Raw genomic sequence first — 229516 nt, 5'->3', positions numbered from 1 at the left:
ATCCCAGCGGGACCAGCACCGCGGCCAGCACGGCACACGCGCCGAAGGCGTACGCGTACGCGTACGCGCCCAGCCAGGCCACCACCGCGGGACCGAGCACCGCCCCGATGCCGAAGTGGGCGTTGAGCACGTTCAGCATGGCCGTGGAACGGTCCCCGAAGCCGACCGCGAACAGCTGGTTGAGGCCGTAGTCGATGCCCCCGAAGCCGAGGCCGCCGAGGAAGGCGGCGCCGAGCGCGAGGGGCCAGTCCGGGGCGAGCGCGAAGCCCGCGCCGCCCAGCGCCATCAGGCCGTAGCTCACCGCCAGCAGCGCCCTGTTGCTGATCCGCGAGTGGATCGCGTTGAAGGCCAGGACGCCCGCGACGCCGCCTGTGAAGTGCAGGCTCAGACCGAGCCCGGCACCGGACGGGGACAGGCCGAACTCCGCACGCAGGCCCGGCACCGAGGGGCCGTACAGCGCCTGGAGCATGCCGATGAGGACGAAGCCGAGGCAGGACGCGACCGCGGCCGGCCGGCTGAAGAGCCGGCCGGCCGCGGTGGACCGTATCTCCGTGTCCGTCAACTGATCTCCGAGAACACGAAGGAGAACTCGGCCGGCTCGGCGCGCAGGCTGTACTGCGGCAGCACGCCCGGGCCGCAGGACCCGGTGCCGATGCCGTGCAGGCCGTGGTCGAGGTTGACCCACACGGTGTCACCGGGCGTGAGGTCGGTGCGGTGCGAGGCCGCGTCCAGCTGTTCGGTGGTCCAGCGGCGGGCGCTGAAGGAGAACTCCGGGTCGCCCTCGATGCGCAGCCCGCCGATCTCCGCCCAGCGGACGTCGGCGCGGGCGCCGTTCTCCTGCGGGCGCAGGTAAGGCGTCTGCAGTCCGTCCACCGTGGACTCCCAACGACCGAGCTGCGAGGCCGACTTGGTGTCCGCGTACCCCTCACCGGGACCGCCGCCGAACCAGCGCACGCGATCGGCGCTCGCGTCCAGCCCGAAGCGGACGCCGAGCCGCGGCAGCGGCACCGTCCACTCACCCTCCGGGCTCACCGAGACGGTCAGCTTCAGCCGGTTGCCGTCGGACGTCCAGCGGTACACGGTCGCCAGGCCGAACTCCCAGGCGGCGGGGGCCACCCGGGTCCGTACGGTCAGCGCGTCGTCGCCGAGCTCCACACCGTCGAGCCGGTGCCGCATGCGGTGCAGGCCGTACTTGCGCCACAGCTCCGCGTAGCGCGTGTCGGTCTGCCACTCGGCGCCCTCGTCGTTGTCGGTGGTCGCCCGCCACACGTCGAGGCGCAGACGGTTCACCGCGACCCCGCCGACGGTCCTCAGCGCACCGGTGCGGGCGTCGAAGGACGCCGGGCCCAGCGTGATGACCCGCTCGCCGAGGACGGGTCCGTCGGTCGCGGCAACCCTCGGCAGCGGCCGCGCGGCCACCGCGAACTGCCCCCACGCCACCGGGTGTCCCTTGGGCGCCCACGCCGTGCCGGCCGCGAGCGAGGCCCGCACCGTCCACTGCGTCTCGCCGCCACCACCGCCGGCGGGCGGTTCGGGCAGCTTCACCTCGCCCGACTCGCCCGGGGCGAGCGCGGGCACCGACAGGGAGCCCGACTCGACCGTCTCGCCGTCCACTTGGTAGGACCACTCGAACGCAAAGGCGGACAGGTCGGCGAAGTCCTGTTTGTTCGTCACCCGTACGGTGCCGGCGGAGCCGTCGCCCTCGATGCCGACCGGCTCGACGACCTTCTTGAACTCCACAAGGCCCGGTGACGGAGTCCGGTCCGGGAAGAGCAGTCCGTCGCAGACGAAGTTCCCGTCGTGCAGCTCCTCACCGAAGTCGCCGCCGTAGGCGTAGCCCAGCTCGGGGTGGGCGATGCCGTGGTCGATCCACTCCCACACGAAGGCGCCCTGGAGACGCTCGTACGTCTCGAACAGTCGCTGGTAGTCGGCGAGTCCGCCGGGGCCGTTGCCCATGGCGTGGGCGTACTCGCAGAGGATGAAGGGGAGTCCGCGCCGCTTGTGCGTGCCCCCGTCGAGCTCCTGACCGATCTGCTCGACCTCGGCGTGGGAGGCGTACATCCGCGAGTACATGTCCGTGTCCCGGCAGTTCCAGTCGCCCTCGTAGTGCACGAGGCGCGAGGAGTCCCGGCCGTGGATCCACTCGGCCATGGCGGTGAGGCCGCGCCCGGTGCCGGCCTCGTTGCCCAGTGACCAGATGACGACCGACGGGTGGTTCTTGTCCCGCTCGACCATGCGGGCCGCGCGGTCGAGGAGGGCAGGCGTCCAGCGGTCGTCGTCGACCGGGTTGTCCCGCCAGGCCTGCTCGGTGAAGCCGTGGGTCTCCAGGTCGCACTCGTCGATGACCCACAGGCCGTACTCGTCGCACAGGTCGAGGAAGGCCGGGTGCGGCGGGTAGTGGGAGGTGCGGACCGCGTTGACGTTGTGCCGCTTCATCAGCAGCACGTCCTCACGCATGGTCTCGAGGTCCAGGGCGCGTCCCTTGTCGGGGTGCCACTCGTGGCGGTTGACGCCCTTGAAGAGGACCGCCTTGCCGTTGACCTTGATGAGACCGTCCTCGAGGACGACGGTCCGGAAGCCGATGCGCAGCGGGACGCGCTCGCCCTCGGTCGCCAGCACGCCGTCGTACAGCTTCGGCGTCTCGGCCGTCCACGCCTGGACCGGGACCGTCACCGGCTCACCCGTGGCGACATCGATGTCCAGGGCGGGCACGGTCACCCGTCCGTCGACGTCGGAGTCGACGCGCAGGGTGCCCTCGCCCGTGACGTGGTCGTAGGAGGCGTGCACGAAGAAGTCGAGGGCGCTGCCGGCCGGGCGGTGCAGCAGCGTCACGTCACGGAAGATGCCGGGCAGCCACCACTGGTCCTGGTCCTCCAGGTAGGAGCCCGCGGACCACTGGTGCACGCGTACGGCGAGTACGTTGCCGCTCGGCTTCAGCAGGTGCCCGACCGCGAACTCGTGCGGCAGCCGGGAGCCCTTGAACTCGCCGATGTCCGTGCCGTTCAGCCAGACGCGGGCGCAGGACTCGACGCCGTCGAACCGGATGACGGCCCCGCCGTCGGCCGGCCAGTCCGCGGGCAGGTCGAAGACGCGCAGGTGGTCGCCGGTCGGGTTCTCCGTCGGGACGTGCGGCGGGTCGACCGGGAAGGGGTAGAGGTGGTTGGTGTAGATGGGCAGGCCGAAGGCGCCGTCGCCCTGGAGGACCCAGTGACCGGGGACCGTGACCTCGGGCCAGCCGTCGGCGTCGAATCCGGGCTCGGCGAACGAGTCGTCCTCGGCGTCGATGGTCGGCGAGACGCGCAGGCGCCAACTGCCGTTCAGGGAAAGCGACTTGGCGTCGGAGGACGGGTACCAGGCGCGGGGCGGGAGGGCGCCGCTGCCGGGGGAGACGTCCTCGACGTAGTCGATGGCCGTGGTACGGGAAGTCATCGGTCTCCAGGTCGTGATGGTGAGGTGGGCGTCAGCCCTTGATGCCGGTCTGCGCGATCCCCTGGACCAGCCAGCGCTGGAGGAAGAGGAACACGAGCACGAGGGGCAGGATGGAAATGGCGGTGGCCATGAAGATCAGGTGGTAGTTGACCGTCTGGTTGGTCATGTACGAGGAGAGCGCCACCTGGACGGTCCAGGCGCTCGGGTCCTGGCCGATGACCAGTGGCCACAGGAAGGCGTTCCAGCCGTTGATGAACGTGATCGTGGCCATCGCGGCGAAGAAGTTCAGCGAGTTGGGCACGACGATCCGCCAGTACGCCGTCCAGTAGCTCAGCCCGTCCACCCGCGCCGCCTCCTCCAGTTCCTTCGGGAACCCGAGGAAGTACTGCCGAAAGAGGAAACAGGTGAAACCGCTGAACAGGCCCGGAATGATCAGGCCCCGGTAGGTGTCCACCCAGCCGAGTGACGAGACGAGCACGAAGCTGGGCACGAAGGTGACGGCCGTGGGCACCATCAGGGTGGCGAGGACCGCGTAGAACACCTTGTTGGCGTGCCGGTAGGGGATGCGGGCGAGACCGTATCCGGCCAGGGAACAGACCAGCAGGATGCCTGCGGTCATGAGAACGGCGACGACCAGCGAGTTCCACATGGACTGCGCGAAGTCGACGGTCGGGTCGTCGAACAGCTCGGAGATGTTGCCCCACTGGAGACTTGTGGGGAAGAACTGCCAGTTCTCGCCTGTGATCTCCTGGTCCGTGGACAGGGCGTTGCGGACGATCAGATAGAACGGAATCAGGAAGAGCACCGCGGCGATGCCGACGGCGACGTAGAGACCGGTGTTGCCGAGGAGGCCCCCGCGCTTGATCCGGCGTTCCTCGCCGACCTGGGGTGCGGTGGTGGTCACTTGGACTCCTCCCCCCTTCCGAAGCCCATGAACTTGCCCTGCAGCAGGGTGACGGCACAGATCAGCACCGTCAGGATGACGGCACCCGCACTGCCGGAACCGTAGTCCTGGTTGGCGCCGAGGGCCGTCTTGTAGAGGACCATCAGGGGCGTCTGGCCCCAGGTCGCCCTGGTCGTGATGATGTTGTAGAACTCGTCGAACGCCTGGTAGGCGGCGACGAGCAGCAGCAGGATCACCGCGGTGGAGGTGGCCCGCAGCTGGGGCAGCGTGATGTGACGGAACGTCTGCCAGCCCGGCTTGGCCCCGTCGATCGCGGCGGCCTCGTACAGCTCTGCCGGGATGTTCTGCAGCGCCGCCAGGAAGAGGATCATGTAGAAACCGGCCTGCAGCCACAGACGGACGGTCAGGATGACCAGCCAGTACCACGGCGGGCTCGGGTTGGACACCCAGGCGACGTTGTCGGCGCCGAACCAGCCGATGACCGTGTTGGCCAGGCCGAAACGGACGCCGTTGAAGATCGACATCTTCCAGATCAGCGCGGCGGCGACGTAACTGCACGCGGTGGGCAGGAAGAACACCGAGCGGAAGAACGCGCGCATGAACCGCAGCCGGTGCACCAGCAGGGCCAGGCCCAGCGAGAGTGCCCAGGTGGTGGGCACGATGAAGGCGGCGAAGACGGTGAACGTCACCAGCGAGCCGGTGAAGTCGCTGTTCGTCAGCATCTGCCGGTAGTTGTCGAAGCCGACGAAATGGCTGGGTGTGACCGTGAAGCGGGCGTCGAAGAAGCTGAGCCAGATGCTCCAGCCGATGGGAACGAAGACGAAGATCACCAGGCCGAGGAGGAACGGGCCGGTGAAGAGCCAGAAGTTGAGGGTGTTGTTCGCCGTGAGCCCCCGCCGCGGCCGGGCCTTGGAGGGCTTGGCCGCGGCGGGGCGGGCGACCCCGCGGGTGGTGGTGGTCGACATGTCCTTGGTCCGTCCGCCGGCCTATCCGAAGAGCTTCTTGAGCTCGCGGGTGACCGTCTGGTCGGCCTTGGCGAGCGCGGCCTTCGGGTCCCCGCCCTTGCGGACGCTGTTGGCGATGACCGTGTCCAGGGCACTCCACATGGCCTGGGTCCAGCCGATGTTGTCGAAGTGCCCGTAGGTGTTGAAGAGCTTCACGCCCTCAGCCGGCAGCCCCGACTGGAGCTTGGTGGCCTGCTGGGCGATCGAGGTGCGCGGCGGAATGTGGAAGCCGTAGGAGGTCGCGAAGTCCTCCTGGTACTTCTTCTGGTCGATCCACAGCCACTTCACGTACTCCTTGGCCGCCTCGACGTTCTTGCCCTTGGCGTTGACGAACATCGACCAGCCGCCGTTGTAGACGGACAGCTTGCCCGCGCTGCCGACCTTCGGGAAGGGGAAGATGCCGAGGTCGTCGCCGAGGGCCTTCTGCATCACGGGCATCGCCCACATACCGCAGAACTGGATCGCGCACAGGCCCTGGTTGAGGGCGGAGGGATCCCAGAAGTCGGCCGGGGCGTCCAGCAGCAGGCTGCCGCTGGTGAACAGCTTGCGCAGCTGGCTGAGGCCGCCGGCGACCGCTTCCGTGTTGAAGCCGACCTCGTTCTTGGCGGTGAGGGTCTCGGCACCGGCCGACCAGATCAGCGGCGCCTCGATGGCATGCAGGTCGTTGCCGAGGAAGAGGCCCTTGACCTTGGAGGTGGTGAGCTTGTGGGCGGCCTCGATCAGCTCGTCCAGCGTGGTCGGGACGGCGACGTTCGCCTTCTCCAGCATCGACTTGCGGTAGAAGAAGAACTGCGGGTCGTCGATCATCCGGACGCCGTAGATCTTGCCGTCGACGGTGTGCGAGGCGATGTCCGCCGCGTTGAAGTCGTCCTTGACGGGGGCGATGATGTCCGTCAGGTCCGCCACCTGGCCGCTCTTGACGAGCTGGATCTGCGGGTGGAACTCGAAGACGTCCGGCGCCTGCTTGGTGAGCAGGGCGGCGAAGAGCTTGGTCTCGTAGTCCGAGCCGGTGATCCACTGCGTGCCCACATTGGCCTTGGAGTACGCCTTCGCGTACCGCTTGACGGCCTGCTCCACGCCCGCCTCGCCGTAGGCGTGGAAGTACTGGGTCAGGTTCGTGCCCGAACCAGACCCGCCCCCACGCCCGTTGTTGCTGCCGCACGCGGCCAGCGTGCCGGCCGCGGCCATGCCCGCGGCGGCCCGGAATATGGACCGGCGGGAGAAGTTGCTGTTGCTCATTGCCGACATGCTGACGTCCTTGTCTCGTTGGCGGCTGCGGCTCCACGGCTCCAGCACACCTGGCTGCTACGTGGCTCGAATTGCGTTGTGGTGCGGGGACGTTAACCTTCGGCTAAGGCTTCGGCAAGGGGTTGGACGAAGTCTGTTCGAAGCGTTAATTCCGGTTCGGGATCCCGAACATGGGGGTGGTGCGGGGGGCGAGGGCCGCCGGTCAGGGTGTGTTCGGCGGCCCTCGGTACAGGGCGACTAGGCCTTGTTCCAGACCTCGTTGGTGCCGCCGTTGCAGCTGTACAGGATCACTTTGCTGCCGTCGGCGGTCGCCTGCCCGCTGACGTCCAGGCACCTGCCGGACGCCTCGCTGAGGATCTGGCCGTTGGCGTTCAGCAGCCAGCGCTGGCTTGCGTCACCGGTGAAGTCGGCGGTCGTCGTCAGCCCCGAACTCCCGGCCGTGAGGTAGCCGTTCGGCCCCTTCAGGGCGCCCTTGCCGTCGTACGACCACGACTGCTCGGTCCCGCCCGTGCAGGTGCTGATGGCGGCGCCGGCCGAGCCCGCGGTCAGGCACTTGCCGGACTGCTTGCCCTGCAGCGCACCCGTGACCGCCGAGCCGCCGTGGCCCTTCTGGTCGAAGACGTACGTCGTGATGGAGCGTGCCGCGAGCGTCGTGGACGCCGTGCCGCCGCTCACCGTCGGCCTGGCGACGTTCGCCCAGTCCTCGGTGGCCGAGGTCCGCACGGCCTGCGTGGCCCGTACCGGGGTCTTGTTGGTGAAGTGCAAACTCAGCGGTGTGTCGGTGGAGTTGTGGTTGTTGACCACGACCACCCAGGTGCCGTTCCGGTCGTACGACGACACCTCGACGCCGTCCGGCGCCCCGGTCACGTTGTGCGCGACCGAGCCCGGCCTGACGAACCTGCTGTACTGGCCGAGGGCGTAGTACCGCTTGGTGAAGTACAGCTTCTGGTTGCCGTTCGTCGCGTAGTCGGGGTCGTAGTAGATCAGGCCGTCGTTCCAGCCCGTGTCGTTGCGCTCGGTGGGGGAGGTGCCGTAGCCGCTGGCCAGGGCCACCCACCACTGGAACGCCGAGTCGTGCGAGCTCGCGAAGTCCTTGTAGATGATCCGCGACATCAGCAGGGCGTTGTCGATGGTCGGGTCGTACTCCTGGTTCCAGCCCGTGCTGCCCTTGCCGAAGCAGCAGATCTCGGTGGCCCAGGACTTCTTGCCGACCGTCCTCGACGTCTCGTAGACGTTGCCCAGCTGGCCGTCATCGGGGTTGTTGTACGTGTGGTGGGCGAGCGCGGACACGTACTGCGCGGTGCCCGGCTGCGCGATCCACTGCGGCAGCTCGTCGGTGAACTGGGTGGTCTTGCTGGACTCGTCGGCGATGATCGACGTCCGCTGCTTGCGGGCCCGCTGCTCGGCGCCCAACGCCCGTACGATGTCGTCGCGTTGGTCGACGGTGACCTGCATGCCCTCCTGGCCGCAGTCCCCGAAGTCGTTGTCCGGCTCGTTGAACGGGCTGATGTAGTCCAGCTTCACACCCTGCTCGGCGAAGTGGTCGGTCACGTCCGCCACGTACTTGGCGTAGTCCGACTCGCTGCCCGCCTTCAACTGGCCGCCGCAGCTCTGGCCGTTGGTCGTCCACTGCGCGGGCGCGCTGTTGACGAAGCCGATGAGGTCCTTGACGCCGTACTTCGCGGCGTACTCGAGGAAGGTGCGGCCCCCCTTGTCATTGCTCCAGTCGTACGAGCCGTCGGGGCCCAGGAAGTCCTGGGCGGCGCGGGCCGGAGTGGTGACCGCGACGCCGCCACCGCCGATGTTGTAGCGGTACGAGGAGAGGGCCAGCCCCTGCTGGGAGAAGAGCAGACGGGCGACCCGGGCCTGCACCTCGGGCTTGAAGTGCTGCAGGTCGTTGACCCACCAGGCGCCCGACGCGCCGATGTCGTCAATGGTCTGGGCGGCGTGCGGGGAGACCTCGGCCGCCGTGGGGGTGGCGGCCGAGGAGGGCGGGGCGGATATCAGGGGACCCGCGACGGCGAGCGCGGCTGCGGCCGTCAACAGGGCGGATCTGCGGGGGTGGGGGTGAGTCACGTGCATCCCTTCCGTCGTCATGAAGGTGGTGCGGTACGGCTCCTTGTGGGGGTGGTGCGTTTCGCATTCCTCTGCCCGACCGACTGCAGGGCGCCTTCCAGCGCGAACGTCGCCGCACCCAGACACGCCGGGTCGGTGGGGATCGGGGAGAGGACGATCTCGGTGGCGGCCATCGGCCGCGGCAGCGCGTGCCGGGCGACGGCCTCGCGCACCTCCGCGACCAGGGGCTCGCCGAGGGCGGCCGCGACCCAGCTGCTGAGCACGACCACTTCGGGGTTGAACAGGTTGACCAGGTCGGCGATGCCGGCGCCGAGGTAACGGGCGGTGTCCCGGACCACCTTGACCGCCACCGGGTCGTGCTCGCGCATCCCCTGGGCCAGCGCGGCGATGGTGGCCGTCTGGTCCTCCGGGTGCAGCAGCGGGCTGCCGGGGCTGAGCTCCCGCAGGTTCAGCATGATTCCGGGCGCCCCGACATATGTCTCCACACAGCCGTGGTTGCCGCAGTGGCACAGCCGGCCGTCGAGGACGATCGTGTTGTGGCCCCACTCGCCTGCGCTGTTGCTGATCCCGCGGTGCAGCCCGCCGCCCAGGACGAGCCCGGCGCCGACGCCGGTCCCGAGGGTGACCACGACGGCGTCGCCGCGCCCGCGCGCGGCTCCGAACCACAGCTCGGCGACCGCGACGGCACGCAGCGGGTTGTCCAGGTACAGGGGGTAGGCGATGTGCTCGGTGAGCAGGTCGAGCAGCGGCACGTCGTGCCAGTCCCAGTTCGGCGCGTACTCGGCGATGCCGGTGGCGCGGTCCACCTGCCCCGGCACGCTGACGCCCACGCCCAGCACCCGCGCGCCTTCGATCCCCGCCTGCGTGACCACCGAGCCGACGGCGGCGGCGACATGGCCGACCAGCTGCTCGGGGAGGCTCTCGCCGGGGCGGACGTCCTCCTCGGCGCGGGCGAGGACGTTCAGCGCCAGGTCGAACAGCTCGACATGGACGTACGTCTCCGCGATGTCGACGCCGATCAACGCGCCCCCCGACGCGTTGACCGCCACGAGACCCCGGGGGCGGCCGCCCGCCGAGTCCTCGAACCCGACCTCGGTGATCATCCGCAGATCGAGGAGCTCACCGACGAGCGTGGCGACCGTGGCGAGGCTCAGACCGGTGGCGGCCGCCAGCTCCTGCCGGGAGGTGGGCGACGCGGCGATGATCTGGCGCAGCACCTCGTAGCGGTTCGCGGTGCGGATGTCACGTGATGTGCGCTTCACAGGGCGGCCCCCGTTCCTTCAGCCAGGCGGACCGGGCAGGTCGGCACCGGCGCGGCGCAAGGCTATGGCCTGCGGGGGACTTTCGACAAGGGGTTAGGAAAGGGGGTTTATAAAGCCCTTCGGGAGTCAGTCGCCCAGCACTGTCCGCACGAAGGGGTTGGCGAATTTTCCGTCCCCGTCCAGCGCCCGCGCAAGCGCCCGGAAGTCGGCCAGCCGGGGGTACCGGCCGCGCAGGACCGCCGCGGGCGTGGTGAAGACCTTGCCCCAGTGCGGGCGGGCGTCGAACGGGTCCAGCGCCTCCTCCAGCCGCCGCACCACCGGCAGCACCGCCTGCGTGTCCTCGACCCAGGTGAAGTGCGCCGCCACGGTGTCCCGCCCGTAGGCCGGGCTCAGCCACTGCCGGTCGGCGGCGACCGTGCGTATCTCGCAGGTCTGCAGCACGGGGGCCACGGTCGCCCGGATCCCGTCGAGGGCGTGCAGTACGTCGGCGGCGTGCCGCCTGGGCAGCAGATACTCCGACTGCAGCTCGGCCCCGCTGCTCGGCGTGAACTCCGCCCGGAAGTGCGGCAGCCGCTCGTACCAGGGCCCCGGCACCCCGAACTGCTCCGTGCAGTTCACGGCCGGCATCCCCGGCACGGGATGCAGCTTCTCGGTCGCGGGCGCGGCCCACGGGAAGTCCGGCAGCGGCTGGTCGGTGCGCCGCTTGAGCCACACCTGCCGGAAGCCGGGCTCCCGCCAGTCGGTGAACAGGCTCACGCTGTACGCCGCCGCCGCGATCGTCTCGTACGTCTCCAGGTCCAGCCCGGCGAGGGGCAGTTCGGTGAAGACGTGCTGTTCGACCTCGAAGGCCGGCTCCAGGTCGAGGGTGAGGGCGACCACGACGCCGAGCGCGCCCAGCGAGGTGACGGCGCCCTCGAACCGCGCGTCGCCTCTCGCGATCCGTACCGTGTCCCCGTCGGCCGTGACCAGCTCCACCTCGCGCACCGGTGCCGCAAGCGATCCATTGCTCACCCCCGAGCCGTGGGTGCCGGTCGCCACCGAACCGGCGACGGAGATGTGCGGCAGGGACGCCATGTTGGGCAGCGCGAGGCCGTGCGTGTGCACCACGCGGGCCAGTTCCGCGTACCGGACGCCACCCGAGACCCGGACCGTGCGGGCCGTGGTGTCCACGTCGATCACCGGCGGCAGTCCGGCGATCGAGAGCAGGGTGCCCTCGGGGCCCGGCTCGGCGATCTCGTTGAAGGAGTGGCCGCTGCCCAGGACGCGGACCTTCGCGCTGCCGGCCACGAGGGTCCTGAGCGCGTCGAGCGAGTGGGGGCGGTGCAACTCCTTTGCCGCATAGGTGATGTTGCCTGCCCAGTTGGTGACCGTCTCCGTCATTCCCGTCGTCCCTCCGGCGAGTGCATGTGCGTGGACCCTCTGCATTGACCCTCTCATCTGCCGCGACCTAGCGTGGAGAGCGTTTTCTCCACCTTCCTCGCCGAAGACCGGAGGGTCACCCCTTGCCCGCGCGTCCCCAGGCTCTGTTCGCCATGACCGCCGAGAACCTGCCGCTCGTCTTCCCCGCGGAGGTGCTCGGGCGACTGCGCGAGGCGGTGGACATCGATCCGGACCTGGTCGCCGAGGACTTCACCGAGCCGCGCGTCCGGGAGGTGCTCGCGCGCACCGAGATCCTGGTCACCGGCTGGGGCTGCCCCCGCCTGCACACCGCCGTCCTCGACGCGGCGCCGAAACTGCGCGCGGTCCTGCACTCGGCCGGCTCGGTCAAGGGCTTCACCACGCCCGAGGTCTGGCGGCGCGGCATCGCGGTCTCCTCGGCCGCCGCGGCCAACGCGCTGCCGGTCGCCGAGTACACGCTCGCGATGATCCTGCTCGCCGGGAAGGACCTCCTGGGCGCCCGGGAACGCCTGCGCACCACACGGGCCCATCCCGGCTGGGGCGTCGTCCCGGGCATCGGCAACCACGGCCGCCGCGTCGGCGTGATCGGGGCTTCCCGCATCGGCCGCCGCGTCATCGAGTTGCTGGCACCCTTCGACCTGCGCGTGAGCCTCACCGACCCGTACGTCACCGCGCCGCGGGCGGCCGAACTCGGCGTGGCACTCCTGCCGTTGGACGGCCTTCTGCGCACTTCGGACATCGTCACGGTGCACGCGCCCGAGACCCCGGAGACCCACCATCTGATCGGCCGCAGGGAACTCGCCCTGATGCCGGACGGGGCGACCCTCATCAACACCGCGCGCGGCGGCCTCGTCGACCACGAGGCCCTGGTCGACGAGGTCCGCACCGGCCGTCTGAACGCCGTCCTCGACGTCACCGACCCCGAGCCCCTCCCCGCGGACTCCCCCCTCTACGAGCTCCCGGGCGCCTTCGTGACCCCGCACCTCGCGGGTTCGCAGGGCAACGAGCTGTCCCGCCTCGGCATGACGGTCGCGGAGGAGGCCGCACGTCTGCTGGCGGCCGGGGCTCTGGCCCATCCAGTCGATCCGGGGGCGCTGGAAAGGGAAGCGTGAGGTGCGGATTTCGTAGATCAAAGCCTCTCACGCGCAGCTATCCGCAAAGCGCTGGAGTAGTGGCCGCGATATCAGTAGCGTTCAGCTGTATGACGCTCGAACCGCTTCCCGAGACCGACCTCACCCGACACCGCCGTCTGCGCGAGCAGGGCAGCCTCGACCGCGCCGATCTCAACGCCGTCCTCGACGCGGGGTTCGTCTGTCATCTGGGGGTGGTGGTCGACGGGCGGCCGCTGGTCGTGCCCACGGTCTACGGGCGGGACGAGCGGCAGCTGTACCTCCACGGCTCGGTGGCCAGCCGCAGCCTCGCCGGTGGCACCCCGGTCTGCGTCACCGTCACGCATGTCGACGGCCTGGTCCTCGCCCGCTCGGTCTTCGAACACGGCGTCAACTACCGCAGCGCGATGATCCACGGCGAGGCCCGCAAGGTCACCGACCCCGAGGAGAAGCTGGAAGGCCTGCGCCGGCTCACCGAGCACGCGGCGCCGGGCCAGTGGGCGTACGCCCGGCTGCCCAGCCGCAAGGAACTCGCGGCCACCACCCTCCTCGCCCTGTCCCTGGAAGAGGCCTCGGTCAAGATCCGCACGGGCGCCCCCGACGACGGCGACGGCCCCGACGCGCAGCTGGGCCTGTGGGCCGGAACCCTGCCGCTGACCTCGGTCTGGGGCACCCCCGTGCCCGATCCGCTGCTGGCGCCGGACATCCCCGTACCAGGACACATCGCGCGGCGCGGGGGGACCCGGCACGGCTGACGCGGCGGCGGGGGCATACCGTGAGGAGTCGAACGCCTGAGCCGGAAGAAGGAGAGTCGGGATGGGCAGCCGTACCGCACTGGTCGAGGATCTGATGGAGCGCTTCCCGCACGTACCGCGGGAAGCCGTCTTCAAAGAGGACCTGCTGCGCGGAGGCGTGGCCTTCGACCCCTCCGCGCTCAGCGACAACGAGTCCGGCGAGGTCAAGCCGAAGTCGTACTTCATCTTCTCCTTCGACCACGGCACCCTGCCGGAGTTGGGCGAGGCCGCGCTGAGGCGTCCCCCGGAGGAGATCATCCTCACCGGCGGCCCCTACGACCTGCGCCGCACCGTCGTCTCCGTACGCGTGAACCCCACCTCGCCCTACCGCGTCGCCGCCGACGAGGAGGGCGTGCTCGGGCTCTACCTCGACGGCAAGCGCATCGCGGACGTCGGTGTGCCGCCCATGCCGGAGTACTACCGGCACACCCTCTCCAACGGGAAGTCGGTCATGGAGGTCGCCCCGACCATCCAGTGGGGCTATCTGATCTACCTGACCGTCTTCCGGGTCTGCCAGTACTTCGGCGCCAAGGAGGAGTGCCAGTACTGCGACATCAACCACAACTGGCGCCAGCACAAGGCGGCCGGGCGGCCGTACACGGGGGTCAAGGACGTCGACGAGGTCCTGGAGGCGCTGGAGATCATCAACCGCTACGACACGGCGAAGGCCTCCACCGCCTACACCCTCACCGGCGGCGCCATCACCTCCAGGCTCCAGGGCCGTGACGAGGCCGACTTCTACGGCATGTACGCCAAGGCCATCGAGGAGCACTTCCCCGGCCGCTGGATCGGCAAGGTCGTCGCCCAGGCGCTGCCCAAGGACGACGTGAAGCGGTTCAAGGACTACGGCGTGCAGATCTACCACCCCAACTACGAGGTGTGGGACGAGTATCTGTTCAAGATGTACTGCCCGGGCAAGGAGCGCTACGTCGGCCGCGACGAGTGGCACAAGCGGATCCTCGACTCGGCGGAGATCTTCGGCGCGCGCAACGTCATCCCCAACTTCGTGGCCGGCGTGGAGATGGCCGAGCCCTTCGGGTTCAAGACGGTCGACGAGGCCATCGAGTCCACCACCGAGGGCCTGCGCTTCTTCATGTCGCACGGCATCACGCCCCGCTTCACCACCTGGTGCCCCGAGCCCACCACCCCGCTCGGCAAGGCCAACCCGCAGGGCGCCCCGCTGGAGTACCACATCCGGCTGCTGCAGGCCTATCGCCAGACGATGGACGACTTCGGCCTCTCCTCCCCGCCCGGATATGGCCCGCCCGGACCCGGCCGCGCGGTCTTCTCCGTCAGCTCGTTCATGGACAGTCTCCCGGCGCAGGAGGCGGCAGAGGTGTGAGTGGCGGACGGGGACTTTGAGTCAAAACGGGTCCCCGTCCGTACAAGAGGCCGGAGTTGTGTCCTCCGGCCGGTTCACAGGTTCTGTCGGGACAACTGAACACAGCGCTTGTCAGTTGTGTTGAAAACGTGAAAGGCTCCTGTCCTGCCGCGAGGTTCCCCCCAACTCCTTCGCCGAAATTGGTGAGTTGACCTCGCTTGTGGATGCAGGAGACTCATGCCCGACCTGCCGAACCCGAAGGACGCCGCCGAAGCCGCGCTGTTCTCCGAGTGCTGGGACGCGGTGCTTTCCTACGCCGATCTGTGCACGGCCGGCGCCACCGCGGCCACTCAGCTGGCCACGGAGGCGTTCGCGCTCGGTATCCGCGAGGTCCGCGCCGCCGAGACCGGGGGCGCCCGGAGCAACGGCCGCCGCTCGCCCCGGCTCCCCGTGATCCCCCTGCTGCTGACCGCCGTACGCACCACGGCGGCGGCCTGGGAGGCCGAAGGCCAGGGCCACGACCTCGACCCCGACCTGCGCCTGTGGCTCAACTCGGAGAAGGGCGCCCGCTATACTGGCCCCCCGCTGCGCCGCCCGATCGCCCTGCGCGGTCTGCGCGACCTCCAGGAGGCGGATGCGGCGCTGCTGTGGCTGGCCGAGGTGGAGTCGCTGCCACGGTCCGTGGTGGCCCGCCGGCTCGGCCTCGACCCGGCCCTCGTGGGCGAGGAACTCGACCAGGTGCGGGGCCTGTTCAGGGACCGCTGCCACCGCAACCACCTCGATACGCCGATGGACGCGCAGTGCCGCAGCTATGCGCGCCTCCTCGACGCGATCACCAGGTCGCCCGCCGCCGACATCCCGCCGGACCTCTCGCGGCACCTCGCCACCTGCGTGGACTGCGCGGAGGCCGCCGCCTGTCTGCGTCCCCAGGGCGGCGGGCTGCCCGCCGCCCTCGCTGGCGGTGTCATCGGCTGGGGCGGCCTCGCCTATCTGGAGCGCCGCCGCCGGGCCGCCGAGGTGCGCCTCGGTGTCGGACGGCCGGAGGCGGGCGACGGGCAGAGCGGCGAACCGAAGACCGGCGCCGACCGCGCACGCGTCATTCGGGGCGGGCTGCTGGTGGCCGCCGTCATGGTGTCGCTGCTGGCGCTGGCCACGTCGATGATGCCGTTCGGCGGCAGCGACAACGAGGCCGCGAGCAGCGACGCACCGACCGACAGCAGCCCCGTGGCGGCCCCGCGCCCCTCTCTGCCGTCCGCCACCCCGACACCGAAGAGCGCCTCCCCGACCCCCTCCGCCACCACCCCGACGAAACCCGAGGGGGGCAGGCACTCCGACCCGGAACCCCAGGGCACCTCCGCCACCACGCAGAGCAGCGCCCCGGATCCCGGCAAGAGCGCGTCCGCCACCTGCACGGCCGCCTACCACCTGGACAGCCAGTGGACCGACGGCTTCCAGGCCACCGTCACGGTCACCACCGCCGACGCCCTCGACACCTGGCGCGTCGCCTGGTCCTTCCGCGACGGCCAGAGGGTCGGCCAGATGTGGGACGCGAGCGTCGCCCAGAACGGCTCCCGGGTCACCGCGACCGCCGCCGACTACAACAAGGCCGTCCCCGCCGACGGCAAGATCACCTTCGGCTTCCTCGGATCCTGGCAGGGCAGGAACTCCTCACCGTACGACTTCACCCTCAACGGGCTGGCCTGCGCGAAGAGTTGATCTCGTGCGGCCCGTGAGAGGCACCGCGACCGGGTGAACCCGCCACAGTCACCCGGTCGTTCGGCGCCGGACGGTCAGCAGCCCGACTTGTAGAAGTACTTGCTGACCGACGGGTCGTTCATGTTCGCCTTCGTGATGGCCACCATGTTGGTGCCGATCGACTTCTGGACGCTCTTGCCCTCGAAGGCGGCCGCCAGCTGGTCGACGGCCTCCCTGCCGATCGCCGCCGGGTCCTGGGCGACCAGGACCTGCAGCGTGCCCGCCTTGAGCGAGGCGATCTCGTCGGGTTCGGCGTCGAAGGCGGCGACCTTCACCGCGCCCTGCTTGCCCGCCTGCTTGAGGCCGGTGGCGATGCCCTGGCCGGTGTTGGTGTTGCCCGCGAAGACACCGCCCAGGTCGGGGTGGGCCGCCAGCGTCGACTGGATCTGCGAGGCGGCGGTGGCCGGCAGGTCGTTGTCGTAGAGCGTGGGCAGCATCTTGATCTTGGGGTACTTCTTCATCTCCTCCGTGAAGCCCTTGATCCGGGCGTCGGTCGTGGAGACACCGGGCTTGACGCTGATCACGATGGCCGAGCCCTTCTCGCCCATCAGCTTGGCGAGCGCGTCGGCGGCGACCCGGCCGCCCTTCTCGTTGTCGGACGAGATCCGGGTGACGCCGATCGAGTCGTCGGTGACCGTGGTGTCGACCAGCGCGACCTTGGTGCCCGCCGACTGGATCTGCTTCAGCGACGGCGTGAGCGCGCTGGTGTCCACCGGCGAGATCATCAGCCCGTCCGGCCGGGAGGCCGCCACCGAGTCCAGGAGCGGCCGCTGCACCGACACGTCCCACTGCGCGGAACCATCCGCGCCGAAGTCCATGCCCTTGGCCTTCGCCTCCGTCTTCGCCGCGCAGGTCATGGTGATGTAGAAGGGATCGCTCTTCACGCCGGTGATCAGCCGCACCTTCTTGTGCGCGGCCCCGCCCGACGACCCCGACCCGCCGCCGCTGGACGAACTGCACGCGGCGGCCCCGGTGAGGGCCAGTACGGTGCCCGCGGCGACCAGTGCGCTGCGCCTGCTGCGAATGCTCAACATCGAGACATCTCCTCAATCCTGCTCTCGGGTCTTCCTGCGCATCTGGTCGACATAGACGGCCGCGACGAGCACCACGCCCACCGCGACGTCCTGCCAGTACTGCTGAACGCCGATGACGATCAGTCCGGTGGTGAGCACCGCCGGGATGAACACACCGATCACGGTGCCCAGCACCGAGCCGCGGCCGCCGAAGAGGCTGGTGCCGCCGAGCACCACGGCCGTGATCACCTTCAGGTTGTCGGTGGAGTGCCCGGCGATCGACGTGGTGCCGTACGAGGCCAGCCACATCACCGCGCCGAGCCCGGCCAGCAGGCCCATCAGCCCGTACACCTTCACCAGGTGCCGGCCGACCCCGATTCCCGCCCGTCGTACGGCGGTCGGATTGGAGCCGATCGCCAGGGTGTGCGTGCCGAACCTCGTCGCGCCCAGCACCAGGCCGAAGACGGCCGTGACCACCGCGGCCAGGACCACCAGCCAGGGAATGCCGAGCACCTTGCCGAAGCCCAGGCTGTTCTGCAGATGCGTGGCCGCCGCACCCGCCGGGTCCTGGCCGCCGGTGGCGAGTTCGGCGATCCCCAGCGCCGCTCCCAGACCGCCGAGCGTCACGATCAGCGGCGGCACCTTCCCGCTCGCCACCACCGCGCCCTGCAGCACGCCCCAACCGGCGCCCACCGCAAGGGCGATGACCACACAGACCGCGACCGTGCCCCAGCCGGCGTCCGGGCCGCCGTGGTGGATGTTGTACTCGCCGGCGGCCACCGCGGACAGCACCAGCACCGAACCGATCGACAGATCGATCCCGGCCGTGATGATCACGAAGGTCATGCCCACGCCGAGCACCAGATAGATGGCCGCGTTCACGGCGATCTGCGTGAGGTCGTACTGGGTGAAGAACTTGCCCGGTGCGGCGACGGTGAAGAACAGGACCAGCACCACGAGGATCACGAAGGTCCACAGTTCGCTGATGCCGGCCGCCCGCCGCAGCCAGTCCGGTACGGTCCTGCCCGTACCGTCCGACGGGGCCGGGGCCTGCTGCTGTGCCCCGGCCGGCCGCACTTCCTTGCTGTCGGCGGTCATCGCCCGTCCTCCGCTTTCCTCAAGGACCCGTTCTGCCCGGCCGGTTCGTCCAGCGACCCGGTCATCGCCCCGACCAGTTCCTCGATGGTCGTGTCCGCCGCGGTGAACGAGGCCACCCGGCGCCCGAGCCGCAGCACCTCCACCCGGTCCGAGACCGACAGCACCTCGGGCATGTTGTGACTGATCAGCACGACACAGATGCCCCGGTCCGCGACCCGGCGCACGGTGTCCAGGACCCGGGCCCGCTGCACCACCCCCAGCGCGGCCGTCGGCTCGTCCATGAAGATGACCTTGTTCGCGAACGCGACCGCACGCGCCACGGCCACCGACTGTCGTTGACCGCCGGACAACGTTGTCACAGGAGCGGTCACATCTTTCAGTTCGACGCCCAGCTCGGCGAACGCCTTGACCGCCTCCCGCCGCATCGCGGGCCGGTCGAGCACCCCCAGGCGGCCGAGCAGCCCGCCGCGCACGACCTCCCTGCCCAGATACAGATTGGCCGCCGCGTCCAGATCCGGAGCGAGCGACAGATCCTGGTAGACGGTCTCAAGTCCGTGCCGCTGAGCGTCCATCGGTCCGCCGAAACGGACCGCCCGCCCCTCCACCCGCACTTCGCCCTCGTCGGGTGCGAGCACCCCCGACAGGACGTTCACCAGAGTCGACTTTCCTGCGCCGTTGTCCCCGATCAGGGCGACGACCTCGCCCGCGTACGCCGTGAAGTCGGCGCCCTGCAGCGCCTGGACGTGACCGAAACGCTTGACCACGCCGTGCGCCGCGAGAAGTGGTTCCCTTGCAGAGGCCATGTTGTGCCTTCGCGTTGGTATCGTTAACAGTTCGTCGATTCTGGGAGCCCCATGGGTGGGCGTCAAGGGTCGTGTGTGGCGTGTTCCCAAGACGTTGCCCAGCGGCCCGCAGGTGCCCGTCCGACTGCCGAGGAGGACTGCGGCGTGGTCGGCCGCCCCACGATGAAGGACGTCGCCGCCGAGGCGGGCGTCAGTGCGATGACGGTGTCCCGTGTGGTCAACGGCGCGGGGAGCGTGGCACCGCGGACCGCCGCGAGAGTCGAGGCCGCCGTCCGCAAACTGGGCTACCAGCGCGACGAGTTGGCACGCCAGCTGCGCCGTGCGGACCAACCGAGCCGGACGATAGGCCTGTTGGTGGACAACGTCGCCGACCCCTTCATGGCGGCTGTCGCCTCCGCCGCCGAGGACGTCGCCCGCCGCCGCGGCAGCGTGGTGCTCATCGGCTCCAGCCGCGCCGACCCGCGCCGGGAACGCGAGGTCGTCGCCGCCTTCACCGCCCGCCGCGTCGACGGTCTCATCCTCACGCCGGCCGCGGGCAGCCACCGGTTCCTGCGCCCGGCGCAGGCTCAGGGCACCAAGATCGTGTGCGTGGACCGGGCCGCGCCCGGCCTGGAGGCGGACACCGTGGTGGTGGACAACCGCGCAGCGGTCGAGGAGGCCGTACGGCATCTGATCGCGCACGGTCACCGCCGCATCGGCTACCTCGGTGGCCGGCAGGACATCTGGACCAACGGCGAGCGCCACCTGGGCTACCGGGCGGCACTTCGGTCCGCGGGCATCGCCGCCGACCCCGGGCTCGTCCGCCACGGTCTGCGCTCGGCGCCGTCCGCCGCCGAGGCTGTCACGGCCCTGCTCGCCTCCGCCGAGCCGCCCACCGCCCTCCTCGCCGACAACGAGAACCTCGCCTTCGGCGCGCTGACGGTCCTGCCGCCCCGGATCGCCTTCATCGCCTTCGACGACTTCCCGCTGGCCGAGCGGCTGACGCCGCCCGTCACCGTCATCGCCCAGGATCCCGTGGCACTCGCCACCACGGCCGCGCACGTCCTGTTCGCCCGCATCCACGGGGACACCTCACCGCCCCGCACCGTCGTCATGCCGACGGAACTGATCACACGGGGGTCGGGGGAGGTGCCCGGGCCCTTCGCCGCGCGGGGTCGTTGAACGGCTCCCCGAATATGTCGTTGAACGGCTCCCCGAATATTCGGTGGCGCCCGGCGGACGTACCGCTCTATGGTGAGCAGGCATGGAGCGGTGGCCGATGGCCGCCGCTGTCGAACGAGTGCGGAACCGGGAGGTGTTGACCGATGGCTGTCTTTGCGACGAGCGCTGCCCGCATCCAGATCATCAAGTCCACCTCCGTGGCCGTCGGCTGACCTCAACTCCTTTCGCCGAGGCCACCCTTGTGAAGGGTCACCCTTGACTTCCAGCTCGGCCTCCCCTGTTTTCTCCGCGCTCGCTCCCTACGGCTGGGACGAGACATGGGCGGACGCGTTCGCCCCCCACGAGCCCGAGGGGCTCCTGCCCGGACGTGTGATCCGGGTCGACCGTGGCCAGTGCGACGTCGTCACCGCCGAGGGCGTCCTGCGGGCCGACACCGCCTTCGTCACCCCGCACGACCCGATGCGGGTCGTGTGCACCGGCGACTGGGTCGCCGTCGAACCCGGCGGCAACCCCCGCTACGTACGGACGTATCTGCCGCGCCGTACCGCCTTCGTGCGCTCCACCTCCTCCAAACGGTCCGAGGGGCAGATCCTCGCCGCCAACGTCGACCACGCGATCGTCGCCGTGTCCCTTGCCGTCGAACTCGACCTCGGGCGCATCGAACGCTTCCTGGCCCTGGCCTGGGAGTCGGGCGCGCAGCCGCTGGTCGTGCTCACCAAGGCCGACCTGGTGCCGGACGCGGTGACGCGTGCGCATCTCGTCCAGGACGTCGAGCTGTCGGCGCCGGGCGTGACCGTGCTGACGGTCAGCGCCGTGGAGGGGGACGGGCTCGACGTCCTCGTCGGCCTCGTCTCCGGCGGTACGTCCGTGCTGCTCGGGCAGTCCGGTGCGGGCAAGTCGACCCTCGCCAACGCCCTCCTGGGCGAGGACGTGATGGAGGTGCAGGCCGCGCGGGACGTCGACGGCAAGGGGCGTCATACGACCACCACCCGCAACCTGCTCGCACTGCCCGGCGGGGGTGTCCTCATCGACACACCCGGGCTCCGGGGCGTCGGCCTCTGGGACGCCGAGAGCGGGGTCGGACAGGTCTTCTCCGAGATCGAGGAACTGGCCGAGCGGTGCCGCTTCCACGACTGCGCGCATGACGCGGAGCCGGGGTGTGCGGTGCGGGAGGCTGTCGAGAGCGGGGAGTTGTCGCATCGGCGGCTGGAGAGTTACCGCAAGCTGATGCGGGAGAACCAGTGGATCGTGGCCAAGACCGATGCGCGGGTCCGTGCGGAGCTTCGGCGGGAGTGGAAGCGGAAGGGCTCCGCCGGGCGGGCGGCGATGGAGCTGAAGCGGGGGCGGCGGTAGAGGTGCCGGGGGTGGGGGCGCCGTCTGGGGGCCGCCGCCCCCAGGCCCCCGCTTCGGCCTGGACGGCCTCGTCCTCAAACGCCGGACGGGCTGAAAGTGTCGGCCGGGGCTCAAACTGCGCAGTTCAGCTTCGCGTCCGATTTCCGCTAGCCCCAGCAGCGCCGTCCGGCGGAGACTGGAAGGCATGATGGACGAAGACAGCAGGTACGAAGCCGTGCGGAGCCGGGATGCCCGGTTCGACGGGGAGTTCTTCTTCGCCGTCGTGACGACCGGGATCTACTGTCGGCCCAGCTGCCCCGCCGTGACTCCGAAGCGGCGTAACGTCCGGTTCTTCGCGACGGCCGCCGCCGCGCAGGGCTCGGGTTTCCGGGCCTGCCGGCGGTGTCGGCCGGATGCCGTGCCCGGGTCGGCCGAGTGGAATGTGCGGGCGGATGTGGTGGGGCGGGCCATGCGGCTCATCGGGGACGGGGTGGTGGACCGGGAGGGGGTCACCGGGCTTGCCGCGCGGCTCGGGTACAGCGCGCGGCAGGTGCAGCGGCAGCTCACCGCTGAACTCGGGGCCGGGCCCGTCGCACTCGCCCGGGCCCAGCGCGCGCACACCGCTCGGGTGCTGGTGCAGACGACGGAGCTGCCGATCACGGAGATCGCGTTCGCGTCCGGGTTCGCCAGTGTCCGGCAGTTCAACGACACGATCCGGGACGTGTACGCGTCGACGCCGAGCGAGCTGCGGGCGGCCGCTCCGAAGGCCGGTCGGCGTGCGGCCGCCCCGGCCGGGGGGATTCCGCTGCGGCTCGCCCACCGGGGGCCCTACCAGGCCGGTGCCGTCTTCGATCTGCTCGCGGGTGAGGCCGTGGGTGGGGTCGAGGAGGTGAGCGGGGCGCTTGGACGGCGGACATACCGGCGAACCCTCCGGCTTCCGCACGGGACCGGCATCGTCGCCGTCGACGAGCGGGCGGGGGCGGCCAGGCCCGCGTCCGGTGCCCATCCCGGTGGCTGGCTGGACGCCCGGCTGCATCTCACCGACCCCCGGGATCTGACCACCGCCGTGGGGCGGCTGCGGCGGCTCTTCGATCTCGACGCCGATCCCTACGCCGTGGACGGGCGGCTCGGCGGTGACGACCGGCTCGCGCCACTGGTAGCCGCCCGGCCGGGGCTGCGGTCGCCGGGAGCAGCCGATCCCGAGGAACTGGCCGTGCGCGCGCTGGTGGGGCGGGCGGAGGCCGAGCGGCTCGTACAGCAGTACGGGAAGGTGCTCGACGCGCCGTCCGGCAGCCTCACCCGTCTGTTTCCCGAGCCCGCCGTCCTCGCGGAGGCCGAACCGGACGGCACCCTGGGCGCGCTCACCGCCGCCCTCGCCGACGGCGCCGTACGCCTGGATCCGGGCGTAGACCGCGACGAGGCCGAGGCCGCGCTGCTCGCCGTGCCCGGCATGGACGCCGGTACCGTCGCCGTGATCCGCACCAGGGCGCTCGGCGATCCCGACGTCGCCGCGCCCGGCCCCGACATGCCCGACGGCTGGCGCCCCTGGCGCTCGTATGCCCTGCAACACCTGCGCGCAGCAGGAGAGGTGGACTGACGACGATGAGTGTTCTCTGGTGCCGCCTCGACAGTCCTGTCGGGCCCCTCCTCCTCACCGCCGATCCGGCCGGTGCTCTGACCTCCGTGTCCGTGCCCGGACAGAAGAACGGGCTTGCGGTACAGGATGGTTGGCGGCTCGAGCCCGCGGCCTTCCGTGCTGCCGAGGAGCAGCTGGCGGCCTACTTCGCCGGTGAACTGAAGGAATTCCGGCTGGAGTTCAGCACCGCCGGGAGCGAGTTCAGGGAGCGGGTGTGGGCCGCCCTCGACAGCGTTCCGTACGGGGCGACCACCACCTACGGCGAGATCGCCGCGCGGATCGGTGCCTCACGGGCCGCCGTACGGGCCGTGGGCGGCGCGATCGGCGCCAATCCGCTGCTGATCGTCCGGCCGTGCCACCGAGTGATCGGAGCGGACGGTTCGCTGACCGGGTATGCGGGCGGCCTCGAACGGAAGGTGCGGCTGCTGACGCTGGAAGGTGTCCTGCAGCCTCCCGTGGCCGGGCCGGCCCTCTAGTCCTCCAGACCCCAGCTGTGGATCCGGCGCGGGTGGATACGGATCACCTCCTCGCTCAAGTGCGGGCCCAACTCGTGCGGGCCGGTGAGGAGTTCGGCCTCGCCTCGGATGTCGATGCCTCGTACCTTCCACGGGCGCAGGCTCACGATGTCGTCGACGACCAGGGCGACCTTGGGGTTCTGCAGGAGGTTGCGCCACTTCTTGGTGCTGCCCATGGCGTAGCCGCCGATCAGGATGGTGCCGTCGTCCTGGGGGAAGAAGCCCACCGGGTTGGCCTGCGGCTGCCCGTCCGGGTCGACGGTGGCCAGCCGCCCCAGGCGCTGCGACTTCAGGTACGCGCGTTCCGCCTCGCTGAATTCGGTCATGGAAGCAGCGAAGCACGCCCGGCCCGCGCCGCACATCGGATCCTCGGCCTAGTCCCCTGGTCCTACGTCAGCCCCGGATCCCGGGGTGGCGCCGCTCGCGCGCAGCCGTCCGGGGGGAGTGCCCAGCGGACCACCTGGGAGAGGAACAGCGCGAGGGCCGCGCCCACCAGGAGTGCCGGAGGGAGGGAGCGGACGCAGGTCGGTGGTCCGGTCCCGGGTCACACCGGCCCCTCTTACCGCACCGCCGTTCGACGGCTCACCCTCGATGCGCGCCCGAGGCCGAGTGCCGTGGCGGTTTTTCCTGATGCCCCGTTTTCATACCGCCCATGCGGTGGACAATTAGGGGCATGAGCCAGCAGGGGGGAAGTCCCACCGGTCATGAGGACGACTGGTGGGGGCAGCTGTACGACGACTCCACCGAGGACACGGGCCCCGCATCCGCACCCGACACCCTGGACGACCGGTTCGCCTCGGTGGCCGGAGCCATGGGCACCGAGGCCGGGGCGGAGGGCGTGGACGAGGGGTTCGCCCAGCGAGGGGCGCCCTGGGATCCGCCGCCCCCGCCCGGCGGCCGTACCTCCACGGAAACCCCGGTCACGACGGTTCCCGAGTCGCGCATGCCCCCCGAGGCGGCCGGCCCGCGTGACGCTCCGGACGCGGGCCCCGCCCGGGACGGCTCGCCCGCCGCCGTCACCCCGGCGGACCCGGATGCCGCGGAGCACCGTCCGCGTCATGCCGCGGACAGCCCTTTGCCGCAGGTCGCCGACGGCACGCTCCCGTACACCGCGCGCCATCGTGCCGCCGCCGGGAAAGCCGTCCCGCGGCAGGCCGCCTCCTCGCCGGCGCCGGCCCCCGCGGCGGACGCCGCACCCGCCCGTACCGCCACCCACCTCGACCTCCCCACCCTCCCCCCGGCCTCCCTCGACTACGTCGGCTCGGGCCCGCCCACCTACGACGCCGAGCCCACCGCCCTCCCGCCCGCCGACCCCGACGAGCTCGACGACCTGGTCGCGGACACCGTGCTGGACGGCGCCCGCTACGGCGCCTGCACCCTCCGGGCCGTCTCCGTCCGCGGTGACTCCGCCCGCTACCGGGGCGAGCCGCGCCGCGACTCCCTCCTCACCGCCCGCTTCGGCACCGGAGAGCACGCACTGGTCCTGGTGGCGATGGCCACCGGCGCCCGCGCCACACCCGGCGCGCACCGGGCGGCCGCCGAGGCCTGCCACTGGATCGGCCGGGCCGTCGGCCGCAGTCATGCCCGGCTCGCGGAGGACATGAGGGCCGCCCGGCGCGGCGACCTCAAGTCGGGCCTGCACCGCCTCACCGACCGCAGCCTGGGCAAACTCCGCGCCAGCGCCGCCGAGCAGGGCATCGAGCCCGAGGAGTACGCGGCCACCCTGCGCTGTCTGCTCCTGCCCGCCGACCCCGAGTGCCGTACGCGCGTCTTCTTCGGGGTCGGCGCCGGCGGGCTGTTCCGCCTCCGCGACGGCGACTGGCAGGACATCGAGCCGCGGGTCAGCGAGGTCACCGGCGAGCCCGTCGTCGGCTTCGGCTCGCTGCCCGCCGAGACCCCCGAGGGCGACCGGCTCACCATGGACCTGGGGATCCCGACCCCGCCGAGCCCGTACGAACCCGCCCCCGAGCCGCCCCGCGAGCCCTTCCGGTTCCGTGCCTCCGTCGCCCGCCCGGGCGACACGCTTCTGATGTGCAGCGGCGGCCTCGCGGAGCCGTTGCGCGGCGAACCCGATCTGTGCCGGTATCTGACGACCCGGTGGTCCGGGCCCACCCCGCCCGGCCTCGCCGCGTTCCTCGCCGACACCCAGGTCAGGGTCAAGGGGTACGCGGACGACCGTACGGCTGCCGCCGTTTGGGAGGCGTGAGGACCCGGCGTATGCATTCATGGACCCACGCAGACGGCACCGCCAACTGCTGCAGACGGCCCGCTCCAACCTGCGGAACGTGCCCCGCCCTTGACTAGCTGTCGGCCGGCACCCACTGCCGTACGCCGTGGCCGTTCGTGCCGTACCAGTAGCGGGGCAGGCCCTTGATGCTGCTGGTGCGGAAGGGGCGGCCGTGGTCGTCGATGCGGACCGTGCCGGTGCGGCCCTGGGAGGACCAGTCGAGTTCGAGGTACCAGGAGCAGTCGTACGTCTGGGTCGTCGCGGTGACCAGCAGCACCTCCGGGTCCTGAGCGGAGACGCGGTAGGGGAACTGCACGGCGGGGGCCGGGTCTCCTCGGTCGTCGGCGCCCGGGACCGCGCGGGCGATGGGGCGGTTGATGTCGAGGTTCACGTCGAAGTAGCGCGGGCCGAGGCCGCCGCCGCAGCCCTGCGCCATGTCGTACGTGGTGCCCTTGAGCGGGGTGCCGCGGCTGACGACGCGGACCCGGAGGGCGTCCAGTACGACGGCCGTGGACGTTTTGCCCTGCACCGAGATCTGCACCATGGTCTGCCGCCCGTGCACTGCCCCCTGCGTCGCCGCCCAGGCCGCGGCGTCCTGGGGCACCGGAGGCGGGGGCACCTGGTCCGGCTGTTTGTCGATGACGTAGTCGTGTGCGCAGCCTCCGTCCCAGATCTGTGAGTCGGCGGACCAGGCGAGCGGCACACCGGTGGCGGCGGGCGCTCCGTTGTTCCCTTCGGCCGTCGCCCCGTCCTTCGACGTGGGGTCGGCCGAAGCCCGCACGCCTGCCGACGGTGAGGCCGGGGAGCCGGTGGGGGAGGGGCTGGTCGCCGTGGCCGTGGGGCGGTGGGACGCGGGGGGTTCGGAGGTACTGGACTGTCCGGGGGCCTTGGCCGAATCGCCCGGCGAGCGGTCGGCCGACAGGGCGGAGAGGCTGCCGACCGTGACGAGCAGTACGGTCCCCACGGCGATCCCGAGGAGGGTGCGCCGGCGCCGGAACCAGGCAGGGGCCGACGGGCGCACCCGCTCCTCCGGGCGCGACGGTCCCTCGGCACTCGTCCCCCCAGGGCTCCGGCCCGCCGGGGCCTGCGTCGGCTCTGCGCCGGACCCCTCGCCCGCGGCCCGCGGCCGCTGCCGTGCCGCCACAGCCAGCAGCCACAGCCGGTGCAGTTCGAGCCGCTCCTCCGGCGTCGCCTCGCAGAAGGCCGCGAGCCGTTCCACCGGAGCGAAGTCCTGGGGTACCGCCTCGCCCGCGCAGTACCGGTGCAGCGTGGAGGTGTTCATGCTGAGGCGGCGGGCCAGGGAGCCGTAGCTCCGGTCCGTGCGGTCCTTCAGTTGCCGTAACAGCGCCGCGAACGCCTCGACGTCGTCCCGAGTCTCCACTGTTCCCCCGTCATCCACCGCATCCCGTATCCCAGGCACTCATGTATCTGCACGTCAGAAGGGCTGGGATGGTTCCACCGTCGCCGAAAGGGCGGCAGTCGTTGCGCCGGGCCGTGGTGACCGCCGATGCTCTTGGTGTCGCACCGACCAGGGCCGGACCGACCATCCGGCGCCGGGCGACGACCGACACCCATGCGCTCGTTCACGGGGCACGCCCATGCCCGAGCGGACCAGGGCCGCCCTCCCGCCTCGGGGGTCGGGAGGGCGGCCCACAGCACAGCCCGACCACTCGACCACTCAGTCACTCAGTCACTCGAAAACGGGGAACCGAACATGAGCAGCAAGACCCGCACCGTCCTCACCGCCGGCCTTCTCGCCGTCGCCCTCGGCCTCGGCGCCACCGCCCAGGCCTCTGCCGGCGCCGCGCACAGCGTCAGCGGCAAGCCGTCCGACAACATCAGCCGTATCGCCGACTTCTACGGCGCCTACATCGACGCGGTGACCGACGAGGACAGCGGCCACCTCGGGGACGCGCTGCGCGCCCACTACCTGACCCCTGCCTTCCAGAAGCAGCTGGCGGCGTGGGAGGACAGGGAGCACGCCGACGGCGTCCTGCGCGCCCAGAACGTCCCGCTCGCCTGGAAGGTCACCGACAACGGCAGCACCGCGAATCGCACGGAGGCCGTCGTCACCCTCACCTGGAGCAAGTCGACCACCACCAAGCTGGTCGTCGACATGACCCGCGACAGCCGCAAGATCTTCCACATCGGCGAGAGGTGACGGAGGCGAGGGCCGCTACGCCGGTCGCAGCCGCACGGTGAGGATCTGGAACGGCCGCAGCTCGAAGCGCAAGTCGCTTTCGTGCTGTGGCCGTTCCAGCAGATCCGTCACCTCGGCCCGGCCCACCGGGAACCCGGGCGAAAGCGTGACCCGCGCCCGTCCGCCCCGGGACTCGTACAGCCGTACCACCACGTCCCCGCTGCGGTCCTCCGCGAGCTTCACCGACTCGACGGCCACGGCCGGGTGGTCGACGCGGACCAGCGGCTCCACGACCGGCGCCTGCGCCACCCGCAGCGGCAGGTTCAGGGCGAGCCCCTCCGCGACCGCGTGCCCGACGTCCGCGCCCGGCAGCAGCGCATAGGTGAAGCGGTGCGTGCCCAGGTCGGTTTCCGGGTCCGGGCTGTGCGGGGCGCGCAGCAGCGTCAGACGTACGGTCGTGCCGAGGCCGCCCTCGTGCGGGGTGCGGGTCACGTCGTGGCCGTACGTCGAGTCGTTGAGGACCGCCACGCCGTAGCCCTCCTCCGCGACCCTGAGCCAGCGGTGCGCGCAGATCTCGAAGCGGGCCGCGTCCCAGGACGTGTTGGTGTGGGTGGGGCGGTGGACGTGCCCGAACTGGATCTCCGCGGTGGAGCGTTCGGCGTGCACGTCGAGCGGGAAGGCGGCCTTGAGCACCTTCTCGGACTCCTGCCAGTCGACGTCCGTGACGATGTCGAGGCGCCGCGCACCGGCCGCGAGGCGGAGCTCCTGGGTGATCCGCGACTTCCCGAAGGTCCGCGTCACCCGCACCGCCGCCGTCAGCGGCCCGGCCTCCACCAGCTCCACCGACTCGACGTCCGTGAGGTCCGTGTACCGGCGCCGGTAGTGCCGGTCGATGTCCCAGGCGTCCCAGGCGTTGGGGTGGTCCGGGTGCAGCTGGAGGAGGTTGCCGGGACCGCACAGCACTTCGCGGTCGGCGGCGAGATCGCGGACCGAGGAAAGCAAGCCCTGTGCGTCCACGGTGACCCGGAGCCGGGAGTTCTCCAGCACGTACGTGCCGCTGTCCTCCCCGGCCCGGACGACCTCGCCCGCCGCGCCGACGACCGGCGCACTGCCCAGCCCCGGCGCGGTCACCAGCACGCCCCCGGCGACCTCGGTCCGCTCGTAGGGCGAGGCGTTGAGCACCACGGGCCCGCCCGTCCCGAGCGCCTCCACGGCCGCCGCCGTGAGCTCCTCCACCTCCGCGAGCACCCGCGCATACGTGTCCCGCGCCTCCCGGTGCACCCAGGCGATCGACGACCCGGGCAGGATGTCGTGGAACTGGTGCAGCAGCACCGTCTTCCACAGCCGGTCCAGGGCGTCGTAGGGATAGGCGTACGAAGGATCGCGTACGGCCGCCGTGGTGCACCACAACTCGGCCTCACGCAGGGCGTGTTCGGAGCGCCGGTTGCCCTGCTTGGTCTTCGCCTGGGTGGTGTAGGTGGCCCGGTGCAGCTCCAGGTACAGCTCGCCCGACCACACCGGGGCCGCGGGCCCGTACTCCTTTTCGGCGGCCGCGAAGAACGCGGACGGCTTCTCGACCTCGACCCGCGGTGAACCCTCCAGGGAGCGCAGTCGGCGGGCCTTCTCCAGCATCTCGCGGGTCGGGCCGCCGCCTCCGTCGCCCCAGCCGAACGGCACCAGGGAGCGGGTGGCGCGCCCCTTCTCGGCGAAGGTGCGTTCCGCGTGGGCGAGTTCACGGCCGTGAAACTGCGAGTTGTAGGTGTCGACGGGCGGGAAGTGGGTGAAGACGCGGGTGCCGTCGATGCCCTCCCACCAGAAGGTGTGATGCGGCATCTTGTTCGACTGGTTCCAGCTGAGTTTCTGGGTGAGGAACCATCGGATTCCGGCCAGTTTTGCGAGCTGCGGGAAGGCCGCGGTGTAGCCGAAGGAGTCCGGCAGCCAGATCTCCTCCGTCTCCACGCCCAGTTCTTCGGCGAAGAACCGCTTTCCGTGCACGATCTGCCGTGCCAGCGCCTCACCGCCGGGCATGTTGGCGTCGGACTCCACCCACATCGAGCCGACGGGCGCCCAGTTGCCGTCTGCCACGGCCTTCTTGATCCGCTCCCAGATGTGCGGCTGGTGCTCCTTCACCCAGGCGTACTGCTGGGCCTGCGAGCAGGAGAACACCAGCTCGGGGTAGTCGGCGGCGAGTGCGGTGACGTTGGCGAAGGTGCGCGAGGCCTTGCGGACCGTCTCGCGCAGCGGCCACAGCCAGGCCGAGTCGATGTGCGCGTGCCCGGTCGCGGAGATCCGGTGCGCGCTCGCCGCGGTCGGACGGGACAGCACGTCGGTGAGCGCGGCCCGGGCGGCGGCCGCCGTACCGGAGACGTCGTGCAGATCGAGGGCGTCGAGCATGTCCTCCAGGGCGCGCAGGATCTCGTGCCGCCGGGGCCGGTCCATGGGCAGTTCGTGCATCAGCTCCGAAAGCACCTCGACGTCCAGCACCAACTGCCACACGGCTTCGTCGAGTACGGCGAGGTCGGCAGAGCGGAACCGGTAGATGAGACGGTCCCCGGCGGTCAGGACGTCCCCCAGGTGCGTAGGTGAGAACCCGTGCAGCACGGCCGGATTGGCGGCTGCCTCCAGAAGCAGATGCACCGGTTCGCCTCCGCTCGCCGGGGAGCCCACGGCCAGGTGCCGGTTGCGCGGGTGAATGCCCTTCAGGGGCACGCCCGAGGCGTCGTGGAGCAGCCCCTCGGCCTGGAAACCGGGCCCGTCCCCCGTGAACCCGGGGTCGATCACCGCCTCCACGCGGCGCCCGGCCCACTCCTCGGGGACCTGGCCCGTCAACCGGAACCAACTCGTCGACCAGGGCTTTCCCCAGGCCGTTCCGGTTGTGAAGGTCTCGTAGTCGGCCTGCAGCGCCTGGTCCACCGGCACCGGCTCGCCGGGCACATGCCACACGGACAGCACCAGTGGCACGCGCTTCGCGTACTGCGCGGGCCGCACGAACTGTCCCATGGCACGCTCCAGGCGCGCCTCCACCAGCGTTCGGTCGTCGTGCACGGCGGCTCCCTCGGCGCTCGGACGGCTGTGGTGCCTCGCTTTCCACAGGGTCCCTCCATCCGGCCGGAACCGCAGCATCCGTGGCCGAACACCTGGCCGCCGAGGATTCGACATGACTGCCCCGTGCCCAGAGGGGCATGGATCCCGTGAACGTGTTCGACAAGGAGGGGACCGACATCGGCACGCGGGCGGGGGTCATGAAGAGGCAGGCACGAGGGGGCGGTCCCATGGCGATCGGGGCCTTCTCGGCGAAGACGGAGGAAAAGACCGACGGCGACGCGGACCAGGCGCAGCCGTCCCAGATACGGAAGCTGCGGCAGCGACTGGGCCGCGCGGACCTCAAGGCGGTGCCCGAGGCACGCCGGGCACTGCGCGAGCTGCTACGGCAGTGGGGGCGGCCCGGACGCTCGGAGATAGCGGAGCTGCTCACCAGCGAACTCGTCACCAACGCACTCATCCACACGGACCACGACGCGGTGCTGACCGCCACCGTCGGACCCCGTGGGCTGCGGGTGGAGGTGAGGGACTTCGTGGGCCGCAGGCCCAGACTGCGCGTGCCGAACGCCGACGACGGCACGCACGGCAGGGGCCTGGTCCTGGTGCAGTCCCTCGCGGACGCCTGGGGAGTGCGGGCGCACGGCGTGGGGAAGGTGGTGTGGTTCGAACTCGACGCCGGAGCGACATGACACGGGAAGGGGGCGTGACCCGAAGGTCACGCCCCCTTCCCGTGCAGGCCGTTCTAGCCGAACTGCTGCTCGAGGTCCTTGAGCTTGCGCTCCAGGGAGTCGAGGCGCGGCAGGGCCATTGTGTCGTCCTCCGCGGTGAGGTCGACGGTCACCGGTTCAGAACCGGCCTTGCGGACGGGCTGAAGGGACGGTCGTGAGCGCACGGGCAGCGGTTCCGCGCTGGATATGGCAGGCTCCGCGGAGACCGATGCGGAGGCTCGCTCCAGGGCCTGGGGCTCCACCTGACGCCCGCCGCCGCGGCCGATGAACCCGCGGTGACCCCGGCTGATGGCCTTGAGCTGGGCGCGCTCCAGGCGGTCCGCCTCGCGGCGCCGCAGCCGGTTCTCCTCCTTCTGCCGCTTGTCCTCGCGCACCTCGTCGACCGCCTCGTCCAGGCTGCGCACACCCTCCAGGAGCATCAGCGACCAGGCTTTGTAGGTCTCGCGGGGGGCCCGCAGCCAGCGGACGATACGGATCTGCGGCAGCGGGCGCGGCACCAGGCCCTGCTCGCGCAGTGCGGCCCGGCGGGTCTGCTTCAGGGCGCGGTCGAAGAGGACGGCCGCGGACAGGGACATGCCGGAGAAGAACTGGGGCGCACCGTCGTGACCGATGCCCCGGGGCGCGTGCACCCAGTTGAACCAGGCCGCGGCGCCCGCGAACGTCCACACGAGTATCCGGGAGCCGAGGGCCGCGTCACCGTGGCTGGCCTCGCGGACCGCGAGCACGGAGCAGAACATGGCCGCACCGTCCAGGCCGAACGGCACCAGGTATTCCCAGCCGTTGGTCAGGCCGAGGTTCTGCTGGCCGAAGCCGACCAGGCCGTGGAAGGAGAGGGCGGCGGCGACCGCCGCACAGCAGAACAGCAGGACATAGGAGGCGGTGCCATATATGGCTTCCTTGCGCCGGCGGCGCTCCTCGCTGCGCTCCCACGAATCGTCCGTCTTCGCGTGCTCCCCGGAGCGCTTGCTGCGCGCGAGCACCGCCACCGCCGCCAGCATGCCCAGGAGCAGTACGGCGCCCGGAAGCAGCCAGTCCAGCGATATGTCGGTCAGTCTCATCTGGGGTCCCTTGCATTGGGATAGGGCGTATCGCCCGCCATAGTGGCCCAATCCCACCGGCCCTCAGGGGGTTTCGGGGCAAGAGGCCGCCAAGGAAGTGCAAGGGGATGCCCAGGGCGGCGTTCTGCTCGAACTGCCGCTTGAGGGGCGGGAGTTGAGTTCGAATAAGACTACCCGTACGGATGGTTCCACGGAAAGTTCCTGCGGCAAGTGAGGAAGTTGTGAATTGCCTGTAACCGGGCGGGCGCCTTGTTCGCGCCGATCTTACGGGACGGCCGGCGGCCGGTGTGCGTGAGGGTGCCTCAACTCGCGGCGGCGGCCGACGGCTTGCCGGCCCGGTCCGCGTCGCAGGCGTGCGGGCAGGTGGGGCAGGTCTCCTCGGGGCGCACGGTGCAGAACATGCGGCGACTCGCCCGGTCGCGGGTGGGCCGGTGCTCCCCGGCCGGGCCGCCGCGTCCGCGGCCCGAACCCGGCGAGGACGGGTTCCGGATGCTCGGCCACCGCGGCCCGCGCCTCTCCCCGCGGCGCCTCCTCGCCGTCGACGAGGCGCGCGCCGGGCGGTGCGGCGGTGATCAGCGGGCGGGCGGGCCTCGCGTACCGGTTCGGCCCGAAGCTCGCGACGACGTCCGGCCGGGCGCGCACTCCGTGGTCGCGCAGCACCTGCGCCTCGTCCTGTGTCAGGAATGTGTCGAGATCGACGCCGCCCTCCGCGAGCGAGGCGGCGGAGACCCGTCCACCGCCCGTCGGGACCTGCCCACCGACGCCCACTTCCATGACGGCCGGCCCGGGGAAGGCCCTGTTCAGGCGGGCGTAGGCGGCGCTGAGCGCCGAGTGCGGCGCGGGGATGCGAGGACCACCCCGCCATGACGGATACATGACGACTAGAAAAGTAAGCCTATCCTTACCGAAACTGAATGGGATTTGAACTGATGACAACTGCGCCTAAGGTGCTTGACGGGCGAGTAACAACCAGCCGTAATGACCCCAAGTACCGACACGTCCGGAGGAGGACCCGTGCAGCAGAGCACCCACGGCTCCGCCGGCACGGGTGTTCCTCAGGCCCGGACCGGCGCGGAGCCCCGGGTTCCGCCGCAGCCCAGGGCTCAGGACGTGGACCGGGAGCGAGGCGTCGACGCGGGCGCCACGCGGGGTGAGCACACGCACAGTGAACCGCCGATGCCCCGGCCCCGCCCGGTCCAGCGGGCCTCCGTGCGCGGGCAGATCCTCGACGCGCTGCGCACCGCGCTGGTCGCAGGCGACCTGACGCCGGGCGAGGTGTACTCGGCGCCCGCGCTGGGGGAGCGGTTCGGGGTCTCCGCGACGCCGGTGCGGGAGGCCATGCAGCAGCTCGCGCTCGAGGGCGCGGTCGAGGTCGTCCCCAACCGTGGCTTCCGGGTGGTCGAGCGGGGTGCCCGCGAACTGGCCGAGCTGGCCGAGGTGCGCGCACTGATCGAGATCCCCGTGATGCTCCGCCTGGCCCGCACGGTGCCCGCCGAGCGCTGGGCCGCACTGCGGCCCCTCGCCGAGGCGACCCTCCGCGCCGCGTCCTCCGGCTGCCGCGCGACCTACGCGGAGTCCGACCGCGCCTTCCACCGCGCCCTGCTCGCCCTCTCCGGCAACGAACAACTCGTCCAGATCGCCGACGACCTCCACCGCCGGGCCCAGTGGCCCCTGGTCGGCAGCCCGTCCGCCCGGGGCCGCGCGGCGCTCCTGGCGGACGCGACCGAACACACCACCCTGCTGGACGCGCTGATCGCGCGAGACCTCGACGTGGTGCGGGCACTGGTGGCGGAACACTTCGCGGGGGCGTCCTGAGCGCTGCGCGGGGTGTGGTCCGTGCGGAGTTGCCACGGGTCTGACCGCCGGCGTGTCCCGTGACGGCGCCGATGGAATGTCATAGTCCGTGCGGGAGTTCCCGCCGACCGGAACTCCCGCACGGACCGTCAGGGGGCCGACCAGGTCAGCCGTTGTCGTCGGCCGATCCGGTCGCCGTCTTCGAGTAGCCGTCCTGCCAGGCCGCCTTCGCGCCGGAGTCGCCGATGCGGTAGACGTCGACCACGGCGCCCGCCGCCACCGCGACGGACAGCACGGCGGCCGCGATCCGGATGACGGACCCGGAACGGGCGCCGCCCTGCTGCGCCGCCGACCGGCGGGTCGTCCACCACACCGCCGCCGCGAGGACGAACAGGCCCAGGGCCCAGGGGAGCAGCCCGTCGCCGAGGTCCGCGTGCCGTCGTACGAGGGCGTTGCTGCCCACGTGCTTCTCCAGCCACTCGCCGGCCCCCGTGGTCAGCGGCACGCTCGCCAGGGTGACCAGGGCCAGTACCGGCAGCACCACGCCCATGCGGCGGGCGGCGGTCGGCCACACGGCGCACACGACCAGGGCCAGGGCCGTCAGTGGCACCATTACCACGACGAAATGGACCAACAGGACATGTGCGGGCAAGCCGTTGACGAGGCTCATCGGGTGCTCCTCCAGGGGGGTCGGGCGCGCCACCCTGGCACAGCAACCTCTCAGGTTCCTCTGAGTGGCCTCTCGACCGCGGCGCCTCTCAGGCGGTGGCCGCCCCCGCCGCCGGCGGCGACAGCTGCCGCGCCAGCCACGTCGGTACACCGCCGAGCAACTGGAACAGCCGCCGGGCCTCCTCCCGCAGCCGCGAGGCCTCAGGCTCCGCCTCCGCGTCCGCGAGGGACACCAGCGCCGGCGCCGTACCGACGAGATACCCCAGCTCCTCGCGGATCCGCAGCGACTCGCTGAACCCGTGCCGCGCCTCCGCCAACTCCCCCTCCCGCAGCGCGAGTCCCGCCAGATGCCGCCAGGTGAAGGACAGCAGCAGGAGATCGCCGTGCGCGGTGGCGCCCGCGTGGGCGCGGCGGAACGCGGCCCGCGCCGCCTGGGGAGCGTCGGCGAGGTTCTGCGCCAGCAGCCCGCGCCGGAAGTCCAGCAGGGCCCGACCCGCCGTCCCCGGAGGGATCAGTGCCGCCGTCCGCCCGAGCGCGGCGCGCGCCTCGTCGGCCCGGTCCCGGACCCCCAGCAGCGTCGCGGCGTACGCCAAGTACCCGCGTTCACAAGCGGCCGCTCCCCGCTCGTCGTCGGTGTGGGCCAGCGCCTCGGCCGTACGCAGCGCGTCCTCGGCCTCCTCCCAGCCCTGCTCGGTGTACAGACACCGTTCGACCAGCAGCGCGGCCCGCTGCAGCGCGGTGTCCGCGGTGCCGGGATCGAGCAGGGCTGCCGCATCGGCCCAGCAGGCGCGTGAGCGCAGCCGCCATACCGCGGTCTGGAGGGGATCGTCACCGGCGGTCGTTCCGTTACCAGACATGGCGGTATGCGCCACGTTGCCCTCCCCGAGCACGCCATCGAGCTATGAGTGGTGGCGGCATCTCAGCACGAATCGCGGCGCCCGGCCAAGGGGGTGGGTGAAGGATTTCACAAAGTCGTGGGACAGCGACGGCACTTGGTGCCTCCCCCGTGGCAGGCCCCGGTGACCTCAGCTCATGCGCAACGCCAGGAAGAAATCGAGCTTGTCCTCCAGCCGCGACAGGTCACGGCTCGTCAACTGCTCGATCCGCCCGACCCGGTAGCGCAGCGTGTTGACGTGCAGGTGCAGCCGGGTCGCGCAGCGCGTCCAGGAGCCGTCGCAGTCGAGGAACGCCTCCAGGGTGGGGATCAGCTCGGCGCGGTGCCGGCGGTCGTAGTCCCGCAGGGGATCCAGCAGCCGCGCGGTGAAGGCCCGCCGCACGTCGTCCGGGACGAACGGCAGCAGCAGCACGTGCGAGGCCAGCTCCTGGTGGCCCGCCGCGCACACCCGCCCGGGCCGCGCCGCCGCCACCCGCCGGGCGTGCCGCGCCTCCTCCAGCGCCCCGCGCAGCCCCTCCGCGGAGTGCACGGCCGCGCTGACGCCCAAGGTGACCTGACCGTCGCCGTCCAGACCGGCCGACAGCGGATCCCGTACGGACTCCAGCAGCGCGTCCGCGAGGATGCCGGACTCCGAGCCGTCGTGCTCGGTGGAGACGGCCGGCAGCGGTACGAGGGCGATCGCCTCGTCGCCCGTGTGGGCCACGGCGATGCGGTCGGAGGGCTCCGGACCGGTGGCGAGCGGGTCGACGAGGATCTCCTCCAGGAGCGACTGGGCGACCGGCCCCGCCTCGATGTCGCCGCCCTCCCACTCGACCCGGGCCACGACCACCTGCCAGTGCGGGGCGGCCCCCAGACCGGGCAGCAGCACCGGCGCGGCCACCCGCAGCCGGGCGGCGATCTCGGCGGGCGCGGCGCCCGTCTGCACCAGCTCCAGGACCTCCTGCGCCAGCCGCCTGCGCACCGTGCGCGCCGCGTCCCGGCGGTCCCGCTCGACCGAGATCAGCTGCGTGACGCCCTGGAGCAGGTCCAGGCGCTCGGCGGGCCAGTCCCCGGCGTCCGCCTCGACGGCCAGCAGCCAGTCCGACAGGACCGTCTCGCGCACGTCCCGGGACGCCTGCGCCGAGCGCCCGCCCCCGGCCGCCGCCGGGCGGTGCCCCGAGCTGCGGATCGGGAAGAGGCTGTAGGTGGCCGCGCCGAGCGTCACCCGGTGGGGTCCGCGCCGGCCCGTGCGGGCGGCGGCGAGATGCTCGGCGGCCAGCTCGGCGCAGATGTCGGCGGGCAGCCCGGGGCCCGCGACCTTCGGGCCCGCGATCAGCCGGCCGGTGGGGGACAGCACCCAGGCCCGCAGGTCCAGGTCGGAGCCGAGCAGGTCGAGGACCACGTCCGGGCCGCCGCCCGCCGGGCCGGAGGTCATCATCCGCCGGTGCCGGTCGACCACGGCCGCGAGGTCCCCGGCGCGCTCCCCGGACACCTGCCGTACGACATGCTCGGTGATCGTCGCGAATGCCACCGACTCGTGCACCGCGAACAGCGGCAGGCGGTGCCGGGCGCAGGCCACCACCAGGTCGTCCGGGATGTCCCCGAGCTCCGCCTCGCCGGCGGCCAGCGCGACCACCCCGGCCTGCGCCAGGATCCGTACGAACGCCTCGGAGTCGTCGGCGTCGCGGCGCCAGGCCAGCCCCGTCAGGACCAGTTCCCCGCCCGAGAGGTAGCGGCTGGGATCCCTGAGGTCGGTGGTCATCACACCGCGCACGGTGCGGTCCAGCTCGTCCTCGCCGCCGAGCAGCTTGAGGCCCAGCGCGTCGGTGTCCAGCAGTGCGCGCAGCCGCATTCTCGTCGCCGCCGTTCTTTGTCTCGAAATCTACGATGAGTGGTGAGGGATGGTCGGTGGGAGGAGCCCGGCGACCGGTGCGCACGGCGCATCCTTTGATTGCCAGGCTGTTTCCTGCGTTTCTACAGGAAAACGAAGAGGTTACTGATGACCTCCGTTCATACGAATCTACAAGATGCCCGGCCTGGCCAGCCAACTCCTTCATGGTTTCCGTGACTGACCTGGGTGGAGCACGGCGCTGTGTACTGACTCCACTCCGCGTAAACAGCACATGAACAAGCCGGGCCCGCCGCACCAGATCTGGCTTGATCAGTACGACTCACGAGACGAAGAAGAGAGCCGGTCATGGACTTCCTTCGCCCCGCCAGCTGGGAGGAGGCGCTCGCCGCCAAGGCTGAGCACCCCACCGCTGTGCCCATTGCGGGCGGCACCGATGTGATGGTCGAGATCAACTTCGACCACCGCCGGCCCGAGTACCTGCTCGACCTGAACCGCATCGGCGACCTCTACGAGTGGGAGGTCGGCGAGGACAGCGTGCGGCTCGGTGCCTCCGTCCCGTACTCGAAGATCATGGAGAGCCTCCGCGCCGAGCTGCCGGGTCTCGCCCTCGCCTCGCACACCGTCGCCTCCCCGCAGATCCGCAACCGCGGCGGCGTCGGCGGCAACCTCGGCACCGCCTCCCCGGCCGGTGACGCCCACCCCGCGCTGCTCGCGGCGGGCGCCGAGGTCGAGGTCGAGTCGGTGCGCGGCTCCCGGCTGATCCCGATCGACGAGTTCTACACCGGCGTGAAGCGCAACGCGCTCGCCGCCGACGAGCTCATCAAGAGCGTGCACATCAAGAAGGCCGACGGCCCGCAGCAGTACTCCAAGGTCGGCACGCGCAACGCGATGGTGATCGCCGTGTGCGCCTTCGGCCTGGCCCTGCACCCGTCCTCGCGCACCGTCCGTACGGGCATCGGCTCGGCGGCACCCACCCCCGTCCGGGCCAAGGCCGCGGAGGAGTTCCTGAACGCGGCGCTCGAAGAGGGCGGCTTCTGGGACAACGGAAAGATCATCACCCCGTCGGTCGCCAAGCAGTTCGCGGAGCTGTGCTCCGGCGCCTGCAACCCGATCGACGACGTCCGGGGCACGGCGAGCTACCGCCGGCACGCGGTGGGCGTCATGGCGCGCCGCACGCTGACCTGGACCTGGGAGTCGTACCGCGGCGCCCGCCGCACCACCGAGGGAGCTGCGTGATGCGCGTCAACTTCACCGTCAACGGACGTCCGCAGGAAGCCGACGACGTCTGGGAGGGCGAGTCCCTGCTGTACGTGCTGAGGGAGCGCCTCGGTCTGCCGGGTTCCAAGAACGCCTGTGAGCAGGGCGAGTGCGGTTCCTGCACGGTCCGCCTGGACGGCGTGCCCGTGTGTTCCTGCCTGGTCGCCGCCGGTCAGGTCGAGGGCCGTGAGGTCGTCACGGTCGAGGGGCTCGCGGACTACGCCAAGCAGCGTGCCGAGCACGGCGGTTGTGCCTCCGGTGCCTGCGGTACGTCCCTTCAGGACGCCCAGCAGTGGGCGGCCAAGGGCCAGGACTCGCAGACCGGCGAGGGCACCGAACTCAGCCCCATCCAGCAGGCGTTCATCGACGCCGGCGCCGTCCAGTGCGGCTTCTGCACCCCGGGTCTGCTGGTCGCCGCCGACGAGATGCTCGAGCGCAACCCGAACCCGAGCGACGCGGACATCCGCGAGGCCCTGTCGGGCAACCTGTGCCGCTGCACGGGCTACGAGAAGATCATGGACGCGGTCCGTCTGGCGGCCGCCCGGCAGGGAGAGGCGGTCTGACCGATGCCCACCAACGGCGCTCCCATCGGCACTCCCACCAAGGTCACCCAGGGTTCCAAGACCAAGGGCGGCATCGGCGAGTCCACGCTCCGCCCGGACGGCACCCTCAAGGTCACCGGCGAGTTCGCGTACTCGTCCGACATGTGGCACGAGGACATGCTCTGGGGCCAGATCCTGCGCTCCACCGTCGCGCACGCCGAGATCGTCTCGATCGACACCAGCGAGGCGCTGAAGACGCCGGGCGTCTACGCGGTCATGACGTACGACGACCTGCCGACCGAGGTGAAGAACTACGGCCTGGAGATCCAGGACACCCCGGTCCTCGCGCACGGCCGGGTACGCCACCACGGCGAGCCGGTCGCCATCGTCGCCGCCGACCACCCCGAGACCGCCCGCCGCGCCGCCGCCAAGATCAAGGTCGACTACCGCGAGCTCCCGGTCATCACCGACGAGGCCTCCGCGACCGCGCCGGACGCGATCCTCATCCACGAGAACCGCGACGACCACCACATCGGCCACGTCCCGCACCCGAACATCGTCCACCGCCAGCCGATCGTGCGCGGCAACGCCGAAGAGGCCGCCAAGAAGGCCGACTTCATCGTCCGGGGCGAGTACACCTTCGGCATGCAGGACCAGGCCTTCCTCGGTCCGGAGTCCGGTCTCGCCGTACCCGCCGAGGACGGCGGCGTCGACCTCTACATCGCCACCCAGTGGCTCCACTCGGACCTGCGCCAGATCGCCCCGGTCCTGGGCCTGCCCGAGGACAAGGTCCGGATGACGCTCGCCGGCGTCGGCGGCGCCTTCGGCGGCCGCGAGGACCTGTCGATGCAGATCCACGCCTGTCTGCTCGCGCTGCGCACCGGCAAGCCCGTCAAGATCGTCTACAACCGCTTCGAGTCCTTCTTCGGACACGTCCACCGCCACCCCGCCAAGCTCTCCTACGAGCACGGGGCGACCAAGGACGGCAAGCTCACCCACATGAAGTGCCGGATCGTCCTGGACGGCGGCGCCTACGCCTCCGCCTCCCCGGCCGTCGTCGGCAACGCCTCCTCGCTCTCCGTCGGCCCGTACGTCATCGACGACGTCGACATCGAGGCCATCGCCCTCTACACCAACAACCCGCCCTGCGGCGCGATGCGCGGCTTCGGCGCGGTCCAGGCGTGCTTCGCCTACGAGGCGCAGATGGACAAGCTCGCCGACAAGGTGGGCATGGACCGGGTGGAGTTCCGGCAGCTCAACGCGATGGAGCAGGGCACGATCATGCCGACCGGGCAGCCGGTCGACTCCCCGGCCCCGGTCGCCGAACTCCTGCGCCGCGTCAAGGCGATGCCGCTGCCGCCGGAGCGCCAGTGGGAGTCCAGCGAGGGCTTCGACGTACGACAGCTGCCCGGCGGTCTGTCCAACACCACCCACGGCGAGAGCGTCGTACGCGGTGTCGGCTACGCGGTCGGCATCAAGAACGTCGGCTTCTCGGAGGGCTTCGACGACTACTCCACCGCCAAGGTCCGCATGGAGGTCGTCGGCGGTGAGCCGGTCGCCACCGTGCACACGGCCATGGCGGAGGTCGGCCAGGGCGGTGTCACCGTCCACGCGCAGATCGCCCGCACCGAGCTGGGCGTCGCGCAGGTGACCATCCAGCCGGCGGACACACAGGTGGGCAGCGCCGGTTCGACGTCCGCCTCGCGGCAGACGTACGTCACCGGTGGCGCCGTCAAGAACTCCTGCGAGCTGGTGCGCGAGAAGGTCCTGGAGATCGGCCGCCGCAAGTTCGGCACGTACCACCCGGCCTGGGCGACGGCGGAGCTGCTCCTGGAGGGCGGCAAGGTCGTCACCGACGGCGGCGAGGTCCTCGCCGACCTGGCGGACGTGCTCGAAGGCGAGACCGTCGAGGTCGAGGCCGAGTGGCGGCACCGCCCCACCGAGCCCTTCGACCTGCGCACCGGCCAGGGCAACGGCCACGTCCAGTACTCCTTCGCCGCGCACCGCGCCGTCGTCGAGGTCGACACCGAACTCGGCCTGGTCAAGGTCATCGAGCTGGCCTGCGCCCAGGACGTGGGCAAGGCACTCAACCCGCTGTCCGTCCTCGGCCAGATCCAGGGCGGCACGCTCCAGGGAATGGGCATCGCGGTGATGGAGGAGATCATCGTCGACCCCAAGACCGCGAAGGTCAGGAACCCGTCCTTCACGGACTACCTGCTGCCGACCATCCTCGACACGCCGATCATCCCGGTCGACGTGCTCGAACTCGCCGACGACCACGCCCCGTACGGGCTGCGGGGCATCGGCGAGGCACCCACTCTGTCCTCGACTCCGGCTGTCCTTGCGGCGATCCGCAACGCGACCGGCCTGGAGCTGAACAGGACCCCGGTCCGGCCCGAGCACCTCACCGGAACCGTGTGAAAGACCTCCGGGCGGCGCACGGAACGTCACACACTCCGCGCCGCCCGGAGCAACCAGATCGTTCGTCTCGGGCCGTCCCCCGGGTCGTGCGGCCGAAGCACCTTCCCAAATCCCGCACCGCCGAAGGCAATCGCGGGTGCCCCTGTGAACCTTGGGAGTAGGCCCACATGACCCAGCAGTCACTGGAGCCGACGGCCACCGCCGGCGATGCGGGTGAAGGAACCCGTATCCCGGCCGGCAGGTCCTGGCTCGACCGGTACTTTCACATATCCAAGCGAGGATCCACGGTCGCGCGCGAGGTGCGCGGCGGCATCACCACCTTCATGGCGATGGCGTACATCCTCCTGCTCAACCCCCTGATCCTGTCCGGCAAGGACGCGGCGGGGGACACGCTCGGCCAGAAGGCCCTCATCACCGCGACCGCGTTCGCGGCGGCCTTCACCACGCTGCTGATGGGCTTCTTCGGCAAGGTGCCCCTCGCGCTCGCCGCGGGCCTCTCCGTCTCCGGTGTGCTCTCCTCCCAGGTCGCGCCCCACATGACCTGGCCGCAGGCCATGGGCATGTGCGTGATGTACGGCGTGGTCATCATGCTGCTGGTCGTCACCGGCCTGCGCGAGATGATCATGAATGCGATCCCGCTCGCGCTCAAGCACGCGATCACCATGGGCATCGGCCTGTTCGTCGCCCTGATCGGCCTGGTCAAGGCCGGCTTCGTGCACCAGGGCAAGGCGACCCCGGTGACGCTGGGCCCGACGGGCGAACTGGCGGGCTGGCCCGTCCTGTTGTTCGCCGCCACGCTCCTCGTCATCTTCATGCTGCAGGCACGCGGCGTCCCCGGCGCGATCCTGATCGGCATCGTCGGCGGCACCGTGGTCGCCGTACTGCTCAACGCACTGGGTGTCATCGACCCCCAGCAGTGGGCGAGCGGCGCTCCCGAACTGCACGGCAGCGCGGTGTCCATGCCGGACTTCTCCCTCTTCGGCAAGGTCGAGTTCGGCGGCTGGGGCAGCGTCGGCGCGATGACGGTCGGCATGATCGTGTTCACCCTCGTCCTCGCCGGCTTCTTCGACGCGATGGCCACCATCATCGGCGTCGGCACCGAGGCCAAGCTGGCCGACGAGCAGGGCCGGATGCCGGGCCTGTCCAAGGCGCTGTTCATCGACGGCGCGGGCGGCGCGATCGGCGGCCTCGCGGGTGCCTCCGGCCAGACGGTGTTCGTCGAGTCCGCGACCGGCGTCGGCGAAGGCGCCCGTACGGGCCTGTCCTCCGTCGTCACCGGCCTGTTCTTCGCGGCCTGCCTCTTCTTCACCCCGCTGACGGCGATCGTCCCCGGCGAGGTCGCGGCCGCGGCCCTGGTGGTCATCGGCGCCATGATGATGATGAACGCCCGTCATGTGGACTGGGCCGACCGCGCGACCGCCATCCCGGTCTTCCTGACCGTCGTGATCATGCCGTTCACGTACTCCATCACGGCGGGCGTCGCCGCCGGAGTCATCTCCTACGTCGCCATCAAGCTCGCCCAGGGCAAGGTGCGGGAGATCGGGGCCTTCATGTGGGGCCTGACGGTGATCTTCCTGATCTACTTCGCCCTCAACCCGATCGAGAGCTGGATGGGCGTCCACTAGACGCCCTTGAACGGCCCTCCACACCAACCCCGTTAGGAGACCGAGAGATGCTGGACATCGCCGAGGAGCTCAACCGGTGGGTCGAGCAGGGGCGTGACTTCGCCGTGGCCACCGTGGTGGCCGTCGGCGGCAGCGCACCCCGTCAGCCGGGTGCCGCCCTCGCGGTGGACGCCGACGGCACGGCGATCGGCTCGGTCTCCGGCGGCTGTGTGGAGGGCGCCGTGTACGACCTGTGCCGGCAGGCGCTCGCGGACGGCGAAACCGTCCTGGAGCGCTTCGGGTACAGCGACGAGGACGCCTTCGCGGTCGGCCTGACCTGCGGCGGCATCATCGACATCCTCGTCACGCCGGTACGGGCCGGTGATCCCGCCCGCCCGGTGGTCGCGTCCGCGCTGGCCGCCGCCGCCCGTGGGGAGGCGGCGGCGGTGGCGCGGATCGTGTCGGGACCGGCCGAACTGCGGGGCAGGGCGCTCGTGGTGCGCCCCGACGGCTCCTGCGAGGGCGGCTTCGGCGCCCACCCGGAACTGGACCGCACGGTGGCCGGGGAGGCGGCGGCCTTCCTGGACGCCGGGCGGACCGGCACCCTGGAGATCGGTGAGCAGGGCTCACGCTGCGGAGCCCCGCTCACGGTCCTGGTGGAGTCCTCCGTCCCCCCGCCCCGGATGATCGTGTTCGGCGCGATCGACTTCGCGTCCGCGCTGGTGCGGATCGGCAAGTTCCTGAACTACCACGTGACGGTGTGCGACGCGCGCCCCGTCTTCGCGACGAGGACGCGCTTCCCGGAGGCGGACGAGATCGTCGTCGAGTGGCCCCACAAGTACCTGGAGCGGACGTCCGTGGACGCCCGCACCGTCCTGTGCGTCCTCACCCACGACGCCAAGTTCGACATCCCGCTGCTGAAACTGGCCCTGCGCCTTCCGGTGGCCTACGTCGGCGCGATGGGCTCCCGCCGCACTCACCTCGACCGCAACGAACGCCTTCGCGAAGTCGGCGTCACCGAACTGGAGCTGGCCCGTCTCCGTTCCCCGATCGGCCTGGACCTCGGCGCCCGCACCCCGGAGGAGACGGCCCTGTCGATCGCCTCCGAGATCGTCGCCAACCGACGCGGCGGCAGCGGGGTTTCGCTGACCGGGGCGCATACGCCGATCCATCACGATGCCACGTCGGGGGCGGTGGGGCGGATCGGGTCGGTGGCCTGAGCCGCTGCCGCGCTCGAGCGCACCACGGGGCTCAGTCGTACTCCGACGGGACGAAACCGAGCTGTACGCCGAGCGTCGAGTGCCGGGTCACCAGCGTCCCGCGCCCCGGCGGCCGACGGTTCGGCTTGACCGATCCCAGCAGCGCCCCCTCCGAGGGACCGCCGGAGAGCACGACGCCCTGCGCGCCGAGTTCCCTCGTCCGCGCGAGGAACGGCTCGTACATCCCTCTCGAAGCCCCCTGGACCGTGCGGACGATCACGATGCGCAGGCCGATGTCGCGCGCGAACGGCAGATATTCCAGGAGCGGCATCAGCATCGCCCGCTCCCGGCTCGCTGTCGGTCTCCTGGCCGGTCGTGTCGGCGCTCGCGCCGGCGATGTACGCGGACACCACCTCCACCAGGGCGTGCCGGTCCTTGGCGGACAAGGCACTGAACGAGCCCTTGTTCCCGCCGAACTCCCACGCTGACGACCAGCACTCCGAGGTCGTATGCCACGCCCGCCGTCGAGTCGGCCGGCGCGGCGGTCGACTTGCGCTCGACCCGGAGTACGCCGAGCGCACGCAGATCCCGGTACGGGGCCTGACCTGACGGTCGGTCACATCTGCCGGGGCATCGGGGCCGGCATCGACCCGAAGCTCCAACTGATGCCCACTCTCCCCTTCCGACAGTGCCCCCGCGGAATCGGCGCGCGCAGGTGAGCGTATCGACACCGCGTGCGGACGACGAGGTGTTCGCCCCGGACGACCGGCATCATGGCATCCTGAGGAGCCGGTTCGCCGCCCGTCCGAACACGTACCGTGCCGCCCGCAGAAGGAGCGGGTCGAAGAGGCCCGGCAGCAGCCGGACCCCGAGTTCCTCCCGCCAGATCACCCGGCTACGGCCCCCGGGCCCCGGCCGCACCTCGAGCTCCGCCCACCCCGTCACGACCCGGCCCCGCTTCTCCAGTCGGCACAGACCGGGTGCGTCGTCCGTCGGCGGCTGCCACACCGTGACCTCCATCCGGTCGTCGAAGGCGAGCGGCCCGAGTCCCGAACGGGCCACGATCACCGTGCCTTCGTGTGTCGGCGGGGGAGTGGCCACCGTGACGCGGGTCAGCGGGACCACTTCGCCGTGCCGGGGCCATTCGGTCAGGCGACGCCACGCCTCGTCGAGGGGGAGCGGTGCCGTGCGTTGGACGAGGAAGTTGACCACGTGACGAATCGTAGGGAATCCGGGCTGCTCAGCGCGGTGTTCATCGGCGCGTCACGCACTTGGCCCAGCGGCGTAATCACCGGAAGGCGTAGACAGGACGGTGGGTGTGGAATGCGGCAAGGAGGGGGTCACATAACTCCCATCCCTCTACCATTCCTCCCATGGGCGGGCAATGTGCCTGCCCCCGGGGGAAGTTGGACGTCATGCCACTCAAGGCCTACGGCGTGCTGATCGCGCGCGCGGTCGACACCCGGCGCGAGGGCGCCACCAGCACACCGCACTACCAGATCCACCTCCAGGACGACGGCGGCACGGACTACCGCGCCGCCGTCAACGTCCTCTCCCAGGAACGGCCCTCCGAGCTGCTGTACCTGGTCGACGAGGACCTCCGGCACCCGGTCACCGCCCGTCTGGACGGCCTGCCGGGCGGCTGGAACACCCTGCCGTCCGGCCCCGGCGGCCCGAACCTCGACTTCGTGCGCGGCAACCTCTTCGACCCGGCGAAGATGCGCACCCTGCCCCCGGACGCCTCCGGCCCCGACAACGACCTGGCCGACCTCCTGGACCACTACGTACGCCGCGCGGTCGACGACCAACAGGCCCGGCTGTACGTCTACGGCGAGCGCTTCGGCCCCGAACCGGCCGTCAGGGACAAGGTGTTCGGCTTCCTGCCCGGCAACGGCGTCCACGACATCCACATGAACCAGGGCAACAGCCGGAAGTTCCAGGGCGACGACGGCGTCTGGCAGGACGGCGGGCTGCTTCTGCACTTCCCGGCGCAGGAACGCTGGATCGGCATCTTCCTCGCCTTCCAGAGCCAGTCCTGGCACACGGACGACGCCACCGGGCATGCCCTGGACGGCGTCGACGGCGACCGCCCGCAGCCGGGCGCTCAGCCCGTACGGATCGTCGCGGCGCTGGTCAACCCGTCCGGCCCGGCGCCCGAGTCGGAGACGGTGACCCTGCTCAACGCCTCGCCCGCCCCGGTCGATCTCACCGGCTGGCGCGTCGTCGACCGCATCGGCCAGAGCTCCGCCGTACCGGCCGGCCTGCTCGCCGCCGGCGCCTGTCTGCTCGTCCCGCTCACCGCAGGCGCCCAACTCGGCAACCACGGCGGCGAGATCACCCTGAAGAACGCGGACGGCCTCAAGGTGCACGGCGTGTCGTACACCGCAGAGCAGGCAGCCCGCGAAGGCTGGTCCGTGGTGTTCTGATCGGCACCCGGAAAGACACCTGCCGAGCGCGGAAGCCCTCTACCGTGCTCGCACACCCGTACGGCACGATGAGCCCGACCCCGCACCACCGCCGGCCGGGAGGGTGTCCCGTGGACCGTGAACTGCACAGCAGACTCGACGAGTTGCAGCGTGACCCCTACCCGCTCTACGCGCGGGCGCGAGGCGCCGAGGGCCTGATGTACGTCGCCGAGCTCGACGCCTGGCTGGTCGCACGCGACGCCGACGTACGGGAGGTCCTGCGGCGGCCCGAGGACTTCTCGTCGGCGAACGCCCTGAAGCCCGACGTCCTGCCCGCGCCCGCCGCGCTCGCCGTCCTCGGCGGCGGGTTCGGCGGCCGGCCCGTCGTCGTCACCGCCGACGGCGCAGACCACCAGCGGTTACGGGCGCCGATCGTGCGCGGGCACTCCCCGGCGCGCGTCGCGGCCGTACTGCCCTACGCGGCAGAGCGGGCCGCCGCCCTGGTCGACGCCTTCGTGAAGGACGGGCACGTCGAGCTGATGTCGGCGTACGCCGGGAGGCTCCCCGGCGAGGTCATCGGCCGGATCGTCGGCCTCGACCCCGCCGACGTGCCCGCCGTCGTATACGGCGGCCATCGCGCCGAGCAGCTGCTGTTCCGCCCCCTGGCTGAGGACGAGCAGATCGCCGCGGCCGAGGACGTGGTCGCGATGCAGCACATCCTCGACCGCTACGCCCGGGAGCGGCACGCCGAGCCGCGCGCGGACCTGTGCACGGAGCTGGTCGCATCGGTCGTCGGCGAGGGCGAACTCACCCTGGAGCACCGCCACGAGCTCGTCGCGCATCTCCAGAACCTGCTGATCGCCGGGCATCTGACGACGACCGCGCTCATCGGCACGACCGTCCTGCACCTGCTCCGGCACCCCAGCCAGTGGGAACTGCTGTGCGCCGAGCCCGAGCGGATCCCGGCGGCCGTCGAGGAGGCCGCCCGCCATGACACCGCCCTGCAGGGGTTCCGCCGTGTCACCACCGGTCCGGTCACCCTCGCGGGTACCGAACTCCCGCCCGGTGCCACGCTGTTCGTGGCCTTCGGCGCCGCCAACCGGGACTCCTCCCGGCACCCCCGCCCCGACGAGTTCGACATCACCCGCCCGCCGGAACGCCACCTCGCCTTCGGCTTCGGTGCGCACGGCTGCCCCGGCTCCCAGCTGGCCCGCGAGCAGCTCCGCCTCACCCTGGAGGAGCTGACCCGCAGGCTGCCGGGTCTGCGACTGGCGGACGACCGTCCGGTCACCATGCGGCCGACGATGATCCACCGGTCACCGGAGAGCCTGCACCTGATCTGGTGACGCGCGGCTCCGTCCGTCCGCAGGCGAGGTACAGGAGGTCCACCCGGCGCCGGCAAGTCACCCTGCTGCGCACAGCGATGGGCCTGATCAGGCCGAAGGGAGGGACGATGCCGTCGGCGGTCGCCGTCGTCGAACAGCATGCCGGCCGGGTGCTGATCAGTGGCCCACGGCCTGGCGATGGAGGAGATCCAGCACGGAGATGGTCTTGGCCGCGCTGCCCACCAGCATCGGCGTGGTGCGGTAGCGGCCGGCCACCACCACGGTGGGCATCTCGTTCACCTGGTAGCGCTCACGCAGTGCGGGGGCGGCCTTGACGGCGTCGTCGACCTCCTTCGACGTGTAGGCGTGCCGTACCGCCGCCACGTCGAGCCCCTGCCTGACCGCCCATCGCACGACATTCCGCTCGGTGGTCAGGTCCTTGCCCTCGTCCCGTACGGCCTGGAAGACCGGGATCGCCTCCTTCTCCGCGAGGCCGAGCCGGTCCAGCGTGTAGTAGAGGCGGGCGTAGGCGACCATGTCGGGCTGGTCCTCCCAGGTGGCCGGGATGCGCACCACCTTCACCGGGGGGCTCTGCCGTGCCGCCCAGTCCTCCAGCGGCTTCTCCAGCTCGTAGGAGTGCGGGCAGTCGTACCAGAACAGCTCCGCCACCTCCCGCGCCGGCACACCGCTGACCGGGTGCTTGAGGCGGAAGTACTCCGCCCCCTCCCTCGGTTCGCCGGAGGCGGCACCGAGCAGACAGGTCAGGACGGTCGACAGCGCGAACAAGCGCATGATCTTCTTCTTCATGGCGGACACCTTGGCGGTCTGCGTCTCGGCGCACCCCGCTGACACACGCAATGTCCCTCGTTCGGACCGCCCGAGCGTCCGAGCTCACCGTCTCCCGGCCCCGCCCCGCTCCGGCACGGCCGTCCTCCTCCGGCTCAGGTGAAGGTCACCTCGGCGCTCGCGTGCCGGGCCTCGCGACGGGTGGCGATGTGCAGCTGGGCCTGCCCGTCGGAGGGCGTGCCGTCGGCGAGGAGGTGTTCGCCCGCGAACGCCGGACGGTGCAGCCGGTAGGACAGCGACCGCACCTGCCGCTCCGGGGCGTTCCTGCGGACCAGTTCCAGCATCAGCAGTGCCAGCAGCGGGCCGTGCACGACGAGGCCCGGATAGCCCTCGACGTCACGGCAGTACGAGCTGTCGTAGTGAATGCGGTGGGCGTTGGCGGTGAGCGCGCTGAACCGGAAGAGCAGCGTCTCGTCCGGCTGCAGCCGCAGGTGCCACGGACCTTCCGGCTCCGGTACGGCCGAGTCGTCGGGCGTGGCCGGGTGCCGGGGAGCGGCGCCCGCGCCCGACCTGTAGACGATGTCCTGCTCCTCGATCAGACAGGTACGGCCGTGCTGCCGGAACTCCTGGCGTTCGGTGACGAACAGCAGCTCTCCGCTGCGGCCCTGTTTCGGGACGGCCGCCGCCAGACTGCTGATCCGCTCGGCCGGTTCGCCGAGGAGCAGGGGTTCGCTGATCGTGCAGCGTCCGCCGGCGAACATCCGCCGACGGCCCGGGACGGGCGGCAGGAAGCGGGCGTCGCGCAGATGCCCGTCCGGGCCGAGGGACTGCTGGGGCGGCCAGTGCAGGAAGTACAGCCACTGCCACAGCGGAGGCAGCGGATCACCGACTTCGGCGGCGGGACCGGGCAGATCCAGCACCGCCGACAGGGCCGCCGCCGGCCCGGCCGGCAGGGCGTCCCCGTCCGTGACCGGCTCGGGGTGCCAGGACTCGACGTAGGAGGCGAGGGCGGCGGGGGAGGAGGACATGGGCTTGATTTCCTCAGGCCGGCGCGGCTGTTGGCAAGGTTCCCGCAGCCAGTCGCAGATGAACGGCCGTGGCCCGCAGTTCCCTCACGCAGACGCGCACGACGGCGGATCCGGCCAGTTCGGAGCTGGTGACGTAGCCGACCTGACGTGTCGGACGCCGGGGTCCGAGATCGGCGATCCCGACCGTGTCCGGTGCTCCGACCAGCGAGAGCGCGGGCATGATCGCCATTCCGTGTCCTCCGCTCACCAGGGAGAGCACCGCTCCGTCGTCCTCGGCCTCGACGGTCGCCTTCGGAATCCAGTCCTGTGCGGCCCACCAGTCACGGGTGTACGAGCCGCAGTTCTCGGCCCAGTCGACCAGCGGCAGTGAGCGCGGGGCGACGTGTCCCGCCGCGTGCACCAGGGCGTACGGCTCCTCGAAGAGGCTGCTCGCGACCAGACCCGGTGGCAGCGGCACGGAGCCGCCCAGCGTGGCGATGGCGAGGTCGGCCTTCCCGTCGGCGACTTCGCCCGCGGTGCCGCGCCCCACCTCGCGTACGATCCGCACCCGCGGCTCGATCCCGGGATGTCGCGCGCGCAGCCGCTCGAGGACGGGCGGCAGCAGATGGAGAGCCGCGCTGCGGAAGGCCGCGATCCGCAGTGGCCCCTCCGCCGCGTCGGACCGGGCCGCACCGCGCGCCTCGGCGGTCAGGACGTCCAACAGGCGGAGGATACGGCGGGCGTGCGCCACGGCCTTCTCTCCGGCGGGGGTGGGGCGGGCGCCGCTGCGGCCGCGGTCGAAGAGCACGGCACCGATCTTGCGCTCGCTGCCGCGCACCGAGTGGGAGACCGCGGACTGCGTCAGCCGGAGTGCCCGGGCCGCGGCCGAGAAACCACCGGTGTCCGCGACCGCCACCAGCACGCGCAGTTCGTGCGGGGCGAGATCGGAGTCGGTCGTGCGGGCCACGGGGCGCTCACCTCAACGTATGAGAACTGCTCATGGAACGGGGCGTCGCATGAGCCCAACCGGCTGCCCGCCGGGCGCATTCCCGCCCTACGGTCCGGTCATGAACGAGACCGCGCTCACCGTGCAGCAGACCGCCCGCCCGCACGACTTCCCCACCGCCGCACACTTCGCTTTCGTGGAGTCCGCGCTTCCCCACCCCGCTCCCGGCAGCGCGCTGGTGGAGAACCTCTACTGGTCCGTCGACCCCTATCACCGAGAAATGATGGACGACGTGCCCGGCGGTTTCGCGCTCCACGCCCCGCTGGAGGGCCGCACCATCGGGCGCGTCATCGCCTCGCGCACGCCCGCGCTGACCGAGGGCGAGATCGTGTTCCACCGGCGGGGCTGGCGCACCCACGCGGTGGTCGCACCCGAGGAGATCCGGCGGCTGCCCCGCTTCGACGGCGTGCCCCTGACCGCGTACCTCAGCGTCCTCGGAGGCACCGGCCTGACCGCCTATGTGGGCCTGACCCGGATCGCCCGGCTGAAGGAGGGTGAGGACCTCTTCGTGTCGGCCGCGGCGGGCGGGGTCGGCACCGCGACCGGACGGTTCGCCCGCCTGCTCGGCGCCGGACGGCTGGTGGGCAGTGCGGGCTCGGCCGCGAAGGCCGGCCACCTCATGCGCGAGGTCGGCTACGACGCGGTCTTCGACTACCACGACGGACCCGCCGCCGACCTGCTCGCCAAGGTGGCACCGGACGGCGTCGACGTCTTCGTCGACAACGTCGGCGGCGACCAACTGGCCGCGGCCGTAGGGGCGTTGCGCGAGTTCGGGCGCATCGTCCGCATCGGCACGATCAGCCAGTACAACACCCCCGACGCGCCGCCGCCGCGCTTCAACTACGCGGACATCGTGGAGAAGAGCCTGCGCATGGAAGGCTTCCTGGTCAGCAACCACCGCGATCTGCAGGAGGAGTTGTACCAGTTCGCCGTACCGCATCTGCAGAGCGGCCGGCTCGCTCTGGACGAGACGGTGGTCGACGGGTTCGAGCACATCGTGGACGCGTTCCTGGGGATGCTGCGGGGCCGGAACACCGGCAAGATCATCGTGCGGGCGGGTGCCCCCTCCGGGGGAGCCGCTCACGCGGGTGCCGGTGCCGGTGCCGGTGCGGGGGCGGGGGTCCTGGGGACGGTGCCGTAGCGGCGGGTGCGGTGTGCGTACTGTTCGATCGCCCGCCACAGGTCGCGGCGGTCCATGTCGGGCCAGCAGGTGTCGAGGAAGAGCAGTTCGGCGTAGGTGGCCTGCCAGGGAAGGAAGTTGGAGGTGCGCTGGTCTCCGCCGGTGCGCAGGAGCAGGTCGACGTCGGGTAGTTCGGGGACGTGCAGATAGCGGGCGAAGGCGTGCTCGGAGACCGAGGCCGGGTCGATTCTTCCGGCTGCGGCGTCGTGGGCTAGTTGCGCCGCGGCGGCGGTGATCTCGGCGCGGCCGCCGTAGTTCACACACGCCGTCACGGTCAGCGCGCTGCAGTCGCGGGTCGCCTGCTCGGCCTCGACGAGGGTGTCGATGACCTCTGCGGGCAGCCGGGACCGCTGTCCGGCCCAACGCAGGCGCACGTTCAGGGGGCGACTGTCGTCCCACAGTCGGCGCAGGAGCTGCGGGATCTCGTACATCAGGGAGTGCAGCTCAGCGGCGGGGCGTTTCCAGTTCTCGGTGGAGAACATGTACACGCTCAGGTACTCGAGGCCGATTTCCAGGGCACCGTGAACGACGTCGAGCAGAGCGTCGGCGCCGGCGCGGTGGCCGTCGGTCCGGGGCAGGCCGCGGGCCGTGGCCCAGCGGCCGTTGCCGTCCATCACGATCGCGACGTGGCGGGGCATCGCATGAGTGGACACCTCGGGTGGGCGGGCACCGGACGGGTGAGGCGTCGGTGCGGTGACCGGCCGCCGTGGCGCCGCAAATGGTCTCCTCTCTTCAGGCGGACCGACGGAGGAGCTGGTCGGCAGCGGCGCGGAGGCGCTCGCCGAGCCGGTCACGACGGTGAAGGGGTACAGGCTGCAGGCCAGCGCGGCGCGTGCGCGGGCGGGCGGCAGCAGCCGCAGACGGGCGGCCCTGGGCAGGGCGGGCCTGCGGTGCAGCAGCACGGCGGGATCGCGCGCGAGGGTGGCCAGCCGTAGCCGGTACAGGTCGGTGTAGGCGCCGAGTGCGATGCCGACGGCCGGGTGCAGCACGGGCGGGAGTGGGGTGCGGTCGAACCAGCTGCGGGCCCGGTCCGTCAGATCCCGCACCATGCGTTCGTAGGCCGGGGTGCCGCGCCGCTTCAGCAGGTCCGCGCGCTGGACACCGGCTTCGTCCAGGGCCTCCTGGGGCAGCGGAACATGACCACGGCCAAGGTCGTCAGCGAGGTCGACGAGCGCGTCGGTGAGGTAGACGGCGTCGACGGCCGTCTGCCAGGCCGTGGCCGCGCCGGGTACGGCGGTGGCGAGGGCTTCGGGTTCGGCGGGCAGGCCCGCGGCCCGCAGCAGCAACGAGCCGGTCCGCAGCACGAGCGGGGTGTTGACGAGGCCGTTGTAACGCCTCCATTCACCCCAGGTGTCGAAGCGCCGGCCGTGGATGTCCTGGCGCAGTTCCTCGAACAGGGTGTGCAGGAACTCCGGCGGCAGGTTCCAGGTCAGCATGGTGTCGATCAGGGCAAGCCGGACCGGGTCGCTGCCGGTGCCTTCCCGCAGGTCCGCGTCGAACGCCGCGATCCATGCCTCCAGCCGCTCGGCCCGCCCCACGCCGGCGGCCGCCTCGTCGGTCCCGGTGCCGACCGTGTCGACCAGGTCGTCGACGGCTCTCACGGCGCCGTACAGCGCCCAGACGGCGAGCCGCAGCGGCGGGGGCAGCAACAGGGAGACGGCGTACTCGATCTCCCCGGTGGAGCGGGTGGCGCGCCGGCACATGTCGTACCCGTGGCGCAGGGCGGGATCGTGGACACCGCCGCGGCGGTAGACGGACCCCCAACGGGTGCGCGGCACGGCGGAGGGGCTCATCTCACGCCTCCTCTTCATCGGCGGTGGGCTGCTGCGGGACCCAGGCCAGGGCCAGAGCGCTGCCCACGGCGGTGAGCAGAAAGCCGAGCAGCAGGCCGCCGAGGTTGGCGGCCATCAGGCTGACCAGGGACAGGACGGCGGACAGAACTCCGGCGAAGTAACGCAGCGGCGGGTTCTGCCAGGTCGTCAGCCCGGCCACGGCGAACAACGCACCCAAGGTCCACGACGCGGCGCCCGCGGTGCCGGTGAACCGCAGGAACCCCAGACCGCTCCAGGAGACGCAGATCATCTCCAGCCCGCCCAGAGCCAGCAACAGCCCGGCGGCGAACGGGCGGCCGCCTCGCCATTCCCGCCACCTGGACCATCCATCGGCGACGACTGCGGCGGTCACCGGTGCCCCTCCCGCGCGCAGCCGCCCTCGCCCTGGTGCAGGTCGATGGTGACTCCACTGGCTGTGATCGTCCCGGCGGTGAAGGCCCGCGGCTCGGTGCTGACTTCGTGGCCGCTGACCTTGCGCGCGCCGATGCTGAACAGACCCGTGGGCCGGGTCAGTGACACCTGCGGGGTGCTGAACTCGGCGCCGGAGACGGACACGGACCGCGCGGTGGCTTTGCCCGCCTCCACCGTCAGCCCTGTGGCGGAGGCCCGGTCGATGTGGACGACTGCCGTCACTGCTCCGACGAGGGGCAGTCGAGCGGTGGAGGTGACGCAGGCGTCCTCCACACGAGCGTGTTCCATCCGTGTCGCCAGTGCCGGCAGCAGCCCGCCACGGCCGGATCCCGCCGGGGAGGCCGTCAGGCCGGACCCGGAGACCCGCGCGGCGTGCACAGTGACCGGTACCTGGCCCGCGAAGGCCACCGCTACGGCACCTTGCGCGCTTCCCGCCAGCAGGGCGGTGCCCGCGACGGACAAGGGCGCAAGAGCCAGGGCGAATCGGAGCTTGCTCGTGCGCCCCGGCATTCTGGTCGGACGATCGACATTTCTGATCACGTCCTGCCCCAACGATCACGGCGCTACCAGGTGGCGCCCATCGGATTGATCGGACCATCACACGGGGCGCGGCTTCGTCGTCCGCGCGAGAACCCTCGGCTGACTTCCTCCTTGCCTTCGGTGACGGACCGGGGCCGGCGTCGTTGGAGGGACGTGCATGGAGGTAAGGGCAGTTGGCGCCCGGTGGGCGGGCCGCGCGAGGAAGGCACCGCCACCGGTTCGTCACCGGTCGCTGTCGTCACCGGAGCGGCACGCGGGGTGGGGCACGCCATCGCCGGACGGCTCGCCCGCGACGGCTACCGGCTCGTGCTCGGCGACGTCGACGGACACCGGCTGCACCGGGCCGCGGGCGAACTCGGCGGAGAGCACGCCCTGGTGGAGGTGGACATCGCCGGTGCGGAAGCCGCGGAGCGACTCGCCGGGGCCGCCGAGGCCCACTTCGGGCGGCTCGATGTGTGGGTGAACAACGCAGGGGTCGTGCCCCTGGGGCGGCTGGACGATCAGGAAGCCGGTCTGCTGGCCTATGCCTGCCAGGTCAACCTCACCGGAACCGTGCACGGTTGCCGCGCCGCCGCGCTGCGGATGCGCCCCCAGGGGGGCGGGCACATCGTGAACATCGCCAGCGTGCTCGCCGTCAAGCCACTGCCCGGCTTCGCGGCCTACAGCGCGACCAAGGCCGGCGTGCTGGCCCTTTCCCGGAGTCTGCACCGCGAACTGCGCGTCGACGGCATCCACGTCACCGCGATCCTGCCGTACATGGTCCATACCACTGCCGCAGCCGGTATCCGCCCCCGCTTTGTGCCCGCTCTGCGGCCCGAGCAGGTGGCCGACGCGGTCGCCGGCGTCCTTCAGCGGCCCCGCCGCCCGCAGGTGTTCGTACCGCGCGCGGCACGGCTGCTGTCCCTCACCGCCCTGCTGCCCCACCGGGTCGGCGACATGATCGACGCGCTGCTGGGCACGGACGCCATCGCCCAGGACGCGGACGCCGCCGTCCGCGGCCCGTACGAGACCGAACTCCGAGAACGGGGGACGACATGACCCCGGCACCGCAGGGCATTCCCCCTTCTCCGTGGCACCTGACCGGCGACATGATCAGCTCGGTGTGGCAGGTCCCGCAGGCCGAGCTGCCGTCCTGGCCGCTCCCACGCGGGGTCCGGCCGTGGGTGGCCCGCAAGCGCTGCACGCTGGTCACCTTCTGGGTCGACTACCAGCCGGGCGGCGTCCTCACCTACCGGGAATTCCTCATCACCCTGGCCGTCTGGCACCGGCGCCGCCTGGCCGCCAGCACGGTCGCCGCCTGGGTCGACAACGAGCAGGCACTGGTCGGCGGACGCACCCTGTGGGGAATCCCCAAACACATGGGCACCATCACTCTGCACAAGGAAGCGGACAGCACCCGCTCCGAACTGACCGGCACCGGCACCGGGACCACGGCCGCGGTACGTGCCGTGCACCGTGACATGCTCCGTCTGCCCTTTCGCCTGCCGGCCCGCGCCCATCTGGTCCAGGAGCTGCCTGACGGAACCACCTGCCGTGTCCCCTTGCGCATCCAGGGCCGACCGACGGTGGGCCGCACCGAGGTGGAGGCGGCGCCGACCCCCGCCCTGTCCTTCCTCACCAACCGCCGGCCCCTGCTGTCGCTGGCCGTCCGGGGCTTTCACGGCACGGTCGGGTACTCGTAGGTCAGGGCATGGGACAAACGGCGCCAGGGTGAGACTTGCGGACAGTGGGTGTCCGCAAGCAGGGCTAGCGTGCGGGCATGACGAAGACGACAGCGACGGCTCCTGTGCTCGGTACCCGCGCCCTCAACCGCGCGACCCTCGAACGGCAGCTGCTTCTGCGCCGGTCCCCGCTCTCGGCTAAGGCCGCCGTCGAGCATCTGCTCGGGCTTCAGGCGCAGAACGTCAAGCCGCCGTACTACGCGCTCGCCGCCCGCCTCGACGGGTTCACCCCCGAGGAGCTGTCCGGGCTGATGGCGGACCGCGAGGTCGTCCGTATCGTCACCATGCGCTCGACCATCCACACCCACACCGCCGCCGACGCCCTCACCCTGCGTCCGCTCGTCCAGCCGGCCCGTGACCGTGAACTCACCAACTTCCGCAAGGGGCTTGCGGGCGTGGACCTCGACCGGCTCGCCGCCCTCGCCCGCCATCTCGTGGAGGCCGAGCCGCGCACCATGAAGCAACTGCGCGAGGCCCTGCAGACCGAGTGGCCCGACGCCGACCCACAGGCCCTCGCCATCGCAGCCCGCTGCAAGCTCCCCCTCGTCCAGGTCACCCCACGCGGCCTCTGGGGCAGAAGCGGCCAGGTCGCCCTGACCACAGCGGAGCACTGGCTGGGCCGCGGCCCCGCCGCCCGCTCGATGCCACCGGCCGCCACTCCACCGTCCGCGACGTCGCCGGGCGCGAATCCACCGAGTGCGACCGCCCCGGACACGGCTGCGCCGGGTGCGGTCCCGCTCGCCGAGGCGGAGCATGGTGCGGCCTGGCCGAGTGCGACCGCGCCGAGCGCCGCTTCGCCCGCCGCGGCTGCAGAAGGCCGGGCTTCATCCAGTGCGGGTGCGCCCGGCGCGGCTTCGTCGGCTGCGGCCGTGCCGGGGGCGGTCTCGCCGGCCGTGACTGCGCAGAGTGCGGGCGCACGGAGCGCGGCTTCGTCGAGTGCAGGCGCCCCCGCCGCGGGCTCGCCGGCCGCCGCCGTCCCAGCCTCGCGGGCACCAGCGGTCCCGTCCGCCGATGCCACCGTCCTGCGCTACCTCGCCGCCTTCGGGCCCGCCTCCGTCAAGGACATGCAGACCTGGGCGGGACTGACCCGGCTGCGTGATGTCTTCGAGCGGCTTCGGCCGCAGCTCGTCACCTTTCGGGACGAGGGTGGGGTCGAGCTCTTCGATCTGCCGGAGGCGCCGCGGCCCGACGCGGAGACTCCGGCGCCGCCCCGTTTCCTCCCCGAGTTCGACAACCTGCTCCTCTCCCATGCCGACCGCACCCGGGTCGTCCCGGCCGAGTACTGGGGGCGCAGCTGGGCGGGCAATCAGGCGTACTGCACGTTCCTCGTCGACGGCTTCCTGGCGGGGGTGTGGAAGCTGGGCGAGGGCGCGCTCGTCGTCGAGCCCTTCGGCACACTCGGCAAGGCCCAGCGCGCGGATGTCGTGGAAGAAGCGGTGCGCATGCTCGACACCATGCATCCGGGGACGTCGTACGACATCAGGTTCGGGACCGTGATCTCGTAAGCCTCAGTCCGCCCGGCCCGTCACCGCCACCGTCAGGCCCAGCCCGATCATCGCGAAGCCGCCTGCGCCGCCGATCATCGACAGACGGCGGTCGGAGCCGGCGAACCAGGTGCGGGCGGCCGATGCGGTCAGGCCCCACAGGGTGTCCGTGACCAGGCCGATCGAGATCGGGATCAGGCCGAGCAGCAGCATCTGCAGCGGGACGCGGCCCGCCGAGTGGTCCACGAACTGGGGGAGTACGGCGGCGAAGAAGACCACGCCCTTCGGGTTGGTCACCCCGACGAGCACGCCGTCGAGCACCGTCCGCAGATCGCCACGCGCCCGTCCCGTCGGCTGCGTCCGGATCGCCGACGCCCTCAGCTGCTTGCGATGCCGGAAGGCCTGCACACCCAGGTACACCAGGTAGGCGGCGCCTGCGAACTTCACCGCCAGGTAGATCGTGACCGAGCGCTCCACCAGCGAGCCGACGCCGATCGCCACCGCCACCACCAGCAGATACGAGCCGAACACATTGCCGACCGCGGTCGCCACCGCCGTACGGCGGCCGTGGGCGAGCGCGCGGCCGATGACGAACAGGACGCTGGGGCCCGGAATCACGATCACCAGCAGGGACATCGCGGCGAAGGCGAGGAATCGGTCCGTGGACACCATGTGCGTCGTTCTCCTCCGGTCACGTCCCTCGGGCGCTCATGCAAACGGGGGACGTTCATTCAAACAGCCGCCCGCCCGGCCCCTCTAGAGTCGAGCCCATGGAACTGCGGCAGCTCACCTACTTCGTGACCGTCGCCGAGGAACTGCACTTCGGGCGGGCGGCCGAGCGGCTGCACATCGTGCAGTCCGCGGTGAGCATGCAGATACAGCGCCTGGAGCGGGAGCTGGGCGCCGAGCTGTTCGACCGGACGCCGCGCCGGGTGCGGCTCACGGCGGCGGGTGAGCGGCTGCTGCCCGAGGCGCGGGAGGTACTGGCGGCGGCCGACCGGGCGCGTGCCGCCGTCGCCCCGCCGCCCGGCCTCAGGATCGGCACCAGTACGGGCCTCGGTGCGCATCTCGACCGTGTGCTCGCCGCGTTCGCGCACCGCGCGCCGGACGTGCCCGTCGAGCTGTTCTCACTGCCGGTCGCCGAGCGCCTGGCCCGGGTCGCGGGCGGCCAGTTGGACGCCGCTTTCGTACGGGCCGTCGAGCCGGTGCCGGGCGTACGCGTGCTGCCCCTGTGGCCCGACCCGCTGGTGGCCGCCCTCCCCGCCACGCACCCCCTGGCCGGCCGCGCGGAGATCGGCATCGAGGAGCTGGCCGAGGTACCGCTGACCCTTACCGAGCGCCGCAACAACCCCGCCCTGGTCGACCTGGTCGTCGGCGCCTGTCACGAGGCCGGGTTCGAGCCGCTGCCCGGACCGGCGAGCGGCTCCCTCCAGGACACCCTCGCCACCATCGGCAACCGCCCCCTGTGGACCGTCGTGTACGCGTCCCACGCGCGCGTGCTGCGCAGCCCCCGCGTCGCCTTCGTATCGTTCCGCGCGCCGGGCCTCGCCCTGTCCACGGGCCTCGCCGTGCCCGTGAATGCCCCGCCCCCGCACCTGGACACCCTGCTGCTGGCCTGCGGCGATCACGAGAACTGATCGCTGCGGTCGCGGTCTGATTCTTGGTCGCGGGCGCCCGGCGCGATGGACTGGACTCATCGAAAGGGACCGCATCAGGTCCCGACAGGCAGCGTTTTCGAGGGAGTTCAGTCATGCCGATCGTCACCGTCCAGCAGGGTCCCCGCGACACCGAGCTCAAGCGGGACCTCGTCAAGCGCATCACCGACGCCTTCGTCGACGCCTACCGGATCCCCGCCGAGACCGTTCAGGTGTGGATCCACGAGGTGCCGGCGGACAGCTGGGGCGCTGCGGGCAGGCTCACCGCCGACAAGTAGCACCCCATGCGCCACGAGTAGCGCATGGAAAGGGGGCGCTGCGAGCTGCTCGTGGTAGCCCGCAACGCCCCCTTGTCTCTCACCTGAGGGATGCTCAGGAGATCTTCTGGAGCACTCGTCCTACGAGTTGACCTGTGCGGTCACCAGGTTGGAGAAGGTGGTCAGCCGGGTGTAGACACCCGGGTATCCCGCCTCCGCACAGCCGTTGCCCCAAGAAGTGATCCCTGCCAGGACGCCCCCGATGAGCAGGGGACCGCCGCTGTCGCCCTGGCAGGTGTCTACGCCGCCGGATGTGTATCCGGCGCAAACCATGTCGCTCTGCACGAAGTCAGACCCGTACGAGCTCTTGCAGCTGGAGTCGGCCACGATCGGCACGGTCGCGGTCCGGAGCTGGTTGGAGGAGCTGCCGCTCTCCGAGGTGGTGCCCCATCCGAGGATGCGGGCCGTGGTGCCGGCCGCGTACACCGAGGTGTCCGAGGACGAGACGTACGAGGCCGTCGTGTACGGCATCGACGTCGACAGCGTCAGTACGGCCACGTCGTTGCCGTTGGTGGCGTCCGTGTAGTCCGGGTTGATCCAGATCTTGCTGACCTTGCTGACCGTGCCGTTGGTGCCGTTCAGATAGGTGCGGCCGCCGACGACTCTGACACTGCTGGTGCTCTCCCCGACCACGCAGTGAGCAGCGGTGATCACCTTGGTGGCCGAGACGAGGGTGCCGCCGCAGAACTGGTTCTGCGAGGCGTCCGTGATCTGCATGACGAACGGGTAGGCCGTGGTCGTGGTCGTGGTGCCGCCCACGATGGGCTGGGGCGCGGCTGCCGCGGAAGGCGCGCCGAGCAGTACGGTGGCGGCCGCTGCAGCGGCCGCCGTGACTACCGCGGCGGTCTTCCTGGCACGGTTGGACCCGAACATGAGTCTCCTCAGTGGGGGTTGCCGGTGGGGGGTCGCGCGGGTGTGGGGGGTTGAGCACGGGGGCCGCGGGACCGACCCCCGTATGCCCGGGCGAGCGGCACGTCCTCAAGCTAGGACGCGGAACCCCCGGCTCCCAATGAGGGAACCCCCTAGGGGGTTGTGTGAGGGAAAACCCTCGGTCGGGTTCAGTTAACCTGGCGTGCCGTCACTTCGCTCGCCGTGCCGCCGCCAAACGGACGATATCCACGCGCGAGCGGATCCCCAGCTTGCGGTAGACCCGGGTCAGTGTCGCCTCGACCGTCTTCACACTGATGAACAGCCGCGCGGCGATCTCCCGGTTGGTCGCGCCCTCCATGACGAGCGCGGCGACCTGGCGTTCCATCGCGGCAAGCCCTTCCAGGCCCTCTGACGCGGCGGCGGGGGCGATCGGTTCCACCGGGCTCGCCACGGCGGCCGCCTCCACCTGACGCACCCAGGGCAGCGCCCGGCAGCGGCGGAACAGCCGGGCCGCCTCGTCGTACGACGCGCGTCCCGGCCGGCCTGAACGCAGCGACGCCAGAGCGAAGGCGGCGCGTGCCTCCTCCAGGCCGTAGCCCAGCTTGGCGAGCCGGTGCCGCGCCGAGGTCAGCTGGGTGAGCGCGGCCTCGTGTTCCCCGCGTGCGGCCCGCACCAGTGCCTCGGCCCGGTCCAGCACGGCCAGCACGCCCTCGCGGCCGAGCCGCACGGCGTGTTCGCGCGCCACGTCGAGGAGTTGCTGCGCCTCGTCCACCTCGCCGACGCGCACGAGGGCCTCGGCGAGGTCGCCGTGCCAGCGGCCGCGCGCGGGGTCGGTGATGCCGAGCCCGTCCTCCAGGTCCCGCACCCGGCGCAGCGAGCGGACCGCGCCCTCGGCGTCCCCGGCGACCAGCTGGGCGTGCCCGAGCGCGGTCAGCCCCCGGGAGATGTACATCTGGTCGCCGGCCCGCTCGGCCAGCTCCACCGCCTCCCGGCCCAGCGTCAGCGCCCGCTCCACGTCCCCGCCGGAGGCCTCCGCGAGGGAGGCGAGCACCGCGGAGGACGCCTCGCCGATCCCCGAGTCGCGGGCCAGCCGCATGCTCTCCCGGGCCAGGTCGAGGGCCCGGCCGCAGTGCCCGGAGCGCAGTTCGGTCTCGGCGAGCAGACGCAGGAAGTGCACCTCGCTCTCGACCATGCCGCGCCGGCGCGCCTCGCGCAGCAGCGCGTTGACGGTGGAGCGGGCCTCGGGCAGCTGGTCGCTCATGATCAGCCAGCGGTAGCGGGTGGCGCCCGCACCGTTGTGGTGGCAGGCCACGTCGGGCAGCTGAGGCTCCTTCAGGGCGCGTTTGATGGTCGCGGGGGCGTCCGGGTGACCCATCAGGGTCTCGGTCGTCGCCTGGAAGGCCAGCGCGAGGAGTTCGGTGCGGCGGTCGCCGGCCCGGGCGGCGAGCTCCGCGGCGTGCGCGGCCTCCTCCCGGCCGATGGCGAAGTCGCCCTCCACGACCAGTCCGCGCCAGGCCAGCTGGTAGTGGACCTGGGCCAGCAGCCCCGGGTCGTCGCCGGCGTCGGCCAGTGCCTGCGGGTAGACGGTGTCGACCTCGCCGAGGGCCTGCCCGGCCGCCTCGATGACCACCATCCAGGCCCGCACCCGGTCCGCGGGCTCGGCGGCCCGGGTCAGCACGTCGCGGGCGATGTCCCGGGCGAGGTCCACCTCGCCGGCGGTGATCGCGTCCTCGGCCGCCTCCAGCCGGCGCTCGTCCGGGCCGGGCTCGCCGTCGGCCGGGGTGTGCCGGGCGGCGAGCAGCCCGAGCGAGGCGGCGACCGAGGGTGCCCCGCGGTCCCGGGCCAGAGCTGCGGCCTCGGCGAGGCGGGCCGCGGCCTCCGGATCGGTGCCGGTGGTCGCGAGGGCGAGGTGGCGGGCCCGCTCGATCGGGTCGGAGGCCGCCGTGGACAGCGCGGCGTGCGCGGCCCGCCGGTCCTGCGCGGGCGCCTCCGCGTACAGCGCGGCCGAGATCAGCGGATGCGCGAAGCGTACGGCGGGGCCCTCGGGCTCGGTCGCCAGCAGTCCGAGTTCGGCCGCCTGTGCGGTCTCGGCCTCGGCGTTCTCCCGGCCGGCCTCGTGCAGCAGGGCGAGGGTGGGGCGGGCGCCCACGCTGGCCACCAGCAGGGTGCGGCGGGCCTCGACGGAGAGCATGTCGAGCCGGTTGAGGACGAGGGCGCGCAGCGAGGTGGGCACCGGCAGCGGCTCGCCCGGCCGCGGCGGGGTCGGGCTCTCGGCCAGGGCGCGGCCCAGTTCGAGGGCGAAGAACGGGTTGCCGCCGCTGGTGCGGTGGATGTCGCGGACGGTGGACCGCGGCAGACCGGTGTAGCCGCGGTGGTCGAGCAGCGCGGCCACCTGGGCGCGGGAGAGCGCGCCGAGCCGCACGGCCAGGGTGTCGGGCGGGGACGCGCTCAGGTGGCGGTCGTACTCCTGGCCCTCGGTGCGTACCGCGCACAGCAGTTGCACCGGGGTGTCGCCCAGGCGGCGGGCGGCGAAGCCGAGGAGCTCCGCGCTCGCCGGGTCCAGCCACTGCAGATCGTCCGCCACCACGAGGACGGGGCCCTGCTCGGCGAGCGCGCGCAGCGCCGACAGGACGGCCAGGCGCAGGGCCAGGCCGTCGCGCTGGAGGGTGGACTCGCCGCGGCCGGTGAGCGCCGACTCCAGTGCCGTGCGCTGGGCGGCGGGCAGCTTGTCGTACACCTGGTCCACGACCAGTCCGAGCAGGTCGGCGAGGGCCAGGAAGGGGAGGTGGGATTCGGACTCGGTCGCCGAGCAGCGCAGCACGGTACGGGCGGCTGTCCCGTATTCGGATGCCAATGCCCGCAGAGCGGTCGACTTTCCTATTCCGGCGGGGCCGTGGAGCAGCACGCTGCCACCCCGCGCGAGCTGCTCGCGCGCCGCGCTGAGCAGCTCGTCCCGGCCGATGACCAGGTCGGGGTGGCGTCTGGCGGGCTCCCTCAAGTCCCCTCGCACGGTCACCGCTCCCCTCCGAGTGTCGTGTTCGGGCCAAATTCTAGGCAATCTCTCCATGAAATTCGGACGGACGCCGTGGTGAGGGATATAACAACGGTCAGGCATGGCGAAATTCAAAGCGCCGGTGAACGAATAGAGCGCTACGGCAGCAGCCCCGCCCGGCGGGCCGCGGCCACCGCCTCGCCCCGCGTGTGAGCACCCAGTTTCCGCATCGCCGACCGCAGGTATCCCTTGACCGTCTCGGCGCGCAGACCGAGCCGCTCGGCGGCCACCGCGTTGGTGGCCCCCGCCGCCACACAGGCCAGTACATCCAGTTCACGAGGGGCCAGATCGACCCCGTAAGCCTGCGTCTTCGGGGTCAGCAACCCGCACACGCCGAGCAGTTCCGCCCGCAGCGCGGGGTCCGCGATCCGCGGTGCCAGCGCCCGCAGGGCCGCGTGGGCCTCCCGCACCTGCTCCCAGGCGGCACCCGCCGCCGGATCCCGCTCCGGCTCGCCGCGGGCGGCCGCCGCCATGAGTCCCCGCGCCTCGTCGCCCACGGCCAGCGCCTGCTCCACGTCCCGAGCGGCCTCCATCGCCGCGCCCAGCGTCCGGTCGCCCAGCGGCTGCGCCGTGCGCAGGGCGCCGTAGAGCACACCCCGCACCCGGCGGCGTACGACCACCGGCACCGCGAGGATCGAATGCAGCCCCTCGGTGGCGACCGGGATGTCGTACTCGTGGCTGATCTGCCGCGAGGAGGAGTAGTCCGTCACCGCGCACGGCCGGGCGAGCGCGACCGCCCGGCCGCCCAGGCCGTTGCCGGAGGACACCGGCAGTCCGCTCAGCGCGGGTGTCTCGGTGCCGCTGAGTTCGCTGATGCGCATGTGCCGGCGCCCCGGCTCCACCAGGCCGCCGAAGGCGACCGGAAGCCCCGTCGTGCGCCGCAGCCGTACCAGCGCATTGCGTATCTCGACCGCCCCGGCCGCGTCTGCTGTCACCTGCCTGCCCTCTCCCTGCGGCGCACACCCCCGTTCGGGGGTAGTGAGACCTGCATCACGGATTACACGATGACAGAGAGCCGCCCGGCAATGGTCCGGTACCGGAGTGAGCCGAAGGGGCCCTCGGCACCGGCAGAGAGCGCCCCGGAGGTGAACGACCGAAGAAAGCGAGGAGGACGACGATGACGACGGCGACGGAGCTCTTCCGCAGTGCGCGGGACTTCCTGCTGGAGCACCGCGAGGACTACGCGAAGGCGTACGAGGGTTTCAGCTGGCCCCGGCCCGAGCGTTTCAACTGGGCCCTCGACTGGTTCGACGTCATCGCCGACGGCAACGACCGGACCGCTCTGCACATCGTCGAGGAGGACGGGAGCGAGGTCCGGGTCTCGTTCGCGGAGATGTCCGACCGCTCCGACCGGGTGGCGAACTGGCTGCGCGAGCGCGGTGTCCGCGCCGAGGACCGGATCCTCGTCATGCTCGGCAACCAGGCCGAGCTGTGGGAGACGGCCCTCGCGGCGATGAAGCTGCGCGCCGTCGTCATCCCGGCCACCCCGCTGCTCGGCCCCGCCGACCTGCGCGACCGCGTCGAACGCGGCCGGGTCCGCCATGTGCTGGTGCGGGCCGAGGACACCGGCAAGTTCGACGAGGTGCCCGGCACGTACACGCGCATCGCGGTGGGCGGGGCCCCCGAGGGCTGGCGGGCCTACGAGGACGCGTACGCCGCCTCAGCCGACTTCACACCGGACGGCCCGACCCTCGCGGACGACCCGCTGATGCTGTACTTCACCTCCGGCACCACCGCCCGGCCCAAGTTGGTCGAGCACACCCACACCTCGTACCCGGTCGGCCACCTGGCCACCATGTACTGGATCGGCCTCAAGCCCGGTGACGTGCACCTGAACATCTCCTCGCCCGGCTGGGCCAAGCACGCCTGGTCCAACCTGTTCGCCCCGTGGAACGCCGAGGCGACCGTCTTCATCCACAACTACACGCGCTTCGACGCGGGCCGGCTGATGGCCGAGATGGACCGGGGGGGAGTGACCACCTTCTGCGCCCCGCCCACCGTGTGGCGGATGCTCATCCAGGCCGACCTGACCCAGCTGCGCACCCCGCCGCGCGAGGTCGTGGCGGCAGGCGAGCCCCTGAACCCCGAGGTCATCGAGCAGGTCCGGCGCGCCTGGGGCATCACCATCCGGGACGGCTTCGGACAGACCGAGACGGCCGTGCAGGTCGCCAACAGCCCGGGCCAGGAGCTCAAGACCGGCTCGATGGGGCGGCCCAGCCCGGGCTACCGGGTCGAGCTCCTCGACCCGGTGACGGGCGCCCCCGGAGCCGCCGAGGGCGAGATCGCCCTCGACCTGTCGGCGCGGCCCGTCGGCCTGATGACCGGTTACCACGGGGACCCGGACCGCACGGCGGAGGCGATGGCAGGCGGCTACTACCGCACCGGCGACATCGGCTCCCGCGACGCCGACGGCTACATCACCTACGTGGGCCGCGCCGACGACGTCTTCAAGGCCTCCGACTACAAGATCAGCCCCTTCGAGCTGGAGAGCGCGCTGCTTGAGCACGAGGCGGTGGCCGAGGCGGCCGTCGTACCCGCCCCGGACGAGCTGCGCCTCGCCGTCCCCAAGGCGTACGTCGTCCTCGCGGAGGGCTGGCAGCCGGGCCCCGACACCGCGAAGGTGCTGTTCGAGCACTCCCGCGAGGTCCTCGCCCCGTACAAGCGCATCCGCCGCCTGGAGTTCGCGCCGCTGCCCAAGACCGTCTCCGGCAAGATCCGCCGGATCGAGCTGCGCGAGGCGACCGCCGAGGGCTCGGCCGACGAGTACCGCGAGGAGGACTTCCGGTGACCGCACTGTCGTACACGCACGGGACGAGCCCGACCGTCCTGCTCGGGGACACCATCGGCGCCAACCTGGACCGGGCCGTGGCGGCCTGGCCGGATCGCGAGGCACTGGTCGACGTGCCGTCCGGGCGTCGCTGGACGTACGCCCGATTCAGTGCGGACGTCGATGAGTTGGCGCGGGCGCTGGTGGCGGGCGGGGTCGCCAAGGGCGATCGGGTGGGCATCTGGGCGGTCAACTGCGCGGAGTGGGTGCTGGTCCAGTACGCCACCGCCCGCATCGGCGCGATCATGGTGAACATCAACCCGGCCTACCGCACCCACGAGGTCGAGTACGTCCTCAAGCAGGCCGGGATCTCGCTGCTCTTCGCCTCCCTCAGCCACAAGACGAGCGACTACCGGGCGATGGTCGAGCAGGTGCGGGGCCGCTGCCCCGAGTTGCGCGAGGTCGTGTACATCGGCGACCCGAGCTGGCAGGCGCTGCTCGGCCGCGGGACCGCCGAGGCCCCGTACGAGGAGCTGTCCTGCGACGACCCCATCAACATCCAGTACACCTCGGGCACGACGGGCTTCCCCAAGGGGGCCACGCTCTCCCACCACAACATCCTCAACAACGGCTATTTCGTGGGTGAGTTGATCGCCTACACCGAGCAGGACCGGATCTGCATCCCCGTGCCCTTCTACCACTGCTTCGGCATGGTGATGGGCAACCTGGCGGCGACCTCGCACGGCGCGTGCATGGTGATCCCGGCCCCGTCGTTCGACCCGAGGGCCACCCTGGAGGCCGTCCAGCAGGAGCGCTGCACATCGCTCTACGGCGTCCCGACCATGTTCATCGCGGAGCTGAACCTCCCCGACTTCGCGAGCTACGACCTGTCCACCCTCCGCACCGGCATCATGGCGGGCTCGCCCTGCCCGGTCGAGGTGATGAAGCGGGTGGTCGCCGAGATGCACATGGAGGAGGTCTCCATCTGCTACGGCATGACGGAGACGTCCCCGGTCTCCCTGCAGACCCGCAGGGACGACGACCTGGAACACCGCACCGGGACGGTCGGCCGGGTCCTCCCGCACCTCGAGGTGAAGGTCGTCGACCCGGCCACCGGAGTGACCCGACCCCGCGGTGTCCCGGGCGAGTTGTGCACCCGCGGCTACAGCGTGATGCTCGGCTACTGGAACGAGCCCGAGAAGACCGCCGAGGCCGTCGACCCCGGCCGCTGGATGCACACCGGGGACCTGGCCGTGATGCGCGAGGACGGCTACGTCGAGATCGTCGGCCGCATCAAGGACATGATCATCCGGGGTGGCGAGAACATCTACCCGCGCGAGATCGAGGAGTTCCTCTACGGCCACCCGAAGGTCCAGGACGTCCAGGTCGTCGGCGTACCTCACGAGAAGTACGGCGAGGAGGTCCTGGCCTGCGTGATCCCGCGCGACCCGGCCGACCCGCCGGCCCTGGAGGACGTGCGTGCCTTCTGCGAGGGCCGGCTGGCCCACTACAAGGTGCCGAGCCGGCTGCAGATCCTGGAGGCCTTCCCGATGACGGTGTCCGGGAAGGTGCGGAAGGTGGAACTGCGGGAGAAATACGCCCTGTAGCACCAACTCGGGCCACTACGGCATCGCACTGCGGGACTTCGCGCTGCTTCTCGGCGCGGTACCGCCGCGAGCGGGAGCAGTGAACTCGCGGTTGCGTGAACGCGTTCGAGCGGGGGTGCCCACGGCGCCCCCGTTCTCTCCCTGCGGAGCTACCGCACCCCGGTGGCGTCCAGCTCGTCGGCGAGGCTGTTGACCGGCTGTGGGGCGCCCGTGAGGTCCAGGACGAACAGCGGGACGCCGAGGGTGTCCGCGCGAGCGCGGGCGTCGGTGGCGTAGCCCGCCAGGGAGAAGTAGGCGCAGGACGCCGACTCCGTCATGGCGGTCAGCCACAGGCACTCCACGTCCCGCAGCGAGGCCGGGCGCACGGTCGGGTCGACCTGGGCCAGCAGGCCGCGGGCGGCGATGCCGATGCCGGACGGGGGCCGCTGGTCGGCCCGGCGGATGTCCCGGTAGCCGAGCCAGCGCAGATACACGGCGGCGGCCGTCACCGCGTCCCGGGCGGTGCGGATGGTGACGGGCTGGAAGGGCCGGCGGCGCTGTGCCGGGGCGGGGGCGGCCTCGGTGCCCGCCTGTGCCGTGGTGGTCTGCCCGGCCACGGCGAGCCGCAGCACCGTCCCGCACTCACAGCCCAGCTCCGGGCGCGGCCACTGGTCCCGGCGGCCGCAGGAGCCGCACTGCAGCGTGATCCAGTCCTCCGCCCAGGCCCGATGGGTGACGGCCGTCGCCGTCCCGTGCCGGTCCAGCGGCGGGGCGACCGGCGCCCCGCACGTGCACGGATACGACGGCGCCGCATACAGGTGCTCGCGTCCGCAGGCCGGACAGCGCACCGAGACGCTCTCTGACATGGCCCACATCGTCCCCCAGCGAGCCCCCGCTTGTCCGTCTCTTGACGGCCTTCCTCCACCCACCTACATTGCTTCCAGATAGTAGAAAACAGTTTCCGCACTGTGGAATATGTGGAGACGGAAGCCGATTACGGAAGAGCTCACCGCGGGGCGCGACGGGAGGGCTGGTCCGACAGCCGAAGCAGGAGTACTCGATGGCACGTATGACCGCTGCCCGCGCGGCAGTTGAGATCCTCAAGCGCGAGGGCGTCACCAACGCGTTCGGTGTGCCCGGCGCGGCGATCAACCCGTTCTACGCGGCGCTCAAGGCCTCCGGCGGCATCAACCACACCCTCGCCCGCCATGTGGAGGGCGCCTCGCACATGGCCGAGGGCTACACCCGCACCCACCCGGGCAACATCGGTGTCTGCATCGGCACCTCGGGGCCCGCGGGAACCGACATGATCACCGGCCTGTACTCGGCGATCGGGGACTCCATCCCGATCCTGTGCATCACCGGCCAGGCGCCGACCGCCGTGATCCACAAAGAGGACTTCCAGGCCGTCGACATCGCCTCGATCGCCAAGCCGGTCGCGAAAATGGCGGTCACGGTGCTCGAGGCCGCCCAGGTGCCCGGCGTCTTCCAGCAGGCCTTCCATCTGATGCGCTCCGCCCGTCCCGGCCCGGTCCTCATCGACCTGCCGATCGACGTGCAGCTCACCGAGATCGAGTTCGACCCGGAGACGTACGAGCCGCTCCCGGTCTACAAGCCGGCCGCCACCCGCGCCCAGATCGAGAAGGCGATCGGGCTGCTGAACGAGTCCGAGCGACCGCTGATCGTCGCGGGCGGCGGTGTCATCAACGCCGACGCGGCCGAACTCCTCGTCGAGTTCGCCGAGTTGACGGGCATTCCGGTCGTCCCGACCCTGATGGGCTGGGGTGTCCTGCCCGACGACCACGAGCTGAACGCCGGCATGGTCGGCCTGCAGACCTCCCACCGCTACGGCAACGCGACCTTCCTGGAGTCCGACTTCGTCCTCGGCATCGGCAACCGCTGGGCCAACCGCCACACCGGCAAGCTCGACGTCTACACGGCCGGCCGCAGGTTCGTCCACGTCGACATCGAGCCCACCCAGATCGGCAAGATCTTCGCCCCGGACTACGGCATCGCCTCCGACGCGAAGGCGGCCCTGGAGCTCTTCGTCGAGGTGGCAAGGGAGCTGAGGGCGGCCGGCAGGCTGCCCGACCGCTCCGCCTGGGCGGCCTCGGCGCAGGAGAAGAAGGCGACTCTCCAGCGCCGTACGCACTTCGACGACATCCCGATCAAGCCGCAGCGCGTCTACGAGGAGATGAACAAGGCGTTCGGACCCGAGACCCGCTACGTCTCCACGATCGGCCTGTCCCAGATCGCCGGCGCCCAGATGCTGCACGTCTACAAGCCCCGCCACTGGATCAACTGCGGCCAGGCGGGCCCCCTCGGCTGGACCGTCCCGGCCGCGCTGGGCGTCGCGAAGGCGGACCCGGAGGCGCAGGTCGTCGCCCTGTCCGGCGACTACGACTTCCAGTTCATGATCGAGGAACTGGCGGTCGGTGCGCAGCACAAGATCCCGTACGTCCATGTCCTGGTGAACAACGCCTACCTGGGCCTGATCCGGCAGGCGCAGCGGGCGTTCGACATCGACTTCCAGGTCAAGCTGGAGTTCGAGAACATCAACTCGCCCGAGCTCGGCGTCTACGGCGTCGACCACGTCAAGGTCGCCGAGGGCCTGGGCTGCAAGGCGATCCGGGTGACCGACCCGAACGAGCTGGGTGCGGCCCTGGAGCAGGCCAAGAAGCTCGCCGCCGAGTTCCAGGTGCCGGTCGTCGTCGAGGCGATCCTGGAGCGCGTCACCAACATCGCCATGTCGACCACCAACGACATCAGCAACGTCGTGGAGTTCGAGGAGCTCGCGACCGAGCCGGGGCACGCCCCGACGTCGATCAGGACGCTGAAGGTCTGACCCGGCCGACAGCTGAGGGGCGGTCCAACCTGCCGGTTGGGCCGCCCCTTTCGCGTGCCCGGCTCCGCGGAGCCGTCCCCCGTTTCCCCCGTGAGATCCCCCGTTTCCCCCGTGCGATCTCCCGGTTCCCCCGTCATGGAGCCCGCCGCCCCCGTGTCGGCGGGCCCCATGTGACGTGAATATGCCCTCCGTTGGGTGCGGCTGAAGCTTCTTGAACCATGTTCAGAGCTGGATTTGAGGTTTGCGTAGACGTCCTACGTTCCAGGGCGTACGCGTACGCGTGTGCTCACGCCCCCTCGTGGTGTTCCGACAGCCCCGGCCAGTCGTCCGGGCCGCCGCCCTGCCACTCGATGAGGTCGCTCTCCTCGACGTCCGTGACGTACAGGTCGGCCAGGCGCAGGATCTCGCTGACGTCGTCGACGTGCGTGGCGATCCCCAGCGTCTCGTCGCCCTCCGTGACCCGCCGGGAGCCGTCCAGGGCCGGCGAGTGCACCACGATGTGCGGATGCTCGGTTGGATGTGCCATGCCTTCAGCGTCCTGCGGGCCGCGCCGATCCGCACCACGAACGCCGAAAGGCGCCGGATGCGGGACCGTCCGCATCCGGCGCCTTTCGGCCGGTGAGGTCTTCTGTTGTGGCCGTCCGGCGGTGCGAGGCTGGGCGCGACAGAACGTTCGCGCCGCCGGACGGAGTCTCGGGGTGCTGCAGAAAGTGGCTGGGACCGCGGCGGGTGCGACGGAGCCGCGGCACTGCTTCCCTCAGGTCGAAGAAGCAGTGCCCGGGACCTTCACCACCGCACTGGCTCGCACGCCGCCGCGGTCCTTGCCTCGCCCGCCACCGCCGGCCGGCCACCCCTCATCCGGGCCGTCCGGCGGTTACGGGCCGCCTGTGGGTCAGTCCTCGCGCAGGGCGCGGACCGCCTCCTCCACACGCTTGCCGTACTCGGGGTCGGCGGCGTGGAAGTGGGCCAGGTTCTTCTCGATCACGTCGTCGCGGGAGACCTGGGAGAGGCCGCCGGCGATGTTGGCGATCAGACGGGACTGCTCGTCCGCGGACATCAGGCGGTACAGCTCGCCCGCCTGGAAGAAGTCGTCGTCCTTGGTGTGCAGCGGGGCCTCGTGGGTGCCGGTGTGGCCGGCCAGGGCCAGCGGGGCGGACAGCGGGCGGCCGGTCTCCACCGGGCCGTCGTACGAGTTCGGCTCGTAGTTCTTCGCCCCGCGGCCCTGGGCGTTGACCGCCATGAAGCCGTCGCGTCCGTAGTTCCGCGCGGTCGTCGCCTTCGGCGCGTTCACCGCGAGCAGGGTGTGGTTGACGCCCAGGCGGTAGCGGTGGGCGTCCGCGTAGGCGAACAGACGGCCCTGGAGCATCTTGTCCGGCGAGGGGCCGATGCCGGGCACGAAGTTGTTCGGGGAGAACGCGGCCTGCTCGACCTCGGCGAAGACGTTGTCCGGGTTGCGGTCGAGGACCAGGCGGCCCACGCGCTGCAGCGGGTAGTCCCGGTGCGGCCACACCTTGGTGAGGTCGAAGGGGTTGAAGCGGTAGTCCGCCGCCTCGGCCGCCGGCATGATCTGGACGTAGAGGGTCCAGGAGGGGTTCACCCCGCGCTCGATGGCCTGCAGCAGGTCCGTCTGGTGCGAGTTGGGGTCCTTGCCCGCGATCTCGGCGGCCTGCTCGGAGGACAGGGAGCGGACGCCCTGGTTGGTCTTGAAGTGGTACTTGACGAAGAAGGCCTCGCCGTCGGCGTTCGTCCACTGGTAGGTGTGCGAGCCGTAGCCGTTCATGTGGCGGTACGAGGCCGGGATGCCGCGGTCGCCCATCAGCCAGGTCACCTGGTGCGTGGCCTCGGGGGAGTGCGCCCAGAAGTCCCAGACGTTGTCCGGCTCCTGACGGCCCGTGAACGGGTCGCGCTTCTGCGAGTGGATGAAGTCCGGGAACTTGATCGGGTCCTTGATGAAGAACACGGGGGTGTTGTTTCCGACGAGGTCGTAATTGCCCTCTTCGGTATAGAACTTGACCGCGAAACCGCGCGGGTCGCGGACCGCGTCCGCACCGCCCAGCGAGTCGGCCACCGTCGAGAAGCGCAGGAAGACCTCGGTGCGCTTGCCGACCGTGCTCAGGAAGTCGGCGTACGTGAACCCGGTGACGTCGTCCGTCACCTCGAAGTAGCCGTAGGCGCCCGAGCCGCGGGCGTGCACCACGCGCTCCGGGATGCGCTCGCGGTTGAAGCGCGCCAGCTTCTCCAGGAGGTGCTGGTCCTGGAGCAGGAGCGGTCCGCCGATGCCGGCGGAGGCGGAATTCTGGTTGTCGGCGACCGGGGCGCCGGACTCGGTCGTGAGCACGCGCTTCGACATCGTGGACCTTCCGTGCGGGTGTCAGCGGAAACTTGTTTCCGCTTCGTGGAGCCTAAGAGTGGGCGGATCGAGCGTCAACAGTTTGTTGAAGTTGATTCCGGGTCGCGGCGCCGCCTGGGCGCGACAGGACAGGTGTCAGCGGCGCCGCGACCCGGAAGTCTCAGAGCTGAGCGCCCGAGAGGCGCTCGACCGCCCGCAGCAGGGCCGAGTGGTCCAGGCCGCCGTCGCCCTGCGCGCGCAGGCTGGCGACCAGCTGGGCCACCACGGCACCGACGGGCAGGGCGGCGCCGACGTTGCGGGCGGCGTCGGTGACGATGCCCATGTCCTTGTGGTGCAGGTCGATACGGAAGCCCGGCTTGAAGTCGCGGGCGAGGAAGTTGTCCTTCTTCCGCGTCAGCACGGTCGAGCCCGCGAGGCCGCCGTTGAGGACGTCCAGCGCCGCCTTGAGGTCCACGCCGGACTTCTCCAGGAACACCACGGCCTCGGCGCACGCCTGGATGTTCACGGCGACGATCAGCTGGTTGGCGGCCTTCACGGTCTGACCCGAGCCGTGTGGACCGCACAGCACGATGGTCTTGCCGAGCGCCTCCAGGATCGGCTTCGCCAGGTCGAAGTCGGCCTGCTCACCGCCGACCATGATCGACAGCACGGCCTCGATGGCACCGGCCTCACCGCCGGACACCGGCGCGTCCAGCACCCGGATGCCCTTGTCCTGGGCGGCCTTCGCCAGGTCCACGGACGTCTGCGGCGTGATGGACGACATGTCGATCAGCAGCGCGCCCGACCTCGCGTTCTCCAGGATGCCGTCGGGGCCGTAGGAAATGGCCTCGACCTGCGGCGAGGCGGGCACCATCGTGATGATCACGTCGGCGTCCCGCACGGCCTCGGCGATGGACCCGGCCACGGTGCCGCCGGCTGCCGCCAGGCGGTCCAGCTTGTCCTGCTCCAGGGTGAACCCGGTGACGTCGTAACCCGCCTTGATCAGGTTCTCGGACATGGGGGAGCCCATGATGCCGAGGCCGATCCAGGCGATCTTGGGGAGGGTGCTCATGATGGGGGTACCTCTCTGAACTGCATTGCTACGTCAGTGATGTGGCGCCGGTGGGCGAAACTCAGCCCGTCCGGCGTTTGAGGACGAGGCCGTTCAGGCCGAAGCGGGGGGCACGGTCACCGAGCGGCGCGGTACTCCACCGGCAGCCAGCCGAAGGCCTCCGCGCTGGGGCGGTCGCCCGGCTTGTACTCCAGGCCGACCCAGCCTTCGTATCCGGCCTTCTTGAGCTGGTCGAGGAGCTCCTCCAGCGGGAGCGAGCCGGTGCCCGGCGCCCCGCGGCCCGGGTTGTCGGCGATCTGCACATGGCCGGTCCTGGCGGCGTACTGCTCGATCACCGAAGGCAGGTCCTCGCCGTTCATGGACAGGTGGTACAGGTCCATGAGGAACTTCGCGTTGCCGAGCCCCGTCGCGGCGTTGACCTTGTCGACGATGCCGATGCCGGCCGGTGCGGACACCAGCGGGTAGAGCGGCGACTCGGGCCGGTTGAGCGTCTCGATCAGCAGGATCGCGCCGATGCGGTCGGCGGCGCGGGCCGCGAGGACCAGGTTCTCCAGGGCCAGCGCGTCCTGCTCGGCGGGGTCCACGCCCTCGACGCGGTTGCCGTACAGCGCGTTGAGCGCCTTGGTGCCGAGCGACTGGGCGAAGTTCGCCGCCACTTCGATGTTGGCGCGGAACTTCTCGGACTCCTCGCCGGGGATAGACAGGGCGCCGCGGTCGGGGCCGGGGAGCTGTCCGGCGTAGAAGTTCAGGCCCGTGAGCCGGACGCCCGCGTCCTCGATCGCCTTCTTCAGGGCGTCGAGCTCGGACTGCTCGGGGGTGGGGGAGTCGACCCAGGGCCACCACAGCTCGACCGCGGTGAAGCCGGCCGCGGCGGCGGCCGCGGGGCGCTCCAGGAGCGGGAGTTCCGTGAAGAGGATCGACAGGTTGACGTTGAAGCGCTGGTCGTCGAATCCCATGGAGGTCGGCGCTCCCTTCCGTGCTGGCTAGTTATTTCGTATCGCGGAAGTTGATTTCTGCTTAATGGAAGACTGCCTGGGGTGGAGGAGGGCTGTCAAGGGCGTCGGCACAAAAAAGGCCCCCGCACATGAGGTGCGGGGGCAGGTCGAAGGGGCTGATCAGAGGGCGTCGACGGCGCTCACCTTCCAGCCCTCGGAGGTACGGCTCATCGTCATCCGCACCCGGTTGAGGTCCAGCCGGGAGCCCGAGACCTGGGTGCTCTGCGTGACCTGGTTGACGAAGAGCAGGACCGTGACCTCGTCCGGCGAGGCCGAGGCGACGGAGGCCGCGGGGACGGTCGCCTTCACCACCCCGTGGTACTTCTGCGCCGTCGGCCCGACCACCGTCCTCGTGGTCTTCCCGTACTGGTCCATGAAGTGCCCGGTCAGCAGCGTACGGGCCCGGGCGAAGTCACGGTCCAGATGCCGGTAGTCGTACGACAGCACGACCGGCGCCGCCTTCTTCGCGGCCGCGAGCGCCTGCGACCGCGCGCTCTCCGCCTGTTGTCCCTGCGCGTACTGCCGTCCGAGCAGTGCGGCGGCGACCACGGCCGCCACCAGCAGGACGCCGAGCACCGCGGGAAGCAGCCGCCGCCCGGGCCTGGGCGGGGGCGCGCTCCCCTCTGGCTCCGCGAGGGCATCCGGGTCCTGTTCCAGCGGCTGCGGTGACGGCTCCGGCGGGTCGTCCCAGCGGTCCGGGGCCGGCGGCTCGGGCCGCTGCAGGTGCTCGACCCGCTTGGCGCGCTTGGCCGCCGCACGGGCGGCCGCGCTCATCGTGCGGCTCCGGGTGGTCGGGTTCGCCATGGTCGTACTCCTCACTGGGGCCCGTCAGCCCACGAACTCGACGTCGGAGGTCAGCCAGCGCCCGCCCCGGTACACCAGGTCGAGCTGCAGCCGGTAGGTGCGCGCCTCCCCCTGGGGCGCGGCGGTGTTGCTGACCTTGCTGTCGGCGACCACCAGGACGCGGCCCGAGCGGGCGTCGGAGCGGACGATGCCGGCGTCCAGGACCTGCCCCTCGGACACCGACTTGTTCTCGGCGACGAGCTTGGTCAGCTGTGCCGTCTGCGCGGTGAACTGCTTCTTGAAGTCACCGGTGGCGCCCTTGAGGACGTTCGCGCTGTCCCGGTCGTAGTGCCGGTAGTCGAGCGAGGTGAAGTTCAGCGCGGACTGACGGGCAGCGGCCAGGAGGTCCTGGCGCCGCTGTTCCGTCACGTGCCGGTCGTGCACCGCGAAGCCGAACCAGCCGGCGACCGCGGCGGTGAGGACGGTCGCCGCGACCAGCCCCACCGTCAGGACCCTGTTCATGCCATCGGGCCGACGAGCAGCCATTGCCACGACTCCTTTCCGAACACCGTCTGCTGACCGCCCGTCGAGCCGATCTCGACGGGCCTTCCGTCCGGGCCGGTCGCGGTGCCGGTGTCCGGGTCGTACGGAGTGATGTACGCCGCCTGGTTCGCGCCGCCGGACGACGCGCCGGGGGCGTTCTGCGCGCCCCGCACCGATGTCTTGCCACCGCGCGGGGCGGCACAGTGCGCGTCCGTGTTGGCCGCACGGGTGCTGGTGTCCGAGGGGTCGCGCCAGGTGGTGCCGTACCCCTTGGTGCACGGCGGCGGGTCGCCCGCGTTCACCACCAGCCCGAAGTGGGTGGTGCCGTCGCCGGGGACGACCGTGTAGCTGCCCGCGACCAGCGCCGGGAAGGTGACGAGGGCCTGCTCCACACCGGGCAGATGCGCCAGCGTGACCCGGCCGCCGCTGATCAGGTTGGCCAGCAGCACGGACAGTCCGGGGCCGGTCGACCTCAGCAGCGAGTCGACCTGCTGCGCGGCCGGTGTCGCGTTGCCGATCACCTTGCGCAGGTCCCCGTCGCTCGACTTCAACTGTGCGCTGAGCGCCGCCAGATCGTGCGCGAACGACTTGATGGACGAGCCCTGGTCGGCCTGTGTCTTGAGGACCTTCCGCGAGTTCTCGATCAGCGAGATCGTCTCGGGCAGCGACTGGGACGCCGACTCCACGAGTGCGTTGCCCGAGTCCACCAGGCGGCTCAGGTTCGGGCCGGTGCCGTCGAAGGCCTTGCCCAGCTCGTCGACGGTGACCCGCAGATCGTTCTTGCCGACCGAGTTCACCAGCCGGTCCAGGCTGAGGACCAGGTCCGTCGTGGGCAGCGGCACGCGGGTGCTGCCGCGCGGGATGGCGCTGCCGTCGAGCAGGTACGGGCCGTGGGAGGTGCGCGGCTGCAGATCGACGTACTGCTCGCCCACCGCCGACCGGTCCGCCACCACCGCGAGGGTGTCCGCCGGGATGCGCGGCGCCCCGTCCTTGATGTCGAGGGCGACCGAGACGCCCCCGGAGCCGCTCAGCCGCAGCGCGCCGACCTTGCCCACGGGGACCCCGCGGTAGGTGACCTCCGCGCCGGGGAAGATGCCCCCGGAGTCGCCGAAGTCGGCCTGCACGGTGTAGCCGCGGCCGAGGACGTCGTCCACCAGGCCGGTGTACCGGGCGCCGACGTACGACACCCCGACCGCGGTGACGGCGGCGAAGGCCACCAGCTGGGCCTTGACCGTACGGGTGATCACGGCTGGACCCCTTTCAGCATCAGCTCGGCGAGCGCGAGGTCGATGCCCTCGGGCGGCCTTGTTCCGGTCGTGTAGCGGCCGGTGGTGTAGCTGCTCGTGCACACCGGCGGACACAGCGGCCCGCCGCCGCCCGGCGGTGACGACGGCACGGAGGGCGACGACGGCAGGCTCGGTGTGCTGGGCAGCGGTGCCGGCGTCGGGACGCTCGGCAGATGCGGGAGGCCGGGGGCGGTGGGGCCGCCCGGCGTCGGTGAACCGCCGCTGCCGTGGCCGGAGCTGCCGCCTGCCAGATTCCCGTACAGGTCGGCCAGATTGAGATCCGCGGTGATGTGCAGATTGACGTAGTCGCCCTTGACGGCGTCCACGGCATTGCGCGGGAACGGGTAAGTGGTCAGCAGCTCAAGGGAGTTGGGTAGGTCGTTGCCCGACTTGTTCAGCTGCTGCAGGATCGGCCGGAGCTCCCTGAGGTTCGCGACCGTGTCGTCGTGCGAGGCATTGACCACCTTGGTGCCCGCCTTGCCGAACTTCGACAGGGCGGTGAGCATCTTCGTCAGGTTGCGGCGCTGGTCGGCCAGGACCTTCAGGGCGGGCGGCATGGTGTCGACGGCCTCGGCGATGGTTTTCTTCTCCTTTCCGAGCCGCGCGGCGAGCCGGTCGACGGCCTTGATGGCGTGGATGATGTCGGCCTTCTGCCGGTCCAGTCCGCCGACGAACGTGTTCAGCTCCTTCAGCAGTGATCTGACCCGGTTCTCCCGGCCGTCCAGGGCCTTGTTCAGCTCCACGGTGATCGTCTTCAGCTGGGCGACGCCACCGCCGTTGAGCAGGGCGGACAGTGCGGAGAGCACCTCCTCGACCTCCGGGTTGCGGCCGCTGCGGGAGAGCGGGATGCGGTCGCCGTCGCGGAGCCGGCCCACGGGGGCGGTGCCGGTCGGGGGTGCGAGCGCCACGTACTTCTCGCCGAGCAGGCTGGTCTGCCGCAGTTCGGCGACCGCGTTCGCGGGCAGCTTCACCGAGTCGGCGACCCGCAGCCGTACGCGCGCGTGCCAGCCGTCCAGCTCCACCTTCTCCACCGCGCCGACGGTGACGTCGTCGACCTTCACCGCCGACTGCGGCACCAGGTCGAGGACGTCACGGAAGTCGACGGTGACGTGGTAGGCGTGTCCGTCGTCGGCCGCGCCGCCGGGCAGCGGGACGTCGTACCAGCCGTTGAACTCGCAGCCGGACAGCAGCAGCGAACCGGCCGCCGCCCAGGCGAGCGCCCCGGCCTTGCGTCGTGTGCTCATGCGCGCGCCCCCAGGATCCCGCCGAGCGTCCGGTCGACCGTGCCGGTCACCGCGGTGCCCTGCGTGGGCAGTTGGGGCAGCGAGTCGAAGAGCTTCTTCAGCTGCCCGCAGTCGGGGTTCTTGCCGCCCGCGTCGCCGGTCGTCCGCAGGATCGAGCACAGCAGGGAGGCCGGATCCTGTGCCTGCTGGGCGTTGTTGCGGGTGTCGAGGGTGCCGGAGGACGGGTTGTAGGCGTTGTTGAGGTTCGACATGCCCGTGGGCGCGACCCGCAACAGCTCGTCCAGGGCGGCCCGTTGGGTGACGAGCACCTTGGTCACCTTGCTGAGGCCCTTCACGTCCGAGGTCAGCGACTTCTTGTTGTTCTTCACGAAGGCGGACACGTCGCCGAGCGCCGTCCCCAGGTTCGTCAGCGCGTCCGCGAGGTCCTGACGCTCGCCCGAGAGCTGCTGCGCGACCTCGGCGAGACTGGTGTCGAAGGACCGCACGCTCTTGTCGTCGGCCGCCAGCGCCGCCGTGAACACCTGGAGGTTCCGCACCGTCCCGAACAGGTTCTTGCGGCCGTCGGACAGGGTGGTGACCGCCTGCGACAGGTCCTGCACGGTCCGGTTGAGGTTGGCGCCCTGCCCGTCGAGGTTGTCCGCGCTCACCCCGAGCAGCCGGGACAGGGAGCCGTCCTTGTTGGCGCCCTTGGGGCCCAGCGCCTCGGCCGTGGTGTGCAGGCTGTCGAAGATCCGGTCCAGTTCCACGGGTACGGCGGTGCGGTTCTCGGGGATGACGGCACCGCTGTGCATGACCGGCCCCTTCCGGTACACCGGCAGCAGCTGCACATAACGGTCGCTGACCACCGAGGAGTTGATGATCGCGGCCTGGGCGTCGGCGGGGACCTTGCGCCCCCGGTCGTACTCCAGCTCCACCCGCACCCGCTCGCCCTCGGGCGTGATCTTCTTGACCTCGCCGATGCGGACGCCGAGGACGCGGACGTCCGAGCCGGGGTAGATGCCGACCGTGCGCGGGAAGTACGCGGTGATGCGCACCGGCTCGGGCCGCGGCCACAGCACATAGGTGAGGGCGGCGACCAGGGCGAGTGCGGTGAGCACGGCCAGGCGTGTCGTCAGGCGCTTCACCGAGTGCCTCCCGTCCGAGGCGTCACCGGGGCGGCGACCAGGTTCTGGACGTAGGAGTCGAACCAGCGGCCGTTGCCCAGGGCGTTGGTGAAGACGCGCACATACGGCGCGAGCAGCTGCACGCTGCGGTCGAGGCTTGCCTGGTTGCGTTCGAGCATCTGCACCACACGCTTCAGGCCCTCAAGCGCGGGCCCGATCTCCTTCTCGTTGTCCTGGACCAGCCCGGAGAGCTCGATGCCGAGCGCGGCGGAGGTCTTCAGCAGCCGGTGGATCGCCTCCCGCCGCCTGCTGATCTCCCGAAACAGCTGGTCGCCGTCCTTGACCAGGGCGGTGAAGTCCTTGGAGCGCTCGGCGAGCACGCCGGTCGTGCCGTTCGCGTGGTCGAGGAGTTCACCGAGGGCCCGGTCGCGGGAGGCGACCGTGCGGGAGATCTCCGACAGGCCCTTGATGGACGCCCGCACCTCGGCGGGCGAGTCCTGGAAGGTGGCGGAGATGGTGTCCAGGGCCTTCGCGAGCCGCCCGGTGTCGACCTTCTCCGTGGTGGTGGTCAGGTCGCTGAACGCCTGCACGACGTCGTACGCCGGGACGGTGCGCCGCAGCGGGATCTCGCTGCCCGGCCGCAACTGGCCCGGCCCCTCGGGCTGCAGCGCGAGGTACTTCGCGCCGAGGATCGTCTTGATCCGGATCGACGCGCCGGTGTCGGTGCCGAAGCGCGGATCGCCCTTGACCTTGAAGGTGACCTTGACGTGGTCGCCGTCCAGGTCGACGGTCTCGACCTTGCCGACCTTCACCCCGGCGATCCGCACCTCGTCACCGGGCTTGAGCCCGCCCGCCTCCGAGAAGGCCGCGCTGTAGGTGGTGCCGCCGCCGATGAACGGCAGGCTGTCGGCGTTGAACGCGGCCACGGTCAGCAGCGCGAGGACGGTGAGACCGACGGCCCCGATGACCACGGGGTTGCGTTCGCGGAACGGGATCAGGCGTGGCCGCCGGATCCGTATGCGCGGCAGCCTGGGCGGGTCGATGCGCACCTTCATCATGGGCTGCGGGCGCGGTGCCGCCGGGCGCGGCTGCGGCTGCGGCTTGGGCTTCGGGCGCCGCAGGCGAGGCGGGTCGATGCGCACCTTCATCAGCGGTTCCGGCCTGCGCGGGCGGGGCGCACGCCGGGGCAGCCGTGGCTTCGGCAGCTTCGGCAGCTTCGGCAGCTTCGGCAGCTTCGGCGGGTCGATGCGGACCTTCACCAGCGGTTCCGGGCGGGTCTTCCGGCTCATGATCCGCACCTCGCCCTCGCCACGTGCAGATCGGGGGTGAGCGCCTGCTTCGTCTTCGGCAGCACGATCCGGCCGTCGAAGTCGCAGAGGTAGAAGTTGAACCAGGAACCGTAGGACGCGGTCCCCGTCAGTGCGTTGAGCTTGTTCGGCAGCCGCTGCAGGACGCCCTCCACGGTCTTCTCGTTGTCGTTCAGCGTGCCGGTGAGATCGGTCAGCTGGGCGATGTCGTCCTTCAGCGGCGGCCGCGCGTCCTTCAGCAGCCCCGAGGTGGCGTCCGTCAGATCGCCGATGTTCACCAGCGACTGGCCGATGGGCGCCCGGTCGGCGGACAGCCCGGAGACCACCCGCCGCAGCTGCAGGAGCAGTTCGGAGAAGCGGGAGCCGCGCTTGTCCAGCGTCTTCAGCACGGTGTTGAGGTTGTCGATCACGGAGCCGATCAGCTTGTCCCGGCCGGCCAGGGTCGTGGTGAGCGAAGCGGTGTGCGCCAGCAGGCTGTTGACGGTGCCGCCCTCGCCCTGCAGCGTCTTGATGATCTCGGTGGCGAGCTGGTTGACGTCCTGCGGGCTGAGCGCGGCGAACAGCGGCTTGAAGCCGTTCAGCAGGGCGTTCAGGTCCAGCGCGGGCTGCGTCCGCTGCAGCGGGATGGTGCCGCCGGGCTTCAGCGGGGTGCCGTCGCCCGCGCCCTCGGTGAGGGCGACGTACCGCTGCCCGACCAGGTTGCGGTAGCGGATGACCGCATGGGTGCTGGTGAGCAGCGGCCGGTCGGCGCCGACGGTGAAGGTGATCTCCGCCAGCGTACGGTCCTTGATCCGGATGCCCTGGACCTGGCCGACCCGCACTCCGGCGACCCGGATGTCGTCGCCCTTCTCCAGGCCGGTGACATCGCTGAAGACGGCACGGTAGGTGCGGTCGGGCGTGAAGGAGAGATTCACGATGGTGGCGGCGAGCAGCGCCGTCGCCACGATCGTCACCAGCGCGAACAGGCTGAACTTGATCAGGGGAGCGGCGGTCTGCCGCGCTGCCGAGGTCCTCATACGACGCTCACCGCCGTCCCGCGCGCCATCGGCCCGAACAGCAGCGTCGCGACCGGCGGCACCTCGTCGGCGGGCACCCCCATGACGGGCGACACCAGCGAGCCGACCGCCCGCTGTTCGGCCCGGGTGGCGGAGACACCGAGCGGACCGGACGGACCGCCGCTGCGGGAACCGTCGTTGAGATGGAACCCCGGTGCGGGCACGGCAGGATGCGGCAGATCACGGCAGTTCGGCCCGGACCGGTCGGCGTAGCGCGGCTCCTCGCCGGGCTGGTAGGCCCCCTGCTGCCGTACGACCTCGAGGGTGATGTGCATCTTGCCGCCCCGGAACGCCTGCTCGGAGGCCTGCTCCTCGTGGACCAGCCCCGCGAGGAGACACGGGTACTCGGGGGAGTAGCGGGCGAAGAGTTCGAGGGTCGGGCGGGAGACCTGCCCCAGGGTGATCAACCGGTCGCCGTTCTCGTCGAGGAAGCCTTGTGCGGTGCCGGCGGCGCCGGCCGTCGTGGTGAGGGCCGACGCCAGCCGGTCCCGCTCCGCGACCAGCGTGCGGCTGGTGGTCACGGTGTTGCGCAGGATCTCCATCAGGTCCGGCGCCGCGTCGCCGTACACCTGGGCGACATCGGCCAGCCGGGCGAAGTCCTCGGTGAGAGACGGCAGATGGGGATTGAGGCGGTGCAGATAGTCCTCCACGCGCGTGAGGTTGTCGCCGATCCGGTCGCCGCGGCCCTCCAGGGCGGTGGCGAACGCGGAGAGCGTGGCGTTGAGCTTGCCGGGCTGCACGGTCCGCAGCAGCGGCAGCAGGTCGTTCATCACCTGCTGCAGCTCGATGCCGACGCGGGTGCGGTCCTGGGTGATGACGTCACCGGCGCGGATGGGCCGGGCCGAGGAGCGGGCGGGTGCGACCAGGTCGACGTACTTCTCGCCGAACAGCGTCTTCGGCAGCAGGCGGGCCCGTACGTCGGAGGGGATGTCGGCGGCGTACTCCGGCTTGAGCGCGATGTCGAGCGTCGCCCTGTGCCCGTCGGCGTGCACCGAGCGCACCTCGCCGACCAGCAGGCCGCGCAGTTTGACGTCGGCGCGCGGGTCGAGCTGGTTGCCCAGGCTGTCGGCCTCCAGCCTGATCCGTACGACCGGCGTGAACGCCTGCCGGTACACGGCGACGGACAGCGACAGCAGCAGGGCGAGCACGGCGAGGAACACCACGCCGTACAACCGCAGTCTCCACACCCTCATACGGTTCACCCCGCAATCCGCACGGTCGTGTTGGCGCCCCAGATGGCCAACGAGAGGAAGAAATCAAGGACGTTGATGGCGACGATCGAGGTCCGCACGGCACGGCCCACCGCGACGCCGACACCCGCCGGACCGCCGCTCGCGTAGTAGCCGTAGAAGCAGTGCACGAGGATGATCAGGACGGCGAAGACCAGCACCTTCCCGAAGGACCACAGCACGTCGACCGGCGGCAGGTACTGCTGGAAGTAGTGGTCGTAGGTGCCGGCCGACTGCCCGTAGTAGCCGGTGGTGATGGTGCGGGCGGCGAGGTAGGAGGACAGCAGCCCGATCACGTACAGCGGGATCACGGCCACGAACCCGGCGATCATCCGCGTGGTCACCAGGAACGGCAGCGAGGGCACGCCCATGACCTCCAGGGCGTCGGTCTCCTCGCTGATCCGCATCGCGCCGAGCTGGGCGGTGAAGCCCGCGCCGACGGTCGCGGACAGGGCCAGCCCCGCGACCAGCGGGGCGATCTCACGGGTGTTGAAGTACGCCGACAGGAACGCCACGAAGTTGGAGGTGCCGAGCTGGTTGAGGGCCGCGTACCCCTGGAGCCCCACCTCGGTGCCGGTGAAGAAGGACAGAAAGGCGATCACGCCGACCGTGCCGCCCACGACGGCGAGAGCGCCGCGGCCGAAGCTCACCTCGGCGAGCAGCCGCAGGATCTCCTTCTTGTACCGGCGCACGGTACGGCCCGTCCACGCCAACGACCGTCCGTAGAAGGAGAGTTGACGGCCGAGCTCCTCCAGACTCCTCAACACTGCCATGTCTGTGCCTCAGCCCCTCTGCGGGACGACCTGGAAATACACCGCGGTCATCACGAAGTTCGTCACGAACAGCAACATGAAGGTGATCACCACCGACTGGTTCACGGCGTCGCCCACACCCTTCGGGCCGCCCTTCGCGGTCAGTCCCTTGTACGAGGCGACGATCGCCGCGATCGCCCCGAAGACCAGCGCCTTGATCTCGGCCGCCCACAGGTCGGAGAGCTGGGCGAGGGTGGTGAAGGAGGCGAGATAGGCGCCCGGGGTGCCGTTCTGCAGGACGACGTTGAAGAAGTAGCCGCCGGCGACGCCGACCACCGACACCAGTCCGTTGAGCAGCACCGCCACCACCATCGAGGCCAGCACCCGGGGTACGACCAGCCGGTGGATGGGATCGATGCCGAGGACCTGCATCGCGTCGATCTCCTCGCGGATCTTCCGCGCCCCGAGGTCCGCGCAGATCGCGGTGCCGCCGGCGCCCGCGATCAGCAGCGCGGTGACGATCGGCGAGGCCTCGCGCAGCACCGCCAGGACGGAGGCGGCCCCGGAGAAGGACTGGGCGCCGAGCTGTCGCGTCAGGCTGCCGATCTGCAGAGCGATGACCGCCCCGAAGGGAATGGACACGAGCGCGGTCGGCAGGATGGTCACGCTGGCGACGAACCAGGCCTGCTGGATGAACTCCCGTGCCTGGAACGGCCGTCGGGGCATGGTCCGGACGACGTCCAGCGCCATCGCGAACAGGTTCCCCGACTGCCGCAGCGCTCCGGTCGGCGACAGTCTCATACGTCCGCCACCGCCTTCCGGCGCCGCAGTTCGGCTTCGCGCCGGGCGATCGCCTCCCAGCGTGGTGGCCGGGTGATGCCCGGCCCCGGCAGCAGGCGGGGAGTCAGAGCCTGGCTGCCGGGTGTCCGCGCGGTCTCACTGCCGCCGAGCGCGGCCAGCTCCTGCTCGACCTGGGCGGCGTCCTTCTCCTCCGCCATGCCGATCGGGCCCTGCATCCGCCCGTTCAGAAACTGCCTGACGACCGGCTCGTCACTGGTCAGCAGCTCCTCCCGCGGCCCGAACATGACCAGCTCGCGGCGGAACAGCAGCCCGATGTTGTCCGGCACCTGGCGGGCGGAGGCGATGTCGTGGGTGACGATCAGGAAGGTCGCGTCGATCTGGGCGTTGAGGTCGACGATGAGCTGGTTGAGATAGGCGACGCGGACGGGGTCGAGACCGGAGTCCGGCTCGTCGAAGAGAATGATCTCGGGATCGAGGACCAGCGCCCGCGCCAGCCCCGCCCGCTTCCGCATGCCCCCGGATATCTCGCCGGGCAGCTTCGCCTCCGAGCCGATGAGCCCGACCATGTCCATCTTCTCCAGCACGATGCGCCGGATCTCGCTCTCGGACTTACGGGTGTGCTCGCGCAGCGGGAACGCGATGTTGTCGTAGAGGTTCATCGAGCCGAACAGCGCGCCGTCCTGGAACAGCACCCCGAACAGCTTCCGCACCTCGTACAGCTCGTGCTCGCGCAGCCGTGTGATGTCCCGCCCCGCGATCTTCACGCTGCCCCGCTCCGGCTTCAGCAGCCCGACGAGCGTCTTGAGGAACACCGACTTGCCGGTGCCTGAGGGGCCGAGCATGACGGACACCTCCCCGGCGGGCAGCGTCAGCGAGACGTCCTGCCAGATGACCTGGTGACCGAAGGACTTGGTCAGCCCTTCCACACAGATCTCGACACCCATCCGGTCCACCTCTCGGCCCCTGGAGCAGCTCCGACATCTGCTCTACGGGGAGGGGCGGGGGGTCCGTCGCGGGGGAGACGGATTTTTTTCCGAGGGGTGGGCGCGGGGTGGGGGCACCGCTTCAGTGGGCGGGTGCTGCCCCGGCGGCGCGACCGCCCGCTTTACGGCAGCCCGGTCGGTGTCGGTGCCGGGAGCGAGACCGGCGCGGAGGGGGTGGCGGGAGCCTTCGGGAGGCTGGGCAGCGTCGTCGCCGGTGTGGGGACGTCCGGCAGGGCGGAGAGGGTGGGGGCGCTCGGGAGGTTCGGGACCTCGGGGACGGCCGGGACCTCGGCCAGTGATGCCTTCGGGAGGGGCGGTACCGACAGGGGGAGCAGGGAGCTCTTGTGGGGGCCGGCCGACGGTGTCGGTGCGGTCGACAGCTCGCGGGCGTGCGCGGTGGGCGTGCGGCCCGCGCTTGTGGGGCGTACCGTCTCGGCGGCTTTCCCGGGGGCGGGGGACGCGGCCGGCGGGGGAGTCGTGGCCGGGTGGCCGCCGTCCAGGGCGTACGGCAGGACGAAACCCGCCACCGCCAGCGTGGCCGCCGTCGACGCGGCCGCCACCGCCTGCGCCTTGCCGCCCGCCCGCAGCCGCCCCCGCCCGAACAGGAACAGCACGAACCCGAGCGTCCCGGCGAGCGAGGCGCGCAGCGTCCGCCGGGCCCGGGCCAGCAGCGACTCGACGGTCCGGTAGCTGAGCCCCATCCGCACCGCGACCTGGCTCACGTCCAGGTCCTCGGACTTCAGCCGCAGCGCCTCCGCCTGCCGTGCGGGCAGCTCACCGCTGCGCACCGCCAGCCACTTGGCCTCCGCCCGGTCGCACACGGCCTCCTCCACCGGCACCGGCCCTGGCGCGATCAGGGTCGGGCTGGTGCGGACCTCGGCCTCACGGTTGACCTGCCGGTACCGGTCGACGCACAACCGCATGGTCACCGTCGTCAGCCACGCCCCGAGCCGCTCGTCGTCCAGATCCGGCCGCTCGGCGGCGCGCAGCATCGCCTCGTGCACCGCGTCCTCGGCGTCCTCCTGGCTCATCGACCTGCGCCGGGCCACCCTGAGCAGCTGCTCCCGGTGGCTCCACATGCGCCGCCAACGTTCCTCGGCAGCTCTTGCCTCCGCAGGCATCTCCGTCGCCATGAGGGCCCCTTTGCGCTCACCGCCTGTGTCATGTCTCCGGCCGGCGCGCGCCCGGCACGCAGCCGCCTGGCGCTGATCCGGCCAGTGACAGGACACAGGCGCACCCACCGGTCTCGTCCCAGCCCGGCGGATGGCGACATTACCGCCCGGTAGCGGCGGTTGTGGAGGGGGCAGCGGTCATCGAGTCCGCGCCGTTACTGGTCAGCCGCTGGTCAGCGGGAGGCCGCTGGGCAGCACGTCGTCGGTCGGCAGGGCGATGGACGGGGTGGGCATCGGGGTGAGGGGTTCGGGTGAAGTACCGGCTGTCGGGAGTGAGTTGGACGGGCGTGGAGAGGCGGGTACGGACGGGGTGGTGCGCGGCCGAGGGGACGGCTTCGGTGGCGTTTTCGGGGTCGGTGTGGGTTTCGCGGCGTGTGAGGATCCGGGACGCGCCGAGGCCCGTACCGACGAACCCGCGGAGCCGTCCGGCACGACCGTGTGCCCCTCCAGGAAGTACGCGTACCAGGCCTTCACCGTGCGCAGATAGGCCCGAGAGTGGTTGTAGCCGAGGATCGCCCGGTCCAGCCCCGTCGGCGCGGACAGGTCCCCGCCGGCCGCGCACAGATACCGCCCGGCAGCCAGCGCCGCGTCGAAGACGTTGCCCGGGTCGGCCCGCCCGTCGCCGTTGCCGTCCGCTCCCCAGCGCGCCCAGGTGGACGGAATGAACTGCATCGGGCCCACCGCGCGGTCGTACACCGCGTCCCCGTCGTACGCGCCACCGTCCGTGTCCGGTACGACGGCGAAGGCACCGCCGTCCAGACGCGGGCCCAGGATCGGCGTCACGGTGGTGCCGTCCGCACTGACCCGGCCGCCGTCCGCCTGCCCCGACTCCACCTGCCCGATGGCGGCCAGCAGCTGCCAGCGCAGCCCGCAGCCGGGCGCGGTGCGCGCGAGCTCCGCCTCGGCACGGCGGTACGCGGCGAACACCGTCGCGGGCACCGCGCCGCCCGCGACCGCCGGTGCCCCGCCCGCGTGGCCCTCGTGGCCCTCGTGCCTCCGCGTGAGCGGGGGAAGCTCCGTGCGGTACGGGGCGTCGCCGGACACGCTCGGCCCGTGCTCGGCGGGCTGCGCCACCGACGCCTCCGCCCGTGCCGGGATCACCCCCGGCGCCTGCGAGGCGGTCAGCGCCGCCATCGCCGCCGCTGCCACCGCCGTACCCCTGACCCGTCTGACCCTGCGCCCTGTCACCTTGCGGTCCCCTCCCTGAGAACTCCTGTCACCTGCTCTACGGGGGAGGACGGCACGTCCGTCGCGGCGTGCCTACCCTGAAGGTGTGGCCCGGTCCAACGACGAGGTCGCCGCGCTGCTGCAGGAGTACGCGGACCTGATCTCGATCACCGGAGGAGACGCGTTCAAGGCACGCGTCTACGAGAAGGCTGCCCGGTCGGTCGGCGGCCACCACGCCGACGTCGCCACACTCGACCTGGGGGGCCTCCAGCAGATCCCGAACGTCGGGAAGTCGATCGCCCAGAAGGTGCTGGAGTACTTCGACCACGGCAGCGTCTCGGCCGTCGACGAACTGCGCGCGAAGATCCCCGCCGGGGTGCGGCGGCTCACCGCCATCCCCACACTCGGCCCGAAGAAGGCCCTGACGGTCTACGAGGAGCTGGGCATCTCCTCGGTCGAGGAACTGGCCGACGCCATCCACGAGGAGCGGCTGCGCGACCTGAAGGGCTTCGGGCCGAAGACGGAGGAGAACATCCTCCACGGCATCTCGCTGCTGCAGTCCTCCGGGGGACGCGTCCACATCGACCTGGCCATGGGCCTCGCCGACGACATCGTCGCCGAACTGTCCGCCCTGACGGACTGCCTGCGCTGTGCCTACGCGGGGTCGCTGCGGCGGATGCGCGAGACGATCGGCGACATCGACATCCTCGCGGCGGCCACGAGACCGGCCCCGATCATGCGGGCGTTCACCGGGCTGCCGTACGTCACCGAGGTGATCGGCACGGGCGAGAAGAAGACGTCCGTGCGGACCGACAAAGGCCTCAACGTCGATCTGCGGGTCGTACCGCCGGACTCCTGGGGCGCGGCACTGCAGTACTTCACCGGCTCCAAGGCGCACAACATCCGCACCCGCGAACTGGCCGTGCACCAGAAGCTGAAACTCTCCGAGTACGGGCTCTTCGACGTCGAGAGCGGCAAGAAGATCGTCTCCGAGACCGAGGAGGAGGTGTACGCCCGGCTCGGGCTGCCCTGGATCCCGCCGACGCTGCGCGAGGACCGCGGGGAGATCGAGGACGGGCTGCACGGCGAACTGCCCGAACTGGTGACGGAGGCGGACCTGCGCGGCGATCTGCACTCCCACACCGACCTCACCGACGGCCTCGCCCCGCTGGAGGAGATGTGCGAGGCCGCCGCCGCGCGGGGCTGGGCCTACTACGCGATCACCGACCACGGCCCGGACATGGCCATGCAGCGCATGACCGACGAGCGGATGCTCGCCCAGCGCGAGCGGGTGCGCGAGCTCGACGGGACGTACGCCACCCGGGGCAGGCGCGGCGGACTGCGGCTGCTGCACGGCGTCGAGCTGAACATCGGCCCGGACGGCGAGGTGGACTGGCCCGGGGAGTTCCTCGCCGGCTTCGACCTGTGCGTGGCCTCCGTGCACTCGCACTTCAACCAGGGGCGCGAGGCCCTGACCCGGCGGATCGTACGGGCCTGCGAGAACCCCTACGTCAACATCATCGGCCACCCCACCACCCGCATCATCGGCAAGCGGCCCGGCATCGACGCCGACCTGGACGCGGTCTTCGCCGCCTGCGCCCGCACCGGCACGGCCCTGGAGATCAACGCCCATCCGGACCGCCTCGACCTGCGTGACGAGGACATCCTGCGGGCCGGGCGGCACGGCGTGAAGTTCGCCGTCGACAGCGACGCCCACGCCGTCCCCCACCTGGCCAACATGCGCTACGGCATCGGCACCGCTCAGCGCGGCCGGCTCACCCAGGAGGACGTGATCAACACCTGGCCCGAGCGCCGGCTGCGGAGCTTCCTGCGGAAGGGCCGGCAGACGGTGCGGTGACCGGGAGGTCAAAGGGGCGTCAATTCCCAGTGTTTCGCAGGATATTGGCACGTAGCGCATTGACATGACCATGTAAGTCGCGCCAGTGTGTCGGCGTCCTTATGCACGTCCTGCACGATGTTCGGTTCGGCCGGGCTCCGCCCGCCCCCATGGCGCGGACGTGTACAAGGCATGCGCCCCGCCACACCTCCGTGACGCACCGATGCCGGACGTGCCCTTTCCGCGAAAGGGAACGGATCATGTCCCTGGCGTCACTGTTCCACCGCCTGACGAGACCCGGTGCGGCGAGACCCGGCCTGGTGACGGTGGCCCTCGCGGCCGGCGCGCTGGCCCTGTCGACGACCTCCGCCGCCGCGGCCCCGGCCCTCACCCAGATCAGCGCCGACCCCTACACCAACTCCACCAGCCAGCACGCCACCGAGGTCGAGCCGGACACCTTCTCCTACGGCTCCACGATCGTCTCCGCCTTCCAGGTCGGCCGGTTCACCGACGGCGGCTCCTCGAACGTCGGCTTCTCGACCTCCACCGACGGCGGCGCCACCTGGACCAGGGGCTTCCTGCCCGGGATCACGACCCAGGCGGGCGGCACCTTCCAGCGGGTCAGCGACCCGTCGGTGGCCTACGACGCCAAGCACAACGCCTGGCTGATCTCCACCATCCCCATCACCTCGTCCGTCTCCGTGCCCGAGGTGTTCACCAGCCGCTCCACCGACGGCGGACTGACCTGGAGCAACCCCGTGGTCACCGCGACCGGTTCGAGCCTCGACAAGAACTGGATCGTCTGCGACAACACCGCCACCAGCGCGTTCTACGGCAACTGCTACACGGAGTACGACAACAACGGCGACGGCGACCGCATCAAGATGACCACCTCCTCCGACGGCGGCCTCACCTGGGGCGCCTCGAAGAACACCGGCAACAACGCCACCGGCCTGGGCGGACAGCCCGTCGTGCAGCCCAACGGCACCGTGGTGGTCCCGATCGCCAACGCCTCCGAGACCGCGATCCGTGCCTTCAGGTCCACCAACGGCGGCAGCTCCTGGTCCAGCACCACCACCGTGGCCACCGTCAGCTCCTTCACCGTGGGCGGCGGTCTGCGCAGCGGCCCGCTGCCCTCCGCCGAGATCGACGCATCCGGGAAGGTGTACGTGGTCTGGCAGGACTGCCGCTTCCGTGCGAGCGGGGGCTCCTGCACCTCCAACGACATCGTGCTGGCGACGACCACCAACGGCACCACCTGGTCCTCGGTGACCCGCATCCCGATCGACGCGACGAGCAGCACCGTCGACCACTTCATCCCCGGCCTGGCGGTCGACCCCGCCACCTCCGGCTCCACCGCGCACCTCGCGCTGACGTACTACTACCACCCGGTCGCGGGCTGCACCGCTTCCACCTGCCAGTTGGACGTCGGATACGTCTCCTCCACCAACGGCGGCAGCACCTGGACGGCGCCCACCCAGCTGGCCGGTCCGATGAGCCACTCCTGGCTGGCGAGCACCACACAGGGCACCATGGTCGGCGACTACATCTCGACCTCCTTCTCCGGCTCCACGGCACACCCCGTCTTCGCCGTGGCCGGCGCGCCCAGCGGCTCGGTCTTCAACGAGGCGATGTACACGCCGGCTTCGGGCCTCGCCGCGGCCGCCGGCACCGTCTCCGCCACGACCGCCACGGCACGTGACAACCTCTTCTCCGCCCGACTGGCCGCGATCGCCTACGCGCAGTGGCTGGCCAACGGCGGCACCGAGGGCGGCGAGGACAGCCCCTGAACCACCCGCGGGTGACAGGTTCTGGTCAAGGCTTGTCCAAAAAGCGGACGTCTTCCACCGCTCATGATCGGGTCTCCTGCGACGGCTGTACGACCCCCGTTCGGGAGGATCTGGTGTCAGCACCAACCCGTAAGAGACGATGGTTCACGATCTGTGCCATCACCGCATCCGCCGCACTCGTCGCGACACCCGCAGGCGCCGCGTCCGGCAAGGCGAAGACTCCGTTCGGCGCCCGCACCCTCGCTCAACTGGCCGCCGAGCGCACGCAGTCGGTCGGCACCATGAGCCCGCGGCTGAAGGGCGAGGACGGCGACGGCGGCAATGAGGCGGACGAGATAGCCGAGGGGGCGGACCAGTACGCCGAGGCCCGCACCTCACCCGGCATCGTCGCCCCTGGTGCCTACGGCGCCGCCTGGACAAGCCTGACCAACCTGCCGGGCACCGGCGGCAGTTGGCGCAACATCACCGACCTGCCGTACAACTCCGACGACTCGCGCTACCGCGACATCGACTCCAACTCCAGTGGCGGCTCGGGCAATGTCACCGGCCGGATGGCCGCGCTCGCCGCCGACGACGACGGGTATGTGTACGCGGGCAGCGCGGGCGGCGGCGTCTGGCGGTCCAAGCGGGGCGGCGGGAACTGGAAGCCCATCAGCGACAAGCTGCCCTCGCAGTCCACCGGCGCGCTCGCGCTGGACGGCGGCGGCCGACTGTGGCTGGGCACCGGCGAGGCGACCACCAACGCGGACGCCCTTATCGGCAGCGGCGTCTACGTCCTGTCCCACCCGCACCACGGCACCTTCTCCGCCCGCAGCCGGGTCGGCGGCGACGAGCTGGAGTCCAGCACCGTCCACGAACTGCGCTTCGGCGGCGGCAAGGTGTGGGCGGCGACCAGCAAGGGCGTGTGGAGCCACTCCACGAAGACGCTGAAGGGCGCCTGGAAGCTGGAGTACGCGCCCAACCCCGACTACCTCCCCGGTGGCTCGAAGGCGAGCGACCCGTCGGCCGCCTACAAGAACATCGCCAACGACATCGCGATCGACCCCAAGGACCCGTCCAAGGTGATCCTGGCGGTCGGCTGGCGCAGCGGTGACGACTACAACGGCTTCTACACCAAGGGCGCCGACGGCACCTGGACGCGGATCACCAGCGGCTTCGGAGACCTGCCGACCGACGCGGACAACGTCGGCAACGTCACCTTCGCCCGCTCCGCCGACGGCTCCCGCTACTACGCCATCGACGAGTCGCCCGAGCAGCTGAACACCAACCCGGACAGCGGCCTGGAGGGCATCTACAGCGCCGCCTCGCCGTTCGGCCCCTGGACGAAGATCGCCGACTACAAAGGCCTGGCCGCCGACGGCTCCGCGCTGACCACCAGCGGCTACATGCCCGGCGTACAGGCCTGGTACAACCAGTTCCTGACCGTGGACCCGAGCGACCCCAAGCACGTCTACGCGGGCCTGGAGGAGGTCTACGAGACCAAGGACGGCGGCAGCACCTGGTCGACCGTGGGCCCGTACTGGAACTTCACCTTCTCCTGCTGGTCCATCGACCCGGCCAAGCAGACCGGTGACTGCAACCAGACCACCCACTCCGACCAGCACGGCGTCGCGATCGGCAGCTACCACGGCAAGAGCTTCGTGTACGTCGGCAACGACGGCGGCGTCTACAGGCGCCCGGTCGACGGCTCGCAGGACGCCTCCGGCCACGCCACCGACTGGACCTCCCTCAACGACGGCACCATCGACACCCTCCAGTACTACTCGGTCGGCATCGGCAAGGATCTCGACCACGGCGGCGTCTCCGTCACCGGCGGCCTCCAGGACAACGGCCAGTCGGTCCTGCGCAGCAACGACAAGGTGATGGGCTCCAACTTCGGCGGCGACGGCGGCGACACCCTCACCGACCCCGCCAACGGCTGCAACATCGCCGAGGAGTACGTCTACCTGGCGATCCAGGTCACCCAGAACTGCGGTGTCAACGACGGCAGTTGGACCACGGACGCCACCAAGGCCACGTCGTACAACGTCGCCCCGGCCGACAACGCCACCAGCGAGGCCCGCTTCATCGCCCCGCTCGCGACCGACCTGAAGAGCTCTTCGACGTGGATCGCGGGCGGCCGGCACGTGTGGGTGCAGACCCACGGCTACGCCATCCGCAGCGGCAAGGAGTGGACGAGCGTGTACGACCTCGGCGCCGGCCGCACCGCGACCGCCGTCGCGGCCTCGGGCGGCAAGGTGTACGCGGCCTGGTGCGGCCCCTGCAACAACCAGGGCTTCGCCCGCGGCATCTCCGTCGGCAACGCGGACGGCACCGGCTGGCACGACATCACCCTGCCCGCCGACGGGACCGTACCGAACCGCTACCTCAGCGGCTTCGCCGTCGACCCGAAGAACGCCGACCACGTCTTCCTCGCCGTCAACGGCTTCTCCCGGCACTGGACGGAGGGCCCCGGCGCCGGCGTCGGCCATGTCTTCGAGTCCACCGACGGCGGCACCACCTGGAAGGACGTCTCCGCGAACCTGCCCGACGTGCCGACCGACTCCGCGATCGTCACGCCGAACGGAGGCCTCGCCGTCGCCACCGACCTGGGCGTCGTCTACCGTGCCCCGGGCCACACCAAGTGGCAGCGCGTCGGAGACCTCCCGGCCGTCGCCGTGCTCCAGCTGAAGCTGAGCCCCGACGGCAGCACCCTGTACGCGGCCACCCACGGACGCGGCATCTACACCATCAGGGTGCGCGACTGCGACTGACGCACACCGCATGGTGAGAGGGGTGTCCCCGGCTTCCGGGGGCACCCCTCCTGCGCTTCAGCGATGATCGAGGTCAGCGGGCCCACTTCGCGCCGCGAGGGCGGCGTGGCGACTGTGCGGCGGAGGGATGCCCTGGTCGGTTAGGGTCGCCTCGTGGCGGACGAACCGGCTCCGGCGCAGTGATGTTGTCGGCCCGTGGTGGTGCTCTGGGGGCACAGTGCGATTGAGAGTGGAGTTCACGACCGAGCCCTTCGATCTCGACGAGGCGCCCGCGCACGCGGTGGTCGCCCGCCAGGTCATCGAGGGGGCCGAGCTGGACGAGGTGGACGTCGGCCCGTTCGGCAACACGGCGGAGGGCGCCGCCGACGCCGTGCTGAGCGCCGTGGACGCACTGCTGCGCCGGACGCTCCAGGCCGGTGCCACCCGGGTCTCGCTGCAGGTCAACGTGGTCGGCGCGGCCGGGGAGGGCGCCGAGTGACCGGCACCGGGGACGAGCCGTTCATCACGGCCGTGAAACCACTGGTCGACGCCATGGGCGGCGAGCTGCTCCCGCCCGACGAGGCCGGCCCCGACGACGTCGTGCTCGCCTGGGAGGGCGCCGACGTGGTCGCCGTACGCCTGCCCCAGCTTGCCGACTCCCTCGACCACATCCTCGCCGCCATGGAGCGCAAGCAGGGCAAGCCCCTGGCCGACCTGGACCGCAAGGCCAAGCAGGAGGTCGTACGGATACTCGAGGCGCGCGGCGCCTTCTCCGTACGGCACGGCGTGGAGACCGTCGCGGGCGCACTCGGCGTCAGCCGGTTCACGGTCTACAACTATCTGAACCGTGAGAAGGAGGGCTGAGGGGCCTTCTGGGGTCGCCGCCCGGACGGGTTTGTTACCCCGAATTTTCAACAAAGTGTTGACGTGACGTTGTGCGGGGGCGTTAGCTAACGGCAGCCCGTTCAGCACGAAGGCCGTTCTCGCGGCCACGGAGGCACCCGTGACGTCGACTTCCACGCCCCCGGGCCTGGCCCGGTTCAACGTACTGGAGGAGCACGCGGCCCTCGCCGCCCTCCACGAGGCGTGTGCCTCCACCACCTGGGCGCGGCGGCTGCTCGCCGCCCGCCCGTACGCCACCGCCGACGACCTCTTCGCCGCCAGCGACGCCGCCATGGCCGAGCTGAGCGCCGAGGACCTGGCCGAGGCGATGGCCGGGCATCCGCCGATCGGCCGCCCCAAGCCGGGGGACCCCACCTCGGCCCGGGAACAGCGCGGCATGGCCGGCGCCTCCGAGGAGCTCAAGTCGGAGATGCTCGAACTGAACCTGGCCTACCAGGACAGGTTCGGCCATGTCTTCCTCATCTGCGCCACCGGCCGGACCGGCGAGCAGATGCGGGACGCGGTCAAGGAGCGGATCGGCAACTCGCCGGAGCAGGAGCGGGAGATCGTCCGCGCCGAGCTGGGCAAGATCAACCGCATCCGACTGGCCCGACTCGTCGAAGAGGAAGCCTGACACCATGAGCACCAGCACCACCGCCTCCGTGTCCACGCACATCCTGGACACCAGCATCGGCCGCCCCGCCGAGGGCGTCGCCGTCGAGCTCTCCGCCCGCGCCGGGCGAGAGGCCGTGTGGCAGGCGCTCGGCGGTTCCGCGACCGACGCGGACGGACGGTGCAAGGACCTTCCGGCGCTGCCGGAAGGGACGACCCACGTACGGCTCGACTTCGCCGTCGAACCGTACTTCGAGAAGAAGCAAGCCGATGCGCAGCAGGACGCCCCCGCGAATCGGGACAGCGGTGCCGTGTTCTTCCCCGAGGTGGCGATCACCTTCGCCGTGAAGCCCGGGGAGCACTACCACGTACCGTTGCTGCTCAACCCGTTCGGCTACTCCGTTTACCGAGGGAGCTAGCTAAATGCCAACGATCCTGGGACAGAACCAGTACGGCAAGGCCGAGAACCGAGTCGTAAAGATCACGCGGGACGGCGCCACCCACCACATCAAGGACCTGAACGTGTCCGTCGCGCTGAGCGGCGACATGGACGAGGTCCACTACTCCGGCTCCAACGCCAACGTCCTGCCGACCGACACCACCAAGAACACGGTGTACGCGTTCGCCAAGGAGCACGGCATCGAGTCGGCCGAGCAGTTCGGCATCCACCTGGCCAGGCACTTCGTGACCAGCCAGGAGCCGATCAGGACGGCCCGGATCCGTATCGAGGAGTACGCCTGGGAGCGGATCGCCGCCTCCGACGCGAACTCCCAGTTCATCGGCGCGGACGAGGTCAAGCACTCCTTCGTCCGCAAGGGCCAGGAGACCCGGCTGACCCAGATCACCTACGACGGCTCGTCGTGGGAGGTCGTCTCCGGTCTCAAGGACCTGACGGTGATGAACTCGACGAACTCCGAGTTCTGGGGCTACGTCAAGGACAAGTACACGACTCTGCAGGAGGCGTACGACCGCATCCTGGCCACCTCGGTCTCGGCCCGCTGGCGGTTCAACTGGACCGACGACGAGCAGCGGATGCCCAACTGGGAGAAGTCCTACGAGCAGACCAAAAAGCACATGCTCCAGGCCTTCGCCGAGACGTACTCGCTCTCCCTGCAGCAGACCCTCTACCAGATGGGTTCGCGGATCATCAACAACCGCAGCGAGATCGACGAGGTCCGCTTCTCGCTGCCGAACAAGCACCACTTCCTCGTCGACCTGGAGCCCTTCGGGCTGAAGAACGACAACGAGGTGTACTTCGCCGCCGACCGCCCCTACGGCCTGATCGAGGCGACGATCCTGCGGGACGGCTGCGAGCCGAAGATCCCGGTGGACCTCACCAACCTCTGAGCACCTTCCGAGCAGCTCGATATTCGGCACCCGTGACCGGGGAACGCGCCCCCCACGTCCCCGGTCACGGCACTCAAAACTCCTAGGGTCCTGCCGTGCCCTCTCCACAAAAGTCCACTGAGCGAAAAGGACGAATCATGGCAGCAGCCCAGCGCATCGTCATCGAGAACTGTTCGATCGCAACGGTCGACGCCGACGACACCGAGTACGCCGACGGGTACGTCGTCATCGCCGGCAACCGCATCGAGGCGCTCGGCGCGGGCAGGGCCCCCGAGGGCCTGGAGAACGTCGTACGCCGTATCGACGCCTCCGGGCATCTGGTGACGCCCGGCCTGGTCAACACCCACCACCACTTCTACCAGTGGATCACCCGGGGCCTGGCCACCGACCACAACCTGTTCAACTGGCTGGTCGCGCTGTATCCGACGTGGGCGCGCATCGACGAGCAGATGTGCTACTCGGCGGCCCAGGGCTCGCTGGGCATGATGGCCCGCGGCGGCGTGACCACCGCCATGGACCACCACTACGTCTTCCCGAAGGACTCCGGCGACCTGTCCGGCGCCATCATCCGCGCCGCCCGCGAGACGGGCGTCCGCTTCACCCTCGCCCGCGGCTCCATGGACCGCAGCGAGAAGGACGGCGGCCTGCCCCCGGACTTCGCCGTCGAGACCCTCGACGGTGCCCTCGCCGCGACCGAGGCCACCGTCAAGGAGCACCACGACGCCTCCTTCGACGCGATGACCCAGGTGGCCGTCGCGCCCTGCTCGCCGTTCTCCGTCTCCACCGAACTCCTGCGTGAGGGTGCCCAGTTGGCCCGCCGCCTCGGCGTGCGCCTGCACACCCACGGCTCGGAGACCGTCGAGGAGGAGCAGTTCTGCAAGGAACTGTTCGGCATGGGCCCGACCGACTACTTCGAGTCCACCGGCTGGCTCGGCGAGGACGTGTGGATGGCGCACTGCGTCCACATGAACGACTCCGACATCGCCGCCTTCGCCCGTACGAAGACGGGTGTCGCCCACTGTCCGTCCTCCAACGCCCGCCTCGCGGCCGGTATCGCGCGGGTCCCCGACATGCTGGCGGCCGGCGTCCCGGTCGGCCTCGGCGTCGACGGTACGGCGTCCAACGAGTCCGGCGAACTCCACACCGAGCTGCGCAACGCCCTGCTCATCAACCGCCTCGGCGCCCACCGCGAAGCCGCCCTGAACGCCCGCCAGGCGCTGCGCCTCGGCACCTACGGCGGCGCCCAGGTCCTCGGCCGCAGCGCCGAGATCGGCTCCCTGGAGCCCGGCAAGCTCGCCGACCTGGTGCTGTGGAAGCTGGACACCCTCGCCCACGCCTCCATCGCCGACCCGGTCACCGCGCTGGTCTTCGGCGCGGCCGCCCCGGTCACCGCCTCCTTCGTGAACGGCCGGCAGATCGTCGAGGCGGGCCGCCTGCTGCACGTCGACGAGGACGCCATCGCCCGCTCCACGCGGGCCGAGGCCCAGCGCCTGGCGCAGATCACCGCGCAGGGCTGAGCGGTCGAAGATCTCCGGTCGAGGGGGACGGCCCTCGACCGGTAGCCGTGGACCCCAGTGGTTCCATGGCGGCCGTCTCCGGGGCGCGCATGGACGTGCGCGCCCCGGACGGTCACCGTCACCTTCCCTACAGGTCCCGCACGACCGCGCACCACCTCCAAGAAACCCACGTCAGAGCCGACGTGTTAGCTGACCCGGAGGAACCGCCGTGACCGCCCACCCCGTCGACGAAAAACTCCCCGCGCTCAAAATGGCCACCACCGGCCTGCAGCACGTGGCCGCCATGTACGCGGGGGTCGTCGCCCCGCCCCTGATCGTCGGCGCGGCCATCGGCCTGACCGGCACCGAACTCACCTTCCTCACCGGCGCCTGCCTCTTCACCGCGGGCCTCGCCACCTTCCTGCAGACCCTCGGCATCTGGAAGATCGGCGCCCGGCTGCCCTTCGTCAACGGCGTCACCTTCGCGGGCGTCGCCCCCATGACCGCGGTGGTCGCCTCCACCAAGGACAAGTCCGATGCCCTGCCGATCATCTTCGGCGCGGTCATCGTCGCCGGACTGCTCGGCTTCATCGCCGCCCCGTTCTTCAGCAAGGCGGTCCGCTTCTTCCCACCGGTCGTCACCGGCACCGTCATCACCCTCATAGGCGTGTCCCTGCTGCCGGTCGCCTTCGGCTGGGCGCAGGGACCCAACCCCACCGCCGGCGACTACGGCTCCACGACCAACCTCGGCCTCGCCGCCGCGACGCTCCTGATCGTGCTGGTGCTTCGCCGCTTCACCCGCGGCTTCGTCAAACAGATCGCCGTGCTGCTCGGCCTGATCGCCGGCACCCTGCTCGCGATCCCCTTCGGGGCGACGGACTTCCGGCCCGTCACGGACGCGGCCGTCATCGGCTTCCCCACCCCGTTCCACTTCGGCGCGCCTCAGTTCCAGCTCGCCGCGATCCTCTCCCTGTGCGTGGTGATGGTGGTCTCGATGACCGAGTCCACGGCGGACATGCTGGCGCTCGGCGAGATCGTCGAGCGCCCGGCGGACGAGCGGACCATCGCCGCGGGCCTGCGCGCCGACACCCTCGGCTCGGCGCTGAGCCCCCTGTTCAACGGCTTCATGTGCAGCGCCTTCGCCCAGAACATCGGCCTGGTCGCGATGACGAGGATCCGCAGCCGCTACGTCGTCGCCACCGGCGGCGGCTTCCTGGTCCTGATGGGCCTGTGCCCGACGGCCGCTTCGCTCATCGCCGTCGTACCGCGCCCGGTGCTCGGCGGCGCGGGCGTGGTCCTGTTCGGCTCGGTCGCGGCCAGCGGTATCCAGACCCTCGTCAAGGCCGGCCTGGACAAGGACAACAACGTCCTGATCGTCGCCGTGTCGCTGGCCGTCGGCATGATCCCGATCACCGCGCCGGACTTCTACCACGCCTTCCCCGAGACCGCGAAGATCGTCCTGGACTCGGGCATCTCCACGGGCTGTGTGGCGGCGGTCCTGCTGAACCTGGTCTTCAACCACCTCGGCACGAACCGGGACGACCAGGACGTCACCCACCCCATGGAGGCCGGCGAGCAGATCGCCGCCGCCCACTGATCCGCTGGAGCGGGGCACGGTTCCCGCCGTGCCCCGCACCTGCGATGAGGCAGTCTGTCTCCCATGAACGAGTCCGGCCGTGTCGAGGCCTTCAGCGACGGCGTGTTCGCCATCGCCATCACCCTGCTCATCCTGGAGATCAAGGTCCCCGAGGTCGGTGAACACGGCGGCCTGTGGCACGCGCTGGGCGCCCAGTGGCCCTCGTACGCCGCTTACGTCGTGAGCTTCCTGGTCATCGGCATCATGTGGATCAACCACCACCAGCTGTTCAGCTACGTCGCCCGCGTCGACCGCACGCTGATGTTCCTGAACCTGCTGGTGCTGATGGTGGTGGCCGCGGTGCCGTGGCCGACCGCGATGCTCGCGGAGTATCTGCGCGAGGGCGCGGCCTCGCATGTGGCGGCGGCCGTCTACAGCCTGGTCATGGTCCTGATGGCGCTCACCTTCCAGGCCCTGTGGTGGCATCTGACCCGCACCGGTCACCTCTTCGACCCCCGTGTCGACGTCCCGGCCGCCAGAGCCACCCGTGCCCGCTTCGCCCTGGGTTCCCTGGGCTACCCGGTCACGGTGGGCCTCGCCTTCGTCTCGGCCCCGCTGACCCTGGCGGCCCACGGCCTGCTCGCCCTGTACTACGGCTTCAACCAGGTACCGGTGCCGACCCGTCAGGACCCGCCCAGTTCATGAGGTTGGCGAGCAGCTCGGCCTGCTCGATCGCGTCGTCCAGCGCATGGTGGGTGTGCCGCCGTCGGGACAGCAGGTGGCGAGGCATGCTGCCCTTGGCCACCGCCCGCAGCGGCAGCCCCGCCTTCGTCGCGTACAGCGTCTTCATGTCCAGGCAGCCGGAGTGGCCGAAGGGGCTCGCCCCGGTGAAGCGGATCAGGTACCAGTACAGGAACGTCCAGTCGTACGAGGCCGGGTAACCGCACATCACGGGCTGCGCGCCCGCGCTCACCTCGCGCACCCAGTCGCCGAACTCGCCCAGCGCGACGGCGGGTTCGGCGCCCTCGCTCTTCAGACGCTCCCGGTCGAGTCCGCTCACCGCGAGCGCCTCCGGGACGAACTCCTCGCTGATCGGGCGCAGTTCGCGGTAGAAGGTCTGCCGCTGCGGGTCGGCGGCCGTGAACCCGTCGGCATCCTGTGTCCCCGCGACCGACGCGCCGAAGCTCAGCATCGAGTACGGGCCGGGGATGGGGCCGTCGGCCTCGATGTCGAGGGAGATGTAGCGGCTGGGTCTGATACGTCGTGCGGCCATGAGGGTGGAGCATCGCAGGCGGGCAGGGGTGCCCGCATCCGAATTCAGCGCCGGCGGATCGCCTGGCAGGGCGTCGCGTCCGGCAGGCGGCCGGTGAAGTACGAGCGGGGAGGTACGCCCATCAGGGTGCGGAAGTCGGTGGTCATGTGGGACTGGTCGTAGTAACCGATGGCGGCCGCCAGTTCGGCCCATGGGCAGGTGCCGGCGAAGTCCAGTACCGTGCGCACCCGGTTGATACGGGCGTAGTGCTTGGGGGAGAGGCCGACGCCCTCGGCGAACAGGTTGCGCAACTGCCGCTCGCTGACGGAGAGTTCGCGCGCCACGTCGCCCACCGGGGCGGGGGTGCGACCGGTGCGGACCGACATCGCGTCGACACCGGCGCGCACCAGCTCGGTGCGGGAACGGTCCGCGGCGGCGAGCAGCTCCGGGAGCACGTCCGTGAGATGGGCCACCGCCTCCTCGGGCTCCAACCGCTGCAGCGCATCGGCGAGTTGCCGTACGTACGGGCTGGGAAGCTCCTCCAACCGCACCGCACGGCCGACGAGGTCGACGGCCGGAACGCCGAGCAGGGGGCGCACGGTGCCGGGCGCCAGCCGCAGCTCCACGCAGGACGCACGACGCTTGCCCCGGTGGTAGGAGGCACGGGCACGCGGGCCCACGACCAGGGCGCTGCGGACGCCGTGTTCCCCGGTGCGGACGACCACCTTGGTGGTGGCCTCCGGGAGGTGGACGAAGGGCTCCGTCGGCACGTCGCCGACCGTCACGGATCCGATGCCCGCGATCCACGGGCGCAGCACCTCGGGCGTCGGCAGGACCTCTCGGGACACGATGTTGGTCACCCCTCCACCGTAAGCGCGCCGCACGGCCGCCCGGGCTCCGCAACCGTGCCGGAATTTCCAAGAGTTCCGGGCCGCCCGCAGCCCACCGTGGTGGACATGATCCTTGTGACGGGTGCCACGGGCACCATCGGCAGTGAAGTCGTACGACAACTCGCGGCACGCGGCGAGAAGGTCCGCGCCCTGACCCGGGAGCCGGCGCAGGCGCGGGTGCCGTCCGGAGTGGAGGCCGCGCCGGGCCACCCTCGTGACCGGGCCTCGGTCGAGGCCGCGATGGCGGGCGCGGAAGCCGCCTTCCTGGTGGGTGTGTTCGGGCCGGACGACGCCGAGCACGACCGCGGACTGGTGGAGGCGGCGCGGGCCGCGGGAGTACGGCGGATCGTGAAGCTCTCCTCGATCGGCACCGGCGACCCCGACCTGGGGGTGTTCGCGACCTGGCACATGCCCGGCGAGCAGGCAGTGCGGGACAGCGGCCTGCAGTGGACGGTCCTGCGCCCCTCCTCCTTCGCCTCCAACACCCTGACCTGGGCCGCGGCGGTACGCGAGGGTGCACCCGCGCCGAACATGCTGGGCGGCGGCAAACAGGGTGTCGTGGACCCGCGGGACGTGGCCGAGATCGCGGTGGCCGCCCTGCTCGACCCCGGGCACGCGGGACGCACGTACACCCTGACCGGCCCCGAGACCCTCAGCGCCCACGAGCAGGCCGCCGTCCTCGGTGAGGTGCTCGGCCGCCCGGTGCCGCTCCACGACCTCTCGCCCGCCGAACGCCGCGAACAGGCGCTCGCGGCCGGTCTGGGCGAGACGTACGCGGACAGCCTCATGGCCGCCGCCCGGTTCATCCAGGAGGGCGGCAACGACATCGTCACCGAGGACGTACGGGAGGTCCTGGGGCGGCGGGCGCGGACCTACCGGGAGTGGGCCGAGGACCACAAGGCGGCGTTCGGGGCGGCCTGAGCCGAGGGGGCGTCACAGCCCGAACAGTGCCGGGTCCGTGGACAGTTCCTTGAAGAACTCCTGTGGGTTCGGCAGCAGCCGTCGCTGCTTCAGGTCCATCAGGCCGACGACCGCGGTGACCTCCGCCGCCACCGTGCCGTCGGCCTTCCGTATCGTCTGCTCGATGTGGAAGGTCTTGCCGCCGCCCCACTCGAAGGCGCAGGTCACCTCGACCTCGTCGCCCGCGACCAGCTCACGCCTGAAGCGCAGGGTGGTCTCCAGGGCCGCCGGGCCCACGCCCTTGGCCACCAGGGTCGCCTGGGTCATTCCGGCCGCCTGCAGTAAGGACCAGCGGGCGTGCTCCGCGTAGTTCAGGTACACGGCCTGGTTGAGGTGCCCCAGCACATCGGTCTCGTATCCGCGCACGGTCACCGGGACGGAAAACGGTTCGGTCACTGTCTTCTCTCCTCCTGCAGATCGCAGTTCAGCTCGTACTGATGGACGATGTGACCGACCGATCTTGGCATGCCTCGCTAGGCGCGGCGGGGTGACGCGAGCAGATAACGCGCCCTGGAGCGTGGGTCGTTGTGCTCGCCGACCTGCCATCCAGCCGCCTCCAGCGTGGCCGCGCAGGCCCGCAGCGCCGCCGGTTCCGGCTCGTGCACGGCGACGGCCTCCGGCTGCGGGGTGGCCCGCACCCGGTATCCGACGAGGTCGGCACCGGCGGGCCGGTGACCGTCGGCCTCCAGGGCGAGCGCGGCGGCCTGCACCAGATGCGTGCGCTCCCAGCCGCACGGCCGGTCCATGGCACCGTCCGGATTGGTCATCCGCCGCAGTTCCAGCAGGCCCTGCCAGGCGCTGCGCACCTCGCGCATGCGGGCGGGACCGGCGTCCGGCGGCTCCTCCTCACCGCCGACCCGCGCGGCGAACCCACCGCCGGCGGCGGGCGTCTCGGGCTTGGGCTCGGCTCCGGGCGCGGGCGTCCCCGGCTCCTCGGCCTCCCGTATGCGATGCCCGGCCGGCGTCAGGAAGTGGTCGTGCGGCGGCCGCGGATGCCGGAAGGCGAACCCACACTTCACCAGCGCCGCCAGCTGCGCCTCCGTACCCCTCAGCCGCCCGGTCACAGGATCGGCGGCATCGATCACACGCCGCTGAGCGGCGGTCGGCGGTCGTGTCACGGCATGCTCCTTCCCGTCGCCGGGTCCCCTCTCCCCCCTCCTGAGAGGCTACGACGAGGGTCTGACAACGGCCGGGTGAGCGGCGCTCACGCCCCGGGACGCACGTTCCACCCCGCGATCACCGGCCGCCCGTGCTCCGTCCCCAGCCGGCACACCGTCCCCGTGGCCAGCTGGAACAAGGCCCCGCCCGACGGCGGCAGCCCCAGCCGCCGGGCCGTGAGCACTCGTAGGAAGTGGCCGTGCGCCACCAGGACCACACAGCCCTCGGTGTCGGCGAGTGCCGCGTCCACCTTGGCGAGCATGCGGTCCGCACGCCCGCCCACCTGTTCGGGGGTCTCCCCGGGGTGGTCCGGCGGCCCCGGCTCCACCCCGTCCCGGAACAGGAACCAGTCCGGCCGGGTGCGCTGGATCTCGGCGGTCGTGATCCCCTCATAGCCGCCGTAGTCCCACTCCCGCAGATCCGGGTCGACCCGCACGTCCTGCAGCCCGATCAGCTCCGCCGTCTCCCGCGCCCGCTGCAGCGGACTGACGAACGCGGCCCCGATCCGGTGCGAGCGGATCAGCGGCACCAGCTGCCGGGCCTCCGCGCGGCCGCGCTCGGTCAGCGGCAGGTCCGTCCAGCCGGTGTGCCGCCCGGACCGCGACCACTCGGTCTCACCGTGCCGCACGAGAAACACGTCGCCCATGCCGCGCACCCTTCCCGTTCGGACCCGCCGGACACGGCCGTGCGGGCCTCACCCCCACCGTGTCACGAGGCCGAGGCGGCCCGCAGGACGGCATCGGCCAGACGGCCGTTCTCGGGGGACGCGCCGACGCCCGAGGGGAAGGCGAAGCGGCGCCGTGTGTAGGCGTAGGCCACCCCGCTCTCCGGGTCGGCGAAGGCGAGCGAGCCCGTCGCGCCGCTGTGTCCGAAGGAGTCCTCGCCGAGGAGGGGATAGCGGCCGGCCAGGTACTCGAAGCCCACCGTGAAGTGGTCGTCGCCGCCGGTCACCAGGTCGGGGCCGGGCGTGCGCAGCCCGCCGAACAGGGCCGTCGTCTCGCGGGTGAGCAGGGGCGCCCTGCCGTCCACCGAGCTGATCGCGGCCGCGTACATGCCGGCCACCCCGCGCGCGTTGCCCACACCGCCCGAGGAGGCCGGGCCGAGGGCCCGTGTGTGGCGGTCGTTGGCGAAGGCGAGCAGGTCGGTGGGCTCGGGGGCGTTCAGGTTGAAGGCGATGAACCGGATGCTGCCGGGGGCGGCCGCCCGTGCCGCCAGCGCGGCGGCCTCCTCGGGAGTGGGAACGAGCGGCTGCGCCTCCCGCCACCGCGGCTCCAGCGCCTCGGGCTGGCCGAGGTGGAAGTCGAGGCCGTAGGGCGCCCGGATGCGCTCCTCGTACAGCTCCTGGATCGACTTCCCGGTGGCCCGGCGCACCACCTCGCCGGTGAGCGCCCCGATGACGAGCCCGTGGTAGCCGTATCCGCTCCGCGGGTCCCACAGCGGCTTCTGCCCGGCGAGGCGTGCCGCCATGAGCCGGTCGTCGGCCAGCTCCCGTGCGCTGAAACCCCCGTCGGGGATGCCCACCAGCCCGGCCCGGTGCTCCAGCAGCTCGCGCAGCGTCAGCCGCTCCTTGCCCTCCGCCCCGAACTCGGGCCAGTACGCGGCCACTTCACGGTCCAGATCCAGCACGCCGTCCTGCACCAGCAGCGCGACGACCAGATGCGCCGCGCCCTTGGTGATGGAGAACAGGCTGGTCAGCGAGGACCCGTCGATTCCCTCCCCGGCCCACAGATCCACCACCCGCCGCCCGTGGTGGTACGCCACCAGCTGCGCGCCGGGCTCGTCGCGCTCCCCGGCGAGGAAGGCGGCGAACTCCTCGCGCACGCCCTCGAATCCCTCGGACACCGTTCCCTGTACGTCGTGCGACATGCAAAGCCCCCTGTTCGGTGATCGGATACGGAAACCACCAACGGAGGGCCGTGGCACGGCATTCCCGCTACTGGCGGTATCCGCTCAGGAACCGCCCGATCCGCCCGATCGCCGCCTCCAGATCGTCCGCGTAGGGAAGCGTCAGGATCCGGAAGTGGTCCGGTGTCGGCCAGTTGAAGCCGGTGCCCTGCACCACCTGGATCTTCTCCCGCAGCAGCAGGTCCAGGACGAACTTCTCGTCGTCGTGGATCCGGTGCACCTTGGGGTCGATGCGCGGGAACGCGTACAGGGCGCCCTTGGGCTTCACGCAGGACACACCCGGGATCTCGTTCAGCTTCTCCCAGGCGACGTTGCGCTGTTCGTGGAGGCGGCCGCCGGGCGCGGTCAGCTCGCGGATCGACTGGCGGCCGCCGAGCGCGGCCTGGATGGCGTACTGGGCGGGCGCGTTGGCGCACAGCCGCATGGAGGCCAGCATCGTCAGGCCCTCCAGATAGCTCTTGGCGTGCTGCTTCGGGCCGGTCACCACCAGCCAGCCCGAGCGGAAGCCGGCCACCCGGTACGTCTTCGACAGACCGCAGAAGGTGAGGACCACCAGGTCGGGGGCGAGCGCGGCGGCCGAGTGGTGCACGGCGTCGTCGTAGAGGATCTGGTCGTAGATCTCGTCGGCGAAGACCATCAGGCCGTGCCGGCGGGCGAGGTCGAGGATGCCCTCGATGATCTCCTTGGGATAGACCGCGCCGGTGGGGTTGTTCGGGTTGATGATCACGACCGCCTTGGTGCGGTCGGTGATCTTCGAGGCCATGTCGTCCAGGTCCGGGTACCAGTCGGCCTGCTCGTCGCACAGATAGTGGACGGCCTTGCCGCCGGCGAGGGTCGTCACCGCCGTCCAGAGGGGGAAGTCCGGGGCCGGGATCAGGATCTCGTCGCCGTCCTCGACCAGCGCCTGTACGGCCATCGAGACCAGTTCGGAGACGCCGTTGCCGAGGAAGACGTCGTCGACGTCGACCTCCAGGCCCAGGGTCTGGTAGCGCTGGGCGACCGCCCGGCGGGCGGAGAGGATGCCGCGCGAGTCCGTGTAGCCGTGTGCCTGCGGGAGCATCCGGATCATGTCCTGGAGGATCTCCTCCGGCGCCTCGAAGCCGAACACCGCGGGGTTGCCGGTGTTCAGGCGCAGCACACTGTGGCCCGCCTCCTCCAGCGCGTTGGCGTGCTCGATCACCGGGCCGCGGATCTCGTAACAGACCTCGCTGAGCTTGTTCGACTGCCGGAACTCCATGCTCGCTCGCCCCTCCGGTTTCGTGTGTTGCTTGGTTTTACCAAGTTCGAGCTTGGAAAGTCCAACAACATGTCTAGACTGCGTCGCATGTCACGACGCCGAAGCTACGACCAGTACTGTTCCGCCGCCCGCGCCCTCGACCTCGTCGGCGACCGCTGGACCCTGCTGATCGTCCGGGAGTTGCTGGCCGGCCCTCGCCGCTACACGGACCTGCACGCGGACCTGCCCGGCGTGAGCACGGACGTACTGGCCTCACGGCTGAAGGACATGGAACGCGACGGACTGAGCACGCGCCGCCGGCTGCCGCCGCCCGGCGCTGCGTACGTCTACGAACTCACTCCGCGCGGGCGGGAGTTGCTGCCGGTACTGCAGGCGCTGAGCGTGTGGGGCCAGGGCGAGCTGGGGGAGCGGAGGCCCACGGACGCCCTGCGCGCCCACTGGTTCGCGCTGCCCCTGCTGCGCTCGCTGGAGGGGCAGGGGCTGGTCGAGGTCCGGCTGGAGGAGGGGGACTTCCACCTGTACGCCGGCGCCGAGGACGGCCCGTTGTACGGCGACGGGCCCGCCCCCGGGGAGCCCGACGCACGGCTGACCCTGGACGCCGAGACGGGCGCGGCCCTCGCGCGCGGCGAGCTGAACCTGGCCGACGCGGTGCGTCAGGGACGGGTCACGGTCACCGGCGACGGCACCCTGGCGAAGGCACTGCGCGAGGCCTGAGACGGCAGAAGGCCCGCGGGCGCGGGTCTTCCGGGGGGTGTCGGGCGCCGGGCGGCACCCGCGGGGGCCGTCCCGGCCCGCGCATCGGCGCATACTCGCGACGCGCGGTGTGTCAGGGACCGGTCGCCGTCACCGGCGAGGGCATCTCGGCGAAGGCGCTGTGGGAGGCCTGGAACGGCAGAAGGCCCGCGGGCGCGGGTCTTCCGGGGGGCAGGCGCAGGGTGGCACCCGCGGGGGCCGTCCCGGCCCGCGCATCGGCGCATACGCGCGACGCGCGGTGTGTCAGGGACCGGTCGCCGTCACCGGCGAGGGCGCCTCGGCGAAGGCGCTGCGGGGGGGCGTGAGACGGCAGAAGGCCCGCGGGGTGCGGGCCTTCTGGCCGAGCGTCAGGCGCCCGGCGGCACCCGTGAGGGTCGTCCCGAACCGCGCGTCAGCGCATACCCGCCGACGCCCGCCAGGGCGGCCAGCACGCCGCCGATCGCGGTCCATACCCACCGGTCCGACCACCAGCCGGACGCCCAGCCGTCCTCGGGCTCGATGCTCGACAGCACGGCGGACTTCGACGAACCCCCGTTGCTCTCCTCGGACTTGGAGGCCACCGCGATCCCCGGTACCAGCGGCTTCGCCAGCGAGCCGTCCACGGCCGCCGAGCCGCCGATGTCCTTGGAGCCGACCCGGACCGAGGCGCGGATCGGCTGGCCGAGATCGGCCGTCGCCAGGTTCACCACGGTCAGCCGTATGTAGTACGTCCCCGGCAGCGGGTCATCGGCCCACGGCTCCGACCAGGCGCGCACGGTACGCAGGACGCAGGCCAGGTCGACCGAGGGCGCGCCCTGGGCGGCGGTGCGCGTCTGCGCGCCGTACTGGCAGGCCTGGCGGCGCCGCAGTCCGTCGTAGACGTCGATCTGCCAGGTCTGCGCGGCATGCGAGTCCGGCAGCTTCACCGTCGCCTCGACGGTGGGACGCTGACCGGCGTCCGCGGGGAACGACCAGTACAGATAGTCGCCCGTGGAGCCGACCGCCGTGGCCTGCTGCCCCTGCTCGAACTCCGCCGCCGTACGGAAGGACGTACCGGCCGAGGTCGGCGCCGAGCTGCCCTCGGAGGTGCTGGGCGACGGCGAGGAGTCGGCCGCCGCGGGAGCGGCCGCCAGGCCCAGCGTCAGCAGGGCCGCGCTCAACACACGTGTGATCCGCATCAGTTGGTCCTCCAGACCGCGACCCGCCAGCGTGACAGCCAGCCCCAGATCAGACCGGCCAGGAAGCCGACCAGCACCAGTACGCCGAGCAGCCACCAGCCGCGGCCGAGGCCGAAGGAGGCCACGTCGCTCGAGTGGGTCGGGCCGTCGACCACGTCCACGGTCAGCTCCAGCGGCAGACCGGGCGTGGTCTTCACGCCGGAGGCCGCCGAGAAGGAGTTGGTGACCTGAAGGCAGACCGTCTCCGGGGCGGGCTTGTCGCTGTCGTCGTCCCGTTCGGGCCTGGGGTAGCGCAGGCCGGTGGAGATGACGTCCGTACGACCGTTGCCCGCGGCCTCCCCACGCACGATCTCGCGGCCGTGCACGGTGACGGCCCGCAGCAGAGCCCCGTAGTCCGGACCGACGGCCCGGTCGGCCGCCACGCTCACCGAGGCGCGCAGCTCCTGGCCCGCCATGACCTCCACGCGGTACCAGCGCTGCTGCCCGAACTCCTCGCGGTCCGTGTAGAGACCGGACTTCAGGGTCGGCGCGTCCGTGCACTGCGCGGCGCCCTCGGTGGCGACCGGAGTCACCACGGGGTTTGCCGCCCGGTCCACCAACTGGTTGACCTTGTCGGTGAGTTCGTCGGTGTGCTCGACCGAGGTGTACGTGCCGCCGGTCGCCTCGGCGATACAGCTGAGCTGCTTGTTCAGCTTGGTGTCGGGGACCAGGCCGAGGGTGTCGATGGTCATGCCGATGCCCTTGGCGGCGATCTCGCGGGCCACCTCGCACGGGTCGAGCGGGGCGCAGGTGTCCTCGCCGTCGGTGATCAGCACGATCCGCTTGGAGCCGTCGCCGGCCTGCAGATCGTCGGCTGCCTTGAGGAGGGCCGGGCCGATCGGGGTCCAGCCGGTGGGCGAGAGGGTCGCGACCGCCGTCTTCGCCTCGGTGCGGTTCAGCGTGCTGACCGGGTAGAGCTGCGCGGTGTCCTTGCAGCCCGTCTTCCGGTCGTTGCCCGGGTAGTTGGCGCCGAGTGTGCGGATGCCGAGCTGGACCTCCTCGGGCGTCGCGTCGAGGACCTCGTTGAACGCCTGCTTCGCGGCGGCCATCCGAGTCCCGCCGTCGATGTCCCGGGTCCGCATGGAACCGCTGACGTCGAGGACGAGATCGACCTTCGCGGTGGCCTCGCCCGTGGGTTCGCCGGCGCTCGCCGCGGCCGGGAAGGTCATCCCGGCCGCCAGGGCGGCGAGCAGGGCGCACACCCCTGCCGCCAACCGTTGTCTTCTGATCATCGGCGGATCTTATTGATCAGATGTGCCGCGCTCCAAAACGAGCGTCAGCGGGCCTGCGGGCGCAGGGGATTGGGCAGCTCGGCCCACTGGTCACCAGGCGTTCCCGGCGACATCCGCATCAGCGTCAGCGCCTTCGCGGGCAGCGGCTCTTCGACCAGCGCGGCCAGGTCGGGGGTGCGCGGCAGATCCCGTACGGCCGTCTCCAGCGCCGTCCCGAGCGCCTGCGCCGAACCCGCCGTACCGGCGAGGGCGCCCGCCACCAGCGATCCGAACAGCTTGCGCCGCAGCGTCCTCACGTCGTCCGTGACGAGCCGTCCGGACAGCTCCGGGACCGGGACGCCGTGCCGGGCCAGCCGCGCCGGGCTGACGCGGATGTCGGCGAGGTCGCGGTAGACCAGCCGCAGCGGGGCACCCGTCGCCGAGAGGACGACCAGCAGGTTCTGGCCATGCGCCTCAAGGGCCACACCCAGCTCCAGCAGGCGCAGGCCGACGGTGAGGGTGAGGCGGGTGAAGTCGGCGAGCCAGGCGGGGGATTCGGGCAGCGCGGTGGTGGTGAGCGCGGCCACCGGCACGACCCGCTCACCGCGAGCCGTCGAGGCGTACGTCTGCGGCGACTCCCGCACCACGGCGGCGAGGTCCGCGGACTCGGCCGTGGCCGCACCCCAGGTGCGCGTGACGTGCAGGAGCCCGTCGGCGCGCGCCGCCAGTGACTCCGCGAACGCGGACAACGTCGCCGACAGCGCGATCGAGTAGCGCGAGATGTCCCGCACCGAGGACGTCAGCCGGGCGCTCAGCGCGGTCTTGATGTGCGGCCCGCCGGGCACCGCGAGCGTGCGCAGGGACATCAGCGGGTGCGCGGTGAGCTGCTCGTCGCAGGTCCGCTTCAGCACATGCGCCGCCTGCCACGGGTGCACCGGCAGCAACAGCCGTTCCCCGTCCCGCATGTCGTCCGGCCACACGCCCGTCACCAGGCACTCCTCGGCCCGGACCGGCAGCATCCCCAGCTCGACCCGCGGCCGGTGCTCGGGCCCGTAGGCCAGTTGCTCGGCCACCGAGAAACCGGGCCGGGAACGGCAGCCCGGATGGAAGGGATGCCCGTCCACCACCCGCTGCTCCCACTCCCAGTCCTGCGCGGGCCACTCGTCCGTGTGGCGCTCCTGATCGGCCCGGGACAGCGCCAACGAGGCCACGCTGTGCCCGAGTTCGGCCGCGAAGTCGACGCAGTGCGGCACCGCGAGGTCGGTCATCAGCCGCGCCGGATGGTCGTACGCCACGCTGTCGAGGTGCACGGCGGTGACGTAGGCGGCGGTGGCGTACGGATCCGCGGCCGGCCCGCGCAGCCGGCGCCCGTCGCGAAGGCGCAGGGTGAGGCCCTCCCGGTCCGGGTCCCGGGCGGTGATCCACGGCACCGGCTCATGGGCGAGCGCCCGCCACAGCCGGGTCAGCACGGCCGCCCGGGCACCCGGCAGCTCGGCCGCGTACCGTGACAGAAGCGCGGGGCGTACGGCGGCCAGCTCGTCGGCGACCTCGGCCTCCGCGGGGTGGGGACGGTGCACGGGCGGGCTCCTCGGGTACGAGTAGGGCGTCACGAACCGGGGTGACGGCATACATACTGATCGTCTCCGCCCGAACGGACCTCAGGGAACGAGTGGATCGCGTGGATCTCATCACGCCGCACACCGGTGACGACCTCGCCGGCCGCGCCGACGCGTACGCGGCCGCACCGCTCCTCAACTGTCTGCTGCGCGAGGTGGCCGAGCCGGTCGGGCGGGACGGCGAGTGCTTCACCTACCGGCTGCCCGGTGTCGACCGGCTGCTGCGCGTCCGCGGCGAACGGCGGCCCACCGACCCCGAGGTGTATGCGGCGGGCCACTGGCACCACGTCGGGCACACCGAACTCGCCAAGCTCGTTTCCGAGGAGCTGCGCCGCCACACGGGCCTGTCCAACCACGAACTCCCCGCCGAGATGATCGACAGCCGGGACGCCGTGGCCGCACTGCTGGCCGCCCGTGCCAGGGTGACGGCACCCGAGGAGCTCTACCAGCGCTCCGAGCAGTCCCTGATCACCGGCCATCCCTACCACCCGGCCCCCAAGGCACGCGGCGGCGGCCCGGTCGCGGGCTGGCTGCCGTACGCCCCCGAGGCCCACGCCCGTTTCCCGCTGGTGCTGCTCGGCGTGCGCGAGGACCTGGTCGTCGAGGAGGGCGACACCTCGGCGCTGGACGCCCTCGGCGAGGCCCCGCCCGGCTACCGGCTGCTGCCCGCCCACCCCTGGCAGCTCGACCTCGTGGACCTCGCGCCCGCCTTCGCCGACGGCCGCCTGATCCGGCTGGGCACGACCGCCTTCGAGACCTGGCCCACGGCCGCGATCCGCACCCTCTACGCCCCCGGGCACGACCTCTTCCTGAAGTTCAGCCTCGACGTCCGCATCACCAACGACATCCGCCGGCTGTGGCGTCACGACCTGCTGAAACTCCGCCGCACGGATGAGGCGGCGGCCGCCGCCTTCGCCGCCATGGACGGCCCGGCGGCCTGGCTCAGCGACCGCGGCTACCGCACCGCCGGTTTCGCCTTCGAGGAACTCGCCGTCCTGGTCCGCGACGGACTGCGTGACCATCTGCTGCCCGGCGCGACCCCGCTGCTCGCCGCGGGCCTGACGGAGGGCTTCGCGGGCAGCCCGCTCGACGGGGCCGGCGACCCGGAGGCCTGGTGGGAGGCGTATCTGAGGGCCGTCGTGCCCCCGGCGCTGACAGCCTTCGCCGATCACGGCGTCGTACTCGAGGCACATCTGCAGAACACGCTGGTCGCCGTCGACCCGGACGGCACCCCGGTGCAGGCGCTGTTCCGGGACGCCGAGGGCGTGAAGCTGCTGCCGGAGGTGTCACGCGCGGCCGGCTGGGAACGGCTGGTGTACTGCCTGGTCGTCAACCACCTCACGGAGGTCGCCGCCGCCCTGGCCGAGCGCCGGCCCGGCCTCGACCCCTGGCCCGCCGCCCGCCGCGAACTCGCCCGCCACGACCTTCCCGAGACGGCCGCCCTCCTCACCTCCCCGACCCTCCCCGGCAAGACGAACCTCCTCCTGCGCTGGACGGGCGCGGACGGCGCGGACGCCCGCTATCTGCCGCTGCCGAATCCGCTGGCCGGGTGAGGGCCGGCCTACATACCCTGGCGGGTGTGCTGCGCGAAGTGACTGCTGTTCGATACGTGACCCCGTTGCGGTCCGGCGGCTCCGTCCCCGGAGTCGTCGAGGCCGACGACCTGGGCACCTACGTGGTCAAGTTCACCGGCTCCGCGCAGGGCCGCAAGGCGCTGGTCGCCGAGGTGATCGTCGGCGAGCTGGCCCGCGCGCTCGGGCTGCGCTTCCCCGAACTGGTGCTGGTGCACTTCGACCCCGCGATCGCCGACGGCGAGCCCCACCAGGAGGTGCGGGAACTCCACAGCGCCAGCGCGGGGATCAACCTCGGCATGGACTACCTGCCGGGCGCGCGGGACTTCACCCCGGAGCTTGCGAAGTCGTTCCCGGTCGACGCGCTGGAGGCGGGCCGGATCGTCTGGCTCGACGCGCTGACCGTGAACGTGGACCGCACGGTCCACAGCTCGAACCTGATGGTCTGGCCGACGCTCGGGATCGTGCCACCGCGGCTGTGGCTGATCGACCACGGGGCGGCCCTCGTCTTCCACCACCGCTGGGACAGTTCGGACCCCGCCAAGGCGTACGACTTCCGGCATCACGCCCTCGGCCACTACGCCCCCGACGTGCGGGCGGCCGACGCGGAGCTGGCGCCGAAGGTGACGCGGGAGCTGCTGCGGGACATCGCCGCGGAGGTCCCCGACGCCTGGCTGGCCGGCGAGGAGGGCTTCGCGACCCCGGACGACATCCGGGCCGCGTACGTGGACTACCTCCACGCGCGCGTGCAGGCCTCCGCGGACTGGCTCCCCACCGACTTCCCCACCCGGGAGGAACTCGCCGCCGAGGAGGCCCTGCGGACGGCGCGTACACAGCAAGGCCGCCCGAACTGGCTGAAGCGGGTCCCCGACCTGCACGGCCAACCGGCGGCGGAACAGGATTGGTCGGTGCACCTCGGATGAACCCCGTCGGACCGGTAGTACAGATCGAGTACTGCACCCAGTGCCGCTGGCTGCCCCGTGCGGCCTGGCTGGCACAGGAGCTGCTCACCACCTTCGAGGCGGAGCTGACCGAGCTGTCGCTCAAACCCGGAACCGGCGGTGTCTTCGTCGTCCGGGTCGACGACGAGGTGGTCTGGGACCGCCGCGAACAGGGCTTCCCCGAGCCGACGGCCGTGAAGCAGGCCGTACGCGACCGAGTGGCCCCGGGAAGGTCCCTGGGCCACTCGGACAAGGTCTCGCAGGAGTAGGTCAGCCCTTGAGCTGCTCGTACGCGGGCAGCGTGAGGAAGTCCGCGTAGTTCTCGTCGAGGGAGACCTGCAGCAGCAGGTCGTGGGCCTGCTGCCAGTGGCCGGCCGCGAAGGCCTCCTCGCCGAGCTCTGCACGGATGTTGGACACTTCCTCCGCGGCGACCTTGCGGGCCAGCTCCGGGGTGGCCTTCTCACCGTTCTCGAACTCGACGCCCGCGTTGATCCACTGCCAGATCTGCGAGCGGGAGATCTCGGCGGTGGCCGCGTCCTCCATGAGGTTGAAGATGGCGACCGCGCCGAGCCCGCGCAGCCAGGCCTCGATGTAACGGATGCCGACCTGTACGGCGTTGACCAGGCCGTTGTACGTCGGCTTCGCGTCGAGGGAGTCGACGGCGATCAGGTCGGCTGCCTCGACGTGGACGTCCTCACGCAGCCGGTCCTTCTGGTTCGGCTTGTCGCCGAGCACCCTGTCGAAGGACTCCATGGCGATCGGCACCAGGTCCGGGTGGGCGACCCAGGAGCCGTCGAAGCCGTCGTTCGCCTCGCGGTCCTTGTCGGCGCGGACCTTCTCGAAGGCCACCTTGTTGACCTCGGCGTCCCGGCGCGAGGGGATGAACGCCGCCATGCCGCCGATCGCGTGCGCCCCGCGCTTGTGGCAGGTGCGGACGAGGAGTTCGGTGTACGCCCGCATGAACGGCGCGGTCATCGTCACCGCGTTGCGGTCCGGCAGGACGAACTTGGCGCCGCCGTCACGGAAGTTCTTCACGATGGAGAACAGATAGTCCCAGCGGCCCGCGTTCAACCCGGAGGCGTGGTCGCGGAGTTCGTAGAGGATCTCCTCCATCTCGTACGCCGCCGTGATCGTCTCGATCAGGACGGTGGCACGGATGGTGCCCTGCGGGATGCCGACGTAGTCCTGCGCGAAGACGAACACGTCGTTCCACAGACGGGCTTCGAGGTGCGACTCGGTCTTCGGGAGGTAGAAGTACGGGCCCTTGCCGAGGTCGAGCAGCCGCTGGGCGTTGTGGAAGAAGTACAGCCCGAAGTCGACGAAGGCGCCCGGCACCTGGGTGCCGTCCGCGTCCACCAGGTGCCGCTCGTTCAGGTGCCAGCCGCGCGGGCGCATGACGACCGTCGCCAGCTCCTCGTTCGGGCGCAGGGCGTACGACTTGCCGCTCGCCGGGTCGGTGAAGTCGATGGTGCGGGTGTAGGCGTCGGCCAGGTTGACCTGACCGAGGACCACGTTCTCCCAGGTCGGCGCGGAGGCGTCCTCGAAGTCCGCGAGCCAGACCCTGGCGCCCGAGTTGAGGGCGTTGATGGTCATCTTGCGGTCGGTGGGGCCGGTGATCTCCACCCGGCGGTCGTTCAGGGCGGCGGGGGAGGGGGCCACCTTCCAGGAGTCGTCCGCGCGGATCGCGGCCGTCTCCGGCAGGAAGTCGAGCGTGGAGGTGCGGGCGATCTCGGCGCGGCGCTCCGCGCGGCGGGCGAGGAGTTCGTCACGCCGGGGCGTGAACCGCCGGTGCAGCTCGGCCACGAAGGCCAGGGCCGCCTCCGTGAGGACCTCCTCCTGCCGCGGCAGCGGCTCGGCGTCGACGATGGCCAGCGGGGACGGCGCTGGTGCGGACATGAGCTGTCACTTCCTTCAGCGGTGGCACCGGGTGCCAGTCGAACCGGGTACGGCGAGCGGCGCCCCTGGAGCGGTAGGGCGCTTCTGAACAGTGGATACTAGTTTCCTCATTGTGGAAGTTCAATGGTTTGTTGATATCGAGATTCTCCGGGTCGAGGGAAGGTGGCGCTCGGTGCCACCCCGGTCACTCAAGGTTCAAGCTTCACTCAAGGTGGACCAGATCGGCTTCCGTGTCGATGTCGTACGGTCGCGCCACGTCCCCGCACTCGACGAGCGTGATCGCCGGCTCGTGCGCTTTGAGGTAGGCGCGCGCCCCGCGGTCCCCGGTCGCCGTCTCGGCGATGTCCGCCCAATGTGCCCTGCCGAAGAGGACGGGATGGCCGCGTACGCCGTCGTAGGCGGCCGAGACGAGCGAGGTCTCGTCCCGGTACGCGGCCAGCACCCGCCCTGCCGCCTCCGGGCCGATCCCGGGCTGGTCGACGAGTGAGACGAGGGCGGCCCGGACTCCGGTCCCGGCGAGCGAGTCCAGCCCGGCCCGCAGTGAGGTGCCCATGCCCTGTTCCCACTCCGGGTTCTCCACCAGCACGCACCCCTCCAGCTCCGCCTGCTCCCGTACGGCGTCGGCCCGCGCCCCCAGGACCACGTGGACGCGGGTGCAGCCGGCCGCGTGCAGGACGCCGGCCGCGTGCTCGACCAGCGGCCGTCCACGGTGCTGAAGCAGCGCCTTGGGCCGCCCGCCGAGCCGCCGGCCGCCCCCTGCGGCGAGGAGCAGCCCGGCCACCTGCTGTTCGTTCTCCGTCATGCGTCCTGCATACCTGACGGCAGGATGAGTGCCCGGTTTCCGGGGGCTGAATTTCGGTCCGCGCAGTGGCGCACGGGGCATCGGGTGGCGTTTACTGACCCGCGTCCCCCGGCGCCCGACCACCGCCACGGGGCTGCACTGCGGAAGCACGAAGAAACTGCGCACGAGGGCGTGCGAGGGGGAGAGCTGTGTTGCGGAGCTTGGGGCAGAGGCCAGTGACCGGCAGCGACGAGGACCTGAGAGTGGCGGAACTGCGGACCGCGGTGTCCCGGCTGCGCCGTGAACTCGCCGCGCACCCCGCCGAGTTCCCCGACCGCGGCATAGCCGAGGACGAACTCGCCGCCCTCGCCGCGATGACGATCGACGGCTCCCCCGAGATCCCCCGGCTGCGCCGGTCGCTGCTGCTGATCGCCGGCGCGATCGGGTCCGTGAGCGCGCTGGCCAGGGGCTTGTCGGAGGTACGCAACGCGGTGGACCTGTTCGGGGAACCGCCACGCCGCTGAGCCGCAGGGGAGGGGCTGCTCAGATCTGGGCCGCGGGCCCCGAGCTCGCGAGCGCCTCCGACAGCTCGACCGCCACCTGCTGCAGCACCGGCACGATCTTGTCCGTCGCCGCCTCCGTGACCCGGCCTGCGGGGCCCGAGATCGAAATGGCGGCGGCGGTGGGGGAGTTGGGCACGGAGACGGCGAGGCAGCGCACCCCCATCTCCTGCTCGTTGTCGTCGACCGCGTAGCCGTCCCGGCGCACGTCCTCCAGGGCGGCCAAGAAGCCCTCAGGCGTGGTGATCGTCCTGTCCGTCGCGGCGGGCATGCCGGTGCGGGAGAGCAGGGCGCGCACCTCGTCGTCCGGGGTGTTCGCGAGCAGCGCCTTGCCGACGCCCGTGGAGTGCGGGAGCACCCGGCGGCCCACCTCGGTGAACATGCGCATCGAGTGCTTGGACGGCACCTGGGCCACGTAGACGATCTCGTCGCCGTCGAGCAGCGCCATGTTCGCCGTCTCGCCGGTCTCCTCCACCAGGCGGGCCAGATAGGGGCGCGCCCAGGTGCCGAGCAGCCGGGCGGCGGACTCGCCGAGACGGATCAGACGCGGGCCGAGCGCATACCGGCGGTTGGCCTGCTGGCGGACGTATCCGCAGGCCACGAGCGTGCGCATCAGCCGGTGAATGGTGGGCAGCGGCAGTCCGCTGCTCGCGGAGAGCTCGCTCAGCCCGACCTCGCCGCCCGCGTCCGCCATCCGTTCCAGCAGATCGAAGGCGCGCTCGAGGGACTGGACGCCACCGCCGTTGGACTTGGCGGCGTCGGTGGTGCTGGCGCTGGACGTCGGCACGGCGCGTTCCTTTCGGGACTGGCGGAAGGGCAGCAGCCTACCCGCCGGTCGGTTGACTCCCCGCTTGTGCATAGCTACGTTCTGCTTGCTGGAATTCTAATTCCGCTTTGTGGAAACGTCCAGAGTGGGCGCAGGGAGTGCACTGTGGAGAAGTGTGCCCTTGACGGCGCGGAAGCGGGAGTGAAGACTCCTTCAACAGAAAGTTGAATTCCGTTACGTGGAAGTAAAACGCGTGGAAGTACATCGCGGCGGCTGAGAGGGGTCCGGGTGTCCGACACAGAACTGGTGCTGCGCTCGACACGCGTCATCACACCCGAGGGGACACGTCCCGCCACGGTCACGGTGGCCGGCGCCAGGATCACCGCAGTGCTCCCGTACGACGCCGCCGTACCGGCGGACGCCCGCCTGGAGGACTTCGGCGACGACGTCCTGCTGCCCGGCCTGGTCGACACGCACGTGCACGTCAACGACCCGGGCCGCACCGAGTGGGAGGGCTTCTGGACCGCCACCCGCGCGGCGGCGGCAGGCGGCATCACCACCCTCGTCGACATGCCGCTCAACTCCCTCCCGCCGACCACGACGGTCGACAACCTCCGTACGAAGCAGGCGGTCGCCGCCGACAAGGCGCACATCGACGTCGGCTTCTGGGGCGGCGCCCTGCCCGACAACGTCAAGGACCTGCGGCCGCTGCACGAGTTGGGCGTCTTCGGCTTCAAGGCGTTCCTGTCGCCGTCCGGGGTGGACGAGTTCCCGCATCTCGACCACGACCAGCTCGCCCAGTCCCTGGCCGAGATCGCCTCCTTCGGCGGACTGCTGATCGTGCACGCCGAGGACCCCCACCACCTGGACGCCGCCCCGCAGCACGGCGGCCCCAAGTACGCCGACTTCCTCGCCTCCCGCCCCCGCGACGCCGAGGACACGGCGATCGCCCAGCTCATCGCCCAGGCGAAACGCCTGAACGCGCGCGTGCACGTCCTGCACCTGTCCTCGAGCGACGCCCTCCCGCTGATCGCCGAGGCGAAGGCCGAGGGCGTACGCATCACGGTCGAGACCTGCCCCCACTATCTGACGTTGACGGCCGAGGAAGTCCCGGACGGCGCCAGCGAGTTCAAGTGCTGCCCGCCCATCCGCGAGGCCGCCAACCAGGACCTGCTCTGGCAGGCGCTGGCGGACGGCACCATCGACTGCGTGGTCACCGACCACTCCCCGTCCACGGCCGACCTCAAGACGGACGACTTCGCGACCGCCTGGGGCGGCATCTCCGGCCTCCAGCTGAGCCTGGCCGCGGTGTGGACCGAGGCGCGCAGGCGCGGACACGGACTGGAGGACGTGGTCCGCTGGATGTCCTCGCGCACGGCGGAACTGGTGGGCCTGGACACCCGCAAGGGCGCCATCGAGGCGGGCCGCGACGCCGACTTCGCGGTCCTCGCACCCGACGAGACCTTCACCGTGGATCCGGCGGCCCTCCAGCACCGCAACCGCGTGACGGCGTACGCGGGCAAGACCCTGTACGGCGTCGTGAAGTCGACCTGGCTGCGCGGTGAACGCATCGTCGCGGACGGCGAGTTCACCGAGCCGAAGGGGCGGCTGCTCACCCGCGACCACTGAGACCCTCCCGCACCCGCAGCGGCCGACCCCGAAAGGACGATCTGATCACCGTGACGGCGCAGCATCAATCCCGTTTGGCGAGTTTCACCGGCGACGCGAACCCGTACGGAGGCGGTGACCCCTACGCCGACTACCGCACCGCCGACTTCCCCTTCACCCAGTACGCCAACCTCGCCGACCGGCGCCTCGGGGCCGGCGTGATCGCCGCCAACGACGAGTTCTTCGCCCAGCGCGAGAACCTGCTGGTGCCCGAGCGGGCCGAGTTCGACCCCGAGCACTTCGGGCACAAGGGCAAGATCATGGACGGCTGGGAGACGCGCCGCCGCCGTGGCGCCTCGGCCGACCACCCGTGGCCCACCGCCGAGGACCACGACTGGGCGCTGGTCCGGCTGGGAGCGCCGGGTGTCGTACGGGGGATCGTGGTCGACACGGCACACTTCCGCGGCAACTACCCGCAGGCGGTGTCGGTCGAGGCCACATCGGTCCCCGGTTCCCCCTCCCCGGAGGAGCTCCTGGGTGACGGCGTGAAGTGGACGACCCTCGTCCCGCGCACTCCGGTAGGCGGCCACGCGGCCAACGGCTTCGCCGTCTCGGTCGAGCAGCGCTTCACCCATCTGCGGGTCAACCAGCACCCCGACGGGGGCATCGCGCGCCTGCGGGTGTACGGCGAGGTCGTCCCGGACCCGGAGTGGCTGGCCACCCTGGGCACCTTCGACGTCGTCGCCCTGGAGAACGGCGGGCAGGCCGAGGACGCCTCCAACCTCTTCTACTCCCCGGCCACGAACACCATCCAGCCGGGCCGCTCCCGCAAGATGGACGACGGCTGGGAGACTCGCCGCCGCCGCGACCAGGGCAACGACTGGATCCGCTACCGGCTGGCGGCCCAGTCCCAGATCCGTGCGATCGAGATCGACACGGCGTATCTGAAGGGGAACAGCGCGGGCTGGGCCTCCGTGTCGGTGAGGGACGGCGAGGACGGCGACTGGCGCGAGATCCTGCCGCGCACCCGCCTGCAGCCCGACACCAACCACCGCTTCGTCCTGCCGGCCCCGGCGGTCGGCACCCACGCGCGCGTGGACATCTTCCCGGACGGCGGCATCTCACGGCTGCGGCTGTACGGCTCGCTGACGCAGGCGGGTGCGTCCGCGCTGGCAGCCCGGCACCAGGAACTGGGCGGCTGAGGCAGGGGCGTCCCCTGGGGGCTCCGCCCCGAGACCCCCGCTGAATCCAGCCCCTCCGGCGTTTGAGGAGCGGGGGTCCGGGGGCTGGTCCCCGGTACGGGGCGGGTGGGGGCGGCGGGGGCGAAAACCTTCGGCAGCGTCACGCCGCGAACCCGCCGTCCACCGCGAACTCCGCCCCGGTGACGTACTCCGCCCCCGCCAGATACGCGACCGTCGAAGCCACTTCGTCCGCCGTCCCGAACCGCCCCACCGCTGTCATCGCCGCCTGCCCGGCCGCAGACGGCCCGTCCGCCGGGTTCATATCCGTATCGATGGGCCCGGGATGCACGATGTTCGCCGCGATCCCGCGCCCGCCCAACTCCCGGGCCAGGGCCTTGGTCAGTCCGACCAGTGCCGCCTTGCTCGTGGCGTACAGCGTCCCACCCGCCCCCGGCACCCGCTGAGTCATACACGTCCCGATCGTGATGATCCGCCCCCCGGAGGACATCCGCGCGGCCGCCGCCTGCGAGGTCAGAAACACGCCCCGGACGTTCACCGCCAGGACCCGGTCGACATCGACGAGCGCCAGACCGTCCAGCGGTCCCAGCACGCCCACGCCCGCGTTGTTCACGAGCACGTCCAGACCACCCAGTGCCTCCGCGGTGCGCGCCACCGCCCCCACCGCGTCCTCTGCGTCCGCGGAATCCGCCCGCAGGGCGACCGCCCGCCGCCCGAGCCCCTCGATCCGCCGTACGACGTCCGCGGCCGCCTCCTCGCCGTTCACATACGTCACGGCCACGTCCGCGCCGTCCCGGGCGAGCCGCAGCGCCGTCGCAGCACCGATGCCGCGGCTGCCGCCGGTGACCAGGGCCACCTTGCCGTCGAGAGTTCCGTAAGTCGTTGTCATGGGTCCACCCCAGCGCCGACCGCGCCACGGTGCCGGCGGCGAACGGACACCGAGATCGAGTGACCGGATGGAGTGACCGGATCAAGTGGCCGGAACTCTTTCCGCCACCCTCGACGTTCCCCCCACGTGACACTTCAGCAAGAGATCGTCGGCAACGCCATGCAGATGGCGGTCGTCAACCTGAGCCCCGGCCAGACCGTCTACTGCGAGGCGGGGAAGTTCCTCTTCAAGACGACGAACGTGACCATGGAGACCCGCCTCTCCGGTCCGTCGAACGGCGGCGGACCGTCCCAGGGCGCCGGAGGCGGCGGCATGGGCGGCATGCTGCGCCAGGCCATGGGCACGGCCATGCAGGTCGGCCAGCGCATGCTCGCGGGCGAGTCGATGGCCTTCCAGTACTTCAGCGCACAGGACGGCGAGGGCACCGTCGGCTTCGCGGGCGTGCTCCCGGGCGAGATGCGCGCCCTGGAACTCGACGGCACACGCGCGTGGTTCGCCGAGAAGGACGCCTTCGTGGCCGCCGAGTCCACCGTCGACTTCGGCATCGCCTTCCAGGGCGGCCGCACCGGCATGAGCGGCGGCGAGGGCTTCATCCTGGAGAAGTTCACGGGGTACGGCACGGTGATCATCGCGGGCGCCGGCAACTTCATCGACCTGAACCCGGCCGACTTCGGCGGCCGCATCGAGGTCGACACCGGCTGCGTCGTCGCCTTCGAGGAGGGCATCCAGTACGGCGTCCAGCGCGTCGGCGGCCTCAACCGCCAGGGCATCATGAACGCCGTGTTCGGTGGCGAGGGCCTGTCCCTGGCGACCCTGGAGGGCAACGGCCGGGTGATCCTGCAGTCCCTCACCATCGAGAGCCTGGCGAACGCCCTGAAGAAGGCCCAGGGCGGCGACAAGCAGGGCCCGACGGGCGGCCTGTTCTCCACGAACGCCGGGTGAGGTGCCGCACCCCCGGCCGAGCGGTCACGACCGACCGATGAGTTGCGGGCGCCGGTGGGGTCTGAGGTGATGACAACAGACCCCACACCAGGAAGCAGGCACCCGCCATGGGCAAGCTCGTCTCCACGATCTTCGTCACCCTCGACGGCGTCTACCAGGCACCGGGCGGCCCCCAGGAGGACACCCGGGGCGGCTTCGAGCACGGCGGCTGGAGTTTCGTCTACGGCGACGAGGACTTCGGCCGGTTCGTCGGCGAGGTCTTCGAGCGCCCCGCCGCGTTCCTCCTCGGCCGCCGCACGTACGACATCTTCGCGGCGTACTGGCCGAAGGTGACCAACCCCGCCAACCGCATCGCCGCCCAGCTGAACGCCCTGCCGAAGTACGTCGCCTCGTCCACCCTCAGCGACCCCGCCTGGTCCGGCACGACGGTGATCAGCGGCGACCTCGCCAAGGAGGTCACCGCCCTCAAGGAGCGCACCGACGGCGAGCTCCAGGTGCACGGCAGCGGGGCCCTCGTCCAGTCCCTGCTGGACCTCGGCCTCGTCGACACCGTCCACCTGGTGACGTTCCCGGTGGTGCTCGGCACCGGCCTGCGTCTCTTCAAGGAGGGGGCGGTACCGACCAAGTTCCGCCACACGGGCGGCCGTACCACCCCCGCAGGGGTCTCCATCCAGTCGTACGACGTGGCCGGCCGGCCCGACTACGGCTCGTACGAACTCCCCGAAAACGCCTAGCCGAAGATCAGCGCCCGCGGCGCCGACGGCACTCCGTAGGCCGCCGCGGCCGGCGTCACGCTCGGCGGGGAAGGGCTCGGGGCCCTCGGACTGGCGGGCGGTGCGCTGGTGCCTGTGGGGACCTCGTGGGGGCGCAGGGCCGCAGGTTAACGCGCGGAAAACTCATCGGACGTGACGGGAAATTCTCCCGACTTGACATTGACATGTCACTGTCTACGCGCGTCATCATGTGGGCATGACAACCCCCACACGCACCACTCGCATCGGTGCCGCAGCCGTTCTGCTGTCCGCCCTCCTCGTGGGCGGCGCCGTCACCGCCACCACCGCGGACGCCGCGGCCGACTCCGTCGGCAGCATCTGCTACAACTCCCTGCCCTCCCAGGCGCACGACACCCTCGACCTGATCGATCAGGGCGGGCCGTACCCGTACTCGCAGGACGGCACGGTCTTCTCCAACCGAGAAGGCGTCCTGCCCAGCGAGCCGTCCGGGTACTACCACGAGTACACGGTCATCACCCCGGGCTCCTCCACGCGCGGTGCGCGCCGCATCGTGACCGGTGAGCAGACCCAGGAGGACTACTACACCTCGGACCACTACGCCACGTTCAACCTGATCGACTTCGGCTGCTGAGCGACTTCCCCCGCTCGGTCACTCCGAGGGACCGGTGTGCCGGAAGTCCGGTCGGCGCTCATCCGGACTTCCGGCTCTCCGCGGCGGCGAACAGCGCGCACGCCAGCACCACCAGGGCGATGCTCGCGTAGACCCCGTAGCCGTCGAGGAAGCCGAGCCGTTGCACGAGGCCCACATGCCAGTGGGTGAACTCGTGCACCAGGCCCAGCACACCCTGCACCAGGGCGATGAATCCGAGTACCTCCAGCAACTGCTTCATGCTGCGACCCTCGCCCCGCGGACCCCCCCACAGACATCGGCCGCGGGGCGAGTCGAGCCCGGCGGAAGTCCACCCTCCGGCGCCGCCGTGCGCCGAAAGTCTCCAGTGGTGCGACTTTGGTCGGGGATCCTCCGCATGGAGGGGTGACGGCACCCCTCCATGCGTAGATTTGTCGACCGTGAGGGATGACAGGCCGACACCGGCCGCAGGGCTCATCGGCCGCAGATGGCTGTTCCCGTCGGCCGTACTGCACGAGATCGACCCCGACGCCGGGCGGTCCGGACGGCCCCGGCGCACCGTGCGGGACTGGGTCGTCGACTTCACGTGCTTCCTGCTCGCCGTAGCCATCGGTCTTGCCGCCGCGGACACCCTGCACCACGACACGCACACCCCGCACGCCTTGGCCGTCGTCGACCAGCTGCTGGGTGCGCTGTCCTGCGCCGCGGTGTGGGCGCGCCGCCGCTGGCCGCTCGGGCTCGCCGTCGCGATGATCCCCGTCGGCCTCCTGTCGAACACGGCGGGCGGCGCCGGCATGGTCGCCGTCTTCACCCTCGCCGTGCACCGGCCCTTCCGGTACATCGCCTGGATCGGTGGCATCTCGCTCGCGCTGATCCCGCCGTTCTTCTGGCTGCGCCCGGACCCCGACCTGCAGTACGCGGGGGCGGTCGCGTTCGCCGAGCTGCTCACCCTCACCGTCATCGGCTGGGGCATGTTCGTCCGGTCCAAGCGCCAGCTCATGGTGAGCCTGCGCGACCGCGCCCGGCGGGCCGAGACGGAGGCGCAGCTGCGCGCCGAGCAGGCGCAGCGGCTGGCCCGCGAGGCCATCGCCCGCGAGATGCACGACGTCCTCGCACACCGGCTGACGCTGCTGAGCGTGCACGCGGGCGCCCTGGAGTTCCGGCCCGACGCACCCCGGGAGGAGGTCGCGCGGGCGGCCGGCGTCATCCGTGAGAGCGCGCACGAGGCCCTCCAGGACCTGCGGGAGATCATCGGCGTTCTGCGCGCGGGCGAGCCCGACGACGCGGGCCGCCCGCAGCCGACGCTCGCCGCGCTGGACGGGCTGGTCGCCGAGTGCCGCGAGGCCGACATGAAGGTCACCCTCGCCAGCCGCGTCACCGACCCCGCCGCCGTCCCGTCCTCCGTCGGCCGCACCGCGTACCGCATCGCCCAGGAGGCCCTGACCAACGCCCGTAAGCACGCCCCCGGCACCGAGGTCACCGTCTCCGTCACGGGCGCTCCGGGCGAGGGCCTCGTCGTGGACGTACGCAATCCCGCCCCGGAGGGGGAGGTCCCCGCCGTGCCCGGCTCCGGGCAGGGGCTGATCGGGCTGACGGAACGGGCCACCCTGACCGGCGGCCGACTCCGGCACGGCCCGGAGCCGGACGGCGGGTTCCGGGTCCGGGCCTGGCTGCCCTGGGGATGACGCGACCCGGGCGCGGCGGCCCCGCCCACCGTGATTACGTAAGGCCCATGACTGCGATCAGACTGCTCCTCGTCGACGACGACCCCCTGGTGCGGGCCGGGCTGTCCCTGATGATGGGCGGCGCCGAGGACATCGAGATCGTCGGCGAGGCCGCCGACGGGGCCGAGGTCGAGGAACTCGTCGACCGCACCCGCCCGGACGTGGTCCTCATGGACATCCGGATGCCGTCGGTGGACGGTCTCACGGCCACCGAGCGGCTGCGGGAGCGCAAGGACGCCCCGCAGGTCGTGGTCCTCACCACCTTCCACGCCGACGAACAGGTGCTGCGCGCCCTGCGCGCGGGTGCCGCAGGGTTCGTTCTGAAGGACACCCCGCCCGCCGAGATCGTCGAGGCCGTGCGCCGGGTCGCGGTCGGCGATCCCGTGCTGTCCCCCACGGTCACACGGCAGTTGATGGAGCACGCCGTGGGCTCCGGAGTCGACACCCGGCGCACGCACGCGCGCGTGCGCGTCGACGCCCTCAACGACCGCGAACGCGAGGTCGCCGTCGCGGTCGGCCGCGGTCTGTCCAACGCGGAGATCGCCGCGACGCTCTTCATGAGCGTCGCCACCGTGAAGACCCATGTCTCCCGCATCCTGGCCAAGCTGGACCTCAACAACCGTGTGCAGATCGCCCTGTTGGCGTACGACGCGGGCCTTCTGGAGGAATCGGAGGGGAACGGGCACTGAGCCCTCCGCGGGATGTGCCGGTCGATCGTCTGCGGCCTCGGCGTGGCCCCTCGCGCAGGAGCTGTCCGGTGGACGGGCACTGATGCCGCCCGCCGTGCGTTGTCGATGCACCGGGGGAATTCCGGGCGGGGGACGGGGCGGGACGGGGAGAGCATGGCGGACTTGATCGACCTGGGGGAGTTCGGCGACGGGTTCCGCGAGGACCCGCATCCCGTGTACGCGCGACTGCGCGAGCGCGGGCCGGTGCACCGGGTGCGGCTACCCCCGCCCGACCAGCACCACGTGACCTGGCTCGTCGTCGGCCACGAGGAGGCCCGCACGGCGCTCGCCGACCCGCGGCTGGCCAAGGGCAGCAGCAGGATCGGCATGGTGTTCCTCGACGAGGAGCTGATCGGGAAGCATCTGCTGGCTTGCGACCCGCCCCAGCACACGCGCCTGCGTGGCCTGGTCTCGCGGGCCTTCACCATGCGCCGGGTGGAGGAACTGCGGCCCAGGATCCAGGAGATCACCGACGAACTGCTCGACGCGATGCTGCCGCACGGCCGCGCCGACCTCGTGGACTCCTTGGCGTATCCGCTGCCGATCACCGTCATCTGCGAGCTGCTCGGCGTACCGGAGCTGGACCGCGGCGAGTTCCGCAAGATGTCGTCGGAGGCGGTCGCGCCGACCGACGCGGACCTCGAACACAACGCGTTCACGCGGCTCGCCGAATACCTCACCGAGCTGATCGAGGACAAGCGGTGCGGCGGTCCGGGCGGCGACCTGCTGAGCGACCTGATCCGCACCACCGCCGAGGACGGCGACCGGCTCTCCCCGGGCGAGCTGCGCGGCATGGCCTTCATCCTGCTCATCGCCGGGCACGAGACGACGGTCAACCTGATCGGCAACGCCGTCCACGGCCTGCTCACCCACCCCGACCAACTCGCCGCCCTGCGGGCCGACTCGAGCCTCGTCGACGGCGTGGTCGAGGAAACCCTGCGCTACGAGGGACCGGTGGAGAACGCCACGTTCCGGTTCGCCGCCGAACCGCTGCAGATCGGCGTCACCCACGTAGAGAAGGGCGACTTCGTGATGGTCGGCCTCACCGCCGCCGACCGCGACGGACTGCGCTATCCCGCCCCGGACCGCTTCGACATCCGCCGCGACACCCGCGGCCACCTGGCCTTCGGCCACGGCATCCACTACTGCCTCGGCGCCCCCTTGGCCCGCCTCGAAGCCCGCACGGCGATCCGCACCCTCCTGGAGCGAGCCCCCGGCCTGGCCCTCGACGGGCCACCCGGCGACTGGCTCCCGGGCATGCTGATGCGCGGGGTGCGCAGCCTGCCGGTGCGCTGGTAGAACACCGTGATCCGGACGTTCCCAGGGGGCATGCGTGCTGCGCACCGCGGAGATCACCACCGAGCTGACCGGACCGCTCGGCGGCGACAACTTCCACCATCTGCGCTGGAGTTCCAAGATCGAGTTCAGCGTGGACTGCTTCATCTGCGAGCGGACCGGCCGCACCACGGTCTACGAGCGCGGCGCCGAGCGGGCGCTGTGCTCGGGCAGCCGCAGCGGTTTCCGCAGCCACTACACCGCGGGCCGGATCGCCGCGTACGACACGACCTCCGGTTCCGAGCGGCTCGCCCTGCGGGCCCTGGTGGACTTCTGGTGGGCCCCCTTCGAGGACGCGAGGACAGCAGACGGGGCCTGGCGCCCACCAGCCACCCCTGGGTGCGGCTGAACCTGCGCTATCACTGCCCGAGGACCGAGGAGTCGGGCACGCACAGCATCCAGACCAATCTGGTCCGGCCGTACGAGCTGAGATGCGCCCACTGCGAGTCCCTCATGGCGACGGACGCCGCGGCCCCCGCGATACGGCTGCTCACCTGATCGCCGACTCCACCCTCCCCGGAACCTCCGCAGGGACACCGCTCTGCGCTCTCGTCGTGAGACCTCGCGGGCCTCGGTGATCCGCTGCTCAGGGGTTTTGCCGGCTGCCCCGGCCCAGTCCTCGACGTCCCGCCCGGCGCTCGGCTCCTCGGCATGCCGATGCGCGGGGTGCGCCGGTAGCCGGCCACCGGCCAGGGCGGCTCACCGGAAGGCGGACTCGGCCCGGCCCGGGATCTCCGCGAGCGCGACCTGTCTGCGCTCCCGTCGTGAGACCTCGCAGGCCTCGGCGATCCGCAGCGCCTGCAGGGCCTCGCGGCCGTCGCAGGGGTTGGGCCGCCGGCCGAGGACGACCTCGACGAACGCGGCCAGCTCGGCCTCGTAGGCAGGGCCGAACCGCTCCAGGAAGCCGGACCACGGCTTGTCCGCGGCCGGCGGCCCGGTCGGCTCCGTGGACGCGATCGGCGTACGGTCGTCCAGGCCGACGACGATCTGGTCCAGCTCCCCGGCCAGCTCCATGCGGACGTCGTAGCCGGCGCCGTTCAGCCGCGTCGCCGTGGCCGTGGCGAGGGTGCCGTCGTCGAGCGTGAGCAGCGCGGCCCCCGTGTCCACGTCACCCGCCTCCCGGAACATCGGCGGCCCCGCGTCGGACCCGGCCGCGTACACCTCGACGACCTCGTGCCCCGTCACCCAGCGCAGCGCGTCGAAGTCGTGGATCAGCGCGTCCCGGTACAGCCCGCCGGACAGCCGCAGCCACCCGGGCGCGGGAGGAACCTGGTCGGACGTCACCGCCCGTACGGTGTGCAGCCGCCCGAGCCGGCCCGCGAGCACCGCGTCGCGCGCGCCCGTGTATCCCGCGTCGAAGCGGCGCTGGAAACCCATCTGCAGAATCGTCCCCGCCGCCTCGACCTCGCCGATGGCGTGCAGGGTGCCGGGCAGATCCAGCGCTATGGGCTTCTCGCAGAACACCGGGAGCCCCGAGCGTGCTGCCCGACCGATCAGTTCGGCGTGGGCCGACGTCGCCGTCGTGATCACCACGGCGTCCACGCCCCACTTGAAGATCTCGTCCACCCCCGGCGCCGCCGTCTCCCCGAGGCGGAGCGCGAGCTCCTGGGCCCGCGCCGGATCCACATCCGTGAGGATCAGGGACCCCACCTCGCGGTTGCGGCTGAGCGTGTTCGCATGGATGGTGCCGATGCGGCCCGTACCGATGACCCCGATGCGCATGAAAACAAAGTGAGGGTTCAGTGCGTACGCTGTCAATGCATATGTCCGGACAATCGAACTACACAACTTCCCGTCAACAACTCGTGGAGCTACGCTCGGCCCGTGCCGAAACCAGAAGTGGACCCGACCGCGTCGCTCCAGCTCAGTGTGGACCGGAGCTCTCCGGTGCCGTTGTACTTCCAGCTGTCCCAGCAGCTCGAAGCGGCGATCGAGCACGGGGCGCTGACCCCCGGCAGCCTGCTGGGCAACGAGATCGAGCTGGCCGCACGGCTCGGCCTGTCCCGGCCCACCGTCCGCCAGGCCATCCAGTCGCTCGTCGAGAAGGGCCTCCTGGTGCGCCGCCGCGGCGTGGGCACGCAGGTCGTGCACAGTCAGGTCAAGCGCCCTCTGGAGCTGTCCAGCCTCTATGACGACCTGGAGGCGGCCGGCCAGCGTCCCGCCACCAGGGTGCTCGTCAACACGGTCGTACCCGCCACCGCCGAGGTGGCGGCGGCCCTCAACGTGGCCGAGGACAGCGAGGTCCACCGCGTGGAGCGCCTGCGTCTGGCCCACGGTGAGCCGATGGCGTACCTGTGCAACTTCATCCCGCCGGGCCTGCTCGACCTGAACACCGCACAGCTGGAGGCCACCGGCCTGTACCGCATGATGCGCGCCGCCGGGATCACCCTGCACAGCGCCCGCCAGACGATCGGCGCCCGCGGCGCCACGTCCGCCGAGGCCGACCGCCTCGCCGAAACCGAGGGTGCCCCCCTGCTCACCATGCAGCGCGTCACCTTCGACGACACGGGCCGCGCGGTCGAGTACGGCACGCACACATACCGCCCGACGCGCTACTCCTTCGAGTTCCAGCTGCTCGTACGGTCCTGAGAATCCGCGAGGGCGGAACTCGGTTCGTCGCAATGTCAGGACAAACCCGCACCCGGCACGCCTCGCACACCCGGCTGTGCTCCCCCGCACAGCACCCTTACCCGTGGTGAGGCAGAATCGGGCCTTGATGAGCACCTACGGCAACTTCACCGCCCCCATAGGTTCCCGCCGTGCCCCCGCCCTGAGAACGGTAGGCACCCGGGAGCGCCGCTCCCACCTGACCGCACCCCGTGTGCCAACGGTGGGCATCGACATCGGCGGCACAAAAGTGATGGCGGGCGTCGTCGACGCCGACGGCAACATCCTGGAGAAGCTCCGCGCGGAGACCCCGGACAAGTCCAAGAGCCCCCAGGTCGTCGAGGACACCATCGTCGAACTGGTCCTGGACCTCTCCGACCGGCACGACGTGCACGCGGTGGGCATCGGCGCGGCCGGCTGGGTCGACGCAGACCGCAACCGCGTGCTGTTCGCCCCCCACCTGTCCTGGCGCAACGAGCCCCTGCGCGACCGCCTGGCCGGCCGCCTCGCCGTCCCCGTCCTGGTCGACAACGACGCCAACGCCGCCGCCTGGGCCGAATGGCGCTTCGGCGCCGGACGTGACGAGGACCACCTCGTCATGATCACTCTCGGCACCGGCATCGGCGGCGCGATCCTGGAGGACGGCCAGGTCAAGCGCGGCAAGTACGGCGTCGCGGGTGAGTTCGGCCATATGCAGGTCGTGCCGGGCGGTCACCGTTGCCCGTGCGGCAACCGCGGCTGCTGGGAGCAGTACAGCTCCGGCAACGCGCTGGTCCGCGAGGCCAAGGAGCTGGCCGCCGCCGACTCCCCGGTGGCGTACGGGATCATCGAGCACGTCAAGGGCAACATCGCCGACATCACCGGCCCGATGATCACCGAGTTGGCCCGTGAGGGCGACGCGATGTGCATCGAGCTGCTGCAGGACATCGGGCAGTGGCTCGGCGTCGGCATCGCGAACCTGGCGGCCGCCCTGGACCCGTCCTGTTTCGTGATCGGCGGGGGCGTCTCGGCCGCCGACGACCTGCTGATCGGGCCCGCCCGGGACGCCTTCAAGCGTCAGCTCACCGGCCGCGGCTACCGCCCCGAGGCCCGTATCGCGCGTGCCCAGCTCGGCCCCGAGGCCGGCATGGTCGGCGCCGCCGACCTCGCCCGCCTGGTCGCCCGCCGCTTCCGTCGCGCCAATCGACGCCGGGTCGAGCGGCACGAGCGCTACGGACGGTACCTGGAGACCCGCCGCTCCACCCGGGACACCGCATGACCGCCTCGCTGCCGCGTCAGGCCCTGCCCCCGGACGAGTCGCCCCGGCCGGCCGAGGACCGCCGGCACAAGATCCGCCGCAGGGCGCTCACCCTGCTCATCATCGTGTTGCTCATCGGTGTACCGGCCGGCTATCTGGTGATCTCCGCCAACCAGAGCCGCGACAGCGGCAAGGACAAGGAGGCCAAGTACGCGGCGACCGGTCTGACCAAGGGCTGGCCGTCGAAGGTGCAGCGCCGTCTCTATCAGGTGCCGATGCCGCACCCGTCGGGCAAGGTCGCCAGCTACGAGACGAACAACTGGAAGACCAGCCGTCTCTACGTCCAGTTCCAGACCCCCCTGCGCAACCTCGACGTCTTCCTCCACGACATGGGCGTCACCCGCGCCGATCTGAAGCGGGGCGACATCACCATCAGCGCGCGCGACCAGAAGATCACCGGCTGGGACTTCACCAGCCCGGGCCCCTGGTACGGCCTGGTCCACGAGCAGAAGGCACCCAAGCCCACCCAGTACGTGATGATGAGCCTGGGGAACAGGCACAACCCGTTCTTCTACGTCGTCTCCCGTACGGTTCCGTGATGCGGCGGGCTCCGGCGCCCTCGCCGGAGCCGATTGTCAGACCCCGCCCGTAGAGTCGAAGACGTCTGATCCGACTCACGGGACGGGAGGTGACAGGTCGTATGAGCGACACGGCCGCGGTGGCCGCGCGAGCGGGGGAGCGGGAGCAGGGCGCGGGGGCGTCCGTGCCCGTCCGGCTTGCGGCCGTCTTCCTGCCCGCCCCGCTGCCGCGGGACGGCCGGATCGCCTTCTGGGACCCTGAGGGCGGCCCGCTGACCGCCGGGGACACAGAGCTCACGGTCGTACGACCGCACGGCGCGGGAGTACGGCGCAGGACCGCCCCCGCGCTTTCCCTCCCGGTCGGCGAGGCACTGCCCCACCTGGTCCGCGCCCGGCGCGACCCGGCCGCCCACCCCGCCACCGCCTGCTGGGGCGCAGCCGCACTGCACGCACTGCGGCTCATCGCTCGCGGACGCCTGCTGCCCGGCCTGACGCCCACCGGGCACGACGCCTGGCGGGCCGGCCCCCTGGACCCGGACGACATCGCGCACATCCGGTCGGTGGCCGCGGCCCTGCCGTACGAGGGCCATGCGGTCCCGCTGCCCGGCCCGGGCCCGCTCAGGCTGCCCGAGCCGGAGGCGCTGATGCGCTCCTTCCTGGACGCGGTCGCCGACACCCTCCCGCGCACCCCCGCGGCACCGCACGCCTCCGGCAGCCCCTTCGCCGACCGCCGCCCGCAGCGCCTGCCCGAAGCCCACGACTGGGCCGCCGAGGTCGCCGCCGGCATGGACGCGGGCGTGCGCATCTCGCTCCGCCTCGACCTGTCGGCGTACGAGCTGTTCGACGGCGAGGAGGGCGTGCGTACCGCGGGCGCGGCGATCGTCCAGGTGCACAGCCTCGCCGACCCCACACTGATCGCCGACGCGGCGGCCCTGTGGGCGGGCGAGGCGGACGCGGCGTTCGGCCCGCGCGCACGCGTGGACGCGGCCCTCGCCGTGCGGCGCGCGGCCCGCATCTGGCCACCCCTGGACCGGCTCTCCGAGCAGGACGTGCCCGACGTCCTGGCGCTCTACGACGAGGAGCTGGGCGAACTGCTGGGTGTGGCGGCGACGAGGCTCGCGGCCGCCGGGGTCGCCGTGCACTGGCCGCGGGACCTCGCCCAGGACCTGAGCGCGGCCGCGGTGGTACGGCCCGCGCCGGGCTCCGCGACCGACGGCACCGGCTTCTTCGAGAGCGAGGAACTCCTCCAGTTCCGCTGGCAGTTGGCGCTCGGCGGCGATCCGCTCAGCGAGGCCGAGATGGACGCCCTCGCCGAGGCCCACCGCCCGGTGGTGCGGCTGCGGGACCGCTGGGTCCTGGTCGACCCCGCCCTGGTCCGCAAGGCCCGCAAGCGCGAACTGGGCCTGCTCGACCCGGTGGACGCGCTCTCGGTCGCGCTCAGCGGCAGTGCGGAGGTCGACGGCGAGACGGTCGAGGCGGTACCGGTCGGCGCCCTGGCGGCCCTGCGGGACCGTCTGACGGCCGGGGTGCGCCCCGCAGAACCGCCTTCCGACCTGCACGCCACCCTGCGGGACTACCAACTCCGGGGGCTGGCCTGGCTGGACCTCATGACCTCCCTCGGCCTGGGCGGCTGCCTCGCCGACGACATGGGGCTCGGCAAGACGATCACGCTCATCGCGCTGCACCTCAAGCGCGCCCGCAGCGAGCCGACCCTGGTCGTCTGCCCGGCCTCCCTGCTCGGCAACTGGCAGCGGGAGATCACCCGGTTCGCGCCCGGCGTCCCCGTCCGCCGCTTCCACGGCCCGGACCGCACCCTGGACGACCTGAGCGACGGCTTCGTCCTCACCACCTACGGCACGATGCGGACGACGGCACCGCGACTGGCCGAGCAGCGCTGGGGCATGGTCGTCGCCGACGAGGCGCAGCACGTCAAGAATCCGTACTCGGCGACGGCGAAGGCCCTGCGCACCATCCCGTCCCCGGCGCGGGTGGCCCTCACCGGCACGCCCGTCGAGAACAACCTCTCCGAACTCTGGGCCCTGCTCGACTGGACGACACCCGGACTCCTCGGCCCCCTGAAATCCTTCCGCGCCCGGCACGCGCGCGCCGTGGAGAACGGCGAGGACGAGGAGGCGGTGACCCGCCTGGCCCGTCTGGTCCGCCCCTTCCTCCTGCGCCGCAAGAAGTCCGACCCCGGCATCGTGCCGGAGCTGCCGCCCAAGACGGAGACGGACCACCCGGTGCCGCTCACCCGTGAACAGGCGGCCCTCTACGAGGCGGTGGTGCGGGAGTCCATGCTGGCCATCGAGACCTCGGACGGCATCGCGCGCCGGGGCCTGGTGCTCAAGCTGCTGGGCGCGCTGAAGCAGATCTGCAACCACCCCGCGCTGTATCTCAAGGAGGAGGCCGTCCATGGCGAACGGCTTCTCGCGCGTTCCGGCAAACTCGCCCTCCTGGACGAGCTGTTGGACACGCTGCTCGCGGAGGACGGCTCGGCGCTCGTGTTCACCCAGTACGTGGGGATGGCCCGCCTGATCACCGCGCACCTGGCCTCCCGGGCGGTCCCGGTGGACCTGCTCCACGGCGGCACGCCGGTCCCGGAGCGCGAACGGATGGTGGACCGCTTCCAGAGCGGCGCGACCCCCGTCCTGGTGCTGTCGCTGAAGGCGGCCGGCACCGGCCTGAACCTGACCCGTGCGGGCCATGTCATCCACTTCGACCGCTGGTGGAACCCGGCGGTCGAGGAACAGGCCACCGACCGCGCCTATCGCATCGGCCAGACCCAGCCGGTCCAGGTCCACCGCCTCATCACCGAGGGCACGGTCGAGGACCGCATCGCCGAAATGCTGGAGTCCAAGCGGGCGTTGGCCGACGCCATCCTCGGCTCCGGCGAGTCGGCCCTCACCGAACTGACCGACCGCGAACTCACCGACCTGGTCACCCTCCGGAGGCCGACATGACCCCGGGCCCGGCCGACGAGGCCCGCCGGGCACTGAGGGAGGCACGGCAACGGGAGGCGCACGGCACGGAGAGGCACGGGGGACCGGGGCGGGGGAAGGCCGCAGGCCACGAACCGGAATCCGAGCGGGGCGCGGCCCAGGAGCCGGCGCCGCCCCGGTACGCAACACCGGACTCGGCAACGGAGAAGCCCTCCGGGCAGGATCAGCCTTCGGAGGCGCCGAAGGGCACCGAGGCAAGGCCCGCCGACGCCGCCCGCGCGGCGCTGCGCCGAGCGATCTCCGCCAGACGCGCCGCGGACACCGCGGTCCGCACCGCGGACGCCGGCCCTGCCTCGACGGGGCCGTTGTCGGGGGCCGGGTACGCGGATACATCGGGGATGCCGCCCGGTGAGGATGCGGATGGGCCCACTGGTGCGACGGTCTCCGCACGGCGGGGCCCCGGCGGTAGTGGGGGCGGGTCCACTGGCGGCGTGACGTCCGGTGCGGCGCGGGAAGGCTCGGGCGCGGACACCTCGGGCGTCGGGCGCGGTGAGGGTGCGGGCGACACTTCTGGGGCGGCGGTCTCTGTGAGGCGAGGCCTTGGTGGTGGGGGTCGGTTCACGGATGCCACGGTGTCGGATGCCGGGGCGGGAGGCTCGGGCGAAGACGCTGCGGGCGTTGGTCCCGGTGAGAATGCGGATGCGGGCGGGCCTGTTGGGGCGGCGGTTTCTGCACGGCGGGGCTCTGGCGGGGGTGGGCGTCGGTTCGCGGTTGCCGTGGGGTCGGGTGCCGAGGAGGGAGGCTCGGGGCGAGACGCTTCGGGTGTGGGGTCCGGTGAGGGTGCGGATGCCCGCCGGTTCACGGATGCCAGGGTGTCGGATGCCGGGGCGGGAGGTTCGGGCGGAGACGCTTCGGGCGTTGCGTGCGGTGCGGGAGCAGACGGGGATCGGCTCGCTCCGGCGGCAGGACCTCCCCATGCCGGCGCTGGTGGAGGTGCTCCGGGCGGAGAGGCGGACGATGTCGCCCCCGGCTCTCCGCCGGACGACGCCGCGGTCGGGATGGCGCCCAGCGTCAAACCGGGGAGTGACGCGGCAGCTGCCGCGACCCGCCAGGGCGAGGCACGGGGGCCCGCCCTGGCGGGTCGGCCGAGTGAGGCGCCGAGTTCCGTGACGGCGGGTGTGGACGGTGGGGTGTCGGGCGCCGACGTGAGGTCTCAGGCCGACGCAACCGAGCCTGCGGAGGTGCAGCCCAGCGCAGGCGCGCGGCCCGCTGATGCCGCCCGTGAGGCGTTGCGTGCCGCGCGGGCGGAGCTGCGTCAGGCTCGGGTGGATGCCGAGCATGCCCTAGGAGCGCGGCGGGCGGCGTCGGCGGACGCAGGAAGCCGCGGCGGTGCGCCTCGCCGGGCTGCCGGCGTCCAGACGCGGGATCTGAAGGAGTTGCTTGCCGACGCCTTCCCCATGCCTACCCCGGCGGCCCGGCCGGGAGAGAGCCCGGACGACAACTCCCTTGCGCGAAAGGGGAGTTCGCATCCCCGGACGCTCACGTCCAGTAAAGAACCGCAGGCAGCCGGTTCCGCCGGGCCCGCTGTCGAAGCCGGGGGCCCGGGCAGCGCCCGCTCCGCTCCGCCCCCCTCCCCCGGAGAATCCCCGACCGGCCCCACGGCCCCCCGCACCCACTCCATGGCCGCCCCCGGCCGAGACAGCGAATTGCGGCGTACCTTCCCCGCATTCCCGCCCCGCGCCTCCCGTTCCCCGGCCTCCCCGGGCTCCCCGGTTTCTCCCGACGACGCCCGCTTCGCGGAGACGTGGTGGGGCAATGCCTGGGTCACGGCGTTGGAAGAGGGGGCGCTGGACGCCAAGCGGCTGGCACGTGGCCGTAGTTACGCCGAACAGGGCCATGTGGACGCCATCACGGTGACGCCCGGACTCGTGCTCGCGTATGTGCAGGGCAGCCGCCCGCGCCCGTACCGCGTGCAGGTGCGGCTGCGCACGCTCGACGACGCCGACTGGGCGCGGTTCCTGGACGCCGCCGCCGAGCGGCCCGGGCACATCGCGGCGCTGCTCGACAAGGAGCTGCCCCAGGAACTCGCCGACTGCGGAGTGCCGTTGCTGCCGGGCCCGCGCGACCTCGATCCGCACTGCAGCTGCCCCGATCGCGGCCACCCCTGCAAGCACGCCGCCGCGCTGTGCTACCAGACGGCACGCCTCCTCGACGCCGACCCCTTCGTCCTGCTCCTGCTGCGCGGCCGCGGGGAACGTGAGCTGCTGGACGCCCTCTCCCGTCTGAGCGCCACGCGCGCGGCCCGCGCCGCCCAGGAGCAGGAACCGGCCCCGCTTCCCGGCGTGCGCGCGACCGAAGCCGTCCTGCCCCGCCCGCTGCCGCCGCTTCCGGCCCCGTTGCCCGTCCCGCCGCACCCTGAGCAGCCCCCGGTCTACCCGGCGGCCCCGGGCGGCCCCGACCCCTTCGCGCTGGACCAGCTGGCGACCGACGCCGCCGCCCGTGCCCACGCCCTGCTCAGCACCGGCCGCGACCCGGTGGCGGAGCTGACACTGTGGCAGGACGCCGTCCGGCTCGCCGCCGCCCGCCCCGGCTCCGGCCTCACCGCCGGCACCCGCGCGCTGTACGCCTCGCTCGCCTCGGCCGCCGGCCGCACCCCCGCCGAGCTGGCCCGAGCGGTCGCCGCCTGGCGGCAGGGCGGTCTCGAAGGCCTCGCTGTCCTCGAGGAGCCCTGGGACCCGCCCGCCGGACGTTTCGATCGCGCCCGCCCCCTCCTCCTCGCCGCCGACCTCCCCGCCTTCAGACCCTGGCGCAACCACCTCACCCACCCCCGCGGCCACGTCCAGCTCCGCCTGGGCCGCGACGGCCTGTGGTACGCCTACGAGTCGGAGCCGGGCCACGACGACTGGTGGCCGCGCGGCACCCCGGACCTCGACCCGGTCGGCGCTCTCACGGGCCTGGGCACCCCGAACGACCTCTGAGCGCAGGCCGCCCACGCGGTCCTCGACTGCCGTGAGGACGTGACATGCGCGGCCCTGCGTACCAGTCCTCCCGTCACAGAGCCCGATGGGAGACGGTGAGCAGGTAGGTGCCGTAGAAGAGCGACACGACGGCCAGGGAGGAGAGCAGGATGACCAGGGTGCGCAGGCGGCTGCGCGCCAGATGCCGGGCGAGCGGGATCAGCAGCGGGAAGGCCGGCAGCAGGAACCTCGGCTTGCTGCTGAAGAAGTGGGTCCCGCCGACCGCCATCACGATGAGGACCGCGCAGTATGCGAGCAGGGGCAGGGGCATCCTGTTCAGGACGCAGAAGACGAACAGCAGCAGGAAGCCGAGGACGATCGCGGCGGTGGCATAGACGGCGAGGACGTCGTGACCGACGACCAGGTGCTTGAACTCGTGAGCGGTGAAGCGGCCGAAGTCGAACCGTGAGCCCCACAGACTCTGCACGCGGAAGTAGCCGAGGGGGCTGTGGGTCTTGAGCCCCACCCAGGCGATGTAGCCCAGCCATCCGAGGGGAGCCAATGCGGCGGCCGCCCAGGCGCGTGGCGCGGTGGGCGCACCGGAGCGGCGCAGCTGCCACAGATGTGCGACGGCGCCGGTGACGACGGCGGCCGCCACGGCGAGGCCGTTGGGGCGGCACAGCCCGGCCAGCACCGCCAGCGTCCCCGCGGTCAGCCAGCGGCGGGTCAGCACCGCGTAGAGCCCCCAGGCCGCGAAGGCGGTCATGAGGGGCTCGGTGTACGCCATCGTCAGGATGATCGCGTGTGGGAGCAGCGCCCACAGCGCCACGAGGAGGATCCCGATGCGCCGTCCGTGCAGCAGCTCGCCGACCGCGTACACGCCCCAGGCGGCCACCAGTGCGGCCGTCCATGCGATGAGCAGCGCCACATTGACCGGGCCGATCGGCAGCACCGTGCTCACTGCGCGGATCAGACCAGGGAAGAGGGGGAAGAACGCCAGGTCGTTGTAGATGACGCCGTGCTTGGCGTGGACGATCAGGCCGTAGCCGTACTGCGAGATGTGCCAGTACCAGTGGCCGTCCCATTCCAGGCCGGCCACGGTTCGCGGGTGTCTGCCGAGGTGGATCGACCACAGGGTCGCCATGATCACCCCGGACAGCCGCACGGAGACGAACAACGTCAGTGCCGGCAGTGCCTTTCCCAGCTCGACACGCCACCGTCGCTGCTGAGGTGGTGAATCGAGTCTCGGCGCGAACCGCCGTGTGAGCGCGTTGCTCGTCTGCATGGGGCTGTCGCCCATTTCGACCTCCTTCGCTGCCCTTCAGGAGGGAGCGGCCGGACGCCTGGTTCCATCGCTGAGAAATCTCTTACTTCGTGAGAATCAGTGAAATTCATGGTGAGAACGGGCGCCAACCTTTGGGGGCCTTGCGCTTCACATGTGCATGAACACCAAGTGCGCGGTCTCAGGGGCAGCGCCGGCCGCCGTGGCCGGGGTTCCGTCGGTGACACCGTCGCCCCTGATGACGCAGGCGTACGCGACGATCGGCGCAGGTCCCGGTCCCCACGAACGACACGCTCGTCATCGATACGCGGGACGTGACCGGTATCGCGAGCCTTGCAGTTGACGACCCGAGGTGCAAGCTGGACCGGCAGGTCATCGCCTGCGTCAACACGGTTTCCACACAGAGCCGTTCACTCCTGTTCACCGTGCGCGCGGACCCGGGCGCCGGGCTCGGCGACAGCCGACAGCGGCAGGATCACACACGCCCTGATGCCGGTCATGCCGCGCAGGAGCGATGCCGTTGAACCGTGCGGCCAGCCACGCATCCGTCACCGCCGCGGTCAAGTCCGGCCGCCGTACGGGTGAATGGACCCTCGGAACGGTCGCGACAACAATCCCGCCGTGGGCAGGGACCGGGCGCCCATCGTCGCCCCGGGCCGACGCCTGGCGCAGACGAGCGGGGTGGCCGGAATCAGCAGAGGATTCGGCCACCCCGCTCGTTTCGAGGCGTGTGGTACGCCGGCTTACGGCCGCTCGGCCGCCAGCAGCGCCGGAAACGCCTCGTGCAGGGCCTCGCGCCAGTCACGGATCGGCTCAATCCCGGCGGCTGTCCAGCGGTCGTGACCGAGGACGCTGTACGCCGGTCGGGGCGCCGGGCGGACGTAGGCGGCGCTGGTGGTGGGGCGGACCCGCTCGGGGTCCGTGCCGAGCAGCCGGAAGATCTCCCGGGTGAGACCGAACCAGGTGGTCTCGCCGCCGCTGGTGCCGTGGTAGATCCCCGCCGGGGCGGTACCGGCCAGCGCGGAGCGCCCGAGGCGGACGAGCCGGTCGGCGAGGTCGACTGTCCAGGTGGGCTGGCCGCGCTGGTCGTCGACCACGTCGAGGGTGTCCTTGACGCCCTCCAGCTTGATCATCGTACGGACGAAATTGCCGCCGCCTGCCCCGTACAGCCACGCCGTGCGCACGACGTAACCCGCGTCCGGGAGTGCGGTCAGCACCGCCTGCTCACCGGCCAGCTTGGTGCGGCCGTAGGCGCTGCGCGGGGCGGTGGGGGCGTCCTCGGCGTACGGAGAGGTGCCGTCGCCCGCGAAGACGTAGTCCGTGGAGACCTGGAGCAGCTTGGCGCCGGTCTTGGCGCAGGCCGCCGCCAGGTTGCGGGCGCCGTCGCCGTTGATCCGCAGCGCCGCGGGCTCCTGGGTCTCCGCGTCGTCCACGGCCGTCCAGGCGGCGCAGTTGACGACCACATCGGGGCGGTGCTCCGCGACGGCCCCGTGCACCGCCTCCGGGTCCGTGATGTCGAGGTCCCCGCGGGCCAGGCCCACGCCCTGCTCGCCGTCGGCCGCCAGGCGGGCCAGGAGGTCCTTGCCGAGCATGCCGCCCGCACCCGCGATCAGCCAGGTGGAAGTCACAGCGCCGCGCGCTCCTTCAGGGGCTCCCACCAGGCGCGGTTCTCGCGGTACCAGGTGACCGTCTCGGCGAGGCCGGTGGCGAAGTCCTTGCGGGGCTCGTAGCCCAGCTCCGTGCGGATCTTGGTGCAGTCCACGGAGTAGCGGCGGTCGTGGCCCTTGCGGTCCTGGACGTACTCGACGCTCTCGTCCCAGTCCGCGCCGCACGCCTCCAGCAGCAGCCCGGTCAGCTCCTTGTTGGAGAGCTCGGTGCCGCCGCCGATGTTGTAGACCTCGCCGGCGCGGCCCTTGGTGCGCACCAGGTCGATGCCCTGGATGTGGTCGTCGATGTGCAGCCAGTCGCGGACGTTGCCGCCGTCGCCGTACAGCGGGACCTTCTTGCCGTCCAGCAGGTTCGTGATGAACAGCGGGATGACCTTCTCGGGGAAGTGGTGGTGCCCGTAGTTGTTGGAGCAGCGGGTCACGCGCACGTCGAGGCCGTGGGTGCGGTGGTACGACAGGGCGATCAGGTCGCTGGACGCCTTGGCGGAGGAGTACGGCGAGTTGGGCTGCAGCGGGTGGGTCTCCGGCCAGGAGCCCTCGTCGATGGAGCCGTAGACCTCGTCGGTGGAGATGTGCACGAAGGTCTTGATGCCGGCCCGGTGCGCGGCGTCGATCAGGGTGTGGGTGCCGACGACGTTGGTGCGGACGAACTCCGCGCCGCCGTCGATGGAGCGGTCCACGTGGGACTCGGCCGCGAAGTGCACCACCTCGTCGTGCTCGGCCATCAGCTTCCCGACCAGCTCGGGGTCGCAGATGTCGCCCTGGACGAAGGCGAAGCCCGGGTGGTCGCGCACCTCGTCGAGGTTGGCCGGGTTGCCCGCGTAGGTGAGCTTGTCCAGGACGGTTATCGCCACGTCCCCCGGCCCCTCGGGGCCGAGCAGCGTACGGACGTAGTGGGAGCCGATGAAACCGGCACCGCCGGTCACCAGGATTCGGGTTGTCATGAAGAAATCTGCACCTTGCTGTGGTCGCCGAGGACGAGTCGGTGGGCTGCGGGGTTGCGGGGCGCGGGGGTGACCTGGACGTCGCGGCCTATGAGCGAGGTCTCGATCCGCCGTACGCCGGTGATGGAGGAGTCGCGCAGGACGATGGAGTACTCGATCTCGCTGTCGTCGATCCGGACGCCCTCGGAGACGGACGTGAAGGGGCCGACGTACGAGTCGCTGATCACCGAACCGGGGCCGATGATCGCGGGGCCGACGATGCGCGAGCCACGGACCTCGGCGCCGGCCTCGATGCGCACGCGGCCGATGATCTCGCTGGCCTCGTCGACCGTGCCCTCGACGCTCGGCTCGACGCTCTCCAGGACGGAGCGGTTGACCTCCAGCATGTCGGCGACGTTGCCGGTGTCCTTCCAGTAGCCGGAGATCGTCGTCGAGCGGACGTCCTTGTGCTGGTCGATCAGCCACTGGATGGCGTGGGTGATCTCCAGCTCGCCGCGCCAGGAGGGCTCGATGCTGCGGACGGCCTCGTGGATCGCGGGGGTGAACAGGTACACACCGACCAGCGCGAGATCGCTCTTGGGCTGCTTCGGCTTCTCCTCCAGCCCCTTGACCCGGCCGTTCTCGTCGAGCTCGGCGACACCGAAGGACGTGGGGTTGGGCACCTGGGTCAGCAGGATCTGGGCGTCGGGGTGCTCCGTACGGAACTCGTCGACGAGCCCCGTGATGCCGCCGACGATGAAGTTGTCGCCGAGGTACATGACGAAGTCGTCGTCGCCCAGGAACTCGCGCGCGATGAGCACCGCGTGCGCGAGGCCGAGCGGCTTTTCCTGCGGAATGTACGTGACGTCGATCCCGAGCTTCGAGCCGTCTCCGACGGCTTCCCGGATCTCCTCGGCGGTGTCGCCGACGATGATTCCGACATCCGTGATGCCGGCGTCGGCGATCGCCTCCAGCCCGTAGAACAGGACGGGCTTGTTGGCGACGGGCACCAGCTGCTTGGCCGATGTGTGGGTTATCGGACGCAGGCGAGTGCCCGAGCCACCGGAGAGAACGAGAGCCTTCATGCGGCGCATCCTAACCGGGCTCCGGGACAAGCACCGCTCCGTGCGTTTCATCACAGTTGGCCAAACCATCGTGTGGACTTTGTGATCCGTTTGTGGCCGCGGCCGCCGCTTGACGTGACCACGGTGTGACTGCCACGCGTTAGCCTTGTCCGTCAGCCGACGGCGGTGTACGCCGTGTCATGCAGTGATGACTCCCCAGTGACTGAAGCGGAAGAAGAGACATGCCTATCAAGGTGAGCGTGGTGATCCCGGTCTACAACCCGGGCGACTACATCGAGGACTGCATAGCCTCTCTTCTGCGTCAGAGCCTGCCGGACGACGAGTACGAAGCGATCTTCGTCAACGACGGCTCCACCGACGGGACGCCCGAGCGCCTGGACCGGCTCGCCGCCGAGTACCCGCACATGCACGTCATTCACCAGGAGGGATCCGGGTGGTCGGGCAAGCCGCGCAACGTCGGCATCGCCGCCGCCAAGGGTGAGTTCATCCAGTTCGTGGACAACGACGACTGGCTCGGCGACGAAGCCCTCGAGCGCATGTACAACTACGGCGTGGAGAACGGCGCCGATGTGATCGTGGGCAAGATGGCCGGAAAGGGCCGCCCCGTCCCGCTCGAGCTGTTCCGCAAGAACCGCCCGCACGCGAACGTCGAGAACGCCCCGCTGATCGACAGCCTCACCCCGCACAAGATGTTCCGCAAGTCGTTCCTGGACAAGTACGACCTGCGCTACATGGAGGGGCGCCGGCGCCTCGAGGACCACGTCTTCGTCACCGAGGCCTATCTGCGCGCCGAGAACGTCTCCGTACTCAGCGACTACCTGTGCTACTACCACGTCAAGCGCGAGGACGCGTCCAACGCGGGCTTCCAGCGCTTCGACCCTGTCGGCTACTTCAAGAACCTCCGCGAGGCCCTCGACGTCGTCGAGAAGCTCACCGAGCCCGGCCCGCTGCGTGACCGGCTGTTCCGCCGCTGGCTGCGCAACGAGATGGTCGAGCGCATGCGCGGACAGCGCCTGCTGAAGCTGCCGGAGGACTACCGCCAGGAGCTGTTCGACGAGATCCACAAGGTGGTCGTCGAGCGCTTCGGGCCCGGTGTCGCGGCCGGTCTGCAGCCCACGCAGCAGATCGTCGCCGGCCTGATCGCGGCGAACCGGCTCGCCGACGTCGAGGAGTTCGCCCAGTGGGAGTCGGGGATCAAGCCCTCCGGCGTCCTGGAGACCCTCGGCTGGGAGGACGGCAAGCTGTCGATCGGCTTCACCGCCGAGTACAAGTCGGACGGCGAGCCCATCACCTTCCGTGCCGACGGCGACAAGGACCTGCTCGTTCCGCCGCTGCCGCAGACCAGCCTGGACGCCATCGCGCTGCTCGGCGCGGACACCTCCGCCCCGCTGGGCAAGTCCAAGGTGGACCTCGTCGTGCGTGAGCGCGCGACGGCCGCGGAGTTCTTCCAGCCCGTGGAGTTCACCCGGGAGAAGGTCGCCGTGGCGGGCCGGGACGGGTATTTCCGGCAGGTGCTGCACGCCACCTCGCGCATCGACCCGCTGTCGGCGGCGAACGGCGCCGGGCTGGATGCGGGTATCTGGGACGTCCTCATCCGTATCCACTCCTGCGGGTGGACCAAGGAGACCCGCCTCGGTTCCGTACGCAGCGAGGAGGCGGGCCGCGGGCGCCGCGCCGCCGTCCTCGGCTCCCCGGCCCACCTGGTCCTGCCGTACTGGACCGACCCGCACGGCAACCTCTCGCTCGACGTCGACCGGAAGACCAACCGGATCTCGTACGAGGTCGCCGGTCTCACCGCCGCCGACGTCACCGTGACAACGGGCCCCGATCGCCTCACCGTTGCTCTGCCCTTCCACGTCCAGGGCGAGAGCGGGGCAGGTGTGAAGCTGACGAACGTCTCGAACAGCCGTTCGGTGGACCTCCCCGCCACCCTGGCCGCCCGTGCGACCGGCGAGGCCGAGCTGACGGCCGGCGTCACGCCGGCTGAGCTGGCGGGCGGCGTATGGCGGCTGGAGCTGAATCTTCCCTCGGCCGGCAAGCGCAAGCCGGTGGCACTCCCGCTGGCGCTCGATGTCTCCGCCAGCGGTGGTGTCGAGGTCAAACCCCTCACGGCCGTGGCCGCCGACCTGGTGGCGAAGGCCCCCGGGCGGCCCAAGCCTGCCTCTCGTCCGGCAAAGCTGACGTTCTTGCGCCGTGCGGCGGGCCGGCTCCGCCGGGCGCTGAAGAAGTAACCGAACCACGCGAACTAGGATCGATACGTGCGACCACTGGGCATTGAGGGCGCTTGGGTCATGGAACCCAAGGTCTTCCCCGACGACCGCGGCAGCTTTCACGAGTGGTTCCGCGGCACCGCGTTCCGCGAGGCGACCGGCCAGGACCTCCACCTGGCGCAGGCCAACTGCTCCGTCTCGAGACGGGGCACGCTGCGCGGCATTCACTTCGCCGACGTTCCGCCGAGCCAGGCCAAGTACGTCAAGTGCGTGCGCGGCGCGGTCATCGACGTCATCGTCGACATCCGGGTCGGATCACCGACGTACAAGCAGTGGGAGGCCGTCCGGCTCGACGACGAGACCCATCACGCGGTCTACTTGTCAGAGGGTCTCGGCCACGCCTTCTTCGCCCTGACGGACGAAGCGACGGTGGTCTACCTCTGCTCCGAGGGTTACGCCCCCGAGCGTGAGCACGGTATCCACCCGCTCGACCCGGACCTCGCCATCGAATGGCCCGAGGGCATCGAGCCGCTGTTGTCCCCGAAGGACGAGCAGGCGCCGACGCTCGCCGAGGCGGAGGCCCAGGGGCTGCTGCCGGCGTATGAGGACTGCGTCACATACCGCAGGTCCCTCCGAACGGCTGACGGCTCCTGACCTCTGGTGACGGCCCTTCCGTGAAATCAAGAAAGAGGTATGGGCTTTGTCCCATTAGCGTTTCTTGGGGAACGCGGAAGGGTCCGCAACCCTCCTCCTGGGTGACGGAAAAACCACGGGCAAGGAAACCGGGGACTGAGTGGCATGGGTTTGACCAGCGAGACGACTGTGTACGTGATGGCGGCCGTGGCCGCCATTTGTGTGGCGCTGTTGGTCTGGCTGTGGCCACGGCTGGCCAAGCAGGGCGTGTGGCAGGTGCTCGGACGTCTGGCGGCCATCGGAGTGGCCCAGGTGACGATCATCGCCGCCTTCGCGTGCTGGCTGAACTCGTCCTACCAGTTCTTCGGATCGTGGGGTGAGCTCTTCGGCAACGTCGACACCGCTCCCGTCGGTGTCACCCAGGCGGGTGGAAACAACGACGGCGGGGCCATTTCCGGCATCTCTGTGAAGGGCTCCCTCATACAGCCCAACGGCGACGAGCAGTTGAACCGGGTCAGCGGACTGCCCACCGGCCCCGCGGCGGTGAACGGGCGGGTCGAGTCCGTGAAGGTCATCGGCCGCCGCACCGGCGTCGTCGACCCGGCCTTCGTGTACCTGCCGCCGCAGTACTTCCAGAAGGCGTACCACCGGCAGCGCTTCCCGGTGATCGTCGCGCTCAGCGGCTACCCCGGCTCCATCTTCAACCTCGCGCAGTACCTGCGGGTGTCACAGACCGCCGGAGAGCTGCAGAAGAGCGGCCAGATGCAGCCGACCATCATGGTGATGATCCGGCCGACGATCGCTCCGCCGCGCGACACCGAGTGCGTGAACGTGCCGGGCGGACCGCAGACCGAGACCTTCCTGGCCAAGGACCTGCCGGATGCCCTGAAGTCCACGTACCGGGTGGGCCACGACGCCACCGCCTGGGGCGTCATGGGTTACTCCTCCGGTGGCACCTGCGCCCTGCAGCTGACGATGCGCAACCCGCACGTGTACACGACGGCCGGTGCCCTGTCGCCCGACTACAAGATCAAGGACGACGCCACGACCGGCAACCTCTTCGGCAGCGGACTGGGCCGTGTCAACCGGATCAACGGGCACGACCTGATGTGGCGGCTCAAGCACCTTCCCGCGCCGCAGGTCTCGGTCCTGGTCGCCGACAGCAAGCACGGCGAGAAGGGCTACCCGCAGACCCTGGCCTTCATCAAGGCCGTCAAGGCACCCATGCGTGTGGTGTCGATCCTGCCCGAGAGCGGCAGCCACAACTTCCCCACCTGGGTACGGGAGATGCCGGCCACCCTGAAGTGGATGAACCAGCAGCTGACCTTCCCGCAGGACGTCGTGCCCCGGCACCTCAAGAAGCCGGGCCACACCACGGTGCGTGCCTCGGGTCAGGAGCCCTCGGAGACCCCCACCAGGCGCAGGTGACGCAAGGCCCTCTCACCCTACAAACCGTAGGGTGAGAGGTCGGTGAGAAGAACCCTGTCCCTCCATGAGGCCGACCGGGGCCGGCCGACGGATGGTCTCCGATCCTGTGAGACCTCGCCCCTCCCGCACTTACCTACACGTTGTAGTAGTTGGTCCCGAGTGGCTGAACACGCGTGGGTGCTGCCCAATGGGGTTGAGGCAGAGGAGGAGGCGGTCGCGTGATGGACTCCGGTGGCGCCGGAACAAGCGTCGAGCTTCCCGGGAGTGCCGGGGCGGACCTGTCGGCGCCGCCTCCGACCCGGGCCGCGCTGCCCGAGGTCCGGGAGGCCGGTCCCCAGCAGTTGCATCGTGGGATGACGCTGGTGGCCACGATCAGCCTGTTCATCGGGACGCGGGACGCCTGGACCGCCGCGATGGGATCCCGCCCGGCCGTGGCCGCGGCGATCTCGGCCTGCTACGCCTCGATCCTGGTCTGTGCCGTGCTCGCCCTCTTCGTGCGCACCCGGCGGGCGCTCGTCCGGGTGGACGCGGCGGTGCTGCTGACCGCTGTGGCGCTGGTGACCTGCGGCTATCTGCTCAACCACGCGGGCACCGACGAAGGCGTGCTGACCGCCCAGGCCGCGAGCCAGATCCTGCACGGCCATCCGGTCTACGGCCAGTCCTGGCCCTGGCTCTTCGACGGCGCACGCGTCGGGATCACCAAGACCATGTCCGGCGGTGCCGACTTCACCTACGGCTATCCGCCGCTGACCGCCCTGCTCGTCGCCCCGGTGCATGCCGTCGTCCATTCGGCGGCGGCCGCCACACTGGTGACCACCGGCACGCTCCTGGTCTCCTCGGTCCTGCTGTGGTTCCTGCTGCCGACGGCCTGGCGGTCCGCGGCCACCGCGGTCTGTCTCGGCTTCGGCTTCCTGCCCCAGTACGCCTACGCCGGCTACCCGGCGATCACGGCCCTCGCCCTGCTGGTCCCCGTGGTGGTGCGCTGGCCCGCCACGGGCGCGGGCGGTCAACTGGGAGGCAGGGGAGTGCTGCGGGCGGCCTGTCTGGGCGCGGCCTGCGCCGCCCAGCAACTCGCCTGGTTCCTCACCCCGTTCCTCCTGATCGGCCTGTACGCCGTCCGGCGCGGCGAACTCGGCCCGCGGCGGGCGCTCGCCGTCATCGCCCGCTATGCCGCCACGGCGGTGTTCGCCTGGGCCGCCGTCAACGCCTACTTCGCCGTCCAGCAGTTCTCGGCCTGGCTGCACGGCCTGCTGCTGCCCCTGAACCAGAAGGCGATCCTGCACGGCCAGGGCCTGATGGGCATCTCCTACTACTTCACCGCGGGCAGCAGCCGCCTCGACTACTACTCCTACGGCAGCCTGCTGCTCCTGCTCGGCCTGCTGGCCGCCACGCTGCTGTTCGTCCGGCGCCTCGGCCCCGCGATCACGGTGCTGCCCTGGTGTGCGTTCTATCTGGCCACGCGCTCCCAGGACGGCTACTTCCTGATGATGACCCCGCTGTGGCTCGCGGCCGTGGCCACCGTCCCGGCCGCCGCGTTCGCCACCGCCTGGCAGCCACGTCTGCCCGGCGCCCTCGGCCGCCGCGCGAAGGGCGCCGTGGCCGCGGGCCTGCTGCTGCCCGCCCTCGCCTGTGTGACGGTCGCCGCCGCAAGCCCACCGCCCCTGCGCATGAGCCTCGCCCCCCGCTACGCGACCCACCCCTCGGGAGCAGGCGTCACCGCAGTCGGCGTACGGGTCGTCAACACCACGGGCACGGCCCTCGCCCCGCACTTCGCCAGCCGCACCGGGCAGGGCGCCTCCAACTGGTGGACCATCGCCTCCGGCCCGGCGACCCTCGCGCCGCACGCCTGGGCCGAATACGTCGTCGAACCCCCGGGAGGCTTCCGGGCCCTCCCGAGCCGCAGGCACGTACGCACCTACCTCATCGCCGTCACCGGCACCCCGATGACGATCACCACGGCCGCCATCCCGCCCGCACCGCCGTCGAAGCGGTGAACGGCGGGGGCGCGGGACGGCCCGTTCGGTCTCCGGTGAAGGCGGTGTGAGGGTTCGCCGGTGATCCGCGGGAGGGCGGTGTGAGGACGTGGGGCACCGGGTCCGGAAGGCAAGAAAAGGCGGTTAGCGTGGAGCGGTGAGTGAGACGAAGACCCCTGCCCTCCAGTACCGCTTCGACGGCCCGGAAGACGCCCCGGTCCTCATCCTCGGTCCCTCGCTCGGCACCACCTGGCACATGTGGGACCGCCAGGTGCCCGAGCTGGCGAAGCAGTGGCGCGTCTTCCGCTTCGACCTGCCCGGGCACGGCGGCGCGCCCGCCTACCCGGTGGGCTCGGTGGACGAACTCGCCTCCCGGCTGCTGGCCACGCTCGACGGGCTCGGCGTGCAGCGCTTCGGCTACGCGGGCTGTGCGCTCGGCGGTGCGATCGGTCTCGAGCTGGCCCTGCGCCACCCCGAGCGGCTCGCCTCGCTCGCGGTGATCGCCGCTTCGCCCCGCTTCGGCACGGCCGACGAGTTCCGGCAGCGCGGGGTGATAGTGCGGACGAACGGGCTCGACCCCATCGCCCGTACCTCCCCCGACCGCTGGTTCACCGGCGGGTTCGCCGCCGCGCAGCCCGCGATCACCGACTGGGCCGTGCAGATGGTCCGCACCACGGACCCCGGCTGCTACATCGCCGCCTGCGAGGCCCTCGCCGCGTTCGACGTAAGGCCCGAACTCGGCCGCGTCGGCGTGCCCACCCTCGTCCTCGTCGGCTCGGAGGACAAGGTCACCGGCCCCGCCGAGGCCCGCACCCTGGTCGCCGGCATACCCGACGCGCGTCTGGCCGTCGTCCCCGGCGCCTCCCACCTGGTGCCGGTCGAGCAGCCCACGGCCGTCACCGACCTGCTGGTCCGGCACTTCTCCACCGCCTGGCAGCCCGGCTACGTCGAGTCGTCCACGGGACAGATCGCCATCCCGGCGACGCCCGCCAAACCCGTACTCGCCCCGTCCCCGCAGCCCCACCAGTCCGTGCCGATCGCCGAGATAGCCCCCGCCGCCGTCGTGCCCCCGCCGGTGAACGGACGTCCCGACCCCTACGACACCGGCATCAAGGTGCGCCGCGAGGTGCTCGGCGACGCACACGTCGACCGGGCGCTGGCGCAGGCGGACGAGTTCTCCGGGGACTTCCAGGAGTTCATCACCCGGTATGCGTGGGGTGAGATCTGGGACCGCCCCGGTCTCGACCGGCGTGCCCGCAGCTGCGTGACCCTGGCCACCCTGGTCGCGGGCGGCCACCTGGAGGAGCTCGCCTTCCACACCCGCGCCGCCCTGCGCAACGGCCTCACGCCGAGCGAGATCAAGGAAGTACTGATGCAGTCGGCCGTCTACTGCGGCGTGCCGGCGGCGAACAGCGCGTTCAAGGTGGCCCAGCAGGTCATAAGAGAGGAAACGACCCCCACCGACTGACAACGGCTGATCGTCAGCCGGGCAGCGAAAGCACCAGTCTCAGCTGCCCGAGCCGCCCGCGAACGGGGCAGGATGGGAGCCATGAAGCTCACGAAGAAGTCGCACGCCTGCGTCCGTCTCGAGAAGGACGGGCGGACGCTGGTCCTCGACCCCGGCGCGTTCAGCGAGCAGGACGCCGCGCTCGGCGCGGATGCGATCCTCGTCACGCACGAGCACCCCGACCACTTCGACGAGGGCCGGCTGCGGGCGGCCCTGGAGGCCGACCCGGCCGTCGAGATCTGGACCCTCGCCTCGGTCGCGGAGCAGATCTCGGCCGCCTTCCCAGGCCGCGTGCACACCGTCGGCCACGGCGACACGTTCACCGCCGCGGGCTTCGACATCCAGGTCCACGGCGAGCTGCACGCCGTCATCCACCCGGACATCCCGCGCATCACGAACGTCGGCTACCTGATCGACGGCGGCAGGGTCTTCCACCCCGGCGACGCCCTCACCGTCCCCGACCACCCCGTCGAGACGCTGATGCTCCCGGTGCAGGCACCCTGGAGCAAGATCTCCGAGGTCATCGACTACGTCCGCGAGGTCAAACCGCGGCGCGCCTACGACATCCACGACGCGCTGCTCACCGACCTCGCCCGTCCCGTCTACGACCGCCAGATCGGCGCGCTCGGCGGCTCGGAACACCTGCGGCTGACGCCCGGAGACTCGGCGGAGGTCTGAGCACGGGACGCCCGGCGGGCGGGCCGGCCGCGTTGTCAGAGCGGCCCGGTAGGTTGTGAGGCATGCGCATTGCGACCTGGAACGTGAACTCGATCACCGCCCGCCTGCCGAGGCTCCTGGCCTGGCTGGAGAGCAGCGGCACGGACGTGCTCTGCCTCCAGGAGGCCAAGCTGGCCGAGGAGCAGTTCCCGTTCGACGAACTGCGCGACCTCGGCTACGAGGCGGCGGTCAACGCGACCGGCCGGTGGAACGGCGTGGCGGTGCTCTCCCGCGTCGGCCTCAAGGAAGTGGTCAAGGGCCTGCCGGGCGACCCCGGTTACGACGGCAGCGAGGAGCCCCGGGCCATCTCGGCGACCTGCGGCCCGGTCCGCGTCTGGTCGGTGTACGTGCCGAACGGCCGCGAGGTGGACCACCCCCACTACGCCTACAAGCTCCAGTGGTTCGAGGCCCTCAAGGCCGCCGTCGCCGGCGACGCGGGCGGCAGCCGCCCCTTCGCCGTGCTCGGCGACTACAACGTGGCCCCCACGGACGACGACGTCTACGACGTGGCCGCCTTCGAGGGCCTCACCCACGTCACCCCCGCCGAGCGCGCAGCTCTGGCGGCCCTGCGTGAGGCCGGTCTCTCGGACGTGGTCCCCCGCCCCCTGAAGTACGAGCACCCCTTCACCTACTGGGACTACCGCCAGCTCTGCTTCCCCAAGAACCGAGGCATGCGCATCGACCTCGTCTACGGCAACGCCCCCTTCACCGAGGCGGTCACGGACGCCTACGTGGACCGCGAGGAACGCAAGGGCAAGGGCGCATCGGACCATGCACCGGTGGTGGTCGACCTGGACGTCTAGAGCAACGCCTTCAGAACCGGCTCGGCTTCTTTCGGCCCGCCTGCGCACACGGACAAGGCCGGGCTCAGCCACATCAGCCCGTCCGGCGTGTGAGGACGAGGCCGTTCAGGCCGAAGCGGGGTCCGGGGGCACAGCCCCCAGGACGCTCATGGCACCAGTGCCCGCAGATCCACCGAGCGGGCCATGGCGGCGAGCCCGGCATCCCCAGGATGCAGATGATCCCCACTGTCATACGCGGCCAGCATCCGCCCCGGCTGCTGCGGATCCCGCACCACCGCATCGAAGTCGAGCACCGCATCGAACACCCCGGACCCCCGGATCCACGCATTCACCGCGGAGCGCTCCGCGTCGACGGCGGCCGTGCACCGCACCTCGCCCGCGCAGGGCAGGATCGTGCCGGCCAGCATCCGCAGGCCCCGCGCATGCCCCCGGTCCGCGATCTCCCGCAACCCGGTGATGATCTGCTGCGCCGTGGCCTGCCCCCGCAGATCGTTCACGCCCTCGAAGACGACCGCTGTGCGCACCGAGGTCTGGGCGAGGACATCGCGGTCGAACCGGTTCAGGGCGCTGACCCCGGCCATGTCCGTGGAGACCCCGTCACCGGGATACCGGTCGGTGACCACACGGTTCCCGGAGATCCCCTGGTTGAGCACCCCGTATCGCGGGACCCCACGCTGCTTCAGCAGCCGTGCGGCCAGCACGTCGGGCCACCGCCGGTTCGCGCCTGTCGTGGACCTGTCCCCGTCCGTGATCGAGTCCCCGAGCAGCACCACCGAGCCCGGCCCTCCGCCCACGTCCACCCCGGTCAGCAGCGGCCACCTGGTCAGGGTCGTGGTGTACGCCGCCCCGGAGCTCTCCGCCGTATGGTCGCCCGCAGTGCTCACATACGACCGCTGCACCGCCAGCTGGTGCACGGGCGCCGCCGCCACCGGCCCGGGCAGATGAAAACTGACCAGCAGATTCGCCTCCGCGGGCACCACGAAGCGAAGCGGATCGCTGAACGCCTGAGCCCCGGCCGGGATCTCGACGCCCGCCCCGCCCCGGAACGACAGCGGCACCGGCACGCCCCGCGCCGCGGCCCCCTCCTTCTGCACGGCCACCGTCGCGCCACCGATCCGTACCGGCGCCGCCGCGAAGGTGTTGTCGAACCGCAGCCGCACCCGCGACCCGCCCACCGACGTGTGCACCACCAGCCGCACCGTCCGGTCGCTCCACGGCCCCACGGCCCGGACACCGGAGGTCGCGGCCGCCCAACTGCCGGTCCAGTCCGCGCCGGAGGACCGCACGGCCAGCGCGAAGACATGCAGACCGGCAGCGCGCGGCAGCTGCACGGAAGTCACCTGAACCCCCCGAACCAGGGGCACAGTCACCACGTACAGCCGTGCCTGCTCGGCGAGTTGACCGCCGGGTGTGTTGATGTGCGGCAGTGCCACCGCCTTCGTGGCGAGCGGGCCGGCGCGCCAGTCGGGAGCGGTCAGGGTGTACGAGGAGCGGGTGCCGTCCCGGTACGCGACCAAGCCCGTGCCGCTCGCGCCGGCCCCGGCCGTGCCCGCCACCAGGAAGGCGAGCGCGTCGCCGCGTCCGCCGACGCGCACGGACTGTCCGGCGGCGAGCACGTTGTCAGGCTCGCCGGGCAGCCGCCGCGGCCAGGTCAGCCGGGCCCCCTGCACGGTGAGGGCGCGGCCGGGCGTCCAGCCCGCGGCCGTCAGGTCCTGTGCCGACAGGGAACCGCCGTAGCCGTCGAGGTTCGCCGGCCCCGGACGGGTGTCGTCGCTGACGGCAACGTTGTCGAAGAGCCGCTCCAGCGGCTGTGGTTGTGCCCCGTCGCCGGCAGCGGCCCGTGCCGACAGGACAGGCGCCAGGAAGGCGAACGAGACGATGGCAACCGCGAATCCCCGCACACGTCGACGCACGGCCGACTCCTCCCGCTCACCGGTGGGACGCAAGACGCATCGCGAAGCTAGAGAGACGTGAGGGACCCGTCAACGCGCCATGCACGGAGTCGGCGCGAAATAGCCCCGAAGTGACCGCCCGCGCGCCTGTGGTGCGCATGCGGGTGCGAATGACACGCTGGGAGGTATGAAGATCCCTTTTCTGGGCCACCGGCATGAAAAGCACGGCATCCCCGACCCGGAGGGCATCGCCGAACTCCTCTCCGAGTGCGAACTGCTCCGCTCGCAGGCGTCCCAGGAGGGCGTCCAACTCGACGACTCCACAGCCTCGTTGGAGGCCCTCGACCAGCTGCTGCCGCGCTGGCGGGACGACCCCGAGGTGCTGCACTGGCTCGGCAACGACGCCGGGCTCTACCTGGGCACCGTGATCGTGCGCACCGTGCCCGGTGCCGCCTGGGAGATCTGGCCGGACGGCCAGCCCGTCGTACGGCTCTCCTCGGGCCGCGAGTTCGACGTCGTGACCTCCGGGCACGAGTGGGCGGCCAGCGGGGCCCCCGAGCTCTCGCAGCTGTACGCCGAGGTCGCGGAGGCGTGAGCGGAGCGCCCGACCTAAGATCGACGTAAATACGGCTTATGCCCGAAAAGTGCGTGTCGTGCCGTAAGTCAACTCGCGTCCGGATAGTTTGCGGCAACCACGACACAGCTGAGAGTGAGTAGGGCTGCGAATGGCCGTCGATCCGCTGATCGAGCTGCATGACGTCAACGAGTACTACGGGGAGTTGCATGTCCTGCAGGACATCGACCTCACGGTCGGCAAGGGGGAGGTGGTCGTGGTCATCGGGCCGTCCGGGTCGGGAAAGTCGACACTGCGCAGGACGGTCGACCGGCCGGGGACCGTCCTCGCGCGGCTCCGGACCGGCGTCGGCATGACCGTCCCGCAGGACGTCTCGCTGGGGCAGACCAAGGTCCGCGGACGCAAGAAGGAAAAAGCCGACGACCGCTCCCGCCGGCTCCTCGGCCGCGTCGTCGGCCTCGCCGGCCAGGCGCCCGAGTTCCCCCGCGCCCTCGCCATGGAGCCCAAGGCGCTCCTGTTCGACGAGTCCACCTCCACTCTCGACCCCGAGATGGCCAACGAGGTCCTTTCCGACGGCCGCGTCATCGAGGACCGCGCCCCGGAGGAGTTCTTCACCGACCCGCACGGCGAGCGCGCCGAAGACTTCCTGTCCAAGATCCTCGAGCACTGAGCGACAGAGCCATGCCCGGCCGGCGGCAGCCGGAGATCACTGCTTGCGCAGCGGAATCGACACGTACGACGGGTCGTTCGCCGGCGAGGAGAAGGTCAGCTGAGCGCCGGACGGGTTGTGCTCGATGTAGAGCGGGTCGACCGTGTCGACGACCAGGGCCAGCCGGTGCCCTGCCGGGACGTCGTAGGCCGTGGAGAACAGATCCAGGTCGAGACCGAACGGCTCTCCGGGCGTGCGCCCGTGGAAGGTGTACGGCGCGTTGCTGACCAGCTTGCCGAGGCCGAGCGGCCCCACGTCGTAGAGATAGGCGACGAGGGTGCCGCTCTCCTTGGTCGGGGTGAGGGTGGTGTGCAACTGGGCCGTACCGCGGATCTGCTGGGCGGCGGCGTACTTCTCCGACTGCCAGACGGCGGCCCAGCGGCGGGGGAGCAGGGGGATCGAGGCGATCGGGGGCACTTGGGCGATCTGGTCGAGGATGCTCGACAGGAAGACGATCCCGCCGTCCGCCCCGGAGTCGACGTTCGTGTGGATCGTGGTCGTGCCGGCGAGGGCGATCTTCCGGTCGGTGGCGGCGATCGACTTCCAGTCCGGGTAGCCCTCGTAGCCGCCCGTGGTACGGGGCTTGAGCTGGACCGGCTCCTCGCGGTTGATGCCGTTGTTCTCGCCCCTGAGGTAGTGGTCGAACCAGCGCTCGGTGTCGGTCCACACGTCGTTGGGCAGTCCGAACAGGCCGGTCAGCTCGGCGGTGGCGTGGTCGCCGGGGCGGAACTCCAGTCTCTTCGGGCCGGTCAGCTTCTCGTAGAAGTCCGCGTACTGGTTGGGGGCGAAGACCGTGTCGCCCCACGCGTTGGCCATCATGACCGCTGCGCCGTTCTTGTTCAGCTGATCCACATATGTTGCGGCCGAACGTTTCTTCCCCCAATCGATCATCTCCTGTTCCTTGGACAGGTTGGAGGCGTAGAAGTTGTCGAAGATCTGCCTGACCTCGGGGCTCTGCCGGCCGGTGACCAGGCTCGCGCCGTCCAGCAGGGCCGCGGCCTGGACGTGCTGGGTGCGGCCGGAGTAGATCGAGTCGATCAGGTCGGCCCAGCCGCTGAGGGCGGCGACCGCCTTGATCCGCTTGTCGTGCGCGGCGGCGATCAGACTGATGCCGGCGCCGTAGGAGACGCCCGCCATGCCGATGTGGGCCGAGTCGGCCGGGGTGTTGGCGAGCGCCCAGTCGATGACCTTGGAGGCGTCGGCTATGTCCGGTGGCCCGGCCACTTCTATCTCCCCGCCGGACTGCCAGAAGCCCCGTACGTTGTAACTGACCACGATGTAGCCGGAGTCGGCGAGCTTCTGGGCCTGGGCGAGATACTCGACCTGCGGCAGACCCCAGCTCGTGGGGAGCACGAGCAGCGGGTAGCGGTGTGTGCCGTCGGCGCCCGCGGGCGTGACGACGTTCGCCTTGAGGACGGTGCCGCCGTCGCCCGTGATGTCGACGAAACGGACGGCGTTCGCCGCTTGTGCGGCGGGGGCGAGCCCGAGGGCGCTACCGGCGATCAGAGTCGCGGAGACGGCGCCCACGGCGGTCGAACGCAGGGCCTTGCGATGGGTTCCCACGGGTCACTCCTCACTCGTGTCAGTGCAAAGTGACCAGACGGTAACCTCGGTGCTTTACCAGAGGTAACCCGTCGGTAAGTTACGTGCCAGTAACGATTGTTGGCGTGTGAATGAATTCAGGAGGCGCGGTGGGAGTTGCGGGGAGCGGCAGGCGTCGGCAGGGGTGCCTGTGCCGCGCGGGTCACGTCCGCGACGAGCTCGGCGACATCCGGGCCGTACGCCTGTGAGTTGACCACCTTCAGGAGCAGGACGAACGTGTTGTTGCCGTACTTGCGGGCCAGCCGCTCGTGGTTGCGGGCGAGGTAGCGGGTCGCGGCCTGGTTGGTGATCGCGGTCTGGCCGCTGAACAGGAAGACCGGCCGGGTCAGGCCGGGCTGACCGGCCGTCAGTCGTGCCAGCAGCACGTACTCGGTCAGGCCCTTCTCCATGCGGTAGCGCTCGCTGCCGATCTGGAACGCCAGCCGGTCCGGGCCCGGCTCCGGGTCGGTGTTCACCCGCACTCCGGGCAGCATGGCGTGCAGGTGTGCCGCCATGCGCCGGTTCGAGCCCGGCCCTCCGACGCAGAACTCGGTCCGCTCGCCGAAGCCCTGCCGTGCCGCGTCCTGGGTGATCACCTCGGCATGTGCGCCGCAGTCCTTGATGAGCGCGGCGAGTTCCAGGAGTGCGAACACGTCGTAGCGGTGCACCGCGAGATCGGGGCTGCCGGCGTCACGGTTGACGACGAGCAGCGACTCGGAGTGGTCGGGCAGCCCGAAGAACGCCTGCTTGCGGCGGAGTTTCCGCTTCCACAGATAGGTACGGGCCAGCCAGCCGAGCGCGGCACTGATGCCGGCCGCGACCACGCCCAGGACGATGTTGCGCACGTCGTCGTTCATGGGCGCGCATGCTAGCGGGCCGACATGGCTGGTACGTACCGGTGTTCGACCTGTGGCATTCGTATGACAGGAGCCGGAGGGGGGCTGTTGGGGCTCAGGACGATGCGGTTACGCTGCGCGGACGTCCCTGACTGGAGGTACGGATGCGTCGTCCTGTCGCGCGGAAACTGTCGGTCCTGGCGGTCTCGGCCGCCGTGGTGTCGGTCGGGGCGGCAGCACCGCCGACCACCGCCACGACACCGCAGAAGGTGCCCGTCGCCGTGGGCTACGGCGGCGCCGTGGCAAGCGTCGACGCGGACGCCTCCGCCGCCGGCATCGAGGTCCTGAAGAAGGGCGGCAACGCGGTCGACGCGGCCGTCGCCACCGCGGCCGCGCTCGGTGTCACCGAGCCCTACTCCTCCGGGGTCGGCGGAGGCGGCTACTTCGTCTACTACGACGCCAAGACCCGTACGGTGCACACGATCGACGGCCGCGAGACCGCGCCGCTGACCGCCGACTCCAACCTCTTCGTGGAGAACGGCAAACCCCTTGCCTTCGCCGACGCCGTCAGCAGCGGCCTTAGCGTCGGCACGCCGGGCACGCCCGCCACCTGGCAGACGGCACTGGACAACTGGGGCAGCAGAAGACTCGGCACGGTGCTGAAGCCCGCCGAGCGGATCGCCCGCGACGGCTTCACCGTCGACGACACCTTCCGCTCGCAGACCGCCTCCAACGAGACCCGGTTCCGCTACTTCCCGGACACGGCCAAGCTGTTCCTGCCGGGCGGGCAGCTCCCGGTGGTCGGCTCCACCTTCAAGAACCCCGATCTCGCCCGCACCTACGAGGAGCTCGGCAGGAAGGGCATCGGCGCGCTCTACGACGGCGACCTCGGCGACGACATCGTCCGCACCGTGAACCACCCGCCCGTGGACCCGGCTTCGGGCTGGAACGCCCGCCCGGGCAAGCTGTCCGACAAGGACCTCGCGGCCTACCGTGCCAAGCTCCAGGCGCCCACGAAGACCTCGTACCGCGGACTCGGCGTCTACTCCATCGCGCCCTCCTCCTCCGGCGGCACGACCGTCGGGGAGGCCCTCAACATCCTTGAGAACACGGACCTTTCGAAGGCGAGCGAGGTCCAGTACCTGCACCACTACATCGAGGCCAGCCGGATCGCCTTCGCGGACCGCGGGCGCTGGGTCGGCGACCCCGCCTTCGAGGACGTACCGACGAAGGAACTGCTCTCGCAGAAGTACGCCGACTCACGGGCGTGCCTCATCAAGGACGACGCGGTGCTGACCAGTCCGGTGGCGCCCGGGGATCCGCGGCACCCGGCCGCGTGTGCCTCCGGCGGTACGGCGGCCCCTACGACGTACGAGGGTGAGAACACCACGCACCTGACCGTGGCCGACAAGTGGGGCAACGTCGTCTCCTACACGCTGACCATCGAGCAGACCGGCGGCAGCGCGATCACCGTGCCCGGGCGCGGGTTCATCCTCAACAACGAGCTGACGGACTTCTCCTTCACCCCTGCGAACCCGGCCGTGCACGACCCGAACCTGCCGGGACCGGGCAAGCGGCCGCGGTCGTCGATCTCGCCGACGATCGTGCTGGACAAGCACAACAAGCCGGTGGTGGCGCTCGGTTCGCCCGGTGGGGCGACGATCATCACGACCGTGCTTCAGGTACTGACCGAGTTCCTGGACCGCCATCTGCCGCTGGTCGACGCGATCGCGGCGCCGCGGGCCAGTCAGCGGAACGCTGCGCAGACCGAGCTGGAGCCGGCGCTTTACAACGACACCAGTGCGGGCGGGCTGCGAGCTCAGCTCGAGGCCATCGGGCATTCGTTCAAGCTGAACCCTGAGATCGGGGCGGCCACCGGTGTGCAGCGGTTGCCCGGTGGGAAGTGGCTGGCGGCGGCTGAGACGGTCCGTAGGGGCGGTGGGTCGGCGCAGGTGGTTGACCCGGCGCCGTAGTCGTCTGCGGGTGCGTGGGGGCTGGTCGCGCCCACGCGGCGGAGCCGCAAATCGACACAGCCCCGCGCCCCTATCGGGGCGCTGCAGCCGCACCCCGTTAGAGCTCTGGAGCGATCGGCAGGTCTTCCGTCCGGAAGGCCAGCCGGCCGTCCTCCACATCCACCGTCACGCGGCCGCCCTCCGCCACCCGGCCGTCCAGCAGGAGACGCGACAGCTGGTTGTCGACCTCTCGCTGGATGGTGCGGCGCAGGGGGCGGGCGCCGTATTCGGGCTGGTAGCCGCGTTCGGCGAGCCAGTCGACGGCCGGGTCCGTGAACTCGACCGTGACGCCCTGCGCCTGCAGCAGGCGGCGGGTCTTCTCCAGCAACAGGTCGGTGATCTGCCGCAGTTGGTCGCCGGTGAGCTGGCGGAAGACGACGATCTCGTCAATGCGGTTGAGGAACTCGGGGCGGAAGTGCTCGCGCAGCGGGCGCAGGATCTGTTCGCGCCGTGCCTCCTCGTCGGCGTCGGTACCACCCGCCCCGAAGCCGATGCCGGCGCCGCGCCGGGTGATCGCCTCGGAGCCCAGGTTGCTGGTCATCACGATGACCGTGTTGGTGAAGTCGACGGTGCGGCCCTGGGAGTCGGTGAGACGGCCGTCGTCGAGGACCTGGAGCAGGATGTTGAAGACGTCCGGGTGCGCCTTCTCCACCTCGTCGAGCAGCAGGAGCGAGTACGGGTGGCGGCGCACGACCTCGGTGAGCTGGCCCGCCTCCTCGTGGCCCACGTAGCCGGGCGGGGCGCCGACCAGGCGGCTGACGGTGTGGCGTTCCTGGTACTCGCTCATGTCCAGGCGGACCATGCGCTCCTCGCTGCCGAAGAGGGCCTCCGCGAGGGCGCGCGCCAGTTCCGTCTTGCCGACGCCGGTCGGGCCGAGGAAGAGGAAGCTGCCGATGGGCCGGTCGGGGCTGGCGAGTCCGGCGCGGGAGCGCATGACGGCCTCGGCGACCACGGCGACGGCCTCCACCTGCCCGACGACCCGCTCGTGGAGGTGCTCCTCCAGGCGGAGCAGCTTCTCCTTCTCCTCCTGGGTGAGGCTGGCGACCGGGATGCCCGTCTGCCGGGACACCACCTCGGCGATCGCCTCGGCGGTCACCTCCAGCTGCCCCTCGTCGGCCTCGTCGCCGCCCGTGGTGTCCGCGATGCGCTTCTTCAACTCGACGATGCGGTCGCGCAGCTGGGTCGCCCGCTCGTACTGCTCGTCGGCGACCGCCTGGTCCTTGTCGCAGGTCAGCTGCTCGACCTCGCGCTCCAGGGCCCGTACGTCGGTGCCCTTCGTCCGCGCCCGCAGCCGTACCCGCGCGCCGGCCTGGTCGATGAGGTCGATGGCCTTGTCGGGCAGACGGCGGTCGGTGAGATAGCGGTCGGACAGCTCCACGGCGGCCACCAGGGCCTCGTCGGTGTAGCGGACCTGGTGATGGGCCTCGTAGCGGTCGCGCAGGCCGCGCAGGATCTCGATCGTGTCCGGTACGGAGGGTTCGGGCACCAGGATCGGCTGGAAGCGGCGGGCGAGCGCCGCGTCCTTCTCGATCCGGCGGAACTCCTCCAGGGTGGTGGCGCCGACGATGTGGAGCTCGCCGCGGGCGAGCGCCGGCTTGAGGATGTTTCCGGCGTCCATCGCGCCGCCCTCGCCGCCTCCGCCGGCACCGACGACCGTGTGCAGCTCGTCGATGAAGACGATCAACTGGTCGGAGTGGGTGCGGATTTCGCCGACGATGTTGTTGAGGCGTTCCTCGAAGTCACCGCGGTAGCGGGTGCCCGCGACCACGCCGGTGAGGTCCAGGGCGACCACCCGCCGCCCGATCAGTACGTCGGGCACGTCACCGTCGGCGATGCGCTGCGCGAGCCCCTCCACGATGGCGGTCTTGCCGACGCCCGCGTCGCCGATCAGCACCGGGTTGTTCTTGCCGCGCCGCGACAGCACCTCGATGGTCTGTTCGATCTCGTCCTCGCGGCCGATCACCGGGTCGATACGGCCCTGGCGGGCCAGGTCGGTGAGGTCGCGGCCGTACTTGTCCAGGGTGGGCGTGCCGGTGGGGCGCGTGTGCTCGGTACGGGTCTGCGTGGTGTCCGGTGCCTCGGGCGGCAGCCCGGTCGGCGCGAAACGGGCCGAGTGGAGGATGTGCCCGGCGGCCGAGTCGGGGTTCGCGGCCAGGGCGCTGAGCACGTGCTCGGGGCCGATGTAACCGGCGCCGCTGGCCCGCGCCAGGTCATGGGCGTCGAGCAGGGCCCGCTTGACGGCAGGGGTGAGGGAGAGCGAGGTGGGCGGCGGCGCTTCCTCCGCCGTGTGCTGGACCGGGCCGGAGCGTTCGTCGATCTCCGACGCCAAGGAGTCGGGATCGGCGCCGGCCCGGCTGAGCAGACTCCGGGTCGGCTCGCTGGCCAGGGCGGCCCGCAGCAGATGCTGGGTGTCCAGGTCCCGGCTGCCGTGCTCGGCCGCGTACTGGGCGGCCCCGCGGACCAGTTCCCGGGCAGGCTGACTGAGCAGCCTGCCTATGTCGATCTGCCGGGGGCCCGGGCGCGGGCCGCCGAAGAAGCGGGCGAGGAATTCTCCGAAGGGGTCGTAGCCCTCGGGGCTGCTGAAGCCGCTGGTCATGGCCTTCCCATCCGGCGTCCCTGCGGGGCCCGGGACGCCCTCGCTGATCGACGTGCCGCAGTCGGGTAACCCGGGTGGGAGCCGGTTACACCATGGCGCACGCCCGTAGAACACCTTCGCACGAAGGGGGGCCCGGGGCACCTCCAGCACCCGGCCGGCACGTCTTCCTCAGACGTTCGTCCGACGGTCCCCGCGGTCGGTGGACGGTGCGCCGGGGCGCACCATCTGGCTTGTGGCCAGGTCGCGGTAGAGGGCGTTGTGGGCGAGCAGTTCCTGGTGGTCGCCGTCGGCGACGCTACGGCCCTCCTGAAGGACGACGATGCGGTCGGCGTGCTGCACGGTGGAGAGGCGGTGGGCGATGACCAACAGGGCGCATTCCTGGGCGATGTCCTTCATCACGGTGGTCAGCGCGGCCTCGTTGATCGCGTCGAGATGCGAGGTGGGCTCGTCCAGCAGGAGCAGCGCGGGGCGGGCGAGCAGGGCGCGGGCCAGGGCGACGCGTTGGCGTTCGCCGCCGGAGAGGGTGCTGCCGCGTTCACCGATGACGGCGTCCAGGCCGCCGGGCAGCCGGTCGACCAGTTCCTCCAGCCGGGCCAGCGCGAGGACCCGCCGCACCTCGGCCTCGGGGGCGTCGGGGTCGGCGTAGGTGATGTTCTCCCGCAGGGTGCCGTGGACGACATGGGTGTTCTGGTCGACCACGGCGATGCGCCGGCGGCAGGCGTCGCGGCCGAGCTCGGTGGCGGGCCGCCCGTCGAACAGCAGGGCCCCCGAGTCGGGTTCGTAGAACCGCGCGACGAGCGCGAGGACGGTGCTCTTGCCGGCGCCCGAGGGACCCACGAGGGCCACCTGCCGGTGGTGGGGCACGCTGAAGGACACACCGCACAGCACCTGGCGGCCCGGAGCGTAGCCGAACCGGACGTCGTCCAGCGCGAGCGCGGGTGAGCGGGCTGCCGCGGATGCGACGGGCCGGGGGCGGGGCCGGCCCTGCGCGGGAAGCGGGTCCGTGCGCTCCGTGAGGAGGCGCAGCGCCTGCTCGACGCGCCGGTGGGCGCCCATGCCGCGCTGGATCAGGCCCACCGCGTGGAAGACCGAGGACAGCGGCATGACCAGGTACGAGGCGTACAGCAGGAACGCGACGAGATCTCCGAGGGAGCCGTTGTGACCGCTGACGCGCAGGCCCCCGACGACGAGGACGACGAGGAAGGAGCCCTGGACGGCGAGTTCGACGGCGGGGCTCATGACGGACGCGAGCCGCGCGGTGCTCACTCCCGCCTCGTACGCCTCCTCGACCCTGGCCCCGATGCGGGCCGTCTCGCGGTCCTCGGCGCGGTGCACCCGGACCATCGGCAGGGCCCCCAGCGCCCGCTCCAGGTCCGCGGCGACGGCGCCGACCGCGTCCTGCATACGCTCGGAGGCGCGCCGGATGCCCTGGAGCAACGAGCTGACCAGGGCTGCCGCCACGGCCACGGTGAGCGCGACGAGAAGCAGCAGCAGCGGGTCGAGCCACGCCATCAGGACCAGTGCCCCGGCGGCGACGAGGCCTCCGGTCACCAGGTCGACGAGCGCCTGTGAGACGACCTCGCGCAACAGGGTCGTGTCCGCGGTGACCCGGGAGACGAGATCGCCGCTGCGGTGCCGGTCGTACTCCCGCATCTCCAGCCGGAGCAGTCGTCCGACCAGGTCCATGCGGAGCTGCCGTACGACACCCTCGCCCATCCGCTCCAGCAGGAAGCGGCCCACCGACCCGATGGCCGCCTCGACGAGGAACAGCGCGCCGAGGAGCGCCAGCAGCGGCCACAGGACCTGTCCGCGGCCGCTCGCGTCCACGGCCTGCCGGGCCACCAGCGGCTGGGCGAGCCCCAGGGCGGAGCCGGCCAGCGTCAGCGCGGTGGCCGCGGCCACGGCGGCCCGGTGCCCGCCGGTGAGCCGGAACAGCGTGGCCACTGCGGCGCGGGTCGACCGGTCCTCGCCGGGGGGCTCGTCCGGCGCCGTGCCGCCGCTCACCGGCGCGTCGGCTCGACGGCCACCAGCCGGGCGAAGTAGCCGTCCGGTACGCCCTCGCCGACGGGGTGGCCCTCCGCCTCGATCCAGGCGTGGGCGGTGAAGGGCGGGACGACACGGACCCCGGCGCACCAGGTCGGCCACGTCCCCCGCAGCCGGCACAGCAGCGCGGCCCCCAGCGAACGCGGCAGGCACCCCTTCGGCCCGGTGCAGCGCAGGCTGACGGCGCACATCGCGTCCCGGGCGGCCTGGGCCTGCGCGGTGGTGGCGGGCGGCGCCCCGCGGCGCAGGACACCCAGGACGGCACGGATGCGGCGGGGTGGCAGCAGGGCGAGCAGGACGGCGGGGAGCAGCATGAGGCGGGCGGCCAGGCGCAGGCCCGGGGACACACCGGTGGGGCGCTCCAGCGCGCTGGGTGTCGTCATGAGGCCAGCCCCGCCTCGCGCAGGTGGCCGACGAGCACCTCGACGTCCTGCTGGGCCTGCGCCCGGTCGATGTCGAACTCACGGACCAGGGCGGCGGCCGCGTCCGCCTCCTCGCCGCCGTCCAGCAGCGTGCGGACCACCAGGGTGGCGGTCGGGTTCAACTCCCAGTAGGTGCCGGCCCGTTCGTCCAGCAGGACGGTGCCGTAGTCGGTCTCGGCCGTGGAGATGTGTGCGTCGAACCGCAAGGGCATGCGCTCGCCTTTCTGACGCGGTGGGGTTCTCAGGAAGTGGCGGCACGGCTGCGGTGGAGCCCCCGCAGCCACACCTCGGCGGCGATCGTGGAGTAGAGGATGGCGTCGGACAGCCCCTTGGAGGCGGGCCGCAGGGCGAGACGGCGCAGCTCGGCGCCGTCCACCAGACCGAGCCGGGCGAGGTGGGAGTCCTCCCACAGCGCCAGCAGATCGGCGCGGTGATCGCGCAGCCCGTTGGCGGCGTCCATCGAGGCCGCGGCCTTGGTGGTGCGCCGCAGACACTCCTCGGGCACCAGGCCGCGCATCGCGGCGGTCAGCACCGGCTTGTACGCCCAGGGGGTGACGCGCTCGCCGGGGCGTACGGCCAGAAAGGCCTCGATGACCCGGTCGTCGAGGAAGGGATGGGCCATCGGCAGACCGGCGCGGGTCGCCATCCGGTCCCACTGGCGGATGACCCGCATCGTCGAGCGGATCTGCTCCAGGTCCACGTGCATCCCCCGGTCGGGATGCAGCGGTGCCGCCGTCGCCGCGGCGTCGAGCAGCGCCCGCCGCGCCAGCCGCTCGGCGTCCGGGGTCACCCAGCCGAACAGCCGGGGTTCCATGCCCCAGCCGAGCCCGGAGGCGACGGAGGCCGGTGACGGGTCGCGCAGCCGGCGCGACGCGTCGGCGAGCCACCCGCCGTACGTCCGGGAGTCCGCGAGGGCGCGGACCGTGCCGCCGAGCGGCCAGTGCCACAGGGCCCGGAACCCGCGCAGCTGCCGCAGGGCGAGCAGCGGGCGGGTGCGCGCCAGCCGGTGGTAGTAGGCCTCGGAGCACCAGGCCACGTGGTCACCGCCGATGCCGGTCAGATGCACCCGGCTGCCGCGTGCGGCGAGGGCGGGCAGGTGGTGCAGGGCCCGGGAGCGGTCCATGACCCCGATGGTGGGCTCGTCGAGCAGGTCGTCGATGCCGAGCAGGTCCTCGTAGACCAGCGGCGAGGCGTCCGCGTCCCAGACGACGTGCTCGACGTCCGGGAGGTGCCCCGCGGCCAGCTCGGCCCAGTACAGGTCGGTGTCCGCGGGATCGCGGCCCGGCCAGGTACTGGCCACCACGCGGGCGGGGGAGCGGTCGGCGAGGAAGCAGACGGAGGTGGAGTCAAGCCCGCCGGACAGGTCGCAGCTGACCACGCCGCCCCGACGGGTCCGGGCGTCGACGGCCTCCTGCAGCGCCGTCCGGATGAGGGGCGCCGTCTCGGCGAGGGAACGGACCGGCTCCGGCGGGGTCCACCAGCGGGTGTGCCGTGCGGAGCGGCCGTCCGCGGCGACGATCACGGCGTCCTGCGGGGGCACGGCGGTCACCGGGCGCCACAGGGAGTTCTCGAACAGGGGATAGGGGGCCGGCCACAGCAGCCGGACGGCCAGCTCCTGCGGATCGGGGTCGAGGCCAAGGGCGGCGGCGAGCGTATCGGCGCGGGAGGCGGCCACCCGTACGCCGTCGATCTCCGCGTGGAAGACCAGCCGCAGGCCCGAGGCGGTGCCCTGCACCCGGACCTGTCCGTCGAGGGCGGCGACGAGATGGAAGCTGCCGGGGAGTGAGCGGGCCAGGGCGTCGAGCTCCGCGAGGTCCCTCAGCCGTGCGGCCCTGCGTCGCAGTTCGTCCGTCTCGACGGGGCAGCAGCCGATGACCGCGAGGGCGGCGTCACCGGCGCTCGCCGTGACGATCTCCTCGTCGTGCCAGCGGCCGACCAGCCAGGGCCGGCCCGACGCGTGGGTGAGGGTGCGGAAACCGGGCCGGGCGAAGGAGCGGGCCACGGCGGCCGCGTCCGCGCGGTCGGTGAAGACCGCGAAGTCCGCGTCGCCGGGGCCCGTCCCCGCACTTTCGTGCAGTTCAGTCATGACGTCGGGTCAGTGCCGTCGCCCGTCAGTTCTTGCTCAGGATCAGCCGGTCGTTGCCGTGGCGTGCCAGGAGCCCTGTCTCCTTGCGGAACGTACCGAGCCGGACGAGCGTCGGCGCTTCGTATGCCTTCTTCATGACCACTCCTCACTGCGGTTGGGTCCCACTCCCCGGGTGGGGAGCGGGCGCAGCACCAGCTAGCTGCGGAACGTGAGGAAGGGGCAAGACGCGGCGTGAAAGTATGACGGTACGAAAAAGCAGATGCCTCTGGTCTGACGTCGGCGCACGTGCCGGGGGCGAGTGGGCGCGCTTGTTGGCGATTTGCCGTACGCGTGCGCGAAGAAACGATCCCATCTGTGCCTCGCTCCGACCGGCGCATACCGCGCACACCATCCGGAAAGGGAGCCGCCGGAGCGCGCGGCTCGGCGTCGGCACGCACCATGTTCGGCGTCGGCGGGGCCGGTGGACGGCTCGCTCAAAGAGCTTCCCGGGCGGTGAGGATCCGGGGGCCGTCCTCCGTGATCGCCACCGTGTGCTCCACGTGTGCCGCGCGTGAGCCGTCGTTCGTGCGCAGGGTCCAGCCGTCCGGGGCCGCGTGGTAGCCGTCCCGGCCACTGCCGATCAGCATGGGCTCGATGGCGATGGCCATGCCCGCGCGCAACGGGAAACCGCGGCCGGGGCGGCCCTCGTTGGGCACCCCCGGGTCCTCGTGCATGCTGCGGCCGATGCCGTGGCCGCCGAAGCCCTGCGGGATGCCGTAACCGCCGTCCCGGCACACCGTGCCGATCGCGTGGGCGATGTCGCCGATGCGGTTGCCGGCCACCGCCGCCTCGATGGCCGCCGCCAGTGCCCGCTCCGCCGTCTCGATCAGCCTCACGTCCGCCGGGCGCGGCTCGCCGACCACGAAACTGGTCGCCGAGTCGCCCACCCAGCCGCCCAGTTCGGCGCCGCAGTCGATGGAGACCAGATCGCCGTCGCGCAGCCGGTAGCCGGTGGGGATGCCGTGCACGATCGCGTCGTTCACCGAGGCGCAGATGACGGCCGGGAAGGGAACGGGCGCGAAGGAGGGGCAGTACCCGAGGAAGGGGGAGGACGCCCCCGCCTCCCGCAGCACTCCGCGGGCCACCTCGTCCAGCTCCAGCAGGGAAACGCCCACGTCGGCGGCGTTTCGTACGGCTGTCAGGGCGCGCCCGACCACCTGCCCCGCCTCGTACATGGCGTCGATCGATGTGTCTGTCTTCAGCTCCACCATGCCAATTACTATACCGGTATTAGAATGACGGCATGGTGCGCACCCCTCTCACCCCCGAAGAGCGTGAACGCGGCGAGCGGCTCGGGCGGCTGCTCCGCGAGGCCCGCGGCGGACGGAGCATGGCCGACGTCGCGGCGGACGCCGGGATCTCCGCGGAGACCCTGCGGAAGATCGAGACGGGCCGGGCCCCGACCCCGGCCTTCTTCACGGTCGCCGCGCTGGCCCGCGCGCTCGGCCTCTCGATGGACGAACTGGCGGGGGCCTGCGCGCCGGTCGCGGTATGAGTCCGCCAAGAGCTGCCCCCGCGCACGTCACGTTCCGCCAGGCAGGGCGTACTCTGCGTCCCGTCGGAAAACTTCTCGTAGCGATCCCGTAACACGGCTCGTGTTGTCTAACGGACCGGAGTGCTCCGGTCTGGCAGGAGTTGGGCGATGGCTGTGGATCAACTCCCGGGCCGGGTACGGGAGTTCGTGAACTACCTGAACGGCCTGCTGGCGCGCCTGGATCAGGGCGGCGGCTGGTGCGCCGTCTTCTGGCAGCGGGACCCCGACGGGATGCGGGCCTGTCTCGAGGGGCGTGAAGTGCCGCCCTGGGACGTGGTGGAGGCGCTCCTGCACGACCTCGCCGCGGAGTTCGGTGCGGCTGCCGCGGGCCAGGAGAAGGAGCGCGCCCGCGGGCTGCACGCCGCCGCGCTCGCGGCGCACGACGCCCGGCCCGGCGGCCGGGACGCCCTCGGTGACCGGCTCGACGTCATGCTCCGCGAGCAGCGCTACGCCGCCGAACGCCAGGCGGAACTGGGCCGCCGGCTCGCCGCCGCCACCACCCGGCAGGAGGCCGACGCCCTCCGCCTCGACCTGGCCTGGGCCCGCGACGACCACGAACGGGCCACCGCCCGCTGCGCCGAACTCCGCGCCCGGATGGCCGACTTGGACAGCCGCACGGCGGACGGCAGGGCGGCGGCGATCCGCCGGGCACGCATCGCGGAAGGCGCGGTGTACCGCATCGACAGGGAGTTCGCCCCGGACGAGCCACCACCGACCGACCTCCCCACGGACGAAGGCGAGCCCCCCGGCCCGGGTTTCCCGCACCAGCGCGGCTCGCACGACTCCACCGCCGCAGACGGGCACCGGGGACCGTACGAGCCGGACGGACCACACCCGGCGCACTCGCACGGGGGCGGCCCTACCTGGGCCCGGAGCGGTGCGTACGGCCAAGGCGTCGCTGAGGGGCAGCAAGGTGGTCCTTACGAGGCGGCTGCCTCCGCGCGGGGGTACGACCCGTATGGCCCCGCAGGGGCGGGACAAGGTCCGGCGGGGGCGCGCGCAGAGGTCGCGGACGGGCAGTCCGGTGCCCGGGGGGCCTCGCCGCACCGCGGCCCGTTCGAGGCGGCGCGTCCTGTCTCGTCCGACGGCGGCTCTCCGCGCGCACCCGAGCAGCGCGACGCGCACGCCACCCCCTCCGGCGCGGCGCAGCCCGCCCCTGAACCCCCCGCGCCCAAACAGCGCAAGCGCCGTCGAGGCGGGGCGCGGTTCGCCGGGATGGTCGAGGAGGAGACCGCCCCCGTCGCCCTGCCGCCGACCGCCGTGCCCGCCCCGAAACCCACCGGCCGTACCCCGCGCGGAGCGCGGTTCGCCGGGGCCGCCGAGGTGGTGGAGCGGCCGCAGCAGCCGCGGCAGCCGCAGGCCGAGCCGTTGGACACGGCGGGGCCGCGGGAGGTCGTCGGGGCCGTCGAGCGGCTGGTGCGGCTGCGTGCCGAGGGACGCAGCGGCGAGGCCCACGCCCTGCTCGTCGACGCCGCCCACTGGCCCGCCGCCCGTTTCCCGCTGCTCGCCGCGGAGCTGCAGCGCGCCGGACTCGGGGCAGACTGGGCGACCCTGCTGTGGGAGGCCGCCTCGCTGCCCGCCGACCGGCTCGTGGCCGCCGCGGACGCCCTGGTCGCGGCCGGGCGCGCCGACGACGGGGACCAGATGCTGCGGCAGGGCGTCGCCCGGCCCGCCGCCGAGATCGGGCAGGCCGTACTGGCACTGGCCGGTGAGGGGCGCGACCGCGAGGTGCGCGCGCTGCTCGACGCATACGTCCGCGTCCGCACCCCCGAGGAGGCGGCCCGCAGCGCCGAGCCGGACCCGAGGGCCCTCGTACCGCTCCTGCTGGAGGCCGCGCAGGGTGTCTCCGAAGAGCGACACTGGGATCTGGTGCACGCCCTCCGGGTCGCCGGCTTCACCGCCTGACACACGCCGACCACCACTCCCATCGGCCCCTCCGCTCCTCCACAGGAGTGCGAAACGTGATCGACTCCGCGGGTTAACGGCGATGGTCTTGGCAAGGCTCTCCCGGAGGCTTACGTTCATCCCTCTACGGCCTGTTCTACGGGCGTAGAGGCTCTGACGACCCGCCGAAGGAGCAGCTCATGGCCAACGTCGTTCGTGCCGCTCTGGTCCAGGCCACCTGGACCGGCGACACCGAGTCCATGGTGGCGAAACACGAGGAGCACGCCCGCGAGGCGGCCCGCCGGGGTGCGAAGATCATCGGGTTTCAGGAGGTCTTCAACAGCCCCTACTTCTGCCAGGTCCAGGAACCCGAGCACTACCGCTGGGCCGAGCCGGTGCCCGAGGGGCCGACCGTGAGCCGTATGCAGGACCTCGCGCGCGAGACGGGCATGGTGATCGTCGTGCCGGTCTTCGAGGTCGAGCAGTCCGGCTTCTACTACAACACCGCCGCCGTGATCGACGCCGACGGCACCTTCCTCGGCAAGTACCGCAAGCACCACATCCCGCAGGTCAAGGGCTTCTGGGAGAAGTACTACTTCAAGCCCGGCAACGTCGGCTGGCCCGTCTTCGACACGGCCGTCGGCAAGGTCGGTGTCTACATCTGCTACGACCGCCACTTCCCCGAAGGCTGGCGTCAACTAGGTCTCAACGGAGCCCAGTTGGTCTACAACCCCTCCGCCACCCACCGCGGTCTCTCCTCCTACCTCTGGCGGCTGGAGCAGCCCGCCGCGGCCGTCGCCAACGAGTACTTCGTCGCCGCGATCAACCGGGTCGGCGTCGAGGAGTACGGCGACAACGACTTCTACGGGACCTCGTACTTCGTCGACCCGCGCGGCCAGTTCGTCGGCGACACCGCGAGCGACAAGGCCGAGGAACTCCTCGTCCGCGACCTCGACTTCGACCTGATCGAGGAAGTGCGGCAGCAGTGGGCGTTCTACCGTGACCGACGACCCGACGCCTACGAAGGACTGGTGCAGCCGTGACCGACCTCTACGCCCGCCACAAGTCGGTGCTGCCCGACTGGCTCGCCCTCTACTACGAGGACCCACTGGAGATCACGCACGGCGAGGGCCGCCACGTCTGGGACTCCGACGGCAACAAGTACCTCGACTTCTTCGGCGGCATCCTCACCACGATGACCGCGCACGCGCTGCCCGAGGTCACCAAGGCCGTCAGCGAGCAGGCCGGGCGGATCCTCCACTCGTCCACGCTCTACCTCAACCGCCCGATGGTCGAACTCGCCGAGCGCATCGCCCAGTTGAGCGGCATCCCGGACGCCCGCGTCTTCTTCACCACCTCCGGCACCGAGGCCAACGACACCGCCCTGCTGCTCGCCACCACCTACCGGCGCAGCAACACCATCCTGGCGATGCGCAACAGCTACCACGGCCGCTCCTTCAGCGCGGTCGGCATCACCGGCAACCGAGGCTGGTCCCCGACCTCCCTGTCACCCCTCCAGACGCTGTACGTCCACGGCGGCGTCCGCACCCGCGGCCCGTACGCCTCTCTCAGCGACGACGACTTCATCGCGGCCTGCGTCGACGACCTCAAGGACCTCCTCGGCCACACCCGCCCGCCCGCCGCGCTGATCGCCGAGTCGATCCAGGGCGTCGGCGGCTTCACCTCCGGACCGGACGGCCTGTACGCGGCCTTCCGCGAGGTGCTCGCCGAGCGCGGCATCCTGTGGATCGCCGACGAGGTGCAGACCGGCTGGGGCCGCACCGGCGACCACTTCTGGGGCTGGCAGGCACACGGGCAGAGCGGCCCGCCGGACATCCTCACCTTCGCCAAGGGCATCGGCAACGGCAGCTCCATCGGCGGTGTCGTCGCCCGCGCCGAGATCATGAACTGCCTGGACTCCAACAGCATCTCCACCTTCGGCGGCACCCAGATCACCATGGCGGCCGGTCTCGCCAACCTCACCTATCTGCTGGAACACGACCTGCAGGGCAACGCCCGGCGCGTCGGCGGGCTGCTGGTCGAGCGGCTGCGAGCCGTCGCCGCCCAGGTCCCGCACGTACGGGAGGTGCGCGGCCGCGGCCTGATGCTCGGCATCGAGCTGGTGAAGCCGGGGACCGACGAGGCCGACCCGGACGCCGCGTCCGCCGTCCTCGAAGCGACCCGCGCGGACGGGCTGCTCATCGGCAAGGGCGGCGGCCACAACACCAGCGCCCTGCGCATCGCCCCGCCCCTGTCCCTGACGGTCGCGGAGGCGGAGGAGGGCGCCGCGATCCTCGAACGCGCTCTGAGGAGCCTCACCCAGTAGTGGACTGAGCAAGGGAAGACCGCCATGACCACCTTCGGGATCCCCGAACCCGCCCTGTCGGTACGCCAGGTGCTGACCCTGGAACGGGTCCTTGCAGGGGAGCCCGAAGTGGTGGCCGGCGCGGGCCACCTCGACCGGCCCGTGCGCTGGGTGCATGTCGCCGAGGCACCCGACGTGGGCGTGATGCTCAGCGGCGGCGAGATGGTGCTCACCACCGGAGTGCTGCTCGCCGACGACGAGGAGAAGCAGGCCGAGTACATCCGGTCCCTGCACCGCGCGGAGGCCGCGGCCGTCGTGCTCGGCCTCGGACGGGCCTTCCCCTCTCCGCCGGAGGTGATGCGCCGGGCCGCCGAGCGCTGCGGTCTGCCGATGATCGTCCTCCACCGGCCCTTCCCCTTCGCGGAGCTGACCGAGGAGGTCCAGGCCCGGCTGGTCCGCCGGAAGTTCGCCGCCGTGAGCCTTTCGGAGTCCGTCCGCACGGCGCTCACCGGGCTCATCACCGCGGGCGCCCCGCTGCAACGGCTCCTCGACGAGATCGCCCAGCACAGCGCCTGCCCGGTCGTCGTCACCAACCTCGCCCACCGCGTCCTCGCCACCGCGGGGGAACGGCCGGCCGTGGACGACGTGCTGCGCGACTGGGAGCGCATCGCCCGGCAGGCCGGCGGCAGCGAGGGCGACGGCTGGATCCGTGCCGAACTCGGCGGGCGCGGCGAACGCTGGGGCCAGATCATGCTGTGCGGCTACCGCGGCGACACCGCCACCGGACGCCTGCTCGCCGACCGGGCCGCCGAATCCCTCGTCCTGCACCGCATGCTCGGCGGCAACTCGGCCCACACCTGGGAGGAGCAGTCCGCGCAGAGCCTGCTCACCGACCTGGTCAGCGGTGTCGTACCGGCGAGGCAGCTGCTGCCACGCGCGCGTGCCGCCGGACTTCCCGTCAACCGGCGCACCTTCGTGCCGCTGGTCGTGCGGGACGGCGAATCGGCCCAACTCGACCGAGTCCTGCGGATGTTGGGCCTTTCCGGGCTCGTCGCCGAACTCGCCGACGAAGCCACCGCCGTGCTGCTCAGCCTCGCCCGCGATCAGGATGCCGAGGCCCTCACCGCGCACTTCGCGGCCCGACTCCGTACGGAATCCGGGTCGACGAAGACAGTCGTGGCCGCCGCCGACCCGCGCACCGCCTGGGACGACGTGCCCGCGGGACTGCGCGAGGCCCAGCACGTCGCCGACGCCGTCGCCGACTCCTCGGCCGCCCTCGACCTCCCGGCCGTCGTACGCCTCAAGGACGTACACCTGCGCGGCCTGATCCGGCTGCTGCGGGACGATCCGCATGTGCAGTCGTTCGCGGAACGGGAGCTGGACGGGCTGTTGTGCTCGGCCGGCGACGACCTGCTGTCCGTGCTGCGCACCTATCTCGCCACCGGCCGCAACAAGTCCCGCACCGCTCAGCTCCACCACGTCTCCCGGCCCGCCCTGTACCGCCGCCTGGAGGCCATACAGGGCCGTCTCGGTGTGGACCTCGACGACTTCGAGCAGGCCGCCTCGGTGCACATCGCGCTCCTCGCGCACGACGCGCAACAGGGCTGAAACATGCCACGACCTGGGAAAACGGCGGTGAAACATGGGCTCGAAAGAGGGTGACACCGTGGCACGCGCGAGGCCCGCAGACGTGACAGCGTGCACCTCAAAGCCGGTTTTCGGACTTCCTAGTCTTCTCGCACACCGAGCGACCGGAGGTCCCGATGAGCAGAGTGATTCGTGCCGCCCTCTTCCAGACCGCGTGGACGGGCGACAAGGAGTCGATGATCCAGGTACACGAGCAGGCGGCCCGCGACGCGGCCGCGCAGGGTGCTCAGGTCCTGTGCTTCCAGGAACTGTTCTACGGGCCCTACTTCTGCCAGGTCCAGGACAAGGCGTTCTACGAGTACGCGGAGGCGATCCCGGACGGCCCGATCGTCAAGCGCTTCCAGGCGCTCGCCAAGGAACTGGGCATCGTCCTGGTCCTGCCGATGTACGAGGAGGAGCAGCCGGGCGTCCTCTACAACACGGCCGCGGTGATCGACGCGGACGGCTCGTACCTCGGCAAGTACCGCAAGCACCACATCCCCCAGGTCCCGGGATTCTGGGAGAAGTTCTACTTCCGCCCCGGCAACGCCGGCTGGCCGGTCTTCGACACCAAGGTCGGGAAGATCGGCGTCTACATCTGCTACGACCGCCACTTCCCGGAGGGCTGGCGGGCGTTGGGCCTCGCGGGCGCCGAGATCGTCTTCAACCCGTCGGCCACCTCGCGCGGTCTGTCCGCCTACCTGTGGCAGCTGGAGCAGCCGGCCGCGGCCGTCGCCAACGAGTACTTCGTCGGCGCGATCAACCGGGTCGGTGTCGAGGAGCTGGGCGACAACGACTTCTACGGGACGACGTACTTCGTCGACCCGGAGGCCCAGTTCGTCGGCGAGGTGGCGAGCGACAAGGAGACGGAGCTCGTGGTCCGCGACCTGGACCTGGCCAAGCTCCGCGAGGTCCGCGACCGCTGGCAGTTCTTCCGGGACCGCCGTCCCGATGCGTACGCACCGCTGACCGCTCCCTGACCGACGCCGTGAGCCTCCGTGGGCCCGGTGTACGGGGATCGGGCCCACGGGGCACAAGGGGCTTTCAGCACCGTCCGTCATAAGGAGAGGGAGAATGAGCAGCCGTACCGTCATCCGTGGTGGCCTCGTCATCACGGCGTCCGACGAACTCCATGCCGACGTCCTGATCGAGGACGGCCGCATCGCCGCCCTCGCCGCGTCCGGCACCCCGGCCGCGGAGGCCTGGACGGCCGAGCGGACCATAGACGCCACCGGCAAGTACGTCATCCCGGGCGGCGTCGACGCCCACACCCATATGGAGCTGCCGTTCGGCGGCACCTTCGCCTCCGACACCTTCGAGACCGGCACCCGGGCAGCCGCCTGGGGCGGTACGACCACGATCGTCGACTTCGCCGTGCAGAGCGTCGGCCACTCCCTGCGCGAGGGCCTCGACGCCTGGCACGCCAAGGCGGAGGGCAACTGCGCGATCGACTACGGCTTCCACATGATCGTCTCCGATGTGAACGAGGAGACGCTCAAGGAGATGGACCTGCTGGTGGAGGAGGGGGTCACCTCCTTCAAGCAGTTCATGGCCTACCCGGGTGTCTTCTACTCCGACGACGGCCAGATCCTGCGCGCCATGCAGCGCTCCGCCGAGAACGGCGGCCTGATCATGATGCACGCCGAGAACGGCATCGCGATCGACGTGCTGGTGGAACAGGCGCTGGCCCGCGGCGAGACCGACCCGCGCTACCACGGCGAGGTCCGCAAGGCCCTGCTGGAGGCCGAGGCCACCCACCGTGCCATCAAGCTCGCCCAGGTGGCGGGCGCCCCGCTCTACGTCGTGCACGTCTCGGCCATGGAGGCAGTGGCCGAGCTGGCACGCGCGCGTGACGAGGGGCTCCCCGTCTTCGGCGAGACCTGCCCGCAGTACCTGTTCCTGTCCACCGACAACCTCGCCGAGCCGGACTTCGAGGGTTCGAAGTACGTGTGCAGCACCCCGCTCCGTCCCAAGGAGCACCAGGCCAAGCTCTGGCAGGGGCTCAGGACCAACGACCTCCAGGTCGTCTCCACCGACCACTGCCCCTTCTGCTTCGTGGGCCAGAAGGAGCTGGGACGCGGGGACTTCTCCAAGATCCCGAACGGACTTCCGGGCGTCGAGAACCGTATGGACCTGCTCCACCAGGCCGTCGTGGAAGGACACATCTCCCGCCGCCGCTGGATCGAGATCGCCTGCGCCACCCCGGCCCGCATGTTCGGCATGTACCCGAAGAAGGGCACGATCGCGCCGGGCGCGGACGCCGACGTCGTCATCTACGACCCGAACGCCGAGCAGGTCATGTCCGTCGAAACGCACCACATGAACGTCGACTACTCGGCCTACGAGGGCAAGCGCACCACCGGCCGGGTCGAGACGGTCCTCTCACGCGGCGAGGTCGTCATCAACGAGCGGGAGTACACCGGACACGCCGGGCACGGCGTCTACACCCCGCGCTCCACCTGTCAGTACCTCAACTAGGAGTGGCGCCCATGGACTTCGGACTCGTCCTGCAGACCGACCCGCCGGCCTCGAAGGTCGTCAGCCTGATGAAGCGCGCCGAGCGCAACGGCTTCACCTACGGCTGGACCTTCGACTCCGCCGTGCTGTGGCAGGAACCGTTCGTGATCTACAGTCAGATCCTGTCGAACACCACGAAGTTGAAGGTCGGCCCCATGGTCACCAACCCGGGCACCCGCACCTGGGAGGTCACCGCCTCCACCTTCGCCACCCTCAACGACATGTTCGGCAACCGCACCGTCTGCGGCATCGGCCGCGGCGACTCCGCGATGCGCGTCGCGGGCCGCACCCCGAACACCCTCGCCCGGATCAGCGAGGCCATGAAGGTGATCAGGGCGCTCGGCTCCGGCAAGGAAGCCGACCTCGGCGGCACGGTCATCAGGTTCCCCTGGATCAAGGAGGACGCCGAACTCCCCGTCTGGATGGCCGCGTACGGCCCCAAGGCGCTGAAGATGACCGGCGAGGAGGCCGACGGTTTCATCCTTCAGCTCGCGGACCTCTACCTCACCGAGTACATGGTGAAAGCGGTCAAGGACGCGGCCGTCGCGGCCGGCCGTGACCCCGCCGACGTCAAGATCTGCGTGGCCGCCCCCGCCTATGTCACCGAGGACGACTCGCCCGAGGCGCTCGCCCACGCGCGCGACCAGTGCCGCTGGTTCGGCGGCATGGTCGGCAACCACGTCGCCGACCTCGTCTCCAAGTACGGCGAGCACTCCGCCCAGGTCCCCGAGGAGCTCACCGACTACATCAAGGCCCGCGAGGGGTACGACTACTCCCACCACGGGCGCGCCGACAACCCGGACACCCAGTTCGTACCCGACGAGATCGTCGACCGGTTCTGCGTCATCGGCCCGGTCGAGAAGCACATCGAGAAGCTGAACGCGCTGCGCGAGCTGGGCGTCGACCAGTTCGCCGTCTACGACATGCACGACGCGCAGGAGACCACGATCGACGCGTACGGCGCCCAGGTCATCCCGGCCGTCAACGCCTGAGAACCGTCACCACCGCTCAACTCCCCCTCCCCCCACTCCAGTTCTCCCCTCCCCACCTCCCCGGGGAGGGGACCCGGAGACCCGCACGGCCTTTCCGGACCCACCCTTCATTGATTGGCCTGCCCATGACCGACACCGCTCCCACGGCCATACCGCCGACAGCCCAAGTCACCCTCGCCGACGGGCGGGTGGAGATCGCCCCCGGGTCCCCGCTGCCCAGCGGCCCGTACGCCAACGAGGACCTGCTCCCGGTCCCGGTCGAGAAGCGCACCTGGACCACGTACAACTTCTCCGCCTTGTGGGTCGGCATGGCCCACAACACGGCCTCCTGGACCCTGGCCTCCGGTCTGATCGCCGTCGGCATGGACTGGAAGCAGGCGGTGCTGACCATCGCCCTGGCCAATGTGATCGTGCTGATCCCGATGCTGCTCACCGGGCACGCGGGACCCAAGTACGGCATACCCTTCCCGGTCTTCGCGCGCGCCTCCTTCGGCATCCGCGGCGCCAACCTCCCCGCTGTCGTACGGGCGTTGGTGGCATGCGGCTGGTTCGGCATCCAGACCTGGATCGGCGGTGAGGCGATCTACTTCCTCGCCGGCAAGCTGATCGGCAACGGCTGGTCCGACGCCGGGAAGGTCGGCGGGTACGCCTGGACGATGTGGCTGTCGTTCGCGATCTTCTGGGTCATCCAGGTCGCCATCATCTACCGGGGCATGGAGACCATCCGTCGCTTCGAGAACTGGGCGGCGCCCTTCGTCATCGTCGGCGCGCTGGTGATGCTGATCTGGATGAGCAACAAGGCCGGCGGCTTCGGCCCGCTGCTCGACCAGCCCTCCAAGCTCGGCTGGGGCGGCGGCTTCTGGAAGCTGTTCTGGCCGTCCCTCATGGGCATGATCGGCTTCTGGTCCACGCTGTCGCTGAACATCCCGGACTTCACCCGCTACGGGAAGTCGCAGAAGGCGCAGACCTGGGGCCAGGCGCTCGGCCTGCCCACCACCATGACGCTCTTCGCGCTGCTGTCCGTGCTGGTCACCTCCGGTTCGCAGGCCGTGTACGGGCAGACGGTCTGGGACCCGGTCCAGCTCGCCGCCAAGACGGACAACGTCTTCGGCCTGCTGTACGCGCTGGTGACGGTCCTGGTGGCGACCCTGTCCGTGAACATCGCCGCCAACCTGGTCTCGCCGGCCTTCGACTTCTCCAACATCGCGCCCCGCAAGGTCAGTTTCCGGGCCGGCGCGCTCGCCACCTGCGTCATCGGCGTGCTGATCTTCCCGTGGAAGCTGTACTCCGACCCGCAGGGCTACATCTTCACCTGGCTCGGTCTGGTCGGCGGACTGCTCGGCACGGTCGCCGGCATCCTCATCGCCGACTACTGGATCCTGCGCCGCGGCAGGCTAGACCTCGTCGACCTGTACCGGGCGGGCGGCCGCTACTGGTACGAGGGCGGCTGGAACTGGCGGGCCGTCGTCGCCTTCGTGGTGGGCGGTGTCCTGGCGATCGGCGGCGCCAGCTTCAAGCCGCTGATCGACGGGCGGCCCATCCCGGCGCTGGAACCGCTCGCCGACTACGGCTGGGCGGTCGGCCTCGGCACCTCGATGGTCCTGTACGTGGCGCTGATGCTGCTGCGCGGAAGGGACCGCCTCGAGGCCTGAGCCTTCGCCTTGGGAGGGCAGCCGGTCCTACTGGCTGCCCTTCAGCGCGGTCACGGCGTCCCTCGACGCCTCGATCGCACCCTTGTTGATCTCGTCCGTGCTGGGCGCCTTCTTCGTCTCGAAGTCGCTGCCGTTGTATGTGACGACCACCAGCACGTTGGAGACCTGGGCGAACACCATGCCCTCGCGGGTCTGCTGCTTGTCCTCGGTGGTGAGGTTGACGACGGAGTAGGCCTGGTCACCGAGTCCGGGAACCGCCCCTCCGCCACTCTTGTCCGTAATTCTCTGCTTGTAGGTGCTCTGCGCCGCTTCGTCCGAGTTCATGACTTCGAAGGAGACGTCGAGCCACCGGTAGTCGTAGCCCTTGAGCGCGTTCCAGGAGCAGGTGCGGCGCAGTTTCGCGTCCGTCGACTGGATTTCCTTGCCCGCCGTCTTGGCGCCCGGAACGAGCGACTGGAGCGTCTTCACGGCCACGCTGCCGCACGGTGCCGGGGCGGCGGCGTACGTCTTGGTCTGCGCGGTCGTGGAGGGGGCGGAGGCCGACTGGTTGCCGGTCTGCGGTGCGTCCTTGTGCTCGGCGGTCGGTGTCGCCGCGGGGCCGGACGTCAGCGCCCAGCCCGCCGCGGCCAGCACGACGACCGGGGACAGGCGCGCGGTCAGAGCGAGCGGCAGAGGAAAATCGCGCACGGCACACTTTTCGGTGGGGGACGGTGTGCGGAGGGGGTCCGCACTGCGGACGGGGCGCCAGTCTCACATGAGTCCCTGTGAGACGGAAGTGTCAACTCGCTCCGTGGCCGCGCGGTTACTGTTCAGTCACCATCGGTGGGCATCCGGCGCGCCCGGTCGGCGATGACGACCCGGATGCCGTCATGCCGCTCTACCTCGACATTCTCCCAGGGAGACGCGGCGGACGAGGCAGTGGTCGGTGTGCTCCGGCCGCCGCCAGGGCGCCCGGCCTGATCCCTTCGGCCTGGAGCTCGACGCCTCGGAATTCCGACCGTCGGCGACCCCTGGCGCCCCGAAGGGGCGCGGGGCAGTTTCGATCTGCGGCTCCGCCGCGTGGGCGCGACCAGCCCCCACCGGCCCGCAGTGTCTTCCCCGCACCCCAGCGGTGCGCCTACGCCGCGGTGCCGCCCGCGTAGTCGCTGTTGAATGTCGTCTCGACCGTCGTGGCCACCGACTGTGCCACCCCGGTGCCCGTGAGGATGATGCCCAGCTCACGGTTGTTGGACAGCGAGTTGCTGCTGATGTTCATGGAGCCCGCCTCCACCTCCTGGGTGGACAGGCCGTAGTCGGCGACCATGGCCTTGGCGTGGATGTAGAAGCCGTTGGGGTCGGAGTAGCCGACGACGGTGCCGCCCGCCGCCTTGATCTCGGACACCTCGCTGGAGTAGCTGGACGGACTTTCCAGCACCACCCGCACGGCCACGCCCGCCTTCGCTCTCGCCGCGATGGCGTCGACCACCGTGCTGTCGCTGAACTCCAGTTCCTCGACGTCGAGCGTCTTGGTGGCGGCGTTGACCACGGACAGCAGGCGGTTGCGGGAGTCGGTGGGTGACCAGAGCAGGTGGTCGCCGTCGGTCGGGGTGATCGAGGTGCCGGCGTAGTCGGCGTTGAAGACCTTCTCGATCGCGGCGACGTCACGGGTGTCGTCGGTGAAGACGCCGTAGTCGCGGCCGGTCGCGTAGTACTGGGAGGTGAGATTGCCCGTGAGGACCAGCGACTTGGTGGCGTCCACCGTGATCGTCTTCTGGTGGGTGTAGACGAAACTCGACGACGACCACACCACCCCCACCCCCGCGTTCGTCAGGGCGGTGTACGCCGAGTTGTTGGCGGTCTTGTGCTGGCGGTCGAGGATCACCCGCACGGTGACGCCCTTTTTCTCCAGCGCTATCAGGTCGTTGACGGCCGTGGTGTCCTCCAGCTCGTACATGGTCATGTCGAGGGAGGTGGTGGCCGAGTTGATGAAATTGTAGATGTCCGGCTGGCTGCCGCTCTGAGAGAAGGCGAACGCGGTGTAGCTCGCCGCGTTCGCGGGGACGGCGGTGGCGACGACGGCGGCGCCGGCCGCCAGCGCGACACCCGCGCGCCCGATGACCTTCCACAGCATGTGTGACTCCTGGTCGAGTTGATGCCCACGTGTGGGGGGTGGGTGAGCGTGGGCATGACACCACGCGCGTAGAACGCCCAGGAAGAGAAGGTCGGTGAACACCGGATTACCGGCCCGAAGTGTGAGCGGACAAAGAGGACTTCAGGCAGGTGGGAGGCGGTTCATGCGGTCCCCGCAAGTTCGCAAAATCTTCGTAGGGTGCCCGCAGTGGAATGCGGCGCGCATGGCGTCGCTGCCGGAAGGCCCTGCAGAACGCCATGCGACCCGCACCCGGCAACTCAGCCCTTGACGGCCGAGCTTGCCACGCCCTGGACGAACCAGCGCTGGAAGAACGCGAAGACGATCAGTACGGGCAGGACGAGGAGGACACCGAAGGCGAGAACCTGGCCCCAGTCGACGGGCATCTGGCCCTGGAAGACGCTCATCTCCAGCGGCAGCGGGCGCACCGACGGATCGGAGACCATCAGCACCGGCCACAGGAAGGCCCCCCACTGGGTGAGGAACGTCAGGATCGCGACCGAGGCGAACACCGGCTTCGACATCGGGACGATGATCGCGAAGAAGGTGCGCCAGGGACCGGCGCCGTCGATACGGGCGGCCTCTTCGATGCTCGGCGGGATCGCGCGGAAGAACGTGGCGAACTGGAAGACGGAGAAGGCGTTGGCGATGAAGGGGACGGCCTGGATGTAGATGGTGTTGCGCTGCTCGTTGAACATGTAGAACAGCGGCACGGCGACCGCCTCGAACGGCACCAGCATCAGCAGCAGGACGAGGGTGAAGACGGCGCCCTGGCCGCGCCAGCGCAGTCGGGTGAGGCCGTACGCGGCCATGGAGTTGACGATCAGGTTGCCGAGCACCACGACCGTGGCCACCAGCAGCGAGATGCCCATGAAGCGCCAGAAGTAGCCGGTGGCATCGGAGTCGAAGCTGCTGAGGACTGCGCGGTAGTTGTCGAAGGACAGGTGCGTGGGCAGGAAGCCGGTCAGCCCGTTGAGCACCTGGTCGGACGGCTTGAAGCTGCCCAGGAGCAGGTAGAGGACCGGCAGGACGAAGACGAACGCCAGGACGCTGAGGACGGCGTAGTCGAGGAAGCGGCGCAGGGGTGTGCTGGTCATGATCAGTCCTCGTTGCCGGGGCGGACGACGCGGCGCTGGATGAGGGTCAGGACGACGACGATCAGGAAGAAGACGACGGTGATCGCGGACGCCTGGCCGATGTTGTTCTGGTCGAAGGCGGTGGTGACGGCCTGGTACATCACGGTGCGCGTGGCGTCCTCGTCGAGTCCGCCGCCGTGGACCAGGACGTAGACCTGGTCGAAGACGCGGAAGGACAGCACCGAGGTGAGCATGGCGACGAAGACCAGGGTGCCGCGGATGCCGGGCAGGGTGACGTTCCGGAACTGCTGCCGGCGCGAGGCACGGTCGAGCTGGGCGGCCTCGTAGAGTTCGCCCGGGATCTGCTGGAGGCCGGCGAGCAGGATGACCATCTGGAAGCCGACGCCCTGCCACACGGACAGCACGATGACCGAGGCCATGGCGGTGAGGCCGTCGCCGAGCCAGTCGAAGGCGCCCCAGTTGCCGAAACTCACCGCGTGCAGCGCGGAGTTCAGCAGGCCGTCGCCGCTGCGGGCGAGGATGAGCCGCCAGATGACCGCGACCAGGGCCATGGGGAAGACGACCGGCAGGAAGAACAGCGACCGGAAGACGCCGATCGCCTTCAGCTTGCGGTTGAGGAGGATCGCGAGGGCGAGTGCCAGGCCCGTCTGCAGGGGTACGACGACCACGGCGAAGGTCAGGTTGTTCAGCAGGGCCCGCAGGAACGGGCCGGACATGTCCGGGTCGGTGAAGATGCGCCGGTACTGCTCGATGCCGAAGAAGCGCGGCGGGAGCGGGGAGCCGAGCCGCACGTTGTAGAAGGACAGGACGACGGCATACACGAACGGCACGGCGACGAAGGCGATCAGTCCGCCGAGCGCGGGTGCGGACATCAGCAGTCCGTGCACCAGGTCGCGGTTGGCGCGGCGAGGCCGTACGGGCTTGGCGGACGGCGGTGGCGGGCTCGGCTTGTGCCGGTCGGGTGCGGCGGGTGCGGGGTTCACGGTGGTCACGGTGGGTGTCCTCTGCCGGGCCGGGAGGGACGGGCGCTGTCGGAGTGGGCCCGTCCCTCCCGGCTGCTGGATGCCGCTACTGCAGCTGGTAGCCGTCGTTGTCCGAGAAGTCCTGGTCGATGGCGCGGGCGGCCTTGTCCAGGGCGGACTTCGGGTCGGCGCCGCCGTAGACGTCGCTCAGCGCCTGCGAGAACTTGGCGGTGACCGTGGGGTATCCGGCGGTGACCGGGCGGGTCACGGCGACGCAGGACTTGGTGGTGTTCGTGTCACCGCAGGCCTTGGCGAGCTGGTCGGCGTAGAGCTGCAGGGGGCCGCCCTGCTGGTACAGGCTGCTCTTGGCGAGCGCGCTCCTGGTGCCGGGAGGGGCACCGTTGGCCGTGGTCATCGCGGTGACATTGGTGTCGTTCAGCAGGGAGTCGAGGAAGGCGCCGGCGGCCTTGCCGTTCTTGGTGTTCGCGCCGATGCCCCACGCCCACGAACCCTGCCCGGTCTTGGGGCCGTTGCCGAAGTCGGGCAGCGGCAGCACGACGAGGTCCTTGCCGAGGGCCTTGCTGTAGGCGGGGTACATCCAGTGGCCGACCCAGCTGAGGGCGACGCGGCCCTTGGCGAAGGCGTTGCCGTCGGTGTTGGGGTCGGTGTACTTCTTCCAGGACTGGAAGGTCTTCAGCGCCGAGACCACGGCCGGAGTGTCCAGGGCGCCTTCGGCCTTGCCGCTCTTCAGCAGGGAGCCGCCCGCCGACCAGACGAGGGGGGCGAAGCCGTAGGTGCCCCACTCGTTGGCGAAGCCGCCGCTCTCCTGGAGGTCCAGGCTCTTGCCGTCGGAGTCCTTGGCGGCCAGCTTCTGCACCGCGGCGGTGAACCGGGCCGCGGTCCAGTCGTCGGACAGACCGGTGGGGTACTTGACGCCGGCCGCGTCCAGCAGCTTCTTGTTGCCGTAGATGCCGAGCCCGGAGTCGTACATGCCGAGCCCGTACTGCTTGCCCTCGAACCGGCCCTCCGCCTTGATCGCCGGGGTGGCGTTGGCGAGGGTCTCGGCGGAGACGTAACTGTCGATCGCGGTGAGCTTCTTGTTGTAGACGAAGTTCGCCATGGTCGGGCCGTCGAACTCCATCACGTCCGGCAGCTTGGACGCCTCGGTGGCGGTGATGGTCTTGGTGTAGTCGTTGTCGGGGATCAGCGTCAGCTTGACCTTGACCTTCTTCTGCGAGGAGTTGAAGGTCTTCACCGCGCTCTGCAGGGCGGCCGCCTCACTCGACTGCCCCTGGTGGGCCCAGACGGTGATGGTGCCCCTGCCGCTGCCCTGCTCGGCGGAGGTGCCGGTGCCGCTGCCCCCGCCGCAGGCGGCGAGCGCGGCCAGGGGAAGGGCGAGGGCCAGGGCCGTAGAGGCCGTCCGGCGGGCTCTTGTGGTACCGGCGTTCATCGTGGGTGCCTCCGGTGTGTGGTGCGGGCGAGGGTGGGTGGTGCTCAGGTGCATGGGGGGATCCGGGATCGGCACGCGCCGGTACGGCGACGTGGGCGACGACTCCGTCATGTGGGCTGCCCCTGCGGCAGTTCGGGACCGGCGCTCGGCTCCTTGACCACGAGGGGCAGCAGCTCCCAGGCGTCGACCGCATGGCTCAGGCGGGCGCCCGGCGCGGTGTGGGCCTCAAGGCGCCAGGGGCCGTCCCCGGTCGGGTAGAAGCGCAGGGTGAGCACCTGGCCGGTAGAGGTCAGGAAGATTTCGGCGAGGGAGTGGTCGACGACCAGGCGCAGTTCGACCGGCCGGTCGGCGGGGCAGGGCATCCGGTGGGAGCCGCCGTGGGCGCGGGTGTCCAGCGAGGCGTGGTCGCGGTCGACGACCAGCTCGCCCGCGGCGGCGTCGAGCCGGATGTCGAGATACTCGTCGGGTCCGGTGATCAGCCGCAGGCTCGCCGCTCCGGTCGTCTCCAGACGGGCCGTCAGGTCGAAGGCGCGGCCCACACTGCCCAGTTCGACGGGCTGCGGGCCGTGCGCCACGCCCTCCGCGTGGAGCGCCAACTCGCCGCGCAGGGCGAGGAGTTCGGCGGCTGGCTGCTGGTACAGGGTGCCGTCGGCAGCGACCGAGATCTCACGCGGAAGGGTCAGTACGCCGGCCCATCCGTCCGCGACCGCCCAGTCTCCCGCGCGGGCCTCGGGGGACCAGCCCCACAGCAGCCATCGGTCACCCGGTGCGCGCAGCAGGGCGGGGGCGTAGCAGTCCGGACCGTGGTCCACGAAGGCGGGCGCGCCGGCCTCGAAGGCGTTGCCGTGCTCCTCGCCGACCAGGGCCGTGACGCAGCGTGCGCCGTCGTGGTCGTTCCAGGCGCTGAAGATCAGGGCACCGGGCCGCCCGGAGCGCGGCGGCAGGTACTGGGGGCACTCCCAGCCCTCGCCGGTGTGCAGGTCGGTGCCGGCCACCGGCTCCTGCGCGCGGGCAAGGAAGGGGCCCAGGTAGGTCCAGGTCTCCAGATCGGGCGACTCGTACAGCAGGGCCGCGCCGCGGCCGTCCGCGAGGGCGGCGCCGACCAGCATCCGCCACCGCTCGCCGTCCCGCCACACATAGGGGTCGCGGTACATGGTGCAGTCCTCGGGCCAGGTGGGGACGGCCAGTTGGCCCCGCGGGCCGAAGGTCCGGCCGCCGTCGTGGGAGACGGCGGTGGCGACCGGCTGGTGCTGGGGCGAGCGGTCCCAGCGGTTCGCGGAGTAGAAGGCGACCAGCCGCTCACCGTCGGAGACCGCGTTGCCGGAGAAGCAGCCGTCGGCGTCCACGCCACCCGGGGTGGGGGACAGGGCGATCGGCAGCGTCTCCCAGCTCAGCAGGTCGGGGCTGCGGAAGTGGGCCCAGTGCATGTTCGCGTGCGTCGCGCCGGAGGGGTTGTACTGATGGAAGACGTGATAGTGGCCGTCATGGAAGACCAGTCCGTTGGGGTCGTTGATCCAGTTCCGGGGCGGGCGCAGATGCGCGACGGGCCGGTACGGATCACGGGGCGCGGTGGACACATGCGTGCCTTTCGGTATGTGCGGCAGAGCATGCGAGGACGGACGGTCACCGGGCAGGGCCGGCCACGGTCGCCTCGTGGGACTCGATGAAGGCGCCTTTCACCCCGCGCTCGCTGCCCTCGTGGCATCGCGAGGGAAGCCGGGTCCGGCGCGCCGCCGGCGGCGAGGGGGTGCGGGAAGGCTGTGTGAAGCGCCGACGGTCGCCGGCGGGAAACGCGCGGCTCAGTACTCCGAGGCGCTGTCGGACGTCAGGCGGGAATGCCGCCTCGATCGCTCATTGAAAAGCCCGGGGGACATGTGTGTACCCTCACTGTGTTCCACGTACTGGCAGGACCGACGACCGGTTGCGACGGTCGCCTGTCACGGTGCGATTGCTTCGCCGTCCCGGGGTCAGAGTCGGGGCGGCGAAGTGACCGATGCCCGCGCCACCAGCGGGCAAGGCAGCAATTCCTTGGAGTCCGGGCCCGGTGGCCGGCCCGGAGTCTTCGTGAGCGCGAGCAACTGGGCGACGGCCCGTGCCCCCATCTCGTAGTGCGGGAGCTGAACCGTGCTCAGCTGCGGGTGCACCGACTCGCAGACCAGCTCCTGGTTGTCGAAGCCGATGACCGACAGATCGCCGGGGATGGACAGCCCCAGCTCGGCGGCGGCCCGGTAGGCACCGGCGGCCATCCGGTCGTTGAAGCAGAACAGCGCCGTGGGGCGCCGCTCGGCCGTCAGCAGCCGGAGCGCGGCCCGGTATCCCGTGTCCACGTCACCGCCGACCGTGTTGAACGGCACCGCAGTCTCCGCGGCGACCAGCGACGGGTCGTAGGCGACACCGGCCTCGGCCAGCGCCTTGCGGTAGCCCTCCAACCGGCCCTGCCGCGCGGGCAGATCGACGGTCTGCACGGTCATACCGATCCGGCGGTGGCCATGGTCGATCAGCTCGCGCACGGCCGCGTAACCGCCCTGGACCTCGTCGGGCACCACGGACGGGACGGCGGGGTCGGCCGAGCCCGCGTCGAGCAGCACGGTGGGCGTGGCGCGCAGGGCCTCGGGCAGTTCCACGATGCGGTGGTACATGGCCGCGTACACGATGCCGTCCACCTGCCGCTGCAGCAGCATCTCGATGCTGGTGCGCTCCAGTTCGGCATCGCCGCTGGTGTTGACCAGCAGCAGGACCAGGCCCTCGGCCGCGGCGGCCTCCTGGGCACCCAGGATCATGCGGCCGGCGTGGGGGGTGGTCGCGATCTGGTCGCTGACGAAGCCGATGGTCTGCGACCGCTGTGTCCGCAGCCCGCGGGCAAGACCGTTCGGCGCGTACCCGAGCTCGTCGGCGGCCTTCCAGACGCGCTGACGCGTCTCCTCGCTGATCCGCTTGCCCTCGACCCGGTTCAGGACATGCGACACGGTCGCGGTCGACACACCTGCCGCCGCAGCCACGTCCTTGATCCCGATCCGGCGCGCCATTGCCCCTGCCCAAAGTGGTTGATCCCGGGTTGCCTAATCGTTTAGCCAACCGTGTGGACATGAGAGTGCCCCCGCCGGAAGCCACTGTCAATGGCTCGTTACGAACTCGTGGCCGCGGCATGTCCCGGAGGGCGGCAGGGAGATCGGCCGGGCCGACGGCGATCGGCACGGCACTCCGCACTCGACGGCGGGCCGGCGTCAGGTCGCGAGCGGCCCGCGGCCGTACCGCTCCTTGGTGTCGCGGAGGCCGGGCAGGGCGCGGCGGGGCCTGGCCTTGGCAAGGCCGTAGCGGTCGTCGAAGAGGGAGGCGCCGACACCGACCGTGACGGTGAGGCCCGTCGGCCGGGACGGTCGGGCCGAGGATGCCGTTGTCGGAGGGAGGCGCGTCCACCGAACCGGTTCGCAGTGATCAACCCGGGGCGGGGGTGCCCGGAGAGGGGCCGTGCGCCCCCGTGCTCTTTCTCCCCGGGTTTCACCTGGGGTTGGATGGGGTCGGCCCATGCCCGCAGACATCGAGGTCGGAGATGCATTTCACCACTCGTCCCACCCTCCAGGGCACCTTCGGGATGGTGTCCTCCACCCACTGGCTGGCCTCGCAGTCGGCGATGGCCGTCCTGGAGGACGGCGGCAACGCGTACGACGCGGCCGTGGCCGGGGCGTTCGTGCTGCACGTCGTCGAGCCGCACCTGAACGGGCCGGCCGGCGAGGTGCCGATCCTGCTCGCCCCGGCGGGCGGCGAGGTGCGGGTGCTGTGCGGGCAGGGCGTCGCGCCCGCCGCAGCGACGGTCGCGCACTACCGGGGACTCGGGCTGGAGCTCGTCCCCGGCACCGGGCCGCTCGCCGCCGCCGTGCCCGGCGCGTTCGACGCCTGGATGCTCCTGCTGCGCGACCACGGCACCAAACCCCTCGCCGAGGTCCTCACGTACGCCATCGGGTACGCCGAACACGGCCACGCGCCCGTGGAGAACGTCGGCGCGACCGTCGAGTCGGTACGGCAGCTCTTCGAGACGGAGTGGACGTCGTCGGCGGAGGTCTACCTGCCGGGCGGCAGGGCCCCGCGCCCCGGTGAGCTGCTGCGCAACCCCGCCCTCGCCGCCACCTGGAAGCGGCTGCTCGCCGAGGTCGCCGGTGCGGGAGACCGGGTCGCGCAGATCGAGGCGGCGAGGGAGGTCTGGCGGTCCGGGTTCATCGCCGAGGCCCTGATACGGCAGGCGCAGCGGCCCACCATGGACACCAGCGGTGAGCGCCACACCGGCACCCTCACGGCCGCCGACCTGGCCGGCTGGTCCGCGAGCTACGAGGCGCCGGCGAGGTACGACTGGAACGGCTGGACGCTGTGCAAGGCCGGTCCGTGGAGCCAGGGCCCGGCCTTCCTCCAGCAGCTGGCTCTGCTCCCGCCCGAGCTGCCCGAGTACGGGTCCGCCGACTACGTCCATCTGCTCATCGAGGGCTGCAAGCTCGCCATGGCCGACCGGGAGGCCTGGTACGGGGACGCCGCCGAGGTCCCGCTCGACGAGCTCCTGTCGGCGGACTACAACGCGGCCCGGCGCGACCTCCTCGGCGACAAGGCCTCGTACGAGCTGCGTCCCGGCAGCCCCGGGGGGCGGACCCCGCGGCTGAGCGGGCACGCGCGCGTGGTCGTCACCGACGATCCGGGGTCCGGCCCGATGGGCGCCGGTGAGCCGACGGTCGCCAAGCCGACCACGTCCCCGGTGCCCGGTGAGCCACGCGCGCGTGCAGGTGAGCCGGAGAACGGGAGCGAGCCACGCCCGCGTACCGCGGACCCCGAGGTGCGCGCCGACGGCGCCACCCGTGGCGACACCTGCCACCTCGATGTCGTCGACCGCTGGGGCAACCTGGTCGCGGCCACGCCCAGCGGCGGCTGGCTGCAGTCCAACCCCGTCGTGCCCGAGCTGGGGTTCCCGCTCGGCACGCGGCTGCAGATGACCTGGCTGGAGGAGGGCCTGCCGAACTCGCTGACGCCCGGGCGCCGGCCCCGCACCACCCTCACGCCCTCGATCGCCCTGCGGGACGGTGTGCCGGTCATGGCGTTCGGCACGCCCGGCGGGGACCAGCAGGACCAGTGGCAGCTGCACTTCTTCCTGGCCGTCGCCCTGCGCGGGCAGGTCCGTGGGGGCCTCGACCTGCAGGGCGCCGTCGACGCCCCGAACTGGCACAACGACGGCTTCCCGGGGTCGTTCTACCCGCGCGGTATGCGACCGGGAAGCGTGACGGTCGAGTCCCGCATGGACCCCGGCGTCGTCGAGGAGCTGCGGCGCCGCGGGCACGACGTCACCGTCGGTGACCCCTGGTCGGAAGGCCGGCTGTGCGCGGTCGCCCGGGACCCGGAGACCGGCATCCTGTCGGCCGCCGCGAACCCGCGGGGCATGCAGGGGTACGCGGTCGGTCGCTGACCGCGCACATGGGGCCGCTGATCCAGTACGCCGATGATCCTGTACGCCGAGTTCACGCCGATTCCACCGGGGATCCACCGGCACGGCGGGGATTGTCAGTGGCGCGTGCTCTCATGGAGCCATGATCGAAGAAATGGAAACCATCGACGAGTTTCTCGCCCGCCACTCGGCCGACGTGGAGGAGGCGGTCCGGAAGGCCGCCGCGGCCGAGATCATGCCCCGCTTCCGCCGGCTCGCCGACCACGAGGTCGACCAGAAGGCCGGACCGCACGACCTGGTGACCGACGCCGACCGCCTCGCCGAGCAGTACCTCACGGACGCCCTCGGCGCGCTCCTGCCCGGTTCGCTCGTGGTCGGCGAGGAGGCGGTGCACGCCGACCCGGTGACGTACGAGGCGATACAGGGTGACGCCCCGGTCTGGATCGTCGACCCGGTCGACGGGACACGGCAGTTCGTGCGCGGCGAATCCGGCTTCTGCACACTGGTCGCCCTCGCGCACCGCGGAGTTCTGCTCGCCTCCTGGACGTACGCACCCGCGCTCGACCAACTGGCCACGGCCGCAAGGGGCCGGGGCGCCTTCCTCGACGGCGAGCGGCTGTCCGCAGGCTCGCCGGTCCCCGGCCGGGACCTCCAAGTGGCCACCTCCCACCCGGACTACACGACCGACGAGCAGAAGCGGGCCCTGCTCGGCCTGCGGACCGACGGTGTCGCGTTCCGGTCCTGCGGCTCGGCGGGCCTGGAGTATCTCGCCATAGCCCGTGGCCAGTTGGATGCCGTCGCCTTCTCCTGGGAAGCGGCGTGGGATCACGCGGCGGGCATCCTGCTGGTCGAGGAGGCGGGCGGCGCCCACCTCACGCTCAGCGGGGAGCCCTTCCGCATCACGGGCGGCAACGCCCTTCCCTTCACGGCCGCACGCGACACGGCGACGGCCCGCAGGGTGCACGGACTGCTGTCGGGCACGGTCTGATCCAGGCCTCCGTTCCGGCCGGTCCAGGGGCCTGATCAGCGTGAATCACCCGCCGCCGGTGGCTGTCGGCGCCCCGGCATATCCTGATCCTCAGAGGCCATCGGCTGACGAAGGGGTCCGAAGGTGCCGTCGATGCTCGATGCTGTCGTGGTGGGTGCGGGGCCGAACGGACTGACGGCCGCCGTGGAACTGGCCCGCCGCGGCTTCTCCGTGGCGGTGTTCGAGGCCCGCGACACCGTCGGCGGAGGAGCCCGCACCGAAGAGCTCACCCTGCCAGGCTTCCGGCACGACCCGTGCTCCGCGGCCCACCCCCTCGCCATCAACTCCCCGGCGTTCCGCACCATGCCCCTGGAGCGGTACGGCCTCGAGTGGCTGCACGCCGAGCTGCCCATGGCACACCCCTTCACCGACGGCACCGCCGCCGTGCTGTCCCGCTCGGTCGCCGAGACGGCCGCGTCCTTCGGCCCCCGGGACGCGGGCGCCTACCGCAGACTGGTCGCGCCCTTCCTCCCCAAGTGGGACACCTTGACCCGCGACTTCATGTCCCTGCCGCTCACCGCGCTGCCGCGCGACCCGGTGACCCTCGCCCGCTTCGGCCTGGTCGGCCTGCCCCCGTCGACCTGGCTGACCCGCCGCTTCCAGGACGAGAAGGCCAAGACCCTGTTCGCGGGCCTCGTCGCGCACGTCATGGCCCCGCTGAACGGCTTCGCCACGGGCGCCATCGGCCTGGTCTTCGCCCTGGCCGCACACGCCCGCGGCTGGCCCGTGGCCCGCGGCGGCTCCCAGTCCATCTCCGACGCCCTGACCGCGTACCTCAAGGACCTGGGCGGCCTGGTCCACACGGACTACGAGGTCAAGCGCCTCGACGACCTGCCGCCCGCCCGCGCCTACGTCTTCGACACCTCACCCACCGCCCTGGGCCGCATCGCGGGCTTCCCCCGCTACTACGAGGGCTACAAGTACGGCCCCGGAGTCTTCAAGGTGGACTACGCGCTGGACGGCCCGGTGCCGTGGACCGCCGAGCAGGCCCGCGCCGCCGGCACCGTGCAGATCGGCGCGGACAGCGCGGAGATCGGCACCGCCCTGACCGCGGCCTCGCGGGAGGGCAGAGCACCCGACAAACCCTTCATGATCACGGTCCAGCCCGGCGTCGTCGACCCCACCCGCGCACCCGACGGCAAGCAGGTCTTCTGGGCCTACGGCCACGTACCCAGCGGCTGGACTGGAGACCTCACGGACGCCATGGAACGCCAACTGGAGCGCTTCGCGCCCGGCTTCCGCGACCGCGTCCTCGCCCGCGCCACCGCCGGCCCGCCCGAACTCGCCGCCCGCAACGCCAACTACATCGGCGGCGACATCGCCTCCGGCGCGGTCTCCGGACTCCAGATCCTGCTGCGCCCCAAGCTCTCGCTGTCCCCGTACAGCACCCCCCACCCGGCCGTCTTCATCTGCTCCTCGGCCACCCCACCCGGGCCGGGGGTACACGGCATGTCGGGGCACAACGCGGCGAAGGCGGTCTGGAGGAGGCTGAGGCAGACATGACGCCGACCATCACGCTCGCCAAGGGCGACATCACCCGCGAGAGCGCCGACGCGATCGTCAACGCGGCGAACTCCTCCCTGCTCGGCGGCGGAGGCGTCGACGGCGCCATCCACCGCCGCGGCGGCCCCGCGATCCTGGACGAGTGCCGCACACTCCGCGCCTCCCACTACGGCAAGGGCCTGCCGACGGGCCAGGCGGTCGCCACCACCGCGGGTGACCTGGACGCACGCTGGGTGATCCACACCGTGGGCCCGGTCTGGGCGTCCACCGAGGACCGCTCCGAGCTGCTCGCCTCCTGCTACCGGGAGTCTCTGCGCGTGGCGGACGAGTTGGGTGCGCGGACGGTGGCGTTCCCGGCGATCTCCACCGGCGTCTATCGGTGGCCGATGGAGGACGCGGCTCGTATCGCGGTGGAGACGGTTCGGGACGCTCCGACGGGTGTCGAAGAGGTGCGGTTCGTCCTCTTCGATGACCGGGCGTACGAAGCGTTCTCCCGACAACTCGGCTGAGGAAGCCGTGGTTGGGCATACCCATCGCACCTGAGCCCCCCAAAAACCAGAAAGGCCGACGTCTCAATCTGGGACGTCGGCCTTTCCTGCGTTGCAACGGGGCCGGTCCCATCGAGCGCGGGCGTCCGCACCGCCCTCCTCCCTGCGTTGCGTGTTGAAGATCACCAGAGGCAAATGACTCTATCAGCGTCTTCTCTTCGCACTCATAATCCATAACAACACGACCGTGATTCTGCTGAACCGACGAGATTGCCTCGGGCGGCAGGATCACCCCGCGTTCCCGGTCTCCGGCTGGAATAGGGTCTGAACGGGAAACACCAACTCGTAGAATTGGACTGCTGATGCGTTCCTTCAAGAATCCGAGCCGCATTTTTGCCGCCGCTTCCGCTACCGGAGCGGCGACGCTACTGGCCATTGCCATGGCTGCCGCGCCGGCATCCGCGGCAACTACTTCTCGCATTGCGATCAACGGCAACCTTATATCGCCCGACGCGGCATCGGTGGCTGTCACCGACCCCACGAACGGCACCGATGCCTGCTTTGCGGCCTCTCGCGGAACGACCTTGATCGCCACGGCGGTGTCGGTGAACAGTGGTGACAACGTTCACTTCGACATGTACCGGAAGCCCGGCTGTGGCGACTGGAACTCCGCCGCCTCGTTCAGCCGAGTTGTGCCGGATGACGTCTCCCAGACGTGGAACGTGAACTAAGGCGTTTCATGCTCTCCGGCGATGAGAAAAACCCGGTGGTCGCGATGCGGAATCGCGGCCACCGGGACGGTGGGCCTTCCGGCGTTGCCGCTCCGAGGTGAGGACGGCTGCGGAGATTGATGACGTTCGATGAGGGCTGCACCGGGATCGGCTGGAGATCCGCCAGAACTTCCACCCTACGACTTCACGGCCACCGCTCACTCCGCTCGGCACCACCAATGCCCGTTGCGTGGACTCGGGGGACGCAAGAGCCCGAGCCAGTGCAGTATCGCTTCCGACTGGCTGTGCACTTCGAGCTTCACGTAAATGCGGCTGAGATAGTTTCGGACTGTCTTTTCCGTCAGGGATAGCTTTTTTGAAATATCTCTGATTGTCGCGCCGGAGGCGAGCAGATCCATGACCTGACGTTCTCGCTCGGTGAGCAGTCTCGGCGAATCGGGTGTCCTGCGGGCCCCCGTGCCCGTATGCCCCCGGTCACTCGGTCCTGCTGTCCTTGTTCCGTGGGCAGCTCTGATCTGCTCGGCGGCGATTTCGGGATCGAGAATGCTCGTGCCCATAGAAGCGCAGACAAGAGCTTCCATCACCAGGCAGCCGTACTCGTTTTCCAGTAGATAACCGAGAGCTCCATGGTTGAGCGCCCTGGACACATCACCCCAATCGAGCTCGGGCGCCAACACCACTGCGGGAAGAACTTTGCCTCGCGACTGGGTCGAAAAGCGCCGCACTTCTCCCCCCATGCCGGATCCATAAAAAAGCAACACCTGATCATTTTCCCTTATTTCGCAGGGGTCGCGGATCATGCGACAGCCGATCCCGGAGAGTAGGGGTGGCCTGGTTCCGTGGCGGCTGACCACGACGATCGACAGGGATCCGATGGATAAAGAGGAACTCTGAAATCGAGAACCACACGACATCGCTTTCTCCGGTGGTGGAAAGGTCCTACGCAGTGAGGCGGATGCTGACCCGGCATGGGACGGGGGACGTGGGTGATCGTGCCGGACCGCTTGTGGGTGATCGGGAAGCTGCGTGGCCCCGGGCAGCGGATTCGCCTGGCCTTTCCCTGGTCGTCGGAGCGAGATGTGAGGTACCGGGACGGAAGTTTCAGGCGCTGGGTTGCAGGACGTTGTAGAAGCTGCGCCCGCAGATCCCCGTCGATCGCCGGCATCATGATGCGGGAATCCTGGAGAGCCGCTGGCCGGGACTGTCCTGTGGGCATCGGGGACGCATTTCAAGTTCTCCTGAGTTCCCTTGCCGGGCATGAAGGATTCTTGAGGGAGGTGAATTGTTCATCAACCCGGATGAATGAGATCGAACAACTCCGAGGTGACTCCCTCCAGGGCTTGATCAAGTTCCGTGAGTGTCCTGGTTGTTGGTGATGCCCAGGATGGTGAGTGCTCTTTCGGGTTCGTGACGGATGGCTCGGGTCTTGGCGATGCCGTCGGCTTCGAGGAGCTTCAGGGTGCCGATGGCGAGGTTGCGGATGGTGGCCATGGCGCGGGGTGCGGTGGGGCGTGAATGGTCGAGGCGTCCTCGGCGAACGTGACATCTCGGATGTAGTGGGGGACATTTTCAATGCCAAAGCGCCCGCGAATGGCGGAGGCGAGGACGGCGGGGCGGGTTTGATGGGGCGCGGCGAGGCTGGAGACCGCGTAGACGCTCTCGCGGGTTTCGGGCTGGCCGGTGGGCTTGCGGTGGCGGTGGACCCGGATGACGAGGTGGGCGTGGGGGAAAGCGATGCCGCCGAGGTTGCCAGCGATGGCGCAGGTCTTGATCGAGCGGGACTCGCGGCGGCCGCGGGCGGTGGCGGAGGCGGTGTGCTGGACCTTGACCGAGGTCCAGGGCAGGGCGGAGTGCTGGGTGCAGGCGGTGGGCTGGTTGGTCTGGCTGACGGCGAGAGCAATCTGCCAGGGCGGTCCAAATCCGGGCACTTCGCGGCAGCGCCGGCATCACCCGTGTTGCCGAAGCGCTGAGGGACGAGGCCTGCCCCGTCACCGAGGTGCTCGACCGCGTGGCAGGCAAGCGGAGCATCGGGATCCTGATTGCCGCCGCCCACGGCCCGGTTCGCTTCACCGAACTCGAACCGGCCATCAATGGCATCAGCCGGCGGATGCTCACCCTCAATCTGCGCCGGCTGGAGCGGGACGGCCTGCTCGTTCGTACCGTGCATCCGACCGTGCCGCCCAAGGTCGAGCACAGCCTCACGCCCATGGGCCCGGAGCTGCAGGCGTCGCTGACCGGCCTGGTGGGCCGGGCCGAGCGGCATCGGGCCGCCACTCGCCGAGGCCCGCGCCGCCTACGACACCGCGGCGGAGCAGAGACCCGACGCCGACTGAGCGAGCCCCGACCGGGTCTCGGGCTACTGCGATTCAGCGACAACCGGCGGGGATCCAGGGGGCCGTCATCGGCGTGGCAGGATCCGCATGATCGGCCGGACGAGCCCTGAGCGCTCCGTCGGCAGTGCCGTCGGCCGTCGACAGCGCCGTCGTGGCTGGTCGCGCCCGGCGGCAGAGCCGCAAATCAACACCGCCCCGCGCCCCTTCAGGGCGCTGCCGTACCGCACCGGACTTTGCCGGACCCGCTCAGCTTGCCTCAAACCTTCGTGGCCCAGCCCCGGACCATCGGCCGACACCGTCCTGCCCTCCCGTCTTCCCGCACTGGTATCGGCCCAGGGGGACTACGCGGGCGGGGCGCGCACCTGACAATCAGCGGGGAGGCGCGTGTACCCGGCGCGGCATGGAGGCCGGGGAAAGGACCGGGCCGATGGCGTGCCGCCGACTCGGGGCAGTGAACCTGCCAGACGCTCCGTGTCGGTTGCGCGCCCTGAACGTGGGAGCTGTTCGATACCGACCGATTCCGTCCCGAGCGATGGAGGAGCGGCCGGTCCACCTGTTCAAGCCGCTCGGCAGCAGCGAACGCGCCTGCATCGGCCGTCAGTTCGCGCTGCACGAGGTGACCCTGGTCCTCGCGCTGGTGATCCAGCCCTACCGTCTGATTGACCACACCGACTACCAGCTGAAGATCAAGCAGCCCCTCACCCTCATGCCCGACGATTTCACGCTGAACCTGGCCAGGCGCACCAGCGGTGACCGGCGCCTGCCCACCGCCAAAGGCGTCGACGCGGGCAGCCCCCCGGCCTCCGAGGCCCGGCCGACGATCCGGCGGGCCACGCGAACGACACTGACCCTCCTGCCACGGCTCCAATCTGGGCACCTGCGCGGGCATCGCCCGCGACCTGGTGGCGGACAGTGACGAGCGCGGCTTCACCCCGACCGTCGCTTCCCTCAACGACGCCGTGCGTCTGTCGGGCGATGCCGCGGAGGGCATGGCCGGACCCGAGCCCGAGCTGCCGCATCACTGGCCGCAAACCCTCTGATACGGCACGTCGCCGACGTACGTCCGCCACTGCGCCCGAGTCAGATCGGCGTGCCCCGCGCGGGCGCAGACCTCGGCGACGGCCCGGACCGGATCGATGAGGTAGCGCTGCAGCGGGACATGCGCGCCGGCCGCGTACACGGTCGTGCCGTCCGGGCTGAAGGAGAGAGAGTCGACCGGGTCGCCGGGCGTGGTCAGCGGGTCGCCGAGAGGTTGCTGGGTCTCGGTGTCCCACAGCTGGAGCGTGCCCGCGTCGCCGCCGACGGCCAGGGTGCGGCCGTCGGGGCTGAACGCCAGTGCACTCACCGATTGCGGGGTGGGACCGAGCGAGGCGGGGAAGACGTTGCGCAGGACGCCGGAGCGCTGTCGGAGCCGTCCGTCCCACAGGGCGACTCTGCCCGCGCCATCGCCTGCTGCCAGCAGCGAGCCGTCGGCGCCGAAGGCGAAGGCGCCGACCTCGCTGCCGAGAACGAGGGCCCGCTCGGTCAGCTGCCCCGAAGGCAGGGTGGCTGTGCGGTTGTCCCCGACCAGGAGGCGTCCGTCGGGGCTGACGGCGAACGCCGGGCCGGTCACGCCGGTCACGCCGGTGACCACTCGAGTGCGGCGGGCGCGTGCGGTGTCCCAGGCCTCGATGGCGAGGTCACCGGAGGGGCTGACCCGGCCGGCATAGGCGGTACGGCCGGACGGGCCGAGAGCCAGGTTCACCACGGGGCCGGTCGAGGCGGTCGCCAGGTCCAGCTCGGCGCGTGCGCGGTCGTGCCGTACGTCCCAGACGGTCAGACGTTGGGGTGACGCCTGGTTGCCCGGTGCCGAGACACCGTAGGCGAACACCGTGCCACCGTCGTCGAACGCCAGCAACGGCAGGGTGTCCGACGGGGCGACCGGCTGGCGGGGGTCACGGGAGACCGGGAGCGCCGGCGTCGGGAGGCTGCGCAGGAGGTGGCCGTCGCGGGTGGAGCGGAGCTGAACGGTGTAACGGGACCCGGAGAGTCGGGCGGTGGCGAGGGTGTGACCGTCCGGGCTGAGCAGGACTTTGTCGAAGGGAGGGTCCTGCCAGGTGGAAGTGACCGCCGTGCCCAGGTCGAGGGAGTGGACCGTACTGCCTTCCAGGTAGCGCAGGACCGGACGCGAGGGGTCCCAGGCCAGGCCGCCGTACGGGTGCTGGTTGTTCAGGTCGCGCCGGAGCACCGGGCTGTCGGGGGCCGACAGCCGCCAGACCCGCACCTCGCTGTCGTCCGCCGTCGCCAGGAAGGTGCCGTCGGTGCTCAGGGATGCGTACCGCACGCCGGAATCTTTCAGGTCGGCCTCCTGGCGGCCGGTGCGGGTGTTCCAGACTCGGACGCCCGCCGATGACATGGACAGCAGACGGTCGCCGGAGGCGCTCAGGCTCACCCTCGCGTTGGCGTACTGCACGCCGGTGACCGCATCGACCGTCTTGCACAGGCCGGAGGTGTTCTCCCAGGCGCCGGGCAGCCTGCGGTGGCCGGCGACGTCCCAGACCTGCGGTGCGCCGCCGGCGGGACAGACCGCGACGGACCGGCCGTCGGCGCTCAGCACAGGCGCCAGATCACCGGGCGACCGGGTCTCGAAGAGGACGCTGCCGTCGCCGACGGAACGCGCGCGCACCCGGTCGTCGTCCGTGTCCCGGACCACCGCGCTGCCGTTGCCGATATCCACCGTCGTCCACTCCGGCATGGGTGTCGAAGGCCCCGTCCACCGGCTCGTCCGGGTGTCCCACAGCCGTATACCGACGGGCTGGGAGATAACGAGGACGCGGCCGTCCGGGGCTGCGTCGAGCACGATGCCCTGCGGCACCCTGCCTGCCCCGGTCCTCTTGTGGGTGACCACGTCCCAGGTCACCCAGTGGCCGGCGGCGACGTCGAGCAGGGTACGGCCGGAGTCGGCGAGGTAGCGGCGGGGCCCGACGCCGGGGGCCGGGTCGGTGAAAGCGTCCTGTTCGGGCTGGGCGAGCGAGCCCAGCAGGGCGCGGCGGGACTCGGGCAACGGGGAGACGCGCCAGGCGGCGACGCCGAGCAGCATCGCGGTGCGCGGGTCGGTGGTGCGCAGGGCGTCGGCGACGGACGCGATACGGCGGGCGGCCGTGTTCGTGGCCTGCCGCACGTTGTCGAGGTGCTGGCTCCAGGCGACCAGGCTCACCACCAGCGCGATGACCAGGACGGCGGACAGGGCCGTGAGCAGTGCGCGAGACCGGCGCGCGGTGCGGACGGCGGCCCGCTGGTCCGCGTCGCGGGCGTCGAGCGCAGCGGCGAGAAAGGCCTGTTCCGTCGCGGTGAGCAGGTCGCCGTCCGGGAAGAGTTTCTCGGCACGGGTGAGCGCGGTACCCCGGTACAGGGCTCCGGGGTCGCGGCCGTGCTCCTGCCAGGCGTGGGCCACCTCGGTCAGTCGGCGGTGGTGACGCAGCCGTTCGCGGTCCTCCTCGATCCACGCGGACAGCCGCGGCCAGCAGGTGATCAGTGCCTCGTGGGCCAGCTGGACGCCGTCTTCGTCGGTGGTGACCAGGCGGGCCCGGGCCAGCCGGTCCACCACCAACCCCACATCCGGATTCGGGTAGTCCTGGAGCTCGGCCCGGGGCAGCGGGTGGCGGGTGTCGGGGGTGGTGCCCTGCCCCGGTTCGACCATGCGGAGCAGCAGATGCCGTGCGGTGCGCGCCTGATCCGGGGTCAGTTGCCCGTACACCTCCTCGGCGGTCGCCGCGATGGCGCCGCGCACCCCGCCGGCGGCCTCGTACGCGGCCAGGGTCAGCAACCGGCTCCTGCGCCGCCGCCACGTCTCCAGCAGGGCGTGCGAGAGCATCGGCAGCCCGCCGGGCCTGCCGTCCACCTCCTCGATGATCCGCGCGGTAAGCTCCCGTTCGACCAGCAGCCCCACTTCCTGCGCCGGTTTGACGACCGCCTCGCGCAGCTCGTCGGCCGTCATCGGACCGAGCAGCAGCCCGGCATGGGCCAGCGCGTCCGCGAGGTCCCGGTGCTCGGCACAGCGGGCGTAGAAGTCCGCTCGTACGGAGATGAGCACCTTCAGCCGCCTGTCCGGGTCGCGGGCGGACAGCAGCATCTCGATGAAGCGGGCCCGCTCCCCGGCGTCCCGGCAGAGGGTGAAGACCTCCTCGAACTGGTCGACCACGACCCAGCTCTCCGGCTCGTCCTCGGCGGGGGCGAGGAGATGGCCGTATGTCCCGACCGGTCGCGCCCCAGGGGTCAGCACCCGCAGCACCGCCGGATTCCCGTTCTCGGCCATCGCCTCCCGCAGCCGCGGCAGCAGCCCGGCCCGCAGCAGTGAGGACTTGCCGCTGCCGGACGGCCCGAACAGCACGGCGAGCCGATGGTCGCACACGAGCCGCCTCAGGTCCTCGACGATCCGGTCACGGCCGAAGAAGAGATGCCGGTCGTCGAGTTCGAAGCGGGCGAGACCCCGGTACGGCGCTGCCGCCTCCGCTTCGTCCTCCCGGACCTCGCAGGCGGTCGCCGCCCCGGCTTCCTTCCAGCGTGGCTCCCACTCCGCGGGGTCACCTCCGCAGGCCCGGACGTAGCCCTCGACGACGGCCCACGACGGCAGCCGGTCACCGGTCGCCGCCTGGGACAACGTTGTCGGTGCGAAGCCGGCCTTCTTGGCCATGGTCCGGTAGGACGGGCCGCCGGCGGCCCGTCGTAGTTCCCGCAGCTCGTGCGCGAGCCGCTGGACGGGACCGGCCTCGGGGTCCACAGGTCTTTCAGGACGACCCATCGGGTCCCACCTCCGACGGAAACATGACTGGAGCGAACGGCATTGCGGGGGAGCCCCCTGCCGTAGCAGCTGACGTTCTCCGCCCCTGGTGTGGTTCCGGTGACATCGACGCAATATCCCGGTAAAGCCCCATGGGAACGTGATGCATTCTTGGCTGCTGAGGCGTCCGCTCCGCGGCGGTTGATTTTCGTGATCGAACCGGGGTGCGGATCAACGCCGAGCGGGGAAATGTAGGTCGCGCCAGCCCGAACCCCCGGCGTCGACCGCGCCCGGTGGCTCGGTGAGCGAGCACCCCAGAGCCCGACGGCGGCACGCTTCCCCCTGTGCCGGCCGACGGGCCGCAAAGCCTCCGGCGGCACGCTTCCCCCTTGTGCCGCCGGAGGCCCTCGCTGCGTCGAGCCCCGACATCGGAATTTGTTTTTCTGATGGGAGGCGGGCGCCGAACAACCTTCTGGTCGCCATGGTGAGGCGTGGGACCAGATGTCACAGCGCCTCCGCCCCCTTGACTTGCTGCCGAGCGCCCATGCCGATGACTTCCCCTGTGCGGGAGGCTCCGGCTCGGGGCGAGCGTGGTCCTCCGGGGGACCTGCCCCAACGTGTACAACAACGACCTCATGTCGGAGCGGCCGTTCCGCCGCGACCTCTTCCACCTGCCGGGCCGATGTTGCTCCAGCGCAACCTGCTTTACACCGCCGTCACCCGCGCCTCGGCCAGACCGTGCCGGCGGCACGGCCTGTTCCCAGAGGTCCAGCCCCACGGGGAGGAGTTCGTGCACGACCGCGGTCTCCTCCAGGCTGCGGGAGAGGCGCATCGCCCTCTGACGGCCGCCAGATCAGCGTCAGGTCCCCTCTCCTGGTCGCGATTTGGTATGGATAGCAGTCAGCCAGGCGGGGTCTTTCTGGTGCCGCGGCGGCACTCGCCGCGTGGGTCACCCTGCCTGCAATGGCAGCACGAGAGCGTAAGCGGGCTTGAATTCGCTGGACCAGGCCAGGTTCGTCGTGCTGCGCGCCACCTCGCGCTGCTGCCGTAGCCAGTCGCCGTACGCCGTCCCCGCAGGCAGGGTCCATCTGGTCGATGAGGGGGCAATCGGGTATGCGTTGCCGGGAGTTGAGGGCATATGACTCTATTCTTCCGGCCTCCTCGCGGAAATCCTTCTCCTGCACCACCGCTCGCCACCAGGCACGCGGTCATGGTCACGCATGGAAAGGAAGCATCGTGTCGACATCTGCACGATCCATGAAGCGTTTTCTCGGAAAATCCCTGGCGCTGCTCATCGCAGGCGGAGCGGGTGTGGGTATGTTCGCCGTTTCCGGCGGCTCCGCCTATGCCGCGCTGAGCAACTCCGATGGATCGCTCATTCCGGTCTTCGTCCAGGGCGGGCCCGTCAGCCTTCCCAGCCAGACCAACAGCATCAAGATCACAGTGCCCGGCACGGGCTCGTTCTGCAACGTTGTCACCGACCGCAACAACAACATCGACACGGGCGTGCGGCTCAGCGAGGGCAACCAGTTCGAACTGGACGCCTACAACGACCGTGCGTGCCAGGGCACCAGGGTCGGGGGCGTCGGCTATTCGGCCTCGTACAACGGACCTGCACCGAGTGACGGGAAGTTCTCCCGGATTCTGGTCCGTATCGACAACCCGCGCTTGTTCGCGTGCAGCGACAACGGCTGGACGGACGGCAACCCGAGCGGCTGCCGGTAGGCCCGACCACCCCCGGATCGGCCGACCCGACCGAACCGTATCGACGTGAGCCGCCGGGTACCCCCTGCGCCGGCGCGGCCTGCGTCGAGGCGCAGGGGCTACCCGACGGGAACTCGGCGCGCCCCGCCCTCGGGCTCCCCGCACCGCCGGTGGAGCCCGAGGCTTCCGGGTGCACGAGCCGACACAGGATCGCCTCCGACTGGGAACGCACTCCGAGCCTTGCGTGAACGCGGCTGAGCGGCGAACGGTCGGTAGGACGAGGGGTGGGCCGGGGCCCGAGGTCGGGGGTGCAGTTATGCCGGATCTCAGGGCTGGTGGTCGACGGGCTGCGGCCCCCAGTGCGGCCGCGACCGATCGGACGGACTCAGCGGACTCTCCCGCCGGGGCCGCCGGCTGTCGTATTCCGTCGGAACGACCGTCACCGACACCATCCACCAGGCCGTCCTGAAGATCCCGAAGAAGGCATGGACACCGGCCTACGACGCCGGCGGCAGCGCCTGGGGCACGGAGATCACCGACATCCCCGACCTGAGTACTTGGCCGAAAGACATGAGGCCGATCGTCCGCAAGGAGCGACCGCACCCCGGCGCCCAGTTGCGCTTCACCGACCTCGACGGACTGCGGCTGACCTGCCTCGCGACCAACACCAAGGGAGGCCCGCTCGCCGACCTGGAGCTGCGTCACCGTCGGCGTGCCCGCTGGGAGGACCGCATCCGAGGCGCCCGCGACACCGGACTGCGCAACCTGCCCCTGCACGACACCGCACAGAACCGGATGTGGCTGGAGATCGTCTCCCTCGCACTCGACCTCTCCGCCTGGATGCCGATGCTCGCTCTGACCGGCAAGACCCGCCGCCGGGAACCCAAGAAGCTCCGCCCGCGGCCGTTCTCCGCCGCTGCTCAGCCCGTGAACACCGGTCGCTGCCGCCAGCTCCGTTTCACCACGCAATGGCCCCGGACCGACGAGATCACCCGGGCAATCGACCGGCTCAATGCCTTGCCGGGCCCCGGCACCCACCCGTGGCGACAACCGGGCCATCAACCTGCCCCAGCCCCGAAATTACCACACCTCGTAAGCGTCGATTTCGTGGGCGAAAGAAGTACTTGCTCTCCGGCCGGTTTATCCACCGAAACGGGACAGTGAACTCACGTCGTGGTGAATGCATGCAACCTTTCGGCGTGCATATTGCGTAGTCAGTGGATATCCCGCTCGCCCCGGGGCGGTCCCCGCAGGGCCGGCCCAAGTTCACAACGAATGGAAGGCCTTCGACCACGACCACGGTGTCGAATGTCTGCTTTGAGTGCCTATCTAGTTATATATCCGCGGCGTGCACCGGCGTGCGATGAGATTGATTGCCCCCATGAAGTGGGGTGGAAATCAACCCCCCGTCCGTCATCGTGGATGGCGGTAGGCCCTGGCTCGTCCAGGTGCCTCGACGTATGGCCGGGGGCGGACTCGCGTTCGTGAGGAGATGCCCGACGCTCAGCAGCTGCCCCCGAAAGAGGAAATCAGGAGCGGCCGGCAGCGTCGGGTGGCACTTTTCACCTGCAAGAGAGGAAAGACTGCGTGCAGATGTCGTCGTGCCATCACATAACGGGTCCCTTCGAAGCAATGGTTTCCTTCGAATTCGTGAACCCGCCGACACGGGCCCCCTCCGGGTCCGGACAGTCACATTTGTTGACGGTTTCCCACGGCAACGACTCGACAGCCGGCCGACACCTGCGGGCGTCGAGGTGAAACGGCGGGACCCGGACGGTTCCTGCGCGGCAGTGTCCGCACCCGCACCCGCACCCGCCCTCGCATCACCTGCCCCTTGGGGGTCGGCCCGCCTCCATGCAAGTACCGCAGGACAACGTACTTCAACAGTCAAGTACTGTTCGCGGACTGAATGAGTTCAACCTGACTGTCTGCTCAACCGCCAATCCCCCCACACCACTTCGGGAAGATTCCACGTGTCCAGTTCCACAGGCCGTCACCGTAAGCCCAAGCCCGCCGGCGTGGCGGTGCGCCGTGCCCTCGTCGTCGCTGCGAGCGCGCCGGTCGCCACCGCCATGCTCCTCGGCCAGGGCTCCGCCTTCGCCGCCGATCAGCCGACGACCGCAACGGCCCCCGACCACACCGCCGACTCCGCGGACGAGCAGATGGCCAAGAACCTGAACACCCGCGTCCAGAACGCAGCCTTCACCAACTCGACGTTCAGCGGCCTCGTCATCGACGAGGCGAGCGGCAAGACGGTGTGGAACCACAACGGGGACACCGTGTTGATGCCGGCTTCCAACGCCAAGCTGGCCACCGCCACCGCCGCGCTGACCGTTCTCGGCCCGAACCACCGCTTCAGCACCAGGGCCCTCTACAACGATGGCGTCGTCACCCTTGTGGGCGGCGGCGACCGGCTGCTGAGCACCGCCGACCTGACCTCCATGGCCGCCGACGTGGTCTCCCACCTGCAGTACGCCGGGGTGAAGTCGGTCCAGGTGCAGGTGGACGACAGTCTCTTCCCGGAGCCCGCCTTGGCCCAGGGCTGGGATCCGAGCTACTTCACCGATGTCATCCCGCCGGTGCGCGCGCTCTCGGTCGACGAGAACTTCACCCAGGACACCTCGCTCGACGCGGGCCAGGTCTTCGCCAAGCAGCTCACCGCCAAGGGCCTGACCGTCACCGGCAGCGTCACTCGCGGTACGGTCCACCCCGGGGAGGCCCTCCCGTTGGCCGTCCACCAGTCCCCGACGGTCGCTGACACCGTCCACCGGATGCTCAAGAAGAGCGACGCCCAGATCGCCGAGTCCCTGCTGCGGATGACCGCGCTGCACACGGGCCGCCCCGCCACCTTCGAGGCCGGCTCCGAGGTGGTCACCGAGGTGCTGCGGAACTACGGCATCTCGTTGGAGAACTTCAAGCTCTACGACGGCAGCGGTCTCTCCCGCGAGGACCGGATCTCCGCCGAGACCGTCGCCCAGATTCTGAAGACCGACGCCGACCCCCGAAACCGCATGATCCTGCAGCCCGTCATCGACGGCCTGCCGGTCGCGGGCGAGGCGGGGTCCACGCTCGACACCGCGCTGGACCGCTTCGACACACCGGACTCCCAGTGCGCCGTCGGCAAGGTGATGGCCAAGACCGGCACCCTGACCGGCGCGATAGCGCTGAGCGGGCTCACCCGGGGCTCCGACGGTCAGTGGAAGATCTTCTCCTTCATCGAGAACGGCTCCACCGCCAAGACGACCGACATCCGCCACGCAGAAGACGGCCTCGCCGCGACCGTCAACGGCTGCTGGGCCTGACCGAGGACATCCGACGGGCGGGCCCGAAAGGCCCGCCCGTTCTCCGTATCCCGTCGGCCTCCGCGCATTCCCTTCGACCAGCGGTGTACGGAGCCTTTACCGCGCTCGGAAATCTATGCACGCGAAGCACGCCAGGTCAGCACCCTCCCACCGCCTCGACACGAGCCGACGCCGCTTCCTCGGACTGGTCACGGCCTAGCGGCCGCGATCGGCACAGCCGGGATCGGCGGCATGGCCCTCGCCGACACCGCCAAAGGTGGGCGGCAACGGTCCGGCAAGTGCTCCGGCGACGAGGGGCTGGACGCCGTCGATCAGAGCTGTGGTGCCGCTGGAGACCCCGAGTTGGATCGCGTAGTAGACGGTGAGCAGATAGCCACTCTGCGACAGCACGCCGATCATGGCCTGCCGGGCCACATCCCGCACCGCGAGGTCCCGCCACGACGTTCTGGAGACACAGGTCGCGCCCGCAGTGTCGCTGACCGTCCACTGCGCCACCAGCGCCGTCATCTTCGCGGCACTTGCCGTGAGCACCGGAGCCGCAAAACCACCCGCTGAGCTCTCGTTCTGGGCAGCGATCACCTGGCTCGTAGCCTTGTCGACCTTCGGCGGATACGGGCTGTACTGGCTCATCCTGAGGCGCTCTGGAGTGACCAAGGTCAACACGCTCATGTTCCTCATGGCCCCGGTCACGGCAGTCTGGGGAGCCCTGATGTTCGGCGAACCATTCGGTCCGCAGACCGCTCTCGGCCTGGCCGTCGGCCTCGCAGCAGTCGTCATCGTCCATCGCGGTGACACCTCGTCCACCAGGGCGTGCGCGCGGGATACGGACACGGGCGAGGCCGCGAGGCCGGCGAAGTACGGCACCTGACACCTCTGCCTCGTCATAGAGGTGGGAGGAGTTTCCACTTCGTCTGCGGCAGGGGCTGCCAGGTAGCCGGCCCAGTCGCGTCGGGCGTAGGCGATCCAGCGGAGCGCGTTATGGCGGTGCGGACCGGCATGCGATGGCCCCGCGCGGTAGCAGCGCGTTTCCCGAACACCGCCGCAAGCTGACCCGATCGCGCCCATTCGCACGTCTTGAACTGACGAGAGCCGTCTCGGTCCTCCGCGTCGGTTCGCTCCGCGGCAACCCCCACTGCGCTACGTACCATGGCCCGGGCGCTTCCCAGGTAACCGGCGGGGTGGCAGAGCGCGTCGATCCGGTCGTCGCCGAGGATTGCCGCGACATCCCGGTCCTTTCGCAGTTCGACGGCCAGCTCAGTGCCGGTGGCTCGTACTCGACTGCAGGCGGCGTAGACGATTTTGTGGGCCTGCTGACGGCCGATTTCGGGTGCGAGTGCCATCATCACGGCTTCCGCGGCGATGAGCCCGCCGGTCAAGCCCAGGTTGGCTCGCATTCGCTCCGCATCGACATGCAGACCGGCCATCGCCTGCTCAGCCTGAGAAGGCGATGAGGCGAGCAGCAGGAATGCCTCGGAGATCACGGCCCATTCGACGTGCCAGGGCCCGGTGGCGCGCTCGAAGTCCTGCACCATCGCGTCGAGCATGGCGGAGGACTTGTCACGAAGCAGCTTCGCCGCCGCCACCATGAGCTCGCTGGAGATGGGGTTGCGTTTCTGGGGCATGGTGGAACTCGCCCCGCGACCCGGCACGAATGGTTCGGCGAGTTCGCCGAACTCCGTTGAGCACATCAACGCGACGTCGGTGCCGATCTTGCCGACCGAAGCACCGATCGCCGCGAGCAGGCCGACCATCTCGACAACCTGCGGCAGGCCGCGGGATCGGCCCGTGCGTCGTTCGCCGACCAGCTGCTGATCATGCGCAGCGCCCTGTAACCGCCCCGGAATCACAAGGGGTTGTTCACTCACACGGTGGCGTTGGCGACCATGAAGTTCTCCACGCTGTTCACCGCAAGCTCCGGCCCCACCACCGTCTGCGGATCATTATCGATGCGGTAGGTGCCGACCGGCTGCCACTGCGTCTGCGCGTCCCGCCGAATCGAGTCCGCCACATCGCTGCCGCCGCTGCGCACCGCGACCCGTCGCCCGGCCCGCAGCCTCCCATGACGACCGGGAGAGCGGCCATGCTCGTCGGGGACGCCGGGCGCGACGGCGTCGTGCACACAGGCGCCGAAGGCGGCGAGCAGGACAGGTCGGCGTGACCGTGAGGCGCGCGCCGTCGGGCCGGGATCCGGACGTTCTCGACGCGGCACCGCACGAGCATGTGCCGGTCCGTGCCGGGCGCTGAAAGCGTCCGGTAAGGAAGCTCTCCCTACCTTCCGTCAGTGAGGTGAGCAGCGGCTGCCGCCGCTGCCGGTCACTGGGAGGGAATCATGGAGAATCTCAGCGGATGGGTGATCCGCCATCGGCTGGTGGTGGGTCTCAGCTGGCTGGTGATAACGGTGGTGGGCCTGCTGGTGGCGCCGTCGCTCTCGGGCCGGCTGCAACCAGGCACCCATGTCACCGGCCCCGGCTACACCGCCAACGTGCAGATCGCCCGGAGCTACGGAGGCGCGACCCAGGACCCCGCAGTCGTGGTCCTGGACCTGCCCAACGGACAGACCGTCAATTCGCCGCAGGCGCAGGCGAAACTGCGGGCGGTGGACAGGGGCATCGCCACCGCGGCGCCGAGCCTGCGCCTGGTCTCCTACGCCTCGACCGGCAGCCGGACGCTGGTCGGGACCGGTGGGACGAGCACGATCGTTCTGGCCTATCCGCCGAAGCCCGGTGACGACATGGACACCGGTCAGGTCGACGCCCTCACCAGGGCTGCCACAGCCGCGGCGCCGGGTCTGACCGTGCACGGCACCAGTCTGCGGGCTCTGGAGGCCGGCAACACCACCGGCGGCGGCAACTCCAGCGTCACCGGTGAGCTGATCATCGGAGCGATCGGCGCGCTGGTGGTCCTGGCCTGGGTGTTCGGGTCGCTGCTGGCGCTGTTGCCGCTGGTCATGGCCCTGATCTCGGTGCTGACGATGCAACTGCTCGTCTACGGGCTGACGTTCCTGATGCCGTCGTCCTCGCCGATCCACCCGGCCGTGCAGTACATCGTGGCGCTGCTGGGCCTGGGCCTGTCGATCGACTACTCGCTGCTGGTGGTGACCCGCTGGCGCGAGGAGCGCGCGGCCGGCAAGAGCAACGACGAAGCGGTGCGCGCGGCCGTGCGGCGGGCCGGGCACAGCGTCTGGTTCAGCGGCATGGTGGCCTCGCTCGGCCTGTTCGCGCTGACCGTCATCCCCAACTCGATGGTCCGCGGCATCGGTGTGTCCGGGCTGTTCATTCCCTCCACCGCGACCCTGGTCGCGCTGACCCTGCTCCCCGCGGCGCTGTCCAAGATCGGGCCGCGGGTGGACTGGCCGAGGCGGGCGTCGCGACGGCAGGCGGACAGCCGGTTCTGGACCGGCTGGTCGAAGTTCGTGATCAAGCACCGTGTGGCTTCGGCGGTCGCGGGCCTGGGCATCCTGGCCGCGCTGACCGCCACCGCCGCGACCATCGACATCAGCGGGCCGAGCAGCCACGCGCTGGCCACCGCAGGCGCCTACACCGACGGCCTGCAGACCCTGGAGACCGACGGATTCCCGTCCGGGACGTTGACCGCGGTGCCGGTGTACGTCCCGAACGCAGTCGACGCGGGGAACACCGTGAGCGCCCTGGACACCGTTTCCAGCCTGCGCGGCGCCGTAGCCCCGGCAGGACCGGCCTGGCACACCTCGGGCAGCGCGATGGTCATCGCGATTCCGCACCACGAGGTCGGCAGCGCCGGCGGTGGCACCTCGCTGGCCGACATCCGCCGCAGCGTCCCCTCCGGTGTGCTGGCCGGCGGCGAGGGCGCGCAGAAGATCGACGAGACCAGCGCCACCTACGGCTCGTTCCCGCTGCTGTTCGCTGTGGTCGCGGTGGTCACCTTCCTGCTGCTGACCCGCGGAATGCGGTCGGTCCTGCTGCCTGCCAAGGCCGTGCTGCTCAACATGCTGTCCGTGGCGGCCTCCTACGGCCTGCTGGTGATCGTCTTCCAGCACGGCATCGGCATGAAGGCGCTGTGGGGCGCGTCCACCTACGGATCGATCGACACCCTTGCCCCGGTGCTGATCTTCGGGTTCCTGTTCGGTGTGTCCATGGACTACGAGGTGTTCATCCTGGCCAGGGTCCGCGAGGGATACGACCGCACCGGATCCACGCGGGAGGGCATCATCGAGGGTGTGTCGCGCACCGGCCGCCTGGTGACCTCCGCCGCGTTGATCCTGTTCTTCGCGCTCGCCTCGCTGGCCACGGCGAACGACGTCACCGTGCGCGAGATCGCCATGGGCCTGGCGTTCGGGGTGGTGCTGGACGCTATGGTGGTCCGGATGCTGCTGCTGCCCGCACTGGTCTCGCTGTTCGGCGACTGGAACTGGTGGCTGCCGGACCGGGCCGCGCGACTGCTCCGGCTCCCGGTGACGCGGTCAGCCGACGAGGCCCGTCCGGAGCTGGTTCCGCAGCGGATCGGGGAGGCATAGGCCGTGCGGGTGCTGGTGGTCGAGGACGAGCCGGACGTCGCCGAGGCCCTGGTCTGGGGCCTGCGGGCCGAGGGATACGTCGTAGAGGCGACGGACAACGGCACGGACGGGCTGTGGATGGCGACGGAGAACGCCTACGACGTCATCGTGCTGGACGTCATGCTGCCCGGCCTGGACGGGTACCAGGTGGCCAAGCGCCTGCGCGAGCGCGAGCGCTGGACGCCCATCCTGATGCTCACCGCCATGGACGACGACCTCGACCACGCCGAGGGGCTGGACTCCGGAGCGGACGACTACCTCTCCAAGCCGTTCTCCTACCCGGTCCTCCTCGCACACCTGCGCTCCCTGACCCGACGCACCCTCGGTGCCAGGCCGGCGGTGCTCATCGCCGCCGGCCTGGCACTGGACCCCGCCGGGCGTACCGTCACCCGCGACGGTACGCCCCTGGAGGTGACCGGCCGGGAGGCCGCCGTGCTGGAGTACCTGCTGCGGCGCAAGGGCTCCGTCATCTCCAAGGCCGAACTGCTGGAACACTGCTGGGACGCCCACTCCACCGGCGACCCGGCGATCGTCGAGGTCCTCGTACACCGGCTGCGGCGCAAGATCGAGAGGCCGAGCGGGCCGACCGTCATCGAGACCGTGCGCGGCAAGGGATACGTCATCAGAGGCGAGAGCCCATGACCGGGCTTGCGCGCGCCTGGCGTCGTCTGGCACACGGCGCGCGCCCTCGCACCGTGCGGACCCGCGTCACGGTCATCGCCGGTCTCGCGCTCACCGCGGCCGTCATCATCGGGCTCCTCGTGATGTACCTGCTGCAGGTCGGCCAGGCCAAGAGCACCATCGCCGGGCAACTGCGCACCTACGCGGTCCAGATCGAGCAGTCGGCCACCGCCGGGACGTTCCCGCAGCCACTGCCGCCGTCGGTGCTCGACACGCAGGCCCAGTCCCAGGTCCTCGCCCCGGACGGAACCGTCATCGCCTCGACACGCGGTCTGGCCGGCAGGCCGGCTGTGTTCTCGCTTGCGGCGGATGCCACGACCCCGGTTCGGCAGAAGGCCGCCGACGGCGTCCTTCCCGGCGAGCTCTCCGTCCACGCGGAGCACACCAAGGTCGGCGGCCGACCGGTCACCGTCATCACCCTGACTGCCACCAACCAACGCGACCAGGTCGACGAGACCTTCGGCCGACTGCTCGTCATCGGCGTGCCGAGCACGCTCCTGGTGGCGTGCGGCACCGTGTGGTGGGTGGTCGGCCGCGCGCTGCGGCCGGTGGAGCAGATCCGGCGCACCGCCACCGCCATCACCGCCACCGAGTTGTCCCAGCGCGTCCCCGAGCCCGGCACCGACGACGAGATCGGTCACCTGGCCCGCACCATGAACGACATGCTCGCCCGGCTGGACGACTCCGCCGCACGGCAACGCCGCTTCGTCGCCGACGCCAGCCACGAACTCCGCAGCCCCCTGACAGCCATCCGCACCGGCCTTGAGGTCGGACTCGCACACCCCGACCGCGCACCCTGGCCCGACATCGCCTCACGGGCCGCCCGGCAGACAGAACGCCTCGAAGCGCTGATCTCCCAACTCCTCGCCCTGGCCAGGGCCGACGCCGGAAAGCTGGCCGCACGCCGGCAAACCGTCGACCTGTCCGCGTTGCTCGCCGAGATCCGGGCGACAACCACGGCGCCGCACCTGGAGATTGAACTCGTGGTCCCGGCGCACACCACAGTGACCGGCAACCCGGGGGACCTGTCCCGGCTGTTCCGCAACCTGGTCGACAACGCCGCCCGGTACGCGCGGACGACAGTGTCCGTCACGGCGGAGGTCGAACCGGACGGCATCCGGGTCGAGATAAGCGATGACGGACCGGGAATCCCGGTCGAGGAACGCGAGCGGGTCTTCGACCGCTTCGTGCGCCTCGACGCCGACCGGGGACATGGCACCCGCTCCACCGGGCTCGGACTGCCCATCGCCCGGGAGATCGCCACCGCGCACGGCGGCACGATCACGCTCACCGAGACCGACGACGGCGGAACGCGCGCCGTGGTGGCCCTGCCGTGCTGACCATGACCTTCCCCGCCGCCAAGGCCCTGGAGGCCCGGTGCACCGAGGCGTACAACGGCTCCTCGAACTCATCGACCGCGCCAAGGCCACCGGCCACCGGCGAGACGACTTCACCAGCCGTGACCTCGTCGTCCAGCAGAAGATCGTCGCTGACGATTCCAATGCTGTGCAGATAGCTGTGTCGGACCACGTCAGCGGCTGACGGGGATCAGGCTGCTCGTGCCCTGCTCAGATGACCGAACTCTGCTTCGATGGATCGAAGACGCAGCCTCGGAAGCCGGACACCGTCTCGGTGCTCCTTGGCAGGGACGGCGGTACAGCAGATCTCGTGACCTGTGATGGGGAGGTCGTAACGATCCCTCTGGACTTGGGGGTTCAGGCTGCAGCGCTCGCTGCATGACAATGGGTCAATGCTCCATACCGTGGGCCCGGTCCGGTCGTCCACCGAGGACCGCTCCGAGCTGCTCGCCTCCTGCTACCGGGAGTCGCTCCGCGTGGCCGACGAGCTGGGCGCCCGCACGGTCGCGTTCCCGGCGATCTCCACCGGCGTGTACCGGTGGCCGATGGAGGATGCGGCTCGCATCGCCGTGGAGACGGTGCTGAACACACCAACGGGCGTCGAAGAAGTGCGGTTCGTCCTCTTCGACGACCGAGCCTATGAGACGTTCGCCAAGCAGCTCGGCTGAGGAAGCCACGGTTGGCATACCCGTTGCGCCTGAGCCCCCGACAACCGGAAAGGTCGATGTCCCCATCTGGGACGTCGACCTTTCTGACATTGCAACGGTGAGGAGATGTGTCTACGGGCTGGTGATGTGGGTCGTCGAGCGGCGGAGAGAGTTTGCGGAGGATCCGCCAGGACTTGAGGGTGACTATGGCCTGTTCGACCAGGGACCGTACCTTTGCGTGGGATCGGTTGAGGCCTGCTGATCGGCGGAGAGGCGGTCACACCGGCCGCGGTAGGGGAGGCGGGCCGTTCTGCCTGCGCCCTGGTAGCCCTTGTCCGCCCAGGAGGTGTTGGCGGTCACGGTGAGAGCGTCGATGATGCCGTGCTCGCGGTGAACCTACGTATTCGATTGCGTAGTTCTACTGACCCCTCCGGAAGGCAACGTTGGGAGACTCGCCCGATGAGCTTCCTGACGGAGCCGTGGTGTCACGCCGGGGGGCTTGCTGCCTCCCTACTGGGCAACCGTGTCGTCGGCGGTCCAAGGGAGCGAGCGAACGCTGTCCAGCCAAGAGAACCCAGTTGAACGTTGGGGAGTCCTCCGTTGGTTTCCAAGATTCGTGTCCTTCTGGGCATGCTCGTGCTCCTGGCGCTGGCCATCGGCGCCATCGCCCTGCTCGCGGCCATGAAAGCCGCTGCCGTCTGGTTCACGATCGTTCCACTCGCCATCCTCTTTACCGGCTCGACCGTCGCCCGGTTGTCCGGATGGTTCGACAAGAAGGCCGGTGGCTGACTTGGCGGCTCGCAGGTCGGGGTGGATGGCCTCCGAGCGGATGACCACAACAACAGGCCTTAGCGGGTGCTGGAGGTGTCCCGCGCCGCCTGAAGCTCGCGTCCGGCCACGGTCCGGAAGCTGTGGGGCGGGCGGCCGGTGATGCGCTGGACGGTGTCGGTGGTCCGGTCCTCGGCTCCCGCGGCGATGGCGCGGTCCATGTCGGCCAGCAGGGCGGCGAACTCCAATGGCACGACTGCTGCCAGGCGGTCACGCAGTTGTTCGTACGTCAGGTTGTGGTGGACCACGGGGCGGCCGGTGACCTCCGTGACGATCGCGGCGATGTCGTCGTGGCTGAGCGCCTCCGGTCCGGTCAGGACCAGGTCGCTGTTGGGTGCGCGGTCGTCGGTCAGGGTCCGTACCGCGACGGCGGCGATGTCGTCGGCGTCGACGAATCCGATACGGCCGCTCCCGGCCGCGGTCAGGATGGTGCCGTCGGCACGGATGCTCAGGGCGTGTGCGTGAGTGCCGGTGAAGTTCTGCATGAACCAGGAGGGCCGCAGTACCGCCCACTGGTCGAACAGGGCGGGCAGGGCCTGATGCACTTCTCCCACCGCCGGGCCGCCTTCGGGGACGGCCGAGGAACTGAGCAGTACGGCGCGGTGCACGCCCGCGCTGCGGGCCTGGCGGAGGAAGGGCAGCATCACCGCGGCCGGATCCGGATCACCGACCGGCGGGACGAGGTAGACGCGTTCGGCTCCGGCGAGGGCGTCGCCGAAGGTGGCGGGGTCGTACCAGTCGAACCGGACAGGCTGCGCGCCCGGGACCGGGCTGCCCCTTCGGCTCGCGGCCCTGACGCGGTGGCCGGCGGCGATCAGCCCGGCGGTGGTTCGGCTGCCGGTGGTGCCGGTGGCCCCGATGACCAGAGTGGTGCCGGTGGCCGAGCCGGCGTCGTTCACGGTCATCAGGCGCCGCTCCCGGCGAAGTCCAGGCCGGGCTCCTGGACGGCGAGGGGGTTCCAGTAGTCCCGGTAGGAGGTGAAGCGTCCGTCCTCGACGGACACGACGGCGATGTAGGTCATGTCGAAGTCGGCCCCGGTCTCGACCAGGCGGCCCACGCCGCGCATCTCGACCACGATGGTCCCCGGGCTGGTGGTCCGGTGGATCCGCAGGTCGGGGAAGTCGTGCAGGTCGATGTGGTCGGGATAGTCGCGCATATAGGCGGCAACGGCCTCGCGGCCCTCCAGCCGCTCGGGCCAACCGGGGGGCGCGAAGGGGAATTCCATGACGCCGTCCTCGGCCCATAGGCCGACCCAGGCGGGAATGTCCTTGTCGAGAAGCAGGCGCAGGCTGTGGCGGTACAGCTCCTCCGGCTCGCGCGGCTCGCCCGCCGATTTCGGCTCGTTCGGTGAGGCGTGCGTGGGTGCGGTCATGGGCAGGGGGTCCTCCGTCCCGTACGATGCGGACCCTGGGTCCGTTTTGAGGGATGATATGGACCGCGGGTCCGTTTTGCAAGGAGGGGAGTGCCGTGACCGAGCGCAGACCGCGCAAGGACGCAACTCGTAACCGAGCGGCCGTCTTTGAGGCAGCCGACGCGTTGTTCGCTCAGGGGCAAAGCCCCGAGAGCATCACCATGGCCGACATCGCGGCTGCGGCCGGCGTCGGCAAGGCGACGCTCTTCCGCGCCTTCGGTGATCGCACCGGGCTGATCCGCGCGCTGTGCGCGGCACGGCTCGAACCGATCAGGAACGCGATCGAAGAGGGCCCGCCGCCGCTGGGGCCCGCCACCCCGCCGCAGGTGCGGGTGCCGGCCCTGCTCGACGCCGTCCTGTGCTTCAAACTCGACAACCGCCACCTCGCACTCGCCCTGGAGCAGGACGGCGCGGACAGCCCCTACCGCACCGAACACTACGAGCGCTGGCACACCCTGCTCCGGGACCTGCTGGCGCAGATCCCGGAACTGGCAGACACCGACGTCGTCGACTTCACCGCTCACGCACTGCTCGCCGCCACCCGGGCCGACCTCGTCGCCCACCTGGCCGGCGAGAAGGGCGCATCCCGCGAGCAACTGCGGGACCAGCTGGCCAAGTTCACCGCTTCGGTCCTCGGCACCCGTACGGGGCAGGGGGCGCCCTGAGGGCGGGTCATACGGCGTGTTCGGCGCACAGGCATCCCACGCCCCGCTCGATCCACTCCCGGCCGGCCCACTGCGGATGCCGCTCGATCAGCAACGCCCGGACCTCGGCGACGATCGCGTCCTCACCCATCGCGGAATCACGCCTGAGCCACGTCTCGTCGCGCAGTTCCCGCAGATAGTCGCGGACGTCGGCGAGCACCTGTGGTCCGCCGAGGTCGCCGTGCCCCGGCACGACGACGCGGGGTTCGGTGGCGGCCAGCCAGTCCATCACCGTCAGCCAGCGCACGCCGGAGACGTCCGTGTCGTACGGCGGGAACCACGGGAAGATGGCGAACTGCCCCGTCTCGGCCAGGTCGCCGGTGAACAGGACGCCCGCGTCCGGGACTTCGACCACCTGGTCGCCCTTCGTGTGGCCGCGGCCGGTGGGCCGCAGCCGTACGGTCCGGCCGCCGAGGTCCACGTCGTAGCCGGTGTCGTCGTCGTAGACCACGTCGGGGACGGGCACCGGAACGCCGTTCAGGCGGCGGGCGATCGGCCCGCCGAAGCCACGGAACATCTCCAGGTAACCGGGCCCCTTCATCTTCAGGTCCTCCGCCTGCGCGCGGTTGACCAGGTACGTGGCCCGGCCGGCGAAGACATGCGCGCCGAAGGCGTGCTCGGGGTGGAAATGGGTCGTGGTCAGATACAACCGGCGGCCCTTCGCCACCTCGGAGGCGAAGGCGAGGACCTGCTCGGCGTTGGCGGTGCCGATGCCTGTCTCGACGACGAGTACGGCCTGCATACCGCCGATGATGCCGATGTTGGGCACCAGTTGGACCCCGCGGTTCGGGATCACCAGCAGGTCGGGCGCGATCTCCTGCGCATGGGCAACCTGCACGGCGGGGTCGGGAAGCTGTTCGTCCGTCATGCTCCGATTCCACTGCCCCCGGACCACGGCCGTCCAAGACCGACCAGGTGGGCTCGATACCGAACGGGTATTTTTGCCGGTCATGGAGCTACGCACGCTGCGCTATTTCGCCGCCGTCGCCGAGGAACTCCACTTCGGCCGTGCCGCCGCCCGCCTGCACATGAGCCAGCCACCGCTGAGTCGGGCCATCAAGCAGCTGGAGACCGACCTCGGAGCCGCACTGCTGCACCGCTCCGCCGCGGGCGTCACCCTCACCCCCGCCGGGGCGACCCTCCTGGACGAGGCGCGCACCCTGCTTGACCAGGCCGAACGCATACGCGTACGGGTAGCTGCGGCGGCCGGCGCCGCGAGCCTCACCGTCGGCATCCTGGGCGACGGCACCGATCGGGGTGCCGCACGGCTGGCCGCCGCGTTCCGGCGGCGGCACCCCGGCCTCGAGGTCCGCATCCGCGAGACCGACCTGACCGATCCGACCTGCGGACTGCGCGCCGGACTGGTCGACATCGCCCTGACCCGCGGGCCGTTCGACGAGACCGGCCTGACCGTGCGCGAGCTGCGCACCGACCCGGTGGGGGCGGTGTTGCGCGCCGACGACCCGCTGGCCCGGCGCGACCATCTGGAGCTGGCCGACCTCGCCGACCGGCCCTGGTTCCGGTTCCCGGAGGGCACCGACCAGCTCTGGCGGTCGTATTGGAGCGGCGGCGAGCCGCGCGAGGGGCCGGTGGTGCGCGCCGTCCAGGAATGCGTACAGGCCGTGCTCTGGAACGGCACGGTCGGAATGGCCCCGCTCGGCCACGACCTGCCCGCAGGACTCGCCGTCGTACCGCTGACGAACATGACGCCGAGCCGCGTGGTGGTGGCGTCGAAAGACAGCGACGCCAACCCGTTGCTCCGCTCGTTCGTGCAGATCGCGACGGCCGCCTACCGCGACTGAGAGTCCCCCCGTTCGCCGCCGCCGGTCCCCGGCCCCGCACCGCCGGACGTACGGGCGAACTCGGCGGGCGTTCGGCCGTACTGGCTCTTGAAGGCCCGGATGAAATGGCTGCTGCCGCGTCCGCGACAAGATCGCGAACCCGGACCGAGGCGTCAGGAGCGATCGAACAGAGTGACTACGCTCTGCGGTGCTTCCTGGCCGAAGAAGATCTCCAGGTTCTCCGCCGAGCGTCCGGCCGAGTCGCTACTACGCCGGAACAGCCGCTTCTCGTAGGCGGTGAGCGCAACCTCGATGTCGGGTTGCTCAACCAGCTTGCTCGCCAGGTCCGCGCCGTCGTACATGGCGAGGTTCGCGCCCTCGCCGGCGAAGGGCGACATCAGATGCGCGGCGTCGCCGACGAGCGTCACGCCGGGCACCCTGTCCCATTCGAGCCCGACGGGCAGGGCATAGACGGGGCGGAGCCACGGCTCCGCGTCGCTCTGTGTCACGAAGGCGGTGAGCAGGGGCGACCAGCCATCGAATTCGTCAGCAACTTGGCGGAGGCCTGCGGACGGGTCGCCGAAGTCGATCGACCTCATCCACTCCTCGGGCTTGTTCAGCGCCACGTATCCGCGCACGTGCCCGTCGGCGTAGCGATGCGCGATGATGCCTTTGCCCGGCGCGACGGCCATCAGCGTGCCGCTGCCGATCGCGGCAACGCTCGCGTGAGAGCTCTGGTCGCCCGCGGCGAGGGCGATCTCGATGAAGCAGGTTCCGCTGTAGACAGGCTTGGCGGGGGTGAGCAGCGGACGCACCTTCGACCAGGCACCGTCCGCGCCGATGACGATGTCGGCGTGCGTGGCGGGACCTTCCGTGAAGGTGAGGTCGTAGCCGCCCTCCACACAGTGCCGGATCGAGGTGAGCTTGTGCCCCCACCTGATCGTCCCGGGCGTCAGCGAGTGGATGAGCAGGTGCCGCAGTTCGCCGCGATCCACCTCTGGGCGGGCCGAACCGGGGTCCCCGGGCATGTCGAACAGAAGCGTGCCGTGGCGGTCGACCACGCGCTTGGCGTCCTCGCCGGGGCGGACCAGGGTGAGGAACTCGTCGTGGAGACCGGCTGCGTGCAACGCGAGCTGGCCGGTCTCTTCGTGGATGTCGAGCAGGCCGCCTTGCGTACGGCTCGCCGCCGAAGCCTCGCTCTCGTAGATCGTCGCGGCGACGCCGTGAGCCTGGAGCACCCGCGCGAGCGTCAGCCCGCCCAGTCCTGCTCCGACAATGGCGATGGTCTTCTCCATGCTGCGCTCCTGTGTCGCGCCGGCATGCGCCGGCGATGGTCAGCGCCGAGAGCGGACAGACTGCCCGGTCTCGGCAAGGAGACGCTCAACGATCAGAACCATCTGCATCGATGTATGTGCGATGTCCGGCGTGTGGACCGCGGAACATCGTTTTTCGCGACCTCGTGACTATAGCTCGGCATCCGCCTCGCGGTGACGGGACCCTGGGACCGCTCACGCTGCGACGCACCGCGCCCGCCAGGCTCATCCTCGACAACCGCCTCGAATTGATGGCGCGAGCCCAAGTCACACCGCCGACGGCGGAGCTGCTGTGGGACGCGTCGAGCCATGGTCATGCCATGCACGCGGCTTGAGCTGTTTTGCCTGCTGGCGTACTGCAACCCGCGCCATCGGCCTCACGTTCCCGGCGCCAGTGCCTGGAACGAACAGCCCCGACAAGAATTCCGCGTGACCTGTCAGCCGCGCGACCGGATGCCTCAGTCCCGGGCGCGCTCGTCGCCCTCGCGGTAGAGCACCAGGTGCTCATGGAAGAGAACGCCGTGCAGCTGCCGGTGCAGGCACTGCGGCGGTTGCCGTGGGCCTCGTCGTAGCGGCCGTTCGGCAGAAGTTCCTGGCGGATGAATCCGTCCGCGGTCACCCACATCCCGACGTAGGGGTGCGGGTCGCGGGGCGTGTCGTTGCTGGCCCCCGTCGCGAGTCGGCGGGGCCGACCATGGGGGGCGCGCACCTGGGGGTACGGCGGCCTGGTTCCGATTCCGCCGCGCGATGAACCTGATGGTCACGCAGCTGCCGTAACTGCCGGGCAACTGCCTCCACCTGCACCGGCGTTCGCTTCGTGTGCCGGGCAGAGAGATGAGCCGAACCTCCCTGAAGAGCACCCATGACCATCACCGATACCGAGAGCGTGAGCTGGAACCCGAAGGCCCTCGACGAGATGGTCTCGAACGACGCCGGCCGTCCTGTCCTGTTCACCAACGCCCGGATCGTGACGGTGGACCCGCTGAGCGGGACCGTGACCGGCGCCGACGGTCCCCTGATCGTGGGCGTCGGCCCCGGCAGCGTCACCGCGGCGGAGGACGACAACGCCATCGTCGTCGACTGCACGGGCATGACCGTCGTGCCCGCCGTCGTGGACACCCTCGCGCTGGCCGGCGGACGTGGCCGCCGCTCGGAGTGCGTCGCGACACTGACTCCGGGCAACACCACCGACTTCCTGGTGGTGCCCGACGAACTCGCCGCCGACGTGCTGAGCGAGGTAGCCACCCTCATGTCCCGGCCGGAGCAGGTCCGCGCGCTGGTCGCGGCCGGCCGGCCCGTCCTGTGGGCGGGCACCGGCGCCCCCGGCCGTGCCGCCGCCCCCGAGGCGGGTATCCCGGCCGCACCGGATCTGACCGGCAGCCCGCGGGTCGACGTCTGGATCGACCGGAAGGGCTTCCTGCACCAGGAGCTCACCGCCGACGACCGCTACGACGAGGCCCGCGGCGGTCGCCCCCACGCTTACCAGGGCCGGTTCTGGATCGACGGCGACCGCATCGACTACCTGGACGACCTCGGCTTCTGGGCCTGCGGAGAGTTCCAGGGCGACGAACTGCACCACGCGGGCTACGTCATGAAGCTGAGCTGACCCGCCGGTCGGCGGATGCCGTGCGGCAAACACAGCGACCCGGCCCACCGGGCAGCCCACAGACGACCGGCTCCAGGGCAGTGCCGCCCGTACACGTCGTGATCCTGGGTGCGCGACACCTGGGGAAACGGCGGCCTGGTTGCCGTAGCCGGGGCGACCAAGGCTTGAAGCCGAACAGCACCGGCGCCCCCGGAATCAGCCCACCACCCCCCTCTTCCACGTACGGAAAGAAGACCCCTCGTGAACGTCGACGACGCCACCAGCGCCGCCGTCCTCGAACAGCTCCGGCGCCGCCCCGCAGAAGAACGGCGCATCCTGTTCACCGGCGCGACCATCGTCACCATGGACCCCGACCTCGGCGTCATCGAGGGCGGTGACCTCCTCGTCGAGGGCGACACCGTCACCGCCGTCGGCCCCGACCTCGCCGCGGACGATGCCGTGCTCGTCGACGCCACCGGCGCCATCCTCAGCCCCGGCTCCGTCGACACCGACCGGCATGCCTGGGAGGCTCAGCTGCGCCGGATCATGCCGGACGTCGACGACCTCGGCGGCTACGTCATGGCCACCCTGGCCGGCTACGCCACGGTCTACCGGCCCGAGGACATGTACACCGGCACGAGGCTGGCCGCCCTCACCGCGATCGACAGCGGCATCACGACCATGCTCGACTTCTCCCACAACTCCCGCAGCCGAGAGCACTCCGACGCCGCCGTCGAGGCCCTTCGCGACACCGGCATCCGCGGCGTACACGCCTCCATGGGCCCGCACTTCGGCGACTGGGACCGCCAGTGGCCCGGCGATCTGACGCGCCTCAAGGACCAGTACTTCAGCAGCGACGACCCGTGCAAACCCGTAGAAGCGTACGTACCCGCGGGCGAAGGAGACGGCCGCCGCCCCGCGGGCCGGTGACGGGCGCCTGCCCGACCCCCCTTCTATCCGAGCGGAATTCAGTACTCCGTGTGGGCGCTGAGGCGGTGACTGCGTCCGCGGCCGGGCAGCCGATGTCGCTGAAGCACCATCTGGCGACAGCCCTGCAGATAGGGCAGGCGGAGCGTGAGCGGCCGTCGTCGGGGTAGTCGGACTCTGCTTGTCCGGGGAAGGGCCGTCCGCACCTGGGGAGGTCGAAGCGGCCCTTCCCCGCCCCTTGTCCTCGTGCTCGCCTTCCTGCTGTTTGCGCCCGACGCCGGGCGTGTTCATCAGTGTGCGGCGGGATGAACCATGGGCCGGTGCGGGTCAGGCATCCCTCGATCAGTGTGCCGGCGTACGGCGACCAGACGGATTCTTCTTCCTGCCGCAGTAGTTGACAGGGTGTTATCCAGTCCAGCAGACGTTCGAAAGGGGGACCGTGGAGCGCGCCCAGGTCCGCAGGGGACCCGCCGGTTCCCGGAAGTCGGTGAGGCTGGCGACCTTCAACGTGCTGCACGGCCGTCAGGTACGTGAGGGGGGGCCGGTTCCCCCCTCTGCCGCCGATGCCGAGCGGCCACTCGCCGAGGCCGTCGCATCGCTGGACGCCGATGTCGTGAGCCTTCAGGAAGTTGACCGCTTCCAGGAACGCTCAGGGCTCACCGACCAGGCACGGGTCGCGGCCGAAGCGGCCCGTGCCGAGGACTGGCGCTACGCGTCGGCACTCCACGGCCGCTCCGTGCTCGGTCAGGGTTGGGTGCTCGACCCGAGCGAGCCGGGGCTGCGCGTGTACGGCCCGGTCGGCGGCGCGCCCGGAGCGGCGCCCCCCTCACACGGCATCGCCCTTCTCTCCAGGCTCCCCGTACGCGAGTGGCGAGCTGTACGGCTGGCCCCGGCTCCGCTCGGCATGCCGCTGCGCGTGGTGGGGCGCCCCGGTCTCACGGTGGTTCGCGACCGGCCACGGGCCGCGTTGGCCGCCGTCCTGCAGGGACGACGCGGCCCGTTCACCGCCGTAGCGGTGCACCTGTCCTTCGTGCCGGGATGGAACGCGCGCCAACTCCTCGCGCTGCGCGCCTTGATCGCCGATCTGCCCCGACCACACCTTCTGCTGGGCGACTTCAATCTGATCGGCGCGATTCCCCGCGCTGTGCTCAATGCCGCCGAACTGCTCGACCCCAGCCGAGACCGTCCCACACGGCATCACCAGGCACCTTCCTTGAGCCCGCGCAGACGCCGACGGCAGAACCACGAGTTGCGGCAGCAGAACACCGCACGGCGGTACGGCTGGCGCGACCTCGCATCCGTACCGACCTACCCCTCCCACCGCCCGGTGCTGCAGTTCGACCACGTGTTGGCGAGCGGACTCCCTCAGGACGCCGTGTACGCGAAACACGCGCCACCGACCCCGATCTCGGACCACCGGCCCCTGGTGGTCGACCTACGGGTGTAGACCTCTGCGGCAACCGCCGTAGCGGAGTTGGTCCTCGCACGGCTGCGTCAGCTCGCCGCGCACGAGATCGGGCACGCCCTCCGCTTCCTGCACAACTACGCCAGTACGCACCACCCCAAGCCGTCGGTCATGGACTGTCCGCACGCGCGCGTCACGGTGACCCCGGACGGAGACCTCGACTTCTCCGACGCGTACGCCACCGGACTCGGCCCCTGGGACCACTTCCTCGTCGCCCACGCGTACGGCGACTTTGCCGATGGTCAACTCGCCGCCCTGCGCCGCGATGCGGCCGACTCCGGCCTGTACTACGTCACCGAGGAGGACGGCCAAGAGCCGCACGCCTCCCATGCCGACGGGGTCCCGTGGGTCACCGCGGGCGACGCCCTCGAGGCGCTGGACACGATCCTGCGGGTACGCCGCATCGCCCTGGCCGGCTTCTCCCGTGGGGTGCTGCCGCCCGACCGGCAGACCGGTGAGCTGGAGGAACGGGCCGTACCGCGCCAGCTGCCGCACCGCCACGAGGTGACGGCCGTCGCCACGCTGATCGGCGGGGTGCGGCACGCGTACGGCCTGTCGGGCGAGGCCGGTACCGGAACCGTGCCCGTCGACCCCCGCACCCAGCGACGCGCCCTGACCCGGCTGACCGGGTTCCTGCATGCCGAGCAACTGGCCCTGCCCGACGCGGCGTTGGGCGCCCTCACCCCACCGGCGACCCGCTACCGCCGGACCGACCAGTACGTCGACACCGCTGCGGGCCTGTGCAGCACACCCCCGACCAGGCACTCCTCCACCATGCCTTGCGCACGCTCGGCTCCGACGCCCTGCACACCCTGGTCCGTTCCGAGCTCCGTTCCGTCCTGCGCGAACTCGCCGCGGACCTCGCCCCATGTGCCGCCCAGCGCGCCCAACTGAGCTCAAGCACTGGCACGTTGAGGCGAGGGGCAAACGCCAAGCGGGCCCACGAGGCGTTCGCCGCGCGGGCCCGCCGGGCCGTCAGCCGTAGGTCCGACGCTCAGCCGTCGATGCGGTGCGTGCTCCAGAAGGAGGTCAGGTCCGTGGCCGTCGCGGCCTGCGCGGCCGCCTTGAACTCGGCCGTGGTCGAGACGCCGTACCAGTGCGAAGTGGCGTAGTCCCTGAGCAGCTTGGTCATCGCCGTGTCGCCGAGCAGCCGCCGCAGGTCGTGCAGGGCGCACTTGCCGTAGCCGTAGACGACGGTGGAGTAGCGGGACGAGTGGGCGTCCCAGTAGGCCATGGAGTTGGTGATCTTCTCCGCGGACGAGGCCCAGGAGACGCTGTTCCAGCAGTTCGTGCCGGTCTTGCCGAGCGCCAGGTCGGTGGCGTAGTCGGTGAACGCCTCGTCCAGCCAGGGGCTGTTGTACTCGTCGTCGCCGACGATGCCGTACCACCACTGGTGGCCGATCTCGTGGGTGAGCGCGGTGGTGCTGACCAGGTCGAGGACGAACCCGGGGTACTCCATGCCGCCGAACCAGTAGTTGTTGTCGATCACCGCGTCCAACTCGCCGTACGGGTACGCCCCGAAGCGCGCCGCATGGGCGTCCACGGCCGACTTGGCGGTGGAGAGCATCGACTGGGCGTCGGAGGAGCTGATGTCCGAGACGGAGTAGATGTTGATCGCGGTCCCGGCCGCCGAGGTGCCGGAGATCTTGTTGAACGGGCCGGCCGCCCAGGCGAAGTCACGCACCTTGGAGGCCGTCGCGGTGGTGACGGTACGGCCGCTGGAGCCCGGGGTGTCGGTCGAGGTGCCGGTGGCCGGGACCAGCAGGGCGCTCGGGTGGTCGAGGGTCACCTTGAAGTCGGCGGCCAGGGAGTAGAAGGACTCGCCGTTGTTGGTGTACGGGTCCAGGTGCCAGCCCGAGCCGTCCTTGACGGCGAGGACGGGCAGCGCGTTGCCGATGTTGTTGAAGGCCCCGTCGTGGCCGAACCGGTCGGCGCCGCTGGGCACGGTGATGCCGAGGTCGAAGCCGATCGTGGCGGACTGCCCCTGCGCCAGCGGCGTCGGCAGGGTGACCTGCAGGGCCGTGCAGGCGACGGACAGCGAACCCGCCGTACCGCCGGTGACGTTGGTGACCGTGATCGGCATGGCGTCGCAGGTGCCGTGGTAGTTGTCCCACAGCCTCAGGTACACCTCGCTCAGCGCGGTCGAGGAGGCGTTGGTGAAGGTCGCGCTCTCGTGACCGGTCCACACCGTGCCGCTGGTGTTGCTGCTGAGGCTGACCGTGTACGAGGGCGTGGCGGGCGTGCGGGTGGAGTCCGCCGGCGGGGTGCTGTCCCCGGACGTGTCGAGGGCGATGTCGTCGAGGACGAAGCTGGTCTGCAGGCTGGAGTCCTCGCTGCCGGTGAAGGCGAGGCTCACGGTCTGCCCCGCGAACGCCGAGACGTCGAGGGTCTTCTTCACGTACCCGGCGTTCTTGTCGAGGTTCGAGTACGTCGCCAGCGTCGTGCTGCCGATCTTCGCCGTCAGCTTGTCGTACGCGACGGACGAGGTCGTCTCGGTGGTGTCGATGTGGAGCCAGAAGGAGAGCGTGGCGGTGCTGCACCCGGACGGGATCGTGACGCTCTGGGAGAGGGTGTCGGTGTGGGTGCCGCCCGTTCCGTCCAGCCAGGCGTAGCTCGTGCCGCCGTGTGCGGTCTGGCCGGAACGGCTGGTGATGACGCTCGTCGAGGACTGGGTCCACGGCGAAGTGCCGCTCTCGAAGCCGCCGTTGGTGACCACCTGGGCCGGGGTGCAGGCCGCCGCGGCCGACGGGGCGGCTGCGGCGGGGGTGGCGGGCAGGGAGACGGCGGCCAGCGCGGCGACTGCCAGAGCGCGCAGGGCGATGGATCTGTGGGGGGTCCTTCTCACGCGAAACTCCTTTGCGGCGGCCGGGATCCCGGCCTGCTCGGTGCCGCCCGGCCGGCTGGGGTGC

General features: G+C 71.0%; 196 protein-coding genes and 9 pseudogenes (1 of these 205 only partly in view). 103 read left to right on the top strand and 102 right to left on the bottom strand.

Annotated elements, in window-relative coordinates:
- From ACFY1U_RS23860 to ACFY1U_RS23825, 8 genes are all read right to left on the bottom strand, one after another.
- On the bottom strand, window positions 1–469 hold the 5' portion of the coding sequence (locus ACFY1U_RS23860) for an MFS transporter (RefSeq protein WP_390696418.1). 614 nt of this gene lie to the left of the window's left edge; the window shows 469 of its 1083 coding nt (coding positions 1–469); its start codon is at window positions 467–469; the stop codon falls past the left edge of the window.
- A gap of 89 nt (window positions 470–558) precedes the next feature.
- Window positions 559–3429, bottom strand: coding sequence for a glycoside hydrolase family 2 TIM barrel-domain containing protein (locus ACFY1U_RS23855; RefSeq protein ID WP_390696139.1), 2871 nt, complete (start codon window positions 3427–3429; stop codon window positions 559–561).
- Window positions 3430–3460: 31 nt separating this feature from the next.
- Window positions 3461–4333 carry a carbohydrate ABC transporter permease gene (locus ACFY1U_RS23850; RefSeq protein ID WP_390696138.1) on the bottom strand — a complete coding sequence of 291 codons (873 nt, stop codon included), beginning with the start codon at window positions 4331–4333 and terminating at the stop codon, window positions 3461–3463.
- Window positions 4330–5298: a carbohydrate ABC transporter permease gene (locus tag ACFY1U_RS23845; RefSeq protein WP_390696137.1), complete on the bottom strand. Its 969-nt coding sequence runs from the start codon at window positions 5296–5298 to the stop codon at window positions 4330–4332. The genes ACFY1U_RS23850 and ACFY1U_RS23845 overlap by 4 nt, the downstream gene beginning before the upstream one ends.
- Window positions 5299–5319: 21 nt before the next feature.
- Window positions 5320–6585, bottom strand: coding sequence for an ABC transporter substrate-binding protein (locus ACFY1U_RS23840; RefSeq protein WP_390696136.1), 1266 nt, complete (start codon window positions 6583–6585; stop codon window positions 5320–5322).
- Between the two features lie 237 nt (window positions 6586–6822).
- Complete coding sequence (locus tag ACFY1U_RS23835) at window positions 6823–8667, bottom strand: glycoside hydrolase (protein ID WP_390696135.1); 1845 nt, start codon at window positions 8665–8667, stop codon at window positions 6823–6825.
- A gap of 11 nt (window positions 8668–8678) precedes the next feature.
- Window positions 8679–9923 carry an ROK family transcriptional regulator gene (locus tag ACFY1U_RS23830; RefSeq protein WP_390696134.1) on the bottom strand — a complete coding sequence of 415 codons (1245 nt, stop codon included), beginning with the start codon at window positions 9921–9923 and terminating at the stop codon, window positions 8679–8681.
- 126 nt (window positions 9924–10049) lie between these two features.
- Complete coding sequence (locus ACFY1U_RS23825; protein ID WP_390696133.1) at window positions 10050–11303, bottom strand: FAD-binding protein; 1254 nt, start codon at window positions 11301–11303, stop codon at window positions 10050–10052.
- A 122-nt stretch (window positions 11304–11425) separates the two neighbouring features.
- Here ACFY1U_RS23825 and ACFY1U_RS23820 point away from each other — a divergent pair, with 122 nt between their 5' ends.
- The 4 genes from ACFY1U_RS23820 to ACFY1U_RS23805 all read left to right on the top strand — a co-directional run bounded on the left by ACFY1U_RS23820 (window position 11426) and on the right by ACFY1U_RS23805 (window position 16261).
- Window positions 11426–12433 (top strand): hydroxyacid dehydrogenase, encoded by a 1008-nt coding sequence (locus ACFY1U_RS23820; protein ID WP_390696132.1) that lies wholly within the window; start codon window positions 11426–11428, stop codon window positions 12431–12433.
- Between the two features lie 89 nt (window positions 12434–12522).
- Window positions 12523–13185, top strand: a complete 663-nt coding sequence (locus ACFY1U_RS23815; protein WP_390696131.1) for a pyridoxamine 5'-phosphate oxidase family protein — start codon at window positions 12523–12525, stop codon at window positions 13183–13185.
- A 61-nt stretch (window positions 13186–13246) separates the two neighbouring features.
- Window positions 13247–14566, top strand: a complete 1320-nt coding sequence (locus tag ACFY1U_RS23810; protein ID WP_390696130.1) for a radical SAM protein — start codon at window positions 13247–13249, stop codon at window positions 14564–14566.
- A gap of 216 nt (window positions 14567–14782) precedes the next feature.
- Window positions 14783–16261 carry a cellulose binding domain-containing protein gene (locus tag ACFY1U_RS23805; RefSeq protein WP_390696129.1) on the top strand — a complete coding sequence of 493 codons (1479 nt, stop codon included), beginning with the start codon at window positions 14783–14785 and terminating at the stop codon, window positions 16259–16261.
- Between the two features lie 74 nt (window positions 16262–16335).
- On the opposite strand, the gene ACFY1U_RS23800 is transcribed toward ACFY1U_RS23805, so the two are convergent.
- The 3 genes from ACFY1U_RS23800 to ACFY1U_RS23790 are packed head-to-tail and all read right to left on the bottom strand — an operon-like array spanning window position 16336 to window position 19214.
- The gene (locus tag ACFY1U_RS23800; protein WP_390696128.1) at window positions 16336–17334 is read right to left on the bottom strand and encodes an ABC transporter substrate-binding protein; all 999 of its coding nucleotides are present in this window, start codon (window positions 17332–17334) and stop codon (window positions 16336–16338) included.
- 12 nt (window positions 17335–17346) lie between these two features.
- Window positions 17347–18411 (bottom strand): ABC transporter permease, encoded by a 1065-nt coding sequence (locus ACFY1U_RS23795; protein WP_390696127.1) that lies wholly within the window; start codon window positions 18409–18411, stop codon window positions 17347–17349.
- Window positions 18408–19214, bottom strand: coding sequence for an ATP-binding cassette domain-containing protein (locus ACFY1U_RS23790; protein WP_390696126.1), 807 nt, complete (start codon window positions 19212–19214; stop codon window positions 18408–18410). Before ACFY1U_RS23790 ends, ACFY1U_RS23795 begins: the two co-directional genes overlap by 4 nt.
- A 144-nt stretch (window positions 19215–19358) precedes the next feature.
- Between ACFY1U_RS23790 and ACFY1U_RS23785 the strand changes: the two genes are divergently transcribed.
- The 4 genes from ACFY1U_RS23785 to ACFY1U_RS23770 all read left to right on the top strand — a co-directional run bounded on the left by ACFY1U_RS23785 (window position 19359) and on the right by ACFY1U_RS23770 (window position 23819).
- Window positions 19359–20375, top strand: a complete 1017-nt coding sequence (locus ACFY1U_RS23785; protein ID WP_390696125.1) for a LacI family DNA-binding transcriptional regulator — start codon at window positions 19359–19361, stop codon at window positions 20373–20375.
- A gap of 255 nt (window positions 20376–20630) precedes the next feature.
- Window positions 20631–21728 carry a ribosome small subunit-dependent GTPase A gene (gene rsgA, locus ACFY1U_RS23780; protein ID WP_390696124.1) on the top strand — a complete coding sequence of 366 codons (1098 nt, stop codon included), beginning with the start codon at window positions 20631–20633 and terminating at the stop codon, window positions 21726–21728.
- Window positions 21729–21915: 187 nt separating this feature from the next.
- Complete coding sequence (locus ACFY1U_RS23775) at window positions 21916–23304, top strand: DNA-3-methyladenine glycosylase 2 family protein (protein WP_390696417.1); 1389 nt, start codon at window positions 21916–21918, stop codon at window positions 23302–23304.
- A 5-nt stretch (window positions 23305–23309) separates the two neighbouring features.
- On the top strand, window positions 23310–23819 hold the full coding sequence (locus ACFY1U_RS23770) for a methylated-DNA--[protein]-cysteine S-methyltransferase (protein WP_390696123.1): 510 nt from the start codon (window positions 23310–23312) through the stop codon (window positions 23817–23819).
- Here the strand turns inward: ACFY1U_RS23770 and ACFY1U_RS23765 are convergent.
- Entirely contained in the window at window positions 23816–24184 is a 369-nt protein-coding gene (locus ACFY1U_RS23765) for a PPOX class F420-dependent oxidoreductase (RefSeq protein WP_390696122.1), read from the bottom strand. The genes ACFY1U_RS23770 and ACFY1U_RS23765 overlap by 4 nt on opposite strands.
- A gap of 347 nt (window positions 24185–24531) precedes the next feature.
- Between ACFY1U_RS23765 and ACFY1U_RS23760 the strand changes: the two genes are divergently transcribed.
- A complete protein-coding gene (locus tag ACFY1U_RS23760) occupies window positions 24532–26064 on the top strand; it encodes a protein phosphatase 2C domain-containing protein (protein ID WP_390696121.1) in 1533 nt (510 codons plus the stop codon).
- 94 nt (window positions 26065–26158) lie between these two features.
- Here the strand turns inward: ACFY1U_RS23760 and ACFY1U_RS23755 are convergent, their stop codons facing one another.
- Window positions 26159–27466 carry a helix-turn-helix domain-containing protein gene (locus ACFY1U_RS23755; protein WP_390696120.1) on the bottom strand — a complete coding sequence of 436 codons (1308 nt, stop codon included), beginning with the start codon at window positions 27464–27466 and terminating at the stop codon, window positions 26159–26161.
- Between the two features lie 333 nt (window positions 27467–27799).
- Here ACFY1U_RS23755 and ACFY1U_RS23750 point away from each other — a divergent pair, with 333 nt between their 5' ends.
- Window positions 27800–28246 carry a hypothetical protein gene (locus tag ACFY1U_RS23750; protein ID WP_390696119.1) on the top strand — a complete coding sequence of 149 codons (447 nt, stop codon included), beginning with the start codon at window positions 27800–27802 and terminating at the stop codon, window positions 28244–28246.
- 15 nt (window positions 28247–28261) lie between these two features.
- On the opposite strand, the gene ACFY1U_RS23745 is transcribed toward ACFY1U_RS23750, so the two are convergent.
- Window positions 28262–31270, bottom strand: coding sequence for an alpha-mannosidase (locus ACFY1U_RS23745; RefSeq protein ID WP_390696118.1), 3009 nt, complete (start codon window positions 31268–31270; stop codon window positions 28262–28264).
- Window positions 31271–31497: 227 nt separating this feature from the next.
- Here ACFY1U_RS23745 and ACFY1U_RS23740 point away from each other — a divergent pair, with 227 nt between their 5' ends.
- Complete coding sequence (locus tag ACFY1U_RS23740; RefSeq protein WP_390696416.1) at window positions 31498–31956, top strand: ATP-binding protein; 459 nt, start codon at window positions 31498–31500, stop codon at window positions 31954–31956.
- A 53-nt stretch (window positions 31957–32009) separates the two neighbouring features.
- On the opposite strand, the gene ACFY1U_RS23735 is transcribed toward ACFY1U_RS23740, so the two are convergent.
- Both ACFY1U_RS23735 and ACFY1U_RS23730 read right to left on the bottom strand, forming a co-directional pair.
- Window positions 32010–33053, bottom strand: coding sequence for a DUF2637 domain-containing protein (locus ACFY1U_RS23735; protein WP_099932109.1), 1044 nt, complete (start codon window positions 33051–33053; stop codon window positions 32010–32012).
- 302 nt (window positions 33054–33355) lie between these two features.
- Window positions 33356–33899: pseudogene (locus ACFY1U_RS23730) on the bottom strand (hypothetical protein).
- Window positions 33900–34067: 168 nt separating this feature from the next.
- On the opposite strand from ACFY1U_RS23730, the gene ACFY1U_RS23725 reads away from it, so the two are divergent.
- Window positions 34068–34868: a GntR family transcriptional regulator gene (locus ACFY1U_RS23725; RefSeq protein ID WP_390696117.1), complete on the top strand. Its 801-nt coding sequence runs from the start codon at window positions 34068–34070 to the stop codon at window positions 34866–34868.
- A gap of 145 nt (window positions 34869–35013) precedes the next feature.
- Here the strand turns inward: ACFY1U_RS23725 and ACFY1U_RS23720 are convergent, their stop codons facing one another.
- The 3 genes from ACFY1U_RS23720 to ACFY1U_RS23710 all read right to left on the bottom strand — a co-directional run bounded on the left by ACFY1U_RS23720 (window position 35014) and on the right by ACFY1U_RS23710 (window position 38242).
- A complete protein-coding gene (locus tag ACFY1U_RS23720) occupies window positions 35014–35517 on the bottom strand; it encodes a DUF2231 domain-containing protein (protein WP_390696116.1) in 504 nt (167 codons plus the stop codon).
- Between the two features lie 88 nt (window positions 35518–35605).
- Window positions 35606–36388 (bottom strand): hypothetical protein, encoded by a 783-nt coding sequence (locus ACFY1U_RS23715; RefSeq protein ID WP_390696115.1) that lies wholly within the window; start codon window positions 36386–36388, stop codon window positions 35606–35608.
- 153 nt (window positions 36389–36541) lie between these two features.
- Window positions 36542–38242 (bottom strand): PucR family transcriptional regulator, encoded by a 1701-nt coding sequence (locus ACFY1U_RS23710; RefSeq protein ID WP_390696114.1) that lies wholly within the window; start codon window positions 38240–38242, stop codon window positions 36542–36544.
- A 345-nt stretch (window positions 38243–38587) separates the two neighbouring features.
- Between ACFY1U_RS23710 and ACFY1U_RS23705 the strand changes: the two genes are divergently transcribed.
- The 5 genes from ACFY1U_RS23705 to ACFY1U_RS23685 all read left to right on the top strand — a co-directional run bounded on the left by ACFY1U_RS23705 (window position 38588) and on the right by ACFY1U_RS23685 (window position 45286).
- Window positions 38588–39478 (top strand): FAD binding domain-containing protein, encoded by an 891-nt coding sequence (locus ACFY1U_RS23705; protein ID WP_390696113.1) that lies wholly within the window; start codon window positions 38588–38590, stop codon window positions 39476–39478.
- On the top strand, window positions 39478–40062 hold the full coding sequence (locus ACFY1U_RS23700; RefSeq protein ID WP_390696112.1) for a (2Fe-2S)-binding protein: 585 nt from the start codon (window positions 39478–39480) through the stop codon (window positions 40060–40062). The genes ACFY1U_RS23705 and ACFY1U_RS23700 overlap by 1 nt, the downstream gene beginning before the upstream one ends.
- 3 nt (window positions 40063–40065) lie before the next feature.
- Window positions 40066–42462, top strand: a complete 2397-nt coding sequence (locus ACFY1U_RS23695; RefSeq protein ID WP_390696111.1) for a xanthine dehydrogenase family protein molybdopterin-binding subunit — start codon at window positions 40066–40068, stop codon at window positions 42460–42462.
- 167 nt (window positions 42463–42629) lie between these two features.
- A complete protein-coding gene (locus ACFY1U_RS23690; protein ID WP_390696110.1) occupies window positions 42630–44087 on the top strand; it encodes an NCS2 family permease in 1458 nt (485 codons plus the stop codon).
- Between the two features lie 47 nt (window positions 44088–44134).
- Window positions 44135–45286 (top strand): XdhC family protein, encoded by a 1152-nt coding sequence (locus ACFY1U_RS23685; protein ID WP_390696109.1) that lies wholly within the window; start codon window positions 44135–44137, stop codon window positions 45284–45286.
- Between the two features lie 31 nt (window positions 45287–45317).
- Here the strand turns inward: ACFY1U_RS23685 and ACFY1U_RS23680 are convergent, their stop codons facing one another.
- Window positions 45318–45602, bottom strand: a complete 285-nt coding sequence (locus tag ACFY1U_RS23680; RefSeq protein WP_390696108.1) for a hypothetical protein — start codon at window positions 45600–45602, stop codon at window positions 45318–45320.
- A gap of 38 nt (window positions 45603–45640) precedes the next feature.
- On the opposite strand from ACFY1U_RS23680, the gene ACFY1U_RS23675 reads away from it, so the two are divergent.
- Window positions 45641–45874 carry a hypothetical protein gene (locus ACFY1U_RS23675; protein ID WP_390696107.1) on the top strand — a complete coding sequence of 78 codons (234 nt, stop codon included), beginning with the start codon at window positions 45641–45643 and terminating at the stop codon, window positions 45872–45874.
- A 162-nt stretch (window positions 45875–46036) separates the two neighbouring features.
- Here the strand turns inward: ACFY1U_RS23675 and ACFY1U_RS23670 are convergent, their stop codons facing one another.
- Entirely contained in the window at window positions 46037–46477 is a 441-nt protein-coding gene (locus ACFY1U_RS23670; RefSeq protein ID WP_390696106.1) for an SRPBCC family protein, read from the bottom strand.
- A gap of 203 nt (window positions 46478–46680) precedes the next feature.
- Between ACFY1U_RS23670 and ACFY1U_RS23665 the strand changes: the two genes are divergently transcribed.
- The gene (locus tag ACFY1U_RS23665; RefSeq protein ID WP_390696105.1) at window positions 46681–47691 is read left to right on the top strand and encodes a DUF2278 family protein; all 1011 of its coding nucleotides are present in this window, start codon (window positions 46681–46683) and stop codon (window positions 47689–47691) included.
- A 110-nt stretch (window positions 47692–47801) separates the two neighbouring features.
- Entirely contained in the window at window positions 47802–49016 is a 1215-nt protein-coding gene (locus tag ACFY1U_RS23660) for a cytochrome P450 (protein WP_390696104.1), read from the top strand.
- A gap of 156 nt (window positions 49017–49172) precedes the next feature.
- Here the strand turns inward: ACFY1U_RS23660 and ACFY1U_RS23655 are convergent, their stop codons facing one another.
- The 3 genes from ACFY1U_RS23655 to ACFY1U_RS23645 form a co-directional block, all read right to left on the bottom strand.
- A complete protein-coding gene (locus ACFY1U_RS23655; protein ID WP_390696103.1) occupies window positions 49173–49802 on the bottom strand; it encodes a thiol:disulfide interchange protein DsbA/DsbL in 630 nt (209 codons plus the stop codon).
- 134 nt (window positions 49803–49936) lie between these two features.
- A complete protein-coding gene (locus ACFY1U_RS23650; RefSeq protein ID WP_390696102.1) occupies window positions 49937–50809 on the bottom strand; it encodes a hypothetical protein in 873 nt (290 codons plus the stop codon).
- Window positions 50810–50822: 13 nt separating this feature from the next.
- Complete coding sequence (locus ACFY1U_RS23645) at window positions 50823–51755, bottom strand: LysR family transcriptional regulator (protein ID WP_390696101.1); 933 nt, start codon at window positions 51753–51755, stop codon at window positions 50823–50825.
- A 100-nt stretch (window positions 51756–51855) separates the two neighbouring features.
- Here ACFY1U_RS23645 and ACFY1U_RS23640 point away from each other — a divergent pair, with 100 nt between their 5' ends.
- Window positions 51856–52935 (top strand): NADP-dependent oxidoreductase, encoded by a 1080-nt coding sequence (locus tag ACFY1U_RS23640; protein WP_390696100.1) that lies wholly within the window; start codon window positions 51856–51858, stop codon window positions 52933–52935.
- Here the strand turns inward: ACFY1U_RS23640 and uppS are convergent.
- From uppS to ACFY1U_RS23625, 3 genes are read right to left on the bottom strand one after another with little or no spacing between them, the layout of a single operon-like run.
- Entirely contained in the window at window positions 52875–54767 is a 1893-nt protein-coding gene (uppS, locus tag ACFY1U_RS23635; protein WP_390696099.1) for a polyprenyl diphosphate synthase, read from the bottom strand. The genes ACFY1U_RS23640 and uppS overlap by 61 nt on opposite strands.
- Before the next feature lies 1 nt (window position 54768).
- Window positions 54769–55158: a DUF6114 domain-containing protein gene (locus ACFY1U_RS23630; RefSeq protein ID WP_390696098.1), complete on the bottom strand. Its 390-nt coding sequence runs from the start codon at window positions 55156–55158 to the stop codon at window positions 54769–54771.
- Window positions 55155–55727 (bottom strand): DUF6230 family protein, encoded by a 573-nt coding sequence (locus ACFY1U_RS23625; RefSeq protein ID WP_390696097.1) that lies wholly within the window; start codon window positions 55725–55727, stop codon window positions 55155–55157. The genes ACFY1U_RS23630 and ACFY1U_RS23625 overlap by 4 nt, the downstream gene beginning before the upstream one ends.
- Before the next feature lie 183 nt (window positions 55728–55910).
- Between ACFY1U_RS23625 and ACFY1U_RS23620 the strand changes: the two genes are divergently transcribed.
- The 3 genes from ACFY1U_RS23620 (at window position 55911) to ACFY1U_RS23610 (ending at window position 58983) form a co-directional block, all read left to right on the top strand.
- Window positions 55911–56795 (top strand): SDR family oxidoreductase, encoded by an 885-nt coding sequence (locus tag ACFY1U_RS23620; RefSeq protein WP_390696096.1) that lies wholly within the window; start codon window positions 55911–55913, stop codon window positions 56793–56795.
- Window positions 56792–57439 (top strand): acetoacetate decarboxylase family protein, encoded by a 648-nt coding sequence (locus tag ACFY1U_RS23615; protein ID WP_390696095.1) that lies wholly within the window; start codon window positions 56792–56794, stop codon window positions 57437–57439. Before ACFY1U_RS23620 ends, ACFY1U_RS23615 begins: the two co-directional genes overlap by 4 nt.
- A gap of 77 nt (window positions 57440–57516) precedes the next feature.
- Window positions 57517–58983, top strand: a complete 1467-nt coding sequence (locus tag ACFY1U_RS23610; RefSeq protein ID WP_390696094.1) for a winged helix DNA-binding domain-containing protein — start codon at window positions 57517–57519, stop codon at window positions 58981–58983.
- Window positions 58984–58986: 3 nt separating this feature from the next.
- On the opposite strand, the gene ACFY1U_RS23605 is transcribed toward ACFY1U_RS23610, so the two are convergent.
- Entirely contained in the window at window positions 58987–59634 is a 648-nt protein-coding gene (locus ACFY1U_RS23605) for a LysE family translocator (protein ID WP_390696093.1), read from the bottom strand.
- 98 nt (window positions 59635–59732) lie between these two features.
- Between ACFY1U_RS23605 and ACFY1U_RS23600 the strand changes: the two genes are divergently transcribed.
- Window positions 59733–60599: a LysR substrate-binding domain-containing protein gene (locus ACFY1U_RS23600; RefSeq protein ID WP_390696092.1), complete on the top strand. Its 867-nt coding sequence runs from the start codon at window positions 59733–59735 to the stop codon at window positions 60597–60599.
- 113 nt (window positions 60600–60712) lie between these two features.
- Window positions 60713–60895: a 4-oxalocrotonate tautomerase DmpI gene (gene dmpI, locus ACFY1U_RS23595; protein WP_115909963.1), complete on the top strand. Its 183-nt coding sequence runs from the start codon at window positions 60713–60715 to the stop codon at window positions 60893–60895.
- 120 nt (window positions 60896–61015) lie between these two features.
- Here dmpI and ACFY1U_RS23590 read toward each other — a convergent pair whose 3' ends face one another.
- The 3 genes from ACFY1U_RS23590 to ACFY1U_RS23580 all read right to left on the bottom strand — a co-directional run bounded on the left by ACFY1U_RS23590 (window position 61016) and on the right by ACFY1U_RS23580 (window position 65791).
- Window positions 61016–61807, bottom strand: a complete 792-nt coding sequence (locus ACFY1U_RS23590) for a S1 family peptidase (protein WP_390696091.1) — start codon at window positions 61805–61807, stop codon at window positions 61016–61018.
- 205 nt (window positions 61808–62012) lie between these two features.
- Window positions 62013–64820, bottom strand: coding sequence for an ATP-binding protein (locus ACFY1U_RS23585; RefSeq protein ID WP_390696090.1), 2808 nt, complete (start codon window positions 64818–64820; stop codon window positions 62013–62015).
- A 134-nt stretch (window positions 64821–64954) separates the two neighbouring features.
- Window positions 64955–65791 carry a response regulator transcription factor gene (locus ACFY1U_RS23580; RefSeq protein WP_390696089.1) on the bottom strand — a complete coding sequence of 279 codons (837 nt, stop codon included), beginning with the start codon at window positions 65789–65791 and terminating at the stop codon, window positions 64955–64957.
- A gap of 182 nt (window positions 65792–65973) precedes the next feature.
- Here ACFY1U_RS23580 and ACFY1U_RS23575 point away from each other — a divergent pair, with 182 nt between their 5' ends.
- Together ACFY1U_RS23575 and ACFY1U_RS23570 are read left to right on the top strand one after the other, a co-directional pair.
- On the top strand, window positions 65974–67644 hold the full coding sequence (locus ACFY1U_RS23575) for an AMP-binding protein (RefSeq protein ID WP_390696088.1): 1671 nt from the start codon (window positions 65974–65976) through the stop codon (window positions 67642–67644).
- Entirely contained in the window at window positions 67641–69230 is a 1590-nt protein-coding gene (locus tag ACFY1U_RS23570) for an AMP-binding protein (protein WP_390696087.1), read from the top strand. The genes ACFY1U_RS23575 and ACFY1U_RS23570 overlap by 4 nt, the downstream gene beginning before the upstream one ends.
- A gap of 149 nt (window positions 69231–69379) precedes the next feature.
- On the opposite strand, the gene ACFY1U_RS23565 is transcribed toward ACFY1U_RS23570, so the two are convergent.
- Window positions 69380–70084, bottom strand: coding sequence for a hypothetical protein (locus ACFY1U_RS23565; RefSeq protein WP_390696086.1), 705 nt, complete (start codon window positions 70082–70084; stop codon window positions 69380–69382).
- A gap of 185 nt (window positions 70085–70269) precedes the next feature.
- On the opposite strand from ACFY1U_RS23565, the gene gcl reads away from it, so the two are divergent.
- Window positions 70270–72054 carry a glyoxylate carboligase gene (gcl, locus tag ACFY1U_RS23560; RefSeq protein ID WP_390696085.1) on the top strand — a complete coding sequence of 595 codons (1785 nt, stop codon included), beginning with the start codon at window positions 70270–70272 and terminating at the stop codon, window positions 72052–72054.
- A 286-nt stretch (window positions 72055–72340) separates the two neighbouring features.
- Here the strand turns inward: gcl and ACFY1U_RS23555 are convergent, their stop codons facing one another.
- The 17 genes from ACFY1U_RS23555 to ACFY1U_RS23475 form a co-directional block, all read right to left on the bottom strand.
- A complete protein-coding gene (locus ACFY1U_RS23555; RefSeq protein WP_390696084.1) occupies window positions 72341–72580 on the bottom strand; it encodes a hypothetical protein in 240 nt (79 codons plus the stop codon).
- A 366-nt stretch (window positions 72581–72946) separates the two neighbouring features.
- Window positions 72947–74404 (bottom strand): catalase, encoded by a 1458-nt coding sequence (locus tag ACFY1U_RS23550; RefSeq protein ID WP_390696083.1) that lies wholly within the window; start codon window positions 74402–74404, stop codon window positions 72947–72949.
- 160 nt (window positions 74405–74564) lie between these two features.
- Window positions 74565–75455 carry a 2-hydroxy-3-oxopropionate reductase gene (locus ACFY1U_RS23545; RefSeq protein ID WP_390696082.1) on the bottom strand — a complete coding sequence of 297 codons (891 nt, stop codon included), beginning with the start codon at window positions 75453–75455 and terminating at the stop codon, window positions 74565–74567.
- Window positions 75456–75571: 116 nt separating this feature from the next.
- Window positions 75572–76411: a TIM barrel protein gene (locus ACFY1U_RS23540; RefSeq protein WP_390696081.1), complete on the bottom strand. Its 840-nt coding sequence runs from the start codon at window positions 76409–76411 to the stop codon at window positions 75572–75574.
- Between the two features lie 159 nt (window positions 76412–76570).
- On the bottom strand, window positions 76571–77254 hold the full coding sequence (locus ACFY1U_RS23535; protein WP_390696080.1) for a hypothetical protein: 684 nt from the start codon (window positions 77252–77254) through the stop codon (window positions 76571–76573).
- 24 nt (window positions 77255–77278) lie between these two features.
- Window positions 77279–77779 (bottom strand): hypothetical protein, encoded by a 501-nt coding sequence (locus ACFY1U_RS23530; protein WP_390696079.1) that lies wholly within the window; start codon window positions 77777–77779, stop codon window positions 77279–77281.
- Window positions 77752–79023, bottom strand: a complete 1272-nt coding sequence (locus ACFY1U_RS23525) for an MCE family protein (protein WP_390696078.1) — start codon at window positions 79021–79023, stop codon at window positions 77752–77754. The genes ACFY1U_RS23530 and ACFY1U_RS23525 overlap by 28 nt, the downstream gene beginning before the upstream one ends.
- Entirely contained in the window at window positions 79020–80306 is a 1287-nt protein-coding gene (locus ACFY1U_RS23520; protein WP_390696077.1) for an MCE family protein, read from the bottom strand. The genes ACFY1U_RS23525 and ACFY1U_RS23520 overlap by 4 nt, the downstream gene beginning before the upstream one ends.
- Window positions 80303–81430 carry an MCE family protein gene (locus ACFY1U_RS23515; protein ID WP_390696076.1) on the bottom strand — a complete coding sequence of 376 codons (1128 nt, stop codon included), beginning with the start codon at window positions 81428–81430 and terminating at the stop codon, window positions 80303–80305. The genes ACFY1U_RS23520 and ACFY1U_RS23515 overlap by 4 nt, the downstream gene beginning before the upstream one ends.
- Window positions 81427–82407: an MCE family protein gene (locus tag ACFY1U_RS23510; protein WP_390696415.1), complete on the bottom strand. Its 981-nt coding sequence runs from the start codon at window positions 82405–82407 to the stop codon at window positions 81427–81429. The genes ACFY1U_RS23515 and ACFY1U_RS23510 overlap by 4 nt, the downstream gene beginning before the upstream one ends.
- A 287-nt stretch (window positions 82408–82694) precedes the next feature.
- Window positions 82695–83732 (bottom strand): MCE family protein, encoded by a 1038-nt coding sequence (locus ACFY1U_RS23505; protein ID WP_390696075.1) that lies wholly within the window; start codon window positions 83730–83732, stop codon window positions 82695–82697.
- Window positions 83729–84964, bottom strand: a complete 1236-nt coding sequence (locus ACFY1U_RS23500; RefSeq protein ID WP_390696074.1) for an MCE family protein — start codon at window positions 84962–84964, stop codon at window positions 83729–83731. Before ACFY1U_RS23500 ends, ACFY1U_RS23505 begins: the two co-directional genes overlap by 4 nt.
- Window positions 84965–84969: 5 nt before the next feature.
- The gene (locus ACFY1U_RS23495) at window positions 84970–85773 is read right to left on the bottom strand and encodes an ABC transporter permease (protein WP_030940498.1); all 804 of its coding nucleotides are present in this window, start codon (window positions 85771–85773) and stop codon (window positions 84970–84972) included.
- A gap of 9 nt (window positions 85774–85782) precedes the next feature.
- A complete protein-coding gene (locus ACFY1U_RS23490; protein ID WP_099932182.1) occupies window positions 85783–86553 on the bottom strand; it encodes an ABC transporter permease in 771 nt (256 codons plus the stop codon).
- Window positions 86550–87497 carry an ABC transporter ATP-binding protein gene (locus ACFY1U_RS23485; RefSeq protein ID WP_390696073.1) on the bottom strand — a complete coding sequence of 316 codons (948 nt, stop codon included), beginning with the start codon at window positions 87495–87497 and terminating at the stop codon, window positions 86550–86552. Before ACFY1U_RS23485 ends, ACFY1U_RS23490 begins: the two co-directional genes overlap by 4 nt.
- Before the next feature lie 161 nt (window positions 87498–87658).
- Window positions 87659–88669, bottom strand: a complete 1011-nt coding sequence (locus ACFY1U_RS23480; RefSeq protein ID WP_390696072.1) for a sigma-70 family RNA polymerase sigma factor — start codon at window positions 88667–88669, stop codon at window positions 87659–87661.
- Window positions 88670–88870: 201 nt separating this feature from the next.
- Entirely contained in the window at window positions 88871–89857 is a 987-nt protein-coding gene (locus tag ACFY1U_RS23475) for a lytic transglycosylase domain-containing protein (RefSeq protein WP_390696071.1), read from the bottom strand.
- Window positions 89858–89981: 124 nt separating this feature from the next.
- Here ACFY1U_RS23475 and polX point away from each other — a divergent pair, with 124 nt between their 5' ends.
- The 11 genes from polX (at window position 89982) to ACFY1U_RS23420 (ending at window position 102852) form a co-directional block, all read left to right on the top strand.
- Window positions 89982–91733: a DNA polymerase/3'-5' exonuclease PolX gene (gene polX, locus ACFY1U_RS23470; protein ID WP_390696070.1), complete on the top strand. Its 1752-nt coding sequence runs from the start codon at window positions 89982–89984 to the stop codon at window positions 91731–91733.
- Between the two features lie 239 nt (window positions 91734–91972).
- On the top strand, window positions 91973–93502 hold the full coding sequence (locus ACFY1U_RS23465; protein WP_390696069.1) for an exo-alpha-sialidase: 1530 nt from the start codon (window positions 91973–91975) through the stop codon (window positions 93500–93502).
- 113 nt (window positions 93503–93615) lie between these two features.
- Window positions 93616–96255 (top strand): glycosyl hydrolase, encoded by a 2640-nt coding sequence (locus tag ACFY1U_RS23460; protein WP_390696068.1) that lies wholly within the window; start codon window positions 93616–93618, stop codon window positions 96253–96255.
- 217 nt (window positions 96256–96472) lie between these two features.
- Complete coding sequence (locus tag ACFY1U_RS23455; RefSeq protein ID WP_390696067.1) at window positions 96473–96733, top strand: hypothetical protein; 261 nt, start codon at window positions 96473–96475, stop codon at window positions 96731–96733.
- The gene (locus ACFY1U_RS23450) at window positions 96730–97098 is read left to right on the top strand and encodes a helix-turn-helix domain-containing protein (protein WP_030940519.1); all 369 of its coding nucleotides are present in this window, start codon (window positions 96730–96732) and stop codon (window positions 97096–97098) included. Before ACFY1U_RS23455 ends, ACFY1U_RS23450 begins: the two co-directional genes overlap by 4 nt.
- Window positions 97099–97237: 139 nt before the next feature.
- Entirely contained in the window at window positions 97238–97750 is a 513-nt protein-coding gene (gene uraD, locus ACFY1U_RS23445; RefSeq protein ID WP_390696066.1) for a 2-oxo-4-hydroxy-4-carboxy-5-ureidoimidazoline decarboxylase, read from the top strand.
- Between the two features lie 4 nt (window positions 97751–97754).
- Window positions 97755–98147, top strand: a complete 393-nt coding sequence (gene uraH / locus ACFY1U_RS23440) for a hydroxyisourate hydrolase (RefSeq protein ID WP_365834285.1) — start codon at window positions 97755–97757, stop codon at window positions 98145–98147.
- A gap of 4 nt (window positions 98148–98151) precedes the next feature.
- Window positions 98152–99075: a factor-independent urate hydroxylase gene (pucL, locus tag ACFY1U_RS23435; protein WP_390696065.1), complete on the top strand. Its 924-nt coding sequence runs from the start codon at window positions 98152–98154 to the stop codon at window positions 99073–99075.
- 137 nt (window positions 99076–99212) lie between these two features.
- Window positions 99213–100592, top strand: a complete 1380-nt coding sequence (locus ACFY1U_RS23430; protein WP_390696064.1) for an 8-oxoguanine deaminase — start codon at window positions 99213–99215, stop codon at window positions 100590–100592.
- 208 nt (window positions 100593–100800) lie between these two features.
- Window positions 100801–102168: a nucleobase:cation symporter-2 family protein gene (locus ACFY1U_RS23425; RefSeq protein ID WP_390696063.1), complete on the top strand. Its 1368-nt coding sequence runs from the start codon at window positions 100801–100803 to the stop codon at window positions 102166–102168.
- 63 nt (window positions 102169–102231) lie between these two features.
- Entirely contained in the window at window positions 102232–102852 is a 621-nt protein-coding gene (locus ACFY1U_RS23420; protein ID WP_390696062.1) for a TMEM175 family protein, read from the top strand.
- Here ACFY1U_RS23420 and ACFY1U_RS23415 read toward each other — a convergent pair.
- Both ACFY1U_RS23415 and ACFY1U_RS23410 read right to left on the bottom strand, forming a co-directional pair.
- Window positions 102806–103420 carry an exonuclease gene (locus ACFY1U_RS23415; RefSeq protein WP_390696061.1) on the bottom strand — a complete coding sequence of 205 codons (615 nt, stop codon included), beginning with the start codon at window positions 103418–103420 and terminating at the stop codon, window positions 102806–102808. The two genes, ACFY1U_RS23420 and ACFY1U_RS23415, sit on opposite strands and share 47 nt — an antisense overlap.
- 44 nt (window positions 103421–103464) lie before the next feature.
- Window positions 103465–104259 (bottom strand): helix-turn-helix domain-containing protein, encoded by a 795-nt coding sequence (locus ACFY1U_RS23410; RefSeq protein ID WP_390696060.1) that lies wholly within the window; start codon window positions 104257–104259, stop codon window positions 103465–103467.
- Between the two features lie 96 nt (window positions 104260–104355).
- Here ACFY1U_RS23410 and ACFY1U_RS23405 point away from each other — a divergent pair, with 96 nt between their 5' ends.
- The gene (locus ACFY1U_RS23405) at window positions 104356–105210 is read left to right on the top strand and encodes an NAD(P)H-binding protein (protein ID WP_390696059.1); all 855 of its coding nucleotides are present in this window, start codon (window positions 104356–104358) and stop codon (window positions 105208–105210) included.
- A 12-nt stretch (window positions 105211–105222) separates the two neighbouring features.
- Here the strand turns inward: ACFY1U_RS23405 and ACFY1U_RS23400 are convergent, their stop codons facing one another.
- From ACFY1U_RS23400 to ACFY1U_RS23380, 5 genes are all read right to left on the bottom strand, one after another.
- Window positions 105223–105645 carry an acyl-CoA thioesterase gene (locus tag ACFY1U_RS23400; RefSeq protein ID WP_390696058.1) on the bottom strand — a complete coding sequence of 141 codons (423 nt, stop codon included), beginning with the start codon at window positions 105643–105645 and terminating at the stop codon, window positions 105223–105225.
- 77 nt (window positions 105646–105722) lie between these two features.
- A complete protein-coding gene (locus tag ACFY1U_RS23395) occupies window positions 105723–106367 on the bottom strand; it encodes a hypothetical protein (RefSeq protein ID WP_390696057.1) in 645 nt (214 codons plus the stop codon).
- 86 nt (window positions 106368–106453) lie between these two features.
- Window positions 106454–107053: a histidine phosphatase family protein gene (locus tag ACFY1U_RS23390; RefSeq protein ID WP_390696056.1), complete on the bottom strand. Its 600-nt coding sequence runs from the start codon at window positions 107051–107053 to the stop codon at window positions 106454–106456.
- Between the two features lie 62 nt (window positions 107054–107115).
- A complete protein-coding gene (locus ACFY1U_RS23385) occupies window positions 107116–108273 on the bottom strand; it encodes a serine hydrolase domain-containing protein (protein WP_390696055.1) in 1158 nt (385 codons plus the stop codon).
- Between the two features lie 67 nt (window positions 108274–108340).
- Entirely contained in the window at window positions 108341–109549 is a 1209-nt protein-coding gene (locus tag ACFY1U_RS23380) for a pyridoxal phosphate-dependent aminotransferase (protein ID WP_390696054.1), read from the bottom strand.
- A gap of 87 nt (window positions 109550–109636) precedes the next feature.
- Between ACFY1U_RS23380 and ACFY1U_RS23375 the strand changes: the two genes are divergently transcribed.
- Window positions 109637–110263: a winged helix-turn-helix transcriptional regulator gene (locus ACFY1U_RS23375; RefSeq protein WP_390696053.1), complete on the top strand. Its 627-nt coding sequence runs from the start codon at window positions 109637–109639 to the stop codon at window positions 110261–110263.
- Between the two features lie 386 nt (window positions 110264–110649).
- Here the strand turns inward: ACFY1U_RS23375 and ACFY1U_RS23370 are convergent, their stop codons facing one another.
- From ACFY1U_RS23370 to ACFY1U_RS23360, 3 genes are read right to left on the bottom strand one after another with little or no spacing between them, the layout of a single operon-like run.
- On the bottom strand, window positions 110650–111459 hold the full coding sequence (locus tag ACFY1U_RS23370) for a hypothetical protein (protein ID WP_390696052.1): 810 nt from the start codon (window positions 111457–111459) through the stop codon (window positions 110650–110652).
- Window positions 111459–112730 (bottom strand): VWA domain-containing protein, encoded by a 1272-nt coding sequence (locus ACFY1U_RS23365; RefSeq protein WP_390696051.1) that lies wholly within the window; start codon window positions 112728–112730, stop codon window positions 111459–111461. The genes ACFY1U_RS23370 and ACFY1U_RS23365 overlap by 1 nt, the downstream gene beginning before the upstream one ends.
- 44 nt (window positions 112731–112774) lie before the next feature.
- A complete protein-coding gene (locus ACFY1U_RS23360; protein WP_390696050.1) occupies window positions 112775–114286 on the bottom strand; it encodes an IucA/IucC family protein in 1512 nt (503 codons plus the stop codon).
- A 92-nt stretch (window positions 114287–114378) separates the two neighbouring features.
- Between ACFY1U_RS23360 and ACFY1U_RS23355 the strand changes: the two genes are divergently transcribed.
- The 3 genes from ACFY1U_RS23355 to ACFY1U_RS23345 are packed head-to-tail and all read left to right on the top strand — an operon-like array spanning window position 114379 to window position 117106.
- On the top strand, window positions 114379–115878 hold the full coding sequence (locus ACFY1U_RS23355; RefSeq protein WP_390696414.1) for an IucA/IucC family protein: 1500 nt from the start codon (window positions 114379–114381) through the stop codon (window positions 115876–115878).
- 26 nt (window positions 115879–115904) lie between these two features.
- Window positions 115905–116819 carry a HipA family kinase gene (locus ACFY1U_RS23350; RefSeq protein WP_390696049.1) on the top strand — a complete coding sequence of 305 codons (915 nt, stop codon included), beginning with the start codon at window positions 115905–115907 and terminating at the stop codon, window positions 116817–116819.
- A complete protein-coding gene (locus ACFY1U_RS23345; RefSeq protein ID WP_390696048.1) occupies window positions 116816–117106 on the top strand; it encodes a SelT/SelW/SelH family protein in 291 nt (96 codons plus the stop codon). The genes ACFY1U_RS23350 and ACFY1U_RS23345 overlap by 4 nt, the downstream gene beginning before the upstream one ends.
- A 1-nt stretch (window position 117107) precedes the next feature.
- Here the strand turns inward: ACFY1U_RS23345 and aceB are convergent, their stop codons facing one another.
- Both aceB and ACFY1U_RS23335 read right to left on the bottom strand, forming a co-directional pair.
- On the bottom strand, window positions 117108–118733 hold the full coding sequence (gene aceB / locus ACFY1U_RS23340) for a malate synthase A (protein ID WP_390696047.1): 1626 nt from the start codon (window positions 118731–118733) through the stop codon (window positions 117108–117110).
- A gap of 202 nt (window positions 118734–118935) precedes the next feature.
- Window positions 118936–119535 (bottom strand): NTP transferase domain-containing protein, encoded by a 600-nt coding sequence (locus tag ACFY1U_RS23335; protein ID WP_390696046.1) that lies wholly within the window; start codon window positions 119533–119535, stop codon window positions 118936–118938.
- 215 nt (window positions 119536–119750) lie between these two features.
- Here ACFY1U_RS23335 and ACFY1U_RS23330 point away from each other — a divergent pair, with 215 nt between their 5' ends.
- Window positions 119751–120038 carry a DUF5955 family protein gene (locus ACFY1U_RS23330; protein ID WP_390696045.1) on the top strand — a complete coding sequence of 96 codons (288 nt, stop codon included), beginning with the start codon at window positions 119751–119753 and terminating at the stop codon, window positions 120036–120038.
- 19 nt (window positions 120039–120057) lie between these two features.
- Here the strand turns inward: ACFY1U_RS23330 and ACFY1U_RS23325 are convergent, their stop codons facing one another.
- Window positions 120058–120861, bottom strand: coding sequence for an IclR family transcriptional regulator (locus ACFY1U_RS23325; RefSeq protein WP_390696044.1), 804 nt, complete (start codon window positions 120859–120861; stop codon window positions 120058–120060).
- Window positions 120862–121128: 267 nt separating this feature from the next.
- Here ACFY1U_RS23325 and allB point away from each other — a divergent pair, with 267 nt between their 5' ends.
- A complete protein-coding gene (gene allB / locus ACFY1U_RS23320; protein ID WP_390696043.1) occupies window positions 121129–122469 on the top strand; it encodes an allantoinase AllB in 1341 nt (446 codons plus the stop codon).
- A gap of 50 nt (window positions 122470–122519) precedes the next feature.
- Window positions 122520–123650: an allantoicase gene (gene alc / locus ACFY1U_RS23315; RefSeq protein ID WP_390696042.1), complete on the top strand. Its 1131-nt coding sequence runs from the start codon at window positions 122520–122522 to the stop codon at window positions 123648–123650.
- A gap of 139 nt (window positions 123651–123789) precedes the next feature.
- On the opposite strand, the gene ACFY1U_RS23310 is transcribed toward alc, so the two are convergent.
- Complete coding sequence (locus ACFY1U_RS23310; protein WP_390696041.1) at window positions 123790–124536, bottom strand: SDR family oxidoreductase; 747 nt, start codon at window positions 124534–124536, stop codon at window positions 123790–123792.
- Between the two features lie 126 nt (window positions 124537–124662).
- Between ACFY1U_RS23310 and ACFY1U_RS23305 the strand changes: the two genes are divergently transcribed.
- From ACFY1U_RS23305 to ACFY1U_RS23295, 3 genes are all read left to right on the top strand, one after another.
- On the top strand, window positions 124663–125478 hold the full coding sequence (locus ACFY1U_RS23305; protein ID WP_390696040.1) for an AIM24 family protein: 816 nt from the start codon (window positions 124663–124665) through the stop codon (window positions 125476–125478).
- 107 nt (window positions 125479–125585) lie between these two features.
- The gene (locus tag ACFY1U_RS23300) at window positions 125586–126212 is read left to right on the top strand and encodes a dihydrofolate reductase family protein (RefSeq protein ID WP_390696039.1); all 627 of its coding nucleotides are present in this window, start codon (window positions 125586–125588) and stop codon (window positions 126210–126212) included.
- Window positions 126213–126447: 235 nt separating this feature from the next.
- Window positions 126448–126843: a ribonuclease domain-containing protein gene (locus ACFY1U_RS23295; protein ID WP_390696038.1), complete on the top strand. Its 396-nt coding sequence runs from the start codon at window positions 126448–126450 to the stop codon at window positions 126841–126843.
- Between the two features lie 58 nt (window positions 126844–126901).
- Here the strand turns inward: ACFY1U_RS23295 and ACFY1U_RS23290 are convergent, their stop codons facing one another.
- Window positions 126902–127102 carry a hypothetical protein gene (locus ACFY1U_RS23290; protein ID WP_390696037.1) on the bottom strand — a complete coding sequence of 67 codons (201 nt, stop codon included), beginning with the start codon at window positions 127100–127102 and terminating at the stop codon, window positions 126902–126904.
- 169 nt (window positions 127103–127271) lie between these two features.
- Here ACFY1U_RS23290 and ACFY1U_RS23285 point away from each other — a divergent pair, with 169 nt between their 5' ends.
- The 5 genes from ACFY1U_RS23285 to ACFY1U_RS23265 all read left to right on the top strand — a co-directional run bounded on the left by ACFY1U_RS23285 (window position 127272) and on the right by ACFY1U_RS23265 (window position 131125).
- A complete protein-coding gene (locus tag ACFY1U_RS23285) occupies window positions 127272–128525 on the top strand; it encodes a sensor histidine kinase (RefSeq protein ID WP_390696036.1) in 1254 nt (417 codons plus the stop codon).
- 47 nt (window positions 128526–128572) lie between these two features.
- The gene (locus ACFY1U_RS23280; protein ID WP_390696035.1) at window positions 128573–129253 is read left to right on the top strand and encodes a response regulator; all 681 of its coding nucleotides are present in this window, start codon (window positions 128573–128575) and stop codon (window positions 129251–129253) included.
- Between the two features lie 153 nt (window positions 129254–129406).
- Entirely contained in the window at window positions 129407–130591 is a 1185-nt protein-coding gene (locus ACFY1U_RS23275) for a cytochrome P450 (protein ID WP_390696034.1), read from the top strand.
- A 34-nt stretch (window positions 130592–130625) separates the two neighbouring features.
- On the top strand, window positions 130626–130976 hold the full coding sequence (locus ACFY1U_RS23270; RefSeq protein ID WP_390696033.1) for a hypothetical protein: 351 nt from the start codon (window positions 130626–130628) through the stop codon (window positions 130974–130976).
- Window positions 130967–131125, top strand: coding sequence for a hypothetical protein (locus ACFY1U_RS23265; protein ID WP_390696032.1), 159 nt, complete (start codon window positions 130967–130969; stop codon window positions 131123–131125). The genes ACFY1U_RS23270 and ACFY1U_RS23265 overlap by 10 nt, the downstream gene beginning before the upstream one ends.
- A gap of 201 nt (window positions 131126–131326) precedes the next feature.
- Here ACFY1U_RS23265 and ACFY1U_RS23260 read toward each other — a convergent pair whose 3' ends face one another.
- On the bottom strand, window positions 131327–132349 hold the full coding sequence (locus ACFY1U_RS23260) for a Gfo/Idh/MocA family oxidoreductase (protein WP_390696031.1): 1023 nt from the start codon (window positions 132347–132349) through the stop codon (window positions 131327–131329).
- A gap of 117 nt (window positions 132350–132466) precedes the next feature.
- On the opposite strand from ACFY1U_RS23260, the gene ACFY1U_RS23255 reads away from it, so the two are divergent.
- The 4 genes from ACFY1U_RS23255 (at window position 132467) to ACFY1U_RS23240 (ending at window position 138009) form a co-directional block, all read left to right on the top strand.
- A complete protein-coding gene (locus ACFY1U_RS23255) occupies window positions 132467–133216 on the top strand; it encodes a GntR family transcriptional regulator (protein WP_390696413.1) in 750 nt (249 codons plus the stop codon).
- 127 nt (window positions 133217–133343) lie between these two features.
- Entirely contained in the window at window positions 133344–134492 is a 1149-nt protein-coding gene (locus tag ACFY1U_RS23250; RefSeq protein WP_390696411.1) for an ROK family glucokinase, read from the top strand.
- On the top strand, window positions 134489–135070 hold the full coding sequence (locus ACFY1U_RS23245; protein ID WP_390696030.1) for a sugar kinase: 582 nt from the start codon (window positions 134489–134491) through the stop codon (window positions 135068–135070). Before ACFY1U_RS23250 ends, ACFY1U_RS23245 begins: the two co-directional genes overlap by 4 nt.
- 101 nt (window positions 135071–135171) lie before the next feature.
- Window positions 135172–138009 carry a DEAD/DEAH box helicase gene (locus tag ACFY1U_RS23240; RefSeq protein ID WP_390696029.1) on the top strand — a complete coding sequence of 946 codons (2838 nt, stop codon included), beginning with the start codon at window positions 135172–135174 and terminating at the stop codon, window positions 138007–138009.
- Window positions 138010–138211: 202 nt separating this feature from the next.
- On the opposite strand, the gene ACFY1U_RS23235 is transcribed toward ACFY1U_RS23240, so the two are convergent.
- A complete protein-coding gene (locus ACFY1U_RS23235) occupies window positions 138212–138418 on the bottom strand; it encodes a hypothetical protein (RefSeq protein WP_390696028.1) in 207 nt (68 codons plus the stop codon).
- Between the two features lie 628 nt (window positions 138419–139046).
- On the opposite strand from ACFY1U_RS23235, the gene ACFY1U_RS23230 reads away from it, so the two are divergent.
- On the top strand, window positions 139047–140966 hold the full coding sequence (locus tag ACFY1U_RS23230) for an SWIM zinc finger family protein (protein WP_390696027.1): 1920 nt from the start codon (window positions 139047–139049) through the stop codon (window positions 140964–140966).
- 73 nt (window positions 140967–141039) lie between these two features.
- Here the strand turns inward: ACFY1U_RS23230 and ACFY1U_RS23225 are convergent, their stop codons facing one another.
- The 4 genes from ACFY1U_RS23225 to ACFY1U_RS23210 form a co-directional block, all read right to left on the bottom strand.
- Entirely contained in the window at window positions 141040–142245 is a 1206-nt protein-coding gene (locus ACFY1U_RS23225) for a hypothetical protein (protein ID WP_390696026.1), read from the bottom strand.
- Between the two features lie 725 nt (window positions 142246–142970).
- A complete protein-coding gene (rfbD, locus tag ACFY1U_RS23220; RefSeq protein WP_390696410.1) occupies window positions 142971–143819 on the bottom strand; it encodes a dTDP-4-dehydrorhamnose reductase in 849 nt (282 codons plus the stop codon).
- Between the two features lie 32 nt (window positions 143820–143851).
- Complete coding sequence (gene rfbB, locus ACFY1U_RS23215) at window positions 143852–144838, bottom strand: dTDP-glucose 4,6-dehydratase (RefSeq protein WP_356356425.1); 987 nt, start codon at window positions 144836–144838, stop codon at window positions 143852–143854.
- A complete protein-coding gene (locus ACFY1U_RS23210) occupies window positions 144835–145902 on the bottom strand; it encodes a glucose-1-phosphate thymidylyltransferase (protein WP_390696025.1) in 1068 nt (355 codons plus the stop codon). The genes rfbB and ACFY1U_RS23210 overlap by 4 nt, the downstream gene beginning before the upstream one ends.
- A 221-nt stretch (window positions 145903–146123) precedes the next feature.
- Here ACFY1U_RS23210 and ACFY1U_RS23205 point away from each other — a divergent pair, with 221 nt between their 5' ends.
- From ACFY1U_RS23205 to ACFY1U_RS23175, 7 genes are all read left to right on the top strand, one after another.
- Window positions 146124–148133, top strand: a complete 2010-nt coding sequence (locus ACFY1U_RS23205; RefSeq protein WP_390696024.1) for a glycosyltransferase family 2 protein — start codon at window positions 146124–146126, stop codon at window positions 148131–148133.
- A 27-nt stretch (window positions 148134–148160) separates the two neighbouring features.
- Window positions 148161–148766 carry a dTDP-4-dehydrorhamnose 3,5-epimerase gene (gene rfbC, locus ACFY1U_RS23200; protein WP_390696023.1) on the top strand — a complete coding sequence of 202 codons (606 nt, stop codon included), beginning with the start codon at window positions 148161–148163 and terminating at the stop codon, window positions 148764–148766.
- A gap of 144 nt (window positions 148767–148910) precedes the next feature.
- Window positions 148911–150173, top strand: a complete 1263-nt coding sequence (locus ACFY1U_RS23195; protein ID WP_390696022.1) for an alpha/beta hydrolase — start codon at window positions 148911–148913, stop codon at window positions 150171–150173.
- 221 nt (window positions 150174–150394) lie between these two features.
- Window positions 150395–152167, top strand: a complete 1773-nt coding sequence (locus tag ACFY1U_RS23190; RefSeq protein ID WP_390696409.1) for a hypothetical protein — start codon at window positions 150395–150397, stop codon at window positions 152165–152167.
- A 136-nt stretch (window positions 152168–152303) separates the two neighbouring features.
- Window positions 152304–153614: a 4-carboxymuconolactone decarboxylase gene (gene pcaC / locus ACFY1U_RS23185; RefSeq protein ID WP_390696021.1), complete on the top strand. Its 1311-nt coding sequence runs from the start codon at window positions 152304–152306 to the stop codon at window positions 153612–153614.
- Window positions 153615–153695: 81 nt separating this feature from the next.
- Window positions 153696–154331, top strand: a complete 636-nt coding sequence (locus ACFY1U_RS23180; protein WP_390696020.1) for an MBL fold metallo-hydrolase — start codon at window positions 153696–153698, stop codon at window positions 154329–154331.
- 62 nt (window positions 154332–154393) lie between these two features.
- Complete coding sequence (locus ACFY1U_RS23175; RefSeq protein WP_390696019.1) at window positions 154394–155173, top strand: exodeoxyribonuclease III; 780 nt, start codon at window positions 154394–154396, stop codon at window positions 155171–155173.
- A gap of 146 nt (window positions 155174–155319) precedes the next feature.
- On the opposite strand, the gene ACFY1U_RS23170 is transcribed toward ACFY1U_RS23175, so the two are convergent.
- Entirely contained in the window at window positions 155320–157086 is a 1767-nt protein-coding gene (locus tag ACFY1U_RS23170; RefSeq protein ID WP_390696018.1) for an SGNH/GDSL hydrolase family protein, read from the bottom strand.
- 166 nt (window positions 157087–157252) lie between these two features.
- On the opposite strand from ACFY1U_RS23170, the gene ACFY1U_RS23165 reads away from it, so the two are divergent.
- On the top strand, window positions 157253–157660 hold the full coding sequence (locus tag ACFY1U_RS23165; protein ID WP_390696017.1) for a DUF6278 family protein: 408 nt from the start codon (window positions 157253–157255) through the stop codon (window positions 157658–157660).
- Window positions 157661–157790: 130 nt separating this feature from the next.
- The gene (locus ACFY1U_RS23160; RefSeq protein ID WP_390696016.1) at window positions 157791–158309 is read left to right on the top strand and encodes an ATP-binding cassette domain-containing protein; all 519 of its coding nucleotides are present in this window, start codon (window positions 157791–157793) and stop codon (window positions 158307–158309) included.
- Window positions 158310–158345: 36 nt separating this feature from the next.
- On the opposite strand, the gene ACFY1U_RS23155 is transcribed toward ACFY1U_RS23160, so the two are convergent.
- Entirely contained in the window at window positions 158346–159911 is a 1566-nt protein-coding gene (locus ACFY1U_RS23155) for a CocE/NonD family hydrolase (protein WP_390696015.1), read from the bottom strand.
- A 116-nt stretch (window positions 159912–160027) separates the two neighbouring features.
- Entirely contained in the window at window positions 160028–160786 is a 759-nt protein-coding gene (locus tag ACFY1U_RS23150; RefSeq protein ID WP_390696014.1) for a hypothetical protein, read from the bottom strand.
- A gap of 143 nt (window positions 160787–160929) precedes the next feature.
- Here ACFY1U_RS23150 and ggt point away from each other — a divergent pair, with 143 nt between their 5' ends.
- On the top strand, window positions 160930–162738 hold the full coding sequence (gene ggt / locus ACFY1U_RS23145; RefSeq protein ID WP_390696013.1) for a gamma-glutamyltransferase: 1809 nt from the start codon (window positions 160930–160932) through the stop codon (window positions 162736–162738).
- Window positions 162739–162835: 97 nt separating this feature from the next.
- Here the strand turns inward: ggt and ACFY1U_RS23140 are convergent, their stop codons facing one another.
- The 7 genes from ACFY1U_RS23140 to map form a co-directional block, all read right to left on the bottom strand.
- Complete coding sequence (locus ACFY1U_RS23140; protein WP_390696012.1) at window positions 162836–165373, bottom strand: ATP-dependent Clp protease ATP-binding subunit; 2538 nt, start codon at window positions 165371–165373, stop codon at window positions 162836–162838.
- Between the two features lie 168 nt (window positions 165374–165541).
- On the bottom strand, window positions 165542–167377 hold the full coding sequence (locus ACFY1U_RS23135) for an ABC transporter ATP-binding protein (protein ID WP_390696011.1): 1836 nt from the start codon (window positions 167375–167377) through the stop codon (window positions 165542–165544).
- Complete coding sequence (locus ACFY1U_RS23130) at window positions 167374–167799, bottom strand: lasso peptide biosynthesis B2 protein (RefSeq protein ID WP_390696010.1); 426 nt, start codon at window positions 167797–167799, stop codon at window positions 167374–167376. The genes ACFY1U_RS23135 and ACFY1U_RS23130 overlap by 4 nt, the downstream gene beginning before the upstream one ends.
- The gene (locus ACFY1U_RS23125) at window positions 167796–168050 is read right to left on the bottom strand and encodes a lasso peptide biosynthesis PqqD family chaperone (RefSeq protein WP_390696009.1); all 255 of its coding nucleotides are present in this window, start codon (window positions 168048–168050) and stop codon (window positions 167796–167798) included. Before ACFY1U_RS23125 ends, ACFY1U_RS23130 begins: the two co-directional genes overlap by 4 nt.
- Before the next feature lie 29 nt (window positions 168051–168079).
- Entirely contained in the window at window positions 168080–169924 is a 1845-nt protein-coding gene (locus tag ACFY1U_RS23120; RefSeq protein ID WP_390696008.1) for a lasso peptide isopeptide bond-forming cyclase, read from the bottom strand.
- A gap of 25 nt (window positions 169925–169949) precedes the next feature.
- Window positions 169950–170060 carry a keywimysin-related RiPP gene (locus ACFY1U_RS23115; RefSeq protein ID WP_107416017.1) on the bottom strand — a complete coding sequence of 37 codons (111 nt, stop codon included), beginning with the start codon at window positions 170058–170060 and terminating at the stop codon, window positions 169950–169952.
- 337 nt (window positions 170061–170397) lie between these two features.
- The gene (map, locus tag ACFY1U_RS23110) at window positions 170398–171174 is read right to left on the bottom strand and encodes a type I methionyl aminopeptidase (RefSeq protein WP_390696007.1); all 777 of its coding nucleotides are present in this window, start codon (window positions 171172–171174) and stop codon (window positions 170398–170400) included.
- Window positions 171175–171206: 32 nt separating this feature from the next.
- On the opposite strand from map, the gene ACFY1U_RS23105 reads away from it, so the two are divergent.
- The 9 genes from ACFY1U_RS23105 to ACFY1U_RS23065 all read left to right on the top strand — a co-directional run bounded on the left by ACFY1U_RS23105 (window position 171207) and on the right by ACFY1U_RS23065 (window position 182473).
- Window positions 171207–171458, top strand: a complete 252-nt coding sequence (locus tag ACFY1U_RS23105) for a helix-turn-helix domain-containing protein (protein ID WP_232651206.1) — start codon at window positions 171207–171209, stop codon at window positions 171456–171458.
- A 147-nt stretch (window positions 171459–171605) separates the two neighbouring features.
- A complete protein-coding gene (locus ACFY1U_RS23100) occupies window positions 171606–173402 on the top strand; it encodes a hypothetical protein (protein ID WP_390696006.1) in 1797 nt (598 codons plus the stop codon).
- A gap of 179 nt (window positions 173403–173581) precedes the next feature.
- Entirely contained in the window at window positions 173582–174424 is an 843-nt protein-coding gene (locus tag ACFY1U_RS23095) for a nitrilase-related carbon-nitrogen hydrolase (protein WP_365834359.1), read from the top strand.
- Entirely contained in the window at window positions 174421–175707 is a 1287-nt protein-coding gene (locus ACFY1U_RS23090; RefSeq protein WP_390696005.1) for an aspartate aminotransferase family protein, read from the top strand. The genes ACFY1U_RS23095 and ACFY1U_RS23090 overlap by 4 nt, the downstream gene beginning before the upstream one ends.
- A 24-nt stretch (window positions 175708–175731) precedes the next feature.
- A complete protein-coding gene (locus ACFY1U_RS23085) occupies window positions 175732–177294 on the top strand; it encodes a PucR family transcriptional regulator (RefSeq protein ID WP_390696004.1) in 1563 nt (520 codons plus the stop codon).
- A gap of 155 nt (window positions 177295–177449) precedes the next feature.
- Complete coding sequence (locus ACFY1U_RS23080) at window positions 177450–178292, top strand: nitrilase-related carbon-nitrogen hydrolase (RefSeq protein ID WP_390696003.1); 843 nt, start codon at window positions 177450–177452, stop codon at window positions 178290–178292.
- Window positions 178293–178386: 94 nt separating this feature from the next.
- Window positions 178387–179790 carry a dihydropyrimidinase gene (gene hydA, locus ACFY1U_RS23075; protein ID WP_390696002.1) on the top strand — a complete coding sequence of 468 codons (1404 nt, stop codon included), beginning with the start codon at window positions 178387–178389 and terminating at the stop codon, window positions 179788–179790.
- 11 nt (window positions 179791–179801) lie between these two features.
- Window positions 179802–180821 (top strand): TIGR03842 family LLM class F420-dependent oxidoreductase, encoded by a 1020-nt coding sequence (locus tag ACFY1U_RS23070; protein ID WP_390696001.1) that lies wholly within the window; start codon window positions 179802–179804, stop codon window positions 180819–180821.
- A 125-nt stretch (window positions 180822–180946) separates the two neighbouring features.
- Window positions 180947–182473 (top strand): NCS1 family nucleobase:cation symporter-1, encoded by a 1527-nt coding sequence (locus ACFY1U_RS23065; RefSeq protein ID WP_390696000.1) that lies wholly within the window; start codon window positions 180947–180949, stop codon window positions 182471–182473.
- Between the two features lie 27 nt (window positions 182474–182500).
- Here the strand turns inward: ACFY1U_RS23065 and ACFY1U_RS23060 are convergent, their stop codons facing one another.
- The 8 genes and pseudogenes from ACFY1U_RS23060 to ACFY1U_RS23025 all read right to left on the bottom strand — a co-directional run.
- Window positions 182501–183160 (bottom strand): hypothetical protein, encoded by a 660-nt coding sequence (locus ACFY1U_RS23060; protein ID WP_390695999.1) that lies wholly within the window; start codon window positions 183158–183160, stop codon window positions 182501–182503.
- A 430-nt stretch (window positions 183161–183590) separates the two neighbouring features.
- Complete coding sequence (locus ACFY1U_RS23055; protein ID WP_390695998.1) at window positions 183591–184583, bottom strand: phospholipase D-like domain-containing protein; 993 nt, start codon at window positions 184581–184583, stop codon at window positions 183591–183593.
- Window positions 184584–184861: 278 nt separating this feature from the next.
- On the bottom strand, window positions 184862–185698 hold the full coding sequence (locus tag ACFY1U_RS23050) for a carbohydrate ABC transporter permease (protein WP_390695997.1): 837 nt from the start codon (window positions 185696–185698) through the stop codon (window positions 184862–184864).
- A 2-nt stretch (window positions 185699–185700) separates the two neighbouring features.
- Window positions 185701–186690, bottom strand: a complete 990-nt coding sequence (locus ACFY1U_RS23045) for a carbohydrate ABC transporter permease (protein ID WP_390695996.1) — start codon at window positions 186688–186690, stop codon at window positions 185701–185703.
- A 76-nt stretch (window positions 186691–186766) separates the two neighbouring features.
- Entirely contained in the window at window positions 186767–188164 is a 1398-nt protein-coding gene (locus ACFY1U_RS23040) for an ABC transporter substrate-binding protein (RefSeq protein WP_390695995.1), read from the bottom strand.
- Between the two features lie 53 nt (window positions 188165–188217).
- Entirely contained in the window at window positions 188218–189687 is a 1470-nt protein-coding gene (locus ACFY1U_RS23035) for a glycoside hydrolase family 32 protein (RefSeq protein WP_390695994.1), read from the bottom strand.
- Between the two features lie 390 nt (window positions 189688–190077).
- Window positions 190078–191136 carry a LacI family DNA-binding transcriptional regulator gene (locus ACFY1U_RS23030; protein ID WP_390695993.1) on the bottom strand — a complete coding sequence of 353 codons (1059 nt, stop codon included), beginning with the start codon at window positions 191134–191136 and terminating at the stop codon, window positions 190078–190080.
- A 249-nt stretch (window positions 191137–191385) separates the two neighbouring features.
- Window positions 191386–191527, bottom strand: a pseudogene (locus ACFY1U_RS23025) (Dyp-type peroxidase domain-containing protein); the annotation flags it as partial.
- A 133-nt stretch (window positions 191528–191660) separates the two neighbouring features.
- Here ACFY1U_RS23025 and ACFY1U_RS23020 point away from each other — a divergent pair.
- The 5 genes from ACFY1U_RS23020 to ACFY1U_RS23000 all read left to right on the top strand — a co-directional run bounded on the left by ACFY1U_RS23020 (window position 191661) and on the right by ACFY1U_RS23000 (window position 197278).
- On the top strand, window positions 191661–193550 hold the full coding sequence (locus tag ACFY1U_RS23020) for a gamma-glutamyltransferase family protein (RefSeq protein ID WP_390695992.1): 1890 nt from the start codon (window positions 191661–191663) through the stop codon (window positions 193548–193550).
- 121 nt (window positions 193551–193671) lie between these two features.
- Window positions 193672–194517, top strand: a complete 846-nt coding sequence (locus ACFY1U_RS23015; RefSeq protein ID WP_390695991.1) for an inositol monophosphatase family protein — start codon at window positions 193672–193674, stop codon at window positions 194515–194517.
- Window positions 194518–194649: 132 nt separating this feature from the next.
- Entirely contained in the window at window positions 194650–196059 is a 1410-nt protein-coding gene (locus tag ACFY1U_RS23010; protein WP_390695990.1) for a phytoene desaturase family protein, read from the top strand.
- Window positions 196056–196568, top strand: coding sequence for an O-acetyl-ADP-ribose deacetylase (locus ACFY1U_RS23005; protein ID WP_390695989.1), 513 nt, complete (start codon window positions 196056–196058; stop codon window positions 196566–196568). Before ACFY1U_RS23010 ends, ACFY1U_RS23005 begins: the two co-directional genes overlap by 4 nt.
- 341 nt (window positions 196569–196909) lie before the next feature.
- Complete coding sequence (locus tag ACFY1U_RS23000; RefSeq protein WP_390695988.1) at window positions 196910–197278, top strand: hypothetical protein; 369 nt, start codon at window positions 196910–196912, stop codon at window positions 197276–197278.
- Window positions 197279–197475: 197 nt separating this feature from the next.
- Here the strand turns inward: ACFY1U_RS23000 and ACFY1U_RS22995 are convergent, their stop codons facing one another.
- From ACFY1U_RS22995 to ACFY1U_RS22985, 3 genes are all read right to left on the bottom strand, one after another.
- Window positions 197476–198078, bottom strand: coding sequence for a LuxR C-terminal-related transcriptional regulator (locus ACFY1U_RS22995; RefSeq protein WP_390695987.1), 603 nt, complete (start codon window positions 198076–198078; stop codon window positions 197476–197478).
- A 544-nt stretch (window positions 198079–198622) separates the two neighbouring features.
- The gene (locus tag ACFY1U_RS22990; RefSeq protein WP_390695986.1) at window positions 198623–198769 is read right to left on the bottom strand and encodes a hypothetical protein; all 147 of its coding nucleotides are present in this window, start codon (window positions 198767–198769) and stop codon (window positions 198623–198625) included.
- A complete protein-coding gene (locus ACFY1U_RS22985; RefSeq protein WP_390695985.1) occupies window positions 198733–199206 on the bottom strand; it encodes a hypothetical protein in 474 nt (157 codons plus the stop codon). The genes ACFY1U_RS22990 and ACFY1U_RS22985 overlap by 37 nt, the downstream gene beginning before the upstream one ends.
- Window positions 199207–199223: 17 nt before the next feature.
- Between ACFY1U_RS22985 and ACFY1U_RS22980 the strand changes: the two are divergent.
- Together ACFY1U_RS22980 and ACFY1U_RS22975 are read left to right on the top strand one after the other, a co-directional pair.
- A pseudogene (locus ACFY1U_RS22980) lies at window positions 199224–199611 on the top strand (winged helix-turn-helix transcriptional regulator).
- A 532-nt stretch (window positions 199612–200143) separates the two neighbouring features.
- On the top strand, window positions 200144–200527 hold the full coding sequence (locus tag ACFY1U_RS22975; protein ID WP_390695984.1) for a cytochrome P450: 384 nt from the start codon (window positions 200144–200146) through the stop codon (window positions 200525–200527).
- A 102-nt stretch (window positions 200528–200629) separates the two neighbouring features.
- Here ACFY1U_RS22975 and ACFY1U_RS22970 read toward each other — a convergent pair whose 3' ends face one another.
- Window positions 200630–204391 (bottom strand): helix-turn-helix domain-containing protein, encoded by a 3762-nt coding sequence (locus ACFY1U_RS22970; RefSeq protein ID WP_390695983.1) that lies wholly within the window; start codon window positions 204389–204391, stop codon window positions 200630–200632.
- 1236 nt (window positions 204392–205627) lie between these two features.
- Here ACFY1U_RS22970 and ACFY1U_RS22965 point away from each other — a divergent pair.
- From ACFY1U_RS22965 to dacB, 3 genes and pseudogenes are all read left to right on the top strand, one after another.
- Complete coding sequence (locus ACFY1U_RS22965; protein ID WP_390695982.1) at window positions 205628–206095, top strand: hypothetical protein; 468 nt, start codon at window positions 205628–205630, stop codon at window positions 206093–206095.
- A gap of 357 nt (window positions 206096–206452) precedes the next feature.
- Window positions 206453–207106 (top strand): annotated as a pseudogene (locus tag ACFY1U_RS22960) (transposase); the annotation flags it as partial.
- A 941-nt stretch (window positions 207107–208047) separates the two neighbouring features.
- Window positions 208048–209376, top strand: coding sequence for a D-alanyl-D-alanine carboxypeptidase/D-alanyl-D-alanine-endopeptidase (gene dacB / locus ACFY1U_RS22955; RefSeq protein WP_390695981.1), 1329 nt, complete (start codon window positions 208048–208050; stop codon window positions 209374–209376).
- Between the two features lie 195 nt (window positions 209377–209571).
- On the opposite strand, the gene ACFY1U_RS22950 is transcribed toward dacB, so the two are convergent.
- Window positions 209572–209766 (bottom strand): hypothetical protein, encoded by a 195-nt coding sequence (locus tag ACFY1U_RS22950; RefSeq protein WP_390695980.1) that lies wholly within the window; start codon window positions 209764–209766, stop codon window positions 209572–209574.
- 19 nt (window positions 209767–209785) lie between these two features.
- Here ACFY1U_RS22950 and ACFY1U_RS22945 point away from each other — a divergent pair.
- Window positions 209786–210244 (top strand): annotated as a pseudogene (locus tag ACFY1U_RS22945) (EamA family transporter); the annotation flags it as partial.
- Window positions 210245–210257: 13 nt separating this feature from the next.
- On the opposite strand, the gene ACFY1U_RS22940 reads toward ACFY1U_RS22945, so the two are convergent.
- Window positions 210258–211241, bottom strand: coding sequence for a lyase family protein (locus ACFY1U_RS22940; RefSeq protein WP_390695979.1), 984 nt, complete (start codon window positions 211239–211241; stop codon window positions 210258–210260).
- Window positions 211238–211585: a hypothetical protein gene (locus tag ACFY1U_RS22935; RefSeq protein ID WP_390695978.1), complete on the bottom strand. Its 348-nt coding sequence runs from the start codon at window positions 211583–211585 to the stop codon at window positions 211238–211240. Before ACFY1U_RS22935 ends, ACFY1U_RS22940 begins: the two co-directional genes overlap by 4 nt.
- Before the next feature lie 120 nt (window positions 211586–211705).
- On the opposite strand from ACFY1U_RS22935, the gene ACFY1U_RS22930 reads away from it, so the two are divergent.
- The 5 genes and pseudogenes from ACFY1U_RS22930 to ACFY1U_RS22910 all read left to right on the top strand — a co-directional run.
- The gene (locus tag ACFY1U_RS22930) at window positions 211706–213868 is read left to right on the top strand and encodes an MMPL family transporter (RefSeq protein WP_390695977.1); all 2163 of its coding nucleotides are present in this window, start codon (window positions 211706–211708) and stop codon (window positions 213866–213868) included.
- Between the two features lie 3 nt (window positions 213869–213871).
- Window positions 213872–214549 carry a response regulator transcription factor gene (locus tag ACFY1U_RS22925; RefSeq protein ID WP_390695976.1) on the top strand — a complete coding sequence of 226 codons (678 nt, stop codon included), beginning with the start codon at window positions 213872–213874 and terminating at the stop codon, window positions 214547–214549.
- Window positions 214546–215928 (top strand): sensor histidine kinase, encoded by a 1383-nt coding sequence (locus tag ACFY1U_RS22920; protein ID WP_390695975.1) that lies wholly within the window; start codon window positions 214546–214548, stop codon window positions 215926–215928. Before ACFY1U_RS22925 ends, ACFY1U_RS22920 begins: the two co-directional genes overlap by 4 nt.
- Before the next feature lie 37 nt (window positions 215929–215965).
- Complete coding sequence (locus tag ACFY1U_RS22915) at window positions 215966–216130, top strand: hypothetical protein (RefSeq protein WP_390695974.1); 165 nt, start codon at window positions 215966–215968, stop codon at window positions 216128–216130.
- Between the two features lie 208 nt (window positions 216131–216338).
- Window positions 216339–216614 (top strand): annotated as a pseudogene (locus tag ACFY1U_RS22910) (macro domain-containing protein); the annotation flags it as partial.
- Window positions 216615–216762: 148 nt separating this feature from the next.
- Here ACFY1U_RS22910 and ACFY1U_RS22905 read toward each other — a convergent pair.
- Window positions 216763–216983, bottom strand: a pseudogene (locus tag ACFY1U_RS22905) (transposase family protein); the annotation flags it as partial.
- Window positions 216984–217193: 210 nt separating this feature from the next.
- Here ACFY1U_RS22905 and ACFY1U_RS22900 point away from each other — a divergent pair.
- Window positions 217194–217382, top strand: a complete 189-nt coding sequence (locus ACFY1U_RS22900; protein WP_390695973.1) for a hypothetical protein — start codon at window positions 217194–217196, stop codon at window positions 217380–217382.
- Between the two features lie 59 nt (window positions 217383–217441).
- Here ACFY1U_RS22900 and ACFY1U_RS22895 read toward each other — a convergent pair whose 3' ends face one another.
- Window positions 217442–218326: an NmrA family NAD(P)-binding protein gene (locus tag ACFY1U_RS22895; protein ID WP_390695972.1), complete on the bottom strand. Its 885-nt coding sequence runs from the start codon at window positions 218324–218326 to the stop codon at window positions 217442–217444.
- Window positions 218326–218793 (bottom strand): nuclear transport factor 2 family protein, encoded by a 468-nt coding sequence (locus ACFY1U_RS22890; protein WP_390695971.1) that lies wholly within the window; start codon window positions 218791–218793, stop codon window positions 218326–218328. The genes ACFY1U_RS22895 and ACFY1U_RS22890 overlap by 1 nt, the downstream gene beginning before the upstream one ends.
- A gap of 95 nt (window positions 218794–218888) precedes the next feature.
- On the opposite strand from ACFY1U_RS22890, the gene ACFY1U_RS22885 reads away from it, so the two are divergent.
- Window positions 218889–219497 (top strand): TetR/AcrR family transcriptional regulator, encoded by a 609-nt coding sequence (locus ACFY1U_RS22885; RefSeq protein WP_390695970.1) that lies wholly within the window; start codon window positions 218889–218891, stop codon window positions 219495–219497.
- Window positions 219498–219504: 7 nt separating this feature from the next.
- Here ACFY1U_RS22885 and ACFY1U_RS22880 read toward each other — a convergent pair whose 3' ends face one another.
- On the bottom strand, window positions 219505–220404 hold the full coding sequence (locus ACFY1U_RS22880) for an MBL fold metallo-hydrolase (protein ID WP_390695969.1): 900 nt from the start codon (window positions 220402–220404) through the stop codon (window positions 219505–219507).
- Window positions 220405–220486: 82 nt separating this feature from the next.
- Between ACFY1U_RS22880 and ACFY1U_RS22875 the strand changes: the two genes are divergently transcribed.
- Window positions 220487–221338 carry a LysR family transcriptional regulator gene (locus tag ACFY1U_RS22875; RefSeq protein WP_390695968.1) on the top strand — a complete coding sequence of 284 codons (852 nt, stop codon included), beginning with the start codon at window positions 220487–220489 and terminating at the stop codon, window positions 221336–221338.
- Window positions 221339–221490: 152 nt separating this feature from the next.
- On the opposite strand, the gene ACFY1U_RS22870 is transcribed toward ACFY1U_RS22875, so the two are convergent.
- Complete coding sequence (locus ACFY1U_RS22870; RefSeq protein ID WP_390695967.1) at window positions 221491–222612, bottom strand: FAD-dependent oxidoreductase; 1122 nt, start codon at window positions 222610–222612, stop codon at window positions 221491–221493.
- A 476-nt stretch (window positions 222613–223088) separates the two neighbouring features.
- Window positions 223089–223255 (bottom strand): annotated as a pseudogene (locus ACFY1U_RS22865) (Atu4866 domain-containing protein).
- Between the two features lie 237 nt (window positions 223256–223492).
- On the opposite strand from ACFY1U_RS22865, the gene ACFY1U_RS22860 reads away from it, so the two are divergent.
- The 4 genes and pseudogenes from ACFY1U_RS22860 (at window position 223493) to ACFY1U_RS22845 (ending at window position 227501) form a co-directional block, all read left to right on the top strand.
- On the top strand, window positions 223493–224236 hold the full coding sequence (locus tag ACFY1U_RS22860) for an Atu4866 domain-containing protein (protein WP_390695966.1): 744 nt from the start codon (window positions 223493–223495) through the stop codon (window positions 224234–224236).
- A 240-nt stretch (window positions 224237–224476) separates the two neighbouring features.
- Window positions 224477–225076, top strand: a pseudogene (locus ACFY1U_RS22855) (amidohydrolase); the annotation flags it as partial.
- A 505-nt stretch (window positions 225077–225581) separates the two neighbouring features.
- Window positions 225582–226589: an endonuclease/exonuclease/phosphatase family protein gene (locus ACFY1U_RS22850; protein WP_390695965.1), complete on the top strand. Its 1008-nt coding sequence runs from the start codon at window positions 225582–225584 to the stop codon at window positions 226587–226589.
- 27 nt (window positions 226590–226616) lie between these two features.
- Window positions 226617–227501 carry a zinc-dependent metalloprotease gene (locus ACFY1U_RS22845; protein WP_390695964.1) on the top strand — a complete coding sequence of 295 codons (885 nt, stop codon included), beginning with the start codon at window positions 226617–226619 and terminating at the stop codon, window positions 227499–227501.
- Window positions 227502–227601: 100 nt separating this feature from the next.
- Here the strand turns inward: ACFY1U_RS22845 and ACFY1U_RS22840 are convergent, their stop codons facing one another.
- Window positions 227602–229452 (bottom strand): M1 family aminopeptidase, encoded by a 1851-nt coding sequence (locus tag ACFY1U_RS22840; protein WP_390695963.1) that lies wholly within the window; start codon window positions 229450–229452, stop codon window positions 227602–227604.
- Between the last annotated feature and the right edge of the window lie 64 nt (window positions 229453–229516).

Origin of the sequence: Streptomyces sp. NPDC001351 (assembly GCF_042896045.1) — a bacterium.
Lineage (GTDB): Bacteria > Actinomycetota > Actinomycetes > Streptomycetales > Streptomycetaceae > Streptomyces.
The sequence above is the reverse complement of the archived record's forward strand: the minus strand, read 5'-3'. Positions and strand labels throughout refer to the sequence as shown.

What these genes read in the sequence shown, in the direction of transcription:
- ACFY1U_RS23855 (WP_390696139.1), bottom strand. Translation starts at nt 3,429, where the DNA reads ATGACTTCCCGTACCACGGCCATCGACTACGTCGAGGACGTCTCCCCC.
- ACFY1U_RS23845 (WP_390696137.1), bottom strand. Translation starts at nt 5,298, where the DNA reads ATGTCGACCACCACCACCCGCGGGGTCGCCCGCCCCGCCGCGGCCAAG.
- ACFY1U_RS23840 (WP_390696136.1), bottom strand. Translation starts at nt 6,585, where the DNA reads ATGTCGGCAATGAGCAACAGCAACTTCTCCCGCCGGTCCATATTCCGG.
- ACFY1U_RS23835 (WP_390696135.1), bottom strand. Translation starts at nt 8,667, where the DNA reads ATGCACGTGACTCACCCCCACCCCCGCAGATCCGCCCTGTTGACGGCC.
- ACFY1U_RS23825 (WP_390696133.1), bottom strand. Translation starts at nt 11,303, where the DNA reads ATGACGGAGACGGTCACCAACTGGGCAGGCAACATCACCTATGCGGCA.
- ACFY1U_RS23815 (WP_390696131.1), top strand. Translation starts at nt 12,523, where the DNA reads ATGACGCTCGAACCGCTTCCCGAGACCGACCTCACCCGACACCGCCGT.
- ACFY1U_RS23810 (WP_390696130.1), top strand. Translation starts at nt 13,247, where the DNA reads ATGGGCAGCCGTACCGCACTGGTCGAGGATCTGATGGAGCGCTTCCCG.
- ACFY1U_RS23805 (WP_390696129.1), top strand. Translation starts at nt 14,783, where the DNA reads ATGCCCGACCTGCCGAACCCGAAGGACGCCGCCGAAGCCGCGCTGTTC.
- ACFY1U_RS23800 (WP_390696128.1), bottom strand. Translation starts at nt 17,334, where the DNA reads ATGTTGAGCATTCGCAGCAGGCGCAGCGCACTGGTCGCCGCGGGCACC.
- ACFY1U_RS23795 (WP_390696127.1), bottom strand. Translation starts at nt 18,411, where the DNA reads ATGACCGCCGACAGCAAGGAAGTGCGGCCGGCCGGGGCACAGCAGCAG.
- ACFY1U_RS23790 (WP_390696126.1), bottom strand. Translation starts at nt 19,214, where the DNA reads ATGGCCTCTGCAAGGGAACCACTTCTCGCGGCGCACGGCGTGGTCAAG.
- ACFY1U_RS23775 (WP_390696417.1), top strand. Translation starts at nt 21,916, where the DNA reads ATGGACGAAGACAGCAGGTACGAAGCCGTGCGGAGCCGGGATGCCCGG.
- ACFY1U_RS23770 (WP_390696123.1), top strand. Translation starts at nt 23,310, where the DNA reads ATGAGTGTTCTCTGGTGCCGCCTCGACAGTCCTGTCGGGCCCCTCCTC.
- ACFY1U_RS23765 (WP_390696122.1), bottom strand. Translation starts at nt 24,184, where the DNA reads ATGACCGAATTCAGCGAGGCGGAACGCGCGTACCTGAAGTCGCAGCGC.
- ACFY1U_RS23760 (WP_390696121.1), top strand. Translation starts at nt 24,532, where the DNA reads ATGAGCCAGCAGGGGGGAAGTCCCACCGGTCATGAGGACGACTGGTGG.
- ACFY1U_RS23750 (WP_390696119.1), top strand. Translation starts at nt 27,800, where the DNA reads ATGAGCAGCAAGACCCGCACCGTCCTCACCGCCGGCCTTCTCGCCGTC.
- ACFY1U_RS23740 (WP_390696416.1), top strand. Translation starts at nt 31,498, where the DNA reads ATGGCGATCGGGGCCTTCTCGGCGAAGACGGAGGAAAAGACCGACGGC.
- ACFY1U_RS23735 (WP_099932109.1), bottom strand. Translation starts at nt 33,053, where the DNA reads ATGAGACTGACCGACATATCGCTGGACTGGCTGCTTCCGGGCGCCGTA.
- ACFY1U_RS23720 (WP_390696116.1), bottom strand. Translation starts at nt 35,517, where the DNA reads ATGAGCCTCGTCAACGGCTTGCCCGCACATGTCCTGTTGGTCCATTTC.
- ACFY1U_RS23710 (WP_390696114.1), bottom strand. Translation starts at nt 38,242, where the DNA reads ATGCGGCTGCGCGCACTGCTGGACACCGACGCGCTGGGCCTCAAGCTG.
- ACFY1U_RS23705 (WP_390696113.1), top strand. Translation starts at nt 38,588, where the DNA reads ATGGACTTCCTTCGCCCCGCCAGCTGGGAGGAGGCGCTCGCCGCCAAG.
- ACFY1U_RS23700 (WP_390696112.1), top strand. Translation starts at nt 39,478, where the DNA reads ATGCGCGTCAACTTCACCGTCAACGGACGTCCGCAGGAAGCCGACGAC.
- ACFY1U_RS23695 (WP_390696111.1), top strand. Translation starts at nt 40,066, where the DNA reads ATGCCCACCAACGGCGCTCCCATCGGCACTCCCACCAAGGTCACCCAG.
- ACFY1U_RS23690 (WP_390696110.1), top strand. Translation starts at nt 42,630, where the DNA reads ATGACCCAGCAGTCACTGGAGCCGACGGCCACCGCCGGCGATGCGGGT.
- ACFY1U_RS23685 (WP_390696109.1), top strand. Translation starts at nt 44,135, where the DNA reads ATGCTGGACATCGCCGAGGAGCTCAACCGGTGGGTCGAGCAGGGGCGT.
- ACFY1U_RS23680 (WP_390696108.1), bottom strand. Translation starts at nt 45,602, where the DNA reads ATGCTGATGCCGCTCCTGGAATATCTGCCGTTCGCGCGCGACATCGGC.
- ACFY1U_RS23665 (WP_390696105.1), top strand. Translation starts at nt 46,681, where the DNA reads ATGCCACTCAAGGCCTACGGCGTGCTGATCGCGCGCGCGGTCGACACC.
- ACFY1U_RS23655 (WP_390696103.1), bottom strand. Translation starts at nt 49,802, where the DNA reads ATGAAGAAGAAGATCATGCGCTTGTTCGCGCTGTCGACCGTCCTGACC.
- ACFY1U_RS23650 (WP_390696102.1), bottom strand. Translation starts at nt 50,809, where the DNA reads ATGTCCTCCTCCCCCGCCGCCCTCGCCTCCTACGTCGAGTCCTGGCAC.
- ACFY1U_RS23640 (WP_390696100.1), top strand. Translation starts at nt 51,856, where the DNA reads ATGAACGAGACCGCGCTCACCGTGCAGCAGACCGCCCGCCCGCACGAC.
- uppS (WP_390696099.1), bottom strand. Translation starts at nt 54,767, where the DNA reads ATGAGCCCCTCCGCCGTGCCGCGCACCCGTTGGGGGTCCGTCTACCGC.
- ACFY1U_RS23625 (WP_390696097.1), bottom strand. Translation starts at nt 55,727, where the DNA reads ATGCCGGGGCGCACGAGCAAGCTCCGATTCGCCCTGGCTCTTGCGCCC.
- ACFY1U_RS23615 (WP_390696095.1), top strand. Translation starts at nt 56,792, where the DNA reads ATGACCCCGGCACCGCAGGGCATTCCCCCTTCTCCGTGGCACCTGACC.
- ACFY1U_RS23610 (WP_390696094.1), top strand. Translation starts at nt 57,517, where the DNA reads ATGACGAAGACGACAGCGACGGCTCCTGTGCTCGGTACCCGCGCCCTC.
- ACFY1U_RS23605 (WP_390696093.1), bottom strand. Translation starts at nt 59,634, where the DNA reads ATGGTGTCCACGGACCGATTCCTCGCCTTCGCCGCGATGTCCCTGCTG.
- ACFY1U_RS23600 (WP_390696092.1), top strand. Translation starts at nt 59,733, where the DNA reads ATGGAACTGCGGCAGCTCACCTACTTCGTGACCGTCGCCGAGGAACTG.
- dmpI (WP_115909963.1), top strand. Translation starts at nt 60,713, where the DNA reads ATGCCGATCGTCACCGTCCAGCAGGGTCCCCGCGACACCGAGCTCAAG.
- ACFY1U_RS23590 (WP_390696091.1), bottom strand. Translation starts at nt 61,807, where the DNA reads ATGTTCGGGTCCAACCGTGCCAGGAAGACCGCCGCGGTAGTCACGGCG.
- ACFY1U_RS23575 (WP_390696088.1), top strand. Translation starts at nt 65,974, where the DNA reads ATGACGACGGCGACGGAGCTCTTCCGCAGTGCGCGGGACTTCCTGCTG.
- ACFY1U_RS23565 (WP_390696086.1), bottom strand. Translation starts at nt 70,084, where the DNA reads ATGTGGGCCATGTCAGAGAGCGTCTCGGTGCGCTGTCCGGCCTGCGGA.
- gcl (WP_390696085.1), top strand. Translation starts at nt 70,270, where the DNA reads ATGGCACGTATGACCGCTGCCCGCGCGGCAGTTGAGATCCTCAAGCGC.
- ACFY1U_RS23555 (WP_390696084.1), bottom strand. Translation starts at nt 72,580, where the DNA reads ATGGCACATCCAACCGAGCATCCGCACATCGTGGTGCACTCGCCGGCC.
- ACFY1U_RS23550 (WP_390696083.1), bottom strand. Translation starts at nt 74,404, where the DNA reads ATGTCGAAGCGCGTGCTCACGACCGAGTCCGGCGCCCCGGTCGCCGAC.
- ACFY1U_RS23545 (WP_390696082.1), bottom strand. Translation starts at nt 75,455, where the DNA reads ATGAGCACCCTCCCCAAGATCGCCTGGATCGGCCTCGGCATCATGGGC.
- ACFY1U_RS23540 (WP_390696081.1), bottom strand. Translation starts at nt 76,411, where the DNA reads ATGGGATTCGACGACCAGCGCTTCAACGTCAACCTGTCGATCCTCTTC.
- ACFY1U_RS23535 (WP_390696080.1), bottom strand. Translation starts at nt 77,254, where the DNA reads ATGGCGAACCCGACCACCCGGAGCCGCACGATGAGCGCGGCCGCCCGT.
- ACFY1U_RS23530 (WP_390696079.1), bottom strand. Translation starts at nt 77,779, where the DNA reads ATGGCTGCTCGTCGGCCCGATGGCATGAACAGGGTCCTGACGGTGGGG.
- ACFY1U_RS23520 (WP_390696077.1), bottom strand. Translation starts at nt 80,306, where the DNA reads ATGAGCACACGACGCAAGGCCGGGGCGCTCGCCTGGGCGGCGGCCGGT.
- ACFY1U_RS23505 (WP_390696075.1), bottom strand. Translation starts at nt 83,732, where the DNA reads ATGAGGACCTCGGCAGCGCGGCAGACCGCCGCTCCCCTGATCAAGTTC.
- ACFY1U_RS23500 (WP_390696074.1), bottom strand. Translation starts at nt 84,964, where the DNA reads ATGAGGGTGTGGAGACTGCGGTTGTACGGCGTGGTGTTCCTCGCCGTG.
- ACFY1U_RS23495 (WP_030940498.1), bottom strand. Translation starts at nt 85,773, where the DNA reads ATGGCAGTGTTGAGGAGTCTGGAGGAGCTCGGCCGTCAACTCTCCTTC.
- ACFY1U_RS23490 (WP_099932182.1), bottom strand. Translation starts at nt 86,553, where the DNA reads ATGAGACTGTCGCCGACCGGAGCGCTGCGGCAGTCGGGGAACCTGTTC.
- ACFY1U_RS23485 (WP_390696073.1), bottom strand. Translation starts at nt 87,497, where the DNA reads ATGGGTGTCGAGATCTGTGTGGAAGGGCTGACCAAGTCCTTCGGTCAC.
- ACFY1U_RS23480 (WP_390696072.1), bottom strand. Translation starts at nt 88,669, where the DNA reads ATGGCGACGGAGATGCCTGCGGAGGCAAGAGCTGCCGAGGAACGTTGG.
- ACFY1U_RS23465 (WP_390696069.1), top strand. Translation starts at nt 91,973, where the DNA reads ATGTCCCTGGCGTCACTGTTCCACCGCCTGACGAGACCCGGTGCGGCG.
- uraH (WP_365834285.1), top strand. Translation starts at nt 97,755, where the DNA reads ATGAGCACCAGCACCACCGCCTCCGTGTCCACGCACATCCTGGACACC.
- pucL (WP_390696065.1), top strand. Translation starts at nt 98,152, where the DNA reads ATGCCAACGATCCTGGGACAGAACCAGTACGGCAAGGCCGAGAACCGA.
- ACFY1U_RS23430 (WP_390696064.1), top strand. Translation starts at nt 99,213, where the DNA reads ATGGCAGCAGCCCAGCGCATCGTCATCGAGAACTGTTCGATCGCAACG.
- ACFY1U_RS23420 (WP_390696062.1), top strand. Translation starts at nt 102,232, where the DNA reads ATGAACGAGTCCGGCCGTGTCGAGGCCTTCAGCGACGGCGTGTTCGCC.
- ACFY1U_RS23415 (WP_390696061.1), bottom strand. Translation starts at nt 103,420, where the DNA reads ATGGCCGCACGACGTATCAGACCCAGCCGCTACATCTCCCTCGACATC.
- ACFY1U_RS23405 (WP_390696059.1), top strand. Translation starts at nt 104,356, where the DNA reads ATGATCCTTGTGACGGGTGCCACGGGCACCATCGGCAGTGAAGTCGTA.
- ACFY1U_RS23390 (WP_390696056.1), bottom strand. Translation starts at nt 107,053, where the DNA reads ATGGGCGACGTGTTTCTCGTGCGGCACGGTGAGACCGAGTGGTCGCGG.
- ACFY1U_RS23385 (WP_390696055.1), bottom strand. Translation starts at nt 108,273, where the DNA reads ATGTCGCACGACGTACAGGGAACGGTGTCCGAGGGATTCGAGGGCGTG.
- ACFY1U_RS23380 (WP_390696054.1), bottom strand. Translation starts at nt 109,549, where the DNA reads ATGGAGTTCCGGCAGTCGAACAAGCTCAGCGAGGTCTGTTACGAGATC.
- ACFY1U_RS23375 (WP_390696053.1), top strand. Translation starts at nt 109,637, where the DNA reads ATGTCACGACGCCGAAGCTACGACCAGTACTGTTCCGCCGCCCGCGCC.
- ACFY1U_RS23370 (WP_390696052.1), bottom strand. Translation starts at nt 111,459, where the DNA reads ATGCGGATCACACGTGTGTTGAGCGCGGCCCTGCTGACGCTGGGCCTG.
- ACFY1U_RS23365 (WP_390696051.1), bottom strand. Translation starts at nt 112,730, where the DNA reads ATGATCAGAAGACAACGGTTGGCGGCAGGGGTGTGCGCCCTGCTCGCC.
- ACFY1U_RS23345 (WP_390696048.1), top strand. Translation starts at nt 116,816, where the DNA reads ATGAACCCCGTCGGACCGGTAGTACAGATCGAGTACTGCACCCAGTGC.
- aceB (WP_390696047.1), bottom strand. Translation starts at nt 118,733, where the DNA reads ATGTCCGCACCAGCGCCGTCCCCGCTGGCCATCGTCGACGCCGAGCCG.
- ACFY1U_RS23335 (WP_390696046.1), bottom strand. Translation starts at nt 119,535, where the DNA reads ATGACGGAGAACGAACAGCAGGTGGCCGGGCTGCTCCTCGCCGCAGGG.
- ACFY1U_RS23310 (WP_390696041.1), bottom strand. Translation starts at nt 124,536, where the DNA reads ATGACAACGACTTACGGAACTCTCGACGGCAAGGTGGCCCTGGTCACC.
- ACFY1U_RS23300 (WP_390696039.1), top strand. Translation starts at nt 125,586, where the DNA reads ATGGGCAAGCTCGTCTCCACGATCTTCGTCACCCTCGACGGCGTCTAC.
- ACFY1U_RS23295 (WP_390696038.1), top strand. Translation starts at nt 126,448, where the DNA reads ATGACAACCCCCACACGCACCACTCGCATCGGTGCCGCAGCCGTTCTG.
- ACFY1U_RS23290 (WP_390696037.1), bottom strand. Translation starts at nt 127,102, where the DNA reads ATGAAGCAGTTGCTGGAGGTACTCGGATTCATCGCCCTGGTGCAGGGT.
- ACFY1U_RS23280 (WP_390696035.1), top strand. Translation starts at nt 128,573, where the DNA reads ATGACTGCGATCAGACTGCTCCTCGTCGACGACGACCCCCTGGTGCGG.
- ACFY1U_RS23275 (WP_390696034.1), top strand. Translation starts at nt 129,407, where the DNA reads ATGGCGGACTTGATCGACCTGGGGGAGTTCGGCGACGGGTTCCGCGAG.
- ACFY1U_RS23260 (WP_390696031.1), bottom strand. Translation starts at nt 132,349, where the DNA reads ATGCGCATCGGGGTCATCGGTACGGGCCGCATCGGCACCATCCATGCG.
- ACFY1U_RS23250 (WP_390696411.1), top strand. Translation starts at nt 133,344, where the DNA reads ATGAGCACCTACGGCAACTTCACCGCCCCCATAGGTTCCCGCCGTGCC.
- ACFY1U_RS23245 (WP_390696030.1), top strand. Translation starts at nt 134,489, where the DNA reads ATGACCGCCTCGCTGCCGCGTCAGGCCCTGCCCCCGGACGAGTCGCCC.
- ACFY1U_RS23240 (WP_390696029.1), top strand. Translation starts at nt 135,172, where the DNA reads ATGAGCGACACGGCCGCGGTGGCCGCGCGAGCGGGGGAGCGGGAGCAG.
- ACFY1U_RS23230 (WP_390696027.1), top strand. Translation starts at nt 139,047, where the DNA reads ATGGCGCCCAGCGTCAAACCGGGGAGTGACGCGGCAGCTGCCGCGACC.
- ACFY1U_RS23225 (WP_390696026.1), bottom strand. Translation starts at nt 142,245, where the DNA reads ATGGGCGACAGCCCCATGCAGACGAGCAACGCGCTCACACGGCGGTTC.
- rfbD (WP_390696410.1), bottom strand. Translation starts at nt 143,819, where the DNA reads ATGCTCGGCAAGGACCTCCTGGCCCGCCTGGCGGCCGACGGCGAGCAG.
- rfbB (WP_356356425.1), bottom strand. Translation starts at nt 144,838, where the DNA reads ATGACAACCCGAATCCTGGTGACCGGCGGTGCCGGTTTCATCGGCTCC.
- ACFY1U_RS23210 (WP_390696025.1), bottom strand. Translation starts at nt 145,902, where the DNA reads ATGAAGGCTCTCGTTCTCTCCGGTGGCTCGGGCACTCGCCTGCGTCCG.
- ACFY1U_RS23205 (WP_390696024.1), top strand. Translation starts at nt 146,124, where the DNA reads ATGCCTATCAAGGTGAGCGTGGTGATCCCGGTCTACAACCCGGGCGAC.
- ACFY1U_RS23195 (WP_390696022.1), top strand. Translation starts at nt 148,911, where the DNA reads ATGGGTTTGACCAGCGAGACGACTGTGTACGTGATGGCGGCCGTGGCC.
- ACFY1U_RS23190 (WP_390696409.1), top strand. Translation starts at nt 150,395, where the DNA reads ATGGACTCCGGTGGCGCCGGAACAAGCGTCGAGCTTCCCGGGAGTGCC.
- ACFY1U_RS23180 (WP_390696020.1), top strand. Translation starts at nt 153,696, where the DNA reads ATGAAGCTCACGAAGAAGTCGCACGCCTGCGTCCGTCTCGAGAAGGAC.
- ACFY1U_RS23175 (WP_390696019.1), top strand. Translation starts at nt 154,394, where the DNA reads ATGCGCATTGCGACCTGGAACGTGAACTCGATCACCGCCCGCCTGCCG.
- ACFY1U_RS23165 (WP_390696017.1), top strand. Translation starts at nt 157,253, where the DNA reads ATGAAGATCCCTTTTCTGGGCCACCGGCATGAAAAGCACGGCATCCCC.
- ACFY1U_RS23160 (WP_390696016.1), top strand. Translation starts at nt 157,791, where the DNA reads ATGGCCGTCGATCCGCTGATCGAGCTGCATGACGTCAACGAGTACTAC.
- ACFY1U_RS23150 (WP_390696014.1), bottom strand. Translation starts at nt 160,786, where the DNA reads ATGAACGACGACGTGCGCAACATCGTCCTGGGCGTGGTCGCGGCCGGC.
- ggt (WP_390696013.1), top strand. Translation starts at nt 160,930, where the DNA reads ATGCGTCGTCCTGTCGCGCGGAAACTGTCGGTCCTGGCGGTCTCGGCC.
- ACFY1U_RS23140 (WP_390696012.1), bottom strand. Translation starts at nt 165,373, where the DNA reads ATGACCAGCGGCTTCAGCAGCCCCGAGGGCTACGACCCCTTCGGAGAA.
- ACFY1U_RS23130 (WP_390696010.1), bottom strand. Translation starts at nt 167,799, where the DNA reads ATGACGACACCCAGCGCGCTGGAGCGCCCCACCGGTGTGTCCCCGGGC.
- ACFY1U_RS23125 (WP_390696009.1), bottom strand. Translation starts at nt 168,050, where the DNA reads ATGCCCTTGCGGTTCGACGCACACATCTCCACGGCCGAGACCGACTAC.
- ACFY1U_RS23120 (WP_390696008.1), bottom strand. Translation starts at nt 169,924, where the DNA reads ATGACTGAACTGCACGAAAGTGCGGGGACGGGCCCCGGCGACGCGGAC.
- ACFY1U_RS23115 (WP_107416017.1), bottom strand. Translation starts at nt 170,060, where the DNA reads ATGAAGAAGGCATACGAAGCGCCGACGCTCGTCCGGCTCGGTACGTTC.
- map (WP_390696007.1), bottom strand. Translation starts at nt 171,174, where the DNA reads ATGGTGGAGCTGAAGACAGACACATCGATCGACGCCATGTACGAGGCG.
- ACFY1U_RS23105 (WP_232651206.1), top strand. Translation starts at nt 171,207, where the DNA reads ATGGTGCGCACCCCTCTCACCCCCGAAGAGCGTGAACGCGGCGAGCGG.
- ACFY1U_RS23100 (WP_390696006.1), top strand. Translation starts at nt 171,606, where the DNA reads ATGGCTGTGGATCAACTCCCGGGCCGGGTACGGGAGTTCGTGAACTAC.
- ACFY1U_RS23095 (WP_365834359.1), top strand. Translation starts at nt 173,582, where the DNA reads ATGGCCAACGTCGTTCGTGCCGCTCTGGTCCAGGCCACCTGGACCGGC.
- ACFY1U_RS23085 (WP_390696004.1), top strand. Translation starts at nt 175,732, where the DNA reads ATGACCACCTTCGGGATCCCCGAACCCGCCCTGTCGGTACGCCAGGTG.
- ACFY1U_RS23080 (WP_390696003.1), top strand. Translation starts at nt 177,450, where the DNA reads ATGAGCAGAGTGATTCGTGCCGCCCTCTTCCAGACCGCGTGGACGGGC.
- hydA (WP_390696002.1), top strand. Translation starts at nt 178,387, where the DNA reads ATGAGCAGCCGTACCGTCATCCGTGGTGGCCTCGTCATCACGGCGTCC.
- ACFY1U_RS23070 (WP_390696001.1), top strand. Translation starts at nt 179,802, where the DNA reads ATGGACTTCGGACTCGTCCTGCAGACCGACCCGCCGGCCTCGAAGGTC.
- ACFY1U_RS23065 (WP_390696000.1), top strand. Translation starts at nt 180,947, where the DNA reads ATGACCGACACCGCTCCCACGGCCATACCGCCGACAGCCCAAGTCACC.
- ACFY1U_RS23055 (WP_390695998.1), bottom strand. Translation starts at nt 184,583, where the DNA reads ATGCTGTGGAAGGTCATCGGGCGCGCGGGTGTCGCGCTGGCGGCCGGC.
- ACFY1U_RS23050 (WP_390695997.1), bottom strand. Translation starts at nt 185,698, where the DNA reads ATGACCAGCACACCCCTGCGCCGCTTCCTCGACTACGCCGTCCTCAGC.
- ACFY1U_RS23040 (WP_390695995.1), bottom strand. Translation starts at nt 188,164, where the DNA reads ATGCACCTGAGCACCACCCACCCTCGCCCGCACCACACACCGGAGGCA.
- ACFY1U_RS23030 (WP_390695993.1), bottom strand. Translation starts at nt 191,136, where the DNA reads ATGGCGCGCCGGATCGGGATCAAGGACGTGGCTGCGGCGGCAGGTGTG.
- ACFY1U_RS23020 (WP_390695992.1), top strand. Translation starts at nt 191,661, where the DNA reads ATGCATTTCACCACTCGTCCCACCCTCCAGGGCACCTTCGGGATGGTG.
- ACFY1U_RS23015 (WP_390695991.1), top strand. Translation starts at nt 193,672, where the DNA reads ATGATCGAAGAAATGGAAACCATCGACGAGTTTCTCGCCCGCCACTCG.
- ACFY1U_RS23010 (WP_390695990.1), top strand. Translation starts at nt 194,650, where the DNA reads ATGCTCGATGCTGTCGTGGTGGGTGCGGGGCCGAACGGACTGACGGCC.
- ACFY1U_RS23005 (WP_390695989.1), top strand. Translation starts at nt 196,056, where the DNA reads ATGACGCCGACCATCACGCTCGCCAAGGGCGACATCACCCGCGAGAGC.
- ACFY1U_RS23000 (WP_390695988.1), top strand. Translation starts at nt 196,910, where the DNA reads ATGCGTTCCTTCAAGAATCCGAGCCGCATTTTTGCCGCCGCTTCCGCT.
- ACFY1U_RS22995 (WP_390695987.1), bottom strand. Translation starts at nt 198,078, where the DNA reads ATGATCCGCGACCCCTGCGAAATAAGGGAAAATGATCAGGTGTTGCTT.
- ACFY1U_RS22990 (WP_390695986.1), bottom strand. Translation starts at nt 198,769, where the DNA reads ATGGCCACCATCCGCAACCTCGCCATCGGCACCCTGAAGCTCCTCGAA.
- ACFY1U_RS22975 (WP_390695984.1), top strand. Translation starts at nt 200,144, where the DNA reads ATGGAGGAGCGGCCGGTCCACCTGTTCAAGCCGCTCGGCAGCAGCGAA.
- ACFY1U_RS22970 (WP_390695983.1), bottom strand. Translation starts at nt 204,391, where the DNA reads ATGGGTCGTCCTGAAAGACCTGTGGACCCCGAGGCCGGTCCCGTCCAG.
- ACFY1U_RS22965 (WP_390695982.1), top strand. Translation starts at nt 205,628, where the DNA reads ATGAAGCGTTTTCTCGGAAAATCCCTGGCGCTGCTCATCGCAGGCGGA.
- ACFY1U_RS22930 (WP_390695977.1), top strand. Translation starts at nt 211,706, where the DNA reads ATGGAGAATCTCAGCGGATGGGTGATCCGCCATCGGCTGGTGGTGGGT.
- ACFY1U_RS22920 (WP_390695975.1), top strand. Translation starts at nt 214,546, where the DNA reads ATGACCGGGCTTGCGCGCGCCTGGCGTCGTCTGGCACACGGCGCGCGC.
- ACFY1U_RS22895 (WP_390695972.1), bottom strand. Translation starts at nt 218,326, where the DNA reads ATGACCGTGAACGACGCCGGCTCGGCCACCGGCACCACTCTGGTCATC.
- ACFY1U_RS22890 (WP_390695971.1), bottom strand. Translation starts at nt 218,793, where the DNA reads ATGACCGCACCCACGCACGCCTCACCGAACGAGCCGAAATCGGCGGGC.
- ACFY1U_RS22880 (WP_390695969.1), bottom strand. Translation starts at nt 220,404, where the DNA reads ATGACGGACGAACAGCTTCCCGACCCCGCCGTGCAGGTTGCCCATGCG.
- ACFY1U_RS22875 (WP_390695968.1), top strand. Translation starts at nt 220,487, where the DNA reads ATGGAGCTACGCACGCTGCGCTATTTCGCCGCCGTCGCCGAGGAACTC.
- ACFY1U_RS22870 (WP_390695967.1), bottom strand. Translation starts at nt 222,612, where the DNA reads ATGGAGAAGACCATCGCCATTGTCGGAGCAGGACTGGGCGGGCTGACG.
- ACFY1U_RS22860 (WP_390695966.1), top strand. Translation starts at nt 223,493, where the DNA reads ATGACCATCACCGATACCGAGAGCGTGAGCTGGAACCCGAAGGCCCTC.